Origin of the sequence: Ensifer sp. NM-2, from assembly GCF_003024455.1 — a bacterium.
Classification (GTDB): Bacteria; Pseudomonadota; Alphaproteobacteria; order Rhizobiales; family Rhizobiaceae; genus Ensifer; species Ensifer canadensis.
The window spans coordinates 57,672-284,771 of the sequence record NZ_PVZR01000005.1 but is presented as its reverse complement, the minus strand read 5'-3'; the positions used below and the strand labels follow the sequence as shown (position 1 = coordinate 284,771).

The window sequence follows — 227,100 nt, the reverse complement described above, 5'->3', positions numbered from 1 at the left end:
CGAGAGCATGATCAATGAACCCGGCCTGAGCACAGTGGAGCGCAGTCGGTTCATAGAGACGATGCCGTTAGCTGGCTTCCCGGCATGCGCCAAGCCCGAGGCACTGGCGAAACTCGCCAAACCTGTGCGACTGCCGGAATGCGAGGCGGGGAAGGCGAACCCTCTCGGGCAGCCATAAAACAGCCCTGTGCAACGCGTTTGCGAGCCGCTGATCGCCCCGGTACCATTGGCCCTGTGACGACCCCTTTCTCCTCCCCGTTAACTTTCCGGCTGATTAGTCTTACAGGGGCAGATAGCACGGTTAACTAAGTATTTGTTCCTTCTCAACTAAGTTTATTTTCAAGCGCACCTTTGTAGTGACCGCTTCCAGGACATTCCTAGCCGCGCGCTAACCTGCGCGTAGTGGCAAGGATATCTTTTGTTGCTTGCTGGACCGGCTTCACGAACTATGCCCGAACCGGCAGACCCGCTAGGGGCCGGATCGGTGCTGTCGCCCTGCAGAAGTGCGGTGAATGCCACCAACAAAATTGCGGAAGGACGCGATAATCCGTACTGCCCTTGATCTCCTGAACGAGGTCGGCGTCGACAATCTTACGACACGGAAGCTGGCGGAGCGTCTGGGCGTTCAGCAGCCCGCGCTCTACTGGCACTTCAAGAACAAGCGCGCATTGCTCGACGCGCTGTCCGAGGCCATGTTGGTAGAAGATCACACACACTCGGCGCCGAAGGAGAAAAACGACTGGCGTTCGTTCTTGGTTGGCAACGCACGTAGCTTCCGGTTGGCACTACTAGCTTATCGCGACGGCGTGCGCATTCATGCCGGCACCCGGCCAAGCGCGCCGCAATTGGGAGCGGCCGAGGCGCAGCTTCGTCTCCTGTGCGACGCCGGCTTCTCGGCCAGCGATGCGACCCATGCCTTGATGACGATCAGTTACTTCACCGTTGGGGCGGTTTTGGAGCAACAGGCCAGGGAGAAGGACGATGGCGAGCGTGACGGCGTCATCAGTTAGATGGCGATGTATCCGCTGCTTCGGTCAGCGATGGACATCCTCGACGAGGCTGGCCCTGACGCAGCGTTCGATCATGGCCTGGCAGTGATTCTGGATGGATTGGAGAAAATCCCTGCCACCGAGGAATAAGAACGTTCACCGATGATCGGGCCGGAAGTTCGCGCAACGCCGCCGGTACCTCATCTGTCGAACGGAAATTGGTGCGGAACGCCACCGGCCCCTCACGGAGACCTTCACCAGGTTCGGACTGAATAGTCTGATTATGCCGAAGCCCGGAAGACGCCCATTGCCGGCATTCCGATTGTTCCATCGGTTCGGGCGGTCATGTGCCTACCGGCTAAACTGATGGCGGCGCCAATCACATTAGGTAAAAATTTCTTGTTTACAGGTTACCGGACCATCCCAGAATCGCAGCCGGCGGAGTTGGAACCATGGAGGAAGTCTGAGGTTTGGGGGAAGCCGCCCTAATGGAGCCTCAAGCCACCGGAGATTTCAGATGACCATGACACTGATAAGCCCCGCTTTTGCGGACGGCGAGTTGATACCTGAAACATATACCCGTTTGGGTGGAAACCTTATGCCGGCGCTCAAGTGGACCGGCGCTCCCGAGGATGTCAAAAGCTTCGCGTTGATCGTCGAAGATCCGGACGCACCACGAGGCGTGTTCCGGCACTGCGGTGTTTTCAACATACCACGCCACTGGAGTGAACTACCGCAAAGTTCCGACACAGCACCTGGCGGTGGCCCGAGTTTTTGTCGAAATGATTTCGGCAATTCCCGTTATGATGGTCCCGAGCCCCCAAAGGGTCACGGCCCCCACCGCTACAGGTTCTGCCTCGCGGCTCTCGAAGTTCCAAGTTTGGCAGTGCCTGCCGTGGCGGGTATCGAGGCGATGTGGATCATGGCTCAAAAACACGTCCTGTCCCAAGCAACTCTGACCGGTACCTACGAACAGGCGTGAGCAAGGGAGAAAATGAGCTCAACGACGCTCCTGAATGGACACGACGCGAACTATGTCGCCAGTGTCCGCATTCGCCTCTCGGTATTGCTCAGCCGTTGAGTCTCACAGCCCGTTTCAGATGAGTTCTGAGCAGAGCCCGCAGTAGCACACCCACCGAAACTGTGACCAGCATCGTCAGCGACGGCAGCCACCATATCGCGCAGCCTACCGTCCGTGCTGGCACAATGTTGGCGGATAAATTGGAGGCGCTGAAAAGCTCGGCTTGCGCTCCGCCTGAAGCGGGGCATACAATGCGAGTGTCTGTGAATTCGAACGCTCAGACGGGGCCTCTTGTCCTATTCGTAGGAGAAGGGGCCTTTTACGTCTCAGCGCTCTCGTCACAACCTGCGCCGCGTGCTTCGAACAGGATCTCTCAGTATGAAGATTGCCAGCTAGCTCGAATCCGTATGCGACTTCGAAGAAGGCCACTTTCATGGGATGTGGCAGACAGGGAGTTGTTGACCGGATCGCCGTGGATCTCAGTCAGACGCCGGGTTACCTCCTCTTCGATCCCTCTGCTTGCCACCTCGTACTCGAATAGAAGACTTTGGTCTGGCTGCTCTGGCTCTCGCAGTTCGGCCAACCGTTCGGCTGCGAGTGCATACGCCTCAAAAAGGTCATTCAGCTCCGCCGAACGGGTCCCAATTTCGAGCGCGCGTCGAAACTTCGGCAGTCTCGCCCACAGACGGCGACGTCCTAATTCGCTAAGGTCCTGCATCTTCCTCTCCCTTTCGGTGCAATCTAAGATGGCGCCACCAAGGAAGGGTTAAACCGAAATTTCAATTGCGAGAGATCTTGCAATCAAGCCGACAGGGCAAGGTGATTATGCGCAAGCATCAGGACGGCTGGCGGCCTGCCGCCACCTCGCGTTCTTTCCGCCATTCATCATGGCAACAGCGTCGGCCTCCCTTGCGCGGCACATGGTCTCGTCTTCGGCCAGCAGCTCAGCTCGAACAGGATATTCCTTGCGTATATCGTCGATCATCAAAACCGACGCGGCATAGAACTCGCAGAGATTGAGGAATACCACGGTGTGGATCGACTGTAGCTTTTCACGATAGGCTGGGAGAGCGAGCCGGAGGCGTGCTCTTCCTACACATGGCCAGCCCTGATCTGGCGATTCCCATCAAGGACATTGCTATAAACTACCGCCAGATCTTGCTCGCGTTAAATGTTCGCAGCAGTCGATCGACCTCGCTTTCGATTTCAGTGCAGACGGCTTCCAAACCGTCGAGATCGACGGGGTCATGACTGACCGCAGCGGTCAATTCATCTATAGCCATGGCGGCGAGGGCGTATTCTTCACATAACGCACGAAAGGCCCGGCTCTGTTGCGCATCAATCAACGCTCTCAACGCTGGAAGCTTCAATTTCAGACGGGATCTACCGATCCTTTCAAGGTTCATAACGGTCTCTCCTGACCGTGCCTTCCCGCCTATCAACTATCGCATGTTTCCCTGAAAACAAAAGAGGTTAACACCATGAACCGACGCATCAACGCGGCGGGCCTCGCGCTCGTCAAGCAGTGGGAAGGCGGCCTGAGGACGAAGGCCTCTCGCGACGTAGGCGACATTTGGACCATCGGATATGGCCACACCAGCGCGGCAGAAGGTGACGCCCACGATGGTTATCACCAAGGCAAGCGCCGAAGAGATCCTGCGCGCCGACCTCGCCCATGTTTGAGGAGCGAGTTGCGCGCCTCGTCAAGGTACCGTTGACCGGCAATCAGCACGCCGTGCTCGTGTCCTCTGATTTCAACACAGGCTGGCTCGGCAAGTCGACGCTGCTGAAGAAACTGGACAAAGGCGACCACGACGCCGTGCCGGCGGAGCTGATGAAGTGGGTGAAGGGTCTCGTCAACCGTCGGGCGGTTGAGGCTGGATCTTTGGGCTAAGGGAGAGTTCGTCTCCAGGAGGATGGCGCACGATCGGTCACCAACGCATTCGAGAGGCAAAGCAATGCGGCGGCACATTCCGCGGGCGATGCCGCTCTGACTATGACACTTGTCCTGACGGGCTGTGGGACTTCGGCGCCAGCAAGTGTCGACGGCCTGCGGTGGGTCGTCGGAACTGACCTGGTCGGCGCGCGAGGGGCGACCGGAGCGTCGTCGGCCCTTGCGCCGGAGGCGTCTGGGCGAAGGCGGAATGCGTGAGGCACGGGGAAGGGAGCTAGATGGCACCTGCGGATATTGATGCGGCAGTACACCGACAGCTCGGCGAGCTGGTTGCAGGCATGCGTGGCCTGCAAGACTCGATCAGGCGATTAGAGGAGGGGGCGGTAAGATCCGAAGACAAGTCTGCAGCGAGCCGGGCCGGCGTCGAAGCGTCGGTGACGTCGATCGGTGCGGATGTTGCGGAGATGAAGCCCGTCACCGATGACGTAAAGCGTTGGAAGCTGATGGGCATCGGCGCACTCGGGGTCGCCGGCATTGCATCGATGGCGCTTCGCGTGAGTTTTGCCGAACCCATTCGACGCATCGTGTTGGTGATCATTGGGAAGGTTTGACAACAACGGAGTGCAGGCAAATTGTCTCGCATCAGAGCGAATGCGGGTGTATCCTTGAGGTGTTGAAGGCAATCTCCATTGCGGCTTCCGATCTCCTCCGGAGGCCGCATTTTCTTTGAGATCGCTTACGCGAGTTGCCGTATATAATTCTTGCGACCCCACCTGAGATGTCTCTCTGATAGGGACGAATGATACGTCCTCCGCATCAATCCGGTTCGGCGAATATTTTCTGCATCCGCGCCAGCTTACTTTCTAGAATCTTCAGCTTGCTTTCTGCGGCTTCAAGGCGTTGCAGCAGAGCGTTGACTCTGTCCTGTCCATCCTGCGGACCTTCACCGATGATATCCATTGGATGTGCGTCCAACACCTCGCAAATTTGCATCAGCACTGGAATGGAGACGTGATTTGTCCCATTTTCGTATTTCTGAACCTGCTGAAACGACAGGCCGATCAAGCTTCCGAGTTTCCCTTGGGAATACCCTCGCATCATACGTATGGCTCTGATGCGCTGGCCCATCTGCCTGGAAAGCGCTTTCCCCGCATCTGCCGTCGTCCGACCCATATGTATCCCCTGTCGCTAGCACCTGTGTGTGTAATATGCGCAGCCGCTGGCGCATGGGAATTCTCACATATGAGAGTTGAGAAAGTGCAGTAAGCAGCTTGAACTAAAATAGGTTCCTGCGGAAGGTGCCGTGAGAGTGGGACAGTGCTGCGGGACTGCTGGCGTAATACGCACCAGGCGACTGGCTTCTCACAACGAAGTTTTGCCGTCCGCAGGATTTCAACCCTTCATAAGCTTTCGGTGAAACTTGGCTGATGGATGCGGGTATTCCGCTACATCTGAAATCGTTGTAAAGTTAGGTACTGGGTACGCATAGCTTGCGGCCTCCACAGCGGGGGCCGCTTTTTTGAGGGGCGAGGGAGCTGCCTTATCCGCGCGTGAGCTTTCGGGCGGCGGCTCTGCTTTTGCGGCGGCCGCTATGGATGTCCACCATCAGGCTGTAGAGCCATCGGCGCGTATCGGCTTTTGGTGCGACCTGGTCGAGGTCGTTAATCGGGAGTTCGAGCGTGTCCACGAGCTCATCGGCCAGTTTTTGCGACGAACGCAACGAATGAGCCCATGCTCGAAGCTCCGGCACCATTTCGGCCACAGTGGTCGCCCGTGTTTCGATTTTCATGGCTTGTCACTCCGTAGAATTGTACGGGCAACGGTCACACCAACGGGATGTTCCGAATATAGCTACAAGTAGCTAGCGAACCTGTGAAGAGCATCCTGATCGGAGGTCATCTTTGTTCGAACCGACGAATCGTGTAGTTTCAGTCTTCTCGTCCTTGCGTTGATTCCAGCGGATTGAGGAATTCGGAACTAGATGCGATGCAGGTGCTGGAAGGACGGCTTCGGGTGGATAAGCTTGCCGACGGGCGGGTGTTTGTACGCAGCCTCAACCAACTACTCGGAAACGGGTGAAACCCGCTTTTTTTCTGTCAAATGGTCCGGTAGCTACAGTCAACTAGCCATCAACTTCAGCGCATCATGATCGTGGATGCCGCTTTGAAAAAGACCGATCAGGCGCGCCGCGAGCTCAACAGCTTCCTCGCTATCAACGGCGAGGTGCTTTTCCTGGACGATTTCCCGGAAAACACATTCTATCTGCTTGAAGTCGTCAGGCGTAATTATCTCGCTGCGAGATCCAACCACTTTGCTCATCGCCCTAATCCCAGCCGGCCCGGGGCGGAACAGGCCGACGTTAGCCCCGCGTTGAGTATGCGCCGTCGCCGGGGGGTTTCAACTCTGGAATTTCGGGGGAGATCCGCACGCCGTGGGCGGCCGTTGTCTGTAAGCCGTAGTTTGTTCCAGGCGGCCGCCGGAGAGGAAGGTAGCGACCGCCTGGCTGTCTTAGAGGGGCGGAGAGGAACTGCCGAGAGGTCGGTTTGTTCCCAATTAGTCTTAATGCCCAAGATTAGATTTTCCTGCTGCTCTTAGCTCGGCGACCTTGCGATCGAGGTCGATTTTGTACGGTCCGAATTTCTCGAACAGTTCGCGTGCGACAAGGGGGGTGAGCCGGTGCGCGCTGATGAATTCTTCCAGGTCATACCGCGTGTTCCAGCCGCGAACCACTTTGCTGTACTGTTGTCTGGTGTCTTCTTGTTGCATGGCTTTATTCTCGACGTTGGGTGTTTCGCAGCACGTGACCGGGCTGCTTGATCAGCAAAAATCGCGTTTTGTGAAAAAGGTTCCCGTGACTCATTGCGCAATGTGCGTTTAATAAGTCACGCCTAAAGTACCTGCGAAAGCCAAGCGCCCGAAGCAATTGCTCCTCGATGATGATGCTGTGCTGCGCGGGCGGCCGAAGAGGCCGCGCGACCCTCCGTGCCTGTCTTTCGATCCCATGCCGGACCGCGTCAAGCCCTGCCTTGCGCTGCTAGCCAAGTGGGTGCCAGCCGCCGGAGACTGGGCGTTTGAAATCAAATGGGATGTGTGTGAACGCCCCGAAAGATGCATCGAAAACTTACTTCGGTATAGACAAGTGGTCAGGCGCTGACATGGTCCGGCCTCATGTGGCGAGATTGACGACGCGGGCCATTATGGAGTTCGGGGATTGGATCCCAATCGGCTACACGTGCTTCTGAGCACTCACCCCACTGCTGGTTAATCCAATCCCCTTCTAACCGATTGCCCATAATCCTCCGTTAGACCTCACCACATCCCCGACGTCTCACGACTTCTGGCTGCTGCATTGGGCAGGACCAAGGGTCGGAGCTCGGTAGACGCCGCCGGGGCCATGACGAGCCCAGGCGATACGCGCCAATTTGTTCGCCAAAGCGACTGCAATCAGTTTTGTCGGTCACGGACCTGCGCGGCCATGGAACAGCGGGCGCGCCGGACGATGCTCGAGGATGCGATTGACGAGGGCGGCCTGCCTCCACAGCGGGGGGGGGACCGCTTCTCTGTGGGAAGCTGTCCCGACGAGCTCTAGTGGCTAAATGACGGGCCTAGGAAGTCCGCATCTTGGATGCCGCTTTGGTCGAGCCCGATCAGACAGGCGGCAAGTGCTTCAGCCTCTCGCTTTCCAACCAATGCGGTGCCCACTTTTAAAAGTATCGAAGGCGCAGATTACACGCACTTCCCGGACTATTGTCTTAAAGGCGCGCCAGACTAAGGTCGAAACCCCATGCGACTGAAGTCTGGCCATCGGAACGGCAATAGCCCAGCGGCGTTGGTAAGAAGTTCCCGCATTGAGAGTGGGAATACAACAACCAGCCTGGAGAAGAAAATGAAGAAACTTGTCAGCTCGGCCGTCACAGGACTGCTTCTGCTCGGCGCTTCGAGCATCGCCTTGGCTCAGACAGTCATTGTCACCCCAGAGCAGGAAACGGTCGTCCGCGAATACGTGAAGAAGAAGCCCCTCGCTTCCATCAAACTTCCCGGAGTGGAGCTCAATGTCGGTTCGACGGTTCCCGAAACGGTGGAACTACACACCATTGATGCACCGGACATCACCTACCGATATGTGGTCGTTGACGACCGCACGGTGCTGGTGGACCCGGGCACCCGCAAGATCGTTCGGGTTATCGACTAGCCCTGATAGACGGCGTCCCTTCCCCTCCGGGGAGGGGGCAGCCTTGAGGATCTTTGATCATCGACGTTGGTGGTCCTTCCTGTTCATGCCAGTTCAACGCGAGGAAGCTCCAAACCGGACGTCGGGCTACTGGTTTCGCTGAAGCCATCGCGCTTCTAGCAGGGGAAGCAGTTCGACTACATCCGCCTGCAGGTTGCCGCAGACTTCCTCGTATTCCTCGATCAGCGCCTCCCGACGGGGAAGTTCACGTTGAAGATTAGCCAGTGCCGTTGAGGCCAGTGCGTAGCACTCAAAGAGGTCGTCTAATCGCGGGTCCTTGGTTGTGAGCAACCACCCACGATGGCGCGGTAGCGCCATCCCCAAGCGAGCCCGCCCTAGCTTTAACAAGCTCATTTCGCGCCTCCCTTGGCCTGAGTAAAGCTATTTCGCCTCTACCTTGGGAAGGTACACGGCGACGTCCCCACTTTTGTCGTTGAGAATTTCGCCTCCAGCAATCAGGTAAACGGCTATCGCTGCTACCGAGAGAAGCATCACACCGATCGGCAGCCCGGTTGATGCGGTTTTTTCGGGCTGCCCATATTTGTGCCTTTCGTACATCCTGATATCTCCCATGGTCTCTTCTAACCGGTGGCACCAGAGCCGCTCGTAGGGACGTTCGAACGGCTCTGGGCCGTTACCACCCATGGCTTTTCTTGTGAGGGTCTTCAGCGACATGGGCTAATTGATAAATTTAGCGCGACGCGACTTCCCAACAATCGACTTCAGACCTTTGCCGACGGTGAGTCAGACTGAAGTCCCATGGCGGAACTTCTCAGATTCTGGCTGGTTTGATATTCTCGCGGGCGCATCGCCCAGGCGCTGGCACAACATCCGCGTTTGCTCGGGCTACGCGGCTGACCAGTCCAACGATAACTTGCCCACTGGAGTGACCACCCTTGTCGAGCCCCGATCCCGACCCCGCCGAAATCCAGTTTCTCGAAGAAGCACTGCATCGACCATCGGTCAGGCATTCGAAGCTAGCGATCGAAGCATTGCTTGCAGAAGAGTTCGTCGAGTTCGGTGCGTCGGGACGCGTATATCGTCGAGCAGAGGTCATAAATCTTTTGACCCAGGAGGAGGATCACACCGACGGCATTCTCCGAACGTCCAACTATGCTCTCGCGCCTATTTCGCAAAATGCGGTGCTTTTGACGTACGAGAGCCATCTCACTTATCGCGACGGGTCCGAACGATCCGCCTTGCGAAGTTCAATCTGGAAGCATGACGGGAAGAAATGGCAGATACTCTTCCATCAGGGTACAATACAGCGGCCGTGACGCCGTTAATCGACTCCCTAGTGCAGCCTTCTTGCGAGACGTACAAGGCCGCCACCAAGCTCCAACGTTTCAAAATCGGCATTCACGAGGAAATAGCAGTCTGCAAGGTCCATCAACGCCATTGCGACTTCCTCGCGTGACCAACCGGCCCGTTGCGCTCGATCGGAGAGCGACAGGAACTCTGCCTCCAACGCGTCCTGACAAAGGAGGACGCGATCTCGGTGGCCTTCCGGAAGCGTCGGCGCGGGAATTTTCGACATGGCGTATCCTCCTGCCGAAGAGGATAGGGCGCACTTTGCGTTCTACAAGGCTTCGCTAATTTAACGAACGACTGTCGACTAACGCACCTATCAGGTATAGCCGTCCGATAGACTAGCCGAGCCCGTCGCGCAGATAGCTGGTCGTGGATAAAAGAATGGCCCCCTGTTGAGGGGGCCGGGAGTATGGGACAATGGCTGCGGGGGGACTGCCATTATCCATGGGGTGCGCATAAAACGCGCCCGCCGGAAAATTGTTCCAATTTTTCGCGGAACAACGCGGCTTAAAATACGCTCACGAGACGACAACTTACTCTGTGACGCGGATTCACCTCGCCAATCGTCGCATCCAGTCGTATATTTAGCCATTGCTGATATTGACGGCGGCCTTCTCCCCCAGAGCCACGAAAAGTAGGCCGCTCTTTTTCAGTTGTCCCGCCGGTCAGGCTGCCACCCTCACGAAGAACCAGCCATTTGCTTCAGCGCGTCGTGGTCGTGGATTCCGCGTTGAAACAGGCTGATCAGTGCGCCGCAAGCTCATCGGCCTCCTCGCTGTCAAAGGCGAGAAGTCGTCAGACGTAATTAAATCTCAGCGAGATCCAACCGTTTTGGACGTAGCCCTCGTCGCAGTTGCCCCGGAGAAGGTGCGCCGGCTCATGGAATTCAACTGTGAAAAATACGGGGGACCCCAGGCGGTGAGTGTCGCAGCCAGACCGCCCGGAGTCGGCGTTGGGTTGCCTTCACAATATACCAACACCTATGCACCCAAACGCCGGCGGCAGTGCATTGTTCCGTGACTTCACACGTGCTCACAACTCGCAGATCTGCGGGTAGACAGCGCGCCTGATCGATGGCGGAGATCATACACTCCGACGAACTATCTACCGCGAATTGATATCGTGCGGTCGGGGGCAACAGGCGGCCAAATGGAGGCAGATCCGGGTCGCAAGTTAAAGTCTCCGAGAGGCAATGTTCATGCGACTTGTTGTCAACGACGTGTCAGTGGCTGGGGGCGGTGCGACCAAGGTTGCGCTCCAGTGCATAGAGGCAGGCGTTAAGGCAGGGCTCGAATGTTCCGTTCTGGTCGGCGACGACGGCGCAGGCATTCGCTCGCGATTTCCGAGCGTCGAGGTCGAGGCGCTGGGCGAGCGCCCCTTGCGCGACGGCGTCCGCTTCGCAAACGTGTTCGATAGGAATTTCAACGGCCGCGCCTACCGCGCCTTGCGCCGATTGCTCAAGTCCGGAGGCGACATGGTCGTTCATCTTCACGGTTTGTCGCAGATCCTGTCCCCCTCGATTTTTCATGCGCTGGCGCGTAGTGACGCCAAGGTGATCGTTACTGCACATGATTTCTTCCTGAGTTGCCCCAACGGGGCCTATGTTCACTATGGGAGGGGCGAGATCTGTCCTGAAAAACCGCTATCTGCCGGCTGCCTTTCCAGCTCCTGCGACAAGCGCAATTACCTAAACAAACTGTGGCGAGTTGCGCGATCGGTGACCCAGTGTGCAGCGGGAGAGGCGTTCTGGGGCCGGGTCGGCGTCATTCTGGCACATGAAGGCATGGAGCCCTACCTGACCGACGGACCCCTCCAAAATTTCCTGACATTGCGCACTCCGTCGACCCCACTCACCCAATTCCCGGTTGCATCAGGCGGCGATCGTGCCCACGGCCGAAAATCGGACGGATGCCCCACTTCATGGCGAGATCGAGGTATCGGCTGATGTTACGAATGAAGAACTCATCAAAGCCGAGCAGGTCTTTCGTGTCGCTGGTGCGCGTGGCGTTGCGGCTCGCTGACGGAACATGAATTGAGATCGGGTCCATAGCCCCTTCCTTCGTAACAATAGCCCTACCTGACGGGTTGACGGATCTCAAAGAGAGGCAGAGTTCCCCGAACGACCTGCACTCAAATTCAAGAGGCGAGGAGCTCGACCGAGACCCCATGGAATGGCGATGCGGCGGGCGCTTCAAAGTCCAAAGGGGAAGGTGTCGGGCACCCGTCCTGTCGCTCCTTCTTCCGCCAGAGGCCTTACGGCACTGGTCTCATCGAACCAGACATAAGCGTCAAACTGTTTTGAAAGCACCGCATAGGTGTAGTGGCTTAGCAATTCGCTCTCTGGCCGATAGATTACGCCAATAAAGCGCTCCAACCGCTCGACGGACAAGGCCTTTGCGGCCTCTGGATGTCTGGTAAAGTCGATAAGAGCCCGATCTCTGCCCGACAGATGGAAGCAATATTCGAAGCTATCCTCGTGTGACGGCCGAACCGTTTTTATCTCCATGTCACCATCCCAGTCCGTCGCGGCGGCAACCGTGCCGTGGTGGGTACCGAAACCGATCAGCGCTGCTTCAGGACCGTATTTCTCTCGACACAATTGACCAAGATTGAGCTCGCCTCTGGTCTTGCCCATGTCAGTGTGCCGGGCGTCACCGATGTGGGAATTATGGGCCCAGACGACCACTTTGCGGTCAGTGCCGCCGCCCTGGCCCAGCAAGTTGTCGAGCGTTTCGAACATGTGCCGGTCGCGTAGGTTCCAGGCGCGCGCACCACCATAGTACATGATGCGATAGTACTTCTCCGCAGATGCGACGAGGCGGGCGTTTTGCGTGGCGTCGAACAGGGCCTGGTCGTCTGATCCCGATCCGTTCAATTCCGACCCCAGAAGCTCCCGGCACTGTCGTACCACCTCGTCCTCGCAATCGCGGTAGCCAGTGGTCAGCACGGCTCTGCCATAGCTATCGGGCGCATTCTGCCATGGCGACAGGCAACCGTATCGCTCACGCGCGACGGCAGCAGCCCCCGGGTCGACTTCATCGAGATAGGAAAGCACCGCCGCGATCGAACCGGCCATATTGTAGAGGTCCAGTCCGTAGAAACCGGTCTGCTCGCCAGCAGGCTTGTGGGCATTGTGGGATCGCAGCCAGGTGACGAAGCTGTCGACCTCCGCGTTCCGCCACATCCACCGCGGGAAGCGGAGGAAGGGTGGCGCTGCATCCCCCTGTTCCTGCCCGCGAACGAAACGGTTGATCGCCGCAGCGTCAGGCCAGTCTGCTTCCACTGCGATCATTGTAAAGCCGTGCTGTTCGATAAGCCTTTTCGTAATAGCCGAACGCGCTGCATAGAATTCCGAGGTGCCATGGCTTGCTTCGCCAAGGAGCACCACGCGCCGGTCAGCGAACCGTTCAAAGACATCAGCAAATCCCGGTTCATCGACATTGGGGAGATCCTCTCCCGCAGTGGCAATCAGATCGGGCAGATGCTTGCGCAGATGTACGCTCGCCTGTCCCTGATGCTCACTCCATCCTTGTTCGCCGATCAGCGGCACGAACATGACGCCACCGAGGTCTTCTTCCTTATATCGATTGTTCGCAAGTCGGGTAATGCGTAGCAATCGCTGCGATCGCTCTCGGCGCCCAATTGGAATAATCAGCCGTCCCCCGATTTCCAGTTGTTCCTTGAGTGCGACCGGTGCCGCCGGACCACCGGCGGACACAAGGATCGCATCGAACGGGGCTTTTTCCGGCCATCCCCTCGTGCCATCGCCGGTGCGAACTTGCACGTTTCCTCGGCCCAATCGAGAGATCCGATCGGCCGCTTTTTTTGCGAGCGAGGCATGCCGTTCGAGTGCCGACACTTGGCGCACGATGTGGCTGAGGACGGCCGCTGCGTAACCGGAACCGGCGCCAACTTCCAACACATTGTCCGCGGGATTCAGTCTGGCAGCTTCGGCCATGCGGGCGACTATATAGGGTTGCGAAATCGTCTGGCCTTCACCGATCGGCAGCGGCGCATCCTCATAAGCGAATTCCTCGAAGCCCTCGTCGATGAAGTCTTCGCGCGGCACCGCCTGCATTGCCTGGAGTACGCGTGCGTCATCGATGCCGCGCTTGGCCAATTGCCGTTCGACCATCATTTGCCGAGCGTAGTCAAAATCAAACATCGTAAGATCCTCGCTGGGCTGCATCGACCGGAGGTGCCCCAGCGTTGGATTACGGAAACCAAGGCTGTCCCTTTGGGGCTCGTCTGCTGTCTCTCGCCACGATGGGGATCCTTGCCTGCCGCTTGACTGCTTTTTTTGCTTTTCCCAGCGTCTTTCGCCGCCCTGCTGCGATTTCCACCGTGCTCACCGTGTTTTTTGTCCTTAGGTGCGGCTTCAGTTTTAGTCCCCTGGGCCATTTTTTAGGTTACTGACCTTGCGCGGGTGACGACCGCCCAACTATCGCAACGAGGCAATGTTCCAGCGCTGCCGAGAGTGGCGTTCGCAAGTTCGGATTAGATCTGAGAGCTTCGCTCGCTACGGCCCTCCGGCCATGCACCCGACAACGACCATGACCAGAGCATCCACATCGATCTCTCCCCGCACGTCGACGCCGTCGCCCTTGCGCACAACCGTGAGTTTTTGCGGCTGCTGCATCGATTGCCGTTCCAATTCGTCGATGATGGCACCCACGGCCTTTGCCTCCATCGGTTCTCTAATCGGATCGCGCGACACCATTTCCAATCTCCTTACCTTCGCAGTCGTTCTATCGGGGCGACTCCGCTGACATTTCCAATCGATTTTCCGGTTGATGACTTCGCATTCTAATCCTCAGGGATCTCATGAGGACGAATAAACGGAGTCTTGCCGATATCAGGAGCGGGCTCTATCAATTCGCTGTCGCCGGTCCGTGGCGGTTTGAGAACGCCTTGGCAATCCTCTAGCGTTTCAGACATCGCCTCCTCGTCAGTACTGTTCCCGTTCGCATCCGGCGCGCCGCCGTCCGGCAAGGTTCGGCATCGATCGGACATTGCCGGGTTCTCATTGCTGTGCATTTCCCTAACGCTGGCGTCGCAGCCAGGGAAACCATTGTGAGAAAAAGGACGAAACGAAGCGGCACGGCTTGGTCTCTCCCGTAAGGTTTAATCGATCGGGTTTGTGCCCTTCGAACCCGCTCGGCCCGACAATGTTCCGAGAAAAACGGGTGACACAGTAGGAGCAATGCCGCTCCAGACTGAGTGCCGAGGCAAGGCATGGGCCGTCTCGGCTCGGATCAAAATAGGTGCCGAGCAAAATCGCCTATTTGCTCGCCGTTGCCGTCAGCGGATTTCTATTGATGGTGCAATTGACTGCATTGCGATATCCAGATTTCCCTCCCTTATCTGCGGTGTAGTCATTCACAGGATCGGCTTGCCACCGGTCACCCCGATCATGGTGCCCGATACATAGCTTGAGAGGGGATCGGCCAACATGACGTAAGCGGTGGCGAGTTCGGCCGGTTGCCCCGGGCGTTTCATCGGAACCTGCTTACCGAAACTTGAGACGGCTTCCTCGGGCATGGTCGATGGAATGAGCGGAGTCCAGATCGGACCGGGTGCCACCGCGTTCACACGGATTCCCTTTTCGGCGAGCATTTGGGCAAGTCCGGCGGTAAAATTCTGAATTGCCCCCTTCGTTGTGGCGTAGGCAAGCAGCGTTGGATTAGGCATGTCCGAGTTAACCGATGCGGTGTTGATGATCGCGGCACCGTCCTTCATGTGTTTGACGGCTGCCTTGGATAGATAGAACATTGCATGGATGTTGACCCTGAAAGTCAGCTCCCATTCTTCGTCGGGGATGTCGCCTATCTCCTTAAACGTCGACTGATGAGCGGCGTTATTGACAAGGATATCGATACCGCCGAGATCGGTCATGGCACGGTCGATGATGTTCCGGCAGTGGTCGGCCGATTGAATGTCGCCTTTGACGAGAACGGCCTTTCGGCCGGCCTCCTCGACATGCTGTGCTGTCTCCCGGGCGTCCTCGTCTTCTTCGAGGTAGGAGATCAGAATGTCAGCACCTTCACGAGCAAATGCTATCGCCACCGCGCGTCCAATACCGCTGTCTGCCCCGGTGATTACGGCCATCTTGCCGGCGAGACGTCCCGACCCCTTGTATGTTTGTTCCCCGTGGTCGGGAACCGGATTCATCTTTCTCGTGAGGCCAGGCATCGGCTGTTTTTGGGCAGGAAAGGGAGGTTTGGGATAATCAGACATCGTGTTCTCCTGTGTGAGACCTAGCGCAAGGACGGGGCGGCCGGCTGGGCGCTTAGCGGCGACTGAACGATCAGTGAAACAGAGGGAGGGCTTCGCCGCAGCTTTGCGCGCAAGCTTCGCACGCGCGGGCGCAAATTTGGCAATGCTCGTTCATCTCAACATGCTTCGCGCATTCCGCAGCGCACGCCCGACAGGCATCAGCACAGGTCGAAACGAGATTGTGGGCGACATCCATGTTGGTGCCGGTCCTGCGGGTGGCAACCGACCCGGTTGCAACGCAGATGTCGGCGCAATCGAGATTGAGCCTAATGCACTGAACGAGTTCACCGACGTTCGTCTCGCCAAGGCAGGCGTCTGCGCAACTCGCGCAAACTTGAGCGCAGCTGTAGCAATCCTCTATGCAGCGCATCAGCGCGTCTGCCGAACGCCCGTGTACATCAGGATGGCTATTCATCATTTCACGTACAAGCATCGGTTTCCTCGCGGCTTTTCGGGTGTGTCCCTCCAACAATGGCGATGGCGAAATGTTCCGAGCACGGAACGCTTCTCGTGAACCGGCGTATGGAGCGCAGTTTCTGCAAACAGGGGCGTGGGTATGGTTTCATCAGTTGCATCGTTGCTTGAGCTCGAATGCAAAGCGGCGGGCTACGTCCCGGCGTCTCCAGCGCCCTGGGCACGGCATCCAGCCAAACCGCAGCCCGGCATTTGTCACTGGACGACAAGGCAGCATCAGGTGTTGCCGTCGGCATCTTGGCCACCGAAGCCGCTTTTACAGATCACCCCACAGGGCACGCAGCGGACCGCCCGGACCGTAGATCGGGTCACTTTGGGGAATGGGCAATGTGGCGATGATTTTCAAATCGCCGGGCGTTGCGGCAGCCGTTTCGATATCGGCATGCTGGCCGGCAGGATAGGCGCCGACGACAAGGAAATCGTCACTGGCAGAGTTGCACATGTGCCCAGTGCCGGAAGGCAGAACCAAGCAATCCCCAGCGCTGACATGAAGAACGCAGCCGCCCGGTCCACCGATCAAAAGCTCGGCCGTGCCTTTGGCGATGCCGAGCACCTCATGTGCCCTGATATGATAGTGCTGGTAGGAGAAAATTCCATTGCGCCAGAGCCCCTGCCATCCCGCGTCCGAGAAAAGCCGTTCGAAAACAGGAGCGCAGTCCGTTGGCGCGGGTGCGAGGATGTTGCGGTAGAAGAGTACGGGCAGAGAGGGATGATTGGGTACCCAGTCGCTTGGCGTCAAGAAAAGCGTCTCCGGTTGTCTGATCGTCAACTCATTTGCCATGTTTCGGTGCCTTGCCAAAATCCTTGCGCAATTCGTCCTTCGCCTTTTCGAGGGTCTCGCGGCGCCCATTGGAAAGCAGGATGCCAGCGCGATTGATATAGAAGGTCAGCATGGACATGGCCGAACGCAACGGACTTGATTTGCGTCTGTTGCTTTTCTCTGCCGACTCCTTGAACGAATCCGCTATTTTTTTGGCGCTCCGTTGATTGAAAATTCCTTCCTTGAGGTCCAGTGCGTCGCTGTTTTCGGTCACCTTTCGCGACCATTTCTTCTTCTTCTTTGCCATATTCAGGCTCCTTCGCAAGTAACACTGCGCGTCGATAAGGCGCTCCAACCTTTCGCGTTAGCCATCCCCTATTTTGCGTTGCCGATCGCCAAAAGGCACACCGCGAAAAAATTAAACACCGCGCTGACCGCATGAGAATATTCCCATCCACGGCGCAACTGCGTCCAGTTTTCGGGAAGCAGAGTCCAGTTGTCGGTTGCCTGATTTGCCGGGAAGGTAAAAGTCCAGAATATGGCTTGCGTAGCGACAATGCACGCAAGAGCGGCTATAGCGGGGATTGCCGGTTCCCCCGCTCGATAGAGAGCGATCGAAAGCCAGAGGAGCGCAGCTATTGCGCCGACGACAATCAACGCGAAGAGGTTCCATCCATCATATGCGCGTTGCGCAGCAAGATAATCTTCGCCCGACAGGCGCATCTTGCTGACGAGAGAAAACACGTGCGCACCCGCTGGCACCAAAGCCAAAGATGCAAGGACGAGGCTAACAATGCGCAACCAATGGGTCATCGAATTGAACCGGAACGAAATCATGACCACCAAACCGCAACTGCCACCGGAGGTTCCGAATTTTGCGTTCAGAGCCGCTCGTAGGTGACCCTCCAGCCTTCCTTGGGATCAGCGGGCGTGATCGTCAGTTGGTCGGCGTCAACCTTGAACTTGCGTTCCATGCGCTGGCCAATGAGATTGCGGACGAGGGACGATTCCACGGTGATGGCGAATGTCTCTTTGGCCTCGTCGACTTCAACCGGGCCATAATAGGCCTCGTAGCCATTTGCCGTATAGGGTGTCGGTTGCGCTGCGGCGTCCGGATTCATCGCCTGGACGGAGAGAGTTCCGCCAGTGGAGAAGATAACCTGGCCGGAATAGGGGATTTCTGTCCGATCGCCGCTCGCGTCGGTGACCTGCAACGACGTCATGCGCCACGCGCCGGTTATCGAGGACTTGCTGTCGTCAGCGAAGGCAGCAGAGGATGCGGCCAGCGTCAGCGCTACGAGCGCGATCTTGAAGTGCTTCATTCGTGTGGTCCTTTTCGAATGGGAGGGTAGTGGTTCAAATCCGTTCGATGCGCACGGGATACTCGCCGCGAACAAGTAGAGGCTCCGAACCTCCGTCGAAACGACCGAGCCGGATCAGCCCGTCCCAGCGGTATTCGTCGTAGAACAAGGCGAGATTGCCCCATGGCTTGAAGTAGCAGAGGTCGCCCGGCCGCTCGTTCCCGAACGGACCGCTGCCGTCCTGCGTCAGCTTGCGCGGCAGATGGACGATCTTTTCGTTCCTGCCGTAGTCCTCGATCTTGAGGTGCAAAGGAAGCATCGAAGCTAAGTCGCGTGCCGACGGATTGTCGTAGAGCATGGCCGTCCGGGACAGGTCATTAAACGTCACCCTGATCCTCACGTCGGTCGGCTCCTGGCTGGCGGGGTCACGTCCCTCCTGCCCACGCGCCGCGAACGGGAACGCCGCGGCCGCCAAGGCTCCGCCGACAGCGGTTCTTCGCGTAAGAAGCGGGAGCGTCGTTGCCATGCCTCGATCCCGTCAAACCGGTTGTGCCGTGGGCCGGAACAGGATTTCGTTGATGTCGACGTCGTCGGGCTCGTTCACGGCGAAGGCGACTGTCCGGGCGAACGTGTCCGCGCCGACCGCGATCTTACTGACGAATTCCTTCGTTGCGGCCTGGATGTCTTTCTCGCTGATATGCTCGAGAAGCTCGGTGCTGACGGCTCCGGGCGAGATGATGGTCGTCCGGATATTGTAGGGCTTCACTTCCTTGCGCAGCCCTTCGGAAAGTGCACGGACGGCGAACTTGGTGGCGCAATAGACCGCGGCACCCGGATCGACCACATGTCCATAGACAGAGGAGACATTGATGATGTGGCCGGACTTCCGAGCTTTCATGTGCGGCAACGCGGCGGCGATGCCGTAGAGCACGCCCTTGATGTTGACGTCGATCATTCGGTCCCACTCGTCGACCTTGAGGCGTTCGAGAGGGGCCAACGGCATCAGGCCGGCGTTGTTGAGCATCACGTCGATGCGACCGTATTCTTCGACAGTCGTATTCACCAGGTTGCTGACTTGCTGCCTGTCCGTGACATCGGTCTGAACCGCTCTGGCCTTGTACCCCTTCGACATGAGTTCGCTGGCCAGCGCATAGATACGGTCGCGTCGTCGGGCACCCAGCACCACGGTAGCACCTCGCTCGGCGAGATGGCGTGCCGTTGCTTCTCCAAGACCGCTGCTCGCGCCGGTAATGACGATGACTTTATTTTCTATTCCTTGAGACATGATGTTCTCCTGATTTCGAGATCTCGGAAGATTTTTTATGCTCGGCGGCTGGCAAGAACCGCGAGCAATGCCGAGCCCGTGAGAAGGCAGGCAGCCAGCAGAAAGGGGCTCCACCATCCCGCGGTGTCGAAGAGCACTCCGCCTGCAAAAGCGCCTCCCGCAATTGCTAGCTGGATCAACGCGACTTGCAGGCCGCCCGCCGCCTCCAGCTCGCCGGGAACAATCGCCGCCATCCACGTGTTCCAGGCGACCGGAATGGGCGTGGAGAAGAAGCCCCACACCACGAGCAGGAAAGCAGTGACTGCTGCGTATGGCCCGAGGGCGATAAGGAGGAGGGCGATGAGCGCAAGCGCACCTGGCAAACCGATCAGCAGGGTTGCGAGATGCCGCCGGACGACGAAGCCGATGACAGTCGTACCAGTCAGGCCGCCGAGGCCGAGGCCGAGGAGCACCATGGAAAGGGCATTCACTTCCAGTCCGGTGATGTTTTCGAGGAATGGGCGAAGATAGATCGACAGCGAGTTCTGGCCGATGAAGGCGAGGCCGGTCGCCGCCATACCGATGGCGAAGGTGCGGTTGCGCAGAAGCCCGAACATTTTCCCCACCCATACCGTTGTCGTCGCCGGCATCTTCGGCAGGACGGCGAATTGCCAGACCAGCGCGGCAAGTCCAACCGGAACGGTAATCAGGAAGGTGCCACGCCAGCCGATCAGTCCTCCGAGAAAGCTGCCGAGAGGGGCCGCGATGACGATGGCGAACGCGGTACCGCCTTGGAGCAGGGCGATGGCCTTAGGCAGGTCAGATTTCGAGGCCAGACGTGCGAGGATGGCTGTCGACAACGACCAGAAGCCTCCGATCGCCACACCGACAAGCGCCCGGCCTGCCAGGAAGACGGCGAAGTTGGGAGCGAGAGCGACAGTCAAACTGGAGATGATCAGTATCCCCGTGTAGAACAACACCACCACCTTCCGATCCACCTTTGACAGGAGGCCGTTTCCAAAGAGGCTGATGAGAACCGCGAAGACGCCTGAAATGGTGATGGCCAGTCCGGCCTGTCCTTCTGATACCGAGAGGTCTCGTGCAATCGGGGTCAGTAAACTCACTGGCAGGAACTCCAATCCGACCAGCAGGAAGGTAAGGAGCGACAGGCATGTCACGGCAGCCCATGGCGTCTGCGCCATTTCGGGAGAAGTCATCTCATTAACTGTCAGCTCAATAGCCATTCCGCGCTCTCCTGTCCGCTTGCCGCACTAGATAGCCAGATGAGTTAACGTGCACTAGAAGCTACAATGTGCATGTAGATGTGAAGGAGATTCACCAATGCGGCGGGACGAGTTCAGTGAGATGAGGGCATTCCTGGAAGTTGCCAGGGAGCGGAGCTTCACGCGCGCCGCCGCCAAGCTGGGTCTAACGCGCTCTGCGCTCAGTCATACGGTGAGCGCGCTCGAGGAGCGGCTGGGCATTCGGCTTCTTTCCCGTACCACGCGCGACGTGGCACCCACGGCCGCCGGGGAACGTCTCATTGAGAGTATCCAGCCCCATTTCCAGAGCATCGCCGCCGGGATCAGCGCCATCACCGCGCTACGCGACAAGCCGTCCGGCGACGTCCGGGTCGTCTGCCCCGATGACGCGGTCGAGCTCGTGTTCCGCCCTCGGCTGTCCGCGTTCCTGCGGGATTTCCCCGACGTCACGGTGGAGATCATTGTCGACAATGGTTTTACCAACATTGTCGAGCGGCAGTTCGATGCCGGGGTGCGGCTCGGCGAGGCCATCGCCCGCGACATGGTGGCCGTGCGCATAGGGCCTGACGTGTCGTATTCCGTTGTCGCATCGCCCGACTACCTGGAGCGGCACACGCCGCCGTCAATCCCGCAGGACCTGACAGGCCATAACTGCGTCAACCTGCGGCTTCCAACGTCCGGGGGGCTTTACGCCTGGGAATTCGAACGGGATGGCCGTGAGTTCAACGTGCGGGTGGAAGGTCAGCTTACCTTGAGCAACATCGCGCCCGCAATGGACGCTGCATTGGACGGCATCGGTCTCGCCTACGTCCCAACGGACCTCGTTCTGCAGCATGTCAAAAGCGGGCGACTGCGTCCGGTCCTCTCGGAGTGGTGCCCGACCTTCCAGGGCTATCACCTCTATTATCCGAGCCGTCGAAATCACTCGCCAGCCTTCTCGGCGTTCGTCGATGCTTTCCGGCATAGACCGCGAAAATAACGTTAGGTCGCACAACACAACGCCTCTTATTGGCGGTAACCGCCCGATTGGCACCGCCTGCCGGATAGCGCCTTGATGGACTAAGACACGTCATTAGCGACGTCGTTTGCGACGTGTCTTAGGCGAGGGTATGGGATGCGTGTCGAAATTCTTGGTCAGGAACGGCGGCGGCGTTGGGGTGACGAGGAGAAGCTCGACATCGTCATGTCGGTTGGGCTCGACGGTGCGACGGTTACTGAGGTTGCCCATCGGCACGATGTGAGCCGGCAGCAGATTTACGCCTGGCGGCATGAGCTGAAGAAGAAGGGTTTGTTGCCGCCCACTGCCGATACGGTCTTCCTTGCCGTAGACACGTCCGCCATGCATGGCGCCCCGCTCGTGCGTGAGGACGTTGCGCGCGTGCCTGCAATGATCGAGTTGCGGTTGAACGATGGGCGCAGCCTTCGCTTCGACAGTGGCGTTGATGCCGCCGTCCTGACTCGGCTCATCCGGGCGGTTGAAGCAGCATGATCGGACCAGGAACCGGTGTTCGAGTGTATCTCGCCTGCGGAGCCACGACATGCGCAAAGGGGTAGAAGGTTTGGCTGCGCTTGCGCAGGATGTGCTACGCCAGAAGCCGACGGGAGGTGCAGTCTTCGCGTTTCGAGGAAGACGGGGCGATCGCATAAAACTTCTGTATTTTGATGGCCAGGGCTTCTGCCTGTACTATAAAATTTTGCAGAGAGGGCGTTTTCCATGGCCTTCAGCAGCCGATGGAACGGCGCGGCTGACAGCGGCGCAACTGGCCATGTTGTGGGAAGGGATTGATTGGCGACGTCCGAACTGGGGCGCTCCACCGGCGCGTGTCGGTTGATTTTATGTCACTGAATCTGCTTGTTTTTATGGATATGCGTCCTGACCTATGGTAGTCAGGATCATGTCGAACGCGAGCCAAAATCTTCCCGACGATCCGGCCTTCCTGAAGGCGATGATCGCCGCTTTGCAGGCGGAAAACGCGAAGATGTCGGCGACGTTGCAGGCGCACGACCAATTGATTGGGGAACTGCGGCTGCGCATCGCCAAGCTGAAGAAACAGGTCTTCGGCAAGTCCTCGGAAAAGATCGAACGGGAAATCCAGCAGCTGGAACTGGCGCTGGAGGATCTTTTGATCGCCGCAGCGGAAAGCAGCACCAAGCCGCTCGATGAGGTCGATGCGGCAGTGACTGCCGCGCCTGTGGCAAGCACGCCCGAAAAGACGATGCGCCGCCGGCCGCGGGTATCGGAAAAGGCAGTTCGCGAGCGCAAGGAACTCGATCCCGGTACCTGCTGCCCCGATTGCGGTGGTGAATTGCGCCTTGTCGGCGAGGACGCCAGCGAAATCCTCGACATGATCGCTGCGCAGATGAAGGTCATCGAGGTCGCTCGATTGAAGAAGTCCTGCCGTTGCTGCGAGAAGATGGTGCAGTTGCCGGCACCAAGCCGTCCAATCCCGGGCAGCATGGCAGGTGCTGGACTTTTGGCTTACATCCTGGTCTCGAAGTTCGACGACCATCTGCCTTTGTATCGCCTGAACGAGATCTTCGCCCGCATGGGCGCCGACATTCCGGACAGCACGCTGGTCGATTGGTGCGGTCGCGCCATGCAGGTGCTCCAGCCGCTGATTGAGCGGATCGAGACCGCAATCATGGGCAGTGACCTCCTCCATGCCGACGACACCCCGATCCGGGTGCTGGATCGTTCTCTTCGGGATAAGGGTTTGGGCAAGGGTGTGAAGAAGGGCAGGATCTGGACGTATCTCCGCGATCAACGTCCCTGGGCGGGAGCGGCTCCACCGGGCGCGATCTATTACTTCGCCCCGGACTGGAAGGAAGAGCACGTCCACCATCACCTCAGGCAGACAAGCGGCATCCTTCAAGCCGACGGCTACAAAGGGTACGGGAAGCTCTATGAACCTGGAGCTGATGGGGCGCGCCGCTTCCGCGAAGCGGCCTGCTGGGCGCACTGGCGCCGCGACTTCCATGATATCTGGACATCGAACAAATCCGAGATCGCGCGAGAGGCTCTCGATCGTATCGGCGCGCTTTACGACATCGAGCGCGACATTGCCGGTCAGCCTGCCGATATCCGCCTTGCCGCGCGTCAGAAGCACAGCAAGCCAAAGGTCGAAGCATTCCGCATCTGGGTCGAAGCCCAATTGACCCGCATTCCAGGCAAGGGCGATCTGGCGACGGCTTTCCGTTATGGCCTGAGCCGGTGGGCGTCATTCTGCCTGTTCCTGGAGGACGGTCGCGTCGCCATGGATAACAATGCCGCCGAGCGGGCCCTGCGCCCAATTGGAATCGGAAGAAAGAATTGGTTATTCGCCGGCGCTGACACCGGGGCAGAGACCTTGGCGCGTGCCATGACGATCATCGAGACGGCGAAGATGAACGGTATCGATCCGCAGGCCTATCTGGCTAACGTGCTCGACCGTATCCACGATCACAAGATCAATCGCCTCGACGAACTACTCCCCTGGAATTGGTCACCAGTCGCCACCACCTGCGCCGAGGCAGCCTGATGGCAATAATCACTTATGTCCGCACGATCAAATATGTCGCTGAAATTCTTGGCGAGGATCCGGAGCTTCTCCGGGCAATCATCTCCAACGATGATAATCTGACCTACGGCAGCATCATCAGCGTCTATAACGGGGAGGACGAATCCATCACCGCGCTGACAGACGACGGCATGGAGGAACTGGAACAGATGCTCTCCTACGCCCGCCGTTCAACCGACGAATGGAACGACTTCCTCGACAGCTTTGTCGACGACGAGGAGCTGATCGCCCGCCTCAAAGCGAAATCTCCGCGGTAACAATCGGTAGGTTACTATTGGCGCGTGCCCAGCAAGGCTACGCCGACGCACCGTTTACGGGGCGCAGACTTCAAGCGGCGATTTCAGCTATGTGAGACTTCCTGATGCGCTCGACGAAGCCCGCCCGTTCACACGGACAGCGTGCGCGGCCGGCCGGGCCTCTACTTCGCCGGACCGAAAAGGCGCGAGCAGTACACTTGCTGAACATTCAGTTTAAGGGAAATGACAGAAAAACAGTCAAACCTTCGGGCTCGAACTTTGTTTCGACCTCGCCTCCAAGCCGGTACCCGATTTCTCCCCGCAATAACTTCATTCCAAAGCCGTCCTTGGGGGGTGCAGTTATGGAGGGACCTCCCCGCTCCATCCATTTCAAAGTGAGAAGGTTGTCATCGGCTTTCCAGTGAACGAGCACGCGGCCATCGGAACTGGTAAGCGCTCCATATTTGGCAGCATTCGTCGCGAGTTCGTGGATGACCATTCCCAAGGCAAGCCCGCGCTGAGGATCGAGTTTGATGTCCCGTCCGTCCAGGGTGACCCGGTCGCCGCCAAAGGGCGAGAGCTCTTGAGAGACGAGCTCCAGGATGGATACATCTTTCCAGTTGTCGCGCGACAGCAGAGCGTATGCGCGAGACATGGCTTTCAGCCGTCCGACATAGGCTGTGTAGAATGCTTCCGGTGATGACGAAGATTCCATAGTTTGGGCAGCAATGCTGATCGTGACCGCCAGCATATTCTTGACCCGGTGATTGAGTTCCGAGATCAGAACTTTCTGGTGGTCTTCGGCTTCCGCAAGAGTTGTGACGTCGATGAGTGTGACAATAACCCCGTCAATCCTGTTGTTTTCACCTCGATAGGGTATGAGCCGCGCAAGGAAATGTCTCCCCTGGTTGTCGCGCGAAAGATGATTGTCGCGACTTTCACCGGTGGAAAAAACTTCGGAAATATGGGCTTTCAGGTCCGGATACTGGATCTCGCTGGACAATTCGGTGAGCGGTCGTCCGACATCCGCCGGCCGCACCTTGAAGAACTTGGATGCAGCCGGTGTAAAATTGCGGATCACCAGGTTTCGATCAAGGAACACAGTGGCAATCTCGGTTGCATCGAACAGGTTCCTAAGGTCGTTGTTCGCCCGGTCGAGCTCCTCCACTTTTCCATTGAGTTCGGCGTTTATCGTATTGAGCTCCTCGTTCAGCGACTGCATCTCTTCCTTCGAGGCCTCCAGCTCCTCGTTGGACGACTGGGCTTCCTCGTTGACGGAAACGAGCTCCTCGTTGGACGACTTGAGTTCCTCAAGCGCGGTCTCGTACTCCTCGATTGTCGACTGGAGACGCTCGCGAGTTTCGCGCAATTCCCGCTCGAGTTCGACGGTGCCGTCGACATCGCGCTGTACACGCCCTGGCCCCGAGCGTGCCCGCAACGGGCCAACCGAATGGAAGAGAACGATGTACAACGGTTCACCGGTCGTTCGCCCGTTCAAAGGCTCAACTGTAATCGTCACATGCTGTACACGGTCGTCATCCGCGTCGACGAGAACGTTATCCTTGATCACGCGATTTCGCGACGACGCACACTCGCGCAAGGCCGCTCTCAAATCGAGGCGAAGATCCCGTTTAGCCATATTGAGGAGCTGGCGGCTTGGACTGCCTTGAGGCACTTCGAGAAACTTAGCGGTCTTGCCGGAGGTGTAAACGACATCACCGTCGGCATTGACGACGACGTGGGCCGGGGCGAAGCTCTCAAGCACATGTGTTTCCACCACTTGCCGCAACTGCGAACCGCCAAGTCCCCGTGCTTCGAGTTTTGCCAAGTTGGGAATTGTGTACTGCTCGTCGCGCCCCAGCATCTGAGGTCGGTAGGGCGTTGCATGGCCGCGCGCTTGAAAAATGCGGTTCTTCTTGTCAACCGTGGTGAAGAGGTCTCCATGTTGGCCAATACCCTCGGATGTGCCGAGAAACAGATATCCTTGAGGCCGCAATGCGTAGTGAAACGTCGGAATGACACGGTTCTGAACCTCAGATCCGAGGTAGATGAGAAGGTTGCGACACGAGACGAGGTCCATTCGTGAAAAAGGCGGCTCGCGGATAACGCTATGGGGTGAGAAGATGCACAGTTCGCGCACGCTACCGGCAACGATATAGCTTGCTCCTTCAGAGCTGAAGAACTTCTTTCGCCGTTCCTCCGAAACGCCTTCGAGCAGCGCTTCTGGATAGCGCGCGGTCCGCGCGATCTGCAGTGCGTGATCATCGATATCGGTCGCGAATATCTGCACTCGCGGCACGCTCGCCATATTTTCCATAAACTCGCGCATCAGGATCGCGATCGAGTAAACCTCCTCGCCGGTTGCGCAGCCCGGCACCCATACCCGAACGGTATCGGCTGCTGACTTGCCGGCAAAGAGTTGAGGGATGATCGTTTTGGCAAGGGTCGCGAATGCGTCAGCATCGCGGAAAAAGTTTGTGACGTTGATCAGCAGGTCGCTGAAAAGCCGCAATACCTCTTCGGGATCCTGTTCCAGACACCCCACGTAAGCTTCGATCGTATCGAATTGTCTGACCTGCATTCGACGCCTGACGCGCCTTAGGAAGGTCTTCGGCTTATAACCGGAAAAGTCGTGGCTAGTCTGCTTTCGCAGAATGGCATAGATCTGATTACGAGCGTGATTAAGATCACTCGCCTTCTTCGCTTCGTCATTGTCGCCGAGATCCGAGAGCAGGTCGAAGCTCTGTGCGAAAGCCAGGAGCTTTTCGCCCATCGCCTGGGCAGGCAATGCCAGATCGATCAGACCGACCGAAATTGCGCTTTGCGGCATATCTGGATTGCGGGGACCAGAGCCGTCGGCAATCTGCGCAATCGTAAGGCCACCATATTCCTTGATCGCCTTTACACCGAGGGTGCCGTCGCCGTCTCCGCCAGAGAGAACAACCCCGACCGAATATTCTCCCTGATCCTTAGCGAGCGCGCCGAAAAATATATCGATTGGCTTGCGTTCACGGATGTGATTTTCAAGTTTCTTGCTGGCAAGGACGCCGTTTTCAATCGTCAGAACCACATTCTGCGGCATGACGTAGACCACATCCGGCCGGATTTTGACTTCTCCAGAGGCGAGGACCACCTGCATGTCAGTGAAGCGCGCGATGACCTCATGAAGGTGGCTTTCGAGCGCAGGGTTTAGATGGGTGACGATGACGAACGCCATGCCGCAGCGTTCCGGAAGGCCACTAAAAAATCCCTCCAGCGCCGGAATCCCACCCGCCGAGGCGCCAATGCCAACCACGGGAAAATTTGGCTCTAATCGCGTCAACAGGGCCGCTCCTTTAGACCGAATACGCGGTCCCCCTATGGACTAGAGTTAGGACGGAAGCTTATATTTGGCAATATTTAATCGACACCGGAACATGGAACGGTCATGTTGGTCTAAGCTTTTGACAGGAAGAGAAAAAAGCCATGACATCGGCGTTAGGCCACGTGCTGGTGGTGGAAGACGAACCAATGATCGCGATGGAGCTCGTCTGCGCCTTGGAGTTGCAAGGGGCGACTGTTGTTGGCCCTTTTGCCGGCCTTCGCCAGGCTACGGCCGCCATCGAGAACGGTGCGAAGCTCGACGGCGCCGTACTGGACCTGAACCTACGGGGTGAATTGAGCTTCTCGGTCGCCGACCTGCTGCGCGCCAACCATATTCCTTTTGTCTTCACCACAGGATACGGACTTGAGGATCTGCCCCGCAGGTATAGTCAGGTTCCGCTTTTAGCCAAGCCAATCGATCCGTCTCAGGTGATTGAAAAGCTCGCCGAAATCGTGGCGGCGTCCAATCGGGCGGAGTAAGCTCAGGGTTGATGCGCGCTTGGAATATCAGATCCGGTCAATACCCCCTGGAACTGGGCCAGAGAGCGACTGCTTGTGGGGATTTCAAGCAGCCGCGTAATCAAATTCACAAGGCAGACATCCGTTGACCGTGTTCAGTGATTACGGTCGATTTTTCCGTTCGCCCGAAGTTCGGCAATCTTGCTATCAAGATCAGCTGTGTAGGGCCCAAACTTTTCGAACAGTTCGCGTGCTGCTCGCGGTTGAAGCCCATGAGCTCGGATGAATTCATCTAAGTCATACCGCGTGTTCCAATCACTAATGCGCTTGCCGAATCCTGTTCTGGTATTTTCGTGATGCATCGTCGTCGCCTCATCTGGACGCTACTTTGCGGGGCCGCCTGAGTGACCTGTTCGATAAGCCAACTGCCTCTGTTGCCAAAAGTTCCAGTGGGCAGCATCAGTGTCGCCCGTCTGGTTTCGCGATCACATTCATCCTCCTGGGCCAGCCGCCGTCACTTCGGCTCAACCAGCAGCCGGCGAAATGACAATGGCTCGATTCATACCTGCGTTCCCGCGCGATCTTCATCGTGTCAATCCAACAACGTCATGGTTGACTCCGCGTTTCACTCAGCGGAAAACGATTCTTGGCAGCAGAGGGAGAAAACTGATGGCTGATGAAAGCAATACTGGTACCACAATCGAAGCTGTAGAGACCGCCGCACCGGCAAAGACGCCGGTACCGAAAAAGCAGCGTGCGCCGCGGGGCACGAAAGCAACTGCAGAAGCAACGGGCACCACAACGGTTGCGAAGACGCCGAGAGAGCGCAGGAAGCGCACCGACGAGGGCGTAGTCGCAAAGCTTGCGCCCGTCAAAAAGCAAGTTGCTGAAAAGACGACTTCCGCCCTCAAGACCGGAAGCACGAAGACGTCGAAGCTCGGCGGACCAAAGGCTTCGTCGTCCGTCTCGGCGATCGATGAAATGGCCGACCTCATCCAGCTTGAAGAAGAAAATAAAAGGCTCCGCAAGGAACTGGCCACCAAACTGCGGGCGGAAAATTCGGAACTGCGCAAGCGGTTAGGACTTGATTGACCGGGACCGACAGCAGGGGCCGGTTGCGAGATCGACCTTGGCCCCTACATTCCTCGTAGGACAGACATTCACCGAACTCACGTGAGAGTTCGGATCGCTCGAGGCTGACGATCGATGAAATCACCATGGAACCTATTTGCTCGACTGACATCGCGGGGACGGTCGGCAGAACCACGCGAGATTTCGATTGAACACGACGCCGACAGTCAAGCAAATGACACGCAAGAACAACAAGTCCGCGGCGCTCAGTTGAGTTCAACGGATCCAACCGGTGCATTTCAGGATCGTGAGAATGGATCGGATGAACTCAAGGAGGCTGCATCTTCGGATCTGACCGAACACCAGGATGATAACGCCCAAGCCGTCTCTACAGACGCCGCCGTTGAAGAGGCACCTACGCCGGAAAATCAGCGAATTGGCGAACTGCCTCCAAAACAGTCAGCCTCGTTGCCTAAAAGCAAGCAATCTCCTAAGGCGCCACAAATTCAAGCGCGCGCTAAGAAGTCCGGAACCGGGAACGTTAAGAAGTTCCCTTCGAAAGCGAACACGGATCCCGGCGCACAGTTATCAGCCCGGGAAGCATTTTTCGAGGAAGTGGCGGTTTTGGACGACGAAATTCAGCAACTGAGAACCCTGTTGGCCGAAAAGCTCCATCTGCAGAATCTCCACCTCAGAAAAATGCTGGAGCGTTTTGACCGGTCGTGAGCCCGAGAGCCCAACAGCCAACGCGATTTTAGCCATTCCCGCGCCTGGCTCCTCGTCGATCTCCGGCGGGCTCAATTGTCGTCTGCGATGATGAAGTGATCTGGCGGATGGACAGCAGAAGGCAGCCGGACGGCAATTTGTCCAATCCCTACTCTGGAATAAAGCTGCTCCCCGGCGACGCAGAATTTCGCCTGTAAAAAGCGATTTTGGTGTAAAATTATGCGTCCTTAAAAAAGGCTGCGGTTGACGCGCCGACTTCGACGCACTGCGCCGCAAAGGAAGGGTAAGCCAATGAAAAGGTTTGCAATCGTTTCCCTGTCGCTGGTGATGATGGTTACAGGCATTCCGCCTGCCATGGCGTTTCCCACAATAGCGACGCCGAAGATCGACGCGGGGCAAGCGCAATTGGTTCAATACGCACGATATCGCGGCGGCGGGTACTATGGTGGATACCATAATAATGGTGGTGATGAGTGGGCCTGGGCACTAGGTGGGCTTGCCGCCGGCGCAGTTATCGGGGGCCTCCTGGCGCAGCCCCGATATTATCAGCCCTATGGGCCGGGATACTACGGGTCGGGATACTACGGACCGAGATATTACCGGCCAGGCTATTATCCACGCAACTATTACGGCCGGAGCTACTACGCTCCGCGCTATTATGCGCCGCGTTACCAACGCCAAGTCTATTACGGCGGAAATGCTCATACGCGTTGGTGCTACGGACGATATCGCTCCTACAGGGCCTACGACAACACGTTCCAGCCCTACTATGGCCCGCGGCAGGCGTGTGTCTCGCCTTATTGAGCGAGAAGGCAATGATTATCATGTTCCGGGTTTGAAAGGGCGCCGCGTCGCCGACAACGTCGCCTTCGCGGCGCTTTCCGCGACGCACTCTAGCCAGTGGCTTCGTCCGGACCTGCCGCACAAAGTCGACAGTGATTGGGAAGGCTTTGCCCAACGCATGGCGCTGCGCAGAATTATATGGAGACATGAGCAACGGTGCGGCGATCAAAACACCACAGGAGGTCGCCGAGCATTAACGGCACGGCTTCACAGCCGTGCCGGTGCGTGCTCCTATTTGATTGGCGGCGAAGAGGCTTTGCCGAGTTTTATCGATGGCTCACGTCCCCACACGCGAAGCTTGCCGAGCTCTGATACAAAGCTTGGAAGCCCTTCGTCGCCAGGAAGGGCAATAACGCCTTCGTCGACCGCTTCGGCGATGCCCGCTTTTTCCAGCAGAGGGAGAGCAGATTGATCGTAGCCGATGAACTTGCAGTGCTGAAACGCATCGGCGACAAAATCGCGAACCGTTGCCTCTCTCAGCAAGTCATCCATCGCGGCTTCTGAAGTCAAAAGGGCGACAGCATCAAACAGAACTGATGGGCCGCCATCGATCATATGGTGGGCTTCGACCCACGTACCGTCGGATGCAGTGACCCCACCGACCTTTGGAGCGATCAGTTCGACCGTGGCTTTTTCCTCAATGATTGCCCCAGTCAGTTCCTTCAAGAGCTTGGCGTTAACGCCATCGGATACAAGAATGCCCAGCTTGCGGCCTTCAAAACGTTTCGGCCCGCGTTCTATGATGCTCAATGCGGGCGACGGCGTCAGATCCTGGCGGGTCGGCGCAGCTGCGTCGGCGGGCTTTGGCATGGTCTGAAGACCGAGTTTTTCGGCAACGGTGGTCGCAAGGGTCTCATCGATATTGAGAAGATGAGCCACCATGCGCTCGCGAATGACGGGTGTTTCAACCTTACTGAGTTCGAATGTCAGCGCCATTGCAATATGCCGCTGCTCCGGCGGGGTCTGACTGATGTAGAATTGCCGGGCCTGGCTGTAGTGGTCAGCAAAGCTTTCAGGGCGAAGGCGAACTTTTTGGCCTTGCTCTTCGGCAGGGAAATGCCGATATCCGCGCATCGGAGACTCCCTCGGTCCCTCCCCGTGAGAATTGGGCTGGTAGTTCGTTCGCCCCACGGGATTGCGCATGGCCATGTGCCCGTCCTGTTGGAAATGGGCAAAGGGACACTTCGGAGCATTAATCGGCAGGTGGGTGAAGTTCGTGCTGCCAAGTCGCTTCAACTGCGTATCAAGGTAGGAGAAGTTCCGGCCTTGCAACAGCGGATCGTTGCTGAAGTCGATGCCTGGCGGAACATTCTGCGTCATGAAGGCTACCTGCTCGGTTTCCGCGAAGAAGTTATCGGGCATTCTATCAAGCACAAGGCGACCGATCGCCTTGACGGGAAGGATCTCCTCCGGGATGAGCTTTGTCGGATCAAGTACATCGAAGTCGAAGCTGTCGGCGAATTCCTGATCGAAAAGCTGAACACACAGCTCCCATTCGGGGAAATTCCCCGACTTGATCGATTGCCAAAGATCCCGACGGTGAAAGTCCGGATCAGCGCCGTTGATCTTGACGGCTTCGTTCCAGGCGACCGACTGCAATCCCAGCTTGGGTTTCCAGTGAAACTTGACGAACGTGGACTCGTCCTTGGCATTGATAAAACGGAACGTATGGACTCCGAAGCCTTCCATGAAACGGAAGGAGCGCGGGATAGCACGATCAGACATGACCCACATGACCATGTGCATGCTTTCCGGTGTCAGGCTAATAAAGTCCCAGAAATTATCGTGTGCGGTTTGAGCCTGCGGAAATGCTCTGTCCGGCTCCTGCTTGGCAGCATGGATCACATCAGGAAACTTGATCGCGTCTTGAATGAAGAACACTGGAATATTGTTGCCGACGAGGTCCCAGTTCCCCTCCTGAGTGTATAGCTTGACCGCGAAACCGCGAACGTCACGCGCGAGGTCAGCCGAGCCTTTGTTGCCGGCGACCGTTGAAAAGCGAACAAAGGCAGGCGTCTTCTCACCCGGTCGCTGGAACAGATCTGCTCTAGTGTATGCCGCGAGAGATTCGTATGTTTCAAAAAATCCGTGGGCGCCATAGCCGCGGGCGTGAACGACGCGCTCGGGAATTCGTTCATGGTCGAAGTGGAAAATCTTCTCGCGGAAATGGAAGTCTTCGATCAGCGCTGGTCCGCGTGCGCCGACCCGCAGCGTATTTTGGTCGTCAGCGACCGGGCCGCCTTGAGCGGTCGTAAGGACGGGTGTGTCGTTTTCAGCGATCTGGTGAAGTTCGCCGCCCTGGCCGCGTCGCAGTTTTTGATCGTGTATTTCTGCGATTGTCGCTTGTTGTGCTGACGGAACGCTTGTCGTCTTCTTTGCCATTGGATAGCTCCTGGAAAACTCGGGTTTGGATTGTTGCTGGCGATCAGAAGCAAGGGGGCGTTTCGAAGGGAAGTGTCTGCCCCGTTGTCACTAGCTTGTTTTCTTGCGGAACCCTCTTGGATTGGCCGATCGATCGCCGAGCTTTGACCATGCCGCCTCTGAGATCAGAAGGCTGTAGAGCGCCGGCTTGCCAAAGATCTCGACCAGGAGTTCGACCTGGCCTTCAGTTTTGCCGCGGTGCTGGAGGAAACTTCCCCTGCTGTTCTCAGCCAGGGCGAGGTGCGCTGTCCTTGGCCGTTCCCTCAAGACGTTCTTTTCAACTAAACAGATGTCCTCGGGGGTGTCTTGAAAGGGATCGAGGGTTTCTCCCGTAAGCATCACAGCTCCGATCGCGTTCGAGGGATGACGAGGGCCGAACGTCGGGGCGGGGTCAAAGTTCCTCCATCGAACGAAAAACTGTCTCAGTTTGATGAGGGAACCAGCGAGTGCGTTCGCAATTGTTTGCTGGCAGCAGAATGCTGAAGACAATACCAGACACGAGTTCTAGGTCTTGGAGGGATGTTCACCGACGCTGCGAATGTCTTGGCCACGGGCAGGCAGCCTTCACTTGCAAGTCATTGAGGGCCGTAGATCCAGTCGAACATGAGTTTGGCATCCCTGCCGTGCGAATTGAGGGGAACATCCGGTTTTGTTGGATGTTTCATTCAAAGAGAACGGAGATTTTGATGAACGCAGATCCCAATGACCCCCAGGCTGGCGCGAATACGCCAGCGGAGACGGCCGCCCACCCGGTTGAGGCGATGCCCGGAATGGAGGTGAAGGCCTCGCCGACAATGGCCGATGCGGATGCGGAGGCGTTCGTGGCCGAAGCTGTTCAGGAACTTGCCAATTGTTCGATCCCGTTCCTCTTGGCCGGCACCTTTGCGATGAGCGCCTATACCGGTATTGCCCGGCAGACGAAGGATCTTGATATCTTCTGCAAGGCTGGAGACTACGCCCGAATCCTCGCTCACTTCAGGGACAAGGGCTACACGATCGAGGTCGAGGACGACCGTTGGCTGGGCAAGGTCCGGAAGGGTCGGCACTTCTTCGACGTCATCTTCGCAGCATCAAACGGCACGATGCCTATCAGCGATTCATGGTTTGAGAACGCGCGTCAGATTGAGATGAACGGGCACAAGATCCGGATCATAGCGCCTACGGAACTCATTTGGTCCAAATGCTTCATTCAGGTCCGCCATCGCTACGATGGCGGCGACGTGGTTCACATGATCCTGCGCGCAAGCGATGAAATTGATTGGCATCGGCTTCTCAGTCACATGGAAGTCCACTGGGAGGTCCTCCTTATCCATTTGCTGAATTTTCGCTGGGTTTATCCAACCGAGCGCGACAAGGTTCCTGAATGGTTGCTGGAAGAGTTACTCGACCGATTGAGTGCACAGCGCAAGATGCCACTGCCGCAAATGAAGGTTTGTCGGGGCAGGATGTATAGCCGGGTCGACTTCGAAATCGATGTCAAGGAATGGGGGTTTGCTGACGTGGGTGGAGAAGGGGAATTGCGGGATGTAAAAGACGAGACAGCACAAGGAGACGCGGTGTGACGGAAATGAGCCAAGCCGATAGAACCTTGACCTCTGCCAAGGTTCGCATAGCCGCGATGGGTGACCTGCATATGAAAGAGCAGGACTCCCCGTCTTACAAGGAGTTGTTCAGCGAGGTCTCTCAGGAGGCCGACATACTCGTCTTGACCGGAGATCTTACGGATCTCGGCAAACCGCGCGAGGCTGAGCTTCTTGTTGCCGATCTGCGATCCTGCTCCATTCCGGTGGTCGGCGTTTTGGGAAATCACGACTACGAATGTGGCCATGTGGAGGAAGTCAGGGCGATCATCAAAAGCTCGGGGATGCATCTTCTCGAAGGACAAGCGGTGGACCTAAATGGCGTCGGCTTCGCCGGGGTCAAAGGCTTTGCAGGTGGGTTTGGTCGGTTCATGCTAAGCTCTTTCGGCGAGCCCGCAATCAAAGCCATGGTGGCCGAAAGCGTTGAAGAGTCGATGCGGCTCGAAAACGCCCTTCGCCAGATCCGATCGGAGCGGGCGATGGTCGTGCTTCACTATGCTCCCATCGTTGAAACAGTGGAGGGCGAGCCAATTGAGATTTATCCCTTCCTCGGATCATCCCGCCTTGCTGAGACCATCGACCGATTTCCCGTCTCTGCGGTCGTTCACGGTCACGCTCATCGCGGAAAGTACTCTGGTAAAACCCCAGGAGGCGCGCCAGTTTACAATGTCGCATCTCACGTCGAAAAACCGACCGGAAAAGCTTATGCGCTCCTAGATTTGTAGGGCCGTCAGCGGATGTGAGACCGGGAAGCCGGAAAGACGGTCATGTGTCCGACATGTCTTTTGTGGTCGAAGTGCGATGACCTGGAAGAATTGTATGGTGATCCACTTTCGATCTGGCGACCTTGGGCACCAGGTATCGTTGGTCGCAGTATCGACAGCGGCCATCACATGGCGGAGGAAGCTCCACACGAAGTTGCCGCGGCGATCATCGCCTTTCAGCATGGATCAACGCCATGAGCTCCCGGACCTGACGAGGCAAACAGTCCCGTTGACATTGAGGCGTGAGATTTCCATCGCCCAGCCTTCGGTCATGCTGGGCGACGAACGAACGCTTTTCTGCCAGGCACATCGGCTTCCTGCAAGTGCTGACTTGCGTAGCAGCAACACTTCTGTCTACCGCAGAATCGCCATGCTGAAAAAACAAAAAAATATCAAAATGGGAACCAGTCCTTTTGCCCGAGGTTAGGGCGACACGTCATGTTGAATACAACGTTTTACCGGAGGAAACAGGACACGGGTCATCAGCAGCAAGGTGGCCAGGCCAGGGTGGCCACAGAGTGGTAGCCAGGGCGGCCAAGGCGGTCATCAGGGCGGCGGTCAAGCGTACAGCAGGGTGGCAAGCGGGGAGGGGTCAACGGCCAACGCTATCGCATCTTCCACCGTGGCCTGATTTACTGAGGGGTCTTTCTCAGCTGACGCGTTCGGTAATCACCCAGTGCCAATGCAGGATTGCCGCAGAACGAGGTGTGATGGCAAAACAGGTTTCGAAAACAAATCTGAACTTTGGAATATCGATAGAAACCGAACCCATGGAAGCGCGTTCAGCGGATCAACTCCCATCAGGAGAGGGTTGGCAGTATGAGCCGAAGTGGGACGGTTTCCGATGCCTCGCTTTCAAGAAGGGTCGTGAAGTGGACTTGCGGGCAAAGTCAGGCAAGGGGCTCGCCCGCTTTTTCCCGGAGATGGTGGCATTCCTCGCTGCGCTGCCAGTTGATCAGTTCGTGATCGATGGTGAGCTTGTCATCGCGATCGACGGGGAACTTAATTTTAACGCCCTGCAAATGCGACTCCATCCGGCGGAAAGCCGCATCACGACATTGTCGATCAAGACACCAGCAAGGCTAGTCGCCTTCGACATGCTGGTAGACACAAACGGTATGTCCCTCCTCGCCAAGAGTTTAGGATACCGCCGAGCCAGGTTGGAAGCTCTGGCGAAAACCGTAGCGGACGGAGAACATCTCTTGCTGTCGCCGTCCACCAACGACGTCGCTGAAGCCCGCCGCTGGTTGTCCGACGCAGGAGGCGACACAGACGGCGTGATATGCAAGCGCATCGAGGCCCCCTATCTGCCTGGTGATAGGGCAATGACGAAGGTTAAGCGGCTTCGAACGGCCGACTGCGTTGTCGGCGGTTTTCGATATGACAGCAACGGCAAGCTGGTCGGATCCTTGTTGCTCGGGCTCTACAATGACAATGGTGAACTCGACCATGTCGGCTACACCTCCACGATAAGGAACGACGAAAAACCAGAGCTCACAGCAAAGCTTGAGGCCTTGCGCGAGGCACCTGGCTTTACAGGCAAGGCTCCGGGAGGTCCGAGCCGTTGGGCGACGAAGCGCACTTCACAGTGGCAGCCCCTTAGACCTTCTCTGGTGGTCGAGGTTAAATTCGATCAGATTACGGGACGCAGATTTAGGCACGGGACAAAGCTCCTTAGATGGCGCCCGGATAAGAAGCCATCCCAGTGTGATTTTAGGCAGATCGAACCGGCTGCGGTCATCAGTGCCCAGGCAACAATGCCCGCAGGCGTCCAGACCGCCACGAAGCCGTCGAGCCGTAGAGCGCAACGGAGCTGATTATCTTCAGCCAAACAGCTCTCGACTTACCAAGGCGAAGCCTGGAACTTGTTTTCGATTTCGCGGTTTGCACACCATCGAGATCAATCAGGATCACGATTAAGGGAGTAATGCGAAATGGCAGCAACAAGCAAACCAGGTGCAAAGTCGGCGGGCAGGAAGGACGCTGCCACGAAAAAGAGCACGTCCCCGGGCAAACAAGGCGGAAGTCACGAACAGGACGTGAAAGCCGGCCAGCAGAGCCACAAGAACACAAAATAAGCGAACAAGAGCCCGTCCTGAATACGGGCTCTTGTAACGAGCTTCCTCGACCGAGATAGCCTATGTTCGCGCGGTGCCTTCCGCCGAACGCCTCCACCTCCGACCCCAAGCCTGTTCACAAGATCGTATGCTCACTCGTGAACAGGAATTCCTGTCAGCCGCTGGGGAGCTAACCACCCTAAACGCGTGGCTCGCGAGAACGCGGAAGCACCAAGGAGTGCAGATTCCGAGGCAATCCGCCCCCGCATTCCGAAATGATGCCGCCCCCCAATTCCGAGAATTAACCGCCCCCTTGTTCCGAGATGATGCGGCCCCCTGATTGGGGTGTTTGTCGGGGTGTTCTGCTGGTGAGACGTTCGTCCTTTCAGTTAGAGCGCGGCTATCCGTTGTTCGCTCAACACCTTCGCCGCACCCTCACTACATTGATATTCGTAAACTATGCGCTCACTGGGCCAGATTGCAGCCTCTCGCCATGACCAACCGAGGGGCTTCGTCCAGACCGCCCACAGGCTCTGATACCGATCGCAGCACCAGCGCGACCGTTCACCGTGGATGGCGCGATTAGCGCTAACGCTCCGTCTTTACTTGTTCAACTTCTTCCATGACGCGATCCCTGGCGACATTATGAACGTCCGAGGCGACGTGGACAGCGGTCTCGTAGACATCAGATGCCATCTCCTTGCCTTCTTCGACAAGTTCGGAGGTTTGCGCGGCGATATTGGTCTTTACGGCATCTGCCGCCTCTCCAAGAACTTCGTCTTCCACGTCAGTGTGCGGTAACGCTGCACCGATGGCGGCTCCGACGGCAAACGCCAGTGCCCCACCAACAAGCGGCTGGTCGCGGAAGTGCGTTAGGATAGCATCATTAAGACGATGGGACTGGTCTTTGAGAGTTGATCCTGCCGCAGATGACGAACCGACCACGGCGCTTGCCGCGTCCGTGGCTCTTCGAGCAACATCACCAGCCGTGTCCTTGACCTTGTTCCAACTCGCAGACGCCCAACCAGTAGAGGCATGGAGCACCGCACCCGCCTCATCGGTAATATTCGAGATCTGCTTGCCAGTGGCATCTGCAAACCCCCGATAGGCCTTTCCGCTTGCGTCAAGAAAGTTGCCTGCACGGCGACCCGCGCTGTCGGTCAGAGCCCGGAAACGCTGTCCAGCGTCGTCGGTGAAATGGCTGTAGCGTTCCTCGCCAACCATTTCCGGCGGACCAACGCGCCGCACGGATCCATAGGCGGTATAAAGCGGATAAGGTTCTTCGAACGGTACTGCATACTCGTCCGGGGCTGACCCTTGCTTGGCCATCAACCAGGCGAGGCTCACCCCCATCAAGGCCACGGGCAAGGGGTTTGCTTTCAACGCGTTGCCGAGGTTGCTGAGATACTCGGCCCCGCCGCTGCCCTTGGCATAGGCAATCACTTCATCGACGAGCTGCCCGGGGGACATACGCTCCTGGATCGCACCTATACGTGCTTCGATCCGTTGACGGTCGGCGTCAATTTCCTGCTGAATGTCGGCCGAGGATTTTTCTGACGATTGGTCCATCACATTTTCTCCTTGACGACATCGACATCGCGGCGAAGCGATGCGGTCGTGCGGTCAAGCTTGAAATTGGAGCCCCGCAATGTTGCGAGACCTTTGGAAATGAGCGCCCAAGCAATCAGGCCAACCACCAGGCCGACGACTAGGGCGGACGTCGCATTGGCGGTGACCTCGTTCATTCCGTTGCTGACGAGAGACGCAGCAAGACCGCTCACCAGCGCACTCAGCAACACTCCAACCGCGCCGATCGCAAAAATCAGCCCAATCATGAGGACTTCGACGCCGCCGAGGGCTTTTGCCACCTTTTCGGAGGCCTCGGTCTTTGCAAGATCAATCTCCTTCCTCAAGAGGCCTGAGACATCTGAAACAAGGCCGCCAACAAGTTCGGAAAGGGGCATCTGATCGGTCGTTTTAGCCATTGTCACGCCCTCCTAGTGGGGAGCTCGCCCCAGGGGACTGAAAGTCACCGGCAGCCGATTTGCTGGCTGCAGCGTGACTAGAAGCGCGTCGTGCAGACGCTGCAAGGAATCTGCTCGCAGCGACCCCGGCCAGTGCAGCCAACCCCAGGAATGCGACCGGCTGCTTGCGGCCAAAGTCTTCCGCCATTCCGGCTATTTCACCGAGGTCTCGGCCTTCCATATTCCGTGCAACCGCTGCGACACTCGCGCCGATCTGCTTAGCGTACCGGCCTACTTCCGGCTGGTCACCCCTTTCGAGCTCCGCACCCACCTTCTTTAGAGCAGTAGCGATCCCCGCCGTTTGACGCGCCGCGAACGTCGTTTTTTCTGCCAGGGTGTCTTGCACCCTTTCCATCGCAGTGTTCGCGCTGTCCTTAACGGCATCCGTCGCAGCGCTTAAATCGTCGCTGACCCTCGCTTTTAAGTCGCTGAGACTGGCGGGTTTTGCTCCATCTTTGGCGCTTTCGGAGAACCTGGGTTCGGCTGGGGGCATAACGCCACCCTGTGTGATCTGGTTGGTTGGGTCTGGCATGGCTTCCTCACGAGGTGTTTCAGGCAGCGACTGCTGCACTTTGCGCTCCAACCACAAGGCAATGCCTTTGTTCCGCCACCTCGACGGCAACCGCGTGGAATAGGATTGTTCTGGTTCGGAGTGTCGCAACCATTCCTGGAGCAGGTAACTGGACGCCACCAACGAGCTGCAATACCCATCCCGCAAAGGGACCATAACGCATATCTAGCGGTCATCTTCTACCTGCTCGCTGGACAAAGCCTTGCCCCTTGCACACTTGCCACCATGGCCCGGTGTGCGCTGCAGCAAAGCCTCAAGGAATGTCATCCTCAATGGCGCAGGATAAGGAGCCTGCCCCAATCATCTGCCGCCGGACCGGTTTTGCGGCCCGCCTAACAATAGCTCTCTTCGCAAGAACCAAACACTCGGCCAGCCAGGAACTTTCATCGCCTGAGGGGCTTTATCTAGCTAAGGCAAGCCTCCCCCGGAAGGTCCATTTAATGTCAGTCGAGGGCGTCATGGCGAGTGAGAAATTATCCAGCTACCGACAGAAACGCGATTTCGAAAAGACCCGTGAACCAAGCGGTCAATCGGAGGTAAAGCCCTCTAATCGCCGGCGCTTTGTCATTCAGAAGCATGACGCCACGCGTTTGCATTACGACCTCCGCCTCGAGCTTGATGGCGTATTCAAATCCTGGGCCGTGACGAAGGGGCCGTCGCTCGATCCGCACGATAAACGCCTGGCCGTAGAGGTCGAGGATCATCCCCTCGACTACGGAGATTTTGAAGGCACCATCCCCAAGGGTCAATACGGCGGCGGAACGGTGATGCTGTGGGATCGCGGCTACTGGGAACCGGAGGGGAAAGAGGCTCCGGACGAGGCCTTAGCCAACGGTGACCTGAAGTTCACGTTGGAAGGTGAACGTCTGCAAGGCAGCTTCGTGCTCGTGCGCATGCGCAACGATCGCAATGGCAGCAAACGCACCAACTGGCTGTTGATCAAACATCGCGACGAATATTCCGTGGAGGAGAACGGTGCGTTTGTCTTGGAGAAGAATAACCGTTCGGTTGCATCTGGCCGCACCATGGAAGCCATCGCGTCAGGAAAAGGACGACAGCCTACGCCCTTCATGTCGAAAGACGGGGGATTGGAGGCCGACGCTGTTTGGGACAGCAAGAACGGATTAGCCGCAAAACAGCAAAAAGCCGGTCGTAGGACCAGCAAGAAGCCAGCAAGCAGCACACGCGGACCCGCACCAGATTTCATCCCGCCGCAGCTATGCGAAACATTGGCTCGTCCGCCCTCGACTGAGGGCTGGGTTCACGAAATCAAATTCGATGGCTACCGTATCCAAATGAGGGTCAAAGACGGCGACGTTACGCTGAAGACCCGAAAGGGCCTGGATTGGACCGCAAAATATCCAGCCATTGCCAAGGCGGGAGCCTTTCTTCCCGACAGTATACTTGACGGTGAGGTCTGCGCGATCGATGAAAATGGGGCGCCCGATTTCGCGGCTCTCCAGGCAGCCCTGTCAGAGGCGAAGACTGATGACCTGGTCTACTTCGCCTTTGATCTCCTGTTTGCCGAAGGCGAAGACCTGCGGGAAAAGCCACTTACAACCCGCAAGGATCAACTAGCTGCGATGCTCTCGAAAGCTGGCGATGATCCCCGCGTTCGTTTTGTTGAGCATTTTGAAACGGGCGGAGATGCGGTCTTAAAGTCGGCCTGTCGACTTTCACTTGAAGGCATTGTTTCTAAACGGGCGGACGCGCCCTATCAATCGGGCCGAACCGATACTTGGGCGAAATCAAAATGCCGCGCGGGACATGAGGTAGTGATCGGCGCCTATTCGACAACCAACGGCAAATTCCGCTCCTTACTTGTTGGCGTTAATCGCGGTGACCATTTCGTTTACGTCGGGCGGGTTGGCACGGGTTACAGTGCCAAGACAGTTAAAAGCATCTTGCCCAAACTGCAGGCGCTTGAAGCGGCGAAGTCTCCGTTCACCGGCATAGGGGCGCCCAAGAAGAAGCCCGGTGTCGTGTGGCTCAAGCCCGAGCTTGTCGCCGAGATCGAGTTCGCCGGCTGGACGGGAGACGGGCAGGTGCGCCAAGCGGCGTTCAAGGGTCTTCGCGAAGATAAACCGGCCCGAGAGGTCGAAGCGGAAGCGCCCGCCTCCCCGAAGAAGGCGATTGCGGATCCCGAAACACCAGCAACATTGCCGACACCTCCTCGCAAGAAAAGCAAAGCCGAAGTGATGGGGGTGCTGATTTCCAACCCTGAAAAGCCGCTATGGCCGGATAGTGGTGATGGCGAGCCAGTGACGAAGGTCGATCTTGCTCATTATCATGAGGCTGTGGGCTCTTGGCTTATCGAGCACATCAGAGGACGCCCCTGTTCGATCATCCGAGCGCCCGATGGGATTAATGGTCAACAATTTTTCCAACGGCACGCTTTGCCTGGTACCTCGAACTTGCTCGAGCTCGTCACTGTCTTCGGTGACAAGAAGCCGTATCTCCAGATCGATCGGGTCGAAGGTCTTGCCGCCATCGCTCAGATAGGCGGCATAGAGCTGCATCCTTGGAACTGCGAACCCGGTGAACCCGAGGTGCCCGGACGCCTTGTGTTCGACCTCGATCCCGGCCCCGGAGTGGCGTTTGATCGCGTCATCGAAGCGTCGCGAGAAATCCGCGACCGCCTGGAAACACTCGGTCTTGTCAGTTTTTGTAAGACAACCGGAGGGAAGGGACTGCACGTCGTCACCCCCCTTGCAGCAGCCAAAGGCAAAGCCCTGAACTGGTCTGTGGCCAAACAGTTCGCCCACGATGTCTGCGAGGAAATGGCGCGCGACAATCCAGATCATTATCTGATCAAAATGGCAAAGAACCAGCGGGAGGGACGCATCTTTCTCGACTATCTGCGAAACGACCGAATGTCGACCGCAGTTGCGCCGTTGTCGCCCAGGGCCCGTGACGGGGCAACCGTCTCGATGCCCCTGAATTGGAGCCAGGTAAGAAAGGGCCTTGACCCGACACACTACACCATCCGCAGCGTGCCAGACCTATTGGCCAAGAGCACCGCCTGGCAGGACTATTGCAACAGTCAGCGCTCGCTCGCAACGGCGATCGAACGGTTGGGCGGTACGGCTCGGTAACCGAAGTGGGATCGGCTGAATCTCAAAAGATCTTGGACCGTTGATGGTCTCCCAAGGGCCCATCCTTGGAGCCGAACCTGGCTTTCAACGAGTGTCTTCACGCTGGAACGTCCCGATAACTTGACCCTTGGCGAGCACGTGTCCGTTCATCGCTGCAATCACGGCGTCTCTTGTCATCCCAGGATCGAGCCCTAGCGTCTCCACGTCCAGCGCGAAAATTTGGAAGTGGTAATTATGAGCTGGGTCACCGACCGGCGGTTTCGGACCGATATAGCCGAGCGATCCAGCCGAATTCATGCCTTGCTTTGCATCTTTTGGGTGCGAGAGGACCGGATCATTCGGCAGGCCCTCCCTCAAGTGATTGAGATTGCCTGGCAGATCGTAGGCTAGCCAGTGAACGAATGGCTTCGGCGTTGCAGCATCGGGATCATCAACGATAATGACAAAGGATCTCGTTGCCTCGGGCGCGCCGCGCCAGCCCAGCGTCGGCGAAGCATTTTCACCGTCTGCGGCATAAGACAGCGGGATCGGTTTCTTGTCAGCGAAAATTGCGTTGAGTTCTATTGGAGCGGGGGACTTCGCCACAAGCAGCTCGATCGCGATTTTCGATGGAGGAAGTTCGCGGTAAGTATTGGGGGTGTTCACTAAGCTTGACTGCGAGCCGTTGACTTCGCCCGAGTATGAGACCCGGTATACCAAGCCATTTGAATCATCGGCGACGAACAAGGAACCATCCTTGCCGACCGCAATGCCGGCCAATCGTCCGAGGTAACCGTATCTGCCGTTCTCCTGGCGTAGCAAGAAACCCTGGAGAAACTTTTCGAAAGCTTTCGGCTGGCCGTCCTCAAAGTTGACGCGAATGACCTCATAGCCGCTGGGAGGACGGCGGTTCCACGATCCGCGCATTGCCACAAAGGCGTCTCCCCGATAATCCGACGGAAACATAGTGCCCTGATAGAAGGCCATCTGCATCGGCGCGCTGTGCGCAGTGTAGCCGAGCACCGGCTCAGTCGATAGCGCGGCCCACTTTGACAGGGTTATGCCTTCCGCAGGATTGATATGAGGGTTGAATTCGCCGGCGCCGAATATGTATGGCCAGCCATAGCGCTTGCCCTGCTCAAGGTGGTTGAGTTCTTCGATCTGGACCTCATCACCCAACCAGTCGATACCGTGATCAAACCCATAAAGAGCCCCCGTGGTAGGCTCCCAATCGAACCCGATGGTGTTGCGCAGTCCGCTGGCAAATATCGATCTCGAGATTCCATCCTTGGACGCCCTCAATATAGTCGCGTTTTCAGCATTACTCTCCTGACATTCGTTGCAGGTACTGCCAACGGAAATGTAGAGCATGCCGTCGGGCCCGAGACCCAACGTTCGGTTGGCGTGTTGGCCGGCATCGGGAAGATCGTTGATGATACGCGTCAGTGGTCCGAAAGTGCCATCCTCCTTGACCGGAGCAGTGTAGACGTCATTGACGGTGATCAGAAATACGTCGTTTTCATCGAAAGCAATGCCGTGCATGCCGGGTCGGCTGGCAACCGTCCGTACCGTTTCCGCTTTGCCGTCGCCGTCGTCGTCTTTCAACATGATTACGTCACCAACGGCTCGACGAGTTGCATAAAGAACTCCTGACTCGGAGACTGCAAGCATACGGGGGTTCACCAGGTTCCTCGCAAATACTTCAACCGTGAAGCCTTCCGGCGCCTTGATTAAAGACGTGAGCTCCTTGTCGTCCGGCACGGCGAGTTTCTCCGGCTCCAATACGGAGCTTTCGATTGTGACATCCGAGAACTCTCCTGCCGTGCCTTTCATCTGCGCCGAGGCAGTCGCTGACAGGGTAACGGCGGTAGTGAAAAGGAGAAATCTACTGAAGTGAGTTGGCAATGGGGAACGCATCAACCTCCTCCTGCTGTCCTGGAACAAACAACCGGGACCGACTTGTTCCGCCGCCTACCTCACAAAGACACCGGGAGCGCCGAACGGTCCACCGGGGGGCTGGCGCGGTGAGGGAATTGGACCGTCCGGCTTCTTGCGAACACCCAACATCTGCCGCGAGTGTATGTTCCGCCTCAAAAGATCTTTATTACGCATGTTTTCAAATGTTTTGGCTCCTGTCTTAATCCGCCCTGTTTGACGAACGGCCATCACCCGCAAGCACGCGCTCCTCTTTCCAATGATTTCTCCTTGCAAGCTCCACCAAATCACTGGCGAGAAGCAGGCGTATGCGTCGTGTTCTCGCTCTCCAAAATCCGACAGGAATTGGGGCTAGCGAATTCGGCCCTTAGGCAGGCTTTCAATTGCAAAATAGGCGTAGAGCGAACGACGACCGACCGCACTTAACCCATCCCTTGTCCGTTTGCCCGCATCAGCGCCATGATCATTGGACCGAGCGAAAACCTTCCGCCGCGAGCCTTGGCGGTCAGGTCCCGAAGGTAGCCGCCCGCGGAAGTGATGTGACCGGCTCTCTCGAGAATGCAGGCGAGGGTCGTTGCGGCATTCTCCGGGCCCATCGCCTCGCAAGCTTCCTGATAGGCAGACGGACTAACACCGAGCATCGAGCGCACGGTCACCGCCGCCACCATCAAATCGCGCCAACTGGATATTGTTCCATAGGGTCCGTAGGGAACAATCTCGGGGCATGCTTTCAGCACGACCTGAATCGGGAAGATCGTCATCTCCCCGTTTTCACGGGGGTTGGTTGGCTCGGATTTCGCTTTTGGCTCCCTTCTAGAGCCAAGTTCAAGTTCAGATGGGGAGTGGGGGTTTGAATTATGTAAGTGCCGATCAATATGATCGGCATTGCCGCTCATAACCTCCGATTTAAACTTCAATTCCAGCCGGCTGGTGACCTCTTCTCGCAGCATCTCGAATTCCTCAAGCGCGTCCTCCACCTGCTGCCTGGTCGGGCGTCGAACAAGCGTCTGGGTCATAACTCGCAATCGCTCTTGGACCGCAAACCAGTCTCCTGGTGCCCCCTCTTCCAGAGCAACGACTATGAGCTTGGAAACGTCACGACGGCAGATGGTCAATCGCTCGCGCAATCGTCGCTGTTCTTGCCTTTCATTTGCTACTGATATGGCAATCGCTGTGATCTCTTCGGCACGCACGAGAAGCGGCGCGACAGAAAAGCCAAACGCTTCGCTGATGCCACCCGACTGGTCCTTGCGTGCGTAGCGCTTTCCGTTGGCACTATCCTTTCGAGCCAAGACGCCCGCGTTGATCAAGGCAGCGAGATGTCGGCGCAAAGTCGCTTCGGCCATCCCATGCGCCCGACGAGCAAGCTGCGAATTGGACGGAAAGACTACAAGCCCGTTTTCTTCACTGATCTCGTCGTGTGGATAGAAAGTCAACAAAGCATTCAGCACCAGCAGCGAACGCTCACTGAGGCCGAAATGCAACCTTGCTTCGCATAACGACTGGAACAGTTTCCACTTTCCGGCCGTTTGTCCCGGTCCGATTTGTCGGGAAAGCACTTGGGTGGCCAACATGCCAAGCGTCATCGCTCGCCGCCCGAAGGGCGTCGTTACAGCATCTCTCTCCATCGTCCATTTCACCTTGCTAAAGGCAAAAGAATGCCGCTCACCGGAACGTGCCGATGCTGCACTTGATGCAACTTAATGTGGAGAGTTCTTTCTCTTTCTCGCTACAGATCGAGAAGGGCTCCACAACGGAAACGTCTGGCGGTCTTTATTCCTCTGCGTTCCAACTCCTGTTTCATCTTCTCCGCACAAATCCGGCCAACGCCAGTCTTAAGCGAAGCACTTTGCCACATCGAACTGGCCGCGAGATCGACTTGTCCGCCCGCGGTGCAGCCAATGGGCTCCAATTGCCGATCACACACCGATTCTGTTGGCGTCAGCAAGGCCCGCGCAACTGGCAATTCGGGCTTGCCTTGTCGGATTCACGATTCTTTTGGCATCGCACGGACTTCCGGCTCGCAAATTCCAGCAGTTCAAAGAGGTGACAGAGGAGCGAGGCGAGAAACGAGAGCCGGTTCGAACCTAGATCTACTATTCGCAATCGCGGTGGAAAGGGGAGGATAGGGAGGCCTTTTTATGTCAAAGGCGCTGATCCCAACGCATGCCGGCACACGCGGTACCGTCTTTCTATTTTTCTGGTAAAGCGCTAGAAGTCGCCTATCTCAGTGCAGGCTTGGAAATTCTAGCGCTGGTGCCAGCTCTTCGGCGGCCAGTTCACTTACGGCTACGAGTACCTCTCCGGCCGCGTAACCTGATCTGATTGCTCGCTCGATAAGCTCGTGAAGTTCGATCTCCACCATGTCCCTGCAATCGGCCAAGCGCTCCGCGTCGATGATAAGTCTATCCACGGTTTGCATAAGCGCTCCTTTTCTCGATCTTGCGACCTCGCCTAGCCAGGTCGTGGGAAAGGGCCCATGCCCAGTGCTAATCAAACGTTTGCTTGTCACGGAAGTTCCGAGAACGAGACACCGCTGGAGATCAGCCGCCGCTTCACGACGCAGGGGGGAAAGGATCCCATCCCCTACCAGATCTTCTGATCGCTGATTTGGTCGGTACGCCAGGATAGGCCGCTATCCCCCGCGGCATCAAAGTGCATGGGTACCAATTACCGGCAGAAGGGCGCAAAGAAAAACCGATACGGATTGACGCACAACCGTTCAGAAATCCTGCTGTTTAAGTCGAGATATACAAGCGAAGCGCATATCCAAACGCTCATATCGCGGCACCAACAAAGCGGCACGCATACCGTTGCCTCCGCCCTTTCAGTCGCGCGGAACCGACGAGTGTATTGATAGTGAGTTTGAGCGCCGGGGAGTTGCTCCCCCGGCAAATCTTGGCAGATGCGGGACGCGACAGTTTCAAGCTTCACATCCCGCGTCTGTCGGGCTCAGCGAACGTAAATGATCAATGCGCCGTCCGCGGCCTGTTCGGCGCCTGCGATGTTTTCCATCTCGATTTTTTGCGATTTCAGCTGCTCGGCAAGGGCCTTATTGCCTTCGACCGCCGTGAGCAATGCTTTGCGTTGTTCGGGAGTCGCTTTTTCCACCCACATGCGCGTCTGGTTCGCTTCCGCCAGCGTGCTGACCTGAACAACGCTAACCTTGTCGCCCTTGAAGTCCGTCACCGTTTTCTCGATGTTGGCCGGCCAGTTCATTTCGGCACCCTGGGCATAAGCAATTTCGCTAATGCTTAAGACGGAGAGGGCAACAATCGCGGATAAAGTCGCTATGCGGTTCATTATCATGCTCCTTCCTTGGGGTTTGCCTGGCCGGTTGGCCAAGCGCGTGGTGCTAAACCAGGCTCAGGATCTATAGCTCGGCAGACAACCGGGCTGGGTCGGGTTATATTCTAAGACGTTTTTTGCTCGAGCCCTGCAACCCTAACACGATCGTTGCTCGACGGATAGTGCTCTGATACGGCTGGGATGGACGAGAACATGAACAGCAGAATCGAAACAGCGACTTCTCACATTTGTCTGCCAAGCGGCACTGCCGCATCCTCATTAGGGACGCGGCGAGCTTGCGGCCAACGGTCGACGCTTTCGCTTTTAACAAGCAACTCCATTTACTTATTCATGCCCTCGACCATTTCAAGGTGATGCTGGAGCGCTGGTCTGGTCTTTTCAGCCCAAGCTTTCAGTTCGGGATTGTCACCCTCGCTCCCGTATCGGGTAAAAAGATCCACCGCATCTTCATGCGCGTCTTCCTGCTGGGAGAGGTATTCCTTGGTGAAGTCCGCGCCCTGCATGGATTTTAGTTCATTGATCGCTTCCACTTGCTCGTCAGTCATCGCAGTTGGAAGCTCTGCCTTCACCTTACTGGACGAGAGCATTTGCTTCAGTTCATCCGACGTCTTGGTGTGATCTGCAACCATCTGCTCGGCGAAGCTCTTGATCGCTTGATCGCCCCGCTCCACGGCAAGCTTGCTCGATTCAATTTCGTACATGTCACTTGTGGCTGCCTCCTTGACAAAATCCTCGGTTTTAGGCGGCACACCAAGCGCTGTATTGACACCGGATTTCTCCGCCGCGGACTGGGCCATGGCGGAGCCCGCCAGAAGCAGTGTCGCGGTAGCAAGGGCAATGTATTTCATCGTAAACTCCTTTGTATAGTCTCTCAATCCATACGTGCGGCTCCAACCCTTTGAGCCCCGTTGTGTTCCGAGTCTTCGTTTGGCGATGTCTCCGGAGATCAACCGCGGCGCTCCGAGGCTTAGATGAGTGCTGCCGCAGATTCGAAAGCCACCGGTTAGGTCCCGGCTCACGACATGCTGGGGCCGCTTGGCAAAGGGTTCAGCCACCAAGGTCGCCTGGTTGCGGATCTAGTGCCCAGGTAGCTCTCGTTCAGATACTTGTTGCAGATCATCTCGCAGGCCTGCCGATCTGGCTAGGAGGAACGCAAACGCGATCACTCGATGACGCAGCGATCGCTGAAAATGCCTTACGATAGCAGCGCATCGAGGTGCAGGCGGTGCCATAGGGTGTGCCGTACTTTGCCGGGGTCTCCAGTACTGTTCCGAAATGCGGGCGGCGCGGCGCAAGACGTCACGCCAGTAGATCAGCGGCTTCTGTGATGCGGGGCCATGCGCCCCGCAATGCGTGACGCCGGGGAGCTATAAGATCTCGCGGCGCCGCCATTCACGGTAAGGAGCCATGAGTTGACCTGGAAAACGTCTTTCGATTTCGGTTTCCACAAGCGCGATCGATGCCAAGACGGCTTGGTCTGGTACCGATTGTCGCTCACTTTCCTTTTCCAGTTCGCCCATGCGGCCAAACAGTTCGTCATCCGTCATCGCTCGAAGCTGTTCGGAAAGCGCTACTACATCTCTATCGGCAGATTTCACGACTTCTCACCTGTTCAATTCAAGGGGAGGGAGCACGCCTGTGCGTGGATTGTTTTCCACGCCGGTCGTCATTGCGCTTTCACCTCTCCGGTCCCGGTAGTTGGAGCCTTTCCATTCCGATTTTCTCATTGTCTTGACGACATTCGTTGGTCACCCGATTTCCCTTTTGCAGGATGACGTTCATACTAGGAACTAACCGCTGGTCCTGACAAAGGTTCCCAGCCGCGCGACCGGTTTCTTCTTCTCTTGATCGCACTACGACGGGAGCAGGCAAGACCACCGAAATTGCCTCGACGATGCGGTAGGTGGCAGCGCAGGCCCATCACGCAGCTGCTGCAGCAGTGGAACGAAAACACTGCCGGTTTGTTGGGTCTTAACTGACGGCAAGTGCATGTGATGCGACGGGCCGATACCGCAACACCATGTCCCGACGGAGGTTTGAATCATGGTGGCCGTAATATTGTTAACCGTTGGGTCCCTTCCCATTCTTGCGGCTCTCTGGCTCCTGTGGTTTGGGCCAGCCTGGACGCCCGACCGACAAATACACTAGAGCCTGAATATCCTGTACCGTCTCGTTGCCGCGGATCCGCAAGAGCATGCGCCGCGCCGCCATGAGGCCATCTTGGTGAGCCTCGAGCTTAGGCGAGATTACGCTGGTCAGCGTGTAGCCAAGCACCTTCCAGGCAGAAAACAGTCGGATCGAATGCCGCAGGAAGTTCGGTGCCAGCTAGCGTCCTTGGAACTTGCCTCAAAGTTCCCGGTTAGGCTCCATCACCCTCCCTTCGAGTGATGCTGGCTAATGGAGTATGTCAGATGAGTCCGAGTGCGCACGAGGCACTGATTAGCCGGCGTTTCCCCATTGGGGCCGAACCGATGCGGGGAGGTGTATCCTTTCGAGTGTGGGCACCGGCGCGCAAGTGCGTTTCGGTCGTCACCGATAATGGACATTACCCACTCCACGCTGAAGGGAATGGATATTTCTCTGGCCTCGTAGCTGGTTTGGGCATCGGGACAAACTATCATTTGGACCTCGATAATGACGGGGTCCTGGAAGCCGACCCTGCTTCCAGGTTCCAGCCACTCGGACCGACGGGACCCTCGCAGGTCATCGAACCGTCAGATTTCATCTGGCGCGACCAGGGCTGGACAGGAGTGCCCCCACAAGGCCGAGTCGTCTACGAGCTACACGTCGGCACGTTTACGCCAGAAGGGACCTGGACAGCAGCGCGACAACGGCTGCAACATCTGCGCAATCTCGGTGTAACAGTGATCGAGATGATGCCAGTGAACGAATTCCTGGGCAGCTTCGGCTGGGGCTATGATGGCGTTTTACTCTTCGCTCCAACGCGACTTTACGGCACGCCCGACGATCTGAGGTCATTCGTGGATGCCGCGCACGCTGTCGGCATCGGTGTTATTCTTGATGTCGTCTACAATCACTTCGGGCCCGGGGATCGATTTGATCGGTTCGCTGCATCGTATTTTAAGGGCGAACGCAACGAATGGGGCAGAACGCTGAATCTGGACGGTGACGGTTGTGATGCAGTCAGGACCTATTTCATCTGCAATGCTGTCTACTGGATCGAGGAGTTTCACTTTGATGGGCTGAGGATTGATGCCACTCAGGCACTTGAAGACAAAAGCGAGAAGCACATTGTGGCAGAGATCGCGAACGCCTGTCGACGGGCAGCGGGCGTGAGGAAGCTGTACCTGCTCGCCGAAAACGAACCTCAGGACGCGAACTTGGTCCGAGAAACGGAACGAGGGGGGCTTGGCATGAACGCCGTTTGGAATGATGATTTCCATCATTCGGCCAAGGTTGCGCTTACCGGTCGACGCGAGGCCTATCTCCACGACTATCGGGGCCACCCGCAGGAATTCGTGTCGGCAGCGAAATATGGTTACCTTTTCCAGGGCCAAAGATACAACTGGCAGAACAAGGCCCGGGGCAAGCCAGCGCGCGATCTGCTTCCGGCGAATTTCGTGCATTTCCTCGACAATCATGATCAAATCGCGAATTCGGCGAGCGGAAAACGCATCCATCAGTTGACGAGCAGCGCACGCCTCAGGGCAATGACGGCGCTTCTTATTCTCGGACCTCAAACGCCGATGTTGTTCCAAGGGCAAGAGTTTTCAGCGAGCACACCTTTCCTCTATTTCAGCGACGCTGCAAAGGACAACAGATCGAGCGTACGAGATGGGAGGCTTGCTTTCCTGTCGCAGTTCGCGAGTTTCAGGGACCAGCAAATCAGACGGAACATGCCCGATCCGTGTGATCGATCAACATTCGAGCGTTGCAAGCTTGATTGGGAAGATGCCGAGCGCAATGAAGACATGCTCGCACTGCACACAGACCTGATCGCCCTACGGCGGTGCATTCCGGTCGTTGGCGAAGGGGAGCCGCCGGCAGCGGTGGATGGAAGTGTTTTGACCGATCGCTGCCTCTTATTGCGATACCTCACTGCGCAAGGCAAGGATGATCGCCTTCTGCTCATAAATCTCGGTCGTGATCTGGTGATTGCCAGCCTGGCCGATCCTTTATTCGCTCCTCCGGAGTTTCACCGGTGGACAATAGTCTGGTCTAGCGAGGATTTTCCATATGGAGGAGGCGGGCAACGGCCCGCCGATCTTGATCGACGCTGGGTGCTACCTGGCAACACAGCGTTGTTACTAACGCCCGAAGCGAGAGGGCCCCAACGGGTTCCGTCAGCAAAGGATGTTGCGGACTGGCAGGAGCATCTCATCGGCTGAGTCCTGGCCATCTTCCTTTGAAACAACTCTAAAGCACGTTTATCTTCCGCGGCCCTGTCGCGACTCAGGCAAATGGGAGAGCGTGTCGTTGCCAGTTTCCGACCAGTTCGTGTTCGGAATTATCTCCAAGACGAGCCGCATTTCCAGCAGCAAAATACGGTCCTCGTTCATGACCTGCACGCTAATCATCGACACGGGATCTAGCGGCAGCCCATCTGCTGCCATTTCAGCAAGTGTTAACTTCGCCTCCGCGAGGGCGGATTCTTCGTCAGGGAACTCGAAGCCACGATCATCGGCGCTAAACCCCTCCTGATCGGTCGTCCTGAAGTAAAACAACGGCATGCTTAATCTCCGCCCCATAACGGCGTTGTTGGCGAGATGTCGCCATGGTGGCTTGGTTGTAGCCTATCAAGATAACTTCATCGCGAGAGATAGGTTCCGAATGGTCCCGTTCGCGGGAGGCCGAAGAGCCAGGCTGTTATCGATCTGCACACGAGCCCGGAACTTTTTGCTGCAAGTCAGGTTAGAGTATCCTCAACCAAGGAGGAACACATGGCTGAAGCAAATCTGGAGAAGCTTTTTCACGAGACTCTGAAGGATATCTACTACGCAGAACGTCAGATCTTGAAGGCGCTGCCGAAGATGGCCCGTGCCGCCCAGTCAAGTGACACCAAGGCCGCGTTCGAGAAGCATAAGGACGAGACGGAGGGGCATGTGGAACGGCTCCAGCAAGTCTTTGAACTCATCGGGAAACGTGCCCAGGGCAAGACCTGTGAGGCGGTCCAGGGTTTGATTGCTGAGGGAGAGGAGATCATCGAAGAGTTCAAAGGCTCACCGGCGATCGACGCTGGCCTCATCTCTGCTGCCCAGGCAGTTGAGCATTACGAAATCGCCCGATACGGCACGCTGAAAACCTGGGCCCAACAGTTGGGTCTTAAGGACGCAGTCGCCTTGCTCGACGCCACCCTTCAGGAAGAAGGCGCTACGGATAAGAAATTGACCCAGTTAGCGGTTAGCGCGGCAAATATGAAGGCAAAGGCAGCTTGACCTGAACTACAGTGAGCCAGCAACCGCCGTGCCCCGCTCTAACACGGGGCGCAGGGTGCTGGCTCACGGGCGGCCAAGCTTGGACTATGGGATTCTCCAAATGTAACCGAACCCCCGCGCTTTGCGTCATAAGTGGGAAGATATGAAGTTGCCGCATTGGCGCCGAGCCGCTTTCCTGTCCCGAGGGCGCAAGGCTTGGCTCATGCATCCGTTATTCGTCCCGTCCAGATTCGAAAGCTCAGCCAAACGCCGTGCGTTGGTTCGGTCGACGCTTCAAATCTGTACTCAAGAATTCAATGAAAGCCGCCGGCGGGCTGGAAGCTATTTACCGCCGGCGCGGTTGATTTGCGTTGCCTAGAGCGGGTGATTTGAGATCTCGGACTCGCCGCACCAGGTTTTGACGGGGATGGATTGCATGGGACCAAGCACCATAATCACGGAAATTCACAGGCCGGTGATCAAAAAAGTGGCTTCAGGCAACCCGCTAACTATCTGAGTTTATTATAATGTCATTATATATCAGGGCGCAGCCCCCTTTTCGCCACCCAAATGCCCCCTTTCCGGCCCATTCCGCCAATAGATCAACAAGTGGGCACGGGTAAATCCCGTAGTGCACATGTAGTCAGGACATGATGCGGTTAGATTGTTCGCTGTAGTTCTCCGTTATCCCTGAAAAGACAAAGTATTCGAGTTGCGGCCGGAATCGGTCTGCGGCGAGGAATACCTGTGCACTGTGGACTGGAGAAGAGGTGCAACGTGATCGATCTGAATATCCTAATCCATACGCTCTGCCAGGAGCCGGCAACGACACTTAAGTCGGCGTTGAGAATAGTACATTTTCTAGGACTCGCATTGGGGCTGGGCGCGGCTACTGTACTCGACCTTCTGATCCTTCGGTTTTTGCTGAAGGGAAAAATCTCCAAAGAACACTTGGCAGTGTTTCAGTTCGGCTCCAGCATCGTCAATGCAGGCCTGATGATACTGTGGGCATCAGGGATCGGCTTCCTGATCTACTACGGCATTTTCGACCCTGCAAAGCTCGGCAACGAGAAGGTCTGGGCGAAGATAGCGATCGTGCTCATCCTTACCATCAACGGCATGTTTATCCATTCGATCATCCTGCCGAAGATCAAGGAGCAGGTCGGTCGCTCCTTGATGGACGGCATGACATCGACGCAGCGCAGCGCTTTTCTCGTTTCCGGCGCTGTGTCCGCCACCTCCTGGTACGTGCCGATGATGCTGGGTGCCCTGCCGCAACTCAACTTCGTTGTTCCGATGGCGACGGTCCTGCTGGTCTATGCGGCATTGCTCGCCATCGCCATTCTGCTGTCGCATGCAATGATCTTTGCCATGCGTCTCGATGAGCGCCTGCCGCCGGTTCGCACTGCCATGTTGCGCATCGATCCGTACTTTCAAGCAAAAGCTTGATCATGGCTGGGACGACTCAGAACCAGAAAGAACGGGGGTGGACTGCCGGAACAGGCGCTCCGGTTCTTCGAACAGCTCTACCGGATCGAAAAGCAGGCAAGAGACAAAACCCCAGATGCCGGAGAGACGAGGCCGACTGCATTCACCGCTTCCGGCAAGAGCACAGCTTGCCTGTCCTGAACGCCCTAAAGACGTGGCTCGACGACATCGCGTCGAAGCTCGTGCCGGATACCAAGCTCGGCGATGCCGTGTCCTACACTTTGAACCAATGGGATTACCTAACGCGCTACACCAGCGACGGCAGGATGCCGATTGGTAACAACATTCTGGAACGCGACATCAGAGTTTTTGCGACCGGCAGAAAATCGTGGCTGTTCAGCGACATCGCTGACGGAGCCAAGGCCAGCGCCGTGATCTACAGTCTGATGCTCACTTGCCGCGCCTGTGGGATCGACCCACTCACCTGGCTGCGCAATGTGCTAAATGAGCTGCTGCAGCGCGACGAAGCGGCCGACATCGTCGACCTGCTACCGTTCAACTTCTCCAAAAACTCTGCGGCCTAATAGAGCTGGATACGCTACCGATATGAGGGCGGTTCAGTGCCGCAGCCGTCAATGCGCATCGAAAATCGCGCTTACGGTCGACGAGCTGGCCTTTCTCGCTTTTACACCAGCGATCTCCGAACAACGGCGTTCGATGTTCAATGTTCCCTTTCCCAAAACTTAGCTGACCATAGTTCGCGAGAGACCAATTGCGAGGTGGTTTCAGCCTGCTCGCGGTCGCCCCTCGACGTAACCCGCTGTTTGCAGGGTGGGCTTCGCTGAGTGAAAAATCAAAGGCACTAGGCTTGAGCAATTTTGCTGCAAGGCCGGCTCGCTACCCCCGCACATTCTCAGGGAACGATCATACACAAATTGAGTTCGAAGGATGATGCGCGGGGCAACCGCCGGCAAGCTCGGAGGGAGATTTGAACTTGGCTCGTAACTGGAAGCATCTCTGCATCGACATGCAACGGCTCTTCAATGAGGACACGCCGTGGAGAGTGGAATGGATGTCCAGGGTATTACCCAATGTCGCGGAGGTCTCCGCCAATTTTCCAGAGCAGACCATTTTTACCCGTTTCATCCCACCGGAACGCGCGCAGGACGCACCGGGCATGTGGGCTCAATACTACGCAAAATGGTGGATGATGACAGGCGAGCATCTGCCCAGAGAATTGTTGGAGCTTCCAGCTTGCTTGGCCCGACTTGTTCCGCCGGCAAGGATCATCGACAAACGCATCTACTCACCTTGGCTCGAAGGCCAACTTCATCAATCACTGCGACAATGCGGGGTGGATACGGTGGTGCTGACGGGTGGGGAAACGGACGTTTGCGTCCTCGCGACTGTGCTCGGCGCCGTCGATCTCGGCTACCGGGTCCTTGTGCTCGAAGATGCCGTTTGTAGTGGCGCTGACCAGACGCATGATGCCGCGCTACGCTTGTTAGGTGAACGGTTTTCGGCGCAGTTGACGCTCTCCACGACTGCCGATTTCCTTCACTCGAAAGGTGACGTTCGTGCCCTTACTCCGCCTTCGCGTTAAGGTGCTGTTGGCACCTTCAACTCACAACACGGGCACGTGGTTCACGATGGGGCCTACGTCTCAATTGTCGATGCGCGCTGCTGCAGGATCTCCGCGATGACCTGCGATGGCACGGGGCGAGATAACAGAAAACCCTGTAGGTCGTCGCATCCCAAGCGACACAGCGCTTCTTGTTGCTCGATTGTTTCGATTCCTTCGGCGGTCGTCTTCAGCCCCTTGGCGTGCGCCAGACCTATGATTGCCTGAACAATTTCCTCGTTTCCCCCCGGCGTTCCGAAACCACTCACGAAAGAACGGTCAATCTTTATGCGGTCGACTTCCAGACGCTGTAGGCGCCCGAAGGAAGAAAAACCCGTGCCAAAATCATCAAGAGCGAAGCGAACGCCCGCCGCTCTAAGTGCGCGTATGTTCTTCTCGCACTGCCCATCTTCATCGACAAGCGCTGTCTCGGTGATTTCGATTTCCAGTCTCTCCGGCTTAAATTTCAGTTCATCAAGAACGGCCAGCACATTGCGGGCATAGTTCGGGTTCCGCATCTCAAGCGCCGATGCGTTGACGGAAAGTCCGAGGCCCTCCCATGGTAAGGCGGCGGTGCAGGCCTCCTTAAGGACAAGGGAGCCAATCTTTTCAATAACCCCAATTTCCTCTGCAAGACCGATGAACATATCCGGCGGTATCAAACCTTTGAGAGGATGCCTCCACCTTAACAGGGCTTCGACGCCCGTAATCTGGCGGCCTAATGCGGAATAGACCGGCTGGTAATGGATTTCGAACTGATCCTTTGCTTCGAGAGCAGCGCGTAGATCTCGCTCGAGCTCGCGGCGCATTTTGATCAGTTCGTCCATGTGCGCGCCAAAGATGGCATAGCAGTTCCGTCCCGCGCCCTTGGCGTGATAGAGGGCGATATCGGCCTCGCGCATCATTTCGTCCGCCGATTTGTGTTGGGTGCCATGCGCACTTCCTAACATGGACACGCCGATGCTGAGCCCAATTCGAATGGGGTGCCCCTTGACCTCGAAGGGTTCCTGGATCGCGTCGATCAGCCGCTGACATTGTTTTTCGACATCCTGCCGGTTTGTATGGGCTATGATAGCAGTGAATTCATCTCCACCAATGCGCGCAATTGTTTCGGCAAGTCCGGCGGCCTCATTCAATCGTTTAGCCACCGCTATGATCAATGCGTCGCCGACTGGGTGTCCAAGCATATCGTTGACCTGCTTGAAGCGGTCCAGATCCATGTACAGAACTGAAAGTTCACGCGGCTTGCTCGCGCCGTTGAGCCTTTCAGCAAGGCGTCGGTGAAACGTTCGCCGGTTGGCCAACCCTGTCAATCCGTCGTGAAAGGCAAGATGGTTCAATTGTGCTTGGCTCGTTTTCAAGCGCCGTGACCGGTTCCAGATTGAGGCACCCATTGAGACTGTCAAAGCCAAAATCAACGCTGTGGTCGCTGCTAGGATGGGAGTGGTCGCTCGAACCAAGTCGGCTCCGGGCGAGAAAGGTGACCAAGAAAAGTAACCGGCCACCTGACCCGAACGTGTGGTCAACGGTGCCGTCGCCCTCGATTGATCGCCAATAATTCCATTGTGGAACTGTAGATCATCGAAAGCATATTCTTCACCAAGCGTCGTTAGATAGCGACGATCCAGGTAGCGCACCGCGACATGAATGTAGATCTCATCTGGCGCCTGCGTGCGATTGCCCGTATCAGAAACGATGGGTTTGACACTGATCACCGCCGGCCTTGCATCAATCACTACAAAGTCGCTCTCCCCGATGGAAAGGACTTGTTGCGTGATACCGCTCTCGTCGCCTGCGGCGAGCCTCGATTTTAAGTTTCTGATCAAGGGCATGGCGGCATCGGCGACTTCGTCGAAGGCCTCTGGCCCGCGCCGTTCTGCGCGCCAGAAAGCATAAACGGGGCGCCCGGCCGGTGACAGTACGAAAGCACCATCGTGTCCGAAGTACGTGTGCATCCACCGCCCGAGGTTCATGTCGAGCCATTCCTGGTCTTTTGTTTGGGCAGTTACGGCATCAATGGCGTCGTCCCAGACCGTCACGCTTTCCTGTTCGTGAGCAAGCTCCATCCTCAGTTTTGAGATCACCAATTGGAACAGGCGGGTCTGGCGCGCGGCTGCGACATCATCGGCGCCGCCCGCCGACCAGTACACAGACGAGTAGATCGCAGCCATCAGGAAAGCACCGGCTACGACAGGTAGAACGAGTTTTAGCGCCAGCTGGATTTTTTCAGATCGTGTGAATGCCAACCCCGCATCATTCGATTCTGTCGTCTCAACCAAACTCATTTCCCCATCTCCAAGCAGGGCTGCACATTATACAGGGCCTGTTAGGTTAATTGAGCGAAACGTGATGGGGTCTCGTCCAAGGTCTGGTATCCCCGATTCGCATTGACCCGCCATATATCGGCTCACACGGGGTTGAACCAGTACTTATCCCGGGAACGTTTCGGGCTGAACACGGAGGGCGCGAACCCGATCGCGCCCTCCGGTATCGGTTACATCGCATCCATGCCTTTGACCGCATTTCCAAGATGCGACTTGCATTTTTCAATGTCATTTACCGCCATAGCTTCCTTGGCCATAGTTATCTCTTTTGCCGATTCAATCTTTTTTGCCCCGTCGGGAATTTGACCAAGTCCCTGCTCAAGTTTCATGATTGAAGCTTCGTCGCACACGATGTCCTGCTGGGCCACCGCGGGAGTCACGGCTGCAGCGACGAACACTATTGCGGCTACTGATCTAAGTAACATCGTATTTCTCCTTTGGAATCGGCAAAATGCCGTTTTAAACATCTGTCGAACTCAATAGCGCTCTATGTGTTCCAAGGAGAAATGCTGTTGTGGGGTGGGAACCTCCTGGCCGTTGCGGCGTTGGGTGGCAATTATCTTGTTTCCCGCGTTACCGCGGATCGAGCGCTCGGAGCGACAAATGATCTATACCGAACTCATATGGTCCACACCGCTTCACATAAACTTGCCGAATGGAAAAGAGCATACGGTTTCGTCGGTCAACGAGGCCTTCGCACTGGTTCAGGACGGGTGGCCGCGGATTGATGGGGAGCAATATAGACAGTGCTACATCACCTGCCGCGCCGCTCTTAATGGCAGAGCTCCTGCTGCTGTCGCCCGCGAACACTTCATCTCTGCCTGCCTGGAGGCGGGCGCAAAACTTGCGGCGCTCTCTCCTGTGCCGCCGCAGGTAACCGATGGTTGGCTTTTTCCTCACAGCATAAATGATCAAGGATAGGACCATGGCGAAACCAACGCGGATCGGAGAAACCATCCCAAAGGGTGTCATCGACACGGCTTCAGGATCTGTGGGCGAACAAAAACCCATGAGCCAGGCAAAGCAAATTCAGCACTTGCGTAGGGAGCTGGCCAATCTTCGGCAGAAGTTCAAAGAAGCCGGATACGATGTTGATATACAGTCTACCCGGGTCGATCCTCGCGCATCAACCCTCCTTTTCGGAGCTGCGGCCGCAGCCGCAGCATTTGCCGTGCTGTGGGCTGCGCAACGCAGCCGCTCGGTTCCCTCTCGTTCCTCGGTCATAAGGAATGCCATTCTGGCAGAGATTGCCCGAAAGTGGCCCTCCCACTTAACCCGAGGTGTACTTAGCAGGGCGCCCGGGAACAACTTCAAGCCAACAAGGCTATGGTAGATTCGGCAGCTAGATGCGTGTTCAAGGTTTGGTGCCATGACAGACGATGGAAAAAAGTATCGAATTATAAAACAACTCGCAGCGAACGAGAAGCCTATTTGCGTCGTTCATCAATACGTTTCTTGGAGTGCGCAGTTCACCTTTGCGCAACCCACATGCCGATAGACGATGTCGCGAATTTACTTGAAGAAGAAGCCGATCAATTAAGGCGATATTTTTAAGACACGGCCGTTGTCTTCGTCGCCGAGTAAAGAAGCGATGGGAAACCGGTGTTTTTCCGATGAGTGCATCTATATTCAAAGCGGGCGACAATGTCTGGAGAACCGAGATCGCGGACAGGATATCGATCCTTGTCGACGCTGCAGATTACTTCAAGCAGGTGCGCAGCGCATTTGAACGCGCTCGAAGGGAGATTTGGATCGTAGGCTGGGACTTTAATCCCGACATCATCCTTGAACCCGGCTCCGAGCGCCCTGAGAGCCTTGCAGAATTACTAGGACGCATTCTCGCGTCGAACCCAGACCTCGAGGTTCGAATACTTGTCTGGGGTTTTGGCCCGCTCTATTCAGGAAAATCGCTCAAGATATTCCGAAAACAAGGTATCCTTGAACACGAACGGGTCAGAATCGCCTTCGACCTTCGTCATCCGTTTTTTGGCTCCCACCACCAGAAGCTTGTGACTGTGGATGCAAATCTGGCGTTTCTCGGCGGAATCGACCTGACGGCACGGCGATGGGATAACAGCCGCCACGATCCGGACAACCCGCAGCGCGTGACGCCGGATGGCAAGGCCTATGATCCCGTCCACGATGTGCAGGCGGCCGTTCACGGACAAGCGGCACAGATGATCGGCGCGCTGGTGCGCCGGCGCTGGTTCCACGCCACCCGCGAGGTCATCGAGCCTCTTGAAAACCCCGTCACACTCTGGCCACCCGGTCTCGCCGCGGATTTCACCGATTGCAGAATTGCATTGTCCCGCACGGAAGCCCATGGCGATCGCCGGCGGTCGCGTCGTGAATCAATTACCTTGGTACACGACATTCTGCGCGCCGCTCGTAAGCACATATATATAGAAGCTCAGTATCTCGCATCATTCGGTGTCGGCGACATATTGCTGGAACGTCTTTGCGAACAAGATGGACCTGAGATCGTCATTCTCGTCACCCGGATCTCGCATGGCCTGCTTGAAAAATTGATCATGGGCGACAACCGCGATCGATTGATACGGAAGCTGAAGCGCGCCGACCGCGATGATCGTCTTTGGGTTATGTATCCCGTTGTTCCGGACAACCAGGGGAATGAACGCGAGATTCTCGTCCATTCGAAGGTTCTCGTGGTCGATGATCACTTTCTTCGTGTCGGCTCATCCAACCTCAACCGCCGATCGGAGGGCCTGGATACAGAAGCGGACCTGACGATCGAGGGGTTGACCACTTCCTGCCGGCACTCAGTCAGTACGGTCCGCAATCGACTGCTCGCCGAACATCTGGGCACAACCCCTGACGCTGTGCACGATGTCTTCGCGAAGACCAACTCATTGATGGAGACCATCAGGCGCCTTAATAAATCTGCCAGGGGCCTGCGCCACTTCGACATCGACATCACCCGAGGCCCCACCAAAGAAATCGCGGGAACCACGCTCATCGACCCCCGAAAGCCCTTTCACCCGCTTGTCTGGCTGCGTAGCCGCGCAAAGCGCGTGATTTCGCGCCTGCTCGGCCTTTGGGCCTGAGGTTTGGTCGCCTTTGATCATGAGTTCGCTCAGCCCAAGCAACGGGAGGCCAATCATGATCGGAATGAAATAATAAATCACACGGAAGGCAATTACAGCGGCGAGGGAGGTCACGCCCGGAAGAATTTGCACGACCGTGGCTTCAAGCACACCGAGCCCACCAGGCACATGGCTGATAATTGCCGCCACATTGGCAATGATTGAGACGGTGGCAACCTTGAAATAGGCTGCTTGCGTGAAGGCTGAAAGCGTTTGATGCAAGCAGGCGGCAACAAACGCAAAGTTCAACGAGCCGACCACAATCTGGAACGCTGCTAAGTGAAGCGAGGGGAACCTGAAGTTCCTTTGGCGAAACCGCACCGGCCGGCGCAGGGTCGCGGCAAGCATCAGATAGCCGACCGGAACCAGGGCAGCTATGATTGCAACCCCATAGACCGTGCGTTCAGCAATGTGCATCATCGATGCGGCATCGGCTGCGCGCAGGAACAGAGCAAAAGAACCAAGCGTGGAAAGCCCCAGGGCTACCGTTGTCCCGCAAAAGAAGACGATAAGAGCGACATCCCCTGTCGTAAGGCCCCATCGCGAATAATACCTGTAGCGCACTGCCGCGCTGCTCAAGGCGGCAACGCCGACATTGTGACCAATGGACAAGCTCACAAACGAGGCTAACATTGTTTGATGGAACGCCAGCGACCTGCCGACGTAGCGAACAGCAAGCGCATCGAAGCATGACAGGCAAAGGTACGAACCGGCGGCGAAACAAAGGGCGAGCGCAACGTTCTTGCTGGGGAGCGTGCCCAGCGCGTCGATGATCTCGGTGAAGGTGTATTCGCGCAGGGTTTGGTAGAGTAGGAAGATCGCTCCGCAAACCGCGACACTGATTGCGATCCTGAAAAGTAGGCGCATATCGTTTTAAGTCCTCCGTTCCACGATGGGTGAACGGTAGCAAAGTCGACAGGTTCCATTGGGTCGAAAGTTTCGATTGGGCGAGCAGCGGGCAGTTTTGGAGTTTGTGGGAGCTAGGTTTCGAGGCGGATCGATGATGCTCACTATCAACAGGCCAAAACGAGCGTTCGGGAATTGATGTTTTGCAAGCTCAAATCCCTACACGTCACGATGTCGTTTTCGTAGCTGCTTTTCAGCGAGTTGGAGGCGGGGCAAGCTGGAACCTTTACGGATACAGCCGCTTTTACCCGCGTTGACCTCCCATTCGGAAGCCGCGCACATGATCCTTCCTTCCTCCACCTACCGCGTACAGTTTCGCCAAGGCATGGACTTCGCCCGCGCGGCCGAACTGGTTCCACATTTCGTGCGGCTCGGTGTAAGCCATGTCTATGCCTCGCCGCTCATGACAGCGGCAAAAGGGTCCACCCATGGCTATGATGTGACCGATTTCAACGAGATTGATCCATGCCTGGGGGGAAGTGACGGCTTTCAGGACTTTTGCAGTGTCCTGCGACGTTACAATTTGCAAATCCTCCTCGACATCGTGCCCAATCACATGGCCGCATCGCTCGAGAACGTGTGGTGGCGGGACGTTTTGGCGCAGGGTGAGAAAAGCGCTTACTCCGGCTATTTCGATATAGATTGGAGCCGCCGTCTGACGCTGCCCATTCTCGAACAGGATTTCTCTCAGGAAGTCGGAACAGGCGCATTTTCTCTTGCAACCGATGGCAATGAAGCGAGCATAAGGTATCGCGACGTTTGCTATCCTTTGACACTGAGCGGCGCCACATCATCCCTCCTGCAGTCGACCCAACTGGATACATTGTCGCAATCAAACGACTTCATGAGATCGCTCCACGCTTCACAGCCTTGGGAAATGATCCCATGGAAGGAGGCAGCGCACCGGCTGTCCTACCGGCGCTTCTTTGAAGTCAGTGAGTTGGTTGGACTTCGAATGGATAAGAGAGAGGTACTCGACCACGTCCATCGACTGGTACTGGAGCTAGTGGCAAGTGGGCAAGTGTCGGGTCTGCGGATCGACCATATTGACGGCCTGGTGGATCCGGCAGGTTATCTGGACTGGTTACGCGACGCCGTTGGACCAGACGTTTTCATCGTCGTGGAAAAAATTCTGGTTGAGGGAGAGCGATTGCCTGCGTGGCCAGTACAGGGAACAACCGGTTACGAATTCATTGCCGCATCGAGCGCGGTTTTTCTTCCGCCCTGTGGTCCTTGCGAACTTGACGAAGCCTATCGCAAGATCGCGCCGCAGAACAGTGACATCGACACCGAACGGCGGGCGGCTCAATGGCAGATGGTGCGCAAACATTTCGTTGGTGAGGTCACTCGTCTTGTAAAAATTGCCGAACCTGGGACGGGCCAAGCGCCGGCTTTTAGACAGGCGCTCGAGGAGCTTTTGATCGCTTTTCCGCGCTATAGGACTTACTTCACCCAGAATACCCGCACTCAGGAAGACGATGCGGTGCTTGCTCAGGCAATCGCTGTTGCATCCGACCATGTGAGGGATGCCAGTTCACTATCTGAGGTCAGTCATCTGCTGTCGGCAAGCGGCGGATCAGAAACGTCAATGGCTTTTCTAAATCGTTTCCAGCAGCTGAGCGGTCCCATCGTGGCGAAGGCGGTCGAGGATACACTCCTTTACAGGTATACGCGTTGCCTGGCAGTCAATGAGGTGGGCTGCGAGGCCCACATTGCCCATGGCGGCGTTGAAGAATTTCACCGACGCATGCGGGATCGTCTGGCCCTTCAGCCGGCGGGCCTCACCGCCACCTCCACCCATGACACCAAATGGAGCGAGGATGCCCGCGCAAGGCTATTTACCATCGGGGAGGATGTCGAAGCGTGGTCGTTGCAGTTCGACAGATGGGTAACCAGTACGACGCGCTTCCAGACGCCTTTGGTTGCACTAAACGTCCAGTGGATGATTTTTCAAGCACTCCTTGCAGTGCTGCCCGTCGATCTTTCCCCCGATGCGATAAATGGTCTGCAAAAACGGTTCACAGCCTACTTGATAAAAGCCGCTCGCGAGGCAAAGGTCGCTACGTCATGGGAGAGTGTGAATGTCGCATATGAGGCGCAGCTCTCCGACTACGCCTCGGCGTTGCTCGCGACTGATAATGCTACATTCCTGCGGGAGTTTCATGGCTTCTGCGAACCTTTTATGCTCGCCGGCCTTGTAAATTCGCTCAGTGTCACCTTGATGAAGTTGACCGTACCCGGGATCCCAGATTTCTATCAGGGCAGCGAATATCTGCAGTACGCGCTCGTTGACCCCGACAACCGGTACCCTCTTGAAACCGGCTATCCGCACACTGGTAAAAATCCATCAGTTCCAGCCACAGCCAAGTTTCAGCTGATTGCCAAGGGCCTTCGCCTCAGGTGCATATGGCCGGCATTATTTGCCGAGGGCGACTATCTGCCATTGATCCCGGTTGGGGAGCGAAAAGACCATGTATTGGCGTTTGCGCGCTGGAACCCAGATCACCATGTCATAGCTATCGCCTCGGTGCGGATGCTAAATAACGTTGAGCCCGTCACCTTAACGGCCGGAAAAGATTTTTGGGGCGATACGTCAGTATTGCTGCCGAAACGATTTCATCCAGAAAGTATTGACCTCCTGACCGACCGATTGTTTGCTAGCCATACACTCCGCATCGGCTCGCTTCTGTCGAACGGCCCAGTCGCGCTTCTGACTTCCAGCAAAAAGACCTGAACTCAAACAAGCGAACCCGGGTCAGTGGTCTCGAATGGTTGGCTCAAAGAGCCCACGAGCGATATTCTCGAGCTCTATTGGCTTGTCGCAAAGAACATACCCTTTGAAACGCTCTGGTATGGCGGACGATCCGAACGCGCTCGCAAAGACAAAAGGAATACCGCGTTCCCTGAGACGCTCGGCGACCGGAAAAACTTCGACACCATCGAGCAGGATATCAAGGATTGCAACGTCGATCATCTGCTTGTCGATGAGCACAAGCGCTGCGGTGACTTGCGGAGTTGGACCCACCACGATCGCCCCCAATTGCTCGAGTTGGCGTCGGGTTTCGTCGGCAAGCAGGAACTCGTCCTCAACGACAAGGACACGCTTGCCAGCGAAACACGAACTCCAAGGCACGGACGTGTTCAACACGGCTCTCCTTTCCGTACAGGGCGTCGATTGTTGTACGCAGCGACGGGATGGATCATTCCTCCAATCAATCGCTGCCGGCAGCGCGCCTGCGCATGAGCGGAATAGATAGATGTACTCCCCAACCAGTTAAGGCGAAGTTTGTTCGCACGAGCCGATCGGAATTCTTCAACATGCATGCGGAAGGAAGTTCATAGCATCTGGAGAAGAGACTGCGGTCCGACCAAATTTCACGGGCTCGCCGCATTTTTCGGTAATTCGCACATAGCGACGCTCCGCGGCGGCGCCAGGGCCCAAGCGGCGCCGAAGGACAACTGCGCCTACCCAAACTGAAAGTTTCCTACCCGCTAAATTCCAGACAAACAACCGGCTGACCGATCAGATGGTATTCCCTCACTAATCAAAATCTGAGCTTGTCATTCGGTTACTGCGACTGCCCAGGTCGGAACCTTCGGTCACTGAGGTCGTTTACGCCATGCCGGAACACATTGATGCGGCGGGACACTCGGGCGATCGATTGATATGGACTCGGAAAGAAGCGAAACTCACGTCGATGCCATGGAACTCGATCGGGCCAGATTGGCTGCGATTGTCGATTCCTCGTTCGATCCGATCATTAGCAAAGACCTCGATGGCACCGTGCGTACCTGGAATAGGGCATCCGAACAGCTTTTTGGCTACAGTGCCAATGAAATGATAGGAGCCTCGATTTTTAAGCTTATTCCGCCCCATCTTGAGGAGGAGGAACGTGCAATCCTGGCACGGGTCAGCCGAGGTGATCGAATTTCGGCGTTTGAGACAGTGAGGCAACTCAAGGATCGGACTTATGTCGCGATTTCGTTGACCGTGTCACCGATCAGGAACGCTGCGGGCAAAATCGTCGGCGCGTCTGCGATCGCGCGCGATATAACTGCCACTAAAGATCGTGAACGGCGCATTCGCATTCTTCTGCGCGAGGTCAACCACCGCGTCAAAAACCAGTATGCGATCATCTTGTCTATGATCCGTCAGACTGCACAGGGCAATTACGACCGCCCCACGTTCGAGCGTCATATCGCGCAGCGGATCATGGCACTTTCAGCCTCACACGACCTAATCGTATCGGCGGATTGGGAAGGTGCCACGATGGCTGATCTTGTCGCCATTCAGCTCAAGCCCTTCGGCCGGGATGAAGCGCTTATGTTTGCCGGCCCCGCCATCATGCTAACACCAACCGCCGTCGAAAATCTGGGCATGGCGCTCCACGAACTGGCACTAAACTCTGCGCGGCACGGCGTCCTGAGCGGCAAACCTGGAAAGATCGAGATATCGTGGCGAGTTGAAGTGCCCGACAACGTGCCGTCGTTCAGAGTGTGTTGGGACGAACAAACATTGGGACAGTTCCCGTCTTCAGGTGAACTCCGTTCCGGGTTCGGCTCCGTAGTTCTCAGGAGAGTTGCACCGCAGGCGCTCAACTCCGTCGCCGAGGTTGTGTACGAAAAGTCCCGATTTCTTTGGTCCCTGCACGGGCAACTGGGCGGTTTCACCGTGAAAGGTAATCCGCTTGCCGACTGAACCTTCTAGCCAATCCGCGTTGCCATGAGCGGAGCTCCCGAATGTAGCGATGTCCCATCAGCTCAGTGGTGACCGGCGCATATAATCATCAAGATCGTCCCTACGTGGTCCGTGATCGAGAAAGGACCCTTCGGCCCTCCAACGGAGTCAATTTGTATGCATGAATAAACTCTTCAAGATCATAGTGTAGGACGTGGATCATATCGAGCGAATACTCCAGACCTGAACCAATCCTAACCTCTCGCCTTCCCGTCGCATCGACGGCACGTTTATTGTGTGCGCCACTCATCGGAATTTGGCTTCCAGGTCGCTCCGGCTTGCAACATCGTAGATTCAGTACGGGATTTTTTAGGACCTCTAACCCGTCCGCGTGTTTCGACATTTTCGGACGCCCTTCCATTTTGCCCGAGCTACAAACCACAGGAAGACGGAAAGGTTCCGTCGATTGTCGGATCAGGATAAATCTTTGTGACCGTTGCCAGACATCAACAGGAGCCGGCGACAGGCTTGTCGCAAAGCAGCTTAGCGGCCCGTTGTGGGAGAGGCTTTGCGATCGTCTTGAAGTGCCAGATGGCGCACGACATCTTCCTCGATTTCACGACACACGAGGTCGTATTCCCTTATAAGATTGTGGTCGGCACCCCTCATCGCGCGCAATTCATCGCGGAAAATGGCCGCTTTTGCATAAGCCACGCATAATTGTTTGAGCGCTGATGTCGACACGCCGATTAGTGCACCGCGCCGATCGGGTAGACGCAACTTTAGCCGCTGGCGTCCTATGTATTCGAGGTTCATCCGACTGCCCTAGCTGATAATTGGCCTCGCGCGCCTCAGTTGTGTGCTGTACTCAGCCGCGCGTCCAGAGCTATCCCAACAACAGAATGCAAGTCATGTTCCCAAGTCCTGGGCTCTATTTTTCTTGAGAGTGCTTGCGCGGGCAAGTGGTAGCAGGTCGTTCCCAAAGCTAGAGAACTTTTGTTATGCGGATCGGTCAGACATCATGTACGCGAGATTTCAGCAAACGATGCGTCGATTTGATTAAGCGATGCAGTAGGACGCGGTCGTGAGCCGGGCGAGACATGTTGATGGCTGGACCGCCCGCAAACTGCTGGAATTCCTACCTCCCGAGTTACACGCAGCACTGTAACACTCTGCTCTGCTCTGTACATAGCCGAACGTTCTCGCTCTTGGGCGGCCAGTGCGTGGCGCCGAACCCTTGCGTCCCATCAACCCTGCGGGTAGCCAAAACGCTTTGACGTAAGAGCGACGCGCGCAACTTCCAAAATTGCAAGCCTCGGTCTTCAACTGCCTGCCACGGGCCGGAGCGAAGCGGCTACGTTGAGGTGCGTCGAGAACACGAGCATCAGCGCAGTCCGCTGGGCGCTTCACCAGGCCCCAACCGCGCAGTTCTCGGAACCCTTTGGCGAGCTAAGGGTTGAGCGTGGAGCGTTGGGCTTGCTGACAATCTTTGAACCAAACGAAGGAGGCTTCACCCTATGTCGCTGAATGCAATCGCCCTGAACTGTACTCTGAAAACTAAGCCGTCAGACGCTTCATCAACCAAACGCATCCTGTCTCTGATTGCCGAGGAACTGAAAAAAGACGGCGTAGAGACGGAAACCATCCAGCTCGCTGATCGTGCCATTCTGCCTGGAGTAAAATCTGACGAGGGCGAAGGTGATGAATGGCCGCAGATCCGCGAAAAGATCCTAGCCGCCGACATACTAATCGTGGGAACGCCTATATGGCTCGGACAGCCCTCGAGCGTGGCCAAGCGGGCACTTGAGCGCATGGATGCGTTTTTGGACGAGACTGACGAGCAGGGACGTATGGTGTCCTGTGGACGTGTCGCAGCCGTGGCAGTCGTCGGAAACGAAGATGGAGCTCACCATGTTTCGGCTGAGCTGTTCCAGGCGCTGAACGATGTCGGTTTTACGATTCCGGCGAATGCTGTTTGCTACTGGGTCGGCGAAGCCATGGGTAGCCAAAACTTCATAGACCTAAAGCAAGTTCCGGAGGCCGTGCAAACGATGGCGGGCATGCTCGCGCGCAACACTAGCCATCTTGCTCGTTTGCTGTCCAACGCACGTTACCCCGGCGAAGGCGACTGAGCCCGTCTGCGCCGACGTTCGAACGCCATAAATCGTATGAGGATGTGCAAATGCTGCAACAGAGACCCCACCACCCAGTCGTCGTCATCACTGGCGCATCATCCGGCATTGGACAGGCGACCGCTGAAGAATTTGCTCGCCGCGGTGCTCGATTGGTGATCGCAGCGCGCAACGCATCAGCACTCCATTCTGTGGCCTCGCGCTGCCGGGAACTGGGCGCCGAAGTTTTAGTTGTACCCACCGATGTCACCAAGGCGGATGAGGTGCGCCAGCTCGCACAGAAGGCTCTAAGCTTTGGCGAAATCGATGTCTGGTTTAGCAACGCGGGCGTCGGTGCGGTGGGAAAATTTGACGAGACGCCGCAGGAAGCCCATGAGCAGGTGATCCGAACGAACCTCATCGGGCATCTCAACGACGCCTATGCGGTCGTACCCATTTTCAAACGCCAGAAGCATGGTACATTCATCAATATGATCTCGCTCGGCGGGTTCGCCTCAGCGCCTTATGCTGCTGCTTACTCCGCCAGCAAATTCGGACTCAAAGGGCTTACCGAGTCGCTGAGAGCGGAGTTAGCATCCTATCGCGACATCCATATCTGCGACGTCTATCCGACGTTTCTCGACACCCCTGGAATTGCACACAGCGCTAACTATACGGGACGCGCGCTGACCGTACCTCCACCTGTCTATGATCCACGAAAAGCCGCTCGCTCGATCGTGCGACTTGCAAATCATCCGCGCGCTTCCTTGACTCTCGGCAGTCCCGCCAGATTGGCGCGGCTTGGCCACTTTTTGGCTCCCAACAGTACGGCACGAATAATGGCCGGTATCCTTGCCAGATATCTGAAGGGCGCGCCTCGCACAGAGGTGAGCCATGGCAACTTGTTTCGCTCTGCCGCAAATCCAGGCGGCGTGGAAGGCGGCCTGCGAGCAAGCAGGCCGCTACCCACCTTCGCTATTCTTACAGTCGTAGTCATCGGGTTTGCAGCGATCGCCTTGGCTCGGACACGTCGCTGATCAACCGCCGCATTGGCGTGATCGATGGAGAACCTAGGGGTGATCCCGAGGGTCACCGATGAGAGAGTATGAAAGGATTTCCTCATGAAAAATGCCAAAAACATCAAAAAGACGATCGAGCCGGTTACTGTCGACAGTGAACGAGATCTTTTGAACAAACAGGACGAATTCTGCCGGATAAGATCGCCAACATCGATGCTCGCCGCGAAGCCGCGCGTCAACACGCTGACACTTACATCGTAAGACAGACCTTGACGACGCCGAACAGCGGGAGGCGGCGCCCGGAACCCGAGAACAACCTAATTTTTGAGATATGAGGGCGCCTCAGTCAAAAATGGCGCCCTTTGCGCCCTCGTATTCCCGCGCTAATCGCATCACCGCAGGGCCGACCTCCTCGCTGTCCCAGCCGGCGGATTTCGCGGCTTCGACAACGAAAGACAAAGCAGTATCCTTTTCTAGGCTGTCCATGTTTCCGTTTAATGCAGCAACGAGCGCTTCAGGCTCGGCGGTCGCGATATCAGCCACCAAGGGCCTAAGTGCCGCCGTACAGTCGGCCTCCCGACCCTCGTACTGGTCGGGTTCACGCGGCGACGGGATTTGGTGAGATAGCGACATTGTGGTCTCCCTATGGTCAATAATCGAAGTTTCCCTAGAAACCTTAGTTCTGCCCAATAGTTCCGAACTCCGCACCATTCTCGCACTCCAGTTTACCTGCGCCGACCGCCCCCGGCACTGCGTAAACCACCACAGCGCACATTCGCAAGGTCGTTATCGAGAAGCCGTCGATCCCGTTGGGCAAAGCGCAAAGACGGAGCCGGATTACGCGGAACAGGCCTCTACGCATCCCTAATAGAACCACTTCACCGAGAGCCAGCTCGCGGCGATGCGCGGGTGACGGCAGTGGAGACGCTATCCCGTGTGTACTTAAATTTACCGCGGATGGACGAGTTGAAGAAGCGGCCTTTGGCGAATGCGAGCTTAAATTGTTCCGCGATTTCCGGCGGAACATCGCGGTAATCATACCGGTTCCCGGACGGCAAGAGCCATATCGACAATATCTTGCTGGCCGGATCATAATTGAACTTGTCGATGAGGGAGGAAGGCATCGCGTTCTCAGGTTCTGATTGAAAGTCTCGCTGCACTAACGAAACGCCCGGCACCGACGGTCCGTTCCCTCAACCGGGCCTAGTCTTGGCATGCGGAGCGCGAGCGCGTATTGTGATTTAGTGGCGCCATGTGAGCGCGACGAATATAGGCGACTTTTATGGCACCTCAAAAAAAAGGCGGCGCCGGTGGTGAGGATTTTTCCTCCCCCCTCCTTGAGGACGAGGACCAGGGTACCGCCAACCTGTTGGTCGATGATTCGCCGGACAGCTTGCTGGTGCTGGCGAACCGCCTGCAAAAAGCACTCGACGCGCGAAGTAGCTCTGCAGGCTTAAAGAGCCTAAGTCGCGTTAAGAAGCATTAAGCTTCGGGCGCCTGGAGGAGGAAACACCGCATGCCAACCCGCCAACCGTTGCGCGTTTTGGTCGCGGAAGACGAATATTTGCTTGCCGACGACATCGCATCCTGGCTCGAGCGGGCTGGCGCAACTGTTATTGGACCATTGCCGTCGGTTGAGCGCACACTGAAAAGTTTGAGTGCAACCCCCGAGATCGATGTCGCGGTTCTCGACATAAACTTGAATGGCGAATTGATATATCCGGTGGCTGACGAACTCGCCAGGCGGGCCGTTCCGGTGGTTTTTTTTACCAGCTACGATGAAATAGACGTTCCGGAGCGATTTTCGACGGCTCTAACGGTGAGCAAGACGGCGAGTGTGAGCGATCTTCTGAATGCAGTGTTTGAGCAGCGGTTGAAAACGATGTCTGGCCTGACGCCGATGAGGCCCGAAGCGCCAGAAGAGCGCGTTCTCGAGCTTGTGCCTGGGCTTCGATTGCGGGCACGGCTTTTGCTTCCGACGCCGCGGGCTGCGGATCGACTTGTGGAGAGGACGCTTGAAAAGGCAATTGCAGAGGTTTCCAGCAGGGGTGATGGGCAGCCTCTGGATGCGTGGTTGCACCAGATTATGCTTTCTATTTTTGCAGAGGCGCCATTCGGACCAAACTAGCGCTACGGCACTACCCAGCCAGTTCCACGGCCGCCACAACAAACAAGCCCCTTCGAAAAGAACAATCTCAAGGTTAAACCTTAAGTTGGCCGGACCCAAACAATGCGCTGGGACCAGTCAGGAGCGACGACTATAAGAGGCAGGGGAGCGTGCGACTGACCCGAACGGGACTCTTGCACGGATCTTTAGTCTCGATGCGACAACTTGCACCCCGGCGGACACCGGTGGGTCGGCGCGATGGCCCCATCGCTGCCCGCAAACTGTCGAATACGGGTGATGCCCGATGTTCCCGTTCATCTCAATAAGCCGAAATCGCTTGGAGGAACAATCTTCTTTCGGCTCGGTTGGATGTGGCTAACACGGGAGAATTCAGTGAAAGAAGCTGATACGACCGACGATCACGAAACGATTAGGGCCTGGGCAGAAAAGAGAAGAGGACGCCCATCACGGGCGAAGGGAGCCATTAACGGCGAAATCTTGCGGATAGATTTCGGCGAGCGCGACGAGACATTGGAGCCCATCTCTTGGGAGGAGTTCTTCACGATCTTCGATCATAACAAACTCCTATTCCTGCACCAAGACAGGACGGCTGATGGAAAGATCAGTCGTTTCAATAAATTCATAGACCGGCCTTAAACTTCTGACCTGTTGGTCCGGCTCCAGCGCGTCCAGAACGGAGCGTTTCACCACCGCAGTGTCGACACCGGTCCCGACTCTTGCCTCCCTTGCTCCTCGCGCCTGTGGTCGCGATCGGGGTCTTCCAAATCGTTGAGTTGCCTATCCCGTTTGGCGCAGTTCCGCGTTTTCGTTCAGGAGCCGCGAATATATCTCGCAGTACTGTTCGGCACTGCGTTCCCACGAGCAGTCGGTCTTCATAGCCTGTCGTCGGAGCCGTTCCCACGTGCGATGCCGCCGGTAGAGCTTGAAGGCCCTTCGCAGCGCGTGCCTAAGCCCATGATGGTCTATGGGAAGAAACTGAATGCCGGTTGCCGCTTGCGCATGCACGGCTGCATCATTAGCGTCGATGATGGTTTCGGACAGGCCGCCTGTGCGCGCGACGATGGGTATGCAGCCATATCTAAGCGCGTACAACTGCGTCAATCCGCAGGGCTCGAACCGAGAAGGGACGAGCATCGCGTCGGCTCCAGCATGTATTAAGTGTGCCAAGCTCTCGTCATACCCAATCTTGACAGAAACATGTTGGGGATACCGTTCGGCCGCCTCCAGGAACTTCCCCTCAATGTGTGGGTCGCCTTGACCATGCACAACCAGCATCCCGTCTTTCCAAAAAAACTCGTCGGCAACGTCTGCAAGCAAATCCATGCCTTTCTGCCAGGTCAGACGATTGACGCTTGCAAAGACCGGGCCGTGCCGGTGAGGCAGCCCGAACCGATCAAGCAGGTCGTAGCGATTGCCAAGCCTTCTGAGCGGCGTGCGTGCTGAAAATGGGTAGTTCAGGTACGGGTCACAGGATGGATCCCATACTTCAAGGTCAATTCCATTGACTATTCCGATCACGTCGTCATGCCGGGCGTTCATCACGCCATCCAAACCCATCCCGCCTTCCGGTGACATGATTTCGCGGGCGTAGGTCGGACTCACAACTGTTATTTTGTCCGCAGCTGCCAAGCCAGCCTTGAGGTATCCCAGTTCCCCATAATACTCGAGCGCCTCTGAATAGGATTGAGCGGGGAGGCCGAGGCGCGGGAAATGGCAGGCCGGGAATTGCCCCTGAAACGCAAGGTTATGAACCGTCAACACACGAGGCACTTCGAAGTGTTCGCCATACTTCAGATAGGCAAGTGTTAGCGCCGAGTGCCAATCATGGGCGTGAATCAGACAAGGCTTCCATTCCTTCACCCCGCTCCCTCCCACCTCGCTGGCGGCCTTCGAAAACGCAGCAAACCGCTTCCAATTATCGTGATGCTCTTTCCCGTACTCGTTGAGATAGGGGCCGCCGGGCCGGTCGAAGAACTCGGGAGCGTCGAGAATAAGAAGATCTAGACCGGCCGCCTGCGCAGCCAGAATTCTGGCTTGTACACCGAATAGATCGTCGTAGGTCTTGACCAATCTAGCGCCCGGCAGAGCGCGCATTACTGCCCGGTATCCCGGAATAAGGGTTTTAACACGGACGCCAAACTTTTTCAGTGCTTTGGGTAACGAGCCCGTCACATCCGCGAGGCCGCCGGTCTTGATTAAGGGAAATACCTCAGCCGTCACCGCCAAAATGTCCATCGAAGTCATCCCTTCAATGTCTGACCACTCCGACTTCCAACACTGCGCCGGGGTGGAATGTTCCGCGCAAAAACTCCGACGGAGAAGATTCTGAAAACGGAACAATCGGGGGTGCCGTGTTCAAGGGCGAGAATTCTCAGCGGATCAATTCATCGCATCGCTGCCCAAAGAGATCTCGCGACTGGCGCCGCTGGCCGTAAGGGGTTGGTTCTGTCGCCACTGACGAGTTGGAGCTCATCGCCGTGCGAACTCGAATGCTCAAATCACTTCGGATGCGCGGACTGCGCGACGACGAGGGTGGCTGTCGCAGCCAACGGCCCGCATGCGGACCGATCGCTGGCTCCGCGAAAGCTGGGGGCTTAAAGGAGGAGGGCTAAAATGCCCATTACCCTGATTGTTGCAAAGCAAACGAACAACCGCGGGAGGTCAGGGGCAAGGCGGACAGTGCAAAAATCGGCCGATTGAACCCTTACGCGCGCCCGAAAGAGAAATTCCCAAGGAACGTGTGGGGATCGATGATCCCGACTGTCTATTTTGGCGCGGTATTTGGATGACAGTTTTCTAATTTCCGAATGGAACTTTCTTCCCCGCTGTTTGTTCGCTGCCCAGGGAGCCGACTTATGCAAGCAAGCGAAAACCTACAACTTCACTTTGACGTGTTAAGCCGCCGCGCCTTGCTGTCGTGCGGATCTAGGGACTATGTGTTGCCCGATCAGTATCCCGACCGAGATGCTGCGAGGCGGGCAGCTCAGAAATTCGCCTGGGAGGCCCTGGGCTACAAGACCAAGAATGAGCAGTTTCTTGATTTCTCGCAGTTACCAGTTTGGCTGCGGTGAGGCCGCCAGCAGAATCTGTCGGGCGCCGTGGTAGGCACCACAGCGCAGCGCGTTGCCGAAAGGCTTGCCTGGTGCACCCAGCGAAGACGTGAGCTCGTTAAGGAACGAAGGTTTTCGGCGATCTACGATATGCTCAACCGCATCGAAACCAAGTCCATCCAAGCGATAGCTGGACCACCAATAACGGGCGGGCGCAGTTCATGCGGTGCCCACAGCAGTAAAAGTTCCCTACTATGCGATACTATCGCCGCACCCCAGCTTAGGGATACGGTTCCCGTAACATAATCAAAAGACATTATAGCTCTCCTTAGGTTGCGCCAAAGAACCCGCCACATTGGGCAAGGTTCCTCGACGTCGGAGCGCTAGGGGAACAAAACTTTAGTCGGCGCGTTCGAGCCTGGCCAGCTATCCTGCCGATCGACGCTTAGCTCATCAAATTCGGGAACCTCTCATGGATCTTACATTCTCGAAGCTTGACTTTTTAAAGCCCGAGCTTGGGGCTGAGTACACCGGGCGCGGGACCCATTTTGCGCTGTTTTCCGCCCACGCCGAGAAGGTGGAGCTTTGCCTATTTTCGTCCGACGGCAAAGAGGAAGTCGCTCGCATGCCCCTTCCCGACCGCGAAGGCGACATCTGGTCAGGGTATGTGGAAGGCATCGGGCCGGGAACGATTTACGGCTATCGCGTTCATGGTCCTTATGATCCAAGGCGGGGCCATCGCTTCAACGCTAACAAACTTCTACTCGATCCCTATGCCAAACAGATATTCGGTGACATTCGGTGGGATGATGCATTGTACGGCTACACAATCGGCCACAAAGACATTGATTTGTCGTTCGATGAGCGAGACAGCGCTCCCTATATGGCCAAGGCGATAGTCCAGGATCCGGAATTCGACTGGTCGGGAGAAGAGGCGATACGTCGCCCCTGGAACGACACCATCATCTACGAAGCCCACGTACGTGGATTAACGATGACGCATCCCGGCGTGCCTGACGACGTCCGGGGCACGTTTGAAGCAATCGCGCATCCGGCGATACTTGAGCATCTGGAGAAACTGGGTGTTTCAGCAATCGAACTTCTGCCTGTTCAGCATTTTGTCGACGACAGGCATCTGCTTGAAAAGAGACTGTCCAATTACTGGGGATATCAACCTCTTGGATACTTCGCGCCGGAGCCCCGATATCAATCGAACGGGTCCATTCGGGAATTCAAGGCCATGGTCAGAGCCTTTCACTCCGCCGGCATCGAGGTGATTATGGACGTGGTCTTCAATCATACCGGGGAGGGCTCGGAGCGGGGCCCGACCCTGTCATTCCGTGGCATCGACAACCTGAGCTACTACTTGCAGTCGCCCGAAAAAATGCGTCATACGTACGACACCACAGGAACTGGAAATGCTCTCAATGTCGCTCATCCCATGGTCCTGCGCATGGTTCTCGACAGCCTGCGATACTGGGTTACCGCCATGCATGTGGACGGGTTTCGGTTTGATTTAGCGAGCACTCTTGGAAGGGAGGGATACGAGTTCGACCAGGAGGGGGGATTCTTTGATGCAATACGACAAGACCCAGTTCTGGCGGGCGTCAAGCTCATAGCCGAGCCGTGGGACATCGGTGAGGGCGGGTATCAACTCGGAGGATTCCCGCACCCCTTCCGCGAGTGGAACGATCGCTTCAGGGATGATGTCCGACGATTCTGGAAACAAGACAACGGAATGTTGCCGGCCCTCTCCGAGCGGCTTGTTGGTTCGCCCAGGCAATTCGATCACTCGGGCAGAGCCGCAACATCCTCCGTGAACTTCATCACTGCCCATGACGGGTTTACGCTTTGTGACCTCGTGTCGTACCGCGAGAAGCACAATGATGCGAATGGCGAAGGCAATCAGGACGGGCATTCCAATAACTATTCAGACAACCTTGGTGTTGAGGGGGAAACGGAAGACGGGAATCTTCTAGCTGCACGCAATCGACGGCGGCGGGCAATGATGGCGACGCTCTTGTTTAGCCAAGGCGTGCCGATGGTGCTTAGCGGCGATGAGTTGAGCAACACTCAAGGCGGCAACAATAATAGCTATTGCCAGGACAATGAGATTGGATGGATAGACTGGAGCAACATGAAACCCGAGTTTTTTGAATTTTGCTGCGCTGCGATCAATTTGAGAAAATCGTACCCGCTCCTGCGGCACGATCGTTTTCCTACGGGCGACCTCACTGACGAGCATGGAACTGCGGTCACGTGGCTTCGCGCCGACGGTCAGAACATGAACGATAGTGATTGGCAGGACGGTGAACGGAAAACTCTCGGTGTTTTGCTGACGGGTACGGGAACCTTAGCGGGCACTCAAATCCTGCTTGTCCTCAACGCAGGCGAACCCTGCGACTTCGCCCTTCCCAAGCCTGCTCACTCGGCATGGAAGTGTATATTTGACAGTGCAGGCGAAGGCGCAGTTAGTCCAGCACCAAACGCCGTCGAAACAGTAGCGGGTCAGACCGCCGTCGTCTTTCTGTCTGAGGAAATCGCTGCGGATGCGTGATTTCACAAGCTGTCGGTTCTCGGCCGCCAGCGTCCTGCGATAGATTTTGGCAGCTCAAGAAGGAACAAAACCAAGCACTGCCAGTTCTGCCGCTGCGCTAACATTCGAAGCCGGAGATCGAGTTAGATGAATGACAGGGACGAACGCATCAGACAGCGAGCCTACCAGATCTGGGAAGAAGAAGGGCGACCGGACGGGCAGGAAACCAGGCACTGGGAAGAAGCAAGTCGCCAATTTTCGTCAGAAGAAGAACCCCGGGATCGTTTTGTCGAGACCGAGGGATCCACCGGCGCGCTTGGCGGGTACGAAGACGCCCGCGTGCCCAAGACAGGAGGCACGAGCCCTTCGAAACATCGTCGAGGTCGCGTGGGACCCATACAAAAGTGAGATGGTTTAGGCGGCTCCAAGTCAAGATCTGGCCGCTGGCCCCTTTTCGATGAGGCAACCCGCTTCAATGCAACGGGTTGCCTTGCATCTCGTGGGCTAGCTCATCGCGGGCCCTGTTAAGGCGGCTCTTGATTGTTCCGATGGCACAATCACAAATATCCGCCGCTTCCTTATAACTTAAACCATAGCCAGCTACGAGTATTATGACATCTCGGTGTTCAGGGGACAGGGACTGGAGCGCTTTGCGAAGATCCTTGTTCAGCACGTGCCAGTCCTGCGGCGCTGCCATGGGGATGGGCATCTCCGCACAATCGACCACCCCAGGGGCCTCGCGTTTACGCACCTTATATTGCGTACGGAAAACATTGTGCATGATCGTGAAGAGCCATGATTTCAGATTAGTTCCCTCCTCGAAGCGATCAATGCTGCGCAACGCACGAAACAGAGTTTCCTGTACAAGATCATCGCCCTCGTGGCTGGCAGAAACAAATGTGCGCGCAAAAGCGCGTAGAGCCGGGATAAGATCGACGACCTGATCTTGGATTGTAACCTGATGTTGGCCGGAGGGTACCGTGGACATGAACGACGCCTTTCATCTAGCCAGACGTGAGATCAATCTGTGGAATGCTCTCGGCTAAACAAAGTTCCGACCCAAACTTCAAATCCCGGGTCTTAGGCCGATTTTTTGATCTTTGTTTTCTAGTTAAACCATCTCGGGCCGATGGCACTCCCTGTCTTTAACCAAATGCGTTACATCATGGCGAGCGCGGATTGTTTGATAAGGTAGTGAGGTACCGCACGGATTCTCGGAAGTGCGCACGGGCCCTGCGCGAATGCGCCGCGCTTCCAAGCCTTCGTAATCAGCGCAGTAAACCCTGGCCCCCATCTACCCAGATGGGGCTTCCGGTCACGTGCCGCGAACCACGGGAGGCTAAGAACCAGACCACCTCGGCGACATCATCAGGCCTTCCGGGGTCTCCGCCGGTTATCGGGACATCGCCCTCCGGCCAGTTCACCGGAATTACGGTTTCCTTCTCACCACGCAGGCTGGTGTTGTCTTCTATCTTGGTTGCAATCGCACCAGGGCATACGGCATTTATCCTGATGCCGTGCTTTCCTAATTCCAGCGCGAGTTGCTGCACCATCGCCACCTGAGCAGCCTTGGTTGCAGTATAGGCCGTAGCACCCGGAGTCGTGAAGGTACGAGTGCCGTTGATCGACGATACGACAACGATTGATCCGCCTCCGCATCCTTTGAGATGCGGCACGGTCAGGTGCAGCGTAAGATAGGTTCCGCGCAAATTGACGGCGATGGTCTGATCCCACTCGGAAGGTTGCAGGTCATCGATGGGGGCCCAAACGCCGTTTATGCCGGCATTGGCAACAACGATATCGAGGCGCCCGGTTTCGTCAACCAGTTGCTGAACCGCTCTTCTCATCTGTTTTTCATCTGATATATCGGCCACCAGCACGATCGCCTTGCCACCATCAGCTACAATCTTGTTGAATGTCTCCCTTAGTTCACTCTCGCTGCGTCCCAGAACACCAACGGTGACGTTCTCGCGGGCAAGTCGCTCCGCGACTGCTTTGCCGATACCCGAGCCGGCGCCGGTAACAAGCGCTACGCAAAAATGCGACATATTGATATCCTTCTGTTGAAGGTATTGAGCAGGCGTGTTTCAGCGCCCCACGACGTGAATGGCCAATGCGAACACAAGAGGGCTCGCAACGGCGTAGGTCGGCGAAGATAGCCTGCACTGTGTAGAGCATACTGCTTGGCCAGATGTACGTGCATTCGAAGCGTCATCCAATTCTCTACTAGATACAGGCTTCCAACAGCGCCCACCCAAGCCTGTTCCAAGTTTGTCAAAAATTGCTTCGCGAGACCGACGTATATTTTAATCGAAGGAGCTTTCCGCATCGGACAAAACCGGGCCAGGCTCGTCGTGGCAAGCGCGGATACGCGCAGGGCGCAACATTCGGGAACAGTTTGGCTTTCTGGCTGTTTTGTTATGAGAACGAAGGAGTGTGACATGAACCAAATCATCTATCTCGTAGGCCTCGTTGTTGTGGTCATCGCTATTTTGTCTTTCTTCGGCCTAAGTTAGAGAGCGATGTTAATTTAACTTATCAGGCCTTTTGCGACGCCGGAGCGCATGGCGGGAGTGCCCCGCTTGTGTCCGGTGAGTACCGTGATGACATCCGCCTCATTCCGCGCGGAGCGGAGACGCTCCAAAAGCCTAATATTCGCGAAAATCCTCGAATGGCGTGCGAGTGAGGGAAGGAAGCCCTGCTGACGGAATGCGGGCCAGATCATCATCACAACAATATCGACTGCTGTGAGTGGGTTATGTGGATCGAATAGCACAGGCTCGCGAAGCACCATCAAAAGCTTCATCGGCTCATGTAGCGTGGTCATAAATGCATGAGGCAGTGCGAAGCCTGCCCCAGTGGCCGTGGAGCCGAGCTGCTCACTTTCGCGCAGGCGTCCGTAAATGCCTTGGGACGGCATTCCAGCCGCTGCCCCCAAGGCAATAGCGCCAGCCTCGAGAACGGTCTCAACATCGTCTGCCACCAAGCCCACCATGATTTCGTCCGGTGAGAAAAACAAACTCTCCTTCATGGCAATCTCCACGCGTAGGCAGTTGTGCGTTTCCGCCAGTACAATTCGCCAAACGGGTGCTTGTTCCTGCCGCATGGCTCAGGTGGGTTGGAACATTCGAACTCGCTTCTTCGTTCCACCGTCACCATGAACAAACGGAAGACCCCCCTGCCAATGAACCGTCTTATCGTCGTTTCCAACCGCGTTACTCTCGCTCAACCATCATCAGCTGGCGGACTCGCTATCGCATTGAACGCAGCCTTGGCGCAGCGGGGAGGTCTCTGGATGGGTTGGTCAGGTCAGCAAACGGACGACAAGGCCCCCGCACCGTTGGCAATCAGCACAGTGGGAAAAATTACCTACGCGTTGACTGATCTTACTCAGAAAGACCTGGAAGAATATTATCAAGGCTTTGCCAATCGAGTGCTTTGGCCGATCTGCCATTATCGACTCGACCTCGCGGAGTATGAGCGCAAGGAAATGAGCGGCTATTTCCGCGTCAACCGATTTTTCGCCGAGCGTCTAGCCTCCCTGGTACAGGAAGGGGACCTTGTATGGGTCCATGATTACCATCTTATTCCTCTCGCAGCGGAGTTGCGAAGGGCCGGGCTTCGCAACCGTCTCGGTTTTTTCCTTCATATTCCCTGGCCGCCTCCCGACGTCTTTTTCGCCATGCCTGTTCACGCAGAAATCCTGAAAAGCCTCTGCTCCTACGATGTGGTCGGTTTTCAGACAAAGTACGACGTAGAGAATTTTTTGGGTTGTTTGCAAAGGAGTGGCCTCGCCAGACACGTAGGCGGGATAATCACCACGACGGAAGGCAAATCACTCCGGGTAGGGGCGTATCCCATCGGAATTGACACGGCTCGCTTCAGCACGCTTGCTGCACAATCCGCGACCAGCCGGCCCCTGCGCAAAGCAGCCGAGAGCCTCAGGGGCAGAGATCTAATCGTCGGCGCCGACCGTCTTGACTATTCAAAGGGTATAACGCAGCGCATCGATGCTTTTGAACGTTTCATTCGCTCTGAAAAGCACATGCAAGGAAAAGTCACCTACCTACAAATCACGCCCAAATCACGCTCCGAAGTCCCTGAATATGAAGCGATGCAGCGCGTGGTTGCCGAACAGGCTGGGCGGGTGAATGGTGAGCTAGGTACGCTCGACTGGGTTCCCATCAGATACATCAATCGTTCCGTGCCGCATAACCTTTTGTCCGGACTTTATCGCTTGTCGAAAGTAGGCCTCGTTACGCCTTTGCGAGACGGCATGAACTTGGTGGCAAAGGAATATGTGGCCGCCCAAAGCGAGGACGATCCAGGAGTCTTGGTACTCTCTGCATTCGCCGGCGCGGCCAGGGAACTCGATGGCGCGATCAAGGTCAATCCCTACGACGTGGAGGGGATAGCCCAGGCTCTCTCGACAGCTTTGACGATGTCGCTTGAAGAGAGGCGGGGAAGATGGAGATCTATGTACGACCATCTGCTGGAACATGACGTCCAGCATTGGTGCGAATGGTTTTTGGACGACCTGGAGGGGCCGCCCTTGCAATAAACACCGACCAAAGAGACGCGCCTGCTCATCAAGACCGCTACGCGTTATTTTGAACGGAAGCATGTACTGGGCATTCGTGGGGCGCCTTAGACGGAGAAAGCTAGGATGACCACCGACGACAGCAAGCTACCGTTCGCACGCAAGACACCTGCACTGGATACCGCCCTGCGCGACCTGGTTGAAAACCCGCTTGCTTGGGCGCTCTTTTTGGACATCGACGGGACATTGCTCGATTTGGCACCAACGCCCGATGCAATTCACGTTCCCGCGGAGCTTCCCGAGAACCTGCACCATCTCTCTACCCGAATGGATGGCGCGCTTGCGATTGTGACGGGACGCGCGCTCCTGTATGCGGATGAGCTTTTTCAACCTTTCGAGTTCCCCATCGCCGGATTACATGGCGGTGAAATGCGCGGTACTGATGGTCATCTCCTCCTTGTAGAGGCGCCGACAGCTTTCGCCATACTGAAGGGGAACCTACTGGCTGAAGCGCAAAACATGCCGGATGTCCTTGTCGAGGACAAGGGTGCCGCGGTCGCCCTCCATTATAGGCTCGCGCCGAGTTTTGAGCAGGAAGTCGAAGCGTTAATGAGGCGTTATGCTGAGAAAGCAGGACCAGACTGGACCCTGCAAATGGGAAAAAAGGTGTGCGAACTACGCCCTGCTGGGGCTTCCAAGGCCGATGCTCTTGAGCGCTTCATGGCCAATCCTCCATTCCGTGGCAGGCGGCCACTTGCAATCGGTGACGACCTCACGGATGAAACGATGTTTGCGACAGCTAACGCGATGGGTGGTTACTCGATCCGAATCGGGCGCCCATCAGCTGTTTCATGCGCACTCGGTACGATCCAGTCGCCGCAAGATCTGCGCGATTATTTAGCTTTTGCCATGGAGAATAGCTGACCGCCGCCGGCAGCGTCACAAAGCAAACAGAAACTGATCATTTCTTTGATGGCAGAAAGCTGCGGAAATCGGCGAACCGCAGAGGCACTTTCCGTGCTATGATCCGGTTGCAAAGCCTCGTGCAGGAAGTTTTGAGACCGCGCGAGTGCCGCTGCCTTTTTGACTGAGCCGGACCAGGAGGTTGTCCATGCCCATGAGCAGCGTCGACCGCCCGCTGCAGCCGGGTGACCGGGCGCCGAATGTTGTGCTCGATGCGATCTCGGGCGACGGCAAGATCGCGCTCGAAGATTTTCGAGGCCGTAATCCATTATTGATTGGTTTGTTTCGAGGCTTGCACTGTCCGTTCTGCCGGCGCCATGTCGCGGCGATGGCACAGCTTAACCCGGCCCTGCGTGAAAAGGGCGTTCAAACTCTAGCGGTCGTAAACACCCCGGTCGAACGCGCCCGACTCTATTTCCGTTACCATCCGATTCCCGAAGTTCTTGCAGCGTCCGACCCGGTGCGGGCTTCGCACCATGCTTTCGGCTTGCGTGAAGTCGGAATGGACACGGTCATGGCGATACGGATCGACCTCCCGGGCGAGTTGCCTGAGCCAATGGACGTGATGGCAATGGACGAGTTTATCAATAAGAGGGAAGGATATGAAATTACCGCAGCCGATCAGCAGATGATCACTTCCGACCAGGGGCAACTTGTCGGTCAGTTCCTGATTGATCGGGAGGGCATCATACGCTGGAGCTTCACTGAAGTTCTGAAGGGTGGCCTACAAACATTCAGCGCGCCCAATCCCGAGGAATTGATGTCGGCAGCTTCCCAGGTGGCCCATTAGGCTCCGCGTCCTGAACTTGCATTGAAAGTGCCCCTGCTCTTCTTCTAAGAGGGCAATGAATCTGGGAAGCTTTTTCTTCCGGGCCTTGTCAGCATCCCCGCTATTGCCGCCAAACGTTTCCGAGCTACGTGTCCGAGTTAATCGTGACCACCGAAGCTATGGTCCGGTTGAGTGTCTGATTTCCCACCCACTCCACGGGCAGGGATCTCTGAAAAAATAGCCGTGCTGAGAATTGTCGCGGATTACTCGCATCAGTGTTAGGAGCGCCGGAGGCAGTAAGATCCGCAATGTCCGTATGTGAACTTTTTGGCGCGTACTTCGTTTATCGAGTGCTTTGAAACAAACTGGGGGTGAAACTAGGGCCTAAAGATGACGACGGAACTGACCGGATATCGCATCCTTGTAGCCGAGGACGACTATCTTCAGGCAGATGAAATTTCTCGCATCATCAGAAAAACCGGCGCGGTAGTCGTTGGTCCTTTTCCTTCCGTCAACTCCTGCATGCAACAAATTGCCACCAGTGAGATTTCGGGGGCCGTAGTTGACATCAACATGGGCAAGGGCCCCTGTTTCGAAATCGCCAGGTGGCTCAAGGAGCGTGCAGTCCCGTTCTTTTTCCTGACAGGCTATGACCACCAGAGCGTACCGTCCGAATTTTCCACGATGTTACGGCTTCAAAAACCTGTCGCGGAAGACGAGCTTGTATCAACATTGCACTTGATGCTCCAGATTTCAGCTTAGCCCTAAACCGTCAGGCAAGTCTTCCACGGCAAACCGGAACAACCCGGGCAGACACCGAGTTCGATTAGTAGCGTCGATCGCGGATTTGCCCGTCAACTCACGGATGCATCGGCGAGGGAGTCGCGTTGCTGCGTTCAAGTGGCGGCCTAACTTGCGAAGGACGAAGGTTGGCTACGGTGTCGGGCAACGATCTTCCCTCACACGCGTTTCACCTGATGGGTCGAGAAGTTCGGCGCAAACTGGCCAGTTTTTCGAAGTCCGCACAGTGGAAAGGCGTTGATGACCAAACACCGCTTCTTTTTCTATCTGCTTCTCGCCCTGGTGACGGTGGCTTTCGCTGCGATTGTGGCTCCATTCTATTCGGCGATTCTTTGGGCAGTTGTGTTGGCGATCATGTTCCATCCCTTACACAGCCGCGTTGCCCGCATGCTCGGTCCACGCTCAAACGCGGCGGCAGCAATCAGCCTTAGTATCTGTGTCTGCCTGGTCGTCGTTCCCGGACTGGCTGTCATCGTTTCGCTGTTTAGGGAAGGTGGCAAACTCTACACTCGGATAAAAAGCGGTGCGATCGATCTCGAACCCATTGCGCGCAAAATCGAGGATGTTCTTCCTGCATCCGTCGGCAGGTGGTTTCAAGGCTTTGAGTTTAAGACCTTCGACGAGCTGAACGCGTCATTATCCTCGGGCCTGATGGAAGGTGGGAGTTTCTTCGCCGAAAGAGCCTTGAGCTTCGGGCAGGGGACTTTTGGGTTCCTGGTCTCGTCGAGCCTTATGCTCTATCTGTTGTTCTTCTTCTTCCGTGATGGTCGGGATCTGGTCGGAGCCATTCGCCGCGTCGTTCCGCTTAGCGAGGAGAATACGCGCCAGTTTTCTGTCAAGTTCACTTCAGTTGTGCGCGCAACGGTGCGTGGGACCCTCGTCATAGCGCTGGTTCAAGCCATCATCGGGGGACTGGCCTTCCGGCTCCTGGGCCTCGAACCAGCCTTGCTTTGGTCTGTCGTAATGTTCTTTGTCTCGTTAATCCCAATACTGGGCACCTCCCTTATATGGGTACCGGCGGCCATCTACCTCGGTTTGATCGGACTCTGGTTGAAAGCCGTTGTGCTCGTCGCAGTCGGCCTCCTGGTAATCGGGCTGGTGGACAATCTGTTGCGTCCCCGGCTTGTCGGCAAGGAGACCAGAATGCCAGATTATGTGGTGCTGCTTTCAACGCTGGGGGGCCTATCCGTGCTTGGCGCCAATGGATTTGTTATCGGTCCTTTGATAGCCGCCCTTTTCATATCCGCGTGGGATATCTTCACGGAGGAGGCGCAAGCAAAGACACCGAAGTTGTAGTTCTTGCGTGACGGCGACCTCACGCAAGCAATCTTCAGGAGACGACCATAGGGACGGCGCCAACCCGCTTGCGCCTGTTTCATTTTCAATGACCAACCACATCGGATCTCCCGCATGGAATTTTCTGTTCTGACATATAACGTTCACAGTTGCATCGGCACGGATCGCCGACTGGACATCAAGCGCGTCGCAGAGGTGATTGCCGCTTGCGATCCTGACGTGATTGCCCTCCAGGAGCTGGATGTGGGCCGCGCGCGTACGCAGACCATCGATCAGGCAGAAGCTATAGCCGAACATCTTCGGATGAAATCGCACTTCCATCCGGCTCTACATTTGGAAGAAGAGCAATATGGAGATGCCATAATGACAGCACACCCCTCGGAGCTGGTGCGTGCAGGGCCCTTGCCGTCGATTGGTGAACCTCGCGGCGCATTGTGGGTGGAGGTCCGTTTTGGCGATTTCCGACTGAACGTTTTAAATACCCATTTCGGCCTCAGACGGAGGGAGCGTCTCGCACAGACCATGGAATTGCTGGGACCTGACTGGCTGGGTAATCAGCGTTGTCGAGACAACCCGACGGTGTTTGTTGGCGATCTGAATGCGCTCCCCGGTTCGCGCGAATTGCAACGCCTCAAGGAGGTCCTCGTTGCGCAGACCGGGTCGCGTCGTTCGTTGGCAACTTTCCCGTCGCTCTATCCTCTGTTGCGGCTCGATCATGTCATGCACTCGGGCGCACTTGAGCTCCTATCGCTTGAGGTGATCACTGCGCCTCCAGCAAGACGCGCGTCTGACCATCTTCCGATCTTTGCACGCTTCAACTTGAACTCTTGAGATGGGTGGTCGGTTGATCCGTTTGGACAACATCGTCAATTATATAAACGCATTGTCAAAGATATCTCACTGCTGCCGTCGGATCGCGATCTGTGGCGCGATCCGCACTGCTTGCGCACAGTGATTTGGGACGATCACATCGGGTCATTTCCCTTCATTGCGTTCGACATGTGGGTCTTGCATTTGTCAGCGTCATTCGATGCAAGGGCTTGCTTCGCCATCGCCAACTCCTTGTTGGCGTAGTCCTTTTTCATCTCATCGGTGATGGCCTTCACGTCTGTCTCAAGCTTCGTCATGGCCGCCTGGTTACAGGTGATATCGGACTGAGCAAAAGCAGAAGGCGCCACGAGAACGCATAAAAACGCTCCCACTAAAAGTTTCCTGAGCATGATGAACTCCTGTTTAAAAAATGCCTTGAACACCTTGCCAAACTGGGAACCGCCAACAACGTTCCGCATAGCTAAACACATCGTCGTGATGATCGGGTGCATGGCCGGAACATGCAGCCGGATCCTTCGAACTGCCTGAAGCAATCTTTTTTGATCTATGCGGAACAGGACCGCGATTGCGATGTTTTGGCAGATCAAAAGGAGGAGCTGGCGATGGCAGAGGATCGTTACGAACGCGAGGAACGTTACGGGCGCGACTATGAAGCCCAGCGTGACGATCATCCGGGGATGAAAAGGGGACGCCGCTATCTATCACTCGAAGGCACGCCGCGATGTGACCCAAGGTTTGGTTTCGACAAAGGTGATCCGAGTGCTTGGAGCACTGACGAATTGGTCTCGGTCTTCAATGGAGAAGTGACGCTTCCAGGCCAGGTGTCCTCTCGTCAGGACATATGGCGAGCCGAGAACTGCGTCGACGCAGTTTCCGGAGTATTACATGTCCAGAGCAACTCGAGGGTTCGCACAACAAGCGGCCCAGTGACGGGCAGTTCTAGCCAACAATCATCAACCGTTTGAGAAGCAGCATGTCACCTCACCCAGGAGCATGGAATGAATCAATCGTGATCAGGTTGCCCGATGCCGACCGTGTAGAGGTTGTCGGCAACGCTCGTCAGGCAAAGGAAATCCTTTTGCAGCGCTGGCCGCCGGCTGCGGCAACAGGCCCTGCGTACACCTCAGCGCTAACCGCATGCGAAGAGGTCCTTTCGGGTCATGCTCCTGCTTATCTTTCGCGAATCGCATTTTTCAAGGCTGCGCGGGAGGCCGATCTGGCCAGTGACAAATAACAGAGTCCACCGATGCAGCGTGCGCCCGAGCAATCTACGAGTTGCCGGCCAGTTAGCATCAACTTCTGGCGCGAGCGCTGCTAACCGATCCGCCGCCAGTCTTACAACGACCAGAAATGTCGTCGCGATCCTCAGTTGCCTCGAAGACATTCTGCGGGCTCTTCGGTCGTGTACGTCGGTGAGAAGAAAGAGCCGCCCTGCAGCCATTCGCTCCGAAAGGATGTCGACAACAATTTTCGCAGATTCGAGTTTTGCCGCCCTCTCGCTCCGTGCGCTGATCACGGGCGCACTGAGGAGCCTGAATCGGCTAGATCAACGGTGATTGTCGCATTCATCAAGGGATGCGGGTGTAGCGCCGCCGTTCTTCTTCGATTTCACTTGCGCTGTAAGGCGCGGCTCGGTCATCAAACCGCTGCCAACCGGCTTCAGTATACGCCTGGCGCCTTCCAATGGGATCGACCGAATTGGCGCGCAGTATTGCCTCCGCCTCCGCTACCAGCCCTTCATCAATGCGGGCTATGACAACGCTACCACCACGGCGCACACCTTCGGCATAAACGTGAGCGTCGCTTTCGCTTATCCCCGAATTGGTGATGGCCCCTATCATGCCTCCGACAGCTCCTCCGGCCACCGCTCCCGCGGCAGCTCCCGCTGCGGTTGATGCTAACCAACCCGCCGCCACCACAGGGCCAACACCTGGTATTGCCATCAATCCTAGGCCCGTTAGAAGCCCAACCGCTCCGCCTCCTGCGGCACCAAGACTCGCACCGGCACCGGCGCCCTCGGCAGCACTCGTATCGCTATCGGAGTAGCGGTTATCAACGTTGTTGGCGATGAGACTAATGTCGGATGAAGGCACGCCCACCGCTTCCAACTGCGCAACGGCGTTCCGCGCGTCATCATGATTATCAAAAAGTCCACTTACAGTCCGCATATGACGCTCCTTTTGCGTGTCTTCGAGGCCACCGCTACAGATTTACAGTCCGTCTCCGTCCCGCAACTTTCATATGCTCCTTTGCCGGAGCCGCAGTGAGTTGGCGCTGAGGCCCAGGTGCGTTCAGGTTTGTCCGGACGGATACTGCCGACGTTTCACCTTTTTTGCAGAGCGCAGGTTTGAAGCGAAGGCCCACAACGGCAGAACCATGAATAATGCGCTTTCCCTTGATTTAGCTCCTCTACAGTCGTTTGCGACTCCAAAACTCGGGGCGGTTGCTTCCCCAGGACGTCGCTGCACAGCCGCTGCCTTGGCTGGATAGATATTTGGGGGGCTCACTCACCTCATCTGGATTGGGATTCCGCTTCTCGTCCGGCAATTCATCCGGTTCCGGTTCTTCGATCGGCCTGGGAATCCAGGTCGGCGCGGGCATCGGAGGCTGCTCGTCAGGGTTTGGCGGTTTAGGTGTAGACATAATCGCTCCTTCCCGGTCGTTTTGAAAGATTCTCACTCAACGGTTCAACCCGTATTACCCGTCGCCTCTATAGCCAGGCTGGCAGCAACGAGGTCGGCAACGAAATGTTGGCGTTCCTTTTCGGCTCTCCCTCGATCCGGAATGCGCAGGAGAAAGGACGGGTGCACGGTCACAAGCGCCTTGAAGGGGCGATCGCTCGCAAACGCCTGTCCACGGTCCCGCGTCACCTTAACAGACGGGCCGAGAAGAGCACGGGCCGCAGTCGCGCCCAACGCGACGACGACCTGGGGAGACACGAGATCAAGTTCAGCGCCGAGCCACCAAGAGCATCGCTGGATCTCACCGGCATTCGGACGCGAATGAAGCCGACGTTTGCCGCGCTGCTCGAACTTGAAGTGTTTAACAGCGTTGGTCACATAACACTCTGCCCGATCGGTGCCGGCCTCAACCAAGCACTCAGCAAACAACTTTCCCGCCGGTCCGATGAATGGGCGTCCAGAAAGATCCTCCTGGTCGCCAGGCTGCTCCCCGATAAACATTAGGCGCGCAAACCGCGGCCCTTCGCCGAAAACCATTTGCGTCGCGTGCCTGTAAAGATCACAGCGGCGACAGACTTGCGCCTGTGCTTCCAACCTTCTTAGCGTCTTCGCCTCAGCGTGATCGTCTGCCAGCGCGGGGCCTAATCGCGGTCTAGGATCTACTTTATCCAATGTCTCTGTCCGCGTAGTGAGACAAAGCGTCCGACGGCCTGTTCAAGGTCCACTCGCAAATTGTTCTGTACGTGGCTGACGCTCCGAACGCGCTCTGCAATTTCTTCCGCTTGACGCCGTGGCTCGCCGGCAATTTCTGTCAGGGAATCCCCTTCTTCGGGAACGGTCCCATAAATCGAGTTCTCGTAGTCCGCCCCCCGGGGCTCCGCTGAATAGTCATCAGTCGTGCGCCGCTGTTTTGGCATCTCATTTCTCCTAGCTACCGCCGTTGGTCGAAAAACCGCCGAGCCGATAATGTGTTCCCACAATCGCCGTCATCAAACTGGAACAAATTATCGACTGGCCGGTTAGCAGCACCGTAGTTGACACGAAATCCGGAGATCAGGCCATGAATGACAGGGACGAAGTAATACGACGCCGAGCCTATGCGATATGGGAAAATGAGGGGCGCCCTGAGGGACAGGAGAGACGTCATTGGGAGCAGGCAGCCCGTGAGATGGGCCCCGACGAGGTAACTATGCCGAGCGAGACGAATCGGTATCAAACCTGGCCATCCGACGCCACCCAAGATGAAGCGCGCGATACTGGTGATGTTACCAAACCATCTTTGTAAAGGTAAAAAAGAGGCATCGCGAAAATAGCCCGGCTCCGCACGATAGCGGTCGGCGCCGCCATATGGCCAGGTATCGCCCTTTAGCTGAACCGAGATATCTCAGTACTGCGAAACAGCGTTTTCTGGCCAACCTTTATCGGACGATGTGAGGTGAACCTCAAACCCGACATGGGCGGCATACGCTCGGACACGAGCTGTTCGATGCCGAGCATGAGCGTCCATGAGCTCCACATTGCGATCATTGATCAGTTTCCTGCACTCCTAATCTTAGGCGACCAGACGGTCTCTATCACACCTGGGAACTAAGCCGGGCCACGTGAGTTCGAGTGCAGAGTGGAGAACGAATGGAGCCGTAGATGAACAAGTTAGAATTTCAACTTGCAGCGCACAGAGAGCTCCTGATTGGACTACTGGGTATTGTTCGCCAAGCTCGCCCTGAGGAATGGCAAAGCCTCCTAGGACAGGTGGAGGACGATTTGGTCGTGAAGGATCATGAGGAAGATCCAGGCGTGGTGCCGAGTGAGGCCTTCGCTGCACAAAATGCTCTCAGTGAGGAGCTCCAAGCGATATTGCACGCAGTCGAGGCACGGTTTGGTGAGGACCACGACCAGCAAAAATCGGAACAATTACCGGCGGATTGAGTTGAGTTTTGACAATCAACTGAAAGGGACCTGTTATGCGCCTCCGCTTCAAACGTCTTCCGCCGCGCCCACCGAAGCCCGAATATTTCGGGCCGCCCGTACATGGCAAGAACAAGATCCGCGATGCGCAAGTCGTACCACCGTACCGCGTCGATCTTCCTTTGCCAAAATCACCCGCTGACGAAATCGCGGTGCCAGCAACGATTAACGGCAGGAGCTTGATCGATGGCAAGCTCTGAGCAGGTTACAAATGTGGGTTCACTTATGACGCCGACGCCCTTTACGATCTCACCCAATGATAGTGCCCAGTCCGCCGCCCGGTTGATGGCGGCAACTGGTGTCGGAATACTTCCGGTGGAAGTCCCCGGTGTTGGCGCCATCATTGGCGTTCTTACCGATCGAGATATTGTTGTGTCGGTGCTTGCCGAAGGCACGCCCCCTACTCGTGCGGTGCGCGAATTTATGGTCGTCTCGCCAGAAACCTGCACTCCTGAGGATAGCATATTGAATGCGGCGCAAAAGATGGCAGAACGCAAGATTCGCCGTCTTGTCGTTGTGAATGATCGCCATGAGGCGGTCGGGGTTCTTTCGCTATCAGACATCGCACGTGTTCATCCGGAAGTTGCGGGCATGATCCTGAGCAGATCGACCGAACCCGCCCAGTTCGCAGTCATGGAGGTCGAAGCATGAGAGAAGAATTGGGTGTCGATCGACTTTGGGATGAAGAGATCTTCCTGGCGGATGGTGATCGGATATTTCGCGTTCAGAGCACTCGCGATGCATATCTCATCTTGCGGAACCACTGGCATCACGACGACGGGCCGGCCCGACAGGCGGCTTTGGCAATATGCCATATGGGAGAACACAGCTCGCGTTCGCCCGATGACGCCCGTCGTGCGTTTATTGAGGCCGCGCGCGAAGCTAGCATTGCCGTCAACAGTTGGTCTGGATCGTAGTAGCAGACAGTACTCGCTGGGCCAGGTCGAGGTGGGCCGAGTGGCGGGATGTGGAGACGCAAGTCGACTTGTTATGAACTCAAACAAAGGAAAAGAAAATGAAAACGCCACGTGATGGTAAACCTGGCACCACCGATCAGTCGCCGCGGTGGGAAGGGCCAAGACAGACCCGCCCGCGCGGCTACCTTCCGGCAGTTGATGATCCGGACAGTGATCGTGATGCTGTTGGTGAAAATCTTAACGATCCCGATCGGACCAAGCTTTCGGACGCTATGAAAACAAAAAAGGACTGAGCTTCACTCTCAGCTGCTTAGTGCACTATCCTGCCCGCCGTACGTCAGGACATAAGACTTTGTCGTGATCGATCGCGCCGGGCTGCTAAAGCTATCTTCCCATGAGAAGCCCGCAGTTCTGCGGTCTCAAGCATTAATCTGAAGAGCCACCGACGAAGGTCCATGCCGATGCGATAGGATTTAAGTTCGGAGACGGCTCGACGTAACGTACGCTCGACCAGAAGCTTTGACCGTTGCGGATCCGTCTCGAGTGTACTGGCGAACTGCCTCAGCGACGGAAGCAATCCAATCACGTCGAACTCCTTTTTGGTGCCTTCGGTCATGACCATCCTCGATCATTGCTCACACACAACGCCTCCACCGCTAACAACATCTTCCTAATATAAAAGGCCCCTCACCAGGGATTCCCAGACAAACGTCCAGGACGTTACGTAACTCTTCGCGGCGATCAGCATCCCTTGGTCCACTGACTTTCAAAGTTCCCGCAGCCCCAGGGATCTAATTGGATGGAAAATGGTTTCCCATCTATGCGGAGCTTAGGACGATAGATGAGATTGAAGGATTTTGCTGAGAAGTTGGGCCTATCCCCAACGACTGTCAGCCGTGCGCTCGCCGGCTATCCAGAGGTGCGCGAGAAAACGCGCCAGCGCGTTTTGAAAGAGGCTAGCCGGTTTGGTTATCGACCCAACAGCACGGCCGTTCGCCTTGCAACCGGTAAAGCAGGCGCTATAGGCATCATCTTTGACCGTTCGCTGGCCTACCAAACCGCAGAATTCATAACGGGAGTGGGACGGGCACTTGTCGCCCGGGAGTGCGAAATGCTGATAGCGCCTGTGGCATCCGGTTCGCAGGATTCCGATATAGAAATGTGCGACAGGTTGGCGAAAGGCGGGCGTGTAGACGCAGTGATATTGAGCAGTCCTTTGGCCGGTGACGCGCGGCTCGCTTCGCTCCTCGAGCAGGGCGTTCCCTTCCTGACCTACGGCCAATTGCCAGAGTGCTCAAATCACGCTTGGTTCGATATCGACAGCGTAGGGTTGGCGAAACTCGCAACGGAACATCTGCTGGATCTTGCGCATCAACGCATCGCCCTGATAAGCGGCCCACAAGAACTCGCTTTTAGTTCGCAACGCCACCGAGGATATCGCGAAGCGCTCGCCGAACGGGCGCTACCATACGATCCTGAAATTGTAGCCAATGGTGACCTGACCGATGAAAACGGATTTGCCCTTGGGCGGTCCTTTTTCGAACAGCACCCGCGTCCCACGGCCGTTGTAACAGGATCTACAACGAGTGCACTTGGCGTCTATCGCGCCGCAAAAGCCTGCGGCCTTATAGTGGGGAGAGATGTGTCGGTCGTAGCTCATGACGATAGACTCGCATATCTGCGCGCCGAACATATGTCACCTACGTTAAGTGCGACGCGTTCATCCCTGCACCGAGCCGGCATGCGTGCAGGCGAGTTGATCCTCGAACTTCTTGCCGGACGACCAGCAAACGAGATCCATGAACTGTGGCCCGTCAACTTCGTGAGGGGCCAATCAACGGATCGTCATCACGGCCGGCGGAGGCATTAGCCAATCAGAGAGAGGCAATCCGTCAAGACGCTCGCGGGGATCGAGGGTCACTCACGAACTGCCGCGGCCCAAGGAACCTCAATGCGGAACCCGCGTTTCGATGGTAGTTATCTGGCGGGACGAAATTCATGACAAAAGCGACAAGGGCACGGGCGGAAATGGAACGAAGCAAGGGTAAGCCCATTGCGCATGGGGCAGGGGATCTCCCCCGGGTTCATGTCGATGAGTATAATTTTGAAATCAAAGACAAGAACGGCTTCATTGGCGACCGAGCCAACAAGGAAGCATTCAAGGAGATGCTCGCACGATGGCGCAAGATCGCATCCGACAACGCCCCCGACCCTCTGGGGCGCAAGCAAACGGAAATGCTCTCGAAAAGAAAGATCGATCGTTTCCTGACTGACGGAAAGCCGGCGGCGGCGGTGACGGTGTGGAGTGCGATCGAGGAGTTCGCCCATGAGCTCGTGTCAGTCTTGCTGCGGTACCTGGCGGAGAAAAGCTGGAGCGGTACACAAAAGGTGGTTGTGGGAGGCGGCTTCGTTTCCAGCCAGGCCGGGGCGTTGAGTATAAAGCGAGCCCAGATGATCCTGAGGAAGCAAGGTTCAGCAATGGAGCTCAATATAATTCGTCATCATCCCGACGACGCGGGGCTGATCGGAAGCGTGCACCTTTTACCTCATTGGATGCTCAAAGGGCACCAAGCGATCCTGGCTGTGGACATCGGTGGAACCAATATTCGGGTTGGTGTCGTCGAACTGAACACGCAAAAGGCTAAGAACTTTACTCATGCGAAGGTTGGCAAATCGCACGTATGGCGGCACGCCGACGATGAGCCGAACCGGACCACGTGCGTTGAAAAGGTCGCCGCGATGCTCAGGCATATGGTGGAATATGCGCGAAAGAAAAAGCTCGATCTCGCTCCGGCAGTCGGCATCGCCTGTCCCGGGATCATCGAAGAAACGGGCTCGATTACCCGCGGTGCGCAAAATCTGCCGGGGGGCAACTGGGAGAGCGAAAGCTTCAACCTGCCCGAGGTCTTGCGACGTGCGGTACCGAAGATTGGAGACCAAGACAGTTTTTTCGTCATGCACAATGACGCCGTCGTACAAGGGTTGTCGCAGCTTCCCTTTCTCGATGATGCACAAAACTGGGGCGTATTGACGATTGGAACAGGCTTGGGCAACGCGCATTTCTCCACGAAGCCTGCAGTGGCCTAGGTAGCATCAAAGGTGATGCCGAGGCCCGTTATCGCTCGAGGTGCCGCTCATTAGTAACTTGTCGATAGTAATGGGAAAGTCGCGGAAACGAGCCCCTGTTGCGTGAAATATCGCATTTGAAACGGCAGCGGCAACACCGATAATGCCGATCTCGCCCAGTCCTTTTGCTCCGATGGGGCTTACCTTGTTGTCATCCTCCTCGACAAAAATCACCTCAAGCCCGTCGATATCGGCATTTGTGGGTACGTGATACTCCGCCAAGTTATGGTTGACGATCCGGCCGATCCGGTGGTCAATCATCCCCTTTTCATGCAACGCCATGCCAATTCCCATCACAATGCCGCCCAGAATCTGGCTTCGAGCGGTCTTGGGGTTAAGGATGCGGCCCGCGGCAATGGCGCTGACAACTCGCGTGACGCGAACAACGCCGAGATCAGCATCCACCTTGACCTCGGCAAACACGGCTGAATGGGTGTAGGCAGCAAATGTCTTGGCGAGTTTCTTGTCTGGCCCGGATACCCCAAGTTCTTCGATCGCCGAGACGCCAATAAAGCTCATGATGTCGGACAATGCCAGACCGACCTGGTGATTGGTCTTGAGAACGAGGCGACCTTCGGCCATTTCGACTTCATTGGCCGCGGCGTGTTTTAGCGGCGTGCCCGAGATGACATGCGCATGCTTGAGGAGAGTTTCAATGACACGCTTTGATGCTGCCTGGACGGCAGTACCAGATGATGCAGCTGTGTAGGATCCGCCTTCGACGGCCGTCCTAGGAAGAGAAGAGTCCCCGATCTCCACGGTAACGTTGTCAATTGAAACATCAAAGCAATCAGCGGCGATCTGGCCGAGGATCGTATAGGTACCGGTTCCGATATCGGAAGCGGCAGCCGACACGTAGACTTTGCCATCAGAAGAAATCCGCACTTTGGCTTGAGCTGGCGACATTTTAGCTTCCCATAAGCCCGTTGCCATTCCCCAACCCACAAGGTCATTTCCCTCGCGCATCGAGCGCGGTTCTGCCGAACGCCCTGACCATCCGAAGCGGGAAGCGCCTTCATGGTAACAAGCCATCAACGCCTTGGAGGTGATTTCCTTGTCTTGGTTCTGGTCCCGATGGGCGAAATTGCGGATGCGGAAATCCAATGGCTCAATTCCTGTGGCGAAAGCGAGTTCGTCAATTGCCACCTCAAGGGCCGTTACACCTGTTGCCGCCCCGGGCGCGCGCATATCGCCTGGAGTAGAGACGTCGAGCTTGACGATTTCATACGTAATCTTGACGTTGTCGCAATGGTAGGCGAGGCCGGACCAATTAGCGACGTTTTCCTGGTAATCTTCATGACGGGACGTCGAATGGACGGCGTGGTGCATGACCGATATCAGGTTTCCATTTCCATCGGCTGCAAGGGAGACCTGTTGGAAACTAGAGGGCCGCCAAGTCAGGTAAAACATCTCGCGGCGGCTCATCTCGACCTTGATCGATCGTCTGAGATCAAGGCTCGCCATCACAGCCAAAAAGAGTTGGTACTTCGGCCGCAATCCCTGCCCGAAAGCACCTCCTACGAAACTGTTCTTCACCGTTAATTTTTCGGACGCTAACCCGAATACATTGCAAATGTACTCGTGGGAGTTCTGCGAGCCCTGGGTTTTGTCATACACGGTCAAATCGCCGTTGCCATTTCGTATCACTGTCGTGGCGAACAGTTCCATCGGATTGTGATGTTCACCATCCATCCGGTATTCGGCGGAAATCTTGTATGGCGCGGTTGCGAAGGCAGCGTGCGCATCGCCGCGAGGCGGCGGCGGCATAGATTGCTCAGAGCGGGGCACTGGCGGCACGTAGCTTTCGTCGAGATTGCGCTCAAGATCAGTTTGCGGACGGTTGGGCAGATAGTGTACCCGCACACAGCTCGCTGCATCTCGTGCCGCCTCGTAGCTGTCGGCAACCACAAGTGCCACGGGCTGACCGTCGAAAAGTATGCGGTCATTTTCTAGCGGGCGGAAGGGATGACCGGGCAGAGCGACCTCATCCTTCCACTTGCTATTTCGGTAAGCGACCGCCGGGCGGTTTTCGTGCGTGAAGACCTTTACGACACCGGGAAAGCAGGCCGCATGATCTATATCGATCGATGCAATCTTACCCGTTGCTATATTGGCGGACACCACGCATCCAAACAGCAAGCCTGCGTCAAAATGTTCGGCGGCATACCGCGCCTGACCGGTTACCTTTAACGGGCCATCCACGCGTGAATGTGGCGCGCCGACCGCTTTGTTTTCGCGTAGCATGTAAAAGCCCTTTACTATCGTGTCTGTCGCGGCCCATTCCCCTGAGATTGGGACGGACCCGTCACCGCCTCGGTCAGTGCACGCACAATGGCGCGCTTCGCCAACACTATTTTGAAATCGTTGGCACCGTATCCTTTGGCGCCGGTCAACAGCCTGTCGGCAAGACGACGGAAAGTTGCTTCTTGCGCCGTTTCCCCAGCGAACTCCGCCTCAACCAGAGGGTCTCGCCAAGGTTTATGCGCCACCCCGCCGAGGGCCAGCCTCACATCAACGATGCGTCCGTCGGATAGATCGATTGCTGTGGCAACGGAGACGAGCGCAAAGGCATAGGAGAGGCGGTCACGCAGCTTCAAATAGCTGTTGTGCGCGACGAAGTGGTTAGGCTCGAGTCGGATCGCGACGACGATTTCGCCAGGTTCCAATGAGTTGTCCCGGTCTGGCTCCTGGCCGGGAAGCCGGTGGAAGTCGGCCAGCGCAATACAACGTTGGCCTTTCGGTCCTATAACCTCGACTGTCGCTCCCAGGGCGGCCAGGCCAACGCACATATCCGACGGATGAACTGCGATGCAGCTTTCGCTCGCACCAAGGATAGCGTGATTTCGATTAAAGCCGCCGCGCGCAGAGCAGCCCGAGCCGGGACGGCGCTTATTGCAAGGCGTGGCAGGATCGTAGAAGTAGTAGCAACGGGTTCGTTGCAGAAGATTACCACCGGTCGTAGCCGCGTTGCGCAATTGTGGTGATGCACCAGCCAGAATGGCGCTTGTGAGTAGGGGATAGCGACTTATCACTCGTCGATCATGGGCGAGCGCCGAATTGCTGACCAGCGCGCCGATCCTCAGCCCGCCGTCGGGCAACTCTTCGATGTCTTTCAACGGCAGGCGGTTGATGTCGATGATCGCTTCTGGATGCACAACATCGTATTTCATCAAGTCAACGAGATTGGTACCGCCCGCGAGGACGAAAGCGCGCGGATTGGCTGAAAGCGCGCGTATCGCATTCTCCACGGATTCGGGCCGGGTGTAGGAAAACGGCTTCATCGTCCGGATCCGTCCGATTTATGCCGACCATTCGACTGCAGGACTGTTTCAATGGCGTCGATGATGTTGGTATAGGCGCCGCACCGGCAGAGATTACCGCTCATCAGTTCTCGGATCTCGGCGCGTGAATACGCTCGGCCTTCGTTGACGAGGCTTATCGCGGAGCAAATTTGCCCTGGCGTGCAGTAGCCGCATTGAAACGCATCGTGATCAAGAAAAGCCTGTTGCATCGGGTGCAAAGCATCCGGAGTGCCGAAGCCTTCGATCGTCATTATATCAGCCCCATCCAGCGATACGGCGAGCTTAAGGCAGGAATTTATGCGTTCACCATCAATCAAGACCGTGCATGCGCCGCATTGTCCATGATCGCAGCCCTTCTTAGTGCCCGTAAGCTCGAGCGGACCGCGCAGCAGATCCAGCAGCGTAATCCATGGGGCGATTTCGACGTTTGTTGTTTGGCCGTTGACCATGAATGATACCGCGCACTTTGGTGCGTGCATCGTCGAGCGTGTGATCACGGGAAACCCTTTCACTGCTGCTCTGGCCAAACGGCAGTCGCCAAAGAATGTTCCAATAGGCCAGACGAATGTTTCCCCGTCGCGCCGATGTCAACAATCATCGATGTCCGCAAAAACAGCAGTATCCTTAGTGATTTTCAACAAGTTCCCTTGAAAACGTAGCCCTTCGCGGACTTCCGGCGGACGATTTTCCGAAGAAGCACCAAAGCGTCAGTCTCGGATGCAAATTGGTGGCTCATCTCCTGGCCGCGCGTACTGATGCGCCCCCAAGCTCGAATGAGGGAAACTTCGCCAAACAGCGTCGGCTGTATCGACAACATATAATAGCGCGCCATGTTGCGGCTTGGATCTATCCGTTGAAAGTATAGGTTGGAGCACTGCTGGGTCATGAACACAGCATCACGTGTTCAAGATTCCACGTCCAATCAGACTTTTGAATCGGTTGGGGCGAACTGATTCATGGTGTTGATGTAAACGCCCGTTCAGAAACAACGGAGAATCTAATGTGCCGGTGCAGGGATGGAGAACGGGACCGCGGCAGCGAAACCCTTTCTTCCGGCGGAATGAATGTGTTGCGGGCGCCTACTGACCAGAATTCATACACAAACTTTGGACCTAGGAGAGCCGATGCCCGACTAAAGCGTTATCCGCGCCTGAGCGTCGCCAGATAATCTTGGATTCAAAAAGATTTTAGGTTGAGGAAATCAGCCTGTCCAAACGGATGCTTTTGGATCGAGCAGGTGTTCTTGGCGGTCACGATGACGGTGTCGCGGGCGGCGATGGATCCGACCTGACAAAGCGACGAAGACGGCCATCGCACTGGAGCGGTCCTATGGCATGGGCAAGAAACTTGCCTCGTATGGCGATCGCCGCCTTCGTCGGATCGAGGAGATCGGGCGCCTTGACCAGGTTGATGGTGCATATTGATCGGCTTCTTCGGGAGCAGTTTGAGAGAGGACAGCAATCCTTGAAGGGCATCTGCGTGCGTGAAGCTGGCGGCTTGGTCTTGCGTCTCGAACTCCCCGCCTGGAAGTCTTGGGCCGCTTGACCAAGTCAGCAGCGGTAAGGGGCTGGATCTGGTATGCGACTTGATTTCGAACCTCTGGCTGGTAGGCGCACCTACGAAATCAAGATTTCTGGGTCGGCGAACAGCCGCCGCCCGTGAGGGTCCAGGACTCCGGGGAAAGGGGATTCGCGTCATGCTAATCCCGGCGATCCGCCTTCTCGACGTTCGATCGCATGAGGGAGCTATGCAGTCTTCGTCGTGTTACCCCGAAATCGGTTGGTCCTGGGCCTTTCCGGTCACCCGGTCGCGCACGCTCTCCAGAATCTCGTCGGACAAGACGGGATCGTTCACCGCCCGGGACATGACGAGAGCGCCGACGAAGCTTGCGACATCTGCGATCGCTTGGCTGCGGTCAGGCTTGAAACCACTCTCCGTCTGCCAGTTCTCCATATGGGCGATCAACCCGCGGATATGATCTGTCACCGGGCCTCGCTCCGCCTCCGGCAGTCTTGCGAGCTCCGGCCCAAGAGCGGCCACGGTGCATCCCGCTCCAACGGCGGCGCGATGCTCTGGTGAAAGATAGGATTTCGCGAAATCGTCCAACGAACCATTGAGGGCATCGGCGCCTAGCATGTTCTGCATCGCATAGGCCAGCGCTTGCTCTGCAAGATCGCTCTTGGATCTGAAGTGGCCGTAGAAGCCGCCATGGGTGAGGCCGGCCCCTTTCATGACGGCATCGACACCGACGGCATGGATGCCATTCTCGCGAAACAGCTTTGCCGCCGTATCGAGAATCCGCTGCCGGTTATCCTTTGCCTGTTCCTTGGTCGGACGCATGCGCAACTCCTTTCGGAAAATACCCTTGACAAATTATATGACGACCGTCATTTAAATGCAATGCATGACGACCGTCATTTAAATTAACCAACCCGGCGGAAACGCTTTTTAGAAGGATGAAGCACATGAGCATGCGTTATAGAGTTTTCGGCCGCACCGGCCTTCGCGTTTCGTCGTTGGCGCTGGGCACCGGCAATTTCGGCACGGGCTGGGGCTACGGCGCGGACCGAGAGACTGCGAAGCAGATATTCGAGGGTTACCGCACCGCCGGCGGCAATTTCATCGATACGGCCGACCAGTATCAGTTCGGCCACTCGGAAACGCTGACCGGCGAATTCATCACTAGCGAGCGCGACGATATCGTGCTCGCTACAAAGTTCTCGCTGGGCGATGCGCCGACCAGCGGCTTGCAGCGCACTGGCAACAGCCGCAAGGCCATGATTCAATCCGTGGAAGCCAGCCTGAAGCGCCTGAACACCGATCGCATCGATCTTCTCTGGGTGCATATGCCGGATGCCGTCACCCCGATCGACGAAATCGTCCGCGGCCTTGATGACCTCTCCCGTTCCGGCAAGATCCTCTATTCCGGCCTGTCGGACTTCCCAGCCTGGCGCGTCGCCACCGCCGCCACCGTGGCAGACCTGCGCGGCTGGTCGCCGATCTCGGCGCTGCAGATCGAATACAGCCTCGTGGAACGCACCGTCGAGCGCGAGCTGATCCCCATGGCCAATGCCTTTGGACTGGGCACCGTTAGCTGGTCACCGCTTGGCGGTGGTCTCCTCACCGGAAAATATCGCAAGGGCGAGACGGGCAGGGCGCAAGGGCTCGGCGCGGTCATCCATGGTGAAAGCGACGATCGCAAGACGGCAACCGTTAACGCGGTTCTGGCGATTGCCGAGGAAACCGGACTTCCTGCCGGTCAGATCGCCATCGCCTGGGTACTAGCCAAAGGCTCAACGCTGCCGATCATCGGTCCGCGCACCAAGGAGCAGCTCGACGACAATCTTTCAGCACTCAATGTTCGCCTGACCGAAGAGCAGATCGCCCGCCTCGATACCGCCAGCGCCATCCCGCTCGGCTTCCCCTACGACATCGTTATCGGCAGTCGCGGTCGTCTGGCGGGCGGCAAGGAGGATGTGATGGACTGGCCGGCCGCTGCGGTGAAGTGAGGCCGTTGATCGTCCATCCGTCATGCTCGGCCCGGGGCGAAGCTTCCGTTTCGCGGGGTGAGTCCTCGGCTCACCAGCCGGGGATGACGGAGTGGCCCCCGGACAGAAGCCCAATGTCGCTGCGACGATGTCGAAGCAGCCCTCCATGGACGTGTTCTTTCGACGTCGGCAAGGCTTCCGCACCGTCATCTCCTAACTAAATGTTTACCGGACGATGACGATGGCGAAGGCTATTTCGATGTGTTCGACGAGCGGAGCCAACACGCGGCCATAGGATACCGCGTCCTCGTCCGTGCGTTTCGACTTCGAGATGATAGAGGCCCCCAAGCGGGCCGCGAATGTGGCTCATCGGCCCGGCTCCAATCGGTCTCGAAGGACTCCTCGATCTCGAGAACGATGAGCACAGAGGATCTGCTGGTTGAGTTGGCAGCAACGAGCCGTTGGATGGCTGGAGCGCTTCAGGCTATGACGTCGATCTCGATCAGTTCAAGGCGCTGTGCCCGAACCGGGTTCAGTAGCAGCCAGATAAAAAAAGCCTCCGCGTGTCGGAGGCTTTGGTGGGAGCTTAGAATTTCACGTCGCTACGCCATAACGGCGTTGAATGTAATGTCACCGCGTTCGCCGCGCTTGCTATGCGGACGAACGGTAATTTCCACATCTTGGTCGAAGGCCGTCAGCATCCGCATGAGTCGTTCAACCGACCAGCCGCGGAACTGTCCGCGCAGAATGTGCGATAGGTCGGGTTGACCAACGCCGAGCAGCATGGCGGCGGCAGTTTGCGTCAGCTTACGGGCCTTGATATGCCGGTGCAGGACAACGACGATTTGGGCCTTAAGCAGATTTTCCTCTGCGTCGGGGAGCCCCAAATCAGCAAAGATGTTGCCGCTGCCAACTACAGCAACTACAGGCTCTACGTTCGATTTCATGGCTTGCGCCCTCCTTCGTTAAAGTTCAGCCGGTAATGCTCCTCAGCATCACGTAGCCGTTGCTTGATGAGGTCGATCTCGTGTTTTGGGGTCGCAATGCCCTTCTTCGACTTCTTTTGAAAGACATGAAGTACATATAGGGCTTGCTCGAAACGCACGGTGTAAACGGCCCGGAAGGTGTCACGGTCATGGGCCTTGACAATTTCAATGATAGACCGACCTCCGAACCCCTTCAACGCTTTCGCATCAAGCGGTTCTTCGCCACATTGGGCTTCATGCAATGCATAGCCCATTTCTTGGCGAACGTCGTCAGGCAGTCCCAACAGATCTTTCTTACTGGACCCCAAAAATACACAAGGTTTGGGGGTAGGGGCTGCGGGCTTCATGGACATACTATGGGTATATCGCCATAATTATGTCAAGTAATTTTAGAAGAAAATGACAACCATCGCTGCTCGTCGTCTGGTCTCGTCGACCGCGGCCTCGAATTCATCGAGTAGCTCGCCCGGGTAGTCTGGGGTCCCGACAGAACGGTCATCAGATTGCCGCATCAGCCGTTCGTAGTCATCAATGTTGAGTAGCATGAGGCGCGGCTTGTTGCGTTGCTTGATCGTGGCCGGATGACGCAACGGCGGGTGCGCGGCATGCTGATTGCCCCGCCTGAAGCGTAGCGCCATTGGCCTGTTCAGCGAGACCAGAAGAGTGTGTGCTCGCCGTTGTCGCCCTGGGACAAGACCGGGGCAGTGAAACGACGGGCGAGGTGTTCGCGCCAGGAGTGCGGTTGTTACCGTTTTATGTGATGTTATTTCATTATGTCAGATCAGATAAGAGTAATTATGGAACTGGACGGTCATTTGGGCAGTGTTGCTTTTCTGGATTAGCCGAGCGCCTTCAAAGCCCTGTTCCTCCTGGCCCTGGTGACGATCGAGCGAAAGCGAAAAAGCAACAAACCGCCCATTTCCGCTCCTGCAACAACTAATCCTGTGCGCGAGGTCGCCAAAGCATTGTCTTCCAAAGCAAATCTTTCGCTCACTCACCCAGCTTCATTGCCGAAACGGCATTCTTTGGAACATGGCCACGGTTTCGTCCGTGTTGCCTTTTGCGCTTAAATCGCCGTTGAAGCCGCCGTGAATTCCTCGATATAGTACGGTTTCGGCTATTGCTTTTCCGGTAGAACGTCAGAGGCGCGCTCGTCAGGACAAGCGATTTCCCGATGCCAGTCAATCTTGTTTCTTCCTCGCTGCCAGTGACGATTTCCGGAATGGTCATCGTCGGTTTTTTCGGCGCTCCGCATTCTGGGCCACGATCTGAGCGATGTGCTGGAGCCTTCGTTGGAGCTGTCTTTCAACCAGCGCTGAATATTGCACGCCGGATCACAATCCAGAGTCGATCATGTTCGCCTCGGGACGCCAAATCTCCCTTCGGACCGATCACCAAGGCGTGCGTCCCGAGGGTTCCTAAGTGTCATCGTCTTCGGCGTCGCAATCCAAACCATCCTTCACGCGCTGAACTGCTTCCGCCACAGCGGCTTCCAGATACGAAACCTCGTCATCGGTCAGCTCCCCGAACAGGCCGCGTTTCTTTTTCGAGATGCGGCCGTTCTGTAGGCACAGCTTGACGAACAAAGCCGCCCTGCGGTTGGGCATATCGATTACATCGGTCAAAGCTGTGTAGCCGGCATCGAAATAACGAATGTAGTCGAGTTCCTCCTTGAGGTCTTTCTGCACCGTCTCGGCGATCTTCTGATAGATGAACTCCACCGATGGAGTGCCATCGAAATATCGATAGAGGTGGGCGGTGTCGTTCCTGACGATGATGTTGTGATCCCTGTCCCATCGCCAGTCCGTTCTTTCCAATGCGGGACGCGAGAACGTATCAAGCGTGGCCCCGTATGCTTTTTCGTCACGGATGATGGCGGCGGATACCGGGAAGAGAAAGTCGGGGGGGGTGAAGCCTTCTCTGGACAGGACGTTGTGGATCAGGAAGCGGTGGATTCGCCCGTTGCCGTCTTCGAACGGATGTATGTAGACGAAAGCGAAAGCGACAACCGTCGCCGCGACCACAGGGTCCGACATGCCCCTGAGCCGCTTGGTCAGCAATGACCAATCGGCCATCAACGGTTCGACATCCTCGGGTTTCGGGCATATGAAATGGACCTTTTCAAATCCGGGGCCGATCGTCTGCCCGACGAAATTCTGGAAATCGCGGAAATCGTTTGCCGCATATCTCGGATCGACGATCGTATTCTGCAGCTCGACGAGATCGCGTTTGCTCGCCGGATCGAAAGCCGCGGTATTCCTCAGCGCGGCAACGAAGCGTTCTGCTCTCTGCGCGGTGGGCTCTTCGCGCTCGATCTCAAAGGAGGATTTCGTCTCCTTGGTGAACAGGTACTGGATCGCTCTGGCAAGGAGTGCTGGGTCGCAATCGTTTACGATGTCTTGAGCCTGCCTGTTGATTTCCGACGCTCTTGCATCGGCTATCAGCCTCGTGGGACGTACGGTGACGCATAGTCCCGGCACGCCGAGCATGTTGTCGACAACCTTGTGGCGTTGTGAGAATCTGCCGGCCGCGCCGATGTTTTTCTTTTCATCCAGCGCATGGACGTAATTCACGGTACCCGCGTCTGGCAGAGAAAGCCGTGCTCCAGTGAACCATTCATAGAGAAACCATGCCCGGCGGGCGAACGCACCTTTTGGCTCGGTTTTGACCCAGGCTTCGATCTCTGCCGGATCGACCTTGTTCATGGTCTGGGCTATGACGCCCATGTCGAGTGTTTCATTCTTCAGAGCGAATTTGAGGTTTCCTGCAGTGCTTTCTTCGGGAGCATAGACAAGGGGGTACTTTTCAATGACTCTCCCCTCTTCTACATATGTTTTCCGAGACGTCTGGCCGCACCAGGACTCGACGGCTGGCGCAGGGCAATCCAAGCCCAGATGCGTCTTCAGCCAATTCTGTCCGACTGGGAATTCGCTCATCGTGGAAGCCGCCCGTTCAAAAACGCATTCGCTTGTTAAGATTCGTTTTATTTTACCTTCTACCGTCAAAAAACGCTATATGGCCAAGCATTTTCGGAAGAGCGCCCTCAAAAATGCATTCGAGCGTAAAAAATGCGATGCAAAAATGCCTTAGCGTCGAAAAACGTATTCGAGATTGCATCAACGCCGAACAATCCAAGCCGGATCACACCCCGTGTCGCAGGCGGCAGGAGGAAAGGCGGCGAGCGCCATAGGCTCCGCAGCTATGAAGAAAGCAACAAAGGCTCTAAACGGTCCGCGCTACACCGTCCACCTGTGTTGCGAATCCGGTCTGGAATAAAAGCAACAAACAGAGCGCGTGTTGCAACAAGCAGGTCAGGCATGACGGTCCAAGAACGCCTTTATTGTTGGGCCATCGATATACTCACTCACTCAGCTACAGAGCCGAAACCGCACTCTTGAAACTACAAATATGCCGCTGATGAGGCTTTGAGGCCGCCTTGCGAAGCTTCCGAACTGGGAAGACACCCAACGGCAAATAACGCCAACTGGACGCCTTCGATGAAGACAAAACGTCGCCTGCTGGGAACGCCTCGTTGACTCTACTCTTCTCCGAACTCCAGAGGCATATCGGGGCTTCATGCAGAATACTTAGATGCGAATCCGATCCGCCGCCACTATGCAGGCGGCCATGTAACGTGTGCGCAAAGAGGTATTGCTCCGGTGGACGAAGTAACGGATTACGACATGTCGGAGCATCGCAGATAATTATAGGTGCAACTTTACATTGTATTCAGACAAAATATTGCTTCTATGCCCGATCCATTCAAAGATTCTCACTTTGCTAACCATTTTGCATCACGTTCCCTCAGCCACCCGACGATGATCTCGGGAATTGCACTTGTGTGTGACATGACTTCATCACGTCAGAAATGAATTCGGCGCGCCAGAAGAGACATGTCCACGTTGAGAAATGTCCATCATGAGAATCAAGAACCAATTCATCATCCTGGCATCCGCCACCGGTGTCGCTATTACGGGCCTGGTCGGTAGCCTGTGGGGATACGACGGCGCTGCCACGGATGTGACAAAGGCCTACGACCAGAAGTACCGATCTTATCTGCTTGCCGATAATTTGCGCCAGTCGTCCGACGACCTCACTCGTCTGGTGCGGACATATGCCGAAACCGGCGACGTTTCTTTCAAGGAACAATACAATGCCGTCGTAGAGATCAGAAACGGTACACGGCCGCGCCCGCAAGACTATCACCGGATCTATTGGGACTTCGTCGCAAGCGGAGAGACCAAGCCCCGTCCAGATGGTGTCGCCGTTTCCCTAAACGACCTCATGAAGCAGGCCGGCTTCACGGACGAGGAATTCTCGCTCCTTGACGAGGCCGGCAAGCGCTCCGACGCCCTGATCAAGCTGGAAACCGAGGCGATGGATCTCGTGGACAATGCCGCGACGAAGGGGCCGGAGTCCCAGCGCAAGGCGACGCAGATGCTTAACTCGCCGGACTACCATCGCTATAAGGCCGAGATCATGAAGCCGGTCGATACCTTCTTCGTCAAACTCGAAGCGCGCACCCAAGCCGCAGTGGATGAGGCGAACGCGCGTGCCTCCTTCTACTGGAGCCTGACGATCGCTGCCATGTCCGCTCTCGTTTTGATGCTTGCCATTGTCGGTCTCGTGACCTTCAAGCGGATCATTGGCGGCATGTACAAACTCGGTGCGTCGATGGGCCTCGTCGCAGGTGGGCAGTTGGACGCCCAGATCGATCTTGCAAAGAACAATGACGAAATCGGCGACATGGGCAAGGCGCTGGAAGTTTTCCGGCAAGGCGCGATCGCCAACAGGCGATTGGAGAAAGAGGCGGAAGAAAATCGCAGGCGTGCGAAGGCCGAGCGGATTGCGACGCAGGAAAAGGCCGAAGCCGATGCAGCCGAACGCCTCCGCGTTGCGACCTCCGGACTCGCCGCCGGCCTGAAGCGCCTCGCCTCCGGCGACCTCGCTTTCCAGCTCAACGAGGCCTTCGCGCAGGATTTCGAAGCCTTGCGCCGCGACTTCAACCAGTCCGTCTCCCAGCTCGGCACGACGATGTCCGAAATATCGAACTCGATCTCTGGGCTCGATACCGGCACCCGCGAGATCGCCGACGGTACGGACGACCTATCGAAGCGCACCGAGCAGCAAGCGGCCTCGCTCGAGGAAACGGCCGCAGCTCTTGACGAGATCACTGTCAACGTCGCCAATTCCAGCAAGCGCACCGAAGAAGCCAAGAATGTCGCGAGCCGCGCCAATCAATCGGCTGCCGAATCTGCGCAAGTTGTCTCACATGCTGAAGAGGCCATGCGCAAGATCGAGGAAAGCTCACAACAGATTTCCAACATCATCGGCGTCATTGACGAGATTGCTTTCCAGACCAATCTCCTGGCGCTGAACGCCGGGGTGGAGGCGGCACGGGCGGGCGATGCCGGCAAGGGCTTTGCCGTCGTAGCCCAGGAAGTGCGGGAACTTGCCCAGCGGTCCGCCCAAGCGGCCAAGGAAATCAAGGGGCTCATCCATAACTCGTCTACAGAAGTCGGAAACGGAGTGAAACTGGTTCGCGATGCCGGTTCGGCATTGAAAACCATCAGCGGCTTCATCGTCGAGATCAACGCGCACATGGAATCGATCGCCACATCCGCGAAAGAACAGTCAGTGGGGCTTGCCGAGGTCAACACGGCTGTCAATTCGATGGACCAGACGACCCAGCAGAATGCCGCAATGGTGGAACAATCGAACGCGGCATCAAACACACTTGCCTCGGAAGCCGTCAGGCTGCGGGAACTGGTCAGCCAGTTCAGGCTCGAAGGCATGACCGCGACGCATCCCGGCTCACCGCGCGTTGCCCGCAGCGCTGATTCCGCAGTCGCCTCCCCTGCCCGCTCGCTCAACCGTAAGGTCGCGTCCGCATTCAGCGGCAATGCGGCGCTGGCAACCAGCGACTGGGAAGAGTTCTGAGAGGTTGATATTTAGCATTTCGTCTTGGACGCGCTCGCGAGCAACGGAGCGCGTCCAACGATGGCCTTTAGACGCACAAGGCTCGCCACCATCGTAGTCTCTCTATTTCGTAAAAAGCGAGGAGATCAACCCGCAGGGACAACCGCGCTGCTTGCTCGGCTCACGGATCCTTGTCTCAGCCGATCGCTACTTCAAGCAACGCATCGCGCCGGCATCGAGGCAGCCATGACCGAGATCAAGGGTGAAACTTTCAAAGAAGGCTTTAACTTCTCTTCACGCAAAGGAACGTGGCCGATCAATCCAATAGGCCTTTGATCGTCGCGACAGGCAAAAACATGCGCATCGGCATCGATGGCAACGACTGGAAGCCATACCCAGCGTAGAGTTCGACGCGACGCCTCGTCTTTTCCTCATTGCCAGATTCGAGGACGTCAAGGAGAACAACGGCGATCCCGATCTGGTCGGCAATTCGGGCAATCCGTTTGAGACAATCGGCAAGGAGATCGCCACCGTAACCGCCACTCCTATAGCGCTCATCGCGCCCCACCATCGAGATATAGGCTGCAGGAATGCTGCCCGGCCCGATCCGTACCACGCACATCTCCTGTTCGGTTCCTATTGCTACGCCCAGGCATGGCGCATCCGCACGGAGAAGCTCGCGCGCGAGATCAGCGAGGATCGCTGGTGGGCAATCGAGATGGTGTGGTCCGTCGGCTCGGCCCATCTGCTGAGGGCGCTTGCACTTTCGGCCCGACCCGCACTCGCCGCAGCAAAGATGTCGAACCTTCACGGACCGTTCGGTGAACCGGCATGGCTGACGGCCCTTGCGGCGGCGCGCTCACAGGCCGAACAGATATCGCCTAATTGACACCCGTCCCCGATAGTCCGGGGGCGAGGTTAGCTGGCTTTCTTCAATCCCGCGACCTTTCTAAGATCGTCGTTCAATCGACTTTGCCAGCCCTTGCCGCAGTTGCGCTTGTAGTGCTCGATGATGTCGGGGTCCAACCGAATGGATATCTGTTGCCGAGGTTTTTCGATAGCCGGGCGCCCTCTAGACCTCTTGATGCTTTCAGCCAGGTCAGGGAAAGCTTCCGCAAACGGCCTTGCTTGAGCTAACTGATCATCTGTTGCCTCTGGCGCGTCGGGGTCACTGGCTATCTTACGTTGGATTTCAGCCTCTTCTTTATCGGAGAGGTAGCGAACCTTGCGGGGTTGGTTGGTCATAGTAGGTTCCTTTCCTTCTGGCTGGCGTCACGCATGGAAATGATGGAAATGCCTTCGGTTCCAAGGTGGGCGAACACGACTGCGAGAACGCCGTTGCGCAGGACGCCGATTGCCATGAAGCGGCCTTCCTTTGCCGGGATCACGAGAGACGACATGAAGAACTGTCCAGATCGTCAAAGTCATAGCCGTGCTGGCTATGTTGGACTGGCGCTTGTGGTTATCGTAGGTGATCTTCATGCATTTATGTATCACATTTATTCATTAATGCAAGAATAAACGTGATACGTTTAATCGAGGAGATGAACCACAATTTCGCATCCGACGCTAAGGCCGCTCGACTCTTGAATTACGACGTCGTGCTGAATAGCGACGATCCGAAGATGCTTGCGAAAGCTTTAAACGCTCTGAAACCAGACGGCCACCTCGTTTCGATTTGAGGCCCCGCCGGATGCGGCATTCGAACGGATTTCCAAGGCCTCAGGAAGATACCCAATGCTAATCTGCGCAAGTGCCGAGTATTGGCGTCATAAGCTTTATGTGGGCATCGACTCGTTCCAGCACTTTTTCAGGAATAACGGCACGTTCAGGCAGGGACCACCAAAGCTGGTTTACACATTCAACCGTCTCGGTCACCGCTTTGAGCACAGCAGCTTCCGGCAGACGTGAACGGTTAGCGAAGGCCTTCCACCGTTGTGCATTCATTGCCTTGAAGGAGCGGTCGCCGGCAAGCGGCAGCGCCATAGCATCAGCCGGAATATAGGGAACCGTCGAGAGCACGTCGTAGACCGGTGCAAGTGCCGGCTTGTCGCCGGCGCTGCGATAGATCAGCGACCAATTTTTGAGGTGCATGTCACCATTGCCAGTGATGGCGGCCAAAGCCAACCGTCGGACGAATTCCAGCGCGGCCGAAGAGGAAACCGCAACGCCGAGTGCAGCGGCGATATCGTGATAGGCCGCGCCTTCGTATTTGCGCGAAGGATAGATGCCGAACACCTGAGCAAAATCCTCGACATGGATCCGCTCACCATCCACGCCGCGATCGAAGCGTTTGACGAGCAAGACTTTCCCGTCGGACAGCGTATTGAATTCCTCCGGAATACCCGCGAATTCCGATTGTTCGACAAGCTCACGTTCCGGCACATCCATGCCGATCGCATCGGCCAGAGCTAGATTGGCATATTCGTTCTCCGAGACGCCCGGAAACGAAGTCGAAGGAAACTTGGCGATATAAGCCCCCTGCTCATCCCCGAGCGGGATGGCCAGGCCCCCACCCTTGCCCGTGTTCTTGACGACCGAAAGTTTCATCTGCACACCCGCGAGCGAAAACCGGGCCTTCGGTTCGGGACGTGACAGAGCGTCGGCATTAGCAACCACTCCTTCGCTTGGTACGACGCGGACAGCACCTGGTAAATCCGACCCGAGGGCGACAAGCAGATCGAAATCGTTCCCAGCGCGAACACTGCCTGCGTGGTGCTTTTCCATCGCCTCGCGCAGTTTGTCATCGGGAAGAAGATTGGCAAAAAATGCGGGCAAAGCACTAGCTACAGGTTTTGGATCCTTGCGCAATCCTCCGGTTGCCGCGCGAAAAGACAGACTGAGCACAGGGAAACCACCCGTAGCGCGATAGCTATCCTCGAAGCTGAACGCGTTGAAATCGCCGGGTGTCCTGACGATCGTGCCGACCTTCAGATTGTTCAACAACACCTCAAGCGATGACCGATTTGGGATTTAGAGACGAATTAGACATCAGTGTCACCGTCGGGACGGGACATGAAGGCGGGCAAATCGTCGTCGTCATTCGGTCGTAGCAACGCATCAACGGCTGGGACTATCGCCTGAGGGATAAGCATAATTTCGAGACCGAGGGCGCGAGCAATGTTGATCAGCGTCGTCGTACGGGCCGCGGCGCTCCCCGTCTCGATTTCGCGATACCGAGGACGCGATATGCCTGCCATCTCGGCAACTTGCTCTTGTGTGAGCCCCAAGCCTTTACGCTTCGTCTTTAACAATCGACCGATTTCAAGTAGAGCCTCTGATCTCATTTTTGATACCTAGACATATCATACCATTCGAAATGATACGTATAAATATCTACCCCCACAGTCAAGAGGAATGAAATGTATGGGGACCTTTGCAGATAAGTGATCCGTTTACGGATCGTCTTTCTCAGCGATTAGGCAGTTCCCAGATCGAGCGCGCGGCTCCAGCGGCGCGGAGAAGAGGTGAGAGGAACATCGCCCGAGTATCGACGTTCAACTGAAATCGGAAACTGTGTTCCTGGTCGAGACCTGGCGTCCACCGTTGTGGGAACAAAACTCTGGAGATTGAAAATGAAAGAGGCCAAAAAACCAACGCCCGCAGGCGAAGAGTCGGCCAAAGGCTTGAAAGAAAGCGCCGAAAAGGAGGAGAGACGGGTGGAACGACAGAAAGGAAGCCCGCTGGCAAAGGGCGAGGACCGATTTGAGGAGCGTTCCAGAAGCTCTGACGGTAAGAGCGCTGGAGACAAACAAAGACCCTGAAGTCGATGCCGAAACATGAAATTCCAAAAGCGCCGCTACGCGCACCTGTGAGGCGCCGGGAAACTCTCGGTCGGCTGGAGATGTCGCTGTCGCTGAAACCATTCATCATCACGGAAAGCGGGCGCACGCAAAACTCGAAATCGTGGGTAGTGACGCATTCGACGCTTAGGTTAAGTCTGCGAGACGAGTGAATTGACATGCTCTTCGAGTGTGACTTTCCCACGGATCGGCTCGTTAGGCAGTTCGGCACCGTCAATCGTCGCCATGGTCATGCGGGCATAGGAGCGGGCGGCGGCCTCGGAAAACCCCTGCTCTCGGAAGCTCTTTTCGATCCGTTGACGGGCTATCCCTTGTAGTGCGACAGGAAGACCAAGCGCGTTTGAGAAGGCTTGCGCCACTTCCGTAAAAGTGTATCTGCGGGGGCCCTCGACATACTTAATACCGACGTCATTGTTGGTGCTTGAAAGTCGTATCGCCGCTACCTCTGCGAGGTCCGCAGGAGAGACCATCGGCAACACAAGATCTCCGGGGAAAGGCGACGACAGATGTCCCTCTTTAGCTGTCTCCAGCAGATTATCCAGATTGGTGAAGTAATAGGCCGCCCGGTTTATCGCGGTCGGTACCCCAGTTCCTTGCACAAGCTGCTCAAATTCGTAAAGGACGGATAAGTCACCAATGCCGTCGCCAGCCTGAGCGCCATAAGAGGATGCAACGACGACCTTCTCCAGGTCTGATCCTCCGACAGCTCTCGCGATGCTTCGAGCGGTTTTGAGTTCCTCGCTGTTGGTATCGGAAGCTCGGCTTGCCGGCGGATTGAGAAGGAAAGCGCGTTTTGCCTGCCTGAAAACCGCGTGAAGCCGATCCTCATTTGCCACGTCAGCGATAACTACTTCGACGTTGTTTCCTTGGATAGTTTTCGCCTTTTCCGGATCATGAGCGATGGCGGTAACGTGCTCGCCTGACGAACCGAGAGCCGCGACAACGCTCGAACCGACATGTCCGGTGGCTCCCAGGACGACGTACATGTTTATCTTCCTCTTAAGCTAAAAATGCTGCCCTCGGGGAAGCCCGTCGGCAACTCAAGCAAGACTCGATTTCGCTGCATCACTCAGCGCTGCGATCCGCTTCATCGAAGTGTTGACTTCAGCCTCGTTCCACGAATTTGTTGAAACGGCTGAGGTTGCCATCGCTTGTCTTATCTTGGTAGAGGAAGGCGAGCTTCGCCTCGTCGAAAATCCTGAAGAATTCCTCCCACTCGACTTCTTCAAAAGCTTCCTCTTTTTCTCCGAAATCGATACGAAGCACGCCGCCCTTTCCTTCCGTGCGGATGACGGAAGGGGTTCCACGCCGTTTTTCAACCCATGATCGGATCGTGTCGTGGTCCGTAGTACTTTCTGAACTGCTCATAACCCACTTCCTCCCTGGATCGTTCACATAGTGACCTTGGCGTTGTCGCCCATGTCCGGCCGGACATGGCTGACTGCGGCCGCAGCCATTTTAATGTAGCTAACGATCGTGCCCGGACTGTCCCAGTATTCGGCGAAATCAGGGGTGACCTTGAGGACACGGATCGACGGATCGTCTGGGCTATCCCACCAAGCCTTGGCAGGCGTGGCCCACAGGTCGCGAATTTTTGATCGATCATTTAGCACTTCAGCGGCGCCGGAAATCGAAACGTATTTCTGCCCCTTGGATTCTGCGAAAGCGAGGCAGACGGAGCGATTTGTCTCGATCTCGTCATCCTTGTGACTTGCGACGTCCGTGAGGAAATAAAAAGCATTTTCGCTCGCCTGTGGATGTGCAGACATTGGTCGGGAGCGAATGCTATCGCCGACCTGGGTAGCAAGCATGCAGAATCCGATCTTCTCAGCAAGGTTCCAGACTTTTGCCTGCTCATCTTTGTCATGTGTCATAGAAACTCTCCTCTAGAGGTCTGCCGTTCCATAGGCGACGCTCGGTCCTGGCTATCACGACACCTATGTCCTCAGCCGCAAACTAGCGGCGAGCGACCATTAAAATTGTCGCCATCGCGCACCCTGACTGCGCTTTGCCTCAGACTTCGTTTCATGGGACACAGCGGACCGGCCCGGCGCCGGAGACGACAAACGGAAAAACCGTTTGTCGGTCGAAAGGTTCCCAATGATCAGCGGTTCTGGCGCGGCAAGGCTTGCCGATGCGCTTCAATCAGTCGTCTTCGCTCTGCCGGAGTGGCTGTAAGGAGCTTACCGCGAGCGCTCTGCATATCGTGCTGAGATCAAAAGACGATCCTTAACGGCTCCTGCTCACGGAGCCCTCTTCCGGACGGCTAAAGAACCGGGTCAGCGGCTGCCTACCACTGGGCGACACAGAAGCGGTCGAGAGCCGCGGAGTTCATCTCGACAGCAGCCGGAGAAGCTGGGGGCACATTGGGCGACAGCACAGAGCAGCTAGTTCTGTCATAGCATCGGACACTTGGATCCCACCCGTCCGCCTTGCGGCGGTAGGTGGGCTTATGTGGTGATCACTTGAATCTTTGGAGCATTTTCTGCATCTTGAGATTCTCGGAATGGAGCTTTTCAGCTAGCAATCTCTTCAGCCACACATTCTCGTGTTCAAGTTTATCTAGCTCAACACGGGAGGCAGAATCGAGACCAACTTCAGTGGACGCGTTGTGATTGAGGCGCGGCAGATTATCCAATACCTCTGCCGCCTGCTCTCCAAGAGCCGCCTGTTTTTGGGGCGGTAACGTTCTTATTTTCCGGGGCAGTTTAATTTTGCGGTCGTCCGCTGCGATGGCCTCTCCTTCAAGCTCTTTTGCGCTTGCGGTTAGATCCCTAGTGAACACGGGCAATGAACTTACGGAATTGTCAGCTGGCGAACTGGCCTCGACGAAAGGCTCGTCCAGATGTGATGCATGAGGCAAGAGAACTTCCACCTCGCGAGCAAGCGACTTAAAATCTGTACCACCCCAAATCGACGTAGGCTGGGGCTTTGGGCGCCGCCGAGACGATTTGAACTCCACGACGAAACTTCTCTTACTTGGCTTCATATGAGCCTTCACTCCGCAACGAACTAGCAATGAGAATTAGCGACCCGAAAGGAGCACCCATCGCCGAGTGCGGTTCGCTACGAACTGATCCTTATGATCGATCGAATGGAACAGCGCCCCATGAGAACACCGACGCTTCCCGACCGGAGCGGCGTTGTGACGCCGCCGCCCATGAGCCTAGTGTTTAGTCCAAACCAAGCCGTTTGCGCAACACGGCATTTTCCGAGCGCAGCTTTTCAGCCAGGTTCTTGCGAAGTCGCAAGTTCTCTTCTTCAAGCTTCACCAAATCTTCCAGATCGTCGGGCAGAGCCTCATTACTCGGCTGCATTACGACCTGGGCACCGGCCGCCTTTTTCCAGTTGTAATAGGTCTGTTCGCCAATACCAACATCCCTTACAGCATCCTTGAGCGTGGTTTTGCGTTCGCGCATCAAGGTCTCAATCCGATTGAGCTTTGCTGTTTTCTCCTCCTGCGAGTGCCTGACAGACCTGCCTGCGGGAGCCTTGGCTGGGGATGCCTTGTCCTGGCTTTTAGATGCCGCGGGCTTCCGTGTCATTTTATCGCTGATTGTTTCGCCGTGAACTGCGGGTTGCTCGATATTACTCTCATCCACCATGTTATTCTCCCATATTGGACTATTCGCTTTTCCCGCGTAGAGCCTCAGGGCGTCAATGTCCAGACGTGCATCCACGCATTATCGTCAGCTACGGAGTGAGAGGTTTGGAATATCCAAGCCGATAGTACACGTCAAGCGGAGCACCCTGTCGATATTCAGTGTCCAGATCCAGCAATATCAGTACCGGCCGGAGAACTGGTACGGGCCGAGGAAGCACAGCCAATCCGCTGTTATTATGATATACTTTTGCAGCCGTCAGTCCACTGATAAGGAGGCTGCGATGCGGGATATTGCGGGAAAAGCCAAGCAGGTGAGCCCGGGCGAATTGAAGTTCCTGCAGGGCGTTTTCGATCGGGGTATGCATGTGGTGTGACGTTGCGCGCCCTAGCGAGCGAGCGGACCGTTTAGCTCGGTTAATTCCACGGAACCAACGACGAGGTGACGCTGCTTGCACACACTATGGCGTGAGGCGTGGCTCTCTAGAACCCGACCGCAGGAAACTGAAGATGTCAGTTTGAGACGCTCGGGCAAAATTTGTTCCCAAATGCTGGAACCTTCTTCAGCGATCGCGATTGGATGGTCGTCAGCGAAGTCTGACATTGCACCTTGTGACCCCGGCTCCTCCGATTTTTTGGCAACCGGAGGGGCCACCTAATCTCGCCGGCTCACTTGACCAATCAACCGCTCCTTTCCACCCACGAGACATTCTCTCGGGCAAACCGATTTTGCCTTTCGATCAGCGGATCATAAGTTGATCTTCGCCAAGGATGCGAGCCATCGCAGCCGTCGCGGACCACCCGAAACCCTGCAAAGCCTTCAACTGTATACTGCCTTCATCGCTTGGAATTGGGCATCAGAACCGTCGATAACAGCGCTCAAAAGCAAAACCGCTGTGGATCAATTTTAAGGAAGCCGGTTGACTGCGCCAGCACTGTTGCCGCGACAACATTATACAACACCATGGCTTAGAGGTATAAAGTTCGGCCGCGGCAGTGGCATGCTTGCGATCGCCACAACATTCGAGACGGCCATTCCGCCGAAGATATCGAACCGCATGGGACCTGGAGAACTTTGATGAGCCGTCGCGTAACGGTGAGGGCATTTGGTTAGTCCAATCTTTCAGCAACGCGCGGCTATCGGTGATCTGGCCCTTTGGAACTTTCAAATCCGCTCGTGGTTAGTCTCGATACCTGCGCTACGATCTTGCAAGACTGAAGGACGGAGGAGTTTCGACGTAGCAGCGGTAGTTGCTCGTAAACGGCCACTGGCCGACCACCCACGCAATTTCGACTGCAGAGGATCGAACCAGTTTCCCACCAATCCGTTTAATCAAAGACGGAAGCTATCGACGGCGAGAGGGGAACCCAAGAGTGCCAGAGAATAACGCCGAAAACGACCCAAAGGGCCGAGACGCCAAATCGCCAGGGCAGATACCCGCGAACGGATTGTGGGATGTGGCCTGGCGAGTTTACGTCAGCTTTACCGAAGACAGGGTTGCGATGATCGCGGCCGGTGTGACCTACTACCTATTACTCGCAATTTTCCCCGCATTGGGCATCTTTGTCTCGCTCTATGCCTTTGCCGCCGATCCAGCAGATCTCTCAAGGCAGATGGAATTCCTCGTATATGTCGTGCCATCGGAGGCCCTGAGACTGATCATGGACCAATTAGGTACACTTGCATCGCAGAAACCCACCACGGCAGGCCTTGGACTACTGATTAGTTCAAGCATGGCAATGTGGAGCGCACATAACGGGATCGCGGCGGTTTTTGAGGCAATGAACATTGCTTACGGCGAAAGCGAGAAGCGGAGCTTCCTGCACCGCACCAGTCTAGCTATGGCTTTCACCGTCGGCGGCATGATCGCAGCTATTTTGGCAGTCCTGGCGGTCGCGGTGTTACCTGTCTGGCTGGGCTTCATTGGGCTCAAGCGATGGGCTGAGCTGCTTGTCGATTTCGCTCGATGGCCGATTCTGCTACTGATGTTCACGGGAGGTGCCGCGATGCTCTATCGGTACGGACCAAGTCGTGAACCGGCGAAGTCTCCGTGGCTTACCTGGGGGGCTGCCTTTACCACCCTTATGTGGTTGTGCACATCACTGCTGTTTTCATTCTACCTCAACCATTTTGCAAACTATAATGCAACCTACGGCACACTCGGCGCGTTTGTCGGTTTCATGGTTTGGACCTGGATCTCAGTCATCATCCTCATCCTTGGGGCGGAAATAAACGCCGAACTTGAGCATCAAACGATGTGCGATTCCACAACAGGTAGCCCTCTTCCAATGGGCGAACGAGGGGCTTATGTCGCAGATACTGTGGGCGACTCGGCTCCCCCTTCCAACTGAATTTGTTACCCATTACGAGCCCGCAACATCGCTGAACTGCAGGGGCGGTGTTACTTGCTGCCGATGGCGAAAGCTCTGAGTGATCGTGCGCCGAGATGAGGGTAGCATTTGTTCTACCGCAGATCGGCGCGTCGATCCGCCCCACACCAAGTCAGCAATCCGTCAGCCGCCATCGAAGCACTTGATCAGGCGGGTACGCGCAAACACGGCGGTACCATGTTCCACCTCAAACTGCCAAAACATTGCTGAACCAACGTCAATAACCACGGTCGGGCACGAAGAGGCAGATCGTTTTTCCCTGGTTAAGACCGGCTGGGGTGCACCAATGGTATTCACCATCGGGTGACGAGCGTATCCTCCGATCTTTGTAAGGTGTGACCTCTCCGGTTGCGTCCATTACAAATCCTTGTGGTCGCTCGCTCACGGCTGCGTGCGACACTTCGCGGCAGTCGAGGTTCGAACAACAAGAACTGGGGTAAACCCAGCCTGCAGGGCGTCATGTGCGAGTGCCAGGGTCGGCGTCACGCACATAAGCAGGAGGAAAATGTCACGCATTGCAGATCCTTTCTTGCCAAATTTTTCAACACTGCTCCTCCACCCATCAACCCGCCGTACTTTCCTTGGGTTGCCCAACCATCGAACGCCAGGAATGATCCCGCTCGTCAGTCAGGTCAGTGGGCGAAAGAAGATGTGCTCGGGTGAAAGTGCCCGCACGACGGAACTTTGTTTTTTGGCCGCGTGGGTGCTGACGCCGAAACGTCAACAAAACTGCGTGTCGCTGTCAGAGTCCCACTGAACCGAAGAGCTTTCCTCGGTGAACATGCGTGATAACGGGGAAATCACCTCCAAAACGCCCCTGCCCGCGTTTGCAACAACTCTCATAGCGTCCGCGGATAGCTCACACGCGCTGGAGAGTGGAACGAACATCCTGCTGCAACCCAGCGCAACCAACGGGAATGAAGAATTCAGCAAAGCCGACCGAGCTCCTTTGACAAGGCTGTCTCATCAGACTTGGTCCTCCTCGGTCACTTGTCTTCAGATCGCCGGCACCCATTTCCAGAATACTCCCTCCTTGCGGTCCGGATAGTACTTGAATTCACACTCGAAGCGCCAACCGTAGTCCGCTGCCGCTTTCAATGCCTCATCGGAGGGCGGGCTCATACCTGTGCCCGGCGCAAACCAGTCTTCAAGCAGGTCGCACGGCACGTACGCTCCGATTCGGAGCGGCAACTGTTTGAGCACTCCATCCATATCTTTCGGGGGCGACATCGTAATTCCTCATCATGAACGGCTAGTACCGAACCCGGGAAAGTCGAAAGTTAACAAGAGGTAAGCTGCCTACAGATCGCAAAAGCGCAGTTCTTGGCCGAAGCTCCGTTCTGCAATTTCGCCCGGACGCGAGTGCGTCCGCAATAACGGCCGTCCGAAACCAATTTGCCCACAGCGCGCTTTTGCCAAATAGATCGAAACGCCGCCAGCCTTTCACAGTATCCCGGCAAAGGCGCACAAACGTGTCTCCGCAGGTCATGCTCAAATCCGCGCAAGCCTCGCCAGCGTTGTCCTATCGCCGCGGCCGCCTTGTTGCACGGGCATCATATCGTATTTACGCCATTGATTACCGCGATGGGAAAGAGTGCTCTAATAACGATGCCTTCGCGGCGCCACTCACGCATGATCTGGCATTTAAGGTTGGTTTCCAGCACCGTTTCCAGGCGACTCCCAAAGCCGAGGGTGCCAAGGGCTGCATCCGGCGGAGACACTTGGGGGCCGCCGGATTCTCGCCACGTTAGCTGCAATGTGCCGCAGAGAAGTTCGCTTTCGACCGAAATATCGCCCGTATCGGCGGAAAATGCCCCATATTTTACGGCATTGGTCATAAATTCATGCAAGAGGAGCGACAGACTTGTCAAACTCCCAGCACTAATTTCGACGTCGAGGCCTGACATGACGCATCTCGGGCGCGCCTCCTCCTGGTAGGGCGCCGTCAAGGTTTGCAAGAGACGGAAAAGCGTCGTGGTATGTTGCGCAGGGACGCTGTCCATTTGGAGATTAGGCAAGGTGATCTCATGTGCCTTGGCCAAGGCATTCAATCGCTCCCTCAACCCGTGTGCAAGTTCGGAGGGCGTCTCAGCATTCTTTGCTGCAAGGGTCACCAATCCACCCGCCAAGGCAAACAGGTTCTTCACCCGATGATGCATTTCGCGGAGCAGCAGGGATTGTTGTTCGGCATGACGTTTACGCTCGGTGATATCCCGCGCGATCTTGGAGGCCCCGACGATCTTGCCTTGCGTATTACGGATAGGTGAAACCGTCAGCGAAATGTCGAGCAAAGTACCGTCCTTGCGACGTCTAAGTGTTTCAAAGTGATCGACACGTTCTCCCGCCTGAAGTCGAGCCAGAATAGCAGGCTCCTCATCCAGCCGATCGGTGGGAATAAGAATGGTGACCGGTTTGCCAATGACCTCATCGGCGCTATAGCCGAATAGCCGTTGAGCTCCTTGATTCCAGCTCGTGATAATCCCCTGCAGGCTCTTGCTGACTATTGCATCATCAGAGGATTCTACGATTGCAGCGAGAAGAGCGCCAGCATCCGGTCCCTCAGGACAATCGCCTACCGGGGGCACGGCTTCACCACGCGACGCTTCAACACAAGAATTAGAAGACATATTCACTCTCACGAACCATGCTGGGACCGCGCCATCCTTGAACAAGAAAAGCGGCGACGCAAGTCCGTCCCCTCTCGTGCGAGTTGAAAAAATCCATCGAACGCTGCTAAATTTTCACGCGATAAGCACCGGGCGACGCATCGCATTACACCCGCGAACACCATGTCGGTATGTTTCCGCGACCGTTACGCCAGGCTCGGCGAAACAATGGCTCAAAAGTCACCTGAACCATTAAGGACGGCCCGCGTTTCTCCTTGAATGGTGAGGTGAGGTCATGTCTCGTACCTTCAAAACCAATCGAAGCCGAGCTCATTTGCTCAATACCGGCCTGGTCGCGTTCGCTATGTTGACCATCGCTATAATGGTTGCATTGCTTTAGTCGCGGGACCTACTTGGTCTTCTCGGTTCCGGTTGGCGTCCTGATCTCTGACGGACCACCAGTTCCAGACTCGGCGGTCGGATCGCGATCGACAGGGGCAGTTTGCGCGCTCCCATTTTCTGAAGAATTGTTGTCGACGACGCCTTGGTTGCTCGGAGTTACTGCTGGTTTTTCCGTTGTGACCTGTTCTGGGGCGGTCGCGGCGTCATCGTCGATACCTTCACCGTAAAGACCCGCTATGCCCCATGCGACCATGGCAAGAACAAGTCCACCGACAAGCACAGCGAGAACCGGAACGCCAAGAAAACCTTGGCGGGCTCGGACCGCGGGAATTGGCGCGGCGTCGTGTTGTTTGGTTTTTTTGTTGTCGAGATAGCTGGCCATGGAACTCTCCTGTCGCGTTTGTCTCTCATAAACCGAGCTCATGGTCCAAGGTTCCACTAGATCCGGAAACGCGAATGTCATTCTTGGCAACATCGTTGCCACCTGGCCCCTTTTTTTGAAAATGGAAAGACGAACCCGACATCGCGTCTCGATGGCGCATCCCCGTTCAATCGCCGCCGTAAGCCAATACGATCAAAGTGCATTGATGACGACCCTGCTGGCAACGGCTACGAGCAATCCTGCCAAAGCTACCGCCGTGCCATATCGCGCCACCCTCATCCGCCGCCAGCGAGCGCCATTCCAGTCATAGCTCATCAGTCAACTCCGACATTTCGTTCGGTTCTGAAAGTTAACCCAAGTCCGTTATGAAGAGTTTGCGGGCCATGGCTCAGGCTTCGGGGAGCAATTCGTCCGACGAGCCGTCAGCGCCAACTTCTTCAGTCGCACGATCTTTCAGATCCGCCAGCTCGTCCGCCAGTTTTCGCAGCTTCAACGAAATGTCTTGAAGTGCCAATGCGCTAGGCATCTCATCAATCGAGCCGCGCTGATCGTTGTGGTCATTCATTAGAAGCTCCTCTCTTCCAAGTTTAGGAAACTAGGTCGCCGGTGCGTTCCGGCAATGTCCAAATCGTCGCGACAACTCCCGGCCCATTTCCAGTCCATCACCAACGCAATGAGAGGGTTTCAAAGTCAGCTGATTCACTCCGCTTGCGCTCACTAGCAGCTACCTTGCCGTCGGCCATTACTTTTAAGGCGCCTCTAATTAAAGCAGAGCCCAATCGGACTGTCACGCCCTTCATTGGGGAGCCGACCCTACACGGCGGCGAACGCTGCTCGTCCCGCCGCCGGTTGCAAAGCTGCCTTACGGCCGCGACGATTTACGTCGTGCGTCCTACCTACAGTTGGATCCTGCCGCTTCAAAAATTACACGCTTCCGGTCTTAGCCATACGTCTCATTGGGCGATGACTGGGTCTGGGAACGCCCAATTTCCATCCAATAACTCGGCATGCGGGCGGTAGAGCCTGACCGTATAAGTCCAGCCAGGCATGATCGGCAGGCAATTGACCACCTTACCATCGCAGCCGCCAAACTGGATGGTTGGTCGAACCATCGGCACCTTTCTTCGCTGTTAAGTTGTTGAGCGAATAGGCGTTCAGGTCGTTCTTCGGGAAATAGCCATCGGCATTGTAGAGGCTGATTGACCAGAAGCCATCGACCGGAACGTTGCCGACGTGAAGCTTGTAAACGGTCTTGCCATCGTTCTTGGGCGGCGTGAAGTTGAGTAGATTGCGTCCTTTCGCGGATTGCAGCCCCAGGTCGTGGCAGCCGAGATGAAGTGCTGTATCGGTCCACCTGGTCCTTCGTACCGAAGGACGCAAACCTTCTGCGTGCTATTGCTGAGCATGCCCGAGATCACGGCATTCTGCAGCTGGAACTTGCGGTGGGTGCGCACAACGCGGCGGCGATCCGCTTCTATGAGCGCCATGGGTTCGTAAGGGTTGGGCGTATTCCAATCGGCCTGTTGGGCCACGATACGGAAATCGACGAGCTCATCATGGCTTTGCGCCTAGAGTAGCATGGCGCACTGCGAAAACGGGAACAAATCTGCATCCTGCAATCCTAGAACATCGTCTCATCGCCATCTGATGAGACGACATCCGTCTAGGTCCGTTTGCCTGGCCGTTGTCGCTAAAGCTCGCCAATGCCCGTAGTCGCATCCGCAGTGCGAACGCGCAAATTGTTTTGGACATGCGAAACGCCAGTGACGGCGTCGGCGCAGTCCTCCGCACGCCGCTTATCCTGGCGTGACGAAACCAGCCCGGTGAGCGTTACCTCGCCGCTCGAAACCACCACCTCGATATCGGAAACATCCAGCCACCCGTCATCCGTCAACCGATCGTTGACATCGTCTCTGATGCGTTCGTCGGAACGCTTATATCCGCGTGGGCCCTTGCCGCGAAACTGATCCATCCGACGGCGATATTCCGCATCCTCATCGCCAAGCCAGGACGCAACCTCGTCTCCAGCCATTTCGAGAAATCCACGCTGTTCGTCGTAACGGCGACCGCTTTGCGCGTAGCTATCCTCATTGGCGGCGTAGCGTCGACGCTGGCCGTAGCCAGCCCGATCTGCGCGCTCGGTATAGCCTAGATCGTCGGTGCTCCAAGCCTCGGGACTGCCGCGCTCGAAATCGGCCCCGGAACTCGGGCGGGCTCGTCCTTGACCCGATAACGGGCGTTGATGGCTGCGCTCCCGCTCAGGTCTGCGGTTACCATCGCGTTCAGGGTCGTAGTCACGGCCATACCGTTCCTCGCGTTCATATCGATCTTCTGCCATGGTGATGATTCCTCCTTGTTGCCCCAGAACAACGCTCGCGCATTCCTGTTCCAGGCCAATGGAAACAAATCGCCTCAACGACACAGATGGTCTCGATAATCGAGTCGTACGATTTATTGAGAATGAACCCGAGCGAAGAAGGTCTGCCGGGAGCCAAGAATGTCTCGTTCCGTACTTGATTTGGCGAGCCTTTTCTTTTCGCCACGTGACCTGCAAGACGACCCAATCCATGTCGTTTTTTTCTCTTCGACTGTTATGGGTCGTAGCAGTTAGGTTGGTTCGTCTATCGCAAATCCGACAGGCACTGTTTAGACTTTTTTGAATTACACCCAATAGGGCGCAATCCCATAGTAGTCGTAAACCTGTCGGCCTCTCTCGGCACTCCAATCAAAATCCTGGTCCCGCGGATATCTTGGAGCTCCCTCGAGTTGATCCTTTGTGATGCTTACCTGGAAGCCGCCGAGGCCGGGATTATAGTCGAGTACGTCCCACGGAAGGGGATAGTGGTCATCTCCAATTCCCAAAAGGCCGCCGAAGCTCAGCACAGCATAGGCAACGCGTCCACCACGCTTTTCGAGAATGATCTTCTCGATAGATCCTATGTGATTGCCGGTCCGGTCGTAGACGTACGTCCCCACCACCTTGTCGCTGGCAATGAGGTCATGAGATAGACGCATATCAAGGGTACCCATTTTCATTCCTCCTTTGACCGGAGAACTGCTGTTTTTGAAAGTTGTTCCCTGCCTTTCGGAAGGAAGACACTCACGACAGAAATCCGCGCCAGAACGGTGTCTCATTCCCCGCGTTGGGCGGATGTTACCCGCCAGATGACGTTGCCCACGTCGTCGGCGACGAGCAAGGCGCCCGTCTTGTCGAAAGTCACCCCGACCGGGCGGCCCATGGCCGTATCGCCGGCGCCGATGAAGCCCGTGAGAATGTCCTTCGGCCGGCCGGCTGGTTGGCCGTTGCGAAACTGCACGAAGATCACTTTGTAACCGCTATGCACGCTTCGGTTCCATGAACCGTGCTGGCCAACGAAGGCACCGCCGCGGTACGGGGACGGAAGGGATGATTTCTTGTCAAAGGTTAATCCCAGGGAAGCAGTGTGCGAGCCGAGCGCATAGTCGGGCTTGATTGCCTTGGCGACGAGATCCGGGCGCGGCGGCTTGGCGCGGATGTCAATGTTCTCGCCGAAGTAACTGAAGGGCCAGCCATAGAAGCCGCCTTGACGCAACGAAGTCATGTAATCCGGCACGAGGTCGTCACCGATCTCGTCGCGCTCGTTGACGACCACCCAGAGCCTGCCGCTGTGCGGATTCCAGGCAAGTCCATTGGGGTTTCGTAAGCCCGAAGCGAAAATCCGTGTTTTGTGGCGGGCGGGATCTACTTCCAGCACCGCGGCACGGTTTTTCTCCGCCGCAATGCCATTCTCGCCGACATTGCTGTTAGATCCGACGGTAACGTAGAGCTTCCCACCGTCGCGCCCGGCGATCAGATCCTTGGTCCAGTGGTGATTGATGTCTCCGGCCGGCAGGTCGACGACCTTTTGCGGCGCCGCCGTTATCCGGGTTTGACCGGAGGAATAAGAATAGGCGACGACGGCGTCGGTATTGGCAACGTAAAGCTTTCCGTTGACGAGCGCCATACCGAACGGCGAATTGAGCCCCTCGATGAAAGGTCTGCGCAGATCGGCAGCACCATCGCCATCCGTGTCCCGCAAAAGCGTAATGCGGTTGGCGCTCTCCGTCGCCGCGCCCGCCCGCTTCATGGCCTGCGCCATGAAGACCTTGCGCAGGCTGAATCCGCTGTCCTTCTTGGCGGGCGCGTTTGTCTCGGCCACAAGCACGTCGCCGTTTGGCAGGACATGAATCCAGCGCGGATGATCGAGGCCCTTCGCAAAGGCGTTGACCTTCAGGCCCTTCGCCGGCTTTGGCCTCGCGCCGCCGTTCCACCCTTTTGCTTGGGCGATGTTGATGGTCGGGATCAGTGTGGGTTTCGGTTTCGGAAGCGTCGGATGAGCGCCGTAGCCGCCGTTTGTCGGCGCCGTTGCGGTTTTTTGCGCGGTGGCGGCGAGGCAACCTGCCGTGATCGCTCCGAGCAAAATGACCCCCGGAATACCAAGAACGAGCGGAACTCTGCGAGAATTCATGATCGTGGTCCTCAGCAAAACGTTGCCAACTGGGTATAGCAAGACACAAGGGCGTTCCGAATTATTCCCTATCGCCCAGCTAACGGCAGGCTCGATGATCGGACTGAACACCCAGCCGTCCAAGTATGTGCTCGGCCGCAGAGACGAGGCAATGCGTGAGGCAGCTCTTTTCATCGCGACGACACCGAACTTCACGATTGCTCACTGGTCTGCTGCACAACCCGCCCGCGACATGGAGACGGTCCAGCGCTTGGCTGAAGGTTATCGGATGGCCGGATTGCCGGAATGAACGGGGAGCCTGTTGAGCTCTGCGCAAATGGAGCGGCGACGCCTCGTTCCTACTTGTGGATTTGCTACATAGTTTTGCAAAGTGCGAGCACCAATCTGAAATCGTGTGTGATCAACAGGCAACCGCCTCTCGCACTGGACGCCATCACTAAGCTAATTCTGAACAGGTGGCGGGGTTCGGATTGAGCTACCAGGAAGCGACCGCCATCTGCCGATACCCTGTCGGCCCGATCTGGAGAGGGCGGCTAAGTCCCGCATGGGCTTGTACCTGCGATGGGAATCCCTTGCATTAAGCGTCAACGCGCTCATTGCTGCGCGCGGATCAATCCGATTGGCAACCGAATTCGGCTTCAAGGATCCGCAGTCCATCGAGGTATTTATGCGTTTCCATCCCGCTCGCCAGCGCCTGTTCCAAATTGTCCAAGAGATCTGCATGCTTGACCGGGAGGGCAAGTGGGTTTGACGCCGCCCGCCTTACAAAGGCTGGTTCCGGCTCGGCCGGTTCTTTTGTCAGCGCCACGACAGCGCCAACGATCACGGGATCAAATCCTTTTTCCAGCAATCGCTGAGCCGACCAGCCCGGTCCCTTCTCCAGGACGTCGTGTAAATAGGCCACGACCTTGGCATCCATCCCGTCCACGGCGTTCGCAACACGCTGACAGTGCCTGAAATACGGTTGCCCCGTTTTGTCCAATTGCCCCTGAAGGGCCTCAGCAGCAACTTCGCTGGCGAGAAGCAATGCATCGTGGGAGCTCAAGACACCGCTGTCCATCGGTTCGTTTTCGTTGCCCGGCGTCTCAGGCATGGGCCTATTCCTGGTTATGGGCGCCACCAGGTGCCGTCACGCCCTGCAATCCCGCACCCGCGAGCGAAGGATCTCTGCGGGCGGCGTCTGCAAGAGACACGACGCCCACCAGCCTTTTGTCGCGATTGAGCACTGGAAGTCGTCGAACCTGAATATCGCCCATGTTACGGGCAACGTCGCCGATTTCTTCATCTTCAAAGCAGTATTTGACGTCCGCCGACATCACCTCAGCCACTGTCGTATCCCCGTCGCGGCCGTCGGCCACGCACCGCACGACGATGTCCCTGTCGGTGATCGTGCCGACGAGGCGGTCATCTTGTTCGACAGGAAGAAATCCAATGTCGTTGTCAGCCATATGGCGGGCGACTGCAGCCACGGTATCATCCGGGCTAACGATGTGCACGTTCTTGGTCATGATCTGGGCAATTTGCATGCTCTAGCTCCTATCTTTAGCTCCTATCTTTGCTGGAAAACCGCGGTTCCCTCCCATGGCAGTCGAGCCGCCGGGCGGCAAACGCGCCGAAGCTGATCAATCATGCTCAGGGAAGCACGGGCGGCGGAATCGTTTTCCGCTTCGGTTTCCATTGGGATTCCTTCCGCTGTGATGTTGTTTGCTAACGGTCGGCCCTCTCCTTTGTTCCGCTCATTCGTTGCGACGTTCGTGATCGATTGATTTCTTCTGGGCGATCGGAACCGATAGTCGATTTTGAGGTTTGGGATGGATCGCGAGGTTCATGAGGTTCATCATGCCGACGCTGATCAGGTTCGTTATTTTGAATGTGGGCGTGGGGTTTCTGCTAGGGGCAGCAGCCGCCGCTTCGATCGCAATAGTCGCTCCGGGCGCCCTCGGGCACGGCGAGGGTCTTGATCCGCTTGCATTCGGGCTCCAGGTCTACGCTTTCGGCGCATCGTTTGGCCTCGGTGCCCTGGCGACGGCTTTGATGATGATTGCCAAGGATTGATAGATCCCAAGTGCGATCGACGATTGAAGCGGCTTTGCGCCCATCGAGATGATCGAACCGTGGCCGTTCCTTATCTGTTCCGTGCTGGCCGTGGAACCAACTCTCCCGCGAGAGGCTTACACCAGGCTTCTTGAAGTAGATTGTGTTGAACAATCCCCAAGGCATTGGCGTGAAATAAAAAAAGTGGGCCGTCGAGCCATGTCCAGAGTGAAAATCGCTGGCATTCTGTGGCACGATGGCATCACTTGGCTTCGGGTAGATCCAGCGGGCAACCAATGCGGACGATCACGCGCTCGGCCCCGGCAATCTCCTCGGCTATCCGTCGAATGGTGTCTGAAGCGTCTCGTTCCCGCAGCACGCCTTCAATAATCACCACATCGCCGAGCAAACGAAAACAAAGGCCTCCTGTTTCGAATGTTGTCTCGGAACTCACGGCGCAGCGTATAGAAGCCAGGAGCGCGACTGCGTCTGCGCTGCGTTCATGAGGTCTGCCACCATCGGGCGCGATCAGGACCATTGCGAAACTCCTCCCATCCCTTCATATGAGCAAACCCTAATTATTTAGGATTGTTCCCTCTGGGCGTTGTGAAGTTTCTTCAAAACCGCCACCTTGGGGCGGTTTCGGCGTTTATGCGATCGTCACGCGCCAACGGCTGCGACGCATAGTAATCGGCAAGCCGGGCCACATCCTCAACGGTTAGATGGCGCACCGCTCGGCTCATCAATTGAGCCGTTGGACTGTCACCGCGTAGATCCTGTTTGAACAGGAGAATTTGCTCTATCAGGAAGGTGCGGGACTGGCCGCTAAGCAAAGGATAAAGAGGATTTCGGCCGTCATGGCAGGCTTGGCAGGCAGCGATCTTTTTCACGGGATCGCCGGTTTTCACCAGAGACAATGTGCGCTCGTCGCCGGAGCGAGCTCTCGGCGTCGATGACAGCAACCCATCCTTGCGGGCAAAGTCGCCGGCCGTGGCATCGATGTCCGCATCCTTCAACCGCGAGACGACGACCTCCATGAACCCACTTTCACGGCTCCCTTTGCGGTAGGCCCGAAGGGCTTCAGCAAGATAGGCGTTTGATTGCCCTGCAATGACTGGAGCTATCGGGTCATTGCCTTCGATACCTTGCTCATGGCACGCCAGGCAGCCGGATAGCGTATCGCCGCTTTCGGTATCCTTCGCACCGGAAAGCTCTTTGTAGCGGGCCGGGCTCATCATCTGCAGCTCCTTTAGAAACGCAACCATTGCCCAGACCTCACCGTCGCGCCCAGCGCCGGGCCAGGCGGGCATCCCGGTATAGCGCAGACCGTCGCGCACGATGACGAACAGTTCCTCGTCCTTCCAGTTGCCAACAGTGTCCCTGAGGTCGGGCGGTGGCGGCAGCATCGCGAGCATTTCCGGGGAGCGGCGGCGATCCGGAGATCCATGGCATTCGGCACAGCTCATCTGGAAATGCACTGCCGTGACCTTGAGGTGTTTGGCACTTTCGAAACCGGAAGGCTTTTTGATGCCGAGCGCCGCAGTTCTCACGGACGAACGCATTGTCCAGTGCAGGAACCACTCGGTGACTGCCCAATGACCGCCGGTTGCACCAACATGAATGATGCCGAGCCAGGCGATCAGCAAGCCGGCAACGGGCGCCAGGGCGGCGGCGGCAGCCAAACATTTCAGACAGCGCTTCACGGTGCCTGCCCTTCGGTCGGTTTCGCAAATGGCGCACGCAAGAGTCTCGCGGCCAGGCCAACGCCACCGGCAAGATAGGCAACTGCCCCAACAAACAGCATGACGATGCCGCCAAGCTGCTGATCTTGGCTCGCAGTCATGGTCACGCCAAAGCAGGTCACATCAGCCACGCCATAAAGAGGGCGCGGAGCCATCGTCAGCAGCACTGCGAGAAGCGTCATATGCATCGAGGTGAGAAGGAGTGCGACAGCCCCGCTAAGCCCTGCATCTGCTTTCCTGCCGGCTCCAAGACACGCAAGCCAGAGAAAGCCGCCCGCGGCCAGGAAAATTGCAAGCTCAGCCAGACGCATGCCAATCGAGGTTTCCGCCAGATCCCGCATCGCCGGGACATGCCAAACCCAAACGACGACGAGCTCGACGAAGGACAACAGAAGGCCGGCGCCAGGATGCCAGTGGCTGCTCGGGTCCCATCGTGTTCCCGAGACAGCGAAAGCAGCGAGCGGGGCGACCACAGCAACGAGCGCCATGTGCGTCCCCATATGTCCGGAAAATGCCCGTGGGTCGAAAACAAACAGAGATGTGCATACCGCCGCCACCAGCAAAATCATAGCAGCGATGAGACTGGCCCATCTCATGAAAAGCACCCGTTGATCAGCATGATCGGGGTCGCCACGAACAGGACGGCGACGAAACTCAGGGCCGATAGAAGCATGGTTGCAAAGCCCTGGAAGAGTCTGCGCGCCCGATCCGTCGGTTCATCATGCGGTGGGTCCGCCGTGCCAAATCCCCATTGTCTCCAAGCGAGATAGGCAGAAATCGCTATCGTTACGAGTGCCAGCAAAGTTAGGGCGCCAAGCATCCACTGAAGGCCGACATATTGTTGCGCGCTTCCTCCCTTGGCGCAGAAGATCGCCGCCGTCAGATAACAGACGAGGAAATGCAGCGCCCAGACAATCGGCGCCGTAAACAGCGTCCAAAAAGTCTCGATCTCTCGCGGTAATAGCCGCATAGTTCCTCTCACATCATTGCCGGGAACAAACCGATGACACCCAGGGTGGTAAACGCGGTGATCGTCAGAAAGTGCCAATATAGAACCACATTGACGAGATCGATGTCATGAGCAGCGGTCAGGTGACCGAAAAAGCTTCGCGCCAGGCAATAGACCTGCATCACCACGCCAACGCTGGCATGACAAACGAGCCAAAGCACCAAAACCCAGACGATGGCCGGATAGACATGCTGCGTCGGATCCATCTGCGAGAGCCACGGCCCGGCCAATGTAGCGACACTGCCGAGAAGCGTCAGAGCAAGTGCCCACAAGACAAGCAGACGCATCGCAACTCTCTGACCCCTGCGGTTCACCGACCGCGCCGTAACCATTGCAAACCAAGCTACGAGAAACAGGCAGAGGGACGCCATTGGCCATCCGATACCAGGCCCGGAAAGGCCGGCCGTGAAGTCGCGATGGATGGTCCAATAGAAGAAGTAGCCGAAAACCAGGCTACCGAACGCCGTTCCGTCACCAACCATGGTGATGAACATCGCCCACCAGCCAACCGATGCGGGTCCAGAGACGTAGAGTGGCAAGGAAAGGCCAAGGCCGACATTTTTTCCCGCTTTCTCGGGCACGGTCGCCGTGCCGGTCCACAACCAGCTGACCACGAAAACAAGGAAGGCGGCGGCAAACAACGTGGCCAGGAGCCACCAGTGAAAGGTAACGGCCACAAACACCCCGCCTAGCGCGGCCGCACTGAGGATGGTCAGATAGGATGTACCGCCGACGCGCAGACATTGGATCGGTTCGGCATCGAGCACAGAAGTGACGAGCGTCTCGCGAAAGCCCTCTGCTGCATCGGGCAGATAAAAGCGCGCGTTGTCTATATCTTCGCGAATTCCCGGCTGGTCCCAAAGCGGGTAGCGACTGCTTATGATCGGGATCGAGCGCACACCCCAGTTTTCCTCTGGTTCGGATATCCACTCGAGGGTTCCGGCATTCCAGGGATTAGCCTCGCCCCTGGGCTGGCGATGCTTTGGCCTCAAGACATCGACGACAACAATGAGGATGCCCGAGGCGAAGACGAAGGCGCCCACCGTCGAGATCAGATTGAACCAATGCCAACCGACATCGTTTGGATAGGTAAAGACACGCCGGGGCATGCCGCGCAATCCGGCGAGGTGCATCGGAAAGAAGGCGAGGTTGAAGCCTGAAAACATCAGCCAGAAAGCAATCTTGCCCAACCGGTCAGAGAGCTTCCGGGCATTGATGAGCGGATAGTAGTAATAGATGCCGGCAACGACGGGAAAGAGCATGCCGCCGATCAGCACGTAGTGCAGATGCGCGACGACGAAGTAGGTGTCGTGCGCCTGCCAGTCGATCGGTACGAGCGCAACCATGACGCCTGTCAGGCCACCGATGACAAAGATCACGAGACCGCCGCCGCCAAAGAGCATCGGTACGGAAGGGATCACGCGCCCTGCCAGCATCGTTGCTATGAAGACGAATATCTGGACGCCGGTCGGAATCGCGACGGCCTCGGAGGCCGCGGAGAAAAAGGCAAGGGAGATTTGCGGCAGGCCCGTGGTGAACATGTGGTGGACCCAAAGGCCGAAGCTTAAGAAACCGGTTCCGACCGCCGCCAGCACGATCCAGGAGTAGCCGACGATCGGTCGTTGGGCGAAGGTTGGAACGATCATCGCCATCAGGGCGATCGCCGGCAGGAAGATGATGTAGACCTCCGGGTGACCGAAGATCCAGAAAAGATGCTGCCACAGCAGGGGATCGCCGCCGCGCTCGGCATCGAAAAATGGCCAGTCGAACATCCGCTCCATTTCGAATAGGATGTCGCCGGCGATAAGAGGCGGGAAGGCAAAAAGGATCATACCGGCGACAATCAGCAGATACCAGGCAAAGAGCGGCATCATGTTGATGCGCATGCCCGGAGCGCGGCATTTCATGATGCCGACGATCAACTCTACTGCTGCGGCAATCGAGGCCACTTCGATAAAGGATAGCCCGAGCAGCCAGATGTCAGCGCCAATACCCGAATACTGTTTGTCCGTGGCCAGCGGTGGATACATGAACCAGCCCGTATTGGGTGCTGCGTCAAAGAAGATCGAGCCGCATACAAACAACCCGCCGAGCAGGAAACTCCAAAAACCAAACGCCGAAAGCCGCGGAAAAGGTAGTTCGCGCGCGCCGAGCATCGGCGGCAAAAGGAAGATCGCCACAGCCTCGAAGATCGGCACGGCAAACAGAAACATCATGACGGTTCCGTGCAGGGTAAACGCCTGATTGAAGAAATCCGCCGACAGGAAATCGTTTTCGGGTATGGCGAGCTGCGCGCGCACGAGCAACGCGAGGACGCCAGCAAACAACATGAAGATGAAGGCTGTGCCCGCATACCAAAGGCCGATTTGGGTATTGTTGACCGAAGTCCAATAGCGCCATCCCGACGGATTGGCCCAGACAGCTCGAAGCTGCCGCTCTTCCTCGCTCTTCGACGCCTGTTCGCCAAGCCGGTCCTCGGTGGTGGTCATGTTTCACCTGCGAGGTAGTCGATGATTTCGTTCAATTCGTCCTGCGGGATCATAGGGAATGCCGGCATTTGGGCGCCGGGCTTGACAGAGGAAGGATCACGAATGAAACGGGCGAGGTTTTCCGGCGTGTTGGCCAGCGCCCCTGCTCCCACACGCTTGCGCTGCCCGAACCCTGTCAGGTTCGGGCCTGTCAAGCCTTGTGCCTGTGTCCCATCAAGCGCGTGACAGGCCGAGCAGCCATGAACGAGAAAAGCGTTTGCGGCGTCGTTTCTTGTTGATCGCCTTTTCGCGCGGCTTTGTTGCCATGCCTGAAAATCTTCTGCGGACAGAACGTCTGCGGTAAGGTTCATGAGGGCATGCGACGTGCCGCAAAACTCCGCGCATGGCCCGCGATACGAACCGATGCGGGTCGGCTCCAGCCAGAGGGTGTTGGTTCGCCCGGGCAACATGTCCATCTTGCCCGCAAGGGCGGGGATCCAGAACGAATGGATGACATCGTGCGCCTTGAGCGAAATCCGGATCCGTCGATCGACGGGCAGTGTGAGTTCGTTTGCGGTTTCGAAAGCAATCCCCCCTGACTTGTCGAGGTATCGAATGCGCCACCAGAACTGTTCGCCCGTGACCTCGATCGCCAGGTCCGCCTGCTGCCGATCGAACCATGGTCTCGTCGCCGGCATGCTCCACACCGCATAGGACAGAAGCGCAAAGAGAGCCGCCGTCGGCGCTACCACGCCGCCCCAGGTGATAAACCTTTGGGCCTGCTCTTGGCTCAACTGGCCCCGGCGCGCACGGCCGGCGTAGATCAGGAGGGATATGACGACAAGCCAGACGAAGGCTGCACCGACCACCGCTACCGTGATCAGGTTCTCGATTGCCGAAGCCTCGCGGCCAGCCGCTGCGAAGGTGGATTGCCGATCGCCGCAGCTTGCGAGCGGCATGGAAAGCAGGAGGGCGACGGAACCGCGAACGCCAATGACAATGTGACGGTGGATGAAACTACTCTTCTTTTTGCGAACAAGACTACGCATCGCCCAGCGGCTGCATCGACAGGTCAAATGGCCCTCCCCTTCCCTGATGAGATGGAAACTGCGACCTTGGCGGGAAGTTCCTTCCGAAATCACGTTTCGGCGCATTTGGCGACAAGCGATGAAACGAACGACGGATTGGCGAGTTAGACGGCTGTCAAAGTCTTCCGAGGAGTGTCAGCATGCAACGCGTTCTGATATCGATGGCGGCATTGTTCGCCGTCCTTCTGATTGTCGGTGCAGCGCTTGTTTTCTTATCTCAAGAGCAGGCGAAACTAACGGCTGAACAGGGTTACGGAACAGCCCCGCTACTGCCAGAACCCAATCCCACCCTTATCCCCACGGTTAATGTGGCGGAGGCGTCCCACTGGGCCCCAGGCGAAAAGCCGACGGCTGCCGATGGGCTCGTTGTCGGCGCTTTCGCCGAGGAACTCGATCATCCGCGTTGGCTTCACGTCCTGCCAAATGGCGACGTTCTTGTCGCGGAAACGAACAAGCCAGAAAAGGAAGACACAGGTTTCAGCTTGCGCGGCTTTGCCATGGGACTGTTCATGGGGCGAGCCGGGGCAGAGGTTCCGAGCGCTAACAGGATCACGCTGTTGCGCGATGCGGATGGCGATGGCGTTGCAGAAACCCGGTCAGTCTTCCTCGAAAACCTCAACTCGCCATTCGGCATGACCCTGTCGAACGGGGTCCTCTATGTCGCCAACACCGATGCCATCATGGCGTTCGACTACAAGGATGGCGACACGACGATAACGGCACAGGGCCAAAAAATCGTCGATCTGCCTGCCGGTCCGATCAATCACCATTGGACCAAGGACGTCATTGCCAATCGGGAAGGAACCAAGCTTTACGCAACCGTCGGCTCCAACAGCAATGTCGGTGAAAACGGCATCGAGGCGGAAACCAACAGGGCAGCCGTGCTGGAGGTCGATCTGGTGAGCCGACAACTCCGCCTTTTCGCATCCGGACTGCGCAATCCCAACGGGCTTTCATGGCAGCCCGAATCCGGCGCGCTATGGGTTGCCGTAAATGAGCGTGACGAAATCGGAAGTGATCTTGTCCCTGATTACATGACCTCAGTCAAGGACGGCGGGTTCTACGGCTGGCCGTACAGCTATTTCGGCACCCATGTCGACGTCAGAGTAAAGCCGCAAAGACCCGATCTCGTCGAAAAGGCAATCGCGCCGGACTATGCACTCGGACCTCATACAGCTTCCCTCGGATTGACGTTTTACACCGGCGAGCTCTTTGGAGCGCAATATCGGAATGGGGCTTTTGTGGGCCAACATGGCTCTTGGAACCGCCGACCGCGTAGCGGTTACAAGGTAGTTTTCGTTCCCTTTGCCAACGGTCAGCCGTCCGGGCCACCAAAGGATATTTTGACCGGGTTCATCGGAGGCGACGACAAGGCCCGCGGTCGTCCCGTCGGCGTTGCCGTTGACCGGCAGGGTGCGCTTCTCGTCGCCGACGACGTCGGCAATGCGATCTGGAGGGTGACGCCCGCCAAATGAGAGACCTTTCGATAATACGGAACCGGTTGCCGAGCGCGCCGTTTCTTCCTGACAGGGGAATTCCGACCCCTACCTACTGATCAACCGCGGCCGAACCCCGAAGGAGATAAAAATGTCCAACAATGTGCAGCGTGGTGGCGACGTGAAGTCCACCGGCGAGAGCGATACGGAGTTTGGCAGATCAATGGAAAGCAAGGCACAGTTTGCCGATGCGCGGCGCCAATCGACCGATTTTGTCGGGGATGGCGAGACGTTGAACGTCTATCGGCTGGTGCCGGTGGCCGCACCCACGGACCCGCGGTGGCAGAATGCCCTCAATCAAGGTGAGGTGCTGGTGGCCGCTCGTTCGTCGGGCGATGCGCGTGTCGTCGCTTCGGGATGCGAACTAGACTACATGGAGGTCGATGCCGCACCCGCCGAAGGCGTCAGCACGCTGGATGCAAGCGCGTTCCGTGACGAAAAGCTCTACACGGTCATTGAGGTCGAGCATGCAAAGCCAGGGCTTGTGCGCGGCCTGATGGAAGGCGACATATCGGTAGCCACTATAAAGCCGGTACAGATCTGAGTGTCACGCTGGGAGACGCTCGGTCTGTTTGACGATGGCGGCAGTCTGAATGCTTCAGCCTCTATTCTCTTGATGGCTCGGTCTCTGACGGCGGCTCCCAGCCGAAGACACTGCGTCCGCCAAGTGAGGCGGAGTTTCGGAATTCGCCGGCAACGATTTCCTTCAGGTCAGGGCCGGTCACGTAATGTTCAAGGCGACGCGCCTGCTCGTCAAGGCGCCGAAGTGCGTCGAGCTCTTCCGTGTTACCGAGCTTGCCTCTTGAAACGGCGGACTTCATCACCTTGAGTGTTTCGTCATACACTTTCAACGGAACGGGGAACGGATGACGATCCTTGCCGCCGTGAGCCAACGAAAAGCGTGCAGGGTCGGAAAAGCGGCATGGTGCGCCGTGGACGACTTCAGCAACCATGGCCAGTGCTTCGACGGTTCGCGCGCCGACGCCAGGCGTCAAAAGCAGCTCCTGAAAATCCTTCGGTCCCCGCTCGGCTGCAGAGGCGAGCGCTGCATGCAGACGTCCCATGTTGACGTCCTTTTCGCGCACGTCGTGGTGAGCCGGCATGATCAGATGCGGGAGCGACAGTTGATCTGGAAGAATTTCGACAACGGGCCCTCCCCGCCGCACGGCGAGGGCCTCGCGCACGATGCTGTCCGGTCCCATATTTGCAAGCAGGTCAAGCTGTCCTTCTCGCGATCGCTCAGCGCGTCGGTCGGCGAGGTTGACGATGATGCCTTGGGCGTTTCCTTCAATGGCAGCATGCGGGGAATCGAGAAAGCTTTCCAGGTTTTCCGACAGCCAGTGATAGCGCCTGGCCTGTCGTTGATCGCCGTTCATACCCTGCTGGACGACGACCCATTGTCCATCGTCGGTGACGATGAAACCGTGCAGGTAGAGATCAAATCCATCTTGAACCGCGGCACTGTCGATCTTCGCGACGAGGCGGCTGGTGGTTACGAGACGGTGAGCGTCGAAGCCGACCCGATCACCGATCGCAAGCAGTTCCGCGGGAGTTTTACGTGACTGCGCACCACGCCCGCCGCAAACATGAATTCCAAGCTCCGCGGACAGCGGCGTCAGTCCGCGCTTCAGAGCGCCAATGACGCTGGTGGTGATACCGGAAGAGTGCCAGTCCATGCCCATCACGGCGCCAAAGGACTGAAACCAGAAAGGGTGGGCCATTCGACGCAGGAATTCGTCTCGTCCGTAGTGCAGGATGACAGCTTCGGTAATGATGGCACCGAGCTTCGTCATGCGATCTCCGAGCCACTTCGGCACGCGCCCGCCGTGGAGGGGAAGATCGGCACTACCGGAACGTTTTACCATGAGCTTATCCTGTTGATCCGCAACGACGGATGGCGCGTTTTAGCATTTGCGGTGCCGGATTGGGAAGTTTGCGCTTGAGGCGGACGGTCGCAGGCTGGACGGGTAAGAAGCTCGACTGCCGTTTCGTTGGCCAAAAGGTGAAAGCGGAAAAACCCTGATGTTCTCCATCCCCATCGCGTCCGCTTGACACAGCCTGTGACCTCTATAGGGAATGCACCCGGTGCTGGGATGTTCCACCGTCATTCCCTTCGATGGATTGATTGTGACGCCGGCACGTCGATTTCCGACAAAACGGTCGAGTCTGGAAAACTCCGGCTTAGAAAACCAGAACCCCTTGCGCCGAATCGCCACGGCAGATCGACAGCCTTGCTGATGCCAACACGCGGACCTCGGCAAACCTCGACTGCACTGCTGCCGGCGGAAAGCCTGAAAGGGGCCGAAAAAAGTGACAATCCGTCGAACTCCTGTGACACAGCCAGTGCCTGGCAAAGGCGCCCGGGGCCTGCACATAAAAGAAATGTGTTGGCGCCGCTGCGTCGCTGTCGCATCGATTCGATGCCAGTGGTCGGTTCGATCGCCCGGATCAGCACAGCGCTGCCTGCTTCGCATACGAAGTTCAGGCACCAATGCAGCCCATAGGACCTGTAAACGTAGGCATTGCCAGCTGCAGCGAACATGGAAGCGTTGCGTTTCGTCGGGCCTTTGTGACTATGGGAAGCGGGATCTTCGATTGTGTAAGCTTCTGTTTCGACGATTATGCCGCCGACGCCGTCGACCTCCAGGACGGTCCCGATCAGCGCTTCGGCAACATCAACAGCGTAACGATTGAAAAACGCATGCGAAATCACTGCTGTTCCTCCCTTCTCCGGTGGCCTTGTGGGCGACGAAATTTGGCCGTTCCCAACAGAAGCCGCCAGCGTCTGGCGGCCCAGATCGATAGGCAAGCTCAGTCGACCTTTCGCCGACGTCTTACGCAACCCGTCCTATGTTTAAAAGCGGCACGCTCGTCTCAAAAGGCAATAACTTGCAATGGACGAAACACCGGTACAAATCCTCGCGTTCGCTTAGCGTTGGAACACATCCGAACCTTTCTTGGATGCCAGAAGCGCGACGGCATCATAAAGAACCGAAGATCGACCATCGCGATCAAGCTAGCCGGCTGGTACGTGTTTACCTTTTCGATCACGTGAGCGATCAACATCGAGCGCGCCGGATCAACGGCATGATCTGGAAGGCAGAGACGATCATTAGCGCCGTCGGATAGACGCCCCCCAGAGGTATCCTATGGCGGCGGCCGCAATCAGAACGGGGGCGAGGTGGTCCCGGATCCGGTTCTGCGTTGTTTCAAGTGCGACGACAGCCTCAGTCGCGGCCAACCGGGAGGTCCCCGCAACGATTGCGGCGAGCTCCTCGCGCAGGTTCACAATTTCTGTCCGCAGCGCCTCAAGTTGGGCCTGTCGTGCCAGTCTGGCGTCATTTTCTGGTGCCGTCTCGAGTGGCTCGTCGACGACCCCGACTTTTGCGAAATCGTCATCGCTTTCGTAGCCGGTCTGATCCACCATCGCTATTTCCTCTCACATGAAGGCAATGCCATTCAACGGTGAAAACGTCGTGTTGTTCCATCGGAAACGACCGCGGCGAGCATTTACAAATGCCAGCCCCAATGGAGCGTTCGTGACGAATGAACCTGTGGCGTTCGTGAGCGTTAGGCTCACCAGATAGTATTTTACGGTGACGACGATGCCTAAGCCCAAGGAAAGGTCTGATAGCGAACCCCGTCGTGGCGCCACAGCGAAATTCGCCTACGACAGAATGACGGTGGAACGCTTCCGCAATGCGTTCCCACGCGCTCGCTGGAACGAGGAGCAACGCAGTTGGTTCGTGCCGGGCAAGACCGCCGGCAAACGCATTGCACAGTGGCTGGCGCGCGAGAGCGAAAACCTCGATTTATATGCGGATGTCAAAGGCCGCGATGCGTACGCTTTCGATCCTATTTCCAGTCAATATCTTCAAATCGAAGACGATATCCAGATACGCACCCCTTATTCCAGGGACGTTGTTGAGCAATTGCGGTTGATCCCTTGGGCTCGGTGGGATGATGAGATGCACGCTTGGCGGGTGCCGTTCCGATCCTACGAAGCACTGCGACGTTCATGGCCTGATATAGACGCAGCTGCGCGCGCTAGCGAACCTGAGGAACGCAAGCGCCGGAAGGAAGCGGAAAAACATACGGCGAAGTACGAGCGCGCGAAATTGCGCTATGCCGAACGGCGCCGCCGGCGTTATCCGGTTCCAGCCGGGGCGCTACCACCGATCGGTCAGGCGGTGACGACATGTTCCTACGGCGTGGTGATTATAGCCGAGGTGGCCGGAGAATACGCCGAACCGGATGATATCAAGCGCTTCTATCCCCATGCTGCAGGCGATCCGCACGATTTTATCTGGGTTCGTTGGCGCCCGGCGACGCTAGCCGAACTGGTGGCAACCTGGCCGGCGCGTGAGAAGCCGAACGCGTTCGAGAAGGCGCGGGGCTGGTGGCGGCCAGTTCTGGACGAGCTGCGTGAAGCGCGATCGGAGGCGCGCCGCCTGGAGCGAAAAAAACAAAGGAGAACTGCGCGCCCCAGTGAGAAGGCCCGTGGTGCTGCACACGAAGGCACCCGTTGAGCATGTCAAGCATTTGGAAGTGTACGAGAGCGTGAACGTCGTTCTGCGGAGGCAGCGTGCACTGATGCTCGTCATCCTCGGGAACAATGAGGGCTTTTCCTGCTTTTTCCTTTCGATTGGAGGTTTGATGACGCGCTATTTTTTCGATCTTCATAACGGTGACGGGGAAACACGAGATGAGCAAGGCGTCGAGCTTGGCTCGCGGGATGCCGTGATGCAGGAAATCCTCATGGACGTTGCTCGGGATGAACTCCCAGATCGCAACCGCACAGACATATCCGTTTTGGTTCGTACCGACATCGGCAAAGCCGTTTCGGTCGCAACGCTCACGTTTCGCAATCAATGGCTCGATTGATTGTCGCGACACGGGGAAGTTTACGGCGTCGCTCGACCAGCTCTTAGGATTTACCGCCTTGCGCCTCGGAGATTGCGATTTCGGAACTATCTTGATCCGGTCGCGGTTAGTGGCACATCCAAATGGAGGAGCGTGACGTGCGTTTTCTACGAGACAACAGCCTGACGATCGTCCTCGTGACCGCGACACTCATGACCATAGCCGGCATGTACATAGCCGGCTGGCTGGCGAACAATGAAGAGTTGGCGGCCCACGGATCGCCGGCGCTGACATTGATGCAGTATGGCTTAAGCGGCGACTTTCTATCCGCCGTCTTCGAGAACTGGGAAAGTGAATTTCTGCAAATGTCGGTCTATGTCGTGCTGACCGCCTATCTCTATCAAAGGGGCTCTGCGGAATCCAAGGATCCTGACGAGAGGTCGCCTCAAGACGAAGGACTTGCGCACCGAGAAGAAGATCCCGAGGCGCCGTGGCCAGTCAAGAGGGGCGGTATGGTGCGGCTGCTTTATGCGTACTCGCTGGGAATTGTTCTCACCGGTCTCTTCCTTGCGAGTTTCGTACTCCATCTTGTCTCCAGCGCCAGATCGGAGAGCGAGACGGCGCAATTGCATGGCCAAGCGACAACGACGGTCATGCAGCATCTCGGCAGCGCACAATTCTGGTTTGAATCCCTTCAAAACTGGCAATCGGAATTCCTGTCAACGGCGCTGATTGTTGTTTTGTCGATCTTCTTGAGGTACCGGGGCTCTCCTGAATCCAAGCCTGTAGGCGCGCCTCACCGCGAGACCGGCTCATAAGAGCAGCGGTTGGCCCGCGCGTGCGCCGATACGGTGCGGATAGCTGATAGTTGGCCGGGCCGATCGCGGTCAGGAGTGCCCGAAAAAATGTCTTGGTGCGGCCGGCCAATGGATATGCCGAGGCAGTAGCTATGTCGGACACAGCTTTTCCGCAACGACCGGCGTGAAGCGCCACTCTTCTTGCACCGTTACAGGCCGGGCTCGGCAATCATCACAACCGGCTCGGTCACGGGTCTTGACGGCGAAAAAAGCTGTTTGACTATTCGATGGACAAGGGAGGTGTTCCCAATGGATAGCCCACTATCGTTATTGGCCAGATGCATGGATGATCACGTCGCTCTGAAGCAAAGTAAACAAATAAGAAAGGCCGCCCACATGGACGGCCTTTTCGATGTTCTGTTTGGTTAGATCAACGTTCCGCGGCTAGCGTATCGTGTGCGTTCCTCTTCAATCTGCGCCGGGCTATAGGGATCGAGTGTCTCATCGAATCGGTTCCAACCTTGCTCGCGATAAGAGGAGCGCCGCTCCTCGAGATCCACCCAGTTCGATCGCCTGAGGATCGCCTCCGCCTCGGCAGCTTCGCTGTCGGCAACGCGCGCTGTTACCAATGTGCCGCCTCGGCGCACCCCCTCGGCGTAGACATGCGCATCTTCTTCCGGCACGCCGGAATCCGTCAGCGCCCCGATAATCCCGCCGACCGCACCACCGGCAACCGCACCGGCAGCAGCACCCGCAGCAGTCGCCGCAAGCCAGCCGGCAGCAACGACCGGGCCGACACCCGGGATCGCCATCAGCCCGAGGCCGGTCAGAAGACCGCCTGCGCCGCCGACTGCAGCACCGATGCCAGCACCGGTACCCGCCCCTTCGGCCGCACCTTCTGTGTCGTCAACCTTGTATCGGCCCTCGCCGTTGCTCGCGACCATGCTGATGTCGTCATCGGGAATGCCGGCGGCTTTCAGCGCTCGTACAGCTTCAGATGCTTGGTCATAGGTGTCGAAAAGTCCAGTCACGGTTTTCATGTTGGTTTTCCTTCGATGGGTTTGCTGAGATATCAACTTCAGTTGGCGACGATGTTGCCCTGGTAGTCGAGGGTGACGGTTACGGGCTTTCCATCCTTGGTGGCAGAGGCGTGCCATATGCCCTTCTCGTCCAACTTCAGCCCGGTCACCGCGGTGTAGCCGTTCTCCTGAAGTCGGGCGCGCGCCTGCTCTTCGGTGAAGCTGTTAGCGCCCTCGACAGGCGCGGTCGGATTGGTGGTGTCGGGCGTGGCGATTGCCGGCGTTTCAGGGTCCGGCGACGTTGTTGCGGTCTGTGCATAGGCACTGAATGCGCTTGCCGCCAGAAAGGCTGTCGCGACGATCATTTGTCTCATTGTTGTCTCCTCGATGCGAAAATTGAACGACGCTGAGACAACGCGACCGCTTGGTTATGGTTCCTTTTCCCTCACAAAGAAGATTGTAGTTATCTATAAGTTACAGTGACTTACAAAAGCCGTTCGTATGCCAACCACCCTTCCTAGGTGAGGCCGAACTCCTTAAGAATTCGCTCGATGACGAGACGCTTCAATCAAACTTCGGCGCGATCTGAAAGTTCCCCAATTCGACCGCCGAGGCGCTCAATTCGAATGCTGAGGTTGGACGTGCGGGTTACCGCAAACCGGCGGCTGAATTTGCGGATCACGTACTCCAAGTCACGATGAACGACGAAGCGCTTGGCGCTCGTTACAGCCAGGCCGCTCGTACTCGGTCTGTATAGCGATCGCGGCCGGTTGGCATCAACGCTTTTCTTCTGCCCTTTCTCGCACTAATTTCTTAGAAGGAACAATATCGCCGGCAGGAAATGACCCACTCCGCTGACAGCCCAAATCAGACCGATGATGAAGACACCAATTCTTCGACGATTGGGGTCGAACCAGAAACCAATCGGGCAGCGGTGGAGCCGGCTGTCAGCTCTAGCGACAACACCGCTGCGGTTGCATCGTCAGACGAGAGTGAGCCGCACCCACCCGCCTTTACGGAAAGCAAGCGCGCACTTCGCCATCTTGCATCCGCTTTTCGCCGCGATCTCGGCACAGTCGGACAGCGTTGCCTCGCAGGTTCGCCCGCGCTGATCAAGAAGCTCAAACTGGTCGCGAGAGCTTCGCGCTCCTCATTCCCCTCCAATTTTCGACAGAGGGCGGCATCAGCCACGGCCCCCCTCCGCAAAGGAATATCCGGGGCAGTAGGCGTCGTCTCCACGCCGGCATGGTTTCCCGCCTTGCGACTTCAGCCTCGCTCATGGAAAACCGGGATCTTGATGGTGACGTTCACCTTTGCGATCTTCGTGATCGGAATGCTGATCTGGGCACTGAAGGATGTGCCGTGGCGAGAAATCGCCGACGGCTCCCTAAAACCTATCGTGGTCCTTGAAGCCGCGGACGGCCAGCCAATCGTAAGACAAGGTCCTTTCCAGGGCCCCTACGCCCGATACGAGGAATTTCCAGCGCATTTGGTCGATGCCGTACTTTCAATCGAGGATCGGCGGTTCATGGATCATTACGGAGTCGATTTGAAAGGCATCATGCGGGCCGTATTGAGAAACTTCCAGGCCGGCTCGGTCGTTCAAGGCGGCAGCACGATTACCCAGCAACTGATCAAAGTGCAGTACCTTGAAAGCGATCGCACGCTGAAGCGCAAGCTGCAGGAACTTGTTATCGCGTTCTGGCTCGAGTGGAAGCTTGGCAAGCGGGAGATCCTCACGCGATACTTGAACTCCGTTTACCTCGGGTCCGGCGCGACAGGAATGCCCGCGGCAGCCCGGATCTATTTCAACAAGGAGATTGCCGCACTCAACGTCCAGGAAGCTGCGATGCTGGCCGGACTGTTGAAGGCGCCGAGCCAATTGAATCCGATCGACAATTTCGAAGCCGCACGCGAAAGGACGACAACGGTCCTCGATGCGATGGTGGCAAACGGCAAGCTCGCAGCGCAAGATGCGTCCGCCGCCAAGGCGAAGTTTGCCGAATTGCATCCGACCACGCCGACGCCGCGCTCGGGCAGTTGGTTTGCAGACTGGATTTCGCCCCAGGCCGGCGAAATTGCAGGTGCCTCTCCAGGTTCGACGACAGTGCGCACGACGTTGGTGCCACGCCTTCAGCAGCTTGCCGAAGATGTCGTCGCTCGCAATCTTGATAAGGAAGGGAAAACTCTGGGTGCGTCACAGGCCGCACTGGTCGCAATGACGCCAGATGGAGCGGTGGTCGCGATGGTCGGCGGACGCGACTACAAGGCCAGCCAGTTTAATCGCGCCGTTGCCGCGAAGAGACAGCCTGGCTCAACGTTCAAGCTTTTCGTCTTCTATGCCGCATTGAAGAACGGACTTACTTTGCGTGATCAGGTCTTCGATGGCCCGATTGAAGTCGACGGGTGGTCGCCGGAAAACTCGACAGGCCGCTATCATGGATGGGTAACAATTGCGGAAGCCTTCGCCCGATCTCTCAATGGTGCAACGGTTGCGCTGGCGCAGGAAGTGGGCATCGAGAATGTTGTAGCGGCAGCAAGAGAGCTCGGAATCGATGCTCCGCTAAATCCCGTGCCGGCATTAGCGCTCGGATCATCCGAAGTCAGTCTGCTTGACCTGACCGGCGCCTATGCCTCGATCCGCCTGGGAAAATCGCCGGTCGAACCTTGGGGCGTAATCGATTTTCAGGCGTCGACCCAAACCAAGGCGTTCCGCGTCGGCCCGCTCACAGCCGCTTCGACCGATCTCGCCACCTACCAACAGGATCTGGTGAGCCTATTACAGCTTGTGGTCGAGCGCGGCACCGGACGTGATGCTTTCCCGGGTTCATTTGCAGCCGGAAAGACCGGCACCAGCCAGAACAACCGTGACGCCTGGTTTGTAGGTTTTACGGAAGATCTTGTTGCCGGCGTCTGGGTCGGTAACGATGACGACACGCCTATGAAGGGCGTCACCGGTGGCGCGCTCCCGGCGCGCATTTGGCGGGATTTCATGCAAGCGGCAATGGCCCAACCTGAACCTCAGATTGATCCAGATACAGGGCTGATGACAAGCCAAGAAGGGCCAGCAGCGTCCTGCAATATTAGGGCTTGCGCGCGGAGCTATCGATCGTTTCGAGCGTCCGACTGCACCTACCAGCCTTATCGGGGAGAGCGCCGGCTGTGTGAGCGGTAGCTGTTCGCGATACGATCATATTTTCAGACGAATTATGATTTTTGCTCGATTGGCAGTCTGTCGGGGGCCTCGAGGGAACATCTGCCGTCTGAAGTGGTTCTCCTTATCACTCAACGGAGATAGCTATGAACATCATCGGACAACAGGTGCTTTCCGACCCAGGGGGCGTGATGACTGTTGAATGGGTCGCAGAAGGTGGCAACGTGATCTCGGTTCGGCTGCAGGACAGCGAACACGATCTGGACGTTGATAGTGCCGTCGCAAAAGCTAAGGCGCTCATGGTCCAGGTGGCCACGTTTGAGAAGGTCGCCACCGAGGTGGAGCCAGAGACAGATCCCCAGGTATCGCCCGCTGTAGAATCATTGCGCAGCGCGCGCACCGCCAAGGACACGGGCACATTGGAGGAACAGCTTGACGAAGGTCTGAAGGCGTCTTTTCCAGCAAGTGATCCGCCCGCCGCCACCGTTAGCACGATTCCCACGGGAAGAACTGATCATCCTGACGCCAAATCATGATCACAAACGGTGACGTGGGCAATCGTTCATCCACCGGAGGATGCGCGGAACGGGAATTTCGTCATTTGCAACGAAAGTGCAGATCGCCGCACTACCGCGCAGGGGTTGGGCATGCCGAATAGCGATGACACTAATTTGGAAGTTGATCTTGTCCCCAGAAAGGGAAGCCCAAGTCCGCGCCTCGATGAAGGAGAGTTCAAAAAGCGCTTTCTGCAACAGTTTCAGGATAGTTCCTATGGCGAGTTGGATGTCGAACTTGAACGGATTGCCGAAGCAGCCTGGGATGCCTATGCCCATCAGCGGAAAAGTCCAAGGGTACGAAAAGCTGGACAAGGGTTTGCCGACCCCAACTACGATCTCGCTGTGGACTGGCTCGATGCACGAGACTCGATCGCGAAAGCACAAATGAGGCATGAAGACGACAATGGGCCTTTCCGCATCCTGCTGATCAACGGCTCTTCGCGAAGCGAGCACTCCTGTCCTGGTGAAGTTTCAAAAAGTTTCCGCATGATCGAAATAGCAAAAGCGGTGTTTGACGATGCTTCCGAATTCGCGGTGGATGTGCTCGATCTTAGCCGAGTGGCATCTGAATATGGCCGCCACATCCATCCCTGCAAAGCGTGTTTTTCAACGTCAGCCGCACTCTGTCATTGGCCCTGCTCGTGTTACCCCAATTACTCACTTGGGCAGACCCAGGACTGGATGAACGAGATTTATCCTTTGTGGGTGCAGGCACACGGGATCATGATCATCACGCCGGTTCATTGGTATCAGGCGACATCAGCGCTCAAAGCAATGATTGACCGCCTAGTTTGCGCAGATGGCGGCAACCCCGATCCAACAAGCACACACGGAAAACACCCGGAGGAAGCCAAGCGGTTGGAAATGGCGGGCTGGCACTATCCGCGCCATCTTGCCGGTCGGCTTTTTTCCGTCGTTGTTCACGGCGACACCGAAGGGGTTGAAAACCTTCGTCGCAGTCTTTGTGACTGGCTAAAGTCGATGGATCTGGTGTCCGCCGGCACGCCCGCAGAAGTGGACAGATACATTGGCTACTGGCAGCCTTACGCCACCAGCCATGACGCCTATGACAAAGATGAAAACTTTCAGGAGGAAATGCGAAACGCTGCGCTCACACTGCGGGATGCAGTGACGGCTCAACGTTTAGGAAAGCAGGTCGCAGCTGGATCTCAATTGGACAGGCCTCGACAGAAGTGAGTCGGGACCGCGAAACTCGACTAGCCCGGTCCGCTACGGCCATTCGCGGCTAAAGCAATACTATGCGCGATGTCACTCCTATTGCTGCCGGGGAAGCGTTAAGAAGGTTCCGCGACCTTGCCCCCGTCGATATCAACGTGTTTGTTGGGCTGTAGCGCGGCTCGGGAGTGCCGACAGGACGTCTCTTGGTGTTTTTGAAAGCCTCGGCTGGTTTGGCGAGCGCTTCCACCCGAACCTTCGTGCCGATGCCCTTCTGTTTCCAAACTGGTCGCGCTTGAGCCGGCATATGTTCAGCGCCAACCACCACACTCGACATGCAAGACTTCGAAGGAATACGTTCAGCAGCCATGGTCTATGACCAGCAACGCATCACGGACCGATATCGACGCATCGATGACGCCACGATTTTTGGTATGAAGTCGGTCCAAGGCAGCCCTCGGCCCTATTCCTCCCTGACGCGTCAGGAATAGCTTCAGCTTACGGGTGTGGTTGGCGCCCCATCGCTCGCCCCATGCCTCCCGTCCCGCTTATGTTCTTCTTGTCGGGCACGTCGGGGAACGCTGGCGGACCAGCTGCGTTTTGTCGCTGCGAAGGGAGATTGGGAATGGGAAATCACGCTGTCACGCATCGTCATCTTCAAGTTGGCAACTTCCAACTTTTTGTCCGTGAAGCTGGGTCATCGAATGTGCCGGTGCTTTTACTGCCCCATGGCTATCCATGCTCATCGTTCGAGTTTCGTCGACTGATGCCGGCGCTTGCCGACAAGTGGCGCACGATCAGTTTCGATCTGCCCGGGTTCGGCTACAGCGACACGCCTGCCCTGTCCGATTTCGGCTACGACTTCACCGCTTATGCGGACGTTCTTGGCGATGTGGTGAACACGCTTGGGCTGGACCGTTATGCGATCTGGCTTCACGATTATGGGACCTGGATAGGGCTTAAGCATGCGATGATCCATCCCGATAGGATAACAGGCCTCATCATTCAGAACGGCGACATCTACGAGGATGTCATGGGCCCCAAGTATGCGGCGCTGAAATCCTGGTGGGCGGATCGCACGACCGAGACGCACCGGGTGTTGGAAGACGCGGTATCGGAAGCAGGCTTTCGCGCGGAATTTGTGGGTGAAGTGTCGGCCGAGGTTGCCGCACGAGTTCCACCGGATTTGTGGAAACTGCACTGGCCCTTGATGAATACGCCCGAAAGGCGAAGGATTTCAGTCCGGCTGATGGAAATCTGGGAAGAGAATTTTACCTGGTTTCCCCGCTATCAAGCCTATTTGCGGCAGAACCAGCCTTCGACTTTGATCGTATGGGGACCAGAAGACGGCTACATGCCGGCCCAGTCTGCCCGAGCCTATTTGCGTGATCTGCCGAATGCGCAGCTGCATCTGATCGCTGGTGCCGGTCACTGGCTGCTGGAAACCCACTTCGATGAAGCACGAGTGCTTGTGCGCGAATTTCTTTCTCGGCTGTCCGCATGACTTCGGGGCAAGTTGCCGCACTTGAGCCTGCCGCACGCTTCGGGTTTTCACAGCCCGGTAGGATGATTGCGGCGATCGACTACTTGGGTATCCGGTCGATCACGCCTGCGTGCGCCTTACAAACTGGAATGTGGAGGAATTGGTAGCCATCATCATTCGATCAACCGGGCGAAGATCTCGCTGATGCCGGGGATTGTATTCAACAGCTTCACATTGCATTGGCTTTGGTAATCGCCAGGATCGTTACCAACTCCCCGCCTGAATGGCGATCGACGATGATTAATCGGGCGAAAGTCCGTCAAGGCGGGGCGAACAAGCAGCGAACATCCACAGGACATACCATGTATATCTGGTCTGGATTAGCTTCCCCGGAGTAGGAATGAGTTGAGGCCCTGTTCGGCCTAGACGGCCGGGGCGAAATAACACTGGCACTTTCGTCATCATCGTTAAAGTACACCCGTGGTCAAAAATTCAAAGCGATGCCGTGATTCATTCTGCGCTCATAAGCAATGCCGATAACGAGGAATCCGTTCATTGCCAGCGGAGCCAGGCCAGCATCAGGTAAGTCCCGCCGCGCCAAAATTCCGCTCGAGATACTCGACGCCAAATTCGACAATGTCCTTGGCATCGAACAGGTAGCTGTGCGCACGCGCCACCGGGCCTTCGCGATGCCGACCCAAGAGCACGTACGCATTTGCAATCGTTTCGACGGCATCGGGCTCTCCATCGATCGCAAAGCAACTCAGGATGCCGTTCGAATCGAAGTCTTCCGTATGCGCCCAGATGGTTTGGCCTTGCGGGTCGAGAAGCGGCATCTCATAGGTCACGCGGCGCTTTCCAGGAATTTCGGCTATTGCCTCGGCATAGTGTAGGACAGTGACGGCATCCAGGGGAGCACCGAGCAACAGCACCTTTCCGCCCCGCTTGACAAAACGCTCCAAGGGAGACCCTTGACCGAATGCCCGTCCGAGAACATGCGGCTCTATCATCTCTCTTGCAAGCGATCCCACCGCGACCATGGATGCATCCGGGTGCGCACTGCGCAGAGCATCCGGCGTATCGACGAGGTACTGGTTAAGGACGCCAAAGCCGCGGTATGTTCCCGCCGTCTCGGGGTGGAACGGTGGCCAATTCCGGCGTCGCTCCTCGCTCAATTGGGCGCCGTTCAGAGTCTCGTCATAGGGTGATCGATCCCATGAGGCATAGCCCATCAAAGTGCCGTTCGGCCCGACGGCCTTAAGGATCGATGCCACAATGGCAGGCGGGCCACCCTCCACGGCGCCGATAGCCTTCAGTGATGCGTGCACCATGAGTAGATCGCCAGATTGAACGCCCAGCGCTCGAAGGTTGCCGGTGATTGTCGCTTTGTCGTTCATCTATCGGCTCACCCCTCACGCGTTCACCGACTGCCACCCAGCATCGCGATCTGGATGATTTTCAAGCCAATGGGCCTCGCGCATTGAGAATTCAGCACCGAGAGGAAAAGCAGATGGCGCAGAACCATCAGCGACCCGATTCAACGCTTTCCGCTCCTGAACTCGAAAATGCTGTGCGAGGCGATCACCCAGGCGCAGCGAGAAGATTAAACAAATAGACAATATCAGAACTCGCCGATAGTGCGATTGAACACCCGAAGCTGGCCCGACCAACGGTCGGACCAGCAGGGCTGAGCGTCATTCAAGGACTTCGACCACGGCGCGGGTCTTCGGATTGACGAGTACGCGCTTGTTGTTGAGGATGACGTAGCTGTATTCGGGCTGATCGGGGATCGTATGGATCTCGACCGTCTCAGGCAGTGCCGTGCCAACAGCGAGGTCACCTTCAAACGTGAGTGACGGGGTCTTCTGCTCAAGTACGTAGGTCCTGACCTCTCCAGGGACGGTCACCACGGTTGTCTGTGCACCAGTGACCGAGCACAGCGCCAGAAATAGGGAAACAGTGGGAACAACCAATCTTCTCATATTTTCCTCCTATGGATTTCGGTCCGCGCTTAAAACTGCGCCGCTGATACAATGTTCCGCGCTGGCCTTACCGGCAGCCATGACTGCGGCGAGTTACATGAACCTCCGGCAAACCATAGCAAGCGCCGGCGATCACCTCGGCTTTGCGCGGTCGATGAGGCGAATACTTCCTTCGCCCCGATGGCGTGTAGGCCCTGGGCGATATCTAGCCGGTCAACTAGGAACCGAATGACCAGCACCAGGCAGAGAAATTCATGGGGTGGCATCGTCCCATCGACGAGATGCTCGTGCAATGCGCGCGAGACGCACCCACAGACCGCCCGTAAAGCGCGAGCGGAACGTGGACCTCATATCTCGCCAAATAAACCCGCTGCCCGACCTCGGCGATACCCTCCCGGCCCCTTCAGCAAGGTGCCTTTTCTTTATGCGCTGCTGCGTCCTCTACCAGAAGCAGTCCGCCGCCATAATAATCTCAACTTTTGCTCACTTGGAGCCAATTAGAGATTTCGCTATCTTTTCTCCCCGGTGAAAGCGATAGCTCATAGAGGGAGGTCTATATGGCTATTCAGTTTGACCAGTCAGGCTTTGAACTCGCACCCCAGCAGATCGGCACCCTGCAAAGGATATTTGATCGAATTTGCTTCGAAGCGAGAATCCCCCGCCAAGACATTCGCGCGGGCCGCCTCGCAAAATTCTTGATGGATGAATTCAGGTTCGGCAATACTGATGAAGTGGCATTGACCGAATGCGGCCGCTGGTTCTGCAGGCGGATTGCCCCCACACCTCGTATTCAGAGCGAACAGCCACCAACCTGGATGCAGCACTAAGCTCTGTCGTTTCATGAAACGCTTCCGTGCAGGGGCTGGAACTAATCCAGATACAAAGCTTTGTGTTAAATACTCTCGAATACGCCATAATCTCCAAAGGTCTCGGTGACAACAAAAGCCGCTGAGACCTTCTTCGAGAAAGTGCGATCTCCACGCGCAATCCCACAGCGAGGGCCCTGATTACGGCAGCGTCGCCTACCCCCAGGGGCCGGCTGGGATTGAGGCTAAGAGTAAAAACGATAGGACTTCGCACTGAGGTGATAATGCCTGACGACTTCGAGAATTTAGTCGGCGTCTTCATGGAAACAGTTCGGGAAAGGCACCTCCCCCTTGGCAGTGAAGGACCGAGGCGATTGCGGCGGGCCTGATCAATCCGAGGCGCCTAACGAGATGGCCGGTAACTTTGGTTCTGCCGGTTCCAGAACTGACAGCTAACGTCGACCGCCTTCAATGCTGTTCAAGACCTCTCTCGCCATCGGATTGCCGGACTCCTGGCTGTCTGGGGACCCGGGTCCTTGCAAGCGATGTTCTCCGTGCTGCCCTTGCGAGTGGAAGATGCGAAGCAAGACCCGCCCCGTTGATGCGTCGTGTTATGGCGGAACTATTCTTTCCGGTTTCGGTTGGAGCGTGAGGTTTAAAAAAGCTGCTGATCGGCGGTGGACTTCGAAACGATTGTCCGGAGGCTTTGATGATCCAACTACCTGCGTATCGCCGGCAGTAGGACGCGTCCGCCCGACGAGCTCTGGCGTAGCCCTGTCACTGTCCTGGCATCGTAATGTCCACCCCATCATATCGGAGGCGAGATAAAATGAACCGCTGGAACAAGGACGGCCAAGGCAACATAAGGGTATCTCCTATTATTGGCTGGAAGACCGCGACGCTTATAAACCAGAACTCTGATGTTTTCCTTCGCCTCGAATTCGGCGTCGATCACGATCTGGAACAAGTTTCAGCTTTGCAGTTTGGACTTACCGCCCTCCAAGCCAAAGCGCTCGGAGAGCAACTCGCCTCCCACGGGGACAAGTTGGCTGGGATAGTCAAGGTGGTCAAATAATGAGCAACCCAACGCACTCCGCTTTCAATCGGAATAATTAACAGCCCCGCTTGGAAGAGGCCAGCGCGACACCACTTTGCAATTCACAGCCCGGCGGATTTTGATGTTGTTTACGTCCGAGGAGATCGCCTGCGCTATCTCAGCCTCCATTTCAAAACGCGTCGGGCCGACGTTACCGATTACCGCAGGCAATCCGTGAATAGGGCACTTGGGAGGCTTTCTCGAAGGTTTCGCTGAAACAGCGGCTCAAGCATTTGAGGCGAGTTGTCAGCAGCTTGTCGTCTCTGGGGGAGCCTTAACGAAAGAGCCCTGGTCCAGAAACCAGGGCTTCTCCGATGACTTCGAATCTTACCTGCAAATATTCAGCAATCGGCGCCGCAATATGCCTAGTTTGTTAGCAAATTCGTCAAGACCAGGTGGTGCCCCGCAGTGCCAAGTCTATGGGTATGGAGGAGAAAATCAATTAATTCTTATGGGTTATTTCGTGATCAACGTCACAACAACAACAACGGTCCAACACCGTTTGGCCGGCGGTCGATGGAGCAACGAGGCGTTCAATCGGCGAACAGCTTGAGCTAGGTGATTTCGCGACAGGCTAATACCATGTCAAAGGACCACAATCTTCCCGGTTGCGTGCTGTCCCGCCGTAAGCAAATCGGTGTTTTCGGTTGTCGTTTGTTGAGGTCGCGCTTTCCAGAACCACGATACCCGAATAGAGAACCGGACTGCCTTTGTCGCGGAGGCATCTACCGAAGGCAATGACTGAAACATAGCGGCCACCGTGCGTTTGACGCGATCGGCGGATGCTGCGCTCGCCCTCCAACCACTGTTTCGGTGGTCGAAAGCAGCATCGGCACCTTGAAATACAAGGAAGGGGCTCCGAGTAAGGAGACGGTGGACAAAGTCTACGATTATGTCGACCTGATGCACGGCGTCGAAGCCTTCGTGAATGCCTACCAAGGCGCTTCGGTGGCGGCCATCTTCAAGGGCTTCGAGGATGCGGGCGTGCCGGACAACACGGCTGTCATCTGGTCAGATCTGATGGACGCAAAGTCCCTATTCCTGGCGGCAAATGCCGACACGGTCTATTTCTGGGTAAACCTGAACGTTGCTGACGGACCGCTCGTGATCGAGACGCCGCCAATGTCTCTGGGCGTAATCGACGACATCTGGTTCCGATGGGTCACCGAGGAAAAGGCGGTCGATTCCTGCTGGTGCCTCCCGGCTACAAAGGGGACCTGCCCGAAAGTGGATACTTCGTGCACAAGCTGGCGACCACTCGCGCGACAGCGTTGGGCCGCTCGTTCCTTGAGAACAACGACCCCAAACCTACGGTGGAATTGATCAGGAAGACGTTGAAGGTCTACCCATATGTGCCGGGGGGATTCGGCACCAGCATCGCCTCCGCGCTCGACGGCAAAGCCACGTTGCAGCGCACGCCTGACCACAAATTGGATTGGTCGTTCCTGAAACCCCAAGAGCCTGTCAAGTTCACAGAGGGCACCGGCAAGGCGATGAATACGATCCCGCCCAACGACTTCAGCTATTTCGAGATGATCAATGACCTGGTGCAAAAGGAACCGGCAGAGGCGCTCGATCCAGAGATTATGGGGTAGCTGGCCGCAATTGGCATCATCAAGGGAAAGCCCTTCGAGCCCGACGCCCGGATGAAGAAGCGACCGGCCCACGTAGAGGGTGCGGAATATATTCGCGCACACTAATGGAACTTTTAGCATCAGGTCCGATTCTACAATTATTCACGGAAGGAGCGAATTAGTGGCCCGACCCCAGACTGCAGCAATGCATCGACAAGTGCCTCCGCTGCAATTCCGGCTGTCCCTCGACCCGATGCACAGCGGACTGCGCGCGCCTGAGCGATATGAGCGTTTGTGTCGAGACTTGCGGCAGATGCACGGGAGGCTGTCGCCATTGGACGGATGGTTATTGATGTAAGGACGGCTGTCAAAGGCTTGCGATGCCTGGCCATTACGATGGTCTGCGTCAGCTGTGCTACCTGTACATCCACGCAAGTGCCGCACAAGAACCGCAGCAGTGGATATACCTCCCAAAGCCTACATGGAGTGAAGACGAGCGCGCGGGGCTACGGCAAGAATATTCGCAAGGGTAGTGGCCGCTATATAATCGGCAAACCCTACGTGGTGAAAGGCAAGCGCTATTATCCGAAGGAAGACCCTAACTACAACAGGAAGGGAACCGCTTCTTGGTACGGCTCCGCGTTTCGCGGGCAGCAGACCGCAAATGGCGAAATTTTCGATCCGAATCACCTTTCCGCCGCGCATCCGACCCTTCCCTTGCCCAGCTATGTGCGGGTGACTAATCTTGAAAATGGTTCTTCGGTGATCGTGCGCGTCAATGATCGCGGTCCGTTTCATCGGGGTCGCATCATCGACGTTTCCAGCAAGGCAGCCGAACTGCTGGACCTGAAGCCCCGTGGCACGGGCGCCGTTCGGGTGCAGTACGTGGGCCGCGCCCGCCTGGGGGGACAGGATATGCCCTATCTCATGGCCTCCTTTGTGAAGAAAGGTGATCGCTTCCCGGCCGTCAATCCGGAGCCTCAGATTGCAACCGGCGTTCTGGTGGCCTCGAAGCAGGCGAAGCACGACCATTCACGGAGCGACGGTCAGCCTCTCAGGTCGAAACCGACGAACTTTGCCGGCAATCGACAAAGCGCCTCTTACCTGGCGGGTACCAATACCGCGGCCGCATTCCAGACAGTCGAGCAGCCTTTGATGTTGCCTGAGATGGGCGAGGTTATATTCGAACGGCCGTCCGAATACGCCTGGGCCAACGGCCTGGGCGGCGATGCAGATGTCAAATACTGCTTAGACGAGGACATTGATGATGGTGCGCGCGACATGTGCGAGATTCAAGTTGTCCCCATGCCGGGTGCTGCCGATCGCGATAAGCGTCTGACCGGTGTGATCTCCATAAGGCGACGCCGCTCTTGCGGAAGCGTTTCCGGTTAACGAGCCGATGTTTTTCGATTGGGCGGATGAAGCCGAGATTGATCTGGTCATTCTCCAGCCATTGCATGATGTCGTTGGTCGAGCTGATCATGATATGCAGCTCGATATCGGGGTATTTGCGGCCGATGCGCGCCAGGAACGCCGGCGGCACGTCAATGGTTGCGGGATAGACAATTCCGATCCCGATCTTGCCCATCGAATTGCCGGCAACCGAACGCAACACCTTGGGCGACAGATCGACATCGCCCAAGATCCTCACAAACTGACCATAGTAGATCTGCCTGTCCTGGTTAGTTCGGCTTTCGCGTCGATCGCTCCAACAGGCGCTCAGTTCCTTTTCCGGCGACTGAATCTGACAGCTCAAGCCCGGCCGGGCGATATGCACCCGGGCTGTCGCGCGACCAAAATAAAGCTCCTCGGTAACCGCCACGAAATAGCTCAGCTGGCGAAGTCCCATAGTGTGTTGTGCATGGGGCAGCCGCGCTCTTCCCTTCCACCAACTTCTGGAACTTTCCGCTCCGTCGCCAGTTCTCCATCACATCAAGAAAGGAAAAAAGACGTGGCGACGGATGACCTCACTGCCGGCTTCACCGGCACTCCAAGGTGTGCGTAAAGCCACCAAAACAGCCACAGTCGTTCAAGCGCGAAACAAATGCAACGGGTGCTGCGGCCGCGGAACGATCGTCAGTCGGGACGAGGCTACTGGTGGTAACCTGCGTTCGTCTCGGTGCTCTGCAATTGCTGACTATGCGATCTGGGACAGGAGCGGTGCGGACCGACGAATTTTTGAAGATTGCCCTCAGAGGAAGCGCTCATGACCCACGAACCATTAGGAGTTTCTGCACCGTCCGCGACTGCGAAACATATTGAGTGGCCGAAAGTCGCGGCGCAGGAGGAGTGGGAAAAGGCCCGAGACGCGCTTCTTTCAAAAGAGAAGGCGCTCATGAAGCAAAACGACGCGCTAGCGGCAGAGCGGCGCCGGCTGCCGATGGTGGAAGTGCCTACCGACTACACGTTTCTAACGGCCGACGGCGAAACGAACCTGATCGGTCTTTTCGCGGGCCGTCGCCAACTCATCGTCTACCGCTTCTTCTATGCTCCCGATGTGGAGAACTGGCCGGACGGCGCCTGCTCGGGATGCTCCATGTTTGCAGACAGTGTCACGCATCACGAGCACTTAGCCGCGCGGGACGTTACCTTCGTCTTCGCGTCGACCGCGCCTAAGGACAGCATCGCTGCATACAAGAAGCGGATGGGCTGGTCGACGCCTTGGGTGACATTGCCGGATGATCGGTTCTCGAAAGATTTCGATGTCGAGGAAACGTTCGGCATCAACGTGTTCGTTCGTGACGGTGACCGGGCGTATCGCACCTACTTCATGAATGGCCGCGGCGTAGAGGCAGTCGGTCCGATCTTTACGCTTCTGGACCTCACGCCTCTCGGCAGACAGGAAACTTGGCAGGACGTGCCATCCGGCCGCCCACAGGCAGAGCCATACAAGTGGTGGCGCTTGCACGATCATTACGGCCCTGCGAGCAAGGCCTGATATCTCCAGCGGGCGTCCTGCCTAATGCCGCCTTGCGCATTCTGACGATCGTGAAGATATGCCCGCCGATGCCTCCCCACAGCGTCGCGCCGGCAAGGCGTGGTGCTCAAGCCTGCGTATGCAGGTCCTGGCTAGTCGATATTTCTGCGAACGCACCCAATCCTGTCACTCAGGGAATGAAACCTCGTTGAGACGGGTCCCAAAAAGCAGCATGTAAGGAAAACCGGACGGCTCACCCCGGGGGGCAGGCACGATGAAAGGGTGAGATACCGTCCGGCTCACTCACAACTCCCAAAACTTCTTTCGAATACAAATGTTCCATCGTGTTCCCTGCCCTTCGGATCAAGGAAGACGCTCACGACAGAAATCCCCGCCAGAAGGTTGGCTCGTTCCCCACGTTGGGCGGGTGTACCCGCGAGATGACGTTGCCCACCTCGTCGGCGACAGTTTTTCGGGGCGTCCCGTCTGGTCGAAAGTCACCGCGACCGTGCTGCCCATGGGCGTATCACGTGCGCCGATGAAGCCTGTGAGAATGTCCTTTGGCCGGTCGGCTGGTTGACCGTTGCGAACTGCGTGAAGATTACTTTGTAACCGCGGTGCACGCTGTCCTTCTGCCCGCCGGAGAATTATGATTTCGAATGGAATTTGTTGAAGCCTTCCAACGACTCGGCGTGGCGCTTGCAATCGGGCTCCTAGTGGGGTGCGAGCGAGGCTGGCAGGACCGTGATTTGCCATCCGGCGGCAGAACCGCGGGCATCCGGACGTTCGGACTTTCTGGTTTCCTCGGCGGACTTGCCGGCTATCTCCAGCTACGATCGGGTCCTATCATGCCTGCGGTGCTGCTCTTGCTCTTCGGCACTGCTTTCGTCATTTTCAAGCGGCGCGAGGCGGAGGAAGAAGAGGATTTCGGCGCAACGACAGTCATCGCGAGTTTCGTTGTCGTCGCGCTTGGCGCGGTTGCGGTCGTGGGCGACATACGGCTAGCCGCCGCCGGTGGGGTTGCAACCACGGCACTGCTTGCGGCCAAGCGCAGCCTGCATGGCTTTCTCCGGCAATTGACCTGGCTGGAGGTTCGAGCAGCCCTCGTTCTTCTTGCCATGAGCTTGGTTGCTCTCCCGCTGTTGCCGAACGAGCCCATCGATCCGTGGCAGGCGCTAAACCCATTCGCGCTGTGGCTGCTGACGATCACGATCGCCGCCATCTCCTTTGCCGGCTATGTCGCAATCCGCGTTGCCGGGCCCAGTCGCGGAATACTGTTTGCTGGTGCCGCCGGTGGACTGGTCTCCTCCACAGCGCTGACACTCTCCTTTGCTCGCTTCGCAGCTGACGCACCGGAGAGTGCTCGGCGACTGGCTTGCGGCGCGGTGATTGCCGGCGCCCTGTCGCTGGTCCGTGTCGTCATTATCGGTGCCGTCATAGCGCCTGTTCTCCTGGTACCTCTCGGGATCGTATTAGCGCCGGCCGTGTTCGTGCTACTGGCTGCAAGTGGTTTGATTCTGTGGCGAAGCGGCGGTAAGCGTGAAGCGCCGGATCTTCACCTGAAAAACCCATTCGAACTCGGGGAGGTACTGCGTTTCGGCGCCCTGCTCGGCGGCGTTACTGTGGCGTCAAAGTTTCTGGTCGAGAGAATCGGCCAGGTCATGCTTTTTGTTGTCGCCGCCGTCTCGGGCCTGATGGATCTCGATGCGATCACGCTTTCGACTGCACGGCTTACGCCAACGTCGGTCGATCTCACAACTGCCGTCGCGGCGATCCTGATCGCGGTGATGATCAATTTGCTGACGAAAGTGGTGCTGGCCTTTTCAGCCGGCGGCAAAGGACCCTACGCGCTCACGCTCGCTTTGGCGACGTTTGCTGCAATCGCCGCAGGTTTGTCCGCCTATTTCCTGCTTGGTACCAACTTTCCCAATTATCGGTAAGCAGCAACGATCCAGCAGTTCGAAAATCGGTGAGAGTAGCTTCGCCAGCCGTGCGATTGGCCGCAGTACAGGCGCGCAGCCGAAGTCAATCACCGCCGCCGCAAGATTTCTTTTGCAGTGGTCGGACGCGGCTGAACAAAACGGTGCTCTGGCGGTTATATTAGTGCACGCACAAAAACGATCCAGATGATGATCCGTCGGGATCGTGTGCAAGGATGACCTTCGCCACGGAGGTCATCCTTTTCTGCATTCGGGCGTAGGGACCCAAGTCCGTCCCACGCCCGAAATGGTCTGTTCGCCAATCAGCGATTGGCAAGCAGGTCGTTGACGGAACTCTGCGCTCTGCCAAGGGCTTCGTCGACGGTTTTGTCGCCGTTCACGGCCGCACCCACCTCTTCGCCGATGATGTCCTGGATGGCGAACTGACGCTGGACGGCGCCGGGCAGCGAGCGGCCAGTATCGGCGGCGATGCTTTCACGATGCGGCAGCGAGTTGAATTCTGACATGTCGAAGACGGCCTTGACCGCCGGAAGGTGACCGGTGCGAGCCCACTGGAAGTCGTTCTCGGCGAGAAACTTGAAGAGCTTGTCGATCGCTCGACGCCTCGCGCGTTCCCCAGATGGAAATTACATTCTCCAGGACTTGGGTGATGTCGTTGGTCGAAGCCAGGGACATGCAGCTCGATATTGAGATGGTTGCTGTGCGGTGGACAACTTAATCGAGCGGTGCCTCATCAATTCGCCAATGCTACCGCAACCCCAGCACTTGAGCAGGCATTACTCCCGGAAATTCGCGATTGCACCGCGCCAAATGCGGCGCATAATTATCTGCGCTGGGACAGCATGACATGTCCTCCTTACCGGTGGGGAGTTATGTGTGATGAACAAAACCGTTGGATCTCGCCAAGAGATAATAGCGCCTGAAGACTTTAGGAAAATCGAAGGTGTGTTTCGCGAATTGGTGCGTCGAAAGCGGGTTGCACTGGAAAGTGAAGAGGCTGATGCGCTCGCCGCCCGCCTTATAGGGCTGTACCAAAGCGGCATCCAAGACGCGGAGGCCCTCAGGCACCTTATGAGCTGTTAGCGGTCGTCGCCGCTCCAAAACAAGCGGGCACTGCGTAGGCCGCAACGGCTCAAGATTTCGAACCGGCCGAGCAATGAGGGCAGGATCGATAGCTCGTCTTTGATCCTGTCTGGGTCTTGGAAAGGTCCAATCTATTCAAGCCGCGAAGCTGCTTTCGACAACTCTTCATGGCCCTTGCGAGGAAAGTTCTGCTACCTTGCTAGGGCGCGACCGACTGACCACGGCATCAGTGAACAGTAGGGTAGTTTGTTGTCACTCTCGTGTCCCATTGACGAATATCAATTCGTTGTTTTCGCACTTGAAAAGCACTTAGCGGAAGATAGATGGTCGAACACGAGGCGCTGCAGGAGGGGGCCAACCATGGGACAGTTGACGACCATCGAACGGGGGCTGGCATCCGCCTTATTAATTTTGCTCGCGATTATCGGGATCGCGATGGGAGTGGCTGGTCGAACCGACCCCCTGGGCGTTCATGGCGCAATAATCTTCTTCTACAGTGTTGCGCTCATATTCATCATCATTTCGCGTGCATTTGAGGGCGTGCCCGATCCGACCCGGATCGAGCGATACTATGATGATCCGATCAAGGCCGGTGTCGCATTCACCCTCGCCTGGGCGATCTTTGGGATGTTCATCGGAGTTTGGGCGGCCGCACAGCTAGCTTGGCCTAGCCTTAACTTCGATACGGCATGGACAAGTTTCGGCCGCATCCGTCCAGCGCATACGACGGGCGTCATTTTTGGATTTGGTGGCAATGCCCTGATCGCAACTTCATTCCACGTCGTCCAGAGAACGTCCCGCGCAAGGTTGGCAGACCAGCTCAGTCCGTGGTTCGTGCTGATGGGCTATAATCTATTCTGCATATTGGCAGTCACCGGGTATTTCATGGGGATCACCCAATCGAAAGAATATGCCGAGGCGGAATGGTATGCTGATCTCTGGCTGGTAATTGTCTGGGTGACCTACTTCATCCTTTACATCAGGACTTTGGCGCGCCGCCGTGAACCTCACATCTATGTCGCCAACTGGTACTATATGGCTTTCATCCTGGTGGTCGCCATCTTGCACATCGTCAACAACCTGACGGTACCTGTCTCACTCGGCCATGCAAAAAGCTATACAATATGGGCAGGCGTCCAGGATTCTATGGTGCAATGGTGGTATGGGCACAACGCCGTTGCATTCTTTTTGACCGCCGGCTTTCTGGCAATGCTTTATTACTATTTGCCAAAACGAGCCGAACGACCTATTTTTTCGTATCGCCTGTCGATACTAAGCTTCTGGGGTATCACGTTCTTTTATATGTGGGCCGGGTCCCATCACTTACACTACACGGCACTGCCCCATTGGGTACAAAATCTTGGCATGACATTTTCGGTCATGTTGCTCGTTCCATCATGGGCCTCAGCGGGGAACGCGCTGCTCACGCTCAACGGCGCGTGGCATAAGGTGCGGGATGACGCCACACTTCGTTTCATGATGACCGCCGCCTTTTTCTATGGGTTGTCCACCTTCGAAGGCTCGTTTCTCGCCATACGCCCGGTGAACTCCCTTTCCCATTATACGGATTGGACCGTCGGGCACGTGCATGCGGGTGCACTCGGATGGGTAGCGCTGATCACCTACGGATCACTGTACACGCTGGTGCCCGCCATCTGGAAACGGGAACGCATGTATTCAGCCACGCTGGTCGAAGTCCACTTCTGGCTCGCCCTTGCAGGCACGCTGATCTATGTGTTTGCCATGTGGAACTCGGGCATCATCCAGGGTCTGATGTGGCGCACCTATAGTGAGGACAACAATCTTACCTACTCGTTCGTCGATTCGCTTGTTGCAATGTATCCCTATTATATCGCCCGCGCCTTCGGGGGGTTCCTCCTCCTGTTGGGCGCGATCGTTGCGACCTACAATATCTGGATGACCGTTCGGGAAGCCCCTGTCGGTGGTTACGCAGGAGATGCGCCGCCCATCACGTCAATCCCACAGAACACGGCAACAGGCCCAGCGGAGTAAAGCGATGCCAGAACTGTTTCATCGCAAGCTCGAACGGACTGCAATCGGATTTGTACTGGCAATCATCGCTGCGGCAAGTGTAGGAGGCATCGTGGAGATTGCCCCCTTGTTCACGATCGACGAGACGGTCGAAACCGTCGACGATATGCGGCTTTATACGCCGCTCGAGTTAGCAGGCCGCAATATCTATGTCCGGGAAGGTTGCTACGCCTGTCACAGCCAGATGATCCGCACGCTACGCGATGAGGTTGAACGGTACGGCCCCTACTCGCTTGCAGTCGAGTCGAAATACGATCATCCAATGTTATGGGGATCTAAACGCACGGGACCCGATCTTGCCCGCATCGGTGGGAAGTATTCAGACTTCTGGCACGTCGCTCATCTAAGCAATCCTCGTGACGTTGTGCCGGAGTCGAACATGCCGGCATATGCTTGGCTTGCGAGGACGCCATTGCGGATGAACGACCTTGCCGAGCACCTCCAAGCTCAGCGAGTGGTTGGCGTGCCCTACACAGACGCTATGATTGCCAATGCCTCGTCTGACGCCTACGGCCAGGCAGTGCCCGACAGCACGCAATCCTCAGGCGTCTCCGAGCGATACGGGGAGAAAACGACAGTCACTGCCTTCGATGGCGTTGCCACGAACGTGACCGAGATGGATGCGCTCGTGGCCTACCTCCAAGTGCTTGGCCGTCTGACCGAAGCCGCCTATGCCAACACGGCAGCGACGGAACAAGCACCCGATCCCAACGATTGAACCCGGGGAGAGTCGAAATGTTTACGCACGAAACTCTGGTTGAAGCAGCCAAGAGTTGGGGCTTATTCTACCTCATCGGCTTCTCGATTTGCGTGCTTGTTTACACTTTCTGGCCGTCTAACAAGGCTCGGTTCGACCGGGCAAAACACAACATTCTCGATGAGGACGATGTGCCATGGAAGTAGACGAAATCGATCCCGTTAGCGGCCGCAAAACAACCGGGCACGAATGGAACGGCATAAAAGAACTGGACACTCCGGTACCGCGAGGGGTCCTTCTTTTCCTCATCATCACGCATATTTTCGCGCTTGTATGGTGGGTGCTGCTTCCTACATGGCCGCTTGGTTCGACCTACACCAAGGGGCTGCTGGGTATCGACCAGCGCAAAACCGTCGAAGAGAAATTGGCAAGTGCCACATCAGCCCGGGCCGCCCTGACGACACAACTTGAAACCCTATCTTTCGACGAAATCAGAGCCAACGAACGTTTGATGGCCACCGTCAGATCGATGGGGCACCAATTGTTCGGAGATAACTGTGCTGCCTGTCATGGCGTCGATGGGCGGGGTAGGAATAACTACCCAGACCTCACGGATGACGATTGGCTGTGGGGCGGCAGTCCGGAAAACATTGCTCAGACGCTCAAAGTCGGGATCAACACCCAGCATGAGGAGAGCCGGGTGGCGCAGATGCCCGCCTTTGGCCGTGACGAAATGCTGGATCGCAATCAGGTCAGGGATGTCGCATTGTATGTTCGCTCCCTCACTATTCCCGCCGCCTCCACTGCCGATAACGTCGGGCAAATGGAGCGCGGCCGCGAAGTCTTCCTCACAACGTGCGCTGCGTGCCATGGTGAGGATGCCCAAGGAAATCAGGAGGTTGGGGCACCCAACCTTACAGACCAGTATTGGGTGTATGGCGGTAGCCTTCAAAATATCATCGATACAGTTCACGGCGGACGGCAGGGCCACATGCCAACTTGGGACGAGCGGTTGACGCCCCTCGAGATCAAGGTCCTGGCTCTTTATGTGAACTCCCTTGGAGTAGAGAAGCCGTGATGACGACAAGAAACCGATCAAAATCGGCCATCCTGGTTTTCTCTCTCATTGCTGCGGCGTGCGCGCTCTTTGTGGGCGCGAATGCTCATTTGTTGTTTGTGGCGTACGACAGCGATCCTGGATGTGTAGCGCATCTGAAGGATGCGGGAACTGGACCGGGGCAGTTCAAGGCAGCCAAGTCATCGTGCTGATCGCGAGCTTAAGGAGAGTCATATGGTTTCGCACAACAAAACCAGGCGTCTCATTAGTGAGGTCTCGGGTATAGAAGAAACTTGGAACCCAAAATGGCAACGACACCTGCCCATAAACGCCCCGTTCACCTGGCTGGCTAAAGGCTGGCGCGACTTCTTGATCTCCCCTGCCCAAAGCCTGGCCTATGGCGTCGTCGTCTGCGCTCTTTGCAGCCTCTCGGTATGGGTATTGTTTGCAACCGGGCGCGATTACTTTCTCTTTCCAGTTGTTGCCGGTCTGATGATCATCGGACCACTTCTGGCGTCGGGTCTCTATTTGAAGAGTGCTCGCCTTGAGAGCGCGCAGCAGACCACGTTCGGTGGGATGCTTGGCGTCCGCCCGAGAGCTGGCGCTCAGGTATTTTTCACAGGATTGCTCCTTTGCATGCTCATGCTTTTGTGGATGCGAGCCGCAGTCCTGATTTATGCACTCTTTTTTGGCGTTCGCCCCTTCCCCGGCCTCCAGCACGTCGCCGAACTGCTCCTCGCCACGCCGACCGGCTGGGCGATGCTAGCCGTGGGTCTATTTGTGGGGGCCTTGTTCGCAGGTTTCTCATTTGCAATCAGCGCCTTTTCGATTCCAATGCTACTCGACCAGCAGATCGATGCCTTCACGGCGATGGGTGTCAGTGCCGCGTTGGTCTGGAACAACTTGCGTCCAATGCTGCTCTGGGGCGCGCTGATTTTGGCTCTGTTTGTGATCGCAGTGGCCACCGCGGGCATCGGGTTGATCGTCATTTTCCCGCTTCTCGGCCACGCAACCTGGCACGCGTATAAAGCGGTGAAATAGCCATGGCTTGCTGCTCGTTCGCTGATATTTGTCCAGACAAGGATGCAGTTCGTTCTCGTGGCGAGGAAATATTCCTGGCAAGCCGGGGTGTTGGAAATGGACTTCGACAGGTAACCTTTTCTACACCTGACGTGCATTGCGCAGGTTGTATCGCAAAGATCGAACGGGCGTTGGGCGACCTCCAAGCTGTTGAATCCGCGCGCGTGAACCTGTCACGAAGACGCGTCACAGTCAGTTGGGACAGCGAAAAGGCCCAACGCCCCGATTTCATCGGGGCGTTAGCCATGGCGGGCTATTCTGCTCACATCGTCACTGATCTGTCCGCCGATGAATCCTTGTCGTCGTTCTTGGTAGCGCTTGCGGTTGCCGGCTTTTGCTCAATGAACATCATGATCCTCTCTGTTTCGGTCTGGTCAGGGGCAGATCCAGCAACACGAAACGCATTTCACATGATTTCCGCTGGTTTGGCCCTTCCGGCTGTCTTCTACTCCGGCAGGATTTTCTATGCATCCGCATGGAGGGCGCTGCGGAGCGGACAGACCAACATGGATGTACCTATCAGTGTCGGCATCATCCTCGCATTCATCCTCAGTTTGTACGATACCTTTACAGGCGCGCGACATGTTTATTTCGATGCCAGCGTGTCGCTCATCTTCGTCCTCCTGGCTGGCAGGACCCTGGATCAAATGATGCGGGGCAAGGTACGTTCCGCGATCGATGATCTTCAAAAACTCATACCGATGGGCGCCAACGTCGCGCATGAGGATGGGACGTTTTCTTACACCCCACTGGAGGAAGTTCAGCCGGGAATGCGCCTGCTTGTCCGGTCAGGCGATCGCGTACCGGTCGACGCCGTTGTGCACGACGGAGGAACCGAAATCGACTCGTCCTTAGTGTCAGGGGAAAGTCGATGGAGGTCCGTCGACGTGGGCGCAACGTTGTCAGCGGGCGTACTGAACGCTGGTAACCCAATCCTGGTTGTTGCGACCAAAAATGCCGGCGAGTCTTTTTTAGCAGAAATGGCACGCATGGTGGACGCGGCCGAAAGCGCTCGAACAAACTACAGGCGCGTGGCGGATCGCGCCGCAGCCTTGTATTCGCCGGTGGTCCACTCCATTGCCGCAATCACGCTTGCTGGCTGGTTGTACGTCTCGGGAGACCTTCACCAAGCCGTCACAACTGCGATCGCGGTTCTGATCATCACCTGCCCATGCGCACTTGGATTGGCGGTTCCCATGGTCCAGGTCGTCGCAACACGGCAGCTTTTCGAACGGGGCATCATGGTGAGGGACGGTTCTGCCCTGGAACGGGTATGCCACGCGCGCACCGTGTTGTTCGACAAGACAGGAACGCTGACGCTTGGCCTACCTCAGTTGGTCAAGGCCGAGCAAATACCTGCCGGCGCTCTTGGTATTGCAACCAGCCTTGCGCAGCTTTCAAACCATCCCGTCGCACGAGCAGTTGCCGATGCGGGTACGCGCGCGGGTTCGAAGCCGGAAGTATTCGACAGTGTAGACGAAATTCACGGTCTTGGTATCGAAGGGCGCAGGCACGGGCAGACCTACCGTTTGGGCCGAGCATCCTGGGCAACGAACCTTCCGGACTTTTCACGAGACTTCGATGGGACCGCTTCGGTGCTCACCAGAGACGATCAGATACTTGCCGTCTTCGAATTTGAGGACGTCGTCCGACCAGGAGCGTCAGAGCTGGTTCAAACACTGAGGGCGGGTGGGACCTCGCTCGGTATTGTCTCGGGAGATAATAAACGTGCCGTATCTCGCGTTGCAAACCGTCTCGGTATTGAAAGATACAGCGCGGAGCTGCTCCCAGCTGACAAGGTTGCCGCGATAAGGGCTCTCCAATCCTCATCAGATAAAGTCGTGATGGTTGGCGATGGGTTAAATGACGCCCCTGCCCTCGCCGCAGCCGATGTTTCGATCGCGCCATCAACGGCCTCGGACATTGGCCGAAACCATGCTGACTTCATATTCCTGGGCGATAATCTGTTGGCTGTGCGAGACATTATCGAGACCGCCAAACGAGCAAACGATCTTGTCCGCCAAAATTTCGGTTTCGCGGTGGCCTATAACGTCGTCAGTATTCCGTTTGCGATTGCGGGAAGCGTCACGCCGCTAGCAGCAGCGATTGCAATGTCGTTGTCGTCGGTTCTTGTCGTTTGCAATTCCATGCGGTTAGCTAGCCCGATATTTCGCTGGGAACAATGGAGCGGCCACCCCGCCGTGATATCATGAGTTATCTGGTGGTTCTCATACCCGTGGCACTCCTTATGGGCCCAGTCGGCCTGTGTGCTGACACCAGTTCAGAGATTTGGACGGTGCAGCGGCGCGAATCCTCTTGAACGACGGCGAGGGTCGCCGGCGATACAAGGGCGTTTCGCAAGTGGGCAATTGAAGCGGCGATAGGGAGTGAAAAATGGAGCAAGGCGCAGAAAACGAACATCCGCCGATTGATGACACCGCACGTTCAACAATGATCGATCCGTCGGAAACGGTGACGGGCTTCGCAATTATGCTTGGCATTGTGGGTGCCGTTTTGGGGCTGGCGGCAGGGATCTACGTGCAGGCCGCGTCCGGCGTCCTGCCTGCACTGCTGAACGCCTTCATCGCAGTTCTTGCGGGCGGTTCCGCAGGCGCGGTTACAGGTGGAACTTTGGGAGCGGTTCTAGGCGTCGTCCGGGGCCGCCGCGTACCAAAGGCCATTGAGCAACCTTGAGCCGAATGGCTATCCTAAGCCTAGGTCGGCTTGACGGAGCGACGGCTCTTGATGCGTCGCGGCGAAGTGATGGGGCGTGATCCTCGCCCGGCTCGATCGAAAAGCCGAGATCGGCGGCAAGCAAAACACCGCCAAGCCCGGCGACACATCCTGACAGACCAGCTGGTTGCTACTGCCTCAGCGACAGTCGGCGCTCTTTTGAGAGTGAGGCTCCACCTGCCCACCAGCTGACAACAATCCAGGGCGGCGCTTTCCAGGCTACGAGCAGCATGAACCCTGTCAGCGCTAAACCGTAAGGATCGAGCACAGCATTGGCCCGCACAGGGCTGTAGAGTGTCGACATTTCGCCCAACATCAGCACCAAATCAGCCTCATGCGGCTCGCCTCTAGTCTACCCCTCGCTACCTACGAGAGCGCAGGATTGTTGCCAAGCGATCTGCAGCAAAGCCTGGCCACTATGATCACTGGATCGCGAGGACGGCCAACGAAGCAGCGAGCGCGGGCACCATCACGACAAAGCCAGTCTTCATGAATGCCCAGGCTCCGATCCGAAGTCCCTCGCGGCGAAGCGCGGTTAGCCAAAGTATCGTCGCAAGCGATCCGGTGACGGAGAGGTTGGGGCCAAGATCGACGCCGATCAGCACCGCGCCGGCAATCTTATCGGACGCGTGTGCCAACTGAACGGCGCTTCCAGCGACAATCCCCGCGGGCAGATTGTTGACGAGATTGGACGTCAGAGCCACGATTGCGCCCGCAGCAGCTGCGGTCTGTGCCGGAGAGGCCGATGCCTGGTCGGAAAGATACTGCGCGAGATGATCAATCAGTCCTTTTCGGTTCAATGCCTCAACAACGACGAACAAGCCGGCGACCAGAGGCAGCATACTCCACGAAACATCTTTCAGCGTCTCGATAGGGCTTTTTCGCGTGATCAGCAGAACTGCGGCGGTTGCCACACAACCGGCGAGAAACGTAGGGAGACCGAGATCGAAATGCAGCGCCGATGCGCCAAGCAGTATGACGGCCGTCCCGCACAAAGCAAAACCAGCAAGCTTCGCACTGAAGGATAATGGCACGGCCTGTACATTGGACGCGACGCCATCAGACGCAATGACCGAGCGTTGCGTCCAGTACAGTGCGAGAAATGTGACGATGATGGAGGCGAGAGAAGGCTGTGCGAAGTAGGCGAACCAACGCGATAGTGGCGGCATGTCCCCGCCTCCGAAAATCACCAGGTTGGCCGGATTGGAGATGGGAAGGACAAAGCTTGCAGCGTTGGCGATGAAAGCGCAGATAAGGAGATAGGGCATAGGGTCCCTCACCTTCGCTGCCCGGCAGGCCACATAGACTGCAGGAGTGAGCACGACCGCTGTAGCGTCGTTCGACAGGAATACGGTCACAACAACTCCGACCGCGTAGATCAGGACAAACATGCGTTTGGGCGATCCCTTGGCGTGGGTGGTGGCGATCGAAGCCAGCCAGTCGAACAGCCCCTCCTGACGAGCGAGCTCGGAGAGCAACATCATGCCAATTAGAAACAGATAGACATCGGTACCTTTTGCAATACCAGCCCAGGCATCGGTCGGACCGATAAGCCCAAACCCAACAAGCAGAACCGCGCCGAGCATCGCCCATATTGATTCCGACCAGGCAAAGGGCCGTGTAATCACCCCGAGTGCGGTCAAGCCAGCTATGCCCCAGGTCATGGTCAATGCGTTCATCGTGTTTCCAAATTAGATTTCGGAGGCTGCAACAGCAGGAAAGAAGGGCGGTATATCCGCAATCGCTCACCGAAAAAAGGCCCGTGGAAATGCGCTGCCCTGAGTTGGGGTAGCCAACCTGTCCGGAATCAATCCGCGTCTGAAGAAGTGCAGCTGAAGCCGGAAACCGGGCGCTGGATTAGGCAAAGCGTGTCATCGGTAAATCGGGGTTCATCGCCCGGCTTGCCGCATACGACCCAGTCGCGCTTCGCCCGCAGGTAATTGGTCAGCTCGGCCAATTGGGTTGCCTTCTGCTCAAGCTTGACGAGCTGGACGTTCATGATCTCGATTTCCCGCGCCGGCGATAAACCCTCGCGTTGCAGTTCCGTAGCAATCTCCGCGATCTCCTTGAGTGGCAGACCCAGTGATTGTGCGAAACGGATCATCCGAACCGTCGAGGCGTCCCGGTCGCTGAAGATCTGATAGGGATTGCGACCACCTTGGGCACCGAGTTGCGGCGTGAGCAGACCTTTGCGGACGTAAAATCGGACAGTGTCCTGGCTCAACCCTGTCCGCTGGGCGAATTCTCCGATCAGCATATTTCACCCCTCAAGCTCTTGACCATGGACCTTAGTCCAGCCTTATACGAGGTGTTCCCTCAAATATGGAACACTTTCATGCTGAACTATCCCAATAATGATTCCCATGCGCCGACTGCCTTCGTGACGGGCGCAACCGGCCTCCTTGGCAACAATCTGGTCCGCGAACTAATCGCCGACGGCTGGAGCGTGCGAGCGCTGGTTCGCTCGCCCGAAAAAGCAACATTGCAGTTTGCCGGGCTGGATTTGGAGATCATCACCGGCGACATGCTCGACGTGCGGGGTTTCGCTGACGCGCTTAAGGGCGTGGACGTGGTTTTCCACACAGCGGCCTATTTCCGCGACTCTTACAAGGGCGGGAGTCATTGGGACGCGCTCTACGCCGCCAATATCGCGGGTACCCGTGGCTTGCTCGATCACGCTTATCGAGCCGGCGTGCGGCGCTTCGTCCATACCAGCTCGGTCGCTGTACTGCGTGGTGCGAAGGGACAGACCATAGACGAGTCCATGTTGCGGGATGAGCGGGATGCCGATGATTATTATCGCAGCAAGATCCTGGCGGACCGCGTGGTGCTCGATTTTCTCGACAAACATCCCGATTTCTGGGCGGCCATGGTGCTACCGGGTTGGATGCACGGGCCTGGGGATATCGGGCCGACCTCGGCTGGCCAGACGGTGCTGGACGTGGCGCTCGAGCGCTTGCCCGGTGTTCCACCCGGCTCCTTCTCGGTGGTCGATGCGCGCGATGTGGCGCGGGCGATGATCCTGGCTAACCGCCGGGGGCAACGGGGCGAACGTTACCTTGCCGCCGGACAGCATATGACCATGACCGATTTGTTGCCCTTGATCGCACAAGCCACCACGGCAAAGGCACCGACGCGCCGCATTCCGCTCATTTTGCTTTACCTGATCGGCGCTGGCAATGAACTCTACGCTCGGATAACTGGCAAGCCGGTCCTCTTGAGTTGGGCCATGGCGAAAACGGTGGCAGCGGAGAATGATCGCTCTCGCTATGATTGTGCGAAGAGCACACGAGAATTGGGTCTGGAGTTCCGGCCGGTGATCGAGACCCTGCGTGATGAAGTGGCTTGGTTCCGTACGCACGGCTTCTTGCCTAGCTGAAACGTTCGGTGAGAAGGCCCGCATGCGAGTCCATCGGCAAGATGGTGCCGAGGTGCAAGGGCAATGCGCCGATCATTTACGCTCGCCAGCCAATGGTGGTCCCGATCTACTCGAGGACCCACCCCACGCTGGCGGGCGTCACCTCTCATGTGATAGGGCATCAAAGTGAACAGGATCGGGGACGTTTCTTCGACCGCCACCGCGTGCTCAGGTTTCGGGTTGGCCAGCACCCGACGGCAGAGCTGCGAGCCCTTCCTCGTCGCTACTGGCTCCCCTCCTGGAAATGCCGTCAGGCTTGGTAACGACAATCGAGTTCTGCCAAAGCGCGCTGAACCTCGTCAATAGGAACCGGTTCAGGTGTTCCCGGAATTTGACGCAGGGCCGGTTGTGAGTCTATCGCGTAATAGTCCGAAGCCCAGGCAGCGAGGATCGCGCGCTTGTCATCGACAGAAAGTGCAGGTGCCATCACAACGTCGATTGGCCGTTGAAACGCCAGACCTTGCAAGGCCAGAACTGTTGGTCCTTTCGTCATCGCATTGTTGACCGCGTTTTCCAGAGTCTTGTGTATCATTGGGCCACTCAACGCACGTGCGGATCTCTATCGCGCGGCAGGCGAAACGCAACGATGGATTTGGTGTCCGGCGTCAGCATATCATGTTTCTCTGCAAAGGCGGCGAACAAGCCACGCGCGGTCTCTGCTTCTATCTCGCCGCGAAGCGCGGCTCCACATGCCCTTAACGCAACAGAATGTGCCGTGTCTCTGAGTGACGTCGGACACTCGGAGAGATAGCGGTAGGCCTCGAGGACGCTGCGAACCTCTGCGGGAAAACCGAGGCCAACGAGAATGGATACGGGCGCTTTGAACATATCGGGTTTCATCGTCTCTCTCCTTCCTGACCCGAAGTGTCATAGGGCGCCGACGCATCGGCGCCCCCTCACAGCTTCTCAAGCAGCCCTGTCCGCTTTGATTTGTGCCGGAGCGGCTGATGGCGCCAGAGATTGTTCACTCTGGATGGAGATTTTCCTCGGCTTCAGTGCCTCCGGGATTTCTCGAACGAGATCGATGGACAGAAGACCGTTCTTCAGATCCGCGCCAGTCACCTTGACATGGTCGGCAAGCTCAAACCGGTGTTCAAACGGGCGGCCGGCAATGCCACGATGCAGATAGCCGTCCGTGGAAGGTTCCTGCCTCTTGCCGGTCACGGCCAGCAGGTTGGACTGAAAGGTCAAGTCAAGATCGTCCTGCGCGAAGCCGGCCACTACGATCGAAATCCGGTAGCTGTCCTCGCCGGTCTTGACGATGTCATAGGGCGGCCAGTCGCTGATCGAGCGGCCGCGCTGCGCATCTTCCAAAAGATTGAAGATCCGGTCGAAGCCGATGCTCGAGCGGAACAGCGGTGCGTAGTCGTAAGATGTTGCCATAGCCATATCCTCCTTGAGCAACATGGGTACGGAAGCGCCGAAAGACGGGGCTCCCAGCAAAGCCAGCCCTGATCGCAGCGGCCGGCGACAATTGATCTGGTTTTCGCGAATTTCGGATTCAAGAGCGATGGCTGGGAAAATTTTCGGCCTTCAGACCAGCGGTAAATCTCTGGTTTCCCGATCAAGCTCATCGATCCTCGAGAGCACATGGCCAGGGAGTAACTAATTCCGTTCAAGCCCGATCAGACGCTGATACGAATAGCGGACAGAGTGCAGCGGACCTTCAAGATTGGCCTGCCAGAAGTCGAGGAACCTATGCAATTGCGGGAAATCGGGAGCCAAATCGTAGTCCTGCCAGACATGGGCCTGCAGGACGGATTCGAAATCGGAATGCGATAGAGGATATGCGCAGTGGTGAGACCATAACCGTTAAGCTGGTAATCGAGATCCGATGAACGGGCGTCATAGAAACCAATTCCGGGCAGAGCATGAAATCCTCCATTCGCATCTACACACCGGATGAAAAAAGAACCCAAGAAAACTTGACGCCGACAAGGCGAAATTTCAAGACGCCGCATAGTGGATCGATTGACTTTGGAGTGATGAGCAAGTCGGGACCGGATGCACAGCTACACCACCGGTTCGATGGTCTGCGCTTCCAGCATCGTGGACCATCGCCGCAATTGATTGGTCGGGCACCTGATTTTCCCGATCCTCCACGAGCCTCATTAGCTTAGGAACAATGCTGCTTTCGGGAAGTTGGGCGTGATCACTCTCGCGTTTGAAAGGCTTCTCATGACGATCATGGTGAGGGAGATGAAGGTCAAAGACATCATGCCGGACCTGAGGACATGGGCCCGCGGGATGTGCTCCAATCCGACTTCAGCAGCGGCCCTGGTAGAGGAAACGTTGGACCTAGCTCTTGAGGATTTTGACATCTTCATCCTCTCACGGGATCAAAGGTTATGGCTCTTCAAACTGATGCAGGACATTCAATGCGGCCGCCGCATGCCTCGAACGTCGTTTGCTACCGATTGACGACCCGCGCCGACCGGACCCTTGGAACCCGAAAGCGCGCCGCCATTGCCGCGCAAATCGGGAAGTAGCGTCATTATAGATCATAACCTTATTGCTCCTCGGGCCAGGACGATCGACGATCACGGTCGAAGTGGCTTTAGCGCAGGCCTTCTTGCGCGTTCTGCCAGGTGCCACCGCCATGGTCTTTGGCTTTAGGGCTTAAGGACGACCTTGATGCAGCCGTCCTGCTTGTCGCGGAAGGTCTTGTAGAGGTCAGGTCCCTTTTCCAAGGACGCTCGGTGGGTGATGATGAAGGAGGGATCGATCTCACCCTTTTCGATGCGCTCCATCAACAGCGGCAGATAACGCTGGACAGGCGTCTGCGCCATCTTGAAGGTCAAACCCCGATTGATGGCTGATCCCATGGGAATCTTGTCAAGGAACCCTCCATAAACCCCGACGATGGAGACAGTGCCAAAGTTTCGACAGCAATGGATTGCCTGGCGTAGCACATGAGGCCGGTCCGTACCCATGAAGGTTGCCACTTTGATCCGGTCGATGCGCGAATCCCAACTCGCGGCCGCATCAGCCTCTGTGCCCACGGCATCGATGCAGGAATCAGCACCCCGGCCATTGGTCAACTCCATGACCCGGTCGTAGATATCCTTGTCCATGAAATCGAGTATGATGGCGCCTGACCGCTCTGCTAAGGCAAGCCGCTCAGGCACTGTATCGATGGCGATGACCCGGCCGGCACCCAAGATAAAGGCCGATTTGATTGCCATCTGCCCAACCGGGCCGCAACCCCAAATCGCGATCGTGTCACCTGGCAGAATGTCGCAGAAGTCCGCTGCCATGTAGCCGGTCGGGAAAATATCGGAAAGAAACAAGACTTGCTCATCGGTCAATTCATCCGGCACCTTGATTGGCCCTACGTCGGCATAGGGCACACGTAGATATTCAGCCTGCCCGCCGCTATATCCGCCCAAAAGATGGGTGTAACCAAACAGCCCCGCCGGTGAGTTTCCCCACATCTTTGTGACCTTGGCGCGATCTGGATTGCTTCTCTCGCAGCCGGAAAAGAACCCGCGTTTGCAAAAAAAGCATTCACCGCAGGAGATCGTAAAGGGAACAACGACACGGTCGCCCACTTTCAATTTGCTATTGTCCTTGCCGACCTCGACGACCTCGCCCATGGTTTCGTGCCCCATGATATCGCCACTGTGCATGTCCGGCATCACGCCATTGAACAGATGCAGGTCGGAGCCGCAAATAGCACAGGCCGTGACCTTGATGATGGCATCCCTACCCTCTTGGATTTGTGGGTCAGGCACGCTTTCGCAGCGGATATCGTGTTTGCCATGCCAGGTCAGAGCTTTCATCGGGGCCTCCACAGTTCGAAAGTCTGTGCCCAACCACGCGCAAGCCAATTTGATCCGTTGAGGTCCGGTGAGGTTTGGGGGTCTCTGGCCCACCCGCACGGTTTCCTTCTTTCAGTCACGCGGATCGGTGCTAACGAACCGCAGCGCTCGGGCGGCTTAGGCCGCAACCATTGCGGCCGCACAAGCATCGCGATCCGCGTCGGGCCTTGCCTGGCGCTACATGCAAAGGGCGCGCCGGCCGCCGAAAACCAGGCGTTCGAGATCAAATTGGTTAGATATCGCCTTATAGTGCTTGTCCAGCCAGGCCGGGTGCGCAATCTGTGGCGCGATGGAACGGCTGTACACATCCATTCCGGAAAGAACGCGTTGTACTGCAAGCCAGCCTTTGCCAATGAAACCACCTGTACCGAGATGACCAGTGGCGGGGAGCTCGCGCCCGGGCGCGTCGGCCTCACAACGAGGCTGTGATACCGCCGTCGACGTAGAGGACGTGGCCGTTTACAAAGGAGGAAGCGTCCGAAGACAAAAAGATGCAGGCGCCGACGAGTTCCTCGACCTTGCCCCAGCGACCGGCCGGCGTGCGCTTTTTCAGCCAGGCGGAAAAGGTCGGATCCGCGACGAGGGCGGCGTTCAGCGGCGTGTCGAAATAGCCTGGTGCGATGGCGTTGCATTGCAGACCGTACTTCGCCCAGTCGGCCGCCATGCCTTTGGTCAGGTTGCCGACCGCGCCCTTCGTAGCCGTATAGGGTGCAATGCCAGGGCGAGCGAGCGCTGTTTGCACGCTGGCAATGTTGATAATCTTGCCAGCGCCGCGCTCAATCATGTGGCGCGCAACCGCCTGACCGACGTTGAACACGGTCGAAACATTCGTCTTCAGGAGCCGCTCGAATGCATCGGCCGGAAAATCTTCCAGCGGCATGCGGTGCTGCATTCCGGCATTGTTGACGAGGATGTCGATTGCGCCGACCTCCGCCTCGAAGGTGTCAATGGCCACCCGCACAGCATCATGATCCGTGGCGTCGAACGCAAGTGTATGCCTTGCCCCGAGGCCTTCGGCGGCAGCCTTCAGCTTTTCCTCGTCGCGTCCATTAAGAATGATCTCGGCGCCTGCCGCTGCCAGCCCGTGTGCCAGCGCATGGCCGATGCCCTGCGAGGAGCCCGTAATGAGGGCGCGTTTGCCTGACAGGTCGAAGAGTTGGATGCTCATGGTTCCTCCCAAATGGTTTCGTCGCTTCGCATATCCGCTAAAATCGATCTGCGCCTTCCTCGCCCTTCTCCGAGCCAATATCGAAAGCCTTGAGCGCATCGGGCCGTGGCAGAGTATGGGTGATTAGCGGCTTGACGTCGATCAGGCCGAGCCCCTAGATGCGCGGAAACGGCATGGCCGAGCTTCGGCAGCCATTTACCCGGTCGCGCCCGTCCTTGGTATCCCACGCGATCGCCTCTAACGGTGGCGCTTGCTCACTTGGCATCCTTTAGGCCCAATCGAGCTCGCCTGATAGTCACACTTGTGCACGGTCTGGCAAAGCAGGGTTTGAGACGCGGCGCGCAGGTTTCGCTTTGCATGAACCTTGGATAACGACGCAGATCACTTCTTGGCGGAAAAAGCCGGCGCAAGGTGAATGCCAAGACACCGATCAGAACGGATAATAATCGAAGGCTTACCGCCGCGAGAGATCAGAGATTGAATTGCCGGTTCAAGTGAGCGCCATCCTGGCCTCGTCGTGATGTCGCCCGGGCCCGTTCGGCCTCACCGGTTGTTTGACGAGCGCATCCAGGATGCGATGAAATTGGAGATTGATCTCCTTGATCTTGAATCTCCTCGGAGACCGCGGCTGACTTTCGCGTTCCTCGGCCCCAAATGGCAAAAGTGACCGTCACGGCCAAAGCTCTGGGACGATTTCGAATGCTGCTTCTTTAGGTTGCCACTCATCACGGAAAGATATGATTCCATCTGAACCTTTCATGATTTCGTCGGCTCGACGGCCTTGACTCGAGAATACAAGCACTGACACATTCGGTTGTCAGACATCTTACATAACAGGGGATCATGGCTGACGGATCGAATAGGAGGATCATGTGAGGAAGCTCTTTGTACGATTGGCCGTAGGCGCCGCATTCGTCGCCGCGGCCGCGTCTGCCCATGCCGGGCAGACGCTCGACCGCGTTATGGAAAAAAAGGCAATGGTCGTCGCCACCAACAGCGGCTGGCCACCCCAGAGTTATCTGGACGACAGCAACGAGATGGTCGGCTTCGATATCGATGTCTCCCGCGAAATCGCTAAGCGCCTCGGCGTCGAAGTGAGCTTCGAGACGCCAGACTGGGCAACGCTGACCGGCGGCCGCTGGCAAGGACGCTACGATCTCGGCGTCGGTTCTGTAACGCCGACCAAAGCGCGCGCGCAGGTCATCGATTTTGTCGGCATCTACTACTACAGCCCCTATGTCTATGTCGTGCACAAGGACAGTGACGCGAAGTCAGTTGCTGACCTCAACGGCAAAGTCATCGGCGTCGAGACCGCGACGACGTCGGAAGACTTCATCAACCGCCGACTGGAAATCGACGCGCCTGGCCTGCCGCCGATCGAATACAAACTGGAGCCGGGCGAAGTGCGAACCTTTGCCGATTCCATGCTGCCGTTCGACGATCTTCGGCTTGGTAGCGGCGTGCGCCTCGACGCGGTGATCGCGCCTGAGCAAACGGCCCTCAATGCCATCAAGAATGGCTATCCGCTCCGCAGCCTGGAAGGTGAATATGCCTTCCGCGAGCCGCTCGTCGTGATCGCTGAAAAAGTCGATCCGGAGTGGACGGCAAAGGTCGGCAGCATCATCGAGGAGATGAAGAAGGACGGCACTCTCAGCACGTTGACGACCAAGTGGTACGGCAAGGACTACAGCACGGACTGACGACATGGCGGCGTGGGCCGATCTGTCTCACGCCGCACTAAGCATCTGGGGGAGCCGGACAGCATGACATATCCTGATACCTATTATAAACGCACCATGGTAGATCTGACTGCGCGTCCTTCGCTGTCAAACTCGAACGATTGCGACGTCGTGATCGTCGGCGGCGGCCTCGCGGGGCTGTCGACGGCCCTGCAACTGGCGCGAGCCGGCAAAAGCGTTACGGTTCTGGAAGCCGAAAGCGTTGGTTACGGCGCATCCGGCCGAAATGGCGGCTTCGTCAGCCCGGGCTATGCAACCGACGGCGACGAAATCGCGCGTATCACCGGCGAAGAAGCAGCCCGTAGTCTCCATCTGCTGTCGATCGAAGGCATGGAGTTCATCCGCGAAAACATCCGCGACCTATCGATCGATGACGCTCAGCCGCAACCCGGCCTGATGAGCGTGCTGCGCTACGACAATGCTGCAAGCCTCAAGGCCTATGCGGAAGACACCAGCCGGCGCTATGGCTACGAACTCGAATTCATGAATCGCGAAGCGGTCCGCGCGACCCTCAAGTCAGACCGGTATTTCCAGGCATTGCGCAACGGCAATGCGTTCCACATGCACCCGCTGAACTATCTGCGCGCTATCGCCCGCGAAATCGAACGCCTTGGCGGCCGCATCTGCGAAATGTCAGCGGTACAATCCGTGGACCTGGCAGGCGCCCAGAAGCGGGTGAAAACCGCAGGTGGACACGTGACCGCCCGCGATGTCGTCTTCACGACAGGTGGTTACACCGGATCGCTCAACGGAAAATTGAAGCGCTCTTTCCTGCCGATTGCAACATACGTCATGGTCAGCGAGGATGCACCAGATCTTATCGCATCGGCGATCGCAACGAAGGATGCCATCGGCGACAACCGGCGCGCGGGCGACTACTACCGCGTGATCGATGGCGGCCGGCGCCTCTTGTGGGGCGGTCGCATCACCACTCGCGCAGCCTCGAGCGACGCGCTCGTGCGCGAACTGCGGGCCGAAATGGTCGGCACCTATCCGCAACTCGCCGGGTTGAAGACCGAAATTGCCTGGTCCGGCCTGATGTCCTACGCCCGCCATTTGATGCCCCAGATCGGGCGCATGAGCCCCGGTGTGTGGTATTGCACTGCCTTCGGCGGGCACGGCCTCAACACGACGGCGATCGGCGGCAAGGTCATCGCCGAAGGCATTCTCGGTGAGACAGAACGCTACAAGCTCTATGAACCGTTCGGCCTCGTCTGGGCGGGCGGGCTTGCCGGGCTTGCCGTCGCCCAGCTCACTTATTGGAAGCTCCAGGCACAGGATTGGTGGCGCGAGCGCGCCGCCTGAGAAGACGGGAAAGGTCTAAACCATGATCGGTCGATTGATACTAATCTATCCCGAGGCCTCGCGCCGTGCCGGAGCGCTGCTGATCCTCACCCTGGTGGTCCTTGCGCTCTATATGCTCGGTGTCAGCTCCGCCTGGATCGGCCATGTCTTGCCCGCCACGGCCGGTTGGCTTGGCGAAAACCCCACCATGGGACGGCTGGCTTCGTCTCTCCTGATCGCGCTCATCGTTGCCGCCAACTGGAAGGCATTGCGTCAGCTGTCACGGCGCCAGCAGGTGGTCGGCGTCTGGCTTGAGCTTTTCGTTCTTCTGATGCTCTTCTTCTACTCGTTCGATCTGTCCTTCGCGTTCATCGCCAAGAAGATCGGCTTTCTCATTTCACAGGGCGTGGTGACGACGCTCTACATTTCCGCGATCTCCATCGTGATCGCGACGGTCATCGCGTTGGCGGGCGCAATCGCCAAGTTGTCCAGCAACGGTGTCATCTACGGCCTCGCCACCTTCTACACCTCGCTGTTTCGCGGCCTGCCGCTGCTGATGCAGATCTACATCATCTATCTCGGCCTGCCACAGGTCGGCTATGTGATCGGCGCGGTGCCTGCCGGGATCCTGGCGCTTTCGCTGTGCTACGGCGCCTACATGACGGAAATCTTCCGCGCCGGCATCCAGAGCATTTCACGCGGCCAAACGGAAGGCGCCACCGCGCTCGGGCTCAGCCCCAACCAGACCCTGGCGCTCGTAATCCTGCCGCAGGCGATGCGTGTCATCATTCCTCCGACCGGAAACCAGTTCATCGCCATGCTGAAGGACTCCTCACTCGTCTCCGTAGTCGGCGTCTGGGAAATCATGTATCTCGCCCGCACCCAGGGCCAGACGGAGTTCCGTCACATCGAGATGCTGATCACCGCTTCGATGATCTATTGGATCCTTTCGATCGGCCTGGAATACGCCCAGTCTCGCATCGAGGAACGTTTCGGCCGCTTCAATGCCCGTTGATGCGCCCGCCCACGACCCGCGGCGGCGCATCCATCGTGCCGCCGAACAGCCGTGGATCTTCTTGTTGTTGCCCTCGCGATCTTCTCCGCCCACTGGTGCCATCGTGAAGGTCATGGCATGGGGGGTTGCCGGCGCCTAAGGCGACCTTTCTTGTAACCGCCGCCGTCCTCGTGGCACTGTAAATCCAGTCTTTCGCAATCGGCCGAAGGCTGCGGCTGTTACCGCGCCAGCCTGGTGTCCCCGTCTGGCGTGCATCGCCCGACCCGTCAGAGCGGCTGCGGCACCTGCGGAAAACCGCCAACATGCATGCAGGTCATTGCGGCCTGATCGCGCCCGGCCGCAAGGCAATCAGGCAGCGGCAGACTTGCAACACGGGCTGCGAGAAAGCCGGCAACGAAGCTGTCGCCGGCACCGGTCGTGTCGACCACCTCGACCGGCCGGATGCCGATCGAAACAGTTTGTCTTCCATCGCTGACCACGGCTCCCTTGCTGCCTCGGGTAACGACAGCAAGCGGCACGCCGCATTCCAGCAGGCGGCGCAGCAAGTCTTTGGCCGTTGCGTCGTCGTCGCCGGCGGAACCAAAGGCGATCGTCAGACCTTCGGTTCCCAGATTGACGGGATCGGCATTGACGGACACATCCTGGGACACACTGACCCCGGCATCGGCGAGCGTGCGACGCACCACGCCTTCATCGTCCATCCAGCCGAGATGCACGTGATCCATGGTCTTGAGGACAGCAATTTCGTCCGCGTCCGGCTTGTAGCCGGCGCAGACGCCGAAATCCTCGAAAGCGAAGACACGCTCGCCGGAGGGAAGCACGTCTATCTCGGTATAGGCGGTGACGCCGAAACGTTCCTGTATGTGGGTTACGTCGACACCGTTGTCAGCCAGGAGATGTCGCGTTCGCTGTCCGGCCGGATCCGAACCGACGGCACCGAAATAGTGCGAGCCATGGCCGAGCCGGGCGAGCTGTACCGCAACGTTGACAGCGTTGCCGCCAACCAGCGATTGCGAAAGCGGAGGCTGGAACCGGTCTATGCAATTGTCGCCGACGGCGGCGAAGCGGAGGGTTTTCATGCGCATCTCGGGATAGGACGCGGAAGCCGCGAACGCGATGATGCGCATTCGCAGCTCCGGATTATAGCGTCAAGCAGCAATATCAGTAGGCGACGCGCTTGTAGTAACGCCTTGTCGTGAGAGGATGATTGCGCAGGACTTCAAGATGGGCGCTGATGCGCTCCAGCACAGTCGCCATCAGCACCGGCGACACCAGCGCCCGCACATCGGCCGAAACGCCGGGCAGTTCGAACTCGGCAGTGTCGAGAACGGTAAGCTTGTCGGTGTAGCCCGGCGCAAAGTTCTGGACGCGTTCGGCAAGCGGGCGTGCCGCATCCTCACCCTTGAAGAGAATGACACTGACGCCCTTTTCGACGAGTTCGAGCGTGCCATGGAAAAAATCGGACGCATGCACGGGACGGGTGCGGATCCACTGCATCTCCTCGAGGATGCACATGCCGTAATAGAACGCTTCCGGCCAGACGTTCCCGGCGCCGGTAATGATGTGGTAGTCCGAGGCGGCGAGGATCTTGGCAAAGGCCTCTGCCTTGGGCTCATAGGCTCGTTTCACCTCCAGCAGCAGCGCCGGCATGCCGGAGAGCTGGCTGACGATCTCGGCGTAATTTTCGATCTCGCCACGATGGTTCAGGATCGCGAGCGCAATGAACAGCGACTGCAGATAGAAGGATTCGCAGGACGTATCGTCCTCGGCAAAGTTGACGAAGACGTGGTCCCCGCCCCTGCCGAGCGGAGTCTCCTGATGGCCGACCAGGGTAACAACTGTCGCGCCGATTTCCTTCAGGCTGGAGAGAAGGGCTACACTTTCCTTCGTCGTCCCGGACAGCGACGGCATGACGACGATCGACTTGTCCGTCAGCTGCGCCGAGCCTGCGAGCACCAGTTCCGCCGGCATGTCGATGAAGGTGGGAAAGCGTGAGCGCTGTTGCAGCAACTGAACTGCAGGCTGCATCAGGATCGCAGCGCCGCCGGTGCCGAGGAAGAAAATGTTCTCTGCGCCGGCCGAAAGACAGGATACGATCACTGTTTCCAGGCGGCTCTGCAGCGCGATTGCGCCGGACTGGATACGCAGGAATCTCTGTTCGTCAAAATTCAGCATGGTTCTGTTCTCGGTGTCTACATGAGATAGTTGTAAGACAACTGACATCATCAGGAATATCTGTCAAGGCGGCTTTTCCGCGATCTACGGAAACAAACGTGAAGCGAGGCGGACGCGCTGTCCAAAGCCGGGCTTCGTACACTTGACCGGCAAGGATTTGTCAGACAAGAACAATTGAACGATCAACGACGACATGAGGCGTTTAAGTGCAGGAGCCCCTTCGCGACTCGCGCACCCTGGCCATTCAGCTTCGGGACAGGATTGCCGATCTCATCCGGTTGGAGGGGCTGAAACCCGGGGACAAGCTGCCCACAGAAGCGCAGCTCACGCAGCGTTTCAAAATTTCCCGCCCGGCGCTTCGCGAAGCACTGAAGCTGCTCGAACAGGACGACGTCATCTATGTTGAGCACGGTCGCGGCCGTTTCGTTTCGGCGCTCTCGGCCGTGAAGGTCGATCGCCCGATCACGGTCTTCGAGAGCGTCACGGACATGGCGCGCCACTACGGTTATACGACCGTCAACAAGGTGCTGTCGATTTCCGAGGAAACACCCGACGCGCGCGTCGCTGATAGCTTGCATCTCCCACCCACCGGTCGCGTGATCCGCATCGAGCGCATCCGTTTGCATGAGGACGAGCCGATCCTGTACTGTATCGACTACGTTCCGCGCAGCATTATCCCGGCGAAGCTCTACGACCTCGACTGGAGCGGATCGCTGATGGACCTGCTCGAGGAACGAGGCAGCCGCCCGCGTATGTCCGCCGCAAGGGTATCCTCCGTCATGCTTCCCGATGACGTCGTCGCGCGCCATGACCTCAGGGATTTCGGGCCAGCCCTGCTCATCACCGAAACCTGCTTCAACGCAGCCGGCATCCCGGTGAACTACGCGCTTGACTATCATCGCGGCAGCCATTTCTCCTTCAGCCTGACGCGCAAATAGGCTGTCCGATGAAAGGATGCTGGACGCGATTCGGGAGCGTCGGCGTCCGGTTGCCCGCGACGGCAATGCAGACTGGCAATGCAACCTGGTTATCGATTTCGCGATCTCACAGGAGGTCGATGACAGTCTGCCTCCGATCTTGGGTATCCTGGAAGCTGTCGATCCCTCGTTTCGGGCGGTCCCCCATCAGGCCGACAAGGCGCGTGTGACCGCATTCGTAAACCGGACCAATTTCTCGACGGGCAACCCGGCGTCGCCGGCTGTCATTAGCGTTACGATCATCGCACACGAAAACTCTGCAAGAAGGATCCCTTGAACCTTTACGAACAGAGTGGTTCAAATATATTCAAAGTGAACCTGAAAGGTCCCCTCATGGCAGCATTTACAATCCGCGTCCCGGACGAAGTTGCCGACCGTCTAAACCAACTTGCCCAAAAACTCGACCGTTCCCGCTCCTACATGGCCGCACAGGCTATTGAAGATTTCGTATCACGCGAAGAGTGCCAGATTGCGGAAATGGAAGCTGGTATTGCCGAGGCGGACCGAGGTGAATTCGCTTGTGAGGACGACGTGGCACGCGTGATCGGCAAATACGTCAAGGCGGCTTCTCGGTCATGAAGCAGAGGCGCATCCGCTGGACCGTGCGGGCGTTGCAGCGGCTTGACGAAATCGGTGCGTACATCGAACATGACGATCCAGATGCTGCTGCACGGGTCGTTGCCCGTCTCGTAGCGTCTGTCGATATGCTAGCAGAGCTGCCGGCAGCTGGGACGCATCGGTCGCATCGCAGGCACGCGCGAAATTGTATTATCCGATATTCCTTACAATAATCCCTTTTCGGGTTCGACAAGGACATTGAAATCATTACTGTGATGCACGCTTCTCAGAAATGGCCGAAGATGCTGTAAGCGCGCGCATTCATTTCAACGGCCTCCCATTTCCGCGCGTCGCTGTTTGTCTTATCCTTGCGGAGCGAGGCTCGTTCTGATGCCGGCCTCGGCAAAGCGGGTCAACTGCATCTGAGTAGCGTCGTCGGTATAAAGGACGTGAACGGCACGGCCGCTTGCAGTGAGCTTTTTGGCCTGCTCGAAAGCCTCTTCAAAACTGACAGGAATCGCATCGGTGGAGCTGGAGGCGTCGTGCTGTTCCAGGACGTAAAATGTCGAGCTTCTAATATCTCGTGTCATCGGTATTCTCCTTTTAGGCACCAACAGCTCGCGAGCACGATAGTTCCCGACGTCGGTCGTCAAACCCGGCCAGCAGCAGCGGAACCGGCCGGCCTCTCGACTACCGAATTGACAAAGTCTGATCGGCGCCCCAATTCATCAAGATGAGTTTGAGCGAGGTCGTGCGCAGCAACGCACAACGAGCAACAGCACTGGTAAGATGGCCCCTCCGCGGAAAACGCCGACGCCGGAGCAGCCCTGTTTCCTCAATGCGCAGCTTCTGGGGCCTATTGCTGGCTTATTGGCTATCTGAACGGTGGCGCGAGGCCTGGGGCTTAACGTTCCTCATCCTTCTACTCACCGGTTTGTCGGCTCAAGCGAGCGTCTGGTTCGCTTTGACGTCCGGCGAGCTCGTCAATCGGATTGCCAACTTCCACCATCCAACCGTGCCCACCACACCTTCGTCGCTGCTGACTACCGCGGCGACCCTCGCCGCGATCGCGATCACTAGGGATGCGGGATTTACTGCGGTCCGTCACTTCTTTTCGACCACGCTCCATCGGAAATGGCGCCAATGGCTTGACGCACGCTTTAACCAGGCCTTGCTCGATTCCAACCATACCCATTTTCATCTTCAGCAAAACGGGTTCGGGGCGACGACGGGCCAGGACACTTCATCGCCCGACAACATCGATCAGAGGGTACAGGAAGCCATAAAGGGCATGACGGGTGGCGCGATCGGCCTTGGCGTGGGAATCGCCGGCGTTGTGCTATCGCTGGGATTTGTCGGGACAAAACTGATCGAAACCTCGAGCCCCGTCAGTGGAATTGAGTTTCTGGGTAGCTACGGTACCGCCTGTCTGACATTGCTGGCTATCGCGATCTACGTGCCACTCAATACATTCGTCGCAGCCAAGCTCGGCAGTGTGATGCAAGGCCTATCCGTGCGCATTCAATCCGCAGAGGGGAGTTATCGTGGCGAACTGAACCAATTGTTGCACCGTAGTTTTCATGTTGCAGTCATCAAGGGCGAACCGGCACAGAGAGCCATCAACGGGCGCCGATATCGCGAGATTGACAACACTTGGGCGAGCCTTAATCGCGTGACCGCCGGTTACATGGGCTTCGAGCTGGTGCATAATTTCCTAGGATCGCGTATCGTCGCCTATGCGCCCGGACTGATCCCCTATGTCGACAAAACGATCAGCTTGCAGGATTACGTCACCGGCGCCGAGCTGGCGACAGCGCTCATCAACGAATGTTCCTGGTTCATCCATGCGATGCCCGATATTGCGACGTTAAGGGCCGACGCACGCAGAATCACCGAACTTGCGCAAGCGGTCGAAGCGGTTCAGCAGCCGCAGGATTATTATGCTCGCAGCGGTCCCTCAGTGTTCGAATACAAGACCCAGGATGCTGCGCTCGGTTTGACCATCGAGCGGATTGAGCTCCTGCACACGGGTGATGACGAGCCATTCTTGGTCGCTGACCAGCTGCGCTTCGTTCCCGGAGAATGGATTTTAGTCGTGGGAGAATCCGGAAGTGGCAAAACCTCGCTTATCAAGGCGGTAAATGGTCTCTGGGCGCACGGCCGCGGCACGATCACGACGCCAGAGACCGGAAAGAGCCTCTATGCCGCACAGGACGTGAAGCTTCAGAGTATTTGCCTGAAGGATCTCATTTGTTTGCCAGACCGGGCTGACGCGCACACCGACGCCTCTGTAGTGGCGGCCTTGGAAGGCGCCGGCCTCGGAGAGTTCGGGGAGGAGCTTTTGAGCGATGGACGCGATGGGCAGAACTGGGACAAACTCCTGTCGGGGGGTGAAAAACAAAAACTCGTCCTTGCGAAAATTCTTCTGCTAAGGCCGGATCTGCTATTCCTTGACGAAGCGACGAGCGCACTTGATGGCCAGGCGGCGCAGTCGTTTCACCAATCGATCAAGGACCATTGTCCAGAGGCGATCGTAGTTGCCGTTATGCACGATACCTCGTCCATCCAGTCAGAAGAAGGAGCAGACTTCTTCGATAGTGTGCTCGCCATCAACGACGGCGTTGCGGAAAGGATACCAATAAATGCCTGGCGTGACGCACAGGGATAGGATCGATAGCACGAAGTTCGCTACCACTCTTCGAAGAAGCCCCCGTTACGCCCTCGGTTCACACGAGGATTTTAGCCACTGGCGGACGGAACAAATTCCGGCGTAGGCAGTTGGATTTTCGAAAGTCGCGGCGCAGACCTTCACCCGCAAAGTTGAAAGACCACCCGATGGCACGAAGGATCACAGCCGACAAAGCCCATAAGATGAACCTGATGCTCAGCCACGCGATCACCGCTATACGCGTCAATGAGCAGCTGATCTGTCGCCTCCTTCAATGGGCTGCGGCGCACAGCCAGGATCCTCATGCCTTCATCGAAAGTGCATTGGAAGCAGCCAGGAGCGACATACGCCGTTCGGCAGACGATGGCAGCACAAACTCCGCGATCGCAACGGGTGAAGCGCTTGAGTATCTTGATGATCTTGCCCACGAGATGAAGCCGCGCTTTTCAAAGTCAAACGGCCCGTAAAGGACAGGATCGGCTTACGGCGCCGCGAGTAGGGCTTGGTGAGCGCCGTTAGGCGCACGACACGTCGGGCCGTCGGGAGTCGCATTAGGCTGTGCTGGCTAGAACCGCAGATTCGCTTGGCACACACCACCCAACTGGCTGCGGGGCATAGCGCTGGCCAGTTCTTAAGATTACAGCTTTCGGTCTATATCTAGCGGTTCGCAATCGCGGCCGGGGAGCCGTAAACCATCTGGTTCAGCGCCATGCTTGCCTTGACACCGCCTCGGCGTCCGCGACACGCCACGAGGCCGCTATGGTGCAGTGCCTAACTCTTTGAACATTATGGGTGCGTAAAAATCCATGCATTCTCCAACCCATGCCGCGACCTCCTCGTCGGTATCGTTCCATGGTGTTTCAAGGCCGATAGCGGCCCTGCGCAAGGGCTCAGCAACAAGAGCAGCAAGGATCATCCGGGCAGATCGGTTGACATCACATGGTGGGACATCGGCTTCGTACTCGCGCAGCCAGTTCGCCACGGCCTGCACTCCTCGCTCGACCCCGTTTCGATTATAAATTTCTGCGAGCCGTTCTCGACCCTCCTTGTCAGCACAGATGAGACGGAAAAGTGCTACAGCTTCCTTGGATAGGGCGATCCGGTAAATCCTGCTCAATAGCGCCCGCAGGCTCCCCGGATCAGGACGCGCCTCGCCCGGCCGGGGATCTCCACCGGTTTGGAGTTGCTCAGTCCAGGACGCTACGATTTTCCCGACTAGTTCCTCACGATTGGTCGCCATAGCGTAAACAGTCTTTTTGGCAACTCCTGCGCTACGCGAGACTGCATCGATGCTGAACTTGGCAAATCCCTGGTCAAACAGAAGCTGGGTAGAGGCTTGGAGAATATTGCGTTCCACCTCAAGCCGATTACGGGCCGGACGCCCTCTCGCTCGCTTTTCCAAATCTTGATCTCCTTGACCAACGTCGTACGAACGGTATACCGATCATATTTAGGAAACGCCACACGTTTCCTAAATATGGGAGATTGGAAATGCAACATGATTTGGAATCAGCAATCCCTGTCGAACTGCTGCGTGCCGACCCAATTAGACTCGAAATGGGGATCGAGCGCTTCGCCTCCGGCACTCTCACGGTCGCCTGCAGAACGATAATGCCAGGGTGCGATGGAGCGATGCTGGAATGGTGGTTCAAGTATTTTGAAACCGACGAACACCTTCGCTGGTGGCACCCCATTGATCACAAGCGCCATTTCGGTTGGGACGAGTTTTGGAAAAGAGGTGAGAACTACATCGGCGCGACGATCAGGGCGACGGAGTCGCTAGGAGAGGTTCCTCCGATCAAAGCAACCATCAAATTCCTAAGCCCAGCCGCATACTTCAGTGCCACGGACATCGATGCCGCAAAGCGGGTGGGCGGCGTATCCGCACTTTTCTACGCCGGAATTGGCTTTGGCGATGATGTTGAGATTGACGAGCATGGAATTCCAATAAGCGGCCGGATGATGCACGTCACACGGGACACGCCCGATGGCCTCGTTCTGCGAAGCAGATTCGTTCTTGGTCTCGATAGCGACAAGGGCGGCCATGCCGTCCCGGACGAAATCGGACTGGGCCTGATGCGCCATTGCCATTCGGAGTTTTCATTCCTCGCGAAGGCACTCCCGTCTGTATTTTACGGTGATCCAGCAAACCCAAGACCGGCCGACAACTGGTAGTTGCTCGATGAGCATAACGCAAGATAGCCGAGCGTCCAAGCACCAGGAACGCTCGGCCTTCTGAAACTCTGACTATGGAATAAGCTCCCTCGTCGATGATTGTATTTTCATGCACTCCTTGCATTGTCGACTTCGAGAACGTCGCCGGGTTTCATCCACAGCGGCGGATTACGCTTGGCCGATCATTGGTGCCACTTGCTGTCACCTGTCGTTAGGAGCGTAAATTTTTCCTGATGGGGTCGCCGCAGAGCGATCGGCATAAGTCCAGGGGGCGTCAGCCGCTCTCGGCGTCACCTTGTATCCATCTTGCTTTCAAGGAGGATACGACTATGAGGAAAACGCGAGCGTAATCTTGCCAAAGATTGATAAGGCGCGTCGCAGGTCAAGCGCATCGCAATCAGGAGCTGAGCGAAAACCCGCGCGCGGCGTCGCCGACTGGCAGTTGCCGCATCCTTCGCCGCATGGGCTTGGGATTTCCGGCCTTCGAACGATAGTCGGATCAAACAATCTTTTTTCTTGAATTATTGCACCCCACTCTCGATGCGGAAGCCATGCCGCCCACATCTAGTCAACCTCGTGGCGAGAGATGCGTGCTCAGCAGATGATATCTAGAGGTCCCTTGACGGTTTACGGGCGACGATCGCGTATCGGTGTTGCAATCCGCGAGAAAGCCCTTTCAGGTAACTTAAGTGCTTCGATTGGGCACGATAGATTGCCTTCAGATCAGTATCGACGGTTACGTTCGCAAACCCGGTATTCTGGATCAGGGCAGCAACATCCTCAGCGCGCGCGCCTTCTGAGAAATGCACCTGCGACAGGATGCGGTTGTGAATTTCGGCAATGCCCGCCGGCGCGGGGACCTGGTCCGCTTTCGTCAATCCCAACTGCTGGAGCAATTCTGCTGCTGTCTTCACCACACGCTCCGCCATACTGAGGTTGACGAAGTCACCATCAACGACAAGCAAGGTTCCGCCAGGCTTCAAGACCCTCAACCATTCCGCAAATGCCTGCCTCGGATCGACGAGTGTCCAAACGAGATGACGTGTTACCACGACATCATAGCTTTCATCCGGTTCCATGGTATTTTCAGCATCGGCGATGCGAAACTCAATCGCTCGTCCACGCGTCTTCGCCTTTGCCCGGGCCCGTTCCAGCATCGGCTCTGCCCAATCAAGGCCTGTGACCTTGTAACCTAAATCGTCCATGAGATGCGATATGACCCCAGTGCCGCACGCCAGATCCAATGCGTGACGTCCTTCTCCTCGAGCGAGGTGCCTGATGATCAAATTGTGCCAGGCCTGGCGTTCCTCTTCTGAAAAGATCTCATGTCCGGGCGATTGATCGAAAGTCGCCGCACGCGCCGACCAATAGGTTTTAATCTCGTCCCGCAGCCCAAAATTGTGGCCCGCAGCCGCTCCTGTGTTCATCCTGCTCGATCCTGATTGCATGAGATTAAAATGGTTCTAATAGATATAACTTGACTGTTAAAGTCATAAAATAATACAGGCATCGCAGTTTCCACGGAGTGAAATTCGATGCGCATTAAAGCCAAAGCAGCCGCACTTGCAATGGGTCTACTTGCCACCGCTACCTGGCCGGCTTTCGCCGACAAGATTACCATCAAGGACGTGACCGGACGCGACGTCGAAGTTGAAGCTCCGGTCAAGAACATGATTCTCGGCGAAGGCCGGCAGATCTATTTCCTTGCTGCGCTCGACAGGCAAGCTCCGTTCGAACACGTTGTAGGCTGGCGCGACGACCTGCCGAAAGCCGACCCTGAATCCTACGAAGCCTATCTGGCAAAATACCCAGAAATCGCCAAGCTGCCGACGTTTGGCGGCATGAAGGACGGGACCTTCGACATCGAACAAGCCGTCGCGCTTAAGCCCGACGTGATCCTCATGAACGTCGACGCCAAGACTGCCACGGAAGAAGCTGGTTACATCGAAAAGCTCGGCAAGGTCGGCATCCCACTGGTCTATGTCGACTTCCGTGAAAAGCCGATGGAAAACACCGAGCCGAGCATGCGCATCATGGGCAAGCTGATGGGCAAGGAATCAATCGCCGAAGACTTCATCAAGTTCCGCGCCGACAGCATCGAGCGGGTCACGGGCGTGCTGGCGAAGGCCGACCCGAAGAAACCGCTGGTGTTCGTCGAGCGTGCCGGTGGATATTCCGATGATTGCTGCATGTCGTTTGGCAACGAGAATTTCGGCAAGATGGTCGAGATCGCCGGTGGCATCAACATCGCAAAGGACATCATCCCCGGCACCTTCGGTACGGTCAATCCGGAGCAGGTGATTGCCTCCAATCCGGACCAGATCATCATTACCGGCGGCAACTGGGACAAGTATGTTCCAGGGGGTGCCTGGGTCGGTGTCGGCTACGGTGCCGATCTGAAGGAAGCCCATCGCAAGCTTGAAGCGCTGACCAAGCGTCCAGCCTTTACCGGCGTCAAGGCTGTCGCGGACGGCAATGTCCACGCCATCTGGCATCAGTTCTATAACAATCCGTATCAGTTCGTTGCAATCCAGGAGATCGCCAAGTGGCTGCATCCGGAACTGTTTGCCGACCTTGACCCCGAAGCGACATTCAAGGAACTGCACGCGCGCTTCCTGCCGCTCGATTACAAGCCGGGATACTTCGTCTCGCTCAAGGATGAATGATCCATGGCCATCGAGGCTGCGACCACCAATTCAACAGGACGCGTTCTATATCGCGCCCTCGCTTTTCGCCGCATTGCCATCTTGAGCTTGCTTGTCATTGCATTGTGCTTCAGCATATCGCTCGACATGGCGCTCGGGCCGGCAAATTACCCACTTTCGGACGTCCTGTCGGCAATGCTCGACCCGGCCGCCGTCGCGCAACAGCTGCGCGTCATCGTTTGGGATATCCGCATGCCGATTGCATTGATGGCAGTGACGGTAGGCGCCTCCCTATCGGTTGCGGGCGCCCAAATGCAGACGATCCTTTCCAATCCGCTTGCCAGCCCTTTCACGCTCGGGATTTCCGCTGCAGCCAGTTTCGGCGCTGCGTTGGCATTGGTCGGTGGCGTCGCGCTGTTTCCGGCAGCGATCCAGTACATGGTTCCACTCAATGCCTTCCTGATGGCGATGGTGGCAGCCCTCTTCATCCATTTCGCCTCGACAATGCGCGGCGTCAGCGTCGAAACGATCGTGCTTCTCGGCATTGCGCTTGTCTTCACGTTCAACGCCGCACTTTCCTTGCTGGAATATCTGGCCTCTGAACAGGCGCTCGCAGCGGTGGTGTTCTGGACAATGGGCAGCCTCACCAAGGCGACCTGGCCGAAGGTTTACTTTACTGGGGCCATTCTGGTTGCGATGGTCCCGTTCCTGATGAAGGACGCCTGGGCATTGACGGCGCTTCGTCTCGGCGATGATAAGGCAGCCAGCATGGGCGTGAACGTGCGTCGACTGCGCCTGCAGACGATGATGATCGTCAGCCTGCTTGCTGCCATCCCGGTGTCGTTCGTGGGCACTATTGGCTTTGTCGGCCTGGTCGGACCCCATATCGCCCGCATGCTCGTCGGCGAGGACCAGCGCTTCTTCCTGCCGGGCTCGGTTATTTGCGGCGCGCTGCTGCTCTCGGCGACATCGGTCGTCAGTAAGATGATCATCCCTGGTGCGATTTTGCCGATCGGTGTGATCACCGCCCTCATCGGCGTACCGTTCTTCTTCGTCCTGATCTTCAGCAATCGGAGGCGCGCATGGTAGCGCTTGCACTTGATAAAGTCGGCGCCATGTATGGCCGCAGTTCTGTCCTTTCCGGCGTCAGTACCGACATTCTGGAAAAAGGCAGTATGACCGCCGTGATTGGCCCGAACGCTGCGGGCAAGTCGACACTTTTCAAACGCATAGCGTCGCTTATTCCCGGGCCAGGTCTCGTCCATCTGTCTGACACCGAGCGCGCGCAAACGAGCATCTGCTACATGCCGCAGGACACCGGCGCAAACGCTGTCTTGACGGTATATGAATCTATTCTCCTATCTGCAAAGCAAGGCAGCGGCTGGCGCGTTCACAATGACGAGCTCGATGAAATCGACATCATTTTGAAGGCACTACGGATCGACGCGCTTGCGTTTCGCGGCCTCGGCGAACTTTCCGGCGGACAGCGCCAGTTGGTCTCCCTCGCCCAAGCGCTAATCCGCAAGCCCGAAGTGCTGCTGATGGACGAACCGACCTCGGCTCTTGACCTTCACCGCCAGGTTGACGTGCTGAGTTTTGTTTCCAACCTTGCTCGCCGCAAAGGCATGATCGTTCTCATCGCGCTTCACGACCTCAACCATGCCCTGCGTTATTGCGAAAACACCATCGTCATAGCCAATGGAACAATGGTTGCAAGCGGCAAGACCGCAAGCGTCATCACCACTCCGATGTTGCAGGAAATCTACCAGGTCAATGCCCGCATCGAGAATTGCTCGCAGGGCCGTGCATTGGTGATCGTCGACGGCCCGATCTAGTCCGAGCCGCTGGCAAATGGCAGTGACTTTGGCTTCACGGCGCGTGTGATGTGCATAGGCCTAAGCGATCACCTTGGGGGCGAACGGAAGCCGGGTGAGATCGCACTCACCGGCCTGCTTGGTTGCCTTCCGCATGCGACAGGATCGCCTCCGGACCGGGATTTCGTAGAAAGCTGCGGGTGCGCGATTACATCGGGATCTTGCGGGTAACGGGCTTTCGATCGCTCCAAATTACCTTTCGGTGAGCCAGTTGATTGTTCAACTCTGAAGCAAGCGGGAGGCAGCCGTGGATCTCTCCGACAGCTTTCAAATTCAGTGCCCGAGGTGCGGCATGCGCGAGAGACTCACAATCTCGGGCATGGAGACGAGAGAGATGTTCCAGTGCTTTGTCTGCGGGACCACTCGCAGCTTGCAGAAAGAGGACATTCTGCAGACTTGCCGCGATGCAGCGAGCAAGACGCGGCAAGCGCTTTGAAGGATTTCACAGAATCGCAAATGGCCGCTTCTCATACGGATACAGTTGAAGCTCCGTCTGAGCGTTCAAATTAACAGATCGGCGGACTAGGCTGAAAACGTTGAGAATTCGAAGCCGGGTAAGGTTGACTTTTTTCGCGTCGCCTTTTGCGATCAAAGACTGATCGTCGGCCATCTGCACAAACTCCGGCGCGTCAGACTCCGGTTGCATTATGCAAGCAGATTTGCGATCCTGCGGGGACGGAGGTGTGATCCATTTGCCCGATTGAAATGGCCGCAGAGGCGTTCCGTGAAGTGGTGTTCCTGCGGGGCATCATGTTCGAGGACGGACCCTCGGTGGTTTCGTGACTGAAAGGAGACGAGACAATGCCCAAGTTCATCACAATCGGATATGGCGATCCGGCCGACTACGACCGCACGGCCAAGTCCGCCAGAGACGCCGCGCACGCCCAGGACGCCAAACTTCGGTCCGACGGCGCTGTGATGGGGATCGCTGGCGAACCGGTGCAGGTTCGCAATCCAGACGCTCACGGCGTGGAAACCCGCGATGGACCGTTCATGTCGTCCGCCTTGCCGATCGCCGGTTTCGCCATCATCGAAGCTGCCGACCTGAGCGAAGCTATCAAAAAGGTTTCGTGCGTGCCCTGTGCGGTTGCGCATGGCGTCGTTGAAGTTTGGCCATTGAAACAGGCAACTTGATCCGAGCCGCAACGGCTTCAGCAGCCACGAGCATCGCCGATGCACTGGCAGGGTCGTTTCGTGCAAACCGCTCGGCCAGATGATGGATTTCGCCCGACCGCACCTCGAGATCACTGTCATTGACCAGGGTGTGGGTTCCACAGTGCTCCCTCACCGCCGTGTCCCCCTCGACAGCTTCGACGATCTTGCCGTTACGCTTCATCGCAAGTCAAACCTCGTCCGGCCCCTTCCGCAGGTGCCGCAACTTATCTAGATGTTGGGCCTTTTGGGGCAAGTACGATCAACGATGATCAATGCGGCACGGCATCTGTCCTCTCGGGCAGATCGGAAGCGGTGATCCAAATGTGACCGTCGAATGCCAATTCTCCGCCATCGAGCTTGCGGCTGGCAATCCTCTCAAGCATCGTAAGCTTGGAACGAATATCGCCAATCGCGCTGACATTGACCACGCAGACCGCCTGACAGGTGCTGCCATCTCTCATCACGATCAAGGTATGGTGGCTGTTCTCCATAATTCTTCCCGACAGTGTCACGAGCCTCATGCTGTTTTCCTTCCGTAAGTGATTGCGGAAAGCCCCAGGGCTGGAGGTTCCGGATATATGGTTAACGAAAGGTTAACAGGAGCCAGGCGTGGCCGGTCATGGGACGGTCAAACCCACCTTGAGAGGTCCGGTGCCCACCGCGTTTCACGCGCCAAGCGTGGCCTTCTATTTGAATTACGGGACGCACGAACGGCCCCTGCGCTGTACTGCGCCGAGTTTGTTTTCGTCGACAATTTTTCTATGGATCTAGATGCAACTACCGCATCTACAATGCCGGCAGCGACGTTGGAGCTTGCGGGTGCTGCAACAACGCTATCGAGCTGAGCGCTTAAAACGCCTTCTCCCCGGCAAGCTGCTAGCTTCGCTGCAAGGTTCGCTCCTCCAACAGGGCGAGCAGCGTAACTACATCTACCTGGAGGTCCCGGCAGACTCCCTCGTATTCGTCTATAAGCGCCTCTCGATGGTGCATCTCACGCCGGAGATTGTCGAGCGTCGTTGATGCCAGCGCGTAGGATTCAAAGAGATCATCCAAGCGCCGGTCCTTGGTTGCGAGCAACCACCCACGATGGCGCGGTAGCGCCATCCCCAGGCGAGCCCGCCCTAGCTTTAACAAGCTCATTCCGCGCCTCCCTTGGCCCTGAGTAAAGCTATTTCGCCTCTACCTTAGGAAGGTACACGGCGACGGCCCGGCTATTGTCATTGAGAATTTCGCCTCCAACGATCAGGTAAACGGCTATCGCTGCTACCGAGAGAAGCATCACACCGATGGGCAACCCGGTTGATGCGGTTTTTTCCGGCTGCCCATAGCTATTTCTTTCATGCATCCTGATATCTCCCATGGTCTCCTCGAACCGAGGTAACAGCACCAGAGCAGCCGAAGGGACGGAAGAGCCGCTCTGGCACCGTTACAAACCCATGGCTTTTTTGTGAGGGTCTTCAGCGACATGGGCTAATTGAGAAATTTAGTGCAACGCGGCTTCCCAACAATCGACCTCAGACTTTTGCCAAGGGCCGATCAGACTGAAGTCCCATGCCGGAACTTTTCACATTGTCGCGGGTTTTGGTGCCTGCCAGATGGCCTGCCTAAGGCTTGGCTAGCAGTCCGCAACAAGCGCTTGTCTTATCGGGAACCCAACCCCGAGCCCGCTTCAAGATGGAGAGGAAGAGGAACGGCAGGCCGCTTTACCCAACACACTCGTAAGAATCGTCAAACCGCGGAAGCGGAAACCTCGCGCAGCCACTCAATGAACAGTCTCCCACTTTCTTTTTTTGGCTTCCTTGTTGGAACGACGACGAAGTAGGCCGCCCTGGTGCGGATGGATGCATCAGTAAGACGGACCAAGCGAGTTTGCTGGATAAGGTCGGCCACTAGACGATTCCAACCGAGCGCAATGCCTTGCCCGTTCATTGCGGCATAAATGGCCTCGATGTAGAAACTGCATCGAAGGCCTCGGGCCTTTTTCGGCGCCTTCACGGAAAAGGCCGCTAGCCACTCCTCCCAGCCCGTCCATGTAGGATCTTCCGTATCGCTTGATATCAAAGGATGGCCGACAAGATCTTGCGGTGTGCGGACCTCGCCAGCCGTGAGCAAATAATCTGCGCTGCAAATCGGGAAAACTTCGTCGTCGAACAATAGCTCCGCCTGACCGTCCGACCAAGTACCGGTTCCGTAGCGGATCGCCAGGTCTACATCGCTTGTCTCGATGCTTGTTCGGGCATCCTGCGTAATGATGCGAAGTTTGATTTCGGGATGGGCGCGAGAAAACGCGGCGATCCTTGGCAGAAGCCAGAAGTGCGAGAAGGAAATGGTCGCCGAGATGGCCAACTCATCATCCGGGCCTTCAGATCGGAGGTCGGCTACGGTGTCGGCAATCAGATTGAACGCGTCGCCGGCCGCTGCTGAAAGCAGCTTGCCCTTCTCCGTCAATTCGATCTTGCGGTGGAGCCGCCGAAACAAGGGAAAACCGAAATCTTCTTCCAGCAAATGGATTTGCCGGCTTACGGCAGCCTGAGTAACACCGAGCTCCGTCGCCGCGCGCGTGAAACTGGACAAGCGGGCCGCCGCTTCAAATGCCGTCAAGGCGGTGAGCGGCGGTAGTTTCTTCCTCAGGTTCGACATCTGTCTTCCATTACATTTGGTAATGTCACCTGCGCATATTTATGCCGTTGAGCGACCAGAATAGTTGAGCGATTTTGTCTTTCAGCCCCTCGGCCTTTCGATCGGAACATAAGGTGGATTTATGCTGCAGACATTTGCTTCTCCCATATCGGCCCTCCTGGACGCAAGGGCTGAAGGACATTCACTTCCAGCCGGCCTTTACACACGCGAGGACGTGTTCGAGGCAGATCTCGAGGTGTTCTTCCGCCGGCACTGGATCTGTATCGGCCTTGAATGCGATGTGCCGGAGCCTGGCGATGCAACCGTTATTGATATCGGCAAGACGAGCCTCATCGTCCTTCGCGACGACGACGGCGATATCCGCGTCATGCACAACGTCTGCCGTCACCGCGGCTCACGTCTGCTGGATCCGGGCAAGACGATCGTTTCGAAGCTCGTCTGTCCCTATCATACCTGGACCTATGAGTTGACGGGCGAGCTGAGCTACGCGCCTCATATGGGCAAGAACTTCGACAAGGAATGCCGCAGCCTCAAGGCGGTGGCATTCAAGTCGGTTGGCGGCCTCATCTATGTCTGCCTATCGGACAATCCGCCCGAAGATATCGAGCGCCTCATCGACGTCATGGCCGAACGCCTTGCACCCTACGATATCAGCAATGCCAAGGTCGCGTACGAATCCGATGTCATCGAACAGGGCAACTGGAAGCTCACGATCGAAAACAACCGTGAATGCTACCACTGCTCCGCTAACCATCCCGAACTCTGCGTCTCCTTTGTCGACCTCGATTTCGGCTTCGACCCGGACGCCTTGAGCCTGGAAGATCGCGCCCAGGCCGAGGAGCATTTCTCGCTCTATGCGGAACGCACCAAGCGGTGGGAGGCAGACGGGTATCCATCTGCAGCGGTCGAGCAATTGGTGAACTGCACCACTAATTTCCGAACGCAACGGCTCATCATTTCGGGTGCTGGCGAATCCCAGACCCCCGACGCGACCGCAGCCTCGGCAACGCTGCTCGGCACGATATTGCGCAAGGATCTCGGCGATATGCACCTCTGGGGCCACAACAGCTGGAACCACTTCATGGGCGACCACGCCGTCGTTTCGATCGTCATACCGCTCTCAGCGGATAAAACGCTCGTGCGGACGAAATGGCTCGTGCACAAGGATGCGGTCGAAGGCATCGATTACGACCTCGAAAAGCTGACCAACGTCTGGATCGCCACGACCGAGCAGGACGCCGAACTCGTCGCCCGCTCGCACGCCGGGATCGAAGATCCAGCCTATGTGCCAGGCCCCTACTCACCCTTCTCCGAAACCAACCTCGACAAGTTCACGTCGTGGTACATCGACCGGATGCGTGCCCATGGATACTAAGAGCTCCTTTTCTCCGGTCGGTCGTCTTGAGCCTGACAACTTGTGGAGCCGCGACAGGGATGAAGATCTGGTCTGCGTGGATGTCCATCAGGAAACGCACGACGTGAAGACCTTCACCTTTGCGTCTCCCGAGGGCAAACGTTTTGCCTTCGAAGCCGGTCAATATTTCCTGTTCGACCTCGATGTCGATGGCGAGCCGGAAAGCCGGTGCTACAGCATATCGTCGTCCCCGAAGCGCAGCAATGCGTTCTCGGTCACGGTCAAACGGGTCGCCGGCGGCAAGATATCGAACTGGCTTCATGACAAGCTCGTCGTCAACGCCAAGGTCAAGGCAAACGGTCCTCTCGGCCACTTCGTTCGGCCGAACGGCCGGAAGTATCTGTTTCTGTCCGGAGGATCAGGGATTACCCCGGTCATGGCGATGGTCCGCGAGTTGGCAGACACGTGCGAACCCGCCGATGTTGTCTTCATGCACGCGGCGCGGACCCCGAAGGACCTCATCTTTCGCAACGAACTCGCCAATCTGGCCAACCGAGTGAAGGGCCTGCGACTGCAGTTTCTGCCGGAAGTCGTTTCCGGTGAGGCCAATTGGCACGGTCTGACGGGACGCATATCGGCTGCATATATGCAACTCGCGGTTCCCGACGTCGCTGAACGCATCATCATGTGCTGCGGCCCTGCGCCGTTCATGGCGGCGGCGCGCGCGATCACGGCCGAACTGGGCGTTCAGGCGTCCAACTATATCGAGGAGAGCTTCGATGCAGCGGTGATCGACGACGTGGATATTCCTAACGTCGAACAGCCCGCCACCCGAACATTCCAGGTCGAATTTTCCAAACAGGCTCGCAAGATCGAGGTTGGAGGTGAGCAGACCGTGCTCGCCTGCGCAAAAAAGGCAGGAGTAAAGCTTCCCTCATCCTGTTCGAATGGCGTTTGCGGCACATGCAAGTCGAAACTGGTATCCGGCTCGGTCGAGATCAACCACAATGGCGGCATCCGGCAACGAGAGATAGATGCCGGACTCTTTCTGCCGTGCTGTTCGAAGCCGCTGAGCGATCTCGTCATCGATCGCTAGCATCATCCGAGCATCGGGACACGGGTTCATTCGAGCCTTAGCTTGTCAGGCCGCGAGCGCGCCACTCTTCTTTGCCGTCCAGGTGGCGATGGGTCCCATGAGGCCAGGGTTGTGGCAGTCATAGGCCTCAATACCAAGCTCTCGTCGCCGTTTTCTCGTATCTCGACATTGTCTGTCGGGGCGGCGGCGACGTCCGAGAAGACAGCACCATCGGGCTTCAGCACTTGGTGCAGCCGCAGGCATGGTTATCGGCAATGTTCCTCCTGCGCTCGGTTGCACCCGAGCCGTTCACTTCAATGTCTCGGACGATCAGGCAACAACGCCCAGAAGGCGAACAACGGCGTTTCGTCGGAGCGCATGGCGTGCCGGACACCAGGTGGATTGTAAAACGAGCCTCCGACCCCGGGTGAGAACCACTCGGAGGTGCCATGCTGAAACTCTCCCTCCGACAGAACCAGGTAAGTTTCTTCCGGGGCATGGTCGTGATCGGGATAACGCACGTTCGGCGCCATCAGCGTCGCTCCAAGCCATAGGTCACTTCGGTCCTCCAAGCCACCCGGTCCGACGATCATCGTGTTGGCGTGGCTCATCAGGAAATTCTCGCTTGCCGTATGATCGTAGACGGAGCGCCACTTCCATTCGAGCATCGGCTCAAGGTCCGCGAAGCGCTCAATCAGCGCATCCAGTGACGGTCGCCAGGTTTTCGTTGCCAGAACGCTCTCGATATGTCGGTTGCACACCGGAAGGCGCTTTCCGATGTTCAAGCGTTGGGGTTGTGGCGCTTCGAGTTGGGCAAATATCTCCATGACGGACCGGCGCGCCCTTAAATCCTGAGCGAATTGGTCGAACGCGACGAAAGCCGCATCCAGAAAAGCTTGCAGAGCGTCGACCCGCGCCATCGTTAGAGATCCTTGGCAAGACGCAGCGCGTCGTAGATGGCCGCATGCGTGTTACGCGCCGCGACCGCATCGCCGATCCGGAAAAGTTGGTAGGCACCTTCCGGGTTGCGTTCAACCGATTGCGGCGTTCCAGAAATCAGGTCGTCGTAGGACACTTCGCCGAGGTTCCTCGAACCAGGCTTCAGTTCGAAATAGAGGTCATCGAGCGGAATGGTGCCGTGATTGACGACGATCTGATCGAAGGTCTGCTGCTTGGCCACGCCGCCATAGTCGCTGCCGACATGCGCGATGATCTGATTGCCGCTCTTCTCTGCCGCCTCCAGCCTGTAGGTGACGGTAAAGGTGACATCGAGTTTCTGCAGCGAGCGCATGTAGGGAACGAGGTTCATCGCCATGACTTCCGGCGCGAAGGAACGGTCCGGCGTCATGATCTCGACTTTCGCACCGGCCCTGGCGAGGAACTCCGCAGCCTGAAGACCAGCATGATCGCCGGCATCGTCGAAGATGAGCACGTTGGTTCCCGGCTTTACATCACCCGAGATGATGTCCCAGGAGGAAACGACAAGCTCGTTTCCCTTCAAAAGAACCTCCGTATGCGGCAGTCCGCCTGTCGCGATGATGACAACATCGGGCGTTTCGGCATGCACGGTGTCAGCCTCGGCCCAGTTGTTGAACCGGAAGGTGACGCCGAGCTTTTCGCACTGGTTCATGCGCCAGTCGATGATGCTGATCATTTCCCGTCGGCGCTCGCTTTGGGCCGTAAGCCGGATCTGGCCGCCCGGATTGTTCGCGGCCTCGAAAACGACGACCTCATGCCCCCGCTCCGCAGAGACGCGAGCGGCTTCAAGGCCAGCTGGGCCCGCCCCCACAATTACGACCTTCTTGCGGACCACCGCCTTCGGGATCCGGTGCGGCATCGTTTCTTCCCGGCCGGTCGCAGCATTATGGATGCAGAAGGCCATGCCACCTTGATATATGCGGTCAAGACAGTAGTTGGCGCCGACACAGGGGCGGATATCATCCTCTCGCTTTTCCATGATCTTTCGCACGATATGCGGGTCGGTCATGTGGGCGCGGGTCATTCCGACCATGTCCACTTTGCCCGACGCGATTGCGTGGCGCGCGGTTGCCACATCCGGAATCTTGGCTGCATGGAACGTCGGAAAATTGGTCGCGGCGCGGATCTCGCCCGCGAAATCAAGATGCGGCGAATTTGCCATACCCTGAATCGGGATGACGTCGGTCAGACCCGCATCCGTATCGATATGGCCGCGAATAACATTCAGATAGTCTATAAGGCCGCTGTCGCGAAGGCGTTTTGAGATCTCAATTCCTTCGCTCATTCCAGTCCCGCCGGGAAGACATTCGTCGGCTGTGTAGCGAACGCCCAGGATGAAGTCGTCACCGACCCTTTCACGCATTGCCTTGAAGACGTCGAAACAGAAACGCAAGCGATTGTCGAGCGAACCACCATAGGGACCATCGAGCTCGTTGGTGAGCGGCGAGGTGAACTGGTCGATGAGATGGCCGTAGGCTTCAAGTTCGACGCCATCCATACCACCGGCCTTCATACGCTCGGCCGCGTCAGCGAAGTCCTTGATGATGCGCTCGATATCCCAGTCTTCGATCTTCTTCGGAAACGCACGGTGTGAGGCTTCGCGATGGTGCGAGGGTGCAATGACCGGGAGCCAGTCGCCCTTGTCCCAGCGGGTGCGCCTGCCGAGATGAGTGAGCTGGATCATGATCGCAGCGCCCTCTTCGTGCACAGCGTCCGTCATCTGCCTAATCCATGGCACGATCTCGTCCTTGTAAGCCAGCAGATTGTTGAAGACCGGGGGACTGTCTTTCGAGACTGCAGCAGAGCCGGCAGTCATCGTCAGCGCCACACCGCCCTTCGCCCGTTCAACCGTATAGGCGCGGTAGCGGCCCTTCGGCATACCGTCTTCTGGGTAGGCAGGCTCGTGGGACGTGACGATGATGCGGTTGCGCAGGGTCAAATGCTTCAACTGAAACGGCTGAAGCAGGGGATCGTTCGACATGCAATGGGCTCCGGTTTAAGGGACTTTAATTCGCAACGGTAAGCGAAAATGTACACAAGTGTCAACAAACAAAAACACCGTAGTTTGGAACTTCGACACTCGTGTACATTTTGCTTGAAGCAGCCCTTTGGATTTGTTAGGAGGTAATCATGGAACAGGCGATGAGTGACACTGGCTGGCGCGGTTCTCAGGAGGGGTGGCTCGAAGCGGCCTACGACTCCCTGCTCGAGTCTGGCGTGGAGTCGGTGAAGATCCTGCCGTTGGCCAAACGGCTCAATCTTTCCCGGACTAGCTTCTATTGGTTCTTCAAGGACCGCGAGGAACTGTTGAACGCTCTCATTGCGCGCTGGAGGGAGAAGAATACGGGTAACCTCGTCAAGCAATCCGAAGCCTATGCGGAGTCCCTGGCCGAGGCGATGCTGAACGTTTTCGACTGCTGGGTGAGCAAGGACCTGTTTGACTCCCAGTTCGAATTCGCCGTTCGTAGCTGGGCGCTGCAATCGCAGGAGATACTGGCCGAAGTCCAGCAGGCCGATCAGGTCAGAATGGAGGCGCTGGGCCGCATGTTCATGCGTTTCGGCTACGAGGCGGGACCAGCGGATGTTCGCGCGCGAACAACCTACCTGGTCCAGATTGGATACATCTCGATGCAGTCCAAGGAGGACCTGGCGCTCCGTATGAGGCGCATTCCGGATTACATCGCGATTTATACCGGACAAACGCCGCAGCAGAGGGAGCTCGACCGCTTCTACGCTCGGCATGGCTACAAAGCAGAGTGAGAGAACAATGGAAACGGGCGGACCTTTGAGGGTTGGCGTACTTGGTGGTGCCGGATGGCTGGGCGGCGCAATAGCCAAAGCCATTGTCGGCGCAGGCGTCGTTGAACCTGAAAACCTGTCCCTCTCCTATCGCAGCGAGCGTCCCTACCGTTTCAACCGCTCCTCCTGGACATCAGACAACCAGGCACTCGCCGACCGCTCTGACGTTATCGTTCTCTCCGTCCGCCCGGCCGACTGGCCCACCCTGAACGTCGATGCCAAAGGCAAGCTGCTCATCTCCGTCATGGCGGGTATTCGCCTGAGCGCTCTTTGTGCGCACCACCGGACGGACCGTGTGGTCCGTGCCCTGCCGAATGCGGCGGCCGAAGTTCGAAAGTCCTACACGCCTTGGATCGCCACGGCGGGCTTGCGAAAAGATGATCGGGCGATCGTGCGATCTATATTCGATGCCTGCGGCGCTCAAGATGAAGTGTGCGAAGAGGCGGAAATCGACTATCTGACCGGCCTCACCGGATCGGGGCCCGCCTTTCCGGCGCTGCTCGCCGAAGCGATGATGACAGACGCCATCTCGCATGGACTGTCGCCCGAGATCGCCAAGCGGGCCGTCAACACCCTCATGGTGGGTGCGGGCCGGCTGCTGGAACAGCGGGACGACTGTCCCAGTGAAACAGTCCAGACCTTCCTTGACTATCGCGGCACCACAGCTGCCGCGATCGAGGAGATGCGCGCGGCCGGGTTCGATGATGCCGTTTCGCGCGGGTTGACGGCTGCATTGAGGAAATCGGTTGGCATGGGGGAAGCCTCCTAGCGCCGTAAGGGCGGGTTCCGCGGCACCCCGCTTTCAAAAGATAAGCCGCCAAAAGAGGGAACGATAATGAAACGCTTGCTTGCATCGACATGCCTGTTTCTTGGAACCGTCACTGGTTCGTCGCTCGCCAATGCTGCGGACTGCGGCGGCGTCACAATCGCCAGCATGAATTGGCAAAGTGCCGAGGTAATTTCCAACCTCGACAAGATCATCCTCAATGAAGGTTACGGCTGCAGCGCCGAGATCACCATCGGAGACACCGTCCCAACCATCACGTCGATGGCCGAAAAAGGCGAGCCTGATATCGCGCCGGAAGCCTGGATCGATCTGCTGCCCGACGTGGTCAAGAAAGGTACGGAGGAAGGTCGCATCGTCAAGGTTGGCTCTCCCCTTCCCGACGGCGGCATCCAAGGCTGGTGGATCCCGAAGTACTTTGCCGATGCCCACCCCGACATCAAAACAATTCCCGACCTCCTGAAACATCCCGATCTTATCAAGGATCCTGAAGACCCGAGCAAGGGGGCAATCTTCAACGGGCCGCAGGGTTGGGGAGGCACCGTCGTAACCGCACAGCTGTACAAGGCCTTCGAAGCTGAAAAAGCCGGCTGGACTCTCGTTGACACCGGATCCGCCGCAGGTCTCGACGGTTCAATCGCCAAGGCCTACGAACGCAAGGAAGGCTGGGTCGGCTACTACTGGGCGCCGACCGCCCTTCTCGGCAAATACGAGATGGTGCAGCTGCAAGCCGGCGTGCCATACAATCCGGCCGAGTGGAAGCGCTGCATTACGGTTGCCGAATGCACCGACCCCAAACCCAGCGCATGGCCGGTCGACACGATCGTTACGCTCGTCGCCAAGCCCTTTTCCGAAAAGGCAGGCCCCGAGGTCATGGATTATCTCAACAAACGCTCCTGGAGCAATGAGACGATCGCCAAGCTCATGGCCTGGATGACCGACAACCAGGCGAGCGGCGAAGAAGGTGCCAAGCACTTCCTCGAAGAAAACCCGGATATCTGGAAGAAGTGGGTTTCCCCGGAGGCCGCCACCAAGATCGAGGCTGCGCTTTAATCACCACCGCCGAACGCCGGTGCGGTGCGCTTTCGGCACACCGCACCGTGCGTGCCGATATAACAACAAGAACGGATCGGCTCTTTCGAGAAGGGGAACCGAATGGACTGGTTTTATCAATTTCCTCACATGAACGACAACGCACTTCGAGATCTGAAGAAGGTCATCGACGAGACTTTTCGCGGCTTTACACGCAGCTACGGCGACCTGATCGAGGGCTTCTTCACGCCCCTGCAGCATTTTCTGATCGCCGCCGATCGGTTCATGACCAAGACGCCTTGGCCGATCATCACGCTCCTGATCCTGGTCATCGCCTGGGCAGCCACGAGGAGCCTGCGGATCGTCGGCGGCTGTCTCGCGACGCTGTTGTTGATCGGCTACTTCGGCATGTGGGACGACACGATGCGGACGATCTCGATGATCTTCGTGTGCACCGTTCTGTCGATCGCGATCGGACTGCCGACCGGCATTCTGATGTCGCGCTCAGACAAGGTCCAGCGGATCGTCAATCCCGTGCTCGACGTGATGCAGACCATGCCGAGCTTTGTTTACCTGATCCCCGTCGTCATGCTGCTCGGCATCGGCAAGGTTCCCGGTCTGATCGCCGTTGTCATCTATGCCATCCCGCCGATGATCCGGCTCACCAATCTCGGCATTCGTCTCGTCGACAAGGATGTGCTGGAGGCGGCCGACGCCTTTGGCGCTGACAACAGACAGAAGCTTTTCAAGGTGCAGCTCCCCCTAGCGCTTCCGACCATCATGGCCGGCATCAACCAGACCATCATGATGGCGCTCGCCATGGTCGTCATCGCTTCGATGATCGGCGTTCAAGGTCTTGGCCAGCCGGTGCTCAAAGCGATCGCGAACCAATACTTCACGCTCGGCATCTTCAATGGCCTTGCCATCGTCGGCATTGCTATCATGTTCGACCGTGTCAGTCAGGCCTATGGTGAACGGCTCCAGAAGCATCGGGAGGTTGTCCATGGCTGACCATGCTTTCGGCGGCATCGCGATCCGCCATCTCTACAAGATCTTCGGGCCGAATGCGCAGGCTCATGTCGAGGCGGTCAGGAGCGGTCTGACCAAGACCGAACTGAACGAGCGGCACGGACACGTGCTCGGACTTCGCGACATCAACATCGAAATGCCGTCGGGCTCCATTCAGGTGATCATGGGGCTTTCCGGATCGGGCAAATCGACGCTCATCCGCCACATCAACCGGCTGATCGACCCGACAGCCGGCGAAGTCCTCGTCGACGGCATCGATGTGGTGAAGATGCCGGATAAGGATTTGCGCGAATTCCGTCGTCACCAGACGGCCATGGTATTCCAGAAGTTTGCCCTTCTTCCGCACCGCAGCGTGCTCGACAACACTATCTTCGGCCTTGAAATCCAGGGTGTGTCTCACGCGCAGAGCATCGATACCGCCATGCGATGGCTGGAGCGCGTCGGGCTCAGAGGTTTCGAGCAGAAGTACCCGAACCAGCTGTCGGGCGGCATGCAGCAGCGCGTCGGCCTTGCCCGGGCGCTTGCCAACGACGCACCGGTGCTCTTGATGGATGAGGCTTATTCGGCACTCGACCCGCTCATCCGCACGGATATGCAGACGGTGCTTCTGGACCTGCAAAAGGAGATCAAGAAGACGATCGTCTTCATCACCCACGACCTCGACGAGGCTTTGAGACTCGGCGACCAGATCGCCATTCTTCGCGACGGCGAGGTCATACAGCAGGGGACCAGCCAGGATATTGTGTTGAGACCCGCCGACGACTATGTCGCGAACTTCGTGAAGGAGGTGAACCGGGGCCGCGTCGTGCATGTCGAGGCCATCATGACGCCACTTGGGGCGGGCGCTGTCGATAGCGGGCAACGGATTCCCGCCGATTTCACGATCGAAGAGGCGGTACGTGCGCTCACAGCTGCACCCGAAGGCGACATCACCGTCGTCGATTCTTCCGGCAAGCCTCTCGGCACCGTCACGTTTCGCGAGCTGGCCGGTGCGATGGTCAATGCGCATGAAGCCTACGATCGCACAATGACGGTCGCAGCTACCGCCGCGTGACAAGACTGGTCGGTCGCCCAAACGCTGCATGCTCCGGGTGGACGGCCTTTGCCCCGAAAAGCGCGAGGTCCCGGGTAGTTGGTGCGTGCTATCGCGCCTGCGTTTCTTTGGTCGCGTGACTTGTAAGACTTTGCTCGGTCAGCATCCTCAGATATGGTTCGATACTGTTTTCGATCTTCAAGCAAATCTGGTCGTATTCTTCAATCAAGACCCCATCGGGAGTGTCGGTGCTACGCAGCACATCGAGTTGGATTGACGCCTCGGCATAGGCAATGAAAATCTCGATCATCGATCGGCTTCTTAACTCGGAAAGTAAGCGCCCGTAGGCAGGCAGCCGAAGCATCATGCGTGCTCTGCCGATCTTTTCCAGGTTCATTTTCTTGCTCCGTTTTGGCCACAAGCAGTAACCGCTGCGGTCCAACTCTGACTGCTAAGAAAAGTTCCTGGTGAGGTCTATGCCTTTACGGCCCGGGCGGCGACATTCGTGAGCAGCCGAACAACATCCATCTCGATCCTCGCGCAGTCGCAATCCAGTCGGGTTACATGGCGCGTTTTTTGGCCTTCAACCGCACGCACCTGGTCTCTCTGAATGGCCGCGAACCCGTAGGCCTTTAGGAGGTCCTTTAGGGCTGGGATTTTCAGCGTTTCTAGCTGCCGTCGATACGCCGGTAAGCGCATCATCAGACGCCGACGGCCGATCGTCTCGAAGTCCACAGCTGGTCTCCAATTTCGTCGTCTTTCTAAAGATTCAAATCGAAACCAAAGGAAAGGTTCCCTCAGGCAGCGCTCGGCGGGCGTGGCGCCAAGCGCGTGGTCGGCCAGGCGCTGTTTTATGCATTCGACGAACAGGCCATGCGCTTTGATTGGCGTGGAACTTGTCCTTCAAGGATGACGCGGAAAGCCTGCAGGTTCCGCGATATTCTTCACCTTCTGCGCCCATCGGCTCGAGGCCGGAAACCAGCTTATTCTCAACCTCTGGTGACCTTTGGCGAGACCATATCTCGCCCGGTCTGCCACCTGTCGAAGCCGGGCCGCGACATTGACGCCCTCGCCATACCGGTCCTCGCCCTCGACGATCACCTTCCCGAGATCTACTTCGTCGAACGCAGCCCCGCCTCAGGCGACGGATCATCCACCGTCCACCCAGCAGGTTCGCGCCGGTGATTAGGCTCGCAGCTGTTTCAGGACCCATTCGGTTCCACCCGCGGCACGCGATCGGTCGCACGCTTCTGGAGCCACTGGAGATCCATGGGCTGGATCGGCGCCAGGAACGGGTGAACAAGGCACTCGAAGATGTTGGTTTGCCGCAGAATTTTCGATACCGATTCCCGCATCAGCTGTCCGGCGGCCAGCGCCAGCGCGTGGCCATTGCCCGGGCGCTTATCCTGTCACCCCGCATTCTCCTGCTAGATGAACCGACGTCGGCGCTCGACGTGTCCATCCAGGCCGAGATCCTGAACCTGCTGAAAGATCTGCGCGAGCGAGAAGGGCTGACATATATCCTCGTCAGCCACGATCTCGCCGTGGTCGCCCACCTGTGCGACCGCGTTGCCGTGATGCAGGATGGTGGCTTCGTCGAAGTTGCGGAAAAGCGGCAGCTGATCGAGCGCGCCGTTACACACCCCTACACCCGCACCCTGATCAACGGCAGTCGCGGCTACGTTCCTCTGTAGCGATGATCTCATCGTTAGCCTGCCATGATTCTGCTTGCTTATAACTGGCGACGATTATCCAACCCCTGTCAGCTACAGGCGCCATCGTTTTCCAGCATCTGTCATCGCTGACGCGTCTAGAAAGTTTGGCTCGGCCTATGCCGGTCGCTTACGTCGAAAGCCGGCTACTTCAAGCCATAGCGAGGCAACGCGACAGCCACCTTTGCTAAATAAACCATTGGCTGTGTACCGCCATCATAGCGCGTTTTGGGAGGTAGCCTTATATTCCGTTGTTGAAATATACATTGTGCTTATGTCCAATGGGAGAGGAGGACACCGTGCACGGACCTAGCGTCAAGGACACCCGCGAGCGCGCGGCTTCACCGATCGAATTACAGGATCTTGCAAAAAAGCTTGCGGCTCTCGCTCGACAAATCAAGACAATCGCAGCAACACCTCTCAGCGAGGGGGGCGATTTGGACTGCGTATTCCGATGAAGCCGGCCATCGATTCCGATTTGAAGCCGGCCGGTCATTCCGATTTCATTCCGGCCGGCGTTCCGAATTGAAGGCGGCCATTTATCGGACTGATCCTGGGTCTTTTTGATGTTTGGATCTGGTTTTGTTTGACGTCAAGCTTGTGGTGTTTCTGGTAGCACTGGGGCGCGCTGTTTTCTCATGCTTTCGCCGGTGAGCTCGATGCGATAGGCGCTGTGAACAAGGCGATCGAGAATGGCATCAGCAAGCGTAGGGTTCGCGATAATCTCGTACCATCGGTCCAAGGGCACTTGGCTTGTGACGATGGTGGACCGCCGCTCGTAACGGTCCTCGATGATCTCCAGGAGATCGCGCCGCTGATCGTCGTTGAGCTTTTCCGGTCCCCAGTCGTCAAGGATAAGCAGATCGGTCTTGGCCAGCGATTTGAGGATCCGTCCATACCGTCCGTCGCCTCTTGCCAGGGCAAGCGAGGCGAATAGCCTTGGAACACGATGATAGGCGACGGAGAAGTCCTCACGGCATGCCTTGTGGCCGAGGGCGCAAGCTAACCAGCTTTTGCCGACCCCGGCCGGCCCGGTAACGAGAAGACTGTGATGCTTGCGGATCCAGTCGCAACCGGCAAGCGTCATGAATAGGTTGCGGTCAAGGCCACGTGCGGCACGAAAGTCGGCGTTCTCGATTTGCGCATCATGGCGAAGCTTAGCAGCCCTGGCGCGGGCTTCGAAGCGCTTCTGTTGGCGCATGGTAGCCTCTCGCTCGAGCAGGATGGCAAGCCATTCGCCATGCTCGAGGCCGCGTGCCTCGGATTGTGCGTCGAGTTCCTGGAAGGCCGTGGCCATGCCGTGAAGGCCGAGTTCGCGCAGCCTGTCGATGGTGGGATTTGTCAGCATCGTATCTATCCTCAATGAAAGTAGTCAGGGCCACGCAGATTGGCGTGATCGATGATTGCAGACGGTTCGGCGGAATGCCTGGCGGCCTTATGGTTGGCCAGAAGTGAGGCAATGCTTTTGCAGTTCAGCCCGCCGATCTCGACGGCTCTGGCCGATACGGCTTCAGCGCGATCGCGAGTGATGTCGCGAAACAGGCGCAAGATACCCAGACATGTTCGGAAGCCCTGTTCAGGGTGTGGACGGCTGGCGAGAACAGCGATGATCAATCCTTCGGTCTGGGGCCCGATGGATGCGCCCCAGCGACGGAAGCGATCGGGCGTCCACTCGGCATATCGCCGATGAGAACTGGGCATGTGCTCCGGATCGGTTCCATGAAGAGGACCGCCATAGCGACGCTGGTGGACGGCGACGCGCTTGCCGCGGTGAAAGATCTCGACGGTGCGCGCCGTCGCTCTCAGATCGACCTGCTGGCGGATGAGGCCATGCGGCACGGAATAGAGAAAGGTTTTGTATTCGACGTGATAGTCCGTCGAGACGCGAACCAGACGCCATTCCGCGAACTCGTAATCGTCACCGGGAAGGCTGGCGAGCGCGGCACGTTCAACATTCTCGAACAATTGTCGGCGACTGACACCAAGGCGTCGCATGACGTGGTCGTTGATACGATCGAGTGCCTGGCCAATCGCGGCATTGGCTTCGGCCAGCGAGAAGAAGGTCTGATTGCGCAGACGTCCAAGGATACATGACTGGGCGAAACGGACACCGTTCTCGACTTTCGATTTGTCTTTCGGCCTTCTGGGGCGGGCCGGTAGAACACCGATGCCGTAGTGAGAGGCCATCATGCCGTAGCTGCGGTTGATCTCAGGATCATAAAAGCTGGCACGATTGACACCCGACTTCAGATTGTCGGGGACGATCAGCCGAGGAACACCGCCGATGAAGCGAAACAGGCGGACATGCGCGCCGATCCAGTCAGGAAGCGATTGCGTCCAGGTCGCTTCCGCATAGGTAAAGCTGGAAGCGCCGAGCACGGCGACGAAGATCTCCGCCTCACGGATCTCGCCAGTCTTGCGATCGACGATCGGTATCTTCTTTCCCGAATAGTCCACAAAGACCTTGTCGCCTGCAGCATGTTCCTGGCGCATCGTCGGAGAGAGCCGTTGTTCAAAGCCACGGAAGAGCTCACAAAAGCGGCTGTATCCATACCCATCGGGGTTTGAAGCGCGGTACTCCTCCCAAAGGATCAGGAGGGTGACGCCGGGCCTCTTGAGCTCGACGGCAAGCTCGGCCCAGATCGGTTCAGTACGCCGTCTGGTGCCCTGCTTGACGCCATTGCGAGCGAAGAGTTTGCCCTCCAGCGCATCGTCGGTCAGATCGCCCGGTAAAGGCCAACTCAATCCGACCTCCGCCGCCCGCCGTAGATTATCCTGGACTGTACTGCGCGCTATTCCCAACATGACCGCAATCTCGCGGGAGCTGGTACCGCTTCCGGCAAGCCGCAGCATTTGTCGTAACTGTCTCATGGTCAGCCTTCTCTTTGCCGGCATCAAAATCTCCACGTTGCTCGTGGTCCATTTGATGCCAAAGTTGCTGACCCAGGGGGTAATCTTCAGTGCCGAAAACCGGCCGGCTTTTGATCGGAATCGTGGCCGGCTTCAAATCGGAATGGTGGCCGGTCTTTGATTGGAATGGCGGCCGGCTTCACGTCGGAATCCGCAATTTGGACGACAGCGGCCAAACCTCTACGAGTGCAGCAAGGCTGAATCAGCCGCGATCTATGTGACAAGAAAGTCACCGAAGGCAAAATCGAAAAACCGTTGGTGACCGTTTCGGCATCGACACCTTTGGCATCAGCGCGGACACGGTCAGCCCGTCGCACTTGAAGGATGTCCAGATCGAACTGGTGCCGCGCTCGAAGGAAAGTCACGCACGGGCAATATGGCTGGCGCGAGGTGCAACAGCGCCACCCGTAGCGAAGTCTAGGCGGCGTTGGACCATCAAGGCGCGTCACGTAGGTTCTGTTTGAGGCGCCCCCGCCAAGCTGATCCGAGCACGGTCAGAAATGCGCGCTTCGAGGAACGGAATCATGCCACTGCTATGATGCGTAAGTAAAAACAGAAATTGCACGACAAAAGCCCGTATTGCCCCAAAAGCGGGAGTTCAGGCCCATCACCCAACCGAGGCAGCTTCCATAGCCTGGTGCAGCCGATCAAATCCAACGCCTATGCCACTTTCTCTTCTCTCTGCGTGCTTGACATCTGCAAACATGGCTTGCTCGGTGAAGGTCATCTCGGTTCCTGTAGGCGTGCTTTCGAACTCCACGGTTACAAGAGATGAAGAAATGCTTCGGCCATCTGTCCGCATCGTATAGGCATAAACTATGCGTTGCCGCTCGGCGATTTCGAGGAAATGAGCGGTCATCTCCTGAACGATCCCCTGGGGCATGCGCCAGACCAAGCGTTCGCAACCATCGACTCGGAAGTCGAACCGATCTTCCAGCACATGCCAGTCGGGATGACAGGCATTCCATTGTCGCTTCAAGGCACGATCAGACCAAAAGCGAAATGCGTGAGCGGGGCTACCCGGCAGTGCGCGCTTGATGACGAACGTGCGGTGGTCGACATTGACTCCCATCAGTGATCCTTCTTTTCCGGTGTTTGCGCCATCAGAATAGCCAGTCGATCGAAGGCATCGTTCATCTCGCTCTGGCGCTCATCGATCCAGTTGCCCACTGCACGAAAGGCGTCTGGGCGCATCCGGTAGGTCCGCACTCGGCCGACCTTTTCGGAGATGACGATGCCGCCTTCCTCGAGGACACGAAGGTGCTTCAGGACCGCCGGAAGTTGCACGGCCGCTGGTGCAGCGAGTTCCTTCACCGCGGCCGGTCCCTTCGAAAGCTGCTCGATGAAGGCTCTTCGGTAAGGATCCGAGAGAGCATGAAACATCCGATCGAAATTCGTCTGCGGTGTGTTCTTCATTCAGTCTTCTCCCGGAAGCGCTCTGGCAGGGCCTCCTTATAAGGGAAAAACCGTTAGAAGGGACGTGCCTCGTCCAATACACGCGCCACCGACGGGCGTGACAGGAGCCGATCCAGATAGGAGGACAACGCGGGCCTCACGCCTCCAATCGGATGAACGACGGATGCGAAAAACAAAGCTGGGAAGGCGGCGCAATCCGCCAGCGTGAAGTCGTCACCCACCGCCCAGGCCTTTCCCGATAGCTGCGTCTCGATCATTGCATAGGCCGTCTCGAGCGCCTCATGCGCCTCGGCAACTCCGTACGGATCTCCGGCTCCGGCCGGCCTGATCCGGTCCCTGACGATCTTCTGCATGGGCACACTGACATGGAGATCATAGAAGCGATCCCAGAGCCGCGTGTCCAGCCGCAGCCGTGCGTCGTCAGGGAGGAAGCGGAATTGCTCGGGGTATCGCGTCTGCAGATACTCAATGATGATACTCGTCTCGGGCACGACGCGACCCGTTGCGCTATCATGCAACACAGGAATTTTCCCGACAGGCCAACGTTCAAAATGCGCTGCGGCCGATCCCGGATCGGAGAAATCCACCGTCCTTGCCTCAAAGACCAGCTCGCTTTCATAAAGGCTTATGAGAACCTTGTGGCAGAAGGAGGCAAGTGGGTGGATGTAGAGCGTCAGAATGGGGCACTCCTAAGTTTCCAACATTGGAAACTTATAGACCTGCCCTTCCATCGACGCAACAACAGTTTCCTTTCTTGGAAACCTTTTTGCGATTTCGAATGGCGATAGACTGCAGGGAGTAGCACCGGTCCGATCACCCGAAAACGGAAGGCGCGTCCGACAATGTTGCCCATGCCGTTCGGCTCACTTGCCGAATCTGCTGGTGGCGGCTGCCCTCTTGGCATCCAGCCAAGCCGTTGCCGGAGGACTGGAGGAAGCGCACCGGGCGATGCAGCGCCCGCGCACGCCCGGCGCGAACTTGCGCATCTCCAACCTCAAGGACTGGCTTGCGATCCATCGGCAGAAAGATCTTGAACGCTTCGGGTCTGCGCCACGCGCAGGCAAGAGAGATCTTGCCGAGTGGAAAGCGGCTCGCACATTGTCGCCGGCATCCCTTCGCTTTCATCTCGTCAAGCTAATGCGTCTTTGACCGCCGCAAGAAGAACTCGGGTGTCGAACGGTTTGCGGAAAATCCCCAAGTTCGATGTTTCGCTCCGTTTGCCTTCAATGTCGTGGCGGCCGGTCATCAAGAAAACCGGCATTTCCGGCCGAACAGAGTTCACGGCTTCGCAGAGTTCAAAGCCATCCATTCCTGGCATTCCAATATCGGTGATTATGACATCCAACCCGGAGAGACCGTTGGAAAGCAAAGACGCGGCAGACGGGAACCCGCGCGCAGAATAACCGGCCGATTCCAGCAAGTCTTCCAGCGCTTCGAGCACAACCGGATCGTCATCGACGACTGCAACGACGGGTCTCTGTTTACTTGCCTGCTGTTCCTGTTCCCCATCGATTGCCATGGATGAACGGTCCTCCTGGCCATGCACTGTCACTTGAACAGACTGCGGAATGCAGTCTTCTCCACCTGCACCAATGGCTAGCGAAAGCACAACGCATTGTCACGGCACTTCTCGTTAAAACAATCTTAAGGTGAACGAGGCATTTGGCGATTGGTTCCTTCTTCCAGGAGCCCTATCACTCCGGAGAACTATGTCACCTCGATCATGTGTGCAGATCGGCCTGCTTCCGGCGGTATTGTCGGGGAGACATGCCCGTCACCCGGCGAAACATGGCACTAAATCCACTGTCAGTCGCAAATCCAAGTTCCTGACCGATATGTGATATCGGCAAATTGCTTCCGCGGAGCTTGGCGGATGCCAATCTCACCCGCCACCGGGCGATGTAGTCGATTGGCGACAATCCCACATGAGCGCGAAATCTTGCCGCAAACCCAGACCGCGATTGCCCGGCGATGCGCGCCAGTTCGCTGACCGTCCAGGCACGAGTCGGATCTGCGTGAATGGCTCGCATCGCTGGGCCCAAGTTTCGATCAATCAGAGCGTGAAGCCATCCGACGCCCTCGTCGAGCTTCGCCAAATGCGCACGCAATACGTGAATGAAAGCAAGGCGCATGAGGTCGTTACTCGCCAGTCGAGCTCCAGGCCTGCCGCTGTCCCATTCGTGATCCAGATGCTCCAATAGCCACCCTACTGGTGCCATTTCATCCGCCCGTATTACGACAACGGAAGGTAACACGCCCGTTACGAACAGAACGTCGCCAGCGTCGAGTTGAAGCGTCCCACCGAGGACAGTGAAGTCCGTCACAGCGCCGATTTGTGCGGGTCCCGCTGGCGAAAACACCTCCTGTGCAGGAAGGGCCGGCGTATCCGGAGCGTTGGCAAGCTCATAGTGGACGCCGGCTACGATGATACAATCACCAGCGTTGATCCGCACTGGCTCGGCGCCACTGAGGCGTAGCCAGCATTCGCCGCGCCGAACAAAATCGAACTTGAGTACCCGCGGCAAGGGAAAATGGACGGCCCAACTCCCGCCAGCCTCCAATCGCATCGAGCAGAGGGTTCGGGCGCCAAGACATTCCAGAATGGATGAGAGTGCATCTTCGTTGTGCTTTTGGACGATCACGACAGTACTTTGGCGCCTTGATGATGGATCCTCCAGAGGTAGTGCCGATATATCCCTGGCACAAGCATCACGGAGCCATACATGCACAATCCGAATCTCATTAACTCGCGTTTTGGTGTTGCCAGCACAGCACAGCAGGTGGTCGAAGGGCTTGACCTAAATGGCACGACCGCCGTTGTCACTGGCGGCTATTCAGGTCTAGGTCTGGAGGCAACACGCGCGCTTGCCAGCGTCGGCGCTACCGTCATCGTTCCGGCGCGGGACTGCTCAAAGGCCCAACGAAATCTTGCACATCTGCGCAACGTAACGATCGCAGATCTGGACCTCTCGGTTCCCAGCGAGATTGCGGCATTCGGGGCAGAAGTCGTTTCCAGTGGGCGACCCATATCGATGCTGATCAATAGTGCCGGCGTCATGGCAACCCCACTGTGGCGCAACTCGGACGGCCACGAGGGGCAGTTTGCGATCAATCACCTCGGCCATTTCCAACTGACCGCGGCTCTATGGCCGGCGCTCACGCGCGCGAATGGCGCGCGTGTTGTCAGTGTTTCCTCACGCGCACATCAGGCGGGAGGTATCGATTTCGACGATATCCATTTCGTCCGCCGCGCCTATGACAGCGTGCTCGCCTATGGTCAGGCCAAAACAGCAAACGCACTGTTCGCGGTTGAGCTCGACAGGCGCGGACGCGAAGTCGGCGTGCGCGCCTTTTCCTTGCATCCGGGCCAAATCCTGACCGATATCGTCAGGCACCTGACGCCGGAATACTTGGCACGGTTCGACGCATACGATGCAGATGGAAACCTGCGCATCGATCCAGCGAACGGCCGCAAGACCCCGCAACAAGGCGCCGCTTCAATGGTCTGGGCAGGTGCCAGCCCCGAGCTTGATGGGTTTGGAGGCGAATATCTCGAAGACTTCGGCGTCGCCCAACCCTACAACGGCGAATTAGGCAGCAAGGGGGTTGCAAGTTGGGCAATCGATCCTGTTGCGGCACGGCGTCTCTGGGACGCATCGGTTTCGATGACTGGAGCCTTTGCTGGATGAAATATCGGTGAACACCGACCCGGCTGCAGGTGGGCCGACAAAATCACAGCTGCACCTATCCACGAGTATAGTCCTCACCGAAGCCGGCTGCTGATAGCGTCTATCCATCGACACTAGCCATTGATGACATACCGCTTTTGACGCCGCTCCCAGATCATGCCCGTATCGCCTTGGACAATTCCGCCTTTCGGCGTCGCTCGGCGAAAAACGGCAATCAACAGATCCGTAAAGACCCGGTGACCAAAGGTAGCGTTCGAAACGCTACGCCTTTTGATATCGCTAATACAGTTGCGGCCGCAGCTCTTGGTGCTGCGGTCTTCTACATCGATGCGTTTACGACAATCGAGAGCGCGATAGCGGTGCTCTATGTAGTCGTGATGCTACTCTCGGCGGGCTTGCTGAGCCGACAAGGGGTAATTTTCGTAGGCGTGACATGTAATATTCTGACTGTCGTCTCTTACACGATGGGTCACGGTTTCATTTTCGACATCTCCAGTCTGCTTCGCCTGACGGTTTCGCTTTCAGCCATTTCCGTTACCTGTGCACTCATCCTCAGGAACGCTGCAGCTCGCACCGAACTCATCGCATCGAACAAGGCGCTTCGCGACAGCGAGCGCCGTTATCGCTCGATCTTCGAACAAAGCCGGGTCGCCTTATGGGAGCGCGACTATTCTTCAGCAAGAACCTATCTTTTGTCACTCAAGCGTGAAGGCATCCCCGACTTTCGAGCATATGCCCTTGGTAATCCTGACGTCGTGGAAAAATGCGCCCGTTTGGTCAGGACGATTGCTGCAAACGATGCTGCCATCGAACTGCTTGGCCATGCAGCGACAAAAGGAACCGCCGTCGCGATGGCAGGTCACGTCCTGGCCGACCGTGAAACGACCATCAACCTCCTTGATGCGATTTTCAATGAACGAAAAAGCCTCGAGCAGACCGGAACTATCGTCAGGCACGACGCCGAGACCCGGCAGGTGATCATCAGTCTGCGCTTTCCGGAAGACACGGCTGCCTTTGACCGCGTCGTTGTCGGAATGGTCGACATCACACAACGAGAGATGACACAGAAGGCGCTGTTGGAGGCGCAGGCCGAGTTGGCCAAAGCAGCAAGAGCCGCAACCGTGGGCGCCCTATCTGCCTCGCTTGCCCACGAACTCAACCAACCGCTCGCCGCTCTGACTGTCAACACTCAAACCCTGTTGAAGTGGTTGTCCAGGGCCCCGCCCAACCTCGTCGCGGTGCGGCGATCAGCGGAACGACTGGTGCGGGACTGCAAGCGCGCAAGCGACATTATCGAGAATACTCGGCGCCTGCTAAGGCAAGAACGACGCATGCCAGAGGTCTTGGATCTGATGTCGCTGGTCGACGAAACCTGTGCATTGATGACGCCGGATCTGCTTCGCGCCAAGGTCGACATCCGCGTCGAGTCCGAAAGGGATTTGCCTGCGGTGAACGCAGTCAGGATCGAGCTTCAGCAGGTGTTAGTTAACCTGATCGCCAATGCAATCCAGGCAATGGAGAGCATGGACGGCCCCAGGAAAATGATCCGGATCGGTTTGGCGCACGCCGGCACCACTTCGGTTAGGATGTCCGTCATGGATAACGGCCCGGGGATATCGCCTGCTATCATGGGTAAGTTGTTTGCAGCATTCCAGAGCACAAAACCATACGGCTTGGGGATCGGCCTCGCCATCTGCGTCAGCATGGTGGAGGCAAATGGCGGCACTCTCAAGGCTGGGAATGCTGCCGGGGGTGGCACTGTTTTCGAGATAACGCTTCCCGCATGATGTCTTTCGCACAGCGGCTGGCGATAATTGGGTGCTAGCGAACCCGGCGAAGCGAGCGAATGATATTCATCTGTAGCTCGTGGCGGGACGCATATCGACCTAGCAAGGTAATCAGCCGCCGCTCCTCCGCCTCATCTACACCCGCGTGCCGGCAGTACTCCGATACTTCCAGTAAAGGTTGCGCTTCCCGGCGAGAAAACCATCCGGCCTCATTCGACGGCATCGAGCCAATTCCATCTACATCTCACTCAACCACCAGCTCCCTTTGGCAAAGACATGGGAAACATCAGGTGTCGCAATGCTAGACCGAGGGGATAGGAGCCGAAACTATACGGAAGTTAGTCAAGGTGCTGCCGGAGTTGGGACGCGGAGCCCGAAGGCGTGTCCGTGACAGCGTTCTGGGCCAACTCTATACAGAGCCGCCGTAACGGCCACTTTCGCTTGGGTTTTCGCCGCGCCCGAACGGTCGAATCCCAACACGGGATCTAAATCTCTACCCGTTGGTCATAGCCCATAGAACGGGTGTTTTTTCCGTCTGGGAGAGAGGAGTGTCAGTATCTGATTGCTCATCGGATATGGTCCTGGAAAGCCTCGATGCAAGATCTTTCGCCAATTGTGGGTGAGATCCGATAACTTTATCGAGCGCCTCCTTTGCGATGACAGAAATGGAGATTTCGGTCAGCGCCTCGAAACTGCCGCTCTCCGGTGTGTCCGAAAGCAGACTGCGCGCGCCGAAGATTTCTCCAGGATAAAGCCGCTCGATATCCTTTCCGTTCCACCGCTTGCAGACAATACCGGACTGTATGATCATCAAACTCGAAAACGTCTCATTCTCTGTCACGATTGTCGCACCTGCAGGAAACTGCCGGGTCGTCGCTTGACTACCAAGCGCGTTGCGCTCGTCGAGAGGCAATCCAGCAAAAGCAGGCACGGCCCGCAGCAACTCCCTCGCAGAGAGCATCGTCGGCGTCAGGTGGCTCCCGATGGGAGATTGTGTGCCAAACACATAGGAGCCGGCCGGCATCGCGAGCGAGACGCCATTTTCCGCGCAATGGCGGAAGACGGCATCGATGACCTCATTGCATGCAGCCACGCGTTCGCCCGGAGTGGAGACATAGAAGAGCAGTTCCACGTCTATGCCCATACCATCCATCTTCTTGAGCGCCACCGTTGGCGGCGCCTCTCTGGAGATCAACTTGCAGCTATCGAGAGCCAGACTCAAGACTTCCATCGATTCGCTCGGTGGGAGCGTGGGAGAGATTCTTATTGGCAGTTTGATCTGGTGCGTTTCCGTCGGGCGGCTGAAATTCGTCAGGCCGAGCTTGGCAAGCACACTATTTGGAAGCACGATGAGATTGTTTGCCGATGTAAGGATGCAGGTCGCCCGCCAATTGCTAGCGACAACTCTTCCCTCAGTTCCGTCTGCCAGCAGAATCCAGTCGCCCAGAACATAGGGACGCCCAATCGTCAGGGCGATGCCGGAGAAGACGTCCGACAATGTATTCTGCAAGGCAAGGCCTAGAATGATCGCCACGACGCCCGAGGTTGCAAGAAGTGTACCGATCGGCATGCCGAAGACGAATGCCATCATTGAAAGAGTAGTGCCGAGATAGACGACGGCCACCAGGAGATCTTGGATAAGGCGCGCTTCCCTGGGTCGCTTGTCCAGCACTATGTAGATGCGCGTAAAACCGATCACTGCCCAGGCAAGGTGCGTCCACCACAAGACCTTACCGCAGTCGACGAGAAACCGCGCAAACACTTCTTCGTGGATTCTCTCAAACCGGAAAGGTGCAACCTGCGCAGCCAAAAGAGCTGCCGTCATCGCAGCGAAGAAGATGATCTGAACGACAAGTCGTGCATTGGGGCGACCTCGTCCCTGCAGATGCCAGACTATAATTCCCGCCAGCCCAAGCAGGTTCAGCATTACGAGCGGCACTAAAGGAAGGGGCGTCGGCATGGTGTGCTCCGATTAACGGTTCGCCGGCATCGCGCGAAAATATGAGAGACTCGCGTCAGCGCGGCGGCACAGATCGACGGGAGCCACTGTGCAAGGCTGTAGCCTTCGCACGGACACGCAGGAACCCAAACGAAGGTACAGCTTGCTGTAGGAACGAAGGTGTGAGTTCGATTGCCGACGGCGGAGGCAGCTCCGCTGCCGCCGCTCACCCCGCACGCAGCAAACGTTGGTTTTATAGCCAGCTCAGTCCTTTGGAGTAAAATCGCGGTCCACGAAGTGTCGAAGCTTGACAACTGAGGGAGCGATGCCGTGCCTGAACACGCAAACAACGTTGAGACAACCACCGACATTCCGGTAGTGAACATTATCGACGACGACGAGCAACTTCGCTTGTCGCTGCTCGAACTTTTCGAAGCCGTAGGGATGCAGGCCGAGGCCTTCGTCGACACAACCGATTTTAACCACCGAGGCGACCCGCATGCTGTCGGTTGCCTGTTGCTTGATGTCAATTTGCCGGGCGTGAGCGGTATAGAATTTCAGCGAAGGCTGTCGGAAGCCGGCTTCGATGTACCGATTGTCTTCATGACTGGAGACGGAGATGTAACGACGAGCGTCTCCGCCATGAAAGCGGGAGCCATCGACTTTCTCTTGAAGCCATTCCAGCCAGACGAACTCATTAGCGCGGTTACCACCGCGATCGAGGAGGGCAAAAAACAGCGTGAGATCACTTCCAAACTGAGACATGTTCGCGAGTGTGCGGCAAGCCTCACACCGCGCGAAAGGCAAGTGATGAAGCTTGTGACAGATGGTCTGATGAACAAGCAGGTCGCCTATGAATTGGGGATCAGCGAAATTATGGTCAAGCTTCATCGCGGGAGCGCCATGAGAAAGATGCAGGCCCGCTCTCTCAGTGACCTCGTGAGAAAATCCGAACTGCTTCAGTGAACATCGCACGTGTATGCCTCGAGCGACATTTCACAACGAACTCCGGTTGGTGGCAGATGGGCAGCATCACCGCTGTCGAGCCTGGGTAAATGACGGACACGTCCGCGTCGAGGAGATACCTGGCTCCGCGCTGCGTCTTGATCAATGGCGGGTTCGAAGGCTTCTCTGCGTCTCAGCCGTAAGATGAGAACGTCGACGCTTCGATCGGACATCCCTTCCATCCCTCCTTGTTTCAGCCATCAGCTGCTCGCGCGTCGGCACTCGACTTGAACGAGCGATCGAGATTGGCCCGAAACGCGTTTACGATCGTCCGAGTGGACGATTTCGACGATCAACCCTGCCAACTGGCTGGCACTTTTGCGTCGCTCCACCCTCCTTATCCTCGATGCCGGCCCATTGAAGCAGCTGGCGATTGAGATAGGAGGTCCATCGCGGTCGCTGACCGAGGTCAGGACCGCAGTAAATTGGAGGGCGGCCGTAAGGTCACCGGCCACCCATTGCTCGTTAGGCCAGTTGCGCCTTATCAAGGCCGAAAACCTTGTCGGCGGAGCCGGGCACAGCTTTGACCGCGATGCTGGCGCGATTCCATGCATTGATCGCCATGATCTGGAAGGTGAGATCGGAAATTTCCTTCTCAGACAATTGCCCCCGGACCTTTTCGTAGAGCTCGTCCGGGACGCCGCTATCAGAGACTTTGGTCAAGGCTTCGGTCCAGGCAAGCGCTGCCCGCTCGCGGGAGGAGAAAAGGGTCGAGTCGCGCCACACGGCAACGTGGTGAAGGCGAAGCGGGCGCTCGCCATGCATAGTCGCTTCCTTGGAGTGCATATCGAGGCAGAACGCGCAGCCGTTGATCTGCGATGCGCGAATGTCGACCAAGTCGAGAATAGACTGCTCGATCGTGCCTTTCTTGACTTCGTTGCTAAGCGCCATAAGAGCCTTGAAGAGGTCCGGCGAAAGTTGAGCGTAATTGAGGCGTTGGGTCATTGTCCATCATCCATGGTGTGGAATGAAATTTTCCACGCGCAAACAAGCTTTGCATGCGGCGCAATCATCGTGCCCAAGCGACCCTCGAGCGAACAGCTATACGTCTGTTTGGATTGCCGCCGTTTCGATGTCGCAAAATCCCTCAAAAGTGCCTTGCAGGCGGGAGTAGCCCGCCCGCTGAATAGGTATCGACGCTTTCGAGGAAAAGAGGGCGCCGACGGCACCCTCTCGCATCATCAAGCCACGATAAATTCCAGCAGATCTTCGTTGATAAGACCGGCGTGGGTGGTCGCCATCCCATGGGGAAGCCCCTTGTAAACCTTCAGCGTCGCGTTCTTCAGGAGCTTTGCCGAAAGGAGGGCGGAGTCTGCGATCGGCACGATCTGATCGTCATCTCCGTGGAGGACGAGGGTCGGTACATCGATTGATTTCAGATCGTCAGTAAAGTCCGTTTCAGAGAACGCCTTAATGCCAAGATAGTGGGCGTTTGCGGCACCCGCCATGCCCTGGCGCCACCAGTTTTGGACTATCGCCTCAGAGCGCTTCGCTCCCTCCCGGTTGAAACCATAGAAGGGGCCGCCGGCAAGATCGAGGTAGAATTGAGACCTGTCAGCCGCCAGACCGGAGCGCAAGCCGTCGAAGACCTCGATTGGAAGGCCGCCAGGGTTGGCCGAGGTCTTGACCATGATCGGCGGGACAGCGCCAATAAGGACAAGCTTGGAAACGCGCTCCTTTCCATGACGGGCCGCATAGTGAGCCGCCTCACCGCCCCCGGTGGAATGGCCGATGTGAACTGCGTTGCGAAGATCGAGGTGCTCTATCACAGCAGCAACATCCGCTGCATAGTGATCCATATCGTGTCCATCGCTTACCTGGGCGGAGCGACCGTGGCCGCGCCGGTCATGCGCAACGACGCGGAAGCCCTTGCCGAGGAAGAACAGCATCTGGGCGTCCCAGTCATCGCCGCTAAGGGGCCATCCATGATGGAATACGATCGGCTGCGCGCTTTTCGGACCCCAGTCCTTATAGAAAATTGCAGTACCATCTTTCGACGTGACGTATTCGCCATCGGACCGATGTCCGGCACCCTTGGCGGGCTCCTTGGCTCGCGCCGAGCTGGCGGCAATTGCCGTTGTCGCGGCAGCAAGTCCCAGTGTGCCTGTCATCATGTCTCGCCGCGTCGGCGTGGTGGAACCCAGGTTCATGTTCATCTCCTATTCAAAGAAATATTGGAAAATAAACCGTGTAAATCTGAGGATCTAAACTTCATCGATCTACAAATCCGGCGACTAACCGTACCAATCGATGTGATTGGTTGTAGCTATACGTTCGTTTCGTACACCTAAGTTTGGGCGAACGCATCCTTTGACGGCGACAGGCAGGATCATGTATTTGGGAAAAGGTATCGGACGGAGCGGGCCGTTTCACCCGGTCTCCCTGCGCCAAGCGCTTCGACGAAGCTTGATAGGCGCCTCCGGCGCATGCAAAGCAACCCAAACTTCTGTTTGATGTCTCGATCAGGAAGAGAGCGGTAAGACTTGCGCGCCCTGGCAACGATCAGAGCATCACAACAAATTAAAGTCGGAGATCACGACATGCTTAGGCTGCTGAGGGAAGCAACCGGACTGATAGCATTCGTTCGCACGGTTCAGGCAGGCTCCTTCAGTGCGGCTGCCCGCAGCCTCGGAGCGACGCCATCGTCAATTTCAAAAAGCATCTCGCGTTTGGAACGCCTGCTGGGCGTGCATCTGTTCCGCCGCTCGACCCGACTTCTGGCAATGACGCAGGAAGGCGAAGCCTTCTACGACAAGATAATGCCGTTGCTCGAGCAGATCGACAGTTCCGCAGAGACGGTTCAGTCTTATCGGGCGCCCGCAGGTCATCTGCGTGCCAGTCTGCCCAGCGAACTCGGCCGGATGATTCTGGAACCGATATTCACCGAGTTCGTCCCGATGTACCCCGAGATTTCGTTGTCTGTTGGCATGACGGACCGGCACGTCGATCTCCTGAGGGAAAACTATGACGTGGCGTTCAGGGTCGGCCAGGTCGAGCAGACAGGCCTGATGTGCAAGACACTCTCGCACCTCGA

225 protein-coding genes and 14 pseudogenes (2 of these 239 running past the window's edge) are annotated in these 227,100 nt (G+C 57.0%); 116 read left to right on the top strand and 123 right to left on the bottom strand.

Annotation, left to right across the window (positions count from 1 at the left end; all coding sequences use genetic code 11):
- From C6558_RS13110 to C6558_RS13100, 3 genes and pseudogenes are all read left to right on the top strand, one after another.
- Positions 1–178: the end of an adenylate/guanylate cyclase domain-containing protein gene (locus C6558_RS13110; RefSeq protein WP_107027397.1), read on the top strand. 1,754 nt of this gene lie to the left of the window's left edge; the window shows 178 of its 1,932 coding nt (coding positions 1,755–1,932); the start codon falls outside the window, past its left edge; it ends in the stop codon at positions 176–178.
- A gap of 334 nt (positions 179–512) precedes the next feature.
- A pseudogene (gene tetR / locus C6558_RS13105) lies at positions 513–1,139 on the top strand (tetracycline resistance transcriptional repressor TetR).
- 367 nt (positions 1,140–1,506) lie between these two features.
- The gene (locus tag C6558_RS13100) at positions 1,507–1,971 is read left to right on the top strand and encodes a YbhB/YbcL family Raf kinase inhibitor-like protein (RefSeq protein WP_057217728.1); all 465 of its coding nucleotides are present in this window, start codon (positions 1,507–1,509) and stop codon (positions 1,969–1,971) included.
- Positions 1,972–3,155: 1,184 nt separating this feature from the next.
- Here the strand turns inward: C6558_RS13100 and C6558_RS13085 are convergent.
- Complete coding sequence (locus C6558_RS13085) at positions 3,156–3,416, bottom strand: hypothetical protein (protein WP_057205331.1); 261 nt, start codon at positions 3,414–3,416, stop codon at positions 3,156–3,158.
- Positions 3,417–3,491: 75 nt separating this feature from the next.
- Here C6558_RS13085 and C6558_RS41595 point away from each other — a divergent pair.
- From C6558_RS41595 to C6558_RS13065, 3 genes and pseudogenes are all read left to right on the top strand, one after another.
- Positions 3,492–3,587: pseudogene (locus C6558_RS41595) on the top strand (lysozyme); the annotation flags it as partial.
- 98 nt (positions 3,588–3,685) lie between these two features.
- Positions 3,686–3,904, top strand: coding sequence for a glycoside hydrolase family protein (locus C6558_RS13075; protein ID WP_107027321.1), 219 nt, complete (start codon positions 3,686–3,688; stop codon positions 3,902–3,904).
- 278 nt (positions 3,905–4,182) lie between these two features.
- Positions 4,183–4,515 (top strand): DUF1515 family protein, encoded by a 333-nt coding sequence (locus C6558_RS13065; protein ID WP_107027320.1) that lies wholly within the window; start codon positions 4,183–4,185, stop codon positions 4,513–4,515.
- Between the two features lie 205 nt (positions 4,516–4,720).
- Here C6558_RS13065 and C6558_RS13060 read toward each other — a convergent pair whose 3' ends face one another.
- From C6558_RS13060 to C6558_RS13045, 4 genes are all read right to left on the bottom strand, one after another.
- A complete protein-coding gene (locus C6558_RS13060; RefSeq protein WP_107027319.1) occupies positions 4,721–5,077 on the bottom strand; it encodes a helix-turn-helix domain-containing protein in 357 nt (118 codons plus the stop codon).
- A 367-nt stretch (positions 5,078–5,444) separates the two neighbouring features.
- Positions 5,445–5,693 (bottom strand): hypothetical protein, encoded by a 249-nt coding sequence (locus C6558_RS13055; RefSeq protein WP_107027318.1) that lies wholly within the window; start codon positions 5,691–5,693, stop codon positions 5,445–5,447.
- Between the two features lie 329 nt (positions 5,694–6,022).
- Positions 6,023–6,223 carry a hypothetical protein gene (locus C6558_RS13050; RefSeq protein WP_057217748.1) on the bottom strand — a complete coding sequence of 67 codons (201 nt, stop codon included), beginning with the start codon at positions 6,221–6,223 and terminating at the stop codon, positions 6,023–6,025.
- Positions 6,224–6,463: 240 nt separating this feature from the next.
- Positions 6,464–6,670, bottom strand: coding sequence for a hypothetical protein (locus tag C6558_RS13045; protein WP_057217751.1), 207 nt, complete (start codon positions 6,668–6,670; stop codon positions 6,464–6,466).
- A 1,120-nt stretch (positions 6,671–7,790) separates the two neighbouring features.
- Between C6558_RS13045 and C6558_RS13040 the strand changes: the two genes are divergently transcribed.
- The gene (locus C6558_RS13040; RefSeq protein WP_057217753.1) at positions 7,791–8,096 is read left to right on the top strand and encodes a DUF1236 domain-containing protein; all 306 of its coding nucleotides are present in this window, start codon (positions 7,791–7,793) and stop codon (positions 8,094–8,096) included.
- Between the two features lie 420 nt (positions 8,097–8,516).
- Here the strand turns inward: C6558_RS13040 and C6558_RS13030 are convergent, their stop codons facing one another.
- Positions 8,517–8,810, bottom strand: coding sequence for a hypothetical protein (locus C6558_RS13030; RefSeq protein ID WP_057217757.1), 294 nt, complete (start codon positions 8,808–8,810; stop codon positions 8,517–8,519).
- 221 nt (positions 8,811–9,031) lie between these two features.
- Between C6558_RS13030 and C6558_RS13025 the strand changes: the two genes are divergently transcribed.
- On the top strand, positions 9,032–9,412 hold the full coding sequence (locus C6558_RS13025) for a DUF4440 domain-containing protein (RefSeq protein WP_057217760.1): 381 nt from the start codon (positions 9,032–9,034) through the stop codon (positions 9,410–9,412).
- 17 nt (positions 9,413–9,429) lie between these two features.
- Here the strand turns inward: C6558_RS13025 and C6558_RS13020 are convergent, their stop codons facing one another.
- The 13 genes from C6558_RS13020 to C6558_RS12950 form a co-directional block, all read right to left on the bottom strand.
- Positions 9,430–9,672, bottom strand: a complete 243-nt coding sequence (locus C6558_RS13020) for a hypothetical protein (RefSeq protein ID WP_057217762.1) — start codon at positions 9,670–9,672, stop codon at positions 9,430–9,432.
- 996 nt (positions 9,673–10,668) lie between these two features.
- The gene (locus C6558_RS41590; RefSeq protein WP_057217764.1) at positions 10,669–11,016 is read right to left on the bottom strand and encodes a hypothetical protein; all 348 of its coding nucleotides are present in this window, start codon (positions 11,014–11,016) and stop codon (positions 10,669–10,671) included.
- A gap of 280 nt (positions 11,017–11,296) precedes the next feature.
- The gene (locus tag C6558_RS40520; RefSeq protein WP_057217766.1) at positions 11,297–11,494 is read right to left on the bottom strand and encodes a hypothetical protein; all 198 of its coding nucleotides are present in this window, start codon (positions 11,492–11,494) and stop codon (positions 11,297–11,299) included.
- Between the two features lie 143 nt (positions 11,495–11,637).
- A complete protein-coding gene (locus C6558_RS13010) occupies positions 11,638–13,611 on the bottom strand; it encodes a protein-L-isoaspartate(D-aspartate) O-methyltransferase (RefSeq protein ID WP_057217767.1) in 1,974 nt (657 codons plus the stop codon).
- A 354-nt stretch (positions 13,612–13,965) separates the two neighbouring features.
- Entirely contained in the window at positions 13,966–14,166 is a 201-nt protein-coding gene (locus C6558_RS13000; RefSeq protein WP_057218365.1) for a hypothetical protein, read from the bottom strand.
- A gap of 659 nt (positions 14,167–14,825) precedes the next feature.
- Complete coding sequence (locus tag C6558_RS12990; protein ID WP_057218369.1) at positions 14,826–15,683, bottom strand: glucose 1-dehydrogenase; 858 nt, start codon at positions 15,681–15,683, stop codon at positions 14,826–14,828.
- A gap of 769 nt (positions 15,684–16,452) precedes the next feature.
- Positions 16,453–16,977, bottom strand: a complete 525-nt coding sequence (locus tag C6558_RS12980; protein WP_057218373.1) for a cupin domain-containing protein — start codon at positions 16,975–16,977, stop codon at positions 16,453–16,455.
- A complete protein-coding gene (locus C6558_RS12975) occupies positions 16,967–17,263 on the bottom strand; it encodes a DUF3175 domain-containing protein (RefSeq protein WP_057218375.1) in 297 nt (98 codons plus the stop codon). Before C6558_RS12975 ends, C6558_RS12980 begins: the two co-directional genes overlap by 11 nt.
- 68 nt (positions 17,264–17,331) lie before the next feature.
- Entirely contained in the window at positions 17,332–17,793 is a 462-nt protein-coding gene (locus tag C6558_RS12970) for a hypothetical protein (protein ID WP_244494738.1), read from the bottom strand.
- Positions 17,794–17,837: 44 nt separating this feature from the next.
- Complete coding sequence (locus C6558_RS12965) at positions 17,838–18,278, bottom strand: lipocalin-like domain-containing protein (protein ID WP_057218378.1); 441 nt, start codon at positions 18,276–18,278, stop codon at positions 17,838–17,840.
- Positions 18,279–18,312: 34 nt separating this feature from the next.
- Positions 18,313–18,783, bottom strand: a complete 471-nt coding sequence (locus tag C6558_RS12960; protein ID WP_057218380.1) for a cyclophilin-like fold protein — start codon at positions 18,781–18,783, stop codon at positions 18,313–18,315.
- A 12-nt stretch (positions 18,784–18,795) separates the two neighbouring features.
- A complete protein-coding gene (locus C6558_RS12955) occupies positions 18,796–19,542 on the bottom strand; it encodes an SDR family oxidoreductase (protein ID WP_057218382.1) in 747 nt (248 codons plus the stop codon).
- Positions 19,543–19,577: 35 nt separating this feature from the next.
- Complete coding sequence (locus tag C6558_RS12950; protein WP_057218384.1) at positions 19,578–20,765, bottom strand: MFS transporter; 1,188 nt, start codon at positions 20,763–20,765, stop codon at positions 19,578–19,580.
- 97 nt (positions 20,766–20,862) lie between these two features.
- Between C6558_RS12950 and C6558_RS12945 the strand changes: the two genes are divergently transcribed.
- The 5 genes from C6558_RS12945 to C6558_RS12920 all read left to right on the top strand — a co-directional run bounded on the left by C6558_RS12945 (position 20,863) and on the right by C6558_RS12920 (position 24,597).
- Positions 20,863–21,762, top strand: a complete 900-nt coding sequence (locus C6558_RS12945; protein WP_057218386.1) for a LysR family transcriptional regulator — start codon at positions 20,863–20,865, stop codon at positions 21,760–21,762.
- 135 nt (positions 21,763–21,897) lie between these two features.
- Positions 21,898–22,272: a transposase gene (locus C6558_RS12935; RefSeq protein ID WP_199197008.1), complete on the top strand. Its 375-nt coding sequence runs from the start codon at positions 21,898–21,900 to the stop codon at positions 22,270–22,272.
- 49 nt (positions 22,273–22,321) lie between these two features.
- A complete protein-coding gene (tnpB, locus tag C6558_RS12930; protein WP_199197006.1) occupies positions 22,322–22,615 on the top strand; it encodes an IS66 family insertion sequence element accessory protein TnpB in 294 nt (97 codons plus the stop codon).
- A 63-nt stretch (positions 22,616–22,678) separates the two neighbouring features.
- Complete coding sequence (locus tag C6558_RS12925) at positions 22,679–24,301, top strand: IS66 family transposase (protein WP_199197002.1); 1,623 nt, start codon at positions 22,679–22,681, stop codon at positions 24,299–24,301.
- Complete coding sequence (locus C6558_RS12920; RefSeq protein ID WP_107027315.1) at positions 24,301–24,597, top strand: hypothetical protein; 297 nt, start codon at positions 24,301–24,303, stop codon at positions 24,595–24,597. Before C6558_RS12925 ends, C6558_RS12920 begins: the two co-directional genes overlap by 1 nt.
- A gap of 208 nt (positions 24,598–24,805) precedes the next feature.
- Here the strand turns inward: C6558_RS12920 and C6558_RS12915 are convergent, their stop codons facing one another.
- Positions 24,806–27,898, bottom strand: coding sequence for a CheR family methyltransferase (locus C6558_RS12915; protein ID WP_057218395.1), 3,093 nt, complete (start codon positions 27,896–27,898; stop codon positions 24,806–24,808).
- A gap of 143 nt (positions 27,899–28,041) precedes the next feature.
- On the opposite strand from C6558_RS12915, the gene C6558_RS12910 reads away from it, so the two are divergent.
- On the top strand, positions 28,042–28,419 hold the full coding sequence (locus C6558_RS12910; protein WP_063997123.1) for a response regulator: 378 nt from the start codon (positions 28,042–28,044) through the stop codon (positions 28,417–28,419).
- Between the two features lie 134 nt (positions 28,420–28,553).
- On the opposite strand, the gene C6558_RS39665 is transcribed toward C6558_RS12910, so the two are convergent.
- Entirely contained in the window at positions 28,554–28,760 is a 207-nt protein-coding gene (locus C6558_RS39665; protein WP_146160887.1) for a hypothetical protein, read from the bottom strand.
- A 307-nt stretch (positions 28,761–29,067) separates the two neighbouring features.
- Between C6558_RS39665 and C6558_RS12905 the strand changes: the two genes are divergently transcribed.
- The 3 genes from C6558_RS12905 (at position 29,068) to C6558_RS12900 (ending at position 30,999) form a co-directional block, all read left to right on the top strand.
- Positions 29,068–29,490, top strand: a complete 423-nt coding sequence (locus C6558_RS12905; protein ID WP_057218397.1) for a hypothetical protein — start codon at positions 29,068–29,070, stop codon at positions 29,488–29,490.
- A gap of 114 nt (positions 29,491–29,604) precedes the next feature.
- Entirely contained in the window at positions 29,605–30,195 is a 591-nt protein-coding gene (locus C6558_RS39660) for a hypothetical protein (RefSeq protein WP_146160886.1), read from the top strand.
- 291 nt (positions 30,196–30,486) lie between these two features.
- Positions 30,487–30,999, top strand: a complete 513-nt coding sequence (locus C6558_RS12900; protein ID WP_082557461.1) for a BA14K family protein — start codon at positions 30,487–30,489, stop codon at positions 30,997–30,999.
- Positions 31,000–31,269: 270 nt separating this feature from the next.
- Here the strand turns inward: C6558_RS12900 and catE are convergent, their stop codons facing one another.
- Together catE and C6558_RS12890 are read right to left on the bottom strand one after the other, a co-directional pair.
- The gene (catE, locus tag C6558_RS12895; protein WP_057218401.1) at positions 31,270–33,420 is read right to left on the bottom strand and encodes a catalase C; all 2,151 of its coding nucleotides are present in this window, start codon (positions 33,418–33,420) and stop codon (positions 31,270–31,272) included.
- Between the two features lie 90 nt (positions 33,421–33,510).
- Positions 33,511–33,798, bottom strand: coding sequence for a hypothetical protein (locus tag C6558_RS12890; RefSeq protein WP_057218403.1), 288 nt, complete (start codon positions 33,796–33,798; stop codon positions 33,511–33,513).
- A gap of 431 nt (positions 33,799–34,229) precedes the next feature.
- On the opposite strand from C6558_RS12890, the gene C6558_RS12885 reads away from it, so the two are divergent.
- The 3 genes from C6558_RS12885 to C6558_RS12870 all read left to right on the top strand — a co-directional run bounded on the left by C6558_RS12885 (position 34,230) and on the right by C6558_RS12870 (position 37,620).
- A complete protein-coding gene (locus C6558_RS12885) occupies positions 34,230–35,021 on the top strand; it encodes a nucleotidyltransferase family protein (protein WP_057218658.1) in 792 nt (263 codons plus the stop codon).
- A gap of 5 nt (positions 35,022–35,026) precedes the next feature.
- Positions 35,027–35,764 (top strand): metallophosphoesterase, encoded by a 738-nt coding sequence (locus C6558_RS12880; protein WP_057218660.1) that lies wholly within the window; start codon positions 35,027–35,029, stop codon positions 35,762–35,764.
- Between the two features lie 749 nt (positions 35,765–36,513).
- A complete protein-coding gene (locus C6558_RS12870; protein WP_082557463.1) occupies positions 36,514–37,620 on the top strand; it encodes an ATP-dependent DNA ligase in 1,107 nt (368 codons plus the stop codon).
- Between the two features lie 828 nt (positions 37,621–38,448).
- Here the strand turns inward: C6558_RS12870 and C6558_RS12865 are convergent.
- The 3 genes from C6558_RS12865 to C6558_RS12855 are packed head-to-tail and all read right to left on the bottom strand — an operon-like array spanning position 38,449 to position 40,377.
- On the bottom strand, positions 38,449–39,429 hold the full coding sequence (locus C6558_RS12865) for a DUF3618 domain-containing protein (RefSeq protein WP_057218407.1): 981 nt from the start codon (positions 39,427–39,429) through the stop codon (positions 38,449–38,451).
- A complete protein-coding gene (locus tag C6558_RS12860; protein ID WP_057205397.1) occupies positions 39,429–39,845 on the bottom strand; it encodes a phage holin family protein in 417 nt (138 codons plus the stop codon). Before C6558_RS12860 ends, C6558_RS12865 begins: the two co-directional genes overlap by 1 nt.
- Positions 39,838–40,377 (bottom strand): hypothetical protein, encoded by a 540-nt coding sequence (locus tag C6558_RS12855; RefSeq protein ID WP_057218662.1) that lies wholly within the window; start codon positions 40,375–40,377, stop codon positions 39,838–39,840. The genes C6558_RS12860 and C6558_RS12855 overlap by 8 nt, the downstream gene beginning before the upstream one ends.
- A gap of 536 nt (positions 40,378–40,913) precedes the next feature.
- On the opposite strand from C6558_RS12855, the gene ligD reads away from it, so the two are divergent.
- A complete protein-coding gene (ligD, locus tag C6558_RS12850; protein ID WP_057218665.1) occupies positions 40,914–43,550 on the top strand; it encodes a DNA ligase D in 2,637 nt (878 codons plus the stop codon).
- 84 nt (positions 43,551–43,634) lie between these two features.
- Here ligD and C6558_RS12845 read toward each other — a convergent pair whose 3' ends face one another.
- From C6558_RS12845 to C6558_RS12820, 6 genes are all read right to left on the bottom strand, one after another.
- Positions 43,635–45,446, bottom strand: coding sequence for a YbhB/YbcL family Raf kinase inhibitor-like protein (locus C6558_RS12845; protein WP_107027314.1), 1,812 nt, complete (start codon positions 45,444–45,446; stop codon positions 43,635–43,637).
- 440 nt (positions 45,447–45,886) lie between these two features.
- Positions 45,887–47,092, bottom strand: a complete 1,206-nt coding sequence (repC, locus tag C6558_RS12840; RefSeq protein WP_107027313.1) for a plasmid replication protein RepC — start codon at positions 47,090–47,092, stop codon at positions 45,887–45,889.
- A gap of 599 nt (positions 47,093–47,691) precedes the next feature.
- Positions 47,692–47,886, bottom strand: a complete 195-nt coding sequence (locus tag C6558_RS12835; RefSeq protein ID WP_057218411.1) for a hypothetical protein — start codon at positions 47,884–47,886, stop codon at positions 47,692–47,694.
- Between the two features lie 530 nt (positions 47,887–48,416).
- The gene (locus tag C6558_RS12830) at positions 48,417–48,767 is read right to left on the bottom strand and encodes a hypothetical protein (protein WP_057205418.1); all 351 of its coding nucleotides are present in this window, start codon (positions 48,765–48,767) and stop codon (positions 48,417–48,419) included.
- Positions 48,768–49,093: 326 nt separating this feature from the next.
- Positions 49,094–49,621 (bottom strand): DUF4142 domain-containing protein, encoded by a 528-nt coding sequence (locus tag C6558_RS12825; protein WP_057218413.1) that lies wholly within the window; start codon positions 49,619–49,621, stop codon positions 49,094–49,096.
- A 519-nt stretch (positions 49,622–50,140) separates the two neighbouring features.
- Positions 50,141–50,371, bottom strand: coding sequence for a hypothetical protein (locus tag C6558_RS12820; protein ID WP_348523286.1), 231 nt, complete (start codon positions 50,369–50,371; stop codon positions 50,141–50,143).
- A 789-nt stretch (positions 50,372–51,160) separates the two neighbouring features.
- Here C6558_RS12820 and treZ point away from each other — a divergent pair.
- Complete coding sequence (treZ, locus tag C6558_RS12815; protein ID WP_371412262.1) at positions 51,161–53,122, top strand: malto-oligosyltrehalose trehalohydrolase; 1,962 nt, start codon at positions 51,161–51,163, stop codon at positions 53,120–53,122.
- A gap of 39 nt (positions 53,123–53,161) precedes the next feature.
- Here treZ and C6558_RS12810 read toward each other — a convergent pair whose 3' ends face one another.
- Complete coding sequence (locus tag C6558_RS12810) at positions 53,162–53,464, bottom strand: hypothetical protein (protein WP_063997124.1); 303 nt, start codon at positions 53,462–53,464, stop codon at positions 53,162–53,164.
- 210 nt (positions 53,465–53,674) lie between these two features.
- Between C6558_RS12810 and C6558_RS12805 the strand changes: the two genes are divergently transcribed.
- The 4 genes and pseudogenes from C6558_RS12805 (at position 53,675) to C6558_RS12790 (ending at position 57,179) form a co-directional block, all read left to right on the top strand.
- Complete coding sequence (locus C6558_RS12805; RefSeq protein WP_057218419.1) at positions 53,675–54,169, top strand: ferritin-like domain-containing protein; 495 nt, start codon at positions 53,675–53,677, stop codon at positions 54,167–54,169.
- Between the two features lie 756 nt (positions 54,170–54,925).
- Positions 54,926–55,597 carry a hypothetical protein gene (locus tag C6558_RS12800; protein ID WP_199197000.1) on the top strand — a complete coding sequence of 224 codons (672 nt, stop codon included), beginning with the start codon at positions 54,926–54,928 and terminating at the stop codon, positions 55,595–55,597.
- A 39-nt stretch (positions 55,598–55,636) separates the two neighbouring features.
- A pseudogene (locus C6558_RS12795) lies at positions 55,637–56,160 on the top strand (transposase); the annotation flags it as partial.
- 443 nt (positions 56,161–56,603) lie between these two features.
- A complete protein-coding gene (locus C6558_RS12790) occupies positions 56,604–57,179 on the top strand; it encodes a cysteine hydrolase (protein WP_057218669.1) in 576 nt (191 codons plus the stop codon).
- A 53-nt stretch (positions 57,180–57,232) separates the two neighbouring features.
- On the opposite strand, the gene C6558_RS12785 is transcribed toward C6558_RS12790, so the two are convergent.
- Positions 57,233–59,482, bottom strand: a complete 2,250-nt coding sequence (locus tag C6558_RS12785; protein ID WP_063997125.1) for a bifunctional diguanylate cyclase/phosphodiesterase — start codon at positions 59,480–59,482, stop codon at positions 57,233–57,235.
- Between the two features lie 209 nt (positions 59,483–59,691).
- Entirely contained in the window at positions 59,692–59,946 is a 255-nt protein-coding gene (locus tag C6558_RS12780) for a hypothetical protein (RefSeq protein ID WP_057218422.1), read from the bottom strand.
- Positions 59,947–60,124: 178 nt separating this feature from the next.
- On the opposite strand from C6558_RS12780, the gene C6558_RS12775 reads away from it, so the two are divergent.
- The 3 genes from C6558_RS12775 to treY all read left to right on the top strand — a co-directional run bounded on the left by C6558_RS12775 (position 60,125) and on the right by treY (position 66,265).
- Positions 60,125–60,442, top strand: coding sequence for a DUF982 domain-containing protein (locus C6558_RS12775; RefSeq protein WP_158268930.1), 318 nt, complete (start codon positions 60,125–60,127; stop codon positions 60,440–60,442).
- 692 nt (positions 60,443–61,134) lie between these two features.
- A complete protein-coding gene (locus C6558_RS12770) occupies positions 61,135–62,586 on the top strand; it encodes a phospholipase D-like domain-containing protein (protein ID WP_082557467.1) in 1,452 nt (483 codons plus the stop codon).
- Positions 62,587–63,811: 1,225 nt separating this feature from the next.
- Positions 63,812–66,265, top strand: a complete 2,454-nt coding sequence (gene treY, locus C6558_RS12760; RefSeq protein WP_107027312.1) for a malto-oligosyltrehalose synthase — start codon at positions 63,812–63,814, stop codon at positions 66,263–66,265.
- A gap of 21 nt (positions 66,266–66,286) precedes the next feature.
- Here the strand turns inward: treY and C6558_RS12755 are convergent, their stop codons facing one another.
- Positions 66,287–66,676, bottom strand: a complete 390-nt coding sequence (locus C6558_RS12755; RefSeq protein ID WP_244494725.1) for a response regulator — start codon at positions 66,674–66,676, stop codon at positions 66,287–66,289.
- Positions 66,677–67,198: 522 nt separating this feature from the next.
- Between C6558_RS12755 and C6558_RS12750 the strand changes: the two genes are divergently transcribed.
- The gene (locus C6558_RS12750) at positions 67,199–68,230 is read left to right on the top strand and encodes a PAS domain S-box protein (RefSeq protein WP_082557468.1); all 1,032 of its coding nucleotides are present in this window, start codon (positions 67,199–67,201) and stop codon (positions 68,228–68,230) included.
- A gap of 522 nt (positions 68,231–68,752) precedes the next feature.
- Here C6558_RS12750 and C6558_RS39650 read toward each other — a convergent pair.
- Positions 68,753–69,025 (bottom strand): nodulation protein, encoded by a 273-nt coding sequence (locus C6558_RS39650; RefSeq protein ID WP_146160884.1) that lies wholly within the window; start codon positions 69,023–69,025, stop codon positions 68,753–68,755.
- A 701-nt stretch (positions 69,026–69,726) separates the two neighbouring features.
- On the opposite strand from C6558_RS39650, the gene C6558_RS12740 reads away from it, so the two are divergent.
- Together C6558_RS12740 and C6558_RS12735 are read left to right on the top strand one after the other, a co-directional pair.
- Positions 69,727–70,341: a flavodoxin family protein gene (locus tag C6558_RS12740; protein ID WP_107027310.1), complete on the top strand. Its 615-nt coding sequence runs from the start codon at positions 69,727–69,729 to the stop codon at positions 70,339–70,341.
- Between the two features lie 50 nt (positions 70,342–70,391).
- Positions 70,392–71,357 carry an SDR family oxidoreductase gene (locus C6558_RS12735; RefSeq protein ID WP_107027309.1) on the top strand — a complete coding sequence of 322 codons (966 nt, stop codon included), beginning with the start codon at positions 70,392–70,394 and terminating at the stop codon, positions 71,355–71,357.
- 324 nt (positions 71,358–71,681) lie between these two features.
- Here C6558_RS12735 and C6558_RS12730 read toward each other — a convergent pair whose 3' ends face one another.
- Positions 71,682–71,972, bottom strand: coding sequence for a hypothetical protein (locus tag C6558_RS12730; RefSeq protein WP_057218441.1), 291 nt, complete (start codon positions 71,970–71,972; stop codon positions 71,682–71,684).
- Positions 71,973–72,217: 245 nt separating this feature from the next.
- Positions 72,218–72,463 carry a KTSC domain-containing protein gene (locus C6558_RS12720; protein ID WP_057218445.1) on the bottom strand — a complete coding sequence of 82 codons (246 nt, stop codon included), beginning with the start codon at positions 72,461–72,463 and terminating at the stop codon, positions 72,218–72,220.
- A gap of 158 nt (positions 72,464–72,621) precedes the next feature.
- Here C6558_RS12720 and C6558_RS12715 point away from each other — a divergent pair, with 158 nt between their 5' ends.
- From C6558_RS12715 to C6558_RS12705, 3 genes are all read left to right on the top strand, one after another.
- Positions 72,622–72,825, top strand: coding sequence for a hypothetical protein (locus C6558_RS12715; RefSeq protein ID WP_057218447.1), 204 nt, complete (start codon positions 72,622–72,624; stop codon positions 72,823–72,825).
- Positions 72,826–72,855: 30 nt separating this feature from the next.
- The gene (locus C6558_RS12710; RefSeq protein ID WP_057218450.1) at positions 72,856–73,467 is read left to right on the top strand and encodes a response regulator; all 612 of its coding nucleotides are present in this window, start codon (positions 72,856–72,858) and stop codon (positions 73,465–73,467) included.
- A gap of 276 nt (positions 73,468–73,743) precedes the next feature.
- A complete protein-coding gene (locus C6558_RS12705) occupies positions 73,744–74,103 on the top strand; it encodes a hypothetical protein (RefSeq protein ID WP_371412261.1) in 360 nt (119 codons plus the stop codon).
- Positions 74,104–74,244: 141 nt separating this feature from the next.
- Here the strand turns inward: C6558_RS12705 and glgA are convergent, their stop codons facing one another.
- Entirely contained in the window at positions 74,245–75,702 is a 1,458-nt protein-coding gene (gene glgA, locus C6558_RS12700; protein ID WP_057218454.1) for a glycogen synthase GlgA, read from the bottom strand.
- Between the two features lie 620 nt (positions 75,703–76,322).
- Here glgA and C6558_RS12695 point away from each other — a divergent pair.
- The 3 genes and pseudogenes from C6558_RS12695 to C6558_RS40710 form a co-directional block, all read left to right on the top strand.
- Positions 76,323–76,538 carry a hypothetical protein gene (locus C6558_RS12695; protein ID WP_107027307.1) on the top strand — a complete coding sequence of 72 codons (216 nt, stop codon included), beginning with the start codon at positions 76,323–76,325 and terminating at the stop codon, positions 76,536–76,538.
- A 451-nt stretch (positions 76,539–76,989) separates the two neighbouring features.
- Complete coding sequence (glgX, locus tag C6558_RS12690) at positions 76,990–79,074, top strand: glycogen debranching protein GlgX (RefSeq protein ID WP_057218458.1); 2,085 nt, start codon at positions 76,990–76,992, stop codon at positions 79,072–79,074.
- Between the two features lie 126 nt (positions 79,075–79,200).
- Positions 79,201–79,323: pseudogene (locus C6558_RS40710) on the top strand (DUF2934 domain-containing protein); the annotation flags it as partial.
- Between the two features lie 202 nt (positions 79,324–79,525).
- Here C6558_RS40710 and C6558_RS12680 read toward each other — a convergent pair.
- The 3 genes from C6558_RS12680 to C6558_RS12670 all read right to left on the bottom strand — a co-directional run bounded on the left by C6558_RS12680 (position 79,526) and on the right by C6558_RS12670 (position 82,084).
- Entirely contained in the window at positions 79,526–80,041 is a 516-nt protein-coding gene (locus C6558_RS12680; RefSeq protein ID WP_057205453.1) for a sigma-70 family RNA polymerase sigma factor, read from the bottom strand.
- Positions 80,042–80,321: 280 nt separating this feature from the next.
- Complete coding sequence (locus C6558_RS12675) at positions 80,322–81,101, bottom strand: SDR family NAD(P)-dependent oxidoreductase (RefSeq protein WP_107027306.1); 780 nt, start codon at positions 81,099–81,101, stop codon at positions 80,322–80,324.
- 482 nt (positions 81,102–81,583) lie between these two features.
- Positions 81,584–82,084: a PTS sugar transporter subunit IIA gene (locus C6558_RS12670; protein ID WP_057218461.1), complete on the bottom strand. Its 501-nt coding sequence runs from the start codon at positions 82,082–82,084 to the stop codon at positions 81,584–81,586.
- A gap of 153 nt (positions 82,085–82,237) precedes the next feature.
- Here C6558_RS12670 and otsA point away from each other — a divergent pair, with 153 nt between their 5' ends.
- The 6 genes from otsA to C6558_RS12640 all read left to right on the top strand — a co-directional run bounded on the left by otsA (position 82,238) and on the right by C6558_RS12640 (position 88,253).
- Complete coding sequence (gene otsA / locus C6558_RS12665) at positions 82,238–83,614, top strand: alpha,alpha-trehalose-phosphate synthase (UDP-forming) (RefSeq protein WP_057218463.1); 1,377 nt, start codon at positions 82,238–82,240, stop codon at positions 83,612–83,614.
- 105 nt (positions 83,615–83,719) lie between these two features.
- Positions 83,720–84,517: a trehalose-phosphatase gene (otsB, locus tag C6558_RS12660; RefSeq protein WP_082557471.1), complete on the top strand. Its 798-nt coding sequence runs from the start codon at positions 83,720–83,722 to the stop codon at positions 84,515–84,517.
- Between the two features lie 187 nt (positions 84,518–84,704).
- Positions 84,705–85,346, top strand: a complete 642-nt coding sequence (locus C6558_RS12655) for a peroxiredoxin-like family protein (RefSeq protein ID WP_057218465.1) — start codon at positions 84,705–84,707, stop codon at positions 85,344–85,346.
- Positions 85,347–85,715: 369 nt separating this feature from the next.
- The gene (locus tag C6558_RS12650) at positions 85,716–86,087 is read left to right on the top strand and encodes a response regulator (RefSeq protein ID WP_057218466.1); all 372 of its coding nucleotides are present in this window, start codon (positions 85,716–85,718) and stop codon (positions 86,085–86,087) included.
- A 279-nt stretch (positions 86,088–86,366) separates the two neighbouring features.
- Positions 86,367–87,422: an AI-2E family transporter gene (locus C6558_RS12645; RefSeq protein ID WP_057218467.1), complete on the top strand. Its 1,056-nt coding sequence runs from the start codon at positions 86,367–86,369 to the stop codon at positions 87,420–87,422.
- Between the two features lie 114 nt (positions 87,423–87,536).
- Entirely contained in the window at positions 87,537–88,253 is a 717-nt protein-coding gene (locus C6558_RS12640; RefSeq protein WP_057218468.1) for an endonuclease/exonuclease/phosphatase family protein, read from the top strand.
- Between the two features lie 134 nt (positions 88,254–88,387).
- On the opposite strand, the gene C6558_RS40705 is transcribed toward C6558_RS12640, so the two are convergent.
- On the bottom strand, positions 88,388–88,924 hold the full coding sequence (locus C6558_RS40705) for a hypothetical protein (protein WP_244494743.1): 537 nt from the start codon (positions 88,922–88,924) through the stop codon (positions 88,388–88,390).
- Between C6558_RS40705 and C6558_RS40700 the strand changes: the two genes are divergently transcribed.
- Together C6558_RS40700 and C6558_RS41585 are read left to right on the top strand one after the other, a co-directional pair.
- Positions 88,856–89,218 carry a BON domain-containing protein gene (locus C6558_RS40700; protein ID WP_371412269.1) on the top strand — a complete coding sequence of 121 codons (363 nt, stop codon included), beginning with the start codon at positions 88,856–88,858 and terminating at the stop codon, positions 89,216–89,218. The genes C6558_RS40705 and C6558_RS40700 overlap by 69 nt on opposite strands.
- Positions 89,219–89,226: 8 nt before the next feature.
- The gene (locus C6558_RS41585; protein ID WP_063997126.1) at positions 89,227–89,487 is read left to right on the top strand and encodes a DUF982 domain-containing protein; all 261 of its coding nucleotides are present in this window, start codon (positions 89,227–89,229) and stop codon (positions 89,485–89,487) included.
- 334 nt (positions 89,488–89,821) lie between these two features.
- Here C6558_RS41585 and C6558_RS12620 read toward each other — a convergent pair whose 3' ends face one another.
- Entirely contained in the window at positions 89,822–90,421 is a 600-nt protein-coding gene (locus tag C6558_RS12620; RefSeq protein ID WP_057218471.1) for a hypothetical protein, read from the bottom strand.
- A 519-nt stretch (positions 90,422–90,940) separates the two neighbouring features.
- A complete protein-coding gene (locus C6558_RS12610; RefSeq protein ID WP_107027304.1) occupies positions 90,941–91,606 on the bottom strand; it encodes a UdgX family uracil-DNA binding protein in 666 nt (221 codons plus the stop codon).
- Positions 91,607–91,994: 388 nt separating this feature from the next.
- Between C6558_RS12610 and C6558_RS41580 the strand changes: the two genes are divergently transcribed.
- From C6558_RS41580 to C6558_RS12580, 6 genes are all read left to right on the top strand, one after another.
- A complete protein-coding gene (locus C6558_RS41580) occupies positions 91,995–92,219 on the top strand; it encodes a DUF2934 domain-containing protein (protein ID WP_057218477.1) in 225 nt (74 codons plus the stop codon).
- Between the two features lie 356 nt (positions 92,220–92,575).
- Complete coding sequence (locus C6558_RS12600) at positions 92,576–92,860, top strand: hypothetical protein (RefSeq protein ID WP_063997127.1); 285 nt, start codon at positions 92,576–92,578, stop codon at positions 92,858–92,860.
- A gap of 35 nt (positions 92,861–92,895) precedes the next feature.
- A complete protein-coding gene (locus tag C6558_RS12595; protein ID WP_057218480.1) occupies positions 92,896–93,099 on the top strand; it encodes a hypothetical protein in 204 nt (67 codons plus the stop codon).
- Entirely contained in the window at positions 93,086–93,550 is a 465-nt protein-coding gene (locus C6558_RS12590; protein WP_057218482.1) for a CBS domain-containing protein, read from the top strand. Before C6558_RS12595 ends, C6558_RS12590 begins: the two co-directional genes overlap by 14 nt.
- Positions 93,547–93,816, top strand: coding sequence for a DUF982 domain-containing protein (locus tag C6558_RS12585; protein WP_057218484.1), 270 nt, complete (start codon positions 93,547–93,549; stop codon positions 93,814–93,816). The genes C6558_RS12590 and C6558_RS12585 overlap by 4 nt, the downstream gene beginning before the upstream one ends.
- Before the next feature lie 98 nt (positions 93,817–93,914).
- Positions 93,915–94,109, top strand: a complete 195-nt coding sequence (locus tag C6558_RS12580; RefSeq protein ID WP_082557473.1) for a hypothetical protein — start codon at positions 93,915–93,917, stop codon at positions 94,107–94,109.
- Between the two features lie 44 nt (positions 94,110–94,153).
- Here the strand turns inward: C6558_RS12580 and C6558_RS12575 are convergent, their stop codons facing one another.
- Positions 94,154–94,432 carry a hypothetical protein gene (locus C6558_RS12575; protein ID WP_146160883.1) on the bottom strand — a complete coding sequence of 93 codons (279 nt, stop codon included), beginning with the start codon at positions 94,430–94,432 and terminating at the stop codon, positions 94,154–94,156.
- A 225-nt stretch (positions 94,433–94,657) separates the two neighbouring features.
- Here C6558_RS12575 and C6558_RS12570 point away from each other — a divergent pair, with 225 nt between their 5' ends.
- Together C6558_RS12570 and C6558_RS12565 are read left to right on the top strand one after the other, a co-directional pair.
- Entirely contained in the window at positions 94,658–95,686 is a 1,029-nt protein-coding gene (locus tag C6558_RS12570) for a substrate-binding domain-containing protein (protein WP_057218487.1), read from the top strand.
- A gap of 128 nt (positions 95,687–95,814) precedes the next feature.
- Complete coding sequence (locus C6558_RS12565; protein WP_057218489.1) at positions 95,815–96,903, top strand: ROK family protein; 1,089 nt, start codon at positions 95,815–95,817, stop codon at positions 96,901–96,903.
- Between the two features lie 6 nt (positions 96,904–96,909).
- Here the strand turns inward: C6558_RS12565 and C6558_RS12560 are convergent, their stop codons facing one another.
- The 5 genes from C6558_RS12560 to C6558_RS12540 form a co-directional block, all read right to left on the bottom strand.
- Positions 96,910–99,186 carry a xanthine dehydrogenase family protein molybdopterin-binding subunit gene (locus C6558_RS12560; RefSeq protein WP_057218490.1) on the bottom strand — a complete coding sequence of 759 codons (2,277 nt, stop codon included), beginning with the start codon at positions 99,184–99,186 and terminating at the stop codon, positions 96,910–96,912.
- Positions 99,187–99,200: 14 nt separating this feature from the next.
- On the bottom strand, positions 99,201–100,223 hold the full coding sequence (locus C6558_RS12555; protein ID WP_057218492.1) for a xanthine dehydrogenase family protein subunit M: 1,023 nt from the start codon (positions 100,221–100,223) through the stop codon (positions 99,201–99,203).
- On the bottom strand, positions 100,220–100,723 hold the full coding sequence (locus tag C6558_RS12550; RefSeq protein WP_082557474.1) for a (2Fe-2S)-binding protein: 504 nt from the start codon (positions 100,721–100,723) through the stop codon (positions 100,220–100,222). Before C6558_RS12550 ends, C6558_RS12555 begins: the two co-directional genes overlap by 4 nt.
- Positions 100,724–100,878: 155 nt before the next feature.
- A complete protein-coding gene (locus C6558_RS12545; RefSeq protein ID WP_057218496.1) occupies positions 100,879–101,130 on the bottom strand; it encodes a WGR domain-containing protein in 252 nt (83 codons plus the stop codon).
- Positions 101,131–102,008: 878 nt separating this feature from the next.
- Positions 102,009–102,584: a TetR/AcrR family transcriptional regulator gene (locus C6558_RS12540; RefSeq protein ID WP_057218500.1), complete on the bottom strand. Its 576-nt coding sequence runs from the start codon at positions 102,582–102,584 to the stop codon at positions 102,009–102,011.
- Positions 102,585–102,715: 131 nt separating this feature from the next.
- Here C6558_RS12540 and C6558_RS12535 point away from each other — a divergent pair, with 131 nt between their 5' ends.
- On the top strand, positions 102,716–103,753 hold the full coding sequence (locus tag C6558_RS12535; protein WP_057218675.1) for an aldo/keto reductase: 1,038 nt from the start codon (positions 102,716–102,718) through the stop codon (positions 103,751–103,753).
- 581 nt (positions 103,754–104,334) lie between these two features.
- On the opposite strand, the gene C6558_RS12530 is transcribed toward C6558_RS12535, so the two are convergent.
- From C6558_RS12530 to C6558_RS12515, 4 genes are all read right to left on the bottom strand, one after another.
- Entirely contained in the window at positions 104,335–104,679 is a 345-nt protein-coding gene (locus C6558_RS12530) for a helix-turn-helix domain-containing protein (RefSeq protein WP_057218502.1), read from the bottom strand.
- Complete coding sequence (locus C6558_RS12525; RefSeq protein ID WP_057218676.1) at positions 104,676–105,065, bottom strand: type II toxin-antitoxin system RelE/ParE family toxin; 390 nt, start codon at positions 105,063–105,065, stop codon at positions 104,676–104,678. The genes C6558_RS12530 and C6558_RS12525 overlap by 4 nt, the downstream gene beginning before the upstream one ends.
- A gap of 42 nt (positions 105,066–105,107) precedes the next feature.
- On the bottom strand, positions 105,108–105,356 hold the full coding sequence (locus C6558_RS12520) for a hypothetical protein (RefSeq protein ID WP_057218504.1): 249 nt from the start codon (positions 105,354–105,356) through the stop codon (positions 105,108–105,110).
- 780 nt (positions 105,357–106,136) lie between these two features.
- Entirely contained in the window at positions 106,137–107,654 is a 1,518-nt protein-coding gene (locus tag C6558_RS12515) for a Fic family protein (protein WP_063963229.1), read from the bottom strand.
- Positions 107,655–108,636: 982 nt separating this feature from the next.
- Here C6558_RS12515 and C6558_RS12510 point away from each other — a divergent pair.
- Positions 108,637–110,658, top strand: coding sequence for a methyl-accepting chemotaxis protein (locus C6558_RS12510; RefSeq protein WP_245449157.1), 2,022 nt, complete (start codon positions 108,637–108,639; stop codon positions 110,656–110,658).
- Positions 110,659–110,953: 295 nt separating this feature from the next.
- Here C6558_RS12510 and C6558_RS40685 read toward each other — a convergent pair whose 3' ends face one another.
- The gene (locus tag C6558_RS40685; RefSeq protein WP_244496013.1) at positions 110,954–111,253 is read right to left on the bottom strand and encodes a hypothetical protein; all 300 of its coding nucleotides are present in this window, start codon (positions 111,251–111,253) and stop codon (positions 110,954–110,956) included.
- Between C6558_RS40685 and C6558_RS40680 the strand changes: the two genes are divergently transcribed.
- Positions 111,149–111,526 carry a DUF4034 domain-containing protein gene (locus C6558_RS40680; protein WP_371412268.1) on the top strand — a complete coding sequence of 126 codons (378 nt, stop codon included), beginning with the start codon at positions 111,149–111,151 and terminating at the stop codon, positions 111,524–111,526. The genes C6558_RS40685 and C6558_RS40680 overlap by 105 nt on opposite strands.
- 29 nt (positions 111,527–111,555) lie before the next feature.
- Here C6558_RS40680 and C6558_RS12500 read toward each other — a convergent pair whose 3' ends face one another.
- The 4 genes and pseudogenes from C6558_RS12500 to C6558_RS12485 form a co-directional block, all read right to left on the bottom strand.
- Entirely contained in the window at positions 111,556–111,882 is a 327-nt protein-coding gene (locus tag C6558_RS12500) for a BrnA antitoxin family protein (protein ID WP_025431031.1), read from the bottom strand.
- A pseudogene (locus C6558_RS12495) lies at positions 111,879–112,119 on the bottom strand (BrnT family toxin). Before C6558_RS12495 ends, C6558_RS12500 begins: the two are co-directional and overlap by 4 nt.
- Before the next feature lie 258 nt (positions 112,120–112,377).
- On the bottom strand, positions 112,378–113,610 hold the full coding sequence (locus C6558_RS12490; protein WP_107027303.1) for a type II toxin-antitoxin system HipA family toxin: 1,233 nt from the start codon (positions 113,608–113,610) through the stop codon (positions 112,378–112,380).
- A gap of 11 nt (positions 113,611–113,621) precedes the next feature.
- Positions 113,622–113,924 carry a helix-turn-helix domain-containing protein gene (locus tag C6558_RS12485; protein ID WP_057205496.1) on the bottom strand — a complete coding sequence of 101 codons (303 nt, stop codon included), beginning with the start codon at positions 113,922–113,924 and terminating at the stop codon, positions 113,622–113,624.
- A gap of 288 nt (positions 113,925–114,212) precedes the next feature.
- Here C6558_RS12485 and C6558_RS12480 point away from each other — a divergent pair, with 288 nt between their 5' ends.
- Positions 114,213–114,401, top strand: coding sequence for a hypothetical protein (locus C6558_RS12480; RefSeq protein WP_057205499.1), 189 nt, complete (start codon positions 114,213–114,215; stop codon positions 114,399–114,401).
- A 170-nt stretch (positions 114,402–114,571) separates the two neighbouring features.
- On the opposite strand, the gene C6558_RS12475 is transcribed toward C6558_RS12480, so the two are convergent.
- The 5 genes from C6558_RS12475 to C6558_RS12455 all read right to left on the bottom strand — a co-directional run bounded on the left by C6558_RS12475 (position 114,572) and on the right by C6558_RS12455 (position 118,045).
- Entirely contained in the window at positions 114,572–115,426 is an 855-nt protein-coding gene (locus C6558_RS12475) for an NmrA family NAD(P)-binding protein (RefSeq protein ID WP_057205502.1), read from the bottom strand.
- A 118-nt stretch (positions 115,427–115,544) separates the two neighbouring features.
- Complete coding sequence (locus C6558_RS12470; protein WP_057205504.1) at positions 115,545–115,808, bottom strand: hypothetical protein; 264 nt, start codon at positions 115,806–115,808, stop codon at positions 115,545–115,547.
- Between the two features lie 23 nt (positions 115,809–115,831).
- Positions 115,832–116,314: a pyridoxamine 5'-phosphate oxidase family protein gene (locus tag C6558_RS12465; protein ID WP_057205507.1), complete on the bottom strand. Its 483-nt coding sequence runs from the start codon at positions 116,312–116,314 to the stop codon at positions 115,832–115,834.
- 587 nt (positions 116,315–116,901) lie between these two features.
- Positions 116,902–117,303: a hypothetical protein gene (locus tag C6558_RS12460; protein WP_146160882.1), complete on the bottom strand. Its 402-nt coding sequence runs from the start codon at positions 117,301–117,303 to the stop codon at positions 116,902–116,904.
- 310 nt (positions 117,304–117,613) lie between these two features.
- On the bottom strand, positions 117,614–118,045 hold the full coding sequence (locus C6558_RS12455) for a transposase (RefSeq protein ID WP_063963230.1): 432 nt from the start codon (positions 118,043–118,045) through the stop codon (positions 117,614–117,616).
- 1,370 nt (positions 118,046–119,415) lie between these two features.
- Here C6558_RS12455 and C6558_RS12445 point away from each other — a divergent pair.
- Positions 119,416–120,393 (top strand): YihY/virulence factor BrkB family protein, encoded by a 978-nt coding sequence (locus C6558_RS12445; RefSeq protein WP_057205512.1) that lies wholly within the window; start codon positions 119,416–119,418, stop codon positions 120,391–120,393.
- A 256-nt stretch (positions 120,394–120,649) separates the two neighbouring features.
- Here C6558_RS12445 and C6558_RS41575 read toward each other — a convergent pair.
- The 6 genes and pseudogenes from C6558_RS41575 to C6558_RS12420 all read right to left on the bottom strand — a co-directional run.
- A pseudogene (locus C6558_RS41575) lies at positions 120,650–120,948 on the bottom strand (hypothetical protein).
- Positions 120,949–121,428: 480 nt separating this feature from the next.
- Positions 121,429–121,662, bottom strand: a complete 234-nt coding sequence (locus tag C6558_RS12435; protein WP_057205514.1) for a hypothetical protein — start codon at positions 121,660–121,662, stop codon at positions 121,429–121,431.
- A 323-nt stretch (positions 121,663–121,985) separates the two neighbouring features.
- On the bottom strand, positions 121,986–123,059 hold the full coding sequence (locus tag C6558_RS12430) for a PAS domain S-box protein (RefSeq protein ID WP_082523465.1): 1,074 nt from the start codon (positions 123,057–123,059) through the stop codon (positions 121,986–121,988).
- A gap of 388 nt (positions 123,060–123,447) precedes the next feature.
- Positions 123,448–123,822: a hypothetical protein gene (locus C6558_RS12425; RefSeq protein ID WP_057205516.1), complete on the bottom strand. Its 375-nt coding sequence runs from the start codon at positions 123,820–123,822 to the stop codon at positions 123,448–123,450.
- Between the two features lie 388 nt (positions 123,823–124,210).
- Entirely contained in the window at positions 124,211–124,387 is a 177-nt protein-coding gene (locus C6558_RS39895; RefSeq protein WP_156585473.1) for a hypothetical protein, read from the bottom strand.
- 388 nt (positions 124,388–124,775) lie between these two features.
- Positions 124,776–125,197, bottom strand: a pseudogene (locus C6558_RS12420) (DUF1214 domain-containing protein); the annotation flags it as partial.
- Positions 125,198–125,204: 7 nt separating this feature from the next.
- Here C6558_RS12420 and C6558_RS12415 point away from each other — a divergent pair.
- Positions 125,205–125,399: pseudogene (locus C6558_RS12415) on the top strand (N-acetyltransferase family protein); the annotation flags it as partial.
- A gap of 113 nt (positions 125,400–125,512) precedes the next feature.
- Here C6558_RS12415 and C6558_RS12410 read toward each other — a convergent pair.
- The 3 genes from C6558_RS12410 to C6558_RS12400 form a co-directional block, all read right to left on the bottom strand.
- On the bottom strand, positions 125,513–126,160 hold the full coding sequence (locus C6558_RS12410) for a BON domain-containing protein (protein WP_082523466.1): 648 nt from the start codon (positions 126,158–126,160) through the stop codon (positions 125,513–125,515).
- A gap of 323 nt (positions 126,161–126,483) precedes the next feature.
- Positions 126,484–126,852: a PRC-barrel domain-containing protein gene (locus C6558_RS12405; protein WP_057205524.1), complete on the bottom strand. Its 369-nt coding sequence runs from the start codon at positions 126,850–126,852 to the stop codon at positions 126,484–126,486.
- Between the two features lie 101 nt (positions 126,853–126,953).
- Entirely contained in the window at positions 126,954–128,309 is a 1,356-nt protein-coding gene (locus C6558_RS12400) for a sorbosone dehydrogenase family protein (RefSeq protein ID WP_057205526.1), read from the bottom strand.
- A gap of 94 nt (positions 128,310–128,403) precedes the next feature.
- On the opposite strand from C6558_RS12400, the gene C6558_RS12395 reads away from it, so the two are divergent.
- Positions 128,404–128,598: a hypothetical protein gene (locus C6558_RS12395; protein WP_245449156.1), complete on the top strand. Its 195-nt coding sequence runs from the start codon at positions 128,404–128,406 to the stop codon at positions 128,596–128,598.
- A 321-nt stretch (positions 128,599–128,919) separates the two neighbouring features.
- Here C6558_RS12395 and C6558_RS12390 read toward each other — a convergent pair whose 3' ends face one another.
- Both C6558_RS12390 and C6558_RS12385 read right to left on the bottom strand, forming a co-directional pair.
- The gene (locus C6558_RS12390) at positions 128,920–129,369 is read right to left on the bottom strand and encodes an HD domain-containing protein (RefSeq protein WP_057205601.1); all 450 of its coding nucleotides are present in this window, start codon (positions 129,367–129,369) and stop codon (positions 128,920–128,922) included.
- A gap of 37 nt (positions 129,370–129,406) precedes the next feature.
- Positions 129,407–129,835 (bottom strand): CBS domain-containing protein, encoded by a 429-nt coding sequence (locus tag C6558_RS12385; protein WP_057205530.1) that lies wholly within the window; start codon positions 129,833–129,835, stop codon positions 129,407–129,409.
- A gap of 313 nt (positions 129,836–130,148) precedes the next feature.
- Here C6558_RS12385 and C6558_RS12380 point away from each other — a divergent pair, with 313 nt between their 5' ends.
- On the top strand, positions 130,149–130,364 hold the full coding sequence (locus C6558_RS12380) for a hypothetical protein (protein WP_107027302.1): 216 nt from the start codon (positions 130,149–130,151) through the stop codon (positions 130,362–130,364).
- Between the two features lie 241 nt (positions 130,365–130,605).
- Here C6558_RS12380 and C6558_RS12375 read toward each other — a convergent pair whose 3' ends face one another.
- From C6558_RS12375 to coxB, 6 genes are all read right to left on the bottom strand, one after another.
- A complete protein-coding gene (locus C6558_RS12375) occupies positions 130,606–130,881 on the bottom strand; it encodes a hypothetical protein (protein ID WP_107027301.1) in 276 nt (91 codons plus the stop codon).
- 79 nt (positions 130,882–130,960) lie between these two features.
- Complete coding sequence (locus C6558_RS12370) at positions 130,961–131,809, bottom strand: c-type cytochrome (RefSeq protein ID WP_245449170.1); 849 nt, start codon at positions 131,807–131,809, stop codon at positions 130,961–130,963.
- A gap of 233 nt (positions 131,810–132,042) precedes the next feature.
- The gene (locus tag C6558_RS12365) at positions 132,043–132,654 is read right to left on the bottom strand and encodes a cytochrome c oxidase assembly protein (protein ID WP_245449169.1); all 612 of its coding nucleotides are present in this window, start codon (positions 132,652–132,654) and stop codon (positions 132,043–132,045) included.
- Between the two features lie 23 nt (positions 132,655–132,677).
- The gene (locus C6558_RS12360; protein ID WP_057205539.1) at positions 132,678–133,055 is read right to left on the bottom strand and encodes a hypothetical protein; all 378 of its coding nucleotides are present in this window, start codon (positions 133,053–133,055) and stop codon (positions 132,678–132,680) included.
- Positions 133,056–133,063: 8 nt separating this feature from the next.
- Positions 133,064–135,583, bottom strand: a complete 2,520-nt coding sequence (gene ctaD / locus C6558_RS12355; RefSeq protein WP_057205541.1) for a cytochrome c oxidase subunit I — start codon at positions 135,581–135,583, stop codon at positions 133,064–133,066.
- Positions 135,580–136,704, bottom strand: coding sequence for a cytochrome c oxidase subunit II (gene coxB / locus C6558_RS12350; protein ID WP_245449155.1), 1,125 nt, complete (start codon positions 136,702–136,704; stop codon positions 135,580–135,582). The genes ctaD and coxB overlap by 4 nt, the downstream gene beginning before the upstream one ends.
- An 86-nt stretch (positions 136,705–136,790) precedes the next feature.
- On the opposite strand from coxB, the gene C6558_RS12345 reads away from it, so the two are divergent.
- Positions 136,791–138,125: a sorbosone dehydrogenase family protein gene (locus tag C6558_RS12345; protein ID WP_107027300.1), complete on the top strand. Its 1,335-nt coding sequence runs from the start codon at positions 136,791–136,793 to the stop codon at positions 138,123–138,125.
- A 112-nt stretch (positions 138,126–138,237) separates the two neighbouring features.
- Complete coding sequence (locus C6558_RS12340; RefSeq protein WP_057205543.1) at positions 138,238–138,690, top strand: hypothetical protein; 453 nt, start codon at positions 138,238–138,240, stop codon at positions 138,688–138,690.
- A 61-nt stretch (positions 138,691–138,751) separates the two neighbouring features.
- Here the strand turns inward: C6558_RS12340 and C6558_RS12335 are convergent, their stop codons facing one another.
- From C6558_RS12335 to C6558_RS12325, 3 genes are all read right to left on the bottom strand, one after another.
- Entirely contained in the window at positions 138,752–140,011 is a 1,260-nt protein-coding gene (locus C6558_RS12335; protein ID WP_107027299.1) for a DUF763 domain-containing protein, read from the bottom strand.
- A 239-nt stretch (positions 140,012–140,250) separates the two neighbouring features.
- Positions 140,251–140,856, bottom strand: coding sequence for a DNA-3-methyladenine glycosylase (locus C6558_RS12330; protein ID WP_107027392.1), 606 nt, complete (start codon positions 140,854–140,856; stop codon positions 140,251–140,253).
- Positions 140,857–141,258: 402 nt separating this feature from the next.
- Complete coding sequence (locus C6558_RS12325; protein ID WP_057205550.1) at positions 141,259–141,573, bottom strand: hypothetical protein; 315 nt, start codon at positions 141,571–141,573, stop codon at positions 141,259–141,261.
- Positions 141,574–141,751: 178 nt separating this feature from the next.
- On the opposite strand from C6558_RS12325, the gene C6558_RS12320 reads away from it, so the two are divergent.
- The 3 genes from C6558_RS12320 (at position 141,752) to C6558_RS12310 (ending at position 143,827) form a co-directional block, all read left to right on the top strand.
- Positions 141,752–142,675: a hypothetical protein gene (locus C6558_RS12320; RefSeq protein WP_057205607.1), complete on the top strand. Its 924-nt coding sequence runs from the start codon at positions 141,752–141,754 to the stop codon at positions 142,673–142,675.
- Positions 142,676–142,802: 127 nt separating this feature from the next.
- Complete coding sequence (locus C6558_RS12315; protein ID WP_057205609.1) at positions 142,803–143,030, top strand: hypothetical protein; 228 nt, start codon at positions 142,803–142,805, stop codon at positions 143,028–143,030.
- A 137-nt stretch (positions 143,031–143,167) separates the two neighbouring features.
- On the top strand, positions 143,168–143,827 hold the full coding sequence (locus tag C6558_RS12310; RefSeq protein ID WP_057205612.1) for a DUF6766 family protein: 660 nt from the start codon (positions 143,168–143,170) through the stop codon (positions 143,825–143,827).
- A 404-nt stretch (positions 143,828–144,231) separates the two neighbouring features.
- Here the strand turns inward: C6558_RS12310 and C6558_RS12305 are convergent, their stop codons facing one another.
- Entirely contained in the window at positions 144,232–144,846 is a 615-nt protein-coding gene (locus C6558_RS12305) for a general stress protein (protein WP_057205552.1), read from the bottom strand.
- A 38-nt stretch (positions 144,847–144,884) separates the two neighbouring features.
- Positions 144,885–145,199, bottom strand: a complete 315-nt coding sequence (locus C6558_RS12300; RefSeq protein WP_057205554.1) for a PepSY domain-containing protein — start codon at positions 145,197–145,199, stop codon at positions 144,885–144,887.
- A 923-nt stretch (positions 145,200–146,122) separates the two neighbouring features.
- Between C6558_RS12300 and C6558_RS12295 the strand changes: the two genes are divergently transcribed.
- The 5 genes from C6558_RS12295 (at position 146,123) to C6558_RS12275 (ending at position 151,216) form a co-directional block, all read left to right on the top strand.
- The gene (locus tag C6558_RS12295) at positions 146,123–148,000 is read left to right on the top strand and encodes a PBP1A family penicillin-binding protein (RefSeq protein WP_244496016.1); all 1,878 of its coding nucleotides are present in this window, start codon (positions 146,123–146,125) and stop codon (positions 147,998–148,000) included.
- Positions 148,001–148,125: 125 nt separating this feature from the next.
- The gene (locus tag C6558_RS12290) at positions 148,126–148,515 is read left to right on the top strand and encodes a hypothetical protein (protein WP_057205557.1); all 390 of its coding nucleotides are present in this window, start codon (positions 148,126–148,128) and stop codon (positions 148,513–148,515) included.
- A 111-nt stretch (positions 148,516–148,626) separates the two neighbouring features.
- On the top strand, positions 148,627–149,733 hold the full coding sequence (locus C6558_RS12285) for a flavodoxin family protein (protein ID WP_057205560.1): 1,107 nt from the start codon (positions 148,627–148,629) through the stop codon (positions 149,731–149,733).
- 314 nt (positions 149,734–150,047) lie between these two features.
- A complete protein-coding gene (locus C6558_RS41570) occupies positions 150,048–150,203 on the top strand; it encodes a DUF4334 domain-containing protein (RefSeq protein ID WP_162249714.1) in 156 nt (51 codons plus the stop codon).
- A gap of 134 nt (positions 150,204–150,337) precedes the next feature.
- Positions 150,338–151,216: an alpha/beta fold hydrolase gene (locus C6558_RS12275; RefSeq protein ID WP_057205562.1), complete on the top strand. Its 879-nt coding sequence runs from the start codon at positions 150,338–150,340 to the stop codon at positions 151,214–151,216.
- 557 nt (positions 151,217–151,773) lie between these two features.
- On the opposite strand, the gene aac(3) is transcribed toward C6558_RS12275, so the two are convergent.
- Both aac(3) and C6558_RS12265 read right to left on the bottom strand, forming a co-directional pair.
- Positions 151,774–152,592 carry an aminoglycoside 3-N-acetyltransferase gene (aac(3), locus tag C6558_RS12270; protein ID WP_057205564.1) on the bottom strand — a complete coding sequence of 273 codons (819 nt, stop codon included), beginning with the start codon at positions 152,590–152,592 and terminating at the stop codon, positions 151,774–151,776.
- Positions 152,593–152,889: 297 nt separating this feature from the next.
- Positions 152,890–153,177 carry a DUF1236 domain-containing protein gene (locus C6558_RS12265; RefSeq protein ID WP_057205566.1) on the bottom strand — a complete coding sequence of 96 codons (288 nt, stop codon included), beginning with the start codon at positions 153,175–153,177 and terminating at the stop codon, positions 152,890–152,892.
- Between the two features lie 557 nt (positions 153,178–153,734).
- On the opposite strand from C6558_RS12265, the gene C6558_RS12260 reads away from it, so the two are divergent.
- The 5 genes and pseudogenes from C6558_RS12260 (at position 153,735) to C6558_RS12235 (ending at position 158,045) form a co-directional block, all read left to right on the top strand.
- Positions 153,735–154,004 (top strand): hypothetical protein, encoded by a 270-nt coding sequence (locus C6558_RS12260; RefSeq protein ID WP_107027298.1) that lies wholly within the window; start codon positions 153,735–153,737, stop codon positions 154,002–154,004.
- Between the two features lie 808 nt (positions 154,005–154,812).
- Positions 154,813–155,058 (top strand): hypothetical protein, encoded by a 246-nt coding sequence (locus tag C6558_RS12255; RefSeq protein WP_057209381.1) that lies wholly within the window; start codon positions 154,813–154,815, stop codon positions 155,056–155,058.
- Positions 155,059–155,982: 924 nt separating this feature from the next.
- Positions 155,983–156,368 (top strand): annotated as a pseudogene (locus C6558_RS40675) (DUF1254 domain-containing protein); the annotation flags it as partial.
- Positions 156,369–156,413: 45 nt separating this feature from the next.
- On the top strand, positions 156,414–156,674 hold the full coding sequence (locus tag C6558_RS40310) for a hypothetical protein (protein ID WP_199197027.1): 261 nt from the start codon (positions 156,414–156,416) through the stop codon (positions 156,672–156,674).
- Positions 156,675–157,139: 465 nt separating this feature from the next.
- Positions 157,140–158,045, top strand: a complete 906-nt coding sequence (locus C6558_RS12235) for a septal ring lytic transglycosylase RlpA family protein (RefSeq protein ID WP_057209372.1) — start codon at positions 157,140–157,142, stop codon at positions 158,043–158,045.
- A gap of 40 nt (positions 158,046–158,085) precedes the next feature.
- On the opposite strand, the pseudogene C6558_RS41565 reads toward C6558_RS12235, so the two are convergent.
- Positions 158,086–158,502: pseudogene (locus C6558_RS41565) on the bottom strand (LysR family transcriptional regulator); the annotation flags it as partial.
- 357 nt (positions 158,503–158,859) lie between these two features.
- On the opposite strand from C6558_RS41565, the gene C6558_RS12225 reads away from it, so the two are divergent.
- Both C6558_RS12225 and C6558_RS12220 read left to right on the top strand, forming a co-directional pair.
- The gene (locus C6558_RS12225) at positions 158,860–159,591 is read left to right on the top strand and encodes a DUF899 domain-containing protein (RefSeq protein WP_057209366.1); all 732 of its coding nucleotides are present in this window, start codon (positions 158,860–158,862) and stop codon (positions 159,589–159,591) included.
- Positions 159,592–160,229: 638 nt separating this feature from the next.
- Positions 160,230–161,510, top strand: a complete 1,281-nt coding sequence (locus tag C6558_RS12220) for an MgtC/SapB family protein (RefSeq protein WP_107027295.1) — start codon at positions 160,230–160,232, stop codon at positions 161,508–161,510.
- Between the two features lie 302 nt (positions 161,511–161,812).
- Here the strand turns inward: C6558_RS12220 and C6558_RS12215 are convergent, their stop codons facing one another.
- Positions 161,813–162,016: a hypothetical protein gene (locus C6558_RS12215; RefSeq protein WP_057209361.1), complete on the bottom strand. Its 204-nt coding sequence runs from the start codon at positions 162,014–162,016 to the stop codon at positions 161,813–161,815.
- A 373-nt stretch (positions 162,017–162,389) separates the two neighbouring features.
- Between C6558_RS12215 and C6558_RS12210 the strand changes: the two genes are divergently transcribed.
- From C6558_RS12210 to C6558_RS12170, 8 genes are all read left to right on the top strand, one after another.
- On the top strand, positions 162,390–162,593 hold the full coding sequence (locus C6558_RS12210; RefSeq protein WP_057209358.1) for a hypothetical protein: 204 nt from the start codon (positions 162,390–162,392) through the stop codon (positions 162,591–162,593).
- A gap of 360 nt (positions 162,594–162,953) precedes the next feature.
- The gene (gene ccoN / locus C6558_RS12205; RefSeq protein WP_107027294.1) at positions 162,954–164,606 is read left to right on the top strand and encodes a cytochrome-c oxidase, cbb3-type subunit I; all 1,653 of its coding nucleotides are present in this window, start codon (positions 162,954–162,956) and stop codon (positions 164,604–164,606) included.
- 4 nt (positions 164,607–164,610) lie between these two features.
- Positions 164,611–165,363 carry a cytochrome-c oxidase, cbb3-type subunit II gene (gene ccoO, locus C6558_RS12200; RefSeq protein WP_107027293.1) on the top strand — a complete coding sequence of 251 codons (753 nt, stop codon included), beginning with the start codon at positions 164,611–164,613 and terminating at the stop codon, positions 165,361–165,363.
- Between the two features lie 17 nt (positions 165,364–165,380).
- Positions 165,381–165,548, top strand: a complete 168-nt coding sequence (locus C6558_RS12195) for a cbb3-type cytochrome c oxidase subunit 3 (protein ID WP_107027292.1) — start codon at positions 165,381–165,383, stop codon at positions 165,546–165,548.
- Positions 165,539–166,420, top strand: coding sequence for a cytochrome-c oxidase, cbb3-type subunit III (gene ccoP, locus C6558_RS12190; RefSeq protein ID WP_107027291.1), 882 nt, complete (start codon positions 165,539–165,541; stop codon positions 166,418–166,420). Before C6558_RS12195 ends, ccoP begins: the two co-directional genes overlap by 10 nt.
- A gap of 213 nt (positions 166,421–166,633) precedes the next feature.
- Positions 166,634–167,440 (top strand): DUF2189 domain-containing protein, encoded by an 807-nt coding sequence (locus C6558_RS12180; RefSeq protein ID WP_107027290.1) that lies wholly within the window; start codon positions 166,634–166,636, stop codon positions 167,438–167,440.
- Between the two features lie 2 nt (positions 167,441–167,442).
- The gene (locus tag C6558_RS12175; protein WP_107027289.1) at positions 167,443–169,692 is read left to right on the top strand and encodes a heavy metal translocating P-type ATPase; all 2,250 of its coding nucleotides are present in this window, start codon (positions 167,443–167,445) and stop codon (positions 169,690–169,692) included.
- 181 nt (positions 169,693–169,873) lie between these two features.
- Complete coding sequence (locus C6558_RS12170; protein WP_057209341.1) at positions 169,874–170,173, top strand: hypothetical protein; 300 nt, start codon at positions 169,874–169,876, stop codon at positions 170,171–170,173.
- Positions 170,174–170,634: 461 nt separating this feature from the next.
- Here the strand turns inward: C6558_RS12170 and C6558_RS12165 are convergent, their stop codons facing one another.
- Together C6558_RS12165 and C6558_RS12160 are read right to left on the bottom strand one after the other, a co-directional pair.
- Entirely contained in the window at positions 170,635–171,891 is a 1,257-nt protein-coding gene (locus C6558_RS12165; RefSeq protein WP_107027288.1) for an arsenic transporter, read from the bottom strand.
- Positions 171,892–172,019: 128 nt separating this feature from the next.
- Entirely contained in the window at positions 172,020–172,469 is a 450-nt protein-coding gene (locus tag C6558_RS12160; RefSeq protein WP_057209334.1) for a MerR family transcriptional regulator, read from the bottom strand.
- A gap of 78 nt (positions 172,470–172,547) precedes the next feature.
- Between C6558_RS12160 and C6558_RS12155 the strand changes: the two genes are divergently transcribed.
- On the top strand, positions 172,548–173,591 hold the full coding sequence (locus C6558_RS12155; protein ID WP_057209332.1) for an SDR family oxidoreductase: 1,044 nt from the start codon (positions 172,548–172,550) through the stop codon (positions 173,589–173,591).
- A gap of 289 nt (positions 173,592–173,880) precedes the next feature.
- On the opposite strand, the gene C6558_RS12150 is transcribed toward C6558_RS12155, so the two are convergent.
- The 4 genes and pseudogenes from C6558_RS12150 to C6558_RS12135 form a co-directional block, all read right to left on the bottom strand.
- Positions 173,881–174,162: a hypothetical protein gene (locus C6558_RS12150; RefSeq protein ID WP_057209328.1), complete on the bottom strand. Its 282-nt coding sequence runs from the start codon at positions 174,160–174,162 to the stop codon at positions 173,881–173,883.
- 8 nt (positions 174,163–174,170) lie between these two features.
- Positions 174,171–174,470, bottom strand: coding sequence for a DUF982 domain-containing protein (locus tag C6558_RS12145; protein WP_057209325.1), 300 nt, complete (start codon positions 174,468–174,470; stop codon positions 174,171–174,173).
- A 66-nt stretch (positions 174,471–174,536) separates the two neighbouring features.
- Complete coding sequence (locus C6558_RS12140; protein WP_057209322.1) at positions 174,537–175,013, bottom strand: Hsp20 family protein; 477 nt, start codon at positions 175,011–175,013, stop codon at positions 174,537–174,539.
- Positions 175,014–175,235: 222 nt separating this feature from the next.
- Positions 175,236–175,489, bottom strand: a pseudogene (locus C6558_RS12135) (aspartate-semialdehyde dehydrogenase).
- Between the two features lie 289 nt (positions 175,490–175,778).
- Between C6558_RS12135 and C6558_RS12130 the strand changes: the two are divergent.
- Positions 175,779–176,051 (top strand): hypothetical protein, encoded by a 273-nt coding sequence (locus C6558_RS12130; protein WP_057209320.1) that lies wholly within the window; start codon positions 175,779–175,781, stop codon positions 176,049–176,051.
- A gap of 191 nt (positions 176,052–176,242) precedes the next feature.
- On the opposite strand, the gene C6558_RS12125 is transcribed toward C6558_RS12130, so the two are convergent.
- Positions 176,243–177,412 (bottom strand): zinc-dependent alcohol dehydrogenase, encoded by a 1,170-nt coding sequence (locus C6558_RS12125; protein WP_057209317.1) that lies wholly within the window; start codon positions 177,410–177,412, stop codon positions 176,243–176,245.
- 451 nt (positions 177,413–177,863) lie between these two features.
- Positions 177,864–178,619, bottom strand: coding sequence for an SDR family oxidoreductase (locus C6558_RS12120; RefSeq protein ID WP_057209315.1), 756 nt, complete (start codon positions 178,617–178,619; stop codon positions 177,864–177,866).
- Positions 178,620–179,491: 872 nt separating this feature from the next.
- Here C6558_RS12120 and C6558_RS12115 point away from each other — a divergent pair.
- The 3 genes from C6558_RS12115 to C6558_RS12105 all read left to right on the top strand — a co-directional run bounded on the left by C6558_RS12115 (position 179,492) and on the right by C6558_RS12105 (position 182,657).
- Positions 179,492–180,319: a transporter substrate-binding domain-containing protein gene (locus tag C6558_RS12115; RefSeq protein WP_057209312.1), complete on the top strand. Its 828-nt coding sequence runs from the start codon at positions 179,492–179,494 to the stop codon at positions 180,317–180,319.
- A gap of 63 nt (positions 180,320–180,382) precedes the next feature.
- Positions 180,383–181,663: an FAD-binding oxidoreductase gene (locus C6558_RS12110; RefSeq protein WP_107027287.1), complete on the top strand. Its 1,281-nt coding sequence runs from the start codon at positions 180,383–180,385 to the stop codon at positions 181,661–181,663.
- A 22-nt stretch (positions 181,664–181,685) separates the two neighbouring features.
- Positions 181,686–182,657 (top strand): amino acid ABC transporter permease, encoded by a 972-nt coding sequence (locus C6558_RS12105; RefSeq protein ID WP_057209309.1) that lies wholly within the window; start codon positions 181,686–181,688, stop codon positions 182,655–182,657.
- A gap of 266 nt (positions 182,658–182,923) precedes the next feature.
- Here the strand turns inward: C6558_RS12105 and C6558_RS12100 are convergent, their stop codons facing one another.
- Together C6558_RS12100 and C6558_RS12095 are read right to left on the bottom strand one after the other, a co-directional pair.
- Positions 182,924–183,736 carry a PfkB family carbohydrate kinase gene (locus tag C6558_RS12100; protein WP_057209384.1) on the bottom strand — a complete coding sequence of 271 codons (813 nt, stop codon included), beginning with the start codon at positions 183,734–183,736 and terminating at the stop codon, positions 182,924–182,926.
- 82 nt (positions 183,737–183,818) lie between these two features.
- A complete protein-coding gene (locus C6558_RS12095; RefSeq protein ID WP_057209306.1) occupies positions 183,819–184,832 on the bottom strand; it encodes an SIS domain-containing protein in 1,014 nt (337 codons plus the stop codon).
- Positions 184,833–185,038: 206 nt separating this feature from the next.
- Here C6558_RS12095 and C6558_RS12090 point away from each other — a divergent pair, with 206 nt between their 5' ends.
- The 4 genes and pseudogenes from C6558_RS12090 (at position 185,039) to C6558_RS12075 (ending at position 186,600) form a co-directional block, all read left to right on the top strand.
- Positions 185,039–185,770, top strand: a complete 732-nt coding sequence (locus C6558_RS12090) for a GntR family transcriptional regulator (RefSeq protein ID WP_107027286.1) — start codon at positions 185,039–185,041, stop codon at positions 185,768–185,770.
- A gap of 32 nt (positions 185,771–185,802) precedes the next feature.
- Positions 185,803–186,026 (top strand): annotated as a pseudogene (locus tag C6558_RS12085) (GSU2403 family nucleotidyltransferase fold protein); the annotation flags it as partial.
- A 116-nt stretch (positions 186,027–186,142) separates the two neighbouring features.
- Positions 186,143–186,388 (top strand): CopG family ribbon-helix-helix protein, encoded by a 246-nt coding sequence (locus tag C6558_RS12080; RefSeq protein WP_057209295.1) that lies wholly within the window; start codon positions 186,143–186,145, stop codon positions 186,386–186,388.
- Positions 186,385–186,600, top strand: coding sequence for a type II toxin-antitoxin system RelE/ParE family toxin (locus C6558_RS12075; RefSeq protein ID WP_371412260.1), 216 nt, complete (start codon positions 186,385–186,387; stop codon positions 186,598–186,600). Before C6558_RS12080 ends, C6558_RS12075 begins: the two co-directional genes overlap by 4 nt.
- 129 nt (positions 186,601–186,729) lie before the next feature.
- Here the strand turns inward: C6558_RS12075 and C6558_RS12070 are convergent, their stop codons facing one another.
- Positions 186,730–186,957 carry a hypothetical protein gene (locus C6558_RS12070; RefSeq protein WP_057209292.1) on the bottom strand — a complete coding sequence of 76 codons (228 nt, stop codon included), beginning with the start codon at positions 186,955–186,957 and terminating at the stop codon, positions 186,730–186,732.
- Positions 186,958–187,205: 248 nt separating this feature from the next.
- On the opposite strand from C6558_RS12070, the gene C6558_RS12065 reads away from it, so the two are divergent.
- Together C6558_RS12065 and C6558_RS12060 are read left to right on the top strand one after the other, a co-directional pair.
- Positions 187,206–189,035 carry an ABC transporter ATP-binding protein/permease gene (locus tag C6558_RS12065; protein WP_057209287.1) on the top strand — a complete coding sequence of 610 codons (1,830 nt, stop codon included), beginning with the start codon at positions 187,206–187,208 and terminating at the stop codon, positions 189,033–189,035.
- Positions 189,036–189,238: 203 nt separating this feature from the next.
- Positions 189,239–189,502: a hypothetical protein gene (locus C6558_RS12060; RefSeq protein WP_146160880.1), complete on the top strand. Its 264-nt coding sequence runs from the start codon at positions 189,239–189,241 to the stop codon at positions 189,500–189,502.
- Between the two features lie 290 nt (positions 189,503–189,792).
- On the opposite strand, the gene C6558_RS12055 is transcribed toward C6558_RS12060, so the two are convergent.
- Positions 189,793–190,437, bottom strand: a complete 645-nt coding sequence (locus C6558_RS12055) for a TetR/AcrR family transcriptional regulator (protein ID WP_057209283.1) — start codon at positions 190,435–190,437, stop codon at positions 189,793–189,795.
- 89 nt (positions 190,438–190,526) lie between these two features.
- Here C6558_RS12055 and C6558_RS12050 point away from each other — a divergent pair, with 89 nt between their 5' ends.
- Entirely contained in the window at positions 190,527–191,210 is a 684-nt protein-coding gene (locus C6558_RS12050; RefSeq protein ID WP_057209280.1) for a DAPG hydrolase family protein, read from the top strand.
- 608 nt (positions 191,211–191,818) lie between these two features.
- Here the strand turns inward: C6558_RS12050 and C6558_RS12045 are convergent.
- Positions 191,819–192,637, bottom strand: coding sequence for a class I SAM-dependent methyltransferase (locus tag C6558_RS12045; RefSeq protein WP_107027285.1), 819 nt, complete (start codon positions 192,635–192,637; stop codon positions 191,819–191,821).
- Positions 192,638–192,745: 108 nt separating this feature from the next.
- On the opposite strand from C6558_RS12045, the gene C6558_RS12040 reads away from it, so the two are divergent.
- From C6558_RS12040 to C6558_RS12015, 4 genes are all read left to right on the top strand, one after another.
- Positions 192,746–193,876, top strand: a complete 1,131-nt coding sequence (locus C6558_RS12040; protein WP_057209274.1) for an ABC transporter substrate-binding protein — start codon at positions 192,746–192,748, stop codon at positions 193,874–193,876.
- Between the two features lie 3 nt (positions 193,877–193,879).
- A complete protein-coding gene (locus C6558_RS12035) occupies positions 193,880–194,944 on the top strand; it encodes an iron ABC transporter permease (RefSeq protein ID WP_057209271.1) in 1,065 nt (354 codons plus the stop codon).
- Entirely contained in the window at positions 194,938–195,690 is a 753-nt protein-coding gene (locus tag C6558_RS12030; RefSeq protein WP_057209268.1) for an ABC transporter ATP-binding protein, read from the top strand. The genes C6558_RS12035 and C6558_RS12030 overlap by 7 nt, the downstream gene beginning before the upstream one ends.
- Positions 195,691–196,530: 840 nt before the next feature.
- Complete coding sequence (locus tag C6558_RS12015) at positions 196,531–196,863, top strand: YciI family protein (RefSeq protein WP_057209260.1); 333 nt, start codon at positions 196,531–196,533, stop codon at positions 196,861–196,863.
- 290 nt (positions 196,864–197,153) lie between these two features.
- Here C6558_RS12015 and C6558_RS12010 read toward each other — a convergent pair whose 3' ends face one another.
- Positions 197,154–197,405 carry a hypothetical protein gene (locus tag C6558_RS12010; RefSeq protein WP_063963335.1) on the bottom strand — a complete coding sequence of 84 codons (252 nt, stop codon included), beginning with the start codon at positions 197,403–197,405 and terminating at the stop codon, positions 197,154–197,156.
- 298 nt (positions 197,406–197,703) lie between these two features.
- Here C6558_RS12010 and C6558_RS39890 point away from each other — a divergent pair, with 298 nt between their 5' ends.
- Positions 197,704–197,904, top strand: coding sequence for a hypothetical protein (locus C6558_RS39890; RefSeq protein WP_156585754.1), 201 nt, complete (start codon positions 197,704–197,706; stop codon positions 197,902–197,904).
- Positions 197,905–198,052: 148 nt separating this feature from the next.
- Here C6558_RS39890 and C6558_RS40300 read toward each other — a convergent pair whose 3' ends face one another.
- Both C6558_RS40300 and C6558_RS11995 read right to left on the bottom strand, forming a co-directional pair.
- Positions 198,053–198,229, bottom strand: coding sequence for a hypothetical protein (locus C6558_RS40300; protein ID WP_164474995.1), 177 nt, complete (start codon positions 198,227–198,229; stop codon positions 198,053–198,055).
- Positions 198,230–198,612: 383 nt separating this feature from the next.
- Positions 198,613–199,524: a LysR substrate-binding domain-containing protein gene (locus tag C6558_RS11995; RefSeq protein WP_057209249.1), complete on the bottom strand. Its 912-nt coding sequence runs from the start codon at positions 199,522–199,524 to the stop codon at positions 198,613–198,615.
- A gap of 121 nt (positions 199,525–199,645) precedes the next feature.
- Between C6558_RS11995 and C6558_RS11990 the strand changes: the two genes are divergently transcribed.
- Positions 199,646–200,899: an aromatic ring-hydroxylating dioxygenase subunit alpha gene (locus tag C6558_RS11990; RefSeq protein WP_057209247.1), complete on the top strand. Its 1,254-nt coding sequence runs from the start codon at positions 199,646–199,648 to the stop codon at positions 200,897–200,899.
- On the top strand, positions 200,889–201,974 hold the full coding sequence (locus C6558_RS11985) for a hybrid-cluster NAD(P)-dependent oxidoreductase (protein ID WP_057209245.1): 1,086 nt from the start codon (positions 200,889–200,891) through the stop codon (positions 201,972–201,974). Before C6558_RS11990 ends, C6558_RS11985 begins: the two co-directional genes overlap by 11 nt.
- Before the next feature lie 45 nt (positions 201,975–202,019).
- Here the strand turns inward: C6558_RS11985 and C6558_RS40670 are convergent.
- The 3 genes and pseudogenes from C6558_RS40670 to C6558_RS11970 all read right to left on the bottom strand — a co-directional run.
- Positions 202,020–202,233: pseudogene (locus tag C6558_RS40670) on the bottom strand (hypothetical protein); the annotation flags it as partial.
- Between the two features lie 34 nt (positions 202,234–202,267).
- Positions 202,268–202,873, bottom strand: coding sequence for a dimethylsulfonioproprionate lyase family protein (locus C6558_RS11975; protein ID WP_057209243.1), 606 nt, complete (start codon positions 202,871–202,873; stop codon positions 202,268–202,270).
- 2 nt (positions 202,874–202,875) lie between these two features.
- Positions 202,876–204,912: an NADH:flavin oxidoreductase gene (locus tag C6558_RS11970; RefSeq protein WP_057209236.1), complete on the bottom strand. Its 2,037-nt coding sequence runs from the start codon at positions 204,910–204,912 to the stop codon at positions 202,876–202,878.
- Positions 204,913–205,061: 149 nt separating this feature from the next.
- On the opposite strand from C6558_RS11970, the gene C6558_RS11965 reads away from it, so the two are divergent.
- The 5 genes from C6558_RS11965 (at position 205,062) to C6558_RS11945 (ending at position 209,629) form a co-directional block, all read left to right on the top strand.
- Positions 205,062–205,691 carry a TetR/AcrR family transcriptional regulator gene (locus C6558_RS11965; protein ID WP_057209232.1) on the top strand — a complete coding sequence of 210 codons (630 nt, stop codon included), beginning with the start codon at positions 205,062–205,064 and terminating at the stop codon, positions 205,689–205,691.
- A gap of 7 nt (positions 205,692–205,698) precedes the next feature.
- Complete coding sequence (locus tag C6558_RS11960; RefSeq protein WP_057209230.1) at positions 205,699–206,499, top strand: pyrroline-5-carboxylate reductase; 801 nt, start codon at positions 205,699–205,701, stop codon at positions 206,497–206,499.
- Between the two features lie 66 nt (positions 206,500–206,565).
- Positions 206,566–207,567, top strand: coding sequence for an ABC transporter substrate-binding protein (locus C6558_RS11955; protein ID WP_057209228.1), 1,002 nt, complete (start codon positions 206,566–206,568; stop codon positions 207,565–207,567).
- A 102-nt stretch (positions 207,568–207,669) separates the two neighbouring features.
- Positions 207,670–208,557: a proline/glycine betaine ABC transporter permease gene (locus C6558_RS11950; RefSeq protein WP_057209225.1), complete on the top strand. Its 888-nt coding sequence runs from the start codon at positions 207,670–207,672 to the stop codon at positions 208,555–208,557.
- Positions 208,550–209,629 (top strand): glycine betaine/L-proline ABC transporter ATP-binding protein, encoded by a 1,080-nt coding sequence (locus C6558_RS11945; RefSeq protein ID WP_057209223.1) that lies wholly within the window; start codon positions 208,550–208,552, stop codon positions 209,627–209,629. Before C6558_RS11950 ends, C6558_RS11945 begins: the two co-directional genes overlap by 8 nt.
- Before the next feature lie 88 nt (positions 209,630–209,717).
- Here the strand turns inward: C6558_RS11945 and C6558_RS11940 are convergent, their stop codons facing one another.
- Positions 209,718–210,005: a hypothetical protein gene (locus C6558_RS11940; protein ID WP_057209221.1), complete on the bottom strand. Its 288-nt coding sequence runs from the start codon at positions 210,003–210,005 to the stop codon at positions 209,718–209,720.
- A 487-nt stretch (positions 210,006–210,492) separates the two neighbouring features.
- Positions 210,493–210,724, bottom strand: a pseudogene (locus tag C6558_RS41560) (adenylate/guanylate cyclase domain-containing protein); the annotation flags it as partial.
- 65 nt (positions 210,725–210,789) lie between these two features.
- Here C6558_RS41560 and C6558_RS11925 point away from each other — a divergent pair.
- A complete protein-coding gene (locus C6558_RS11925; RefSeq protein ID WP_371412259.1) occupies positions 210,790–211,302 on the top strand; it encodes an ABC transporter ATP-binding protein in 513 nt (170 codons plus the stop codon).
- Between the two features lie 610 nt (positions 211,303–211,912).
- Here the strand turns inward: C6558_RS11925 and istB are convergent.
- From istB to C6558_RS11885, 7 genes are all read right to left on the bottom strand, one after another.
- Complete coding sequence (gene istB, locus C6558_RS11920) at positions 211,913–212,668, bottom strand: IS21-like element helper ATPase IstB (protein WP_025431003.1); 756 nt, start codon at positions 212,666–212,668, stop codon at positions 211,913–211,915.
- A gap of 11 nt (positions 212,669–212,679) precedes the next feature.
- Positions 212,680–214,191 (bottom strand): IS21 family transposase, encoded by a 1,512-nt coding sequence (gene istA / locus C6558_RS11915; RefSeq protein WP_371412258.1) that lies wholly within the window; start codon positions 214,189–214,191, stop codon positions 212,680–212,682.
- A 646-nt stretch (positions 214,192–214,837) separates the two neighbouring features.
- Positions 214,838–215,302, bottom strand: a complete 465-nt coding sequence (locus C6558_RS11910; RefSeq protein WP_057209074.1) for an SRPBCC domain-containing protein — start codon at positions 215,300–215,302, stop codon at positions 214,838–214,840.
- Positions 215,302–215,646, bottom strand: coding sequence for a helix-turn-helix transcriptional regulator (locus C6558_RS11905; RefSeq protein ID WP_057209084.1), 345 nt, complete (start codon positions 215,644–215,646; stop codon positions 215,302–215,304). Before C6558_RS11905 ends, C6558_RS11910 begins: the two co-directional genes overlap by 1 nt.
- A 53-nt stretch (positions 215,647–215,699) precedes the next feature.
- The gene (locus C6558_RS11900; protein WP_371412267.1) at positions 215,700–216,311 is read right to left on the bottom strand and encodes a glutathione S-transferase family protein; all 612 of its coding nucleotides are present in this window, start codon (positions 216,309–216,311) and stop codon (positions 215,700–215,702) included.
- 464 nt (positions 216,312–216,775) lie between these two features.
- Entirely contained in the window at positions 216,776–217,165 is a 390-nt protein-coding gene (locus C6558_RS11890) for a response regulator (RefSeq protein ID WP_057209094.1), read from the bottom strand.
- A 202-nt stretch (positions 217,166–217,367) separates the two neighbouring features.
- Entirely contained in the window at positions 217,368–218,288 is a 921-nt protein-coding gene (locus C6558_RS11885) for an AraC family transcriptional regulator (protein WP_244496106.1), read from the bottom strand.
- An 81-nt stretch (positions 218,289–218,369) separates the two neighbouring features.
- Between C6558_RS11885 and C6558_RS11880 the strand changes: the two genes are divergently transcribed.
- Both C6558_RS11880 and C6558_RS11875 read left to right on the top strand, forming a co-directional pair.
- Positions 218,370–219,335 carry an SDR family NAD(P)-dependent oxidoreductase gene (locus C6558_RS11880; RefSeq protein ID WP_057209098.1) on the top strand — a complete coding sequence of 322 codons (966 nt, stop codon included), beginning with the start codon at positions 218,370–218,372 and terminating at the stop codon, positions 219,333–219,335.
- 170 nt (positions 219,336–219,505) lie between these two features.
- On the top strand, positions 219,506–221,122 hold the full coding sequence (locus C6558_RS11875) for a sensor histidine kinase (protein ID WP_244494733.1): 1,617 nt from the start codon (positions 219,506–219,508) through the stop codon (positions 221,120–221,122).
- Positions 221,123–221,615: 493 nt separating this feature from the next.
- Here the strand turns inward: C6558_RS11875 and C6558_RS11865 are convergent, their stop codons facing one another.
- The gene (locus tag C6558_RS11865; RefSeq protein ID WP_057209102.1) at positions 221,616–223,082 is read right to left on the bottom strand and encodes a cyclic nucleotide-binding domain-containing protein; all 1,467 of its coding nucleotides are present in this window, start codon (positions 223,080–223,082) and stop codon (positions 221,616–221,618) included.
- Between the two features lie 309 nt (positions 223,083–223,391).
- Between C6558_RS11865 and C6558_RS11860 the strand changes: the two genes are divergently transcribed.
- A complete protein-coding gene (locus C6558_RS11860; protein WP_057209105.1) occupies positions 223,392–224,027 on the top strand; it encodes a response regulator transcription factor in 636 nt (211 codons plus the stop codon).
- 504 nt (positions 224,028–224,531) lie between these two features.
- Here C6558_RS11860 and C6558_RS11855 read toward each other — a convergent pair.
- Complete coding sequence (locus C6558_RS11855) at positions 224,532–225,011, bottom strand: carboxymuconolactone decarboxylase family protein (RefSeq protein ID WP_057218632.1); 480 nt, start codon at positions 225,009–225,011, stop codon at positions 224,532–224,534.
- Between the two features lie 236 nt (positions 225,012–225,247).
- Entirely contained in the window at positions 225,248–226,216 is a 969-nt protein-coding gene (locus tag C6558_RS11850; protein ID WP_107027282.1) for an alpha/beta fold hydrolase, read from the bottom strand.
- Positions 226,217–226,606: 390 nt separating this feature from the next.
- On the opposite strand from C6558_RS11850, the gene C6558_RS11845 reads away from it, so the two are divergent.
- On the top strand, positions 226,607–227,100 hold the 5' portion of the coding sequence (locus C6558_RS11845; protein ID WP_107027281.1) for a LysR family transcriptional regulator. Its footprint extends 403 nt past the window's final position; the window shows 494 of its 897 coding nt (coding positions 1–494); its start codon is at positions 226,607–226,609; its stop codon lies beyond the right edge, outside the window.

Coding starts and splice junctions, on each gene's coding strand:
- ctaD (WP_057205541.1), bottom strand. CDS start 135,583: ATGACCACCACCGAGGACCGGCTTGGCGAACAGGCGTCGAAGAGCGAG.
- C6558_RS12670 (WP_057218461.1), bottom strand. CDS start 82,084: ATGAAGGAGAGTTTGTTTTTCTCACCGGACGAAATCATGGTGGGCTTG.
- C6558_RS12475 (WP_057205502.1), bottom strand. CDS start 115,426: ATGTACGTCGTCCTGGGAGCCACCGGACATGTCGGTTCGAGCGTTGTC.
- C6558_RS12955 (WP_057218382.1), bottom strand. CDS start 19,542: ATGTCTCAAGGAATAGAAAATAAAGTCATCGTCATTACCGGCGCGAGC.
- C6558_RS12400 (WP_057205526.1), bottom strand. CDS start 128,309: ATGAATTCTCGCAGAGTTCCGCTCGTTCTTGGTATTCCGGGGGTCATT.
- C6558_RS12030 (WP_057209268.1), top strand. CDS start 194,938: ATGGTAGCGCTTGCACTTGATAAAGTCGGCGCCATGTATGGCCGCAGT.
- C6558_RS12950 (WP_057218384.1), bottom strand. CDS start 20,765: ATGGCTATTGAGCTGACAGTTAATGAGATGACTTCTCCCGAAATGGCG.
- C6558_RS12060 (WP_146160880.1), top strand. CDS start 189,239: ATGAACCTGATGCTCAGCCACGCGATCACCGCTATACGCGTCAATGAG.
- C6558_RS12525 (WP_057218676.1), bottom strand. CDS start 105,065: ATGAAGCCCGCAGCCCCTACCCCCAAACCTTGTGTATTTTTGGGGTCC.
- C6558_RS12110 (WP_107027287.1), top strand. CDS start 180,383: ATGACATATCCTGATACCTATTATAAACGCACCATGGTAGATCTGACT.
- C6558_RS11990 (WP_057209247.1), top strand. CDS start 199,646: ATGCTGCAGACATTTGCTTCTCCCATATCGGCCCTCCTGGACGCAAGG.
- C6558_RS12165 (WP_107027288.1), bottom strand. CDS start 171,891: ATGAACGCATTGACCATGACCTGGGGCATAGCTGGCTTGACCGCACTC.
- C6558_RS40520 (WP_057217766.1), bottom strand. CDS start 11,494: ATGGACCCGATCTCAATTCATGTTCCGTCAGCGAGCCGCAACGCCACG.
- C6558_RS12265 (WP_057205566.1), bottom strand. CDS start 153,177: ATGAGAAGATTGGTTGTTCCCACTGTTTCCCTATTTCTGGCGCTGTGC.
- C6558_RS12345 (WP_107027300.1), top strand. CDS start 136,791: ATGCAACGCGTTCTGATATCGATGGCGGCATTGTTCGCCGTCCTTCTG.
- C6558_RS40300 (WP_164474995.1), bottom strand. CDS start 198,229: ATGCATGAAAGAAATAGCTATGGGCAGCCGGAAAAAACCGCATCAACC.
- C6558_RS12645 (WP_057218467.1), top strand. CDS start 86,367: ATGACCAAACACCGCTTCTTTTTCTATCTGCTTCTCGCCCTGGTGACG.
- C6558_RS13065 (WP_107027320.1), top strand. CDS start 4,183: ATGGCACCTGCGGATATTGATGCGGCAGTACACCGACAGCTCGGCGAG.
- C6558_RS12870 (WP_082557463.1), top strand. CDS start 36,514: ATGGCAAAACAGGTTTCGAAAACAAATCTGAACTTTGGAATATCGATA.
- C6558_RS12560 (WP_057218490.1), bottom strand. CDS start 99,186: ATGCTACGCGAAAACAAAGCGGTCGGCGCGCCACATTCACGCGTGGAT.
- C6558_RS12515 (WP_063963229.1), bottom strand. CDS start 107,654: ATGAGCGAATTCCCAGTCGGACAGAATTGGCTGAAGACGCATCTGGGC.
- C6558_RS12535 (WP_057218675.1), top strand. CDS start 102,716: ATGCGTTATAGAGTTTTCGGCCGCACCGGCCTTCGCGTTTCGTCGTTG.
- C6558_RS12390 (WP_057205601.1), bottom strand. CDS start 129,369: ATGGACAGCGGTGTCTTGAGCTCCCACGATGCATTGCTTCTCGCCAGC.
- C6558_RS12405 (WP_057205524.1), bottom strand. CDS start 126,852: ATGGGTACCCTTGATATGCGTCTATCTCATGACCTCATTGCCAGCGAC.
- C6558_RS12100 (WP_057209384.1), bottom strand. CDS start 183,736: ATGAAAACCCTCCGCTTCGCCGCCGTCGGCGACAATTGCATAGACCGG.
- C6558_RS12720 (WP_057218445.1), bottom strand. CDS start 72,463: ATGCCTTCCTCCCTCATCGACAAGTTCAATTATGATCCGGCCAGCAAG.
- C6558_RS39665 (WP_146160887.1), bottom strand. CDS start 28,760: ATGCATCACGAAAATACCAGAACAGGATTCGGCAAGCGCATTAGTGAT.
- C6558_RS12675 (WP_107027306.1), bottom strand. CDS start 81,101: ATGTCGCATTTTTGCGTAGCGCTTGTTACCGGCGCCGGCTCGGGTATC.
- C6558_RS12680 (WP_057205453.1), bottom strand. CDS start 80,041: ATGTCCACGGTACCCTCCGGCCAACATCAGGTTACAATCCAAGATCAG.
- C6558_RS12285 (WP_057205560.1), top strand. CDS start 148,627: ATGCCGAATAGCGATGACACTAATTTGGAAGTTGATCTTGTCCCCAGA.
- C6558_RS11865 (WP_057209102.1), bottom strand. CDS start 223,082: ATGCCGACGCCCCTTCCTTTAGTGCCGCTCGTAATGCTGAACCTGCTT.
- C6558_RS12860 (WP_057205397.1), bottom strand. CDS start 39,845: ATGGCTAAAACGACCGATCAGATGCCCCTTTCCGAACTTGTTGGCGGC.
- ccoP (WP_107027291.1), top strand. CDS start 165,539: ATGGAAGTAGACGAAATCGATCCCGTTAGCGGCCGCAAAACAACCGGG.
- C6558_RS12365 (WP_245449169.1), bottom strand. CDS start 132,654: ATGATTTTGCTGGTGGCGGCGGTATGCACATCTCTGTTTGTTTTCGAC.
- C6558_RS12595 (WP_057218480.1), top strand. CDS start 92,896: ATGCGCCTCCGCTTCAAACGTCTTCCGCCGCGCCCACCGAAGCCCGAA.
- C6558_RS12410 (WP_082523466.1), bottom strand. CDS start 126,160: ATGGCAGAAGATCGATATGAACGCGAGGAACGGTATGGCCGTGACTAC.
- C6558_RS12900 (WP_082557461.1), top strand. CDS start 30,487: ATGAAAAGGTTTGCAATCGTTTCCCTGTCGCTGGTGATGATGGTTACA.
- C6558_RS12385 (WP_057205530.1), bottom strand. CDS start 129,835: ATGCAAATTGCCCAGATCATGACCAAGAACGTGCACATCGTTAGCCCG.
- C6558_RS12075 (WP_371412260.1), top strand. CDS start 186,385: ATGAAGCAGAGGCGCATCCGCTGGACCGTGCGGGCGTTGCAGCGGCTT.
- C6558_RS11960 (WP_057209230.1), top strand. CDS start 205,699: ATGGAAACGGGCGGACCTTTGAGGGTTGGCGTACTTGGTGGTGCCGGA.
- C6558_RS12540 (WP_057218500.1), bottom strand. CDS start 102,584: ATGCGTCCGACCAAGGAACAGGCAAAGGATAACCGGCAGCGGATTCTC.
- C6558_RS12970 (WP_244494738.1), bottom strand. CDS start 17,793: ATGATTTCGTTCCGGTTCAATTCGATGACCCATTGGTTGCGCATTGTT.
- C6558_RS12210 (WP_057209358.1), top strand. CDS start 162,390: ATGAACAAAACCGTTGGATCTCGCCAAGAGATAATAGCGCCTGAAGAC.
- C6558_RS12035 (WP_057209271.1), top strand. CDS start 193,880: ATGGCCATCGAGGCTGCGACCACCAATTCAACAGGACGCGTTCTATAT.
- C6558_RS40700 (WP_371412269.1), top strand. CDS start 88,856: ATGGCAGAGGATCGTTACGAACGCGAGGAACGTTACGGGCGCGACTAT.
- C6558_RS12600 (WP_063997127.1), top strand. CDS start 92,576: ATGAACAAGTTAGAATTTCAACTTGCAGCGCACAGAGAGCTCCTGATT.
- ccoO (WP_107027293.1), top strand. CDS start 164,611: ATGCCAGAACTGTTTCATCGCAAGCTCGAACGGACTGCAATCGGATTT.
- C6558_RS13000 (WP_057218365.1), bottom strand. CDS start 14,166: ATGGTGTCGCGCGATCCGATTAGAGAACCGATGGAGGCAAAGGCCGTG.
- C6558_RS12430 (WP_082523465.1), bottom strand. CDS start 123,059: ATGTCTTCTAATTCTTGTGTTGAAGCGTCGCGTGGTGAAGCCGTGCCC.
- C6558_RS11850 (WP_107027282.1), bottom strand. CDS start 226,216: ATGAACCTGGGTTCCACCACGCCGACGCGGCGAGACATGATGACAGGC.
- C6558_RS12255 (WP_057209381.1), top strand. CDS start 154,813: ATGAACCGCTGGAACAAGGACGGCCAAGGCAACATAAGGGTATCTCCT.
- C6558_RS12935 (WP_199197008.1), top strand. CDS start 21,898: ATGCGTGTCGAAATTCTTGGTCAGGAACGGCGGCGGCGTTGGGGTGAC.
- C6558_RS11970 (WP_057209236.1), bottom strand. CDS start 204,912: ATGTCGAACGATCCCCTGCTTCAGCCGTTTCAGTTGAAGCATTTGACC.
- C6558_RS13020 (WP_057217762.1), bottom strand. CDS start 9,672: ATGTCGAAAATTCCCGCGCCGACGCTTCCGGAAGGCCACCGAGATCGC.
- C6558_RS41590 (WP_057217764.1), bottom strand. CDS start 11,016: ATGTGCAGTAACGATCACCTTGGCGTCACTACGCGCCAGCGCATGAAA.
- C6558_RS13045 (WP_057217751.1), bottom strand. CDS start 6,670: ATGCAACAAGAAGACACCAGACAACAGTACAGCAAAGTGGTTCGCGGC.
- C6558_RS11910 (WP_057209074.1), bottom strand. CDS start 215,302: ATGGGAGTCAATGTCGACCACCGCACGTTCGTCATCAAGCGCGCACTG.
- C6558_RS11855 (WP_057218632.1), bottom strand. CDS start 225,011: ATGACCCAACGCCTCAATTACGCTCAACTTTCGCCGGACCTCTTCAAG.
- C6558_RS12325 (WP_057205550.1), bottom strand. CDS start 141,573: ATGGTGGATCAGACCGGCTACGAAAGCGATGACGATTTCGCAAAAGTC.
- C6558_RS12320 (WP_057205607.1), top strand. CDS start 141,752: ATGCCTAAGCCCAAGGAAAGGTCTGATAGCGAACCCCGTCGTGGCGCC.
- C6558_RS12180 (WP_107027290.1), top strand. CDS start 166,634: ATGGTTTCGCACAACAAAACCAGGCGTCTCATTAGTGAGGTCTCGGGT.
- C6558_RS12655 (WP_057218465.1), top strand. CDS start 84,705: ATGCCCATGAGCAGCGTCGACCGCCCGCTGCAGCCGGGTGACCGGGCG.
- glgA (WP_057218454.1), bottom strand. CDS start 75,702: ATGGACATTTTGGCGGTGACGGCTGAGGTATTTCCCTTAATCAAGACC.
- C6558_RS12435 (WP_057205514.1), bottom strand. CDS start 121,662: ATGTCGCCCCCGAAAGATATGGATGGAGTGCTCAAACAGTTGCCGCTC.
- C6558_RS12710 (WP_057218450.1), top strand. CDS start 72,856: ATGCCAACCCGCCAACCGTTGCGCGTTTTGGTCGCGGAAGACGAATAT.
- C6558_RS12620 (WP_057218471.1), bottom strand. CDS start 90,421: ATGCGGACTGTAAGTGGACTTTTTGATAATCATGATGACGCGCGGAAC.
- C6558_RS11905 (WP_057209084.1), bottom strand. CDS start 215,646: ATGAAGAACACACCGCAGACGAATTTCGATCGGATGTTTCATGCTCTC.
- C6558_RS12295 (WP_244496016.1), top strand. CDS start 146,123: ATGGTGACGTTCACCTTTGCGATCTTCGTGATCGGAATGCTGATCTGG.
- C6558_RS12890 (WP_057218403.1), bottom strand. CDS start 33,798: ATGCTTACGGGAGAAACCCTCGATCCCTTTCAAGACACCCCCGAGGAC.
- C6558_RS41585 (WP_063997126.1), top strand. CDS start 89,227: ATGTCACCTCACCCAGGAGCATGGAATGAATCAATCGTGATCAGGTTG.
- C6558_RS12300 (WP_057205554.1), bottom strand. CDS start 145,199: ATGAGACAAATGATCGTCGCGACAGCCTTTCTGGCGGCAAGCGCATTC.
- C6558_RS12925 (WP_199197002.1), top strand. CDS start 22,679: ATGTCGAACGCGAGCCAAAATCTTCCCGACGATCCGGCCTTCCTGAAG.
- catE (WP_057218401.1), bottom strand. CDS start 33,420: ATGGCAAAGAAGACGACAAGCGTTCCGTCAGCACAACAAGCGACAATC.
- C6558_RS12175 (WP_107027289.1), top strand. CDS start 167,443: ATGGCTTGCTGCTCGTTCGCTGATATTTGTCCAGACAAGGATGCAGTT.
- C6558_RS12960 (WP_057218380.1), bottom strand. CDS start 18,783: ATGGCAACGACGCTCCCGCTTCTTACGCGAAGAACCGCTGTCGGCGGA.
- C6558_RS12045 (WP_107027285.1), bottom strand. CDS start 192,637: ATGAACACAGGAGCGGCTGCGGGCCACAATTTTGGGCTGCGGGACGAG.
- C6558_RS12380 (WP_107027302.1), top strand. CDS start 130,149: ATGCCGACGCTGATCAGGTTCGTTATTTTGAATGTGGGCGTGGGGTTT.
- ccoN (WP_107027294.1), top strand. CDS start 162,954: ATGGGACAGTTGACGACCATCGAACGGGGGCTGGCATCCGCCTTATTA.
- C6558_RS13010 (WP_057217767.1), bottom strand. CDS start 13,611: ATGTTTGATTTTGACTACGCTCGGCAAATGATGGTCGAACGGCAATTG.
- treY (WP_107027312.1), top strand. CDS start 63,812: ATGATCCTTCCTTCCTCCACCTACCGCGTACAGTTTCGCCAAGGCATG.
- C6558_RS39895 (WP_156585473.1), bottom strand. CDS start 124,387: ATGAATGACCACAACGATCAGCGCGGCTCGATTGATGAGATGCCTAGC.
- C6558_RS12550 (WP_082557474.1), bottom strand. CDS start 100,723: ATGCACGCACCAAAGTGCGCGGTATCATTCATGGTCAACGGCCAAACA.
- C6558_RS13085 (WP_057205331.1), bottom strand. CDS start 3,416: ATGAACCTTGAAAGGATCGGTAGATCCCGTCTGAAATTGAAGCTTCCA.
- C6558_RS11995 (WP_057209249.1), bottom strand. CDS start 199,524: ATGTCGAACCTGAGGAAGAAACTACCGCCGCTCACCGCCTTGACGGCA.
- C6558_RS12485 (WP_057205496.1), bottom strand. CDS start 113,924: ATGAGATCAGAGGCTCTACTTGAAATCGGTCGATTGTTAAAGACGAAG.
- tnpB (WP_199197006.1), top strand. CDS start 22,322: ATGCGCAAAGGGGTAGAAGGTTTGGCTGCGCTTGCGCAGGATGTGCTA.
- C6558_RS12705 (WP_371412261.1), top strand. CDS start 73,744: ATGCCCGATGTTCCCGTTCATCTCAATAAGCCGAAATCGCTTGGAGGA.
- repC (WP_107027313.1), bottom strand. CDS start 47,092: ATGGAGAGAGATGCTGTAACGACGCCCTTCGGGCGGCGAGCGATGACG.
- C6558_RS41570 (WP_162249714.1), top strand. CDS start 150,048: ATGCAAGACTTCGAAGGAATACGTTCAGCAGCCATGGTCTATGACCAG.
- C6558_RS12120 (WP_057209315.1), bottom strand. CDS start 178,619: ATGAGCATCCAACTCTTCGACCTGTCAGGCAAACGCGCCCTCATTACG.
- C6558_RS12810 (WP_063997124.1), bottom strand. CDS start 53,464: ATGCCGTTGTTTTACTTCAGGACGACCGATCAGGAGGGGTTTAGCGCC.
- C6558_RS12730 (WP_057218441.1), bottom strand. CDS start 71,972: ATGTCGCTATCTCACCAAATCCCGTCGCCGCGTGAACCCGACCAGTAC.
- C6558_RS12695 (WP_107027307.1), top strand. CDS start 76,323: ATGCAAGCAAGCGAAAACCTACAACTTCACTTTGACGTGTTAAGCCGC.
- C6558_RS12865 (WP_057218407.1), bottom strand. CDS start 39,429: ATGGACCAATCGTCAGAAAAATCCTCGGCCGACATTCAGCAGGAAATT.
- C6558_RS12065 (WP_057209287.1), top strand. CDS start 187,206: ATGCGCAGCTTCTGGGGCCTATTGCTGGCTTATTGGCTATCTGAACGG.
- C6558_RS12395 (WP_245449156.1), top strand. CDS start 128,404: ATGATCGGACTGAACACCCAGCCGTCCAAGTATGTGCTCGGCCGCAGA.
- istA (WP_371412258.1), bottom strand. CDS start 214,191: ATGAGACAGTTACGACAAATGCTGCGGCTTGCCGGAAGCGGTACCAGC.
- C6558_RS12340 (WP_057205543.1), top strand. CDS start 138,238: ATGTCCAACAATGTGCAGCGTGGTGGCGACGTGAAGTCCACCGGCGAG.
- C6558_RS12140 (WP_057209322.1), bottom strand. CDS start 175,013: ATGGCAACATCTTACGACTACGCACCGCTGTTCCGCTCGAGCATCGGC.
- C6558_RS12275 (WP_057205562.1), top strand. CDS start 150,338: ATGGGAAATCACGCTGTCACGCATCGTCATCTTCAAGTTGGCAACTTC.
- C6558_RS12455 (WP_063963230.1), bottom strand. CDS start 118,045: ATGGTGGATGAGAGTAATATCGAGCAACCCGCAGTTCACGGCGAAACA.
- C6558_RS12565 (WP_057218489.1), top strand. CDS start 95,815: ATGACAAAAGCGACAAGGGCACGGGCGGAAATGGAACGAAGCAAGGGT.
- C6558_RS13060 (WP_107027319.1), bottom strand. CDS start 5,077: ATGGGTCGGACGACGGCAGATGCGGGGAAAGCGCTTTCCAGGCAGATG.
- C6558_RS12585 (WP_057218484.1), top strand. CDS start 93,547: ATGAGAGAAGAATTGGGTGTCGATCGACTTTGGGATGAAGAGATCTTC.
- C6558_RS12160 (WP_057209334.1), bottom strand. CDS start 172,469: ATGCTGATCGGAGAATTCGCCCAGCGGACAGGGTTGAGCCAGGACACT.
- C6558_RS12150 (WP_057209328.1), bottom strand. CDS start 174,162: ATGATACACAAGACTCTGGAAAACGCGGTCAACAATGCGATGACGAAA.
- C6558_RS12750 (WP_082557468.1), top strand. CDS start 67,199: ATGGACTCGGAAAGAAGCGAAACTCACGTCGATGCCATGGAACTCGAT.
- C6558_RS12095 (WP_057209306.1), bottom strand. CDS start 184,832: ATGCTGAATTTTGACGAACAGAGATTCCTGCGTATCCAGTCCGGCGCA.
- C6558_RS12145 (WP_057209325.1), bottom strand. CDS start 174,470: ATGAAACCCGATATGTTCAAAGCGCCCGTATCCATTCTCGTTGGCCTC.
- C6558_RS11955 (WP_057209228.1), top strand. CDS start 206,566: ATGAAACGCTTGCTTGCATCGACATGCCTGTTTCTTGGAACCGTCACT.
- C6558_RS12575 (WP_146160883.1), bottom strand. CDS start 94,432: ATGACCGAAGGCACCAAAAAGGAGTTCGACGTGATTGGATTGCTTCCG.
- C6558_RS13050 (WP_057217748.1), bottom strand. CDS start 6,223: ATGAGCAAAGTGGTTGGATCTCGCAGCGAGATAATTACGCCTGACGAC.
- C6558_RS12780 (WP_057218422.1), bottom strand. CDS start 59,946: ATGTTACTTAGATCAGTAGCCGCAATAGTGTTCGTCGCTGCAGCCGTG.
- C6558_RS12580 (WP_082557473.1), top strand. CDS start 93,915: ATGAAAACGCCACGTGATGGTAAACCTGGCACCACCGATCAGTCGCCG.
- C6558_RS12885 (WP_057218658.1), top strand. CDS start 34,230: ATGGAGGTGAAGGCCTCGCCGACAATGGCCGATGCGGATGCGGAGGCG.
- C6558_RS12500 (WP_025431031.1), bottom strand. CDS start 111,882: ATGACCAACCAACCCCGCAAGGTTCGCTACCTCTCCGATAAAGAAGAG.
- C6558_RS12640 (WP_057218468.1), top strand. CDS start 87,537: ATGGAATTTTCTGTTCTGACATATAACGTTCACAGTTGCATCGGCACG.
- C6558_RS12375 (WP_107027301.1), bottom strand. CDS start 130,881: ATGGTCCTGATCGCGCCCGATGGTGGCAGACCTCATGAACGCAGCGCA.
- C6558_RS12335 (WP_107027299.1), bottom strand. CDS start 140,011: ATGGTAAAACGTTCCGGTAGTGCCGATCTTCCCCTCCACGGCGGGCGC.
- C6558_RS12845 (WP_107027314.1), bottom strand. CDS start 45,446: ATGCGTTCCCCATTGCCAACTCACTTCAGTAGATTTCTCCTTTTCACT.
- ligD (WP_057218665.1), top strand. CDS start 40,914: ATGGCGAGTGAGAAATTATCCAGCTACCGACAGAAACGCGATTTCGAA.
- C6558_RS12965 (WP_057218378.1), bottom strand. CDS start 18,278: ATGAAGCACTTCAAGATCGCGCTCGTAGCGCTGACGCTGGCCGCATCC.
- C6558_RS12215 (WP_057209361.1), bottom strand. CDS start 162,016: ATGTCAGAATTCAACTCGCTGCCGCATCGTGAAAGCATCGCCGCCGAT.
- C6558_RS12975 (WP_057218375.1), bottom strand. CDS start 17,263: ATGGCAAAGAAGAAGAAGAAATGGTCGCGAAAGGTGACCGAAAACAGC.
- C6558_RS12905 (WP_057218397.1), top strand. CDS start 29,068: ATGGCTGATGAAAGCAATACTGGTACCACAATCGAAGCTGTAGAGACC.
- C6558_RS12910 (WP_063997123.1), top strand. CDS start 28,042: ATGACATCGGCGTTAGGCCACGTGCTGGTGGTGGAAGACGAACCAATG.
- treZ (WP_371412262.1), top strand. CDS start 51,161: ATGCTGGCTAATGGAGTATGTCAGATGAGTCCGAGTGCGCACGAGGCA.
- C6558_RS11945 (WP_057209223.1), top strand. CDS start 208,550: ATGGCTGACCATGCTTTCGGCGGCATCGCGATCCGCCATCTCTACAAG.
- C6558_RS12070 (WP_057209292.1), bottom strand. CDS start 186,957: ATGACACGAGATATTAGAAGCTCGACATTTTACGTCCTGGAACAGCAC.
- C6558_RS11880 (WP_057209098.1), top strand. CDS start 218,370: ATGCACAATCCGAATCTCATTAACTCGCGTTTTGGTGTTGCCAGCACA.
- C6558_RS12425 (WP_057205516.1), bottom strand. CDS start 123,822: ATGGCCAGCTATCTCGACAACAAAAAAACCAAACAACACGACGCCGCG.
- C6558_RS12080 (WP_057209295.1), top strand. CDS start 186,143: ATGGCAGCATTTACAATCCGCGTCCCGGACGAAGTTGCCGACCGTCTA.
- otsB (WP_082557471.1), top strand. CDS start 83,720: ATGACCACCGACGACAGCAAGCTACCGTTCGCACGCAAGACACCTGCA.
- C6558_RS12830 (WP_057205418.1), bottom strand. CDS start 48,767: ATGAACCGCATAGCGACTTTATCCGCGATTGTTGCCCTCTCCGTCTTA.
- C6558_RS12465 (WP_057205507.1), bottom strand. CDS start 116,314: ATGACACATGACAAAGATGAGCAGGCAAAAGTCTGGAACCTTGCTGAG.
- C6558_RS12775 (WP_158268930.1), top strand. CDS start 60,125: ATGATCTATACCGAACTCATATGGTCCACACCGCTTCACATAAACTTG.
- C6558_RS12545 (WP_057218496.1), bottom strand. CDS start 101,130: ATGACCCAGCAGTGCTCCAACCTATACTTTCAACGGATAGATCCAAGC.
- istB (WP_025431003.1), bottom strand. CDS start 212,668: ATGCTGACAAATCCCACCATCGACAGGCTGCGCGAACTCGGCCTTCAC.
- C6558_RS11965 (WP_057209232.1), top strand. CDS start 205,062: ATGGAACAGGCGATGAGTGACACTGGCTGGCGCGGTTCTCAGGAGGGG.
- C6558_RS12520 (WP_057218504.1), bottom strand. CDS start 105,356: ATGGCGCTACGCTTCAGGCGGGGCAATCAGCATGCCGCGCACCCGCCG.
- C6558_RS12170 (WP_057209341.1), top strand. CDS start 169,874: ATGGAGCAAGGCGCAGAAAACGAACATCCGCCGATTGATGACACCGCA.
- C6558_RS12880 (WP_057218660.1), top strand. CDS start 35,027: ATGAGCCAAGCCGATAGAACCTTGACCTCTGCCAAGGTTCGCATAGCC.
- C6558_RS12360 (WP_057205539.1), bottom strand. CDS start 133,055: ATGCGGCTATTACCGCGAGAGATCGAGACTTTTTGGACGCTGTTTACG.
- C6558_RS12315 (WP_057205609.1), top strand. CDS start 142,803: ATGACGCGCTATTTTTTCGATCTTCATAACGGTGACGGGGAAACACGA.
- C6558_RS12010 (WP_063963335.1), bottom strand. CDS start 197,405: ATGAGGCTCGTGACACTGTCGGGAAGAATTATGGAGAACAGCCACCAT.
- C6558_RS12510 (WP_245449157.1), top strand. CDS start 108,637: ATGAGAATCAAGAACCAATTCATCATCCTGGCATCCGCCACCGGTGTC.
- C6558_RS12920 (WP_107027315.1), top strand. CDS start 24,301: ATGGCAATAATCACTTATGTCCGCACGATCAAATATGTCGCTGAAATT.
- C6558_RS12570 (WP_057218487.1), top strand. CDS start 94,658: ATGAGATTGAAGGATTTTGCTGAGAAGTTGGGCCTATCCCCAACGACT.
- C6558_RS12555 (WP_057218492.1), bottom strand. CDS start 100,223: ATGAAGCCGTTTTCCTACACCCGGCCCGAATCCGTGGAGAATGCGATA.
- C6558_RS12770 (WP_082557467.1), top strand. CDS start 61,135: ATGAGTGCATCTATATTCAAAGCGGGCGACAATGTCTGGAGAACCGAG.
- C6558_RS12370 (WP_245449170.1), bottom strand. CDS start 131,809: ATGAGCTGTGCCGAATGCCATGGATCTCCGGATCGCCGCCGCTCCCCG.
- C6558_RS13030 (WP_057217757.1), bottom strand. CDS start 8,810: ATGTCGCTGAAGACCCTCACAAGAAAAGCCATGGGTGGTAACGGCCCA.
- C6558_RS13075 (WP_107027321.1), top strand. CDS start 3,686: ATGTTTGAGGAGCGAGTTGCGCGCCTCGTCAAGGTACCGTTGACCGGC.
- C6558_RS12715 (WP_057218447.1), top strand. CDS start 72,622: ATGGCACCTCAAAAAAAAGGCGGCGCCGGTGGTGAGGATTTTTCCTCC.
- C6558_RS12480 (WP_057205499.1), top strand. CDS start 114,213: ATGAAAGAGGCCAAAAAACCAACGCCCGCAGGCGAAGAGTCGGCCAAA.
- C6558_RS12050 (WP_057209280.1), top strand. CDS start 190,527: ATGCAACATGATTTGGAATCAGCAATCCCTGTCGAACTGCTGCGTGCC.
- C6558_RS12305 (WP_057205552.1), bottom strand. CDS start 144,846: ATGAAAACCGTGACTGGACTTTTCGACACCTATGACCAAGCATCTGAA.
- C6558_RS12785 (WP_063997125.1), bottom strand. CDS start 59,482: ATGAGTTTGGTTGAGACGACAGAATCGAATGATGCGGGGTTGGCATTC.
- C6558_RS12220 (WP_107027295.1), top strand. CDS start 160,230: ATGGAATTTGTTGAAGCCTTCCAACGACTCGGCGTGGCGCTTGCAATC.
- C6558_RS12590 (WP_057218482.1), top strand. CDS start 93,086: ATGGCAAGCTCTGAGCAGGTTACAAATGTGGGTTCACTTATGACGCCG.
- C6558_RS12790 (WP_057218669.1), top strand. CDS start 56,604: ATGCAACGGCTCTTCAATGAGGACACGCCGTGGAGAGTGGAATGGATG.
- C6558_RS12290 (WP_057205557.1), top strand. CDS start 148,126: ATGAACATCATCGGACAACAGGTGCTTTCCGACCCAGGGGGCGTGATG.
- C6558_RS12105 (WP_057209309.1), top strand. CDS start 181,686: ATGATCGGTCGATTGATACTAATCTATCCCGAGGCCTCGCGCCGTGCC.
- C6558_RS12980 (WP_057218373.1), bottom strand. CDS start 16,977: ATGGCAAATGAGTTGACGATCAGACAACCGGAGACGCTTTTCTTGACG.
- C6558_RS12195 (WP_107027292.1), top strand. CDS start 165,381: ATGTTTACGCACGAAACTCTGGTTGAAGCAGCCAAGAGTTGGGGCTTA.
- C6558_RS11985 (WP_057209245.1), top strand. CDS start 200,889: ATGGATACTAAGAGCTCCTTTTCTCCGGTCGGTCGTCTTGAGCCTGAC.
- C6558_RS12530 (WP_057218502.1), bottom strand. CDS start 104,679: ATGAAATCGAACGTAGAGCCTGTAGTTGCTGTAGTTGGCAGCGGCAAC.
- C6558_RS41580 (WP_057218477.1), top strand. CDS start 91,995: ATGAATGACAGGGACGAAGTAATACGACGCCGAGCCTATGCGATATGG.
- C6558_RS12990 (WP_057218369.1), bottom strand. CDS start 15,683: ATGTCTGATTATCCCAAACCTCCCTTTCCTGCCCAAAAACAGCCGATG.
- C6558_RS12825 (WP_057218413.1), bottom strand. CDS start 49,621: ATGAAATACATTGCCCTTGCTACCGCGACACTGCTTCTGGCGGGCTCC.
- C6558_RS11950 (WP_057209225.1), top strand. CDS start 207,670: ATGGACTGGTTTTATCAATTTCCTCACATGAACGACAACGCACTTCGA.
- C6558_RS12945 (WP_057218386.1), top strand. CDS start 20,863: ATGCGGCGGGACGAGTTCAGTGAGATGAGGGCATTCCTGGAAGTTGCC.
- C6558_RS39660 (WP_146160886.1), top strand. CDS start 29,605: ATGAAATCACCATGGAACCTATTTGCTCGACTGACATCGCGGGGACGG.
- C6558_RS11940 (WP_057209221.1), bottom strand. CDS start 210,005: ATGAACCTGGAAAAGATCGGCAGAGCACGCATGATGCTTCGGCTGCCT.
- C6558_RS12835 (WP_057218411.1), bottom strand. CDS start 47,886: ATGCAAACCGTGGATAGACTTATCATCGACGCGGAGCGCTTGGCCGAT.
- C6558_RS40705 (WP_244494743.1), bottom strand. CDS start 88,924: ATGATCGTCACGCTGGGCTTCATAGTCGCGCCCGTAACGTTCCTCGCG.
- C6558_RS12805 (WP_057218419.1), top strand. CDS start 53,675: ATGGCTGAAGCAAATCTGGAGAAGCTTTTTCACGAGACTCTGAAGGAT.
- C6558_RS11975 (WP_057209243.1), bottom strand. CDS start 202,873: ATGGCGCGGGTCGACGCTCTGCAAGCTTTTCTGGATGCGGCTTTCGTC.
- C6558_RS12650 (WP_057218466.1), top strand. CDS start 85,716: ATGACGACGGAACTGACCGGATATCGCATCCTTGTAGCCGAGGACGAC.
- C6558_RS12735 (WP_107027309.1), top strand. CDS start 70,392: ATGCTGCAACAGAGACCCCACCACCCAGTCGTCGTCATCACTGGCGCA.
- glgX (WP_057218458.1), top strand. CDS start 76,990: ATGGATCTTACATTCTCGAAGCTTGACTTTTTAAAGCCCGAGCTTGGG.
- C6558_RS12125 (WP_057209317.1), bottom strand. CDS start 177,412: ATGAAAGCTCTGACCTGGCATGGCAAACACGATATCCGCTGCGAAAGC.
- C6558_RS12470 (WP_057205504.1), bottom strand. CDS start 115,808: ATGAGCAGTTCAGAAAGTACTACGGACCACGACACGATCCGATCATGG.
- C6558_RS12225 (WP_057209366.1), top strand. CDS start 158,860: ATGACCCACGAACCATTAGGAGTTTCTGCACCGTCCGCGACTGCGAAA.
- C6558_RS13055 (WP_107027318.1), bottom strand. CDS start 5,693: ATGAAAATCGAAACACGGGCGACCACTGTGGCCGAAATGGTGCCGGAG.
- C6558_RS11890 (WP_057209094.1), bottom strand. CDS start 217,165: ATGGCAATCGATGGGGAACAGGAACAGCAGGCAAGTAAACAGAGACCC.
- C6558_RS12040 (WP_057209274.1), top strand. CDS start 192,746: ATGCGCATTAAAGCCAAAGCAGCCGCACTTGCAATGGGTCTACTTGCC.
- C6558_RS12260 (WP_107027298.1), top strand. CDS start 153,735: ATGGCTATTCAGTTTGACCAGTCAGGCTTTGAACTCGCACCCCAGCAG.
- C6558_RS13100 (WP_057217728.1), top strand. CDS start 1,507: ATGACCATGACACTGATAAGCCCCGCTTTTGCGGACGGCGAGTTGATA.
- C6558_RS12155 (WP_057209332.1), top strand. CDS start 172,548: ATGCTGAACTATCCCAATAATGATTCCCATGCGCCGACTGCCTTCGTG.
- C6558_RS13040 (WP_057217753.1), top strand. CDS start 7,791: ATGAAGAAACTTGTCAGCTCGGCCGTCACAGGACTGCTTCTGCTCGGC.
- C6558_RS12740 (WP_107027310.1), top strand. CDS start 69,727: ATGTCGCTGAATGCAATCGCCCTGAACTGTACTCTGAAAACTAAGCCG.
- C6558_RS39650 (WP_146160884.1), bottom strand. CDS start 69,025: ATGAACCTCGAATACATAGGACGCCAGCGGCTAAAGTTGCGTCTACCC.
- C6558_RS12015 (WP_057209260.1), top strand. CDS start 196,531: ATGCCCAAGTTCATCACAATCGGATATGGCGATCCGGCCGACTACGAC.
- otsA (WP_057218463.1), top strand. CDS start 82,238: ATGAACCGTCTTATCGTCGTTTCCAACCGCGTTACTCTCGCTCAACCA.
- C6558_RS12855 (WP_057218662.1), bottom strand. CDS start 40,377: ATGCCCCCAGCCGAACCCAGGTTCTCCGAAAGCGCCAAAGATGGAGCA.